This window comes from Pseudomonas sp. LBUM1652 (assembly GCF_059716105.1).
This window is the reverse complement of the sequence record NZ_CP166804.1, coordinates 127,501-358,186: the sequence shown is the minus strand read 5'-3', so window position 1 is coordinate 358,186 and position 230,686 is coordinate 127,501. Positions and strand designations below refer to the sequence as shown.

Annotated in this window: 201 protein-coding genes, 2 tRNA genes, 3 rRNA genes and 2 pseudogenes (1 of these 208 cut by a window edge); 79 read left to right on the top strand and 129 right to left on the bottom strand. The window is 59.4% G+C overall.

Annotated features, from left to right (window positions below; genetic code table 11):
• The 5 genes and pseudogenes from ACA069_RS01660 to ACA069_RS01640 all read left to right on the top strand — a co-directional run.
• Positions 1-198: the 3' portion of a hypothetical protein gene (locus ACA069_RS01660; RefSeq protein WP_497616054.1), read on the top strand. 150 nt of this gene lie to the left of the window's left edge; the window shows 198 of its 348 coding nt (coding positions 151-348); its start codon lies off the left edge, out of view; it ends in the stop codon at positions 196-198.
• An 85-nt stretch (positions 199-283) separates the two neighbouring features.
• A pseudogene (locus ACA069_RS01655) lies at positions 284-510 on the top strand (DUF1016 N-terminal domain-containing protein); the annotation flags it as partial.
• 199 nt (positions 511-709) lie between these two features.
• Complete coding sequence (locus tag ACA069_RS01650; RefSeq protein ID WP_497616053.1) at positions 710-1,684, top strand: alpha/beta hydrolase family protein; 975 nt, start codon at positions 710-712, stop codon at positions 1,682-1,684.
• A gap of 28 nt (positions 1,685-1,712) precedes the next feature.
• Positions 1,713-2,126 (top strand): hypothetical protein, encoded by a 414-nt coding sequence (locus ACA069_RS01645; RefSeq protein WP_497616052.1) that lies wholly within the window; start codon positions 1,713-1,715, stop codon positions 2,124-2,126.
• 6 nt (positions 2,127-2,132) lie between these two features.
• The gene (locus ACA069_RS01640; RefSeq protein ID WP_497616051.1) at positions 2,133-2,585 is read left to right on the top strand and encodes a hypothetical protein; all 453 of its coding nucleotides are present in this window, start codon (positions 2,133-2,135) and stop codon (positions 2,583-2,585) included.
• A 70-nt stretch (positions 2,586-2,655) separates the two neighbouring features.
• On the opposite strand, the gene gabP is transcribed toward ACA069_RS01640, so the two are convergent.
• A complete protein-coding gene (gene gabP / locus ACA069_RS01635; protein WP_497616049.1) occupies positions 2,656-4,047 on the bottom strand; it encodes a GABA permease in 1,392 nt (463 codons plus the stop codon).
• Between the two features lie 554 nt (positions 4,048-4,601).
• Between gabP and ACA069_RS01630 the strand changes: the two genes are divergently transcribed.
• From ACA069_RS01630 to ACA069_RS01595, 8 genes are all read left to right on the top strand, one after another.
• Entirely contained in the window at positions 4,602-5,375 is a 774-nt protein-coding gene (locus tag ACA069_RS01630) for an ABC transporter ATP-binding protein (protein ID WP_187678895.1), read from the top strand.
• Positions 5,376-5,388: 13 nt separating this feature from the next.
• Positions 5,389-6,135, top strand: a complete 747-nt coding sequence (locus ACA069_RS01625; protein ID WP_497616048.1) for an ABC transporter substrate-binding protein — start codon at positions 5,389-5,391, stop codon at positions 6,133-6,135.
• 78 nt (positions 6,136-6,213) lie between these two features.
• Entirely contained in the window at positions 6,214-6,909 is a 696-nt protein-coding gene (locus ACA069_RS01620) for an ABC transporter permease (protein WP_187678897.1), read from the top strand.
• Complete coding sequence (locus tag ACA069_RS01615; RefSeq protein WP_187678898.1) at positions 6,906-7,595, top strand: ABC transporter permease; 690 nt, start codon at positions 6,906-6,908, stop codon at positions 7,593-7,595. The genes ACA069_RS01620 and ACA069_RS01615 overlap by 4 nt, the downstream gene beginning before the upstream one ends.
• Positions 7,576-8,811 carry a methyltransferase gene (locus ACA069_RS01610; RefSeq protein WP_497616047.1) on the top strand — a complete coding sequence of 412 codons (1,236 nt, stop codon included), beginning with the start codon at positions 7,576-7,578 and terminating at the stop codon, positions 8,809-8,811. The genes ACA069_RS01615 and ACA069_RS01610 overlap by 20 nt, the downstream gene beginning before the upstream one ends.
• A gap of 345 nt (positions 8,812-9,156) precedes the next feature.
• Positions 9,157-9,972: an FkbM family methyltransferase gene (locus tag ACA069_RS01605; RefSeq protein ID WP_497616046.1), complete on the top strand. Its 816-nt coding sequence runs from the start codon at positions 9,157-9,159 to the stop codon at positions 9,970-9,972.
• A gap of 76 nt (positions 9,973-10,048) precedes the next feature.
• Positions 10,049-10,124, top strand: a tRNA-Thr gene (locus ACA069_RS01600).
• Positions 10,125-10,376: 252 nt separating this feature from the next.
• The gene (locus ACA069_RS01595) at positions 10,377-10,949 is read left to right on the top strand and encodes a hypothetical protein (RefSeq protein ID WP_497616044.1); all 573 of its coding nucleotides are present in this window, start codon (positions 10,377-10,379) and stop codon (positions 10,947-10,949) included.
• A gap of 91 nt (positions 10,950-11,040) precedes the next feature.
• Here the strand turns inward: ACA069_RS01595 and ACA069_RS01590 are convergent, their stop codons facing one another.
• From ACA069_RS01590 to ACA069_RS01565, 6 genes are all read right to left on the bottom strand, one after another.
• Positions 11,041-11,634, bottom strand: coding sequence for a hypothetical protein (locus tag ACA069_RS01590; RefSeq protein WP_497616043.1), 594 nt, complete (start codon positions 11,632-11,634; stop codon positions 11,041-11,043).
• 9 nt (positions 11,635-11,643) lie between these two features.
• Entirely contained in the window at positions 11,644-11,982 is a 339-nt protein-coding gene (locus ACA069_RS01585; RefSeq protein ID WP_497616041.1) for a hypothetical protein, read from the bottom strand.
• Entirely contained in the window at positions 11,975-12,754 is a 780-nt protein-coding gene (locus tag ACA069_RS01580; protein ID WP_497616039.1) for a TIGR04255 family protein, read from the bottom strand. The genes ACA069_RS01585 and ACA069_RS01580 overlap by 8 nt, the downstream gene beginning before the upstream one ends.
• Positions 12,755-13,167: 413 nt before the next feature.
• Positions 13,168-13,335 carry a hypothetical protein gene (locus ACA069_RS01575; RefSeq protein WP_497618327.1) on the bottom strand — a complete coding sequence of 56 codons (168 nt, stop codon included), beginning with the start codon at positions 13,333-13,335 and terminating at the stop codon, positions 13,168-13,170.
• A gap of 60 nt (positions 13,336-13,395) precedes the next feature.
• The gene (locus ACA069_RS01570; RefSeq protein WP_497616038.1) at positions 13,396-14,508 is read right to left on the bottom strand and encodes an HNH endonuclease; all 1,113 of its coding nucleotides are present in this window, start codon (positions 14,506-14,508) and stop codon (positions 13,396-13,398) included.
• A 790-nt stretch (positions 14,509-15,298) separates the two neighbouring features.
• A complete protein-coding gene (locus ACA069_RS01565; RefSeq protein WP_497616036.1) occupies positions 15,299-16,036 on the bottom strand; it encodes a hypothetical protein in 738 nt (245 codons plus the stop codon).
• A gap of 380 nt (positions 16,037-16,416) precedes the next feature.
• Here ACA069_RS01565 and ACA069_RS01560 point away from each other — a divergent pair, with 380 nt between their 5' ends.
• Together ACA069_RS01560 and ACA069_RS01555 are read left to right on the top strand one after the other, a co-directional pair.
• Positions 16,417-16,968, top strand: coding sequence for a hypothetical protein (locus ACA069_RS01560; protein ID WP_497616034.1), 552 nt, complete (start codon positions 16,417-16,419; stop codon positions 16,966-16,968).
• A gap of 405 nt (positions 16,969-17,373) precedes the next feature.
• Positions 17,374-17,781, top strand: coding sequence for a hypothetical protein (locus ACA069_RS01555; protein ID WP_497616033.1), 408 nt, complete (start codon positions 17,374-17,376; stop codon positions 17,779-17,781).
• Between the two features lie 143 nt (positions 17,782-17,924).
• On the opposite strand, the gene ACA069_RS01550 is transcribed toward ACA069_RS01555, so the two are convergent.
• The 21 genes and pseudogenes from ACA069_RS01550 to ACA069_RS01450 all read right to left on the bottom strand — a co-directional run.
• Entirely contained in the window at positions 17,925-18,185 is a 261-nt protein-coding gene (locus tag ACA069_RS01550) for a bacteriocin immunity protein (protein ID WP_497616031.1), read from the bottom strand.
• On the bottom strand, positions 18,182-19,519 hold the full coding sequence (locus tag ACA069_RS01545; RefSeq protein WP_497616029.1) for a pyocin-S2/colicin E7-DNase domain-containing protein: 1,338 nt from the start codon (positions 19,517-19,519) through the stop codon (positions 18,182-18,184). Before ACA069_RS01545 ends, ACA069_RS01550 begins: the two co-directional genes overlap by 4 nt.
• Before the next feature lie 160 nt (positions 19,520-19,679).
• Entirely contained in the window at positions 19,680-20,042 is a 363-nt protein-coding gene (locus tag ACA069_RS01540) for a hypothetical protein (protein WP_497616027.1), read from the bottom strand.
• A gap of 66 nt (positions 20,043-20,108) precedes the next feature.
• Positions 20,109-20,531 (bottom strand): hypothetical protein, encoded by a 423-nt coding sequence (locus ACA069_RS01535; RefSeq protein WP_497616025.1) that lies wholly within the window; start codon positions 20,529-20,531, stop codon positions 20,109-20,111.
• A gap of 97 nt (positions 20,532-20,628) precedes the next feature.
• The gene (locus tag ACA069_RS01530) at positions 20,629-20,982 is read right to left on the bottom strand and encodes a hypothetical protein (RefSeq protein ID WP_320329469.1); all 354 of its coding nucleotides are present in this window, start codon (positions 20,980-20,982) and stop codon (positions 20,629-20,631) included.
• Between the two features lie 68 nt (positions 20,983-21,050).
• On the bottom strand, positions 21,051-21,650 hold the full coding sequence (locus ACA069_RS01525) for a tail assembly protein (protein WP_497616024.1): 600 nt from the start codon (positions 21,648-21,650) through the stop codon (positions 21,051-21,053).
• A gap of 3 nt (positions 21,651-21,653) precedes the next feature.
• On the bottom strand, positions 21,654-22,004 hold the full coding sequence (locus ACA069_RS01520; protein ID WP_497616022.1) for a hypothetical protein: 351 nt from the start codon (positions 22,002-22,004) through the stop codon (positions 21,654-21,656).
• A gap of 111 nt (positions 22,005-22,115) precedes the next feature.
• Positions 22,116-22,721 (bottom strand): hypothetical protein, encoded by a 606-nt coding sequence (locus ACA069_RS01515; RefSeq protein ID WP_497616020.1) that lies wholly within the window; start codon positions 22,719-22,721, stop codon positions 22,116-22,118.
• Positions 22,718-23,032: a hypothetical protein gene (locus ACA069_RS01510; protein WP_497616019.1), complete on the bottom strand. Its 315-nt coding sequence runs from the start codon at positions 23,030-23,032 to the stop codon at positions 22,718-22,720. Before ACA069_RS01510 ends, ACA069_RS01515 begins: the two co-directional genes overlap by 4 nt.
• Positions 23,033-23,041: 9 nt before the next feature.
• Positions 23,042-23,287, bottom strand: a complete 246-nt coding sequence (locus ACA069_RS01505) for a hypothetical protein (protein WP_497616018.1) — start codon at positions 23,285-23,287, stop codon at positions 23,042-23,044.
• A 100-nt stretch (positions 23,288-23,387) separates the two neighbouring features.
• Complete coding sequence (locus ACA069_RS01500) at positions 23,388-25,181, bottom strand: DUF927 domain-containing protein (RefSeq protein WP_497616017.1); 1,794 nt, start codon at positions 25,179-25,181, stop codon at positions 23,388-23,390.
• Positions 25,168-26,049: a toprim domain-containing protein gene (locus tag ACA069_RS01495; RefSeq protein WP_497616016.1), complete on the bottom strand. Its 882-nt coding sequence runs from the start codon at positions 26,047-26,049 to the stop codon at positions 25,168-25,170. Before ACA069_RS01495 ends, ACA069_RS01500 begins: the two co-directional genes overlap by 14 nt.
• Positions 26,046-26,273, bottom strand: a complete 228-nt coding sequence (locus tag ACA069_RS01490) for a hypothetical protein (RefSeq protein ID WP_497616015.1) — start codon at positions 26,271-26,273, stop codon at positions 26,046-26,048. The genes ACA069_RS01495 and ACA069_RS01490 overlap by 4 nt, the downstream gene beginning before the upstream one ends.
• Positions 26,266-26,553, bottom strand: a complete 288-nt coding sequence (locus ACA069_RS01485) for a hypothetical protein (protein WP_497616013.1) — start codon at positions 26,551-26,553, stop codon at positions 26,266-26,268. The genes ACA069_RS01490 and ACA069_RS01485 overlap by 8 nt, the downstream gene beginning before the upstream one ends.
• Positions 26,554-26,556: 3 nt before the next feature.
• Entirely contained in the window at positions 26,557-26,889 is a 333-nt protein-coding gene (locus tag ACA069_RS01480) for a hypothetical protein (RefSeq protein WP_497616011.1), read from the bottom strand.
• Complete coding sequence (locus tag ACA069_RS01475; RefSeq protein WP_497616009.1) at positions 26,886-27,131, bottom strand: hypothetical protein; 246 nt, start codon at positions 27,129-27,131, stop codon at positions 26,886-26,888. Before ACA069_RS01475 ends, ACA069_RS01480 begins: the two co-directional genes overlap by 4 nt.
• A 472-nt stretch (positions 27,132-27,603) precedes the next feature.
• Positions 27,604-28,122 (bottom strand): Rha family transcriptional regulator, encoded by a 519-nt coding sequence (locus ACA069_RS01470; RefSeq protein WP_497616007.1) that lies wholly within the window; start codon positions 28,120-28,122, stop codon positions 27,604-27,606.
• Positions 28,119-28,418, bottom strand: coding sequence for a helix-turn-helix domain-containing protein (locus ACA069_RS01465; protein WP_244142430.1), 300 nt, complete (start codon positions 28,416-28,418; stop codon positions 28,119-28,121). Before ACA069_RS01465 ends, ACA069_RS01470 begins: the two co-directional genes overlap by 4 nt.
• Before the next feature lies 1 nt (position 28,419).
• A complete protein-coding gene (locus tag ACA069_RS01460) occupies positions 28,420-28,587 on the bottom strand; it encodes a hypothetical protein (RefSeq protein WP_497616006.1) in 168 nt (55 codons plus the stop codon).
• Positions 28,588-29,900: 1,313 nt separating this feature from the next.
• Positions 29,901-31,325, bottom strand: coding sequence for a tyrosine-type recombinase/integrase (locus ACA069_RS01455; protein WP_497616004.1), 1,425 nt, complete (start codon positions 31,323-31,325; stop codon positions 29,901-29,903).
• Positions 31,326-31,872: 547 nt separating this feature from the next.
• Positions 31,873-31,983: pseudogene (locus ACA069_RS01450) on the bottom strand (helix-turn-helix domain-containing protein); the annotation flags it as partial.
• A gap of 486 nt (positions 31,984-32,469) precedes the next feature.
• Between ACA069_RS01450 and ACA069_RS01445 the strand changes: the two are divergent.
• The gene (locus tag ACA069_RS01445; RefSeq protein ID WP_250606395.1) at positions 32,470-32,751 is read left to right on the top strand and encodes a DUF3077 domain-containing protein; all 282 of its coding nucleotides are present in this window, start codon (positions 32,470-32,472) and stop codon (positions 32,749-32,751) included.
• Between the two features lie 44 nt (positions 32,752-32,795).
• Here ACA069_RS01445 and ACA069_RS01440 read toward each other — a convergent pair whose 3' ends face one another.
• Entirely contained in the window at positions 32,796-33,476 is a 681-nt protein-coding gene (locus ACA069_RS01440) for an RES family NAD+ phosphorylase (protein ID WP_497616002.1), read from the bottom strand.
• The gene (locus ACA069_RS01435) at positions 33,473-33,883 is read right to left on the bottom strand and encodes an MbcA/ParS/Xre antitoxin family protein (RefSeq protein ID WP_187678907.1); all 411 of its coding nucleotides are present in this window, start codon (positions 33,881-33,883) and stop codon (positions 33,473-33,475) included. Before ACA069_RS01435 ends, ACA069_RS01440 begins: the two co-directional genes overlap by 4 nt.
• A 333-nt stretch (positions 33,884-34,216) precedes the next feature.
• Here ACA069_RS01435 and ACA069_RS01430 point away from each other — a divergent pair, with 333 nt between their 5' ends.
• On the top strand, positions 34,217-35,143 hold the full coding sequence (locus ACA069_RS01430) for a LysR family transcriptional regulator (protein ID WP_187678908.1): 927 nt from the start codon (positions 34,217-34,219) through the stop codon (positions 35,141-35,143).
• Here the strand turns inward: ACA069_RS01430 and ACA069_RS01425 are convergent.
• The 6 genes from ACA069_RS01425 to ACA069_RS01400 form a co-directional block, all read right to left on the bottom strand.
• Positions 35,060-35,377 (bottom strand): AzlD domain-containing protein, encoded by a 318-nt coding sequence (locus tag ACA069_RS01425; protein WP_007909127.1) that lies wholly within the window; start codon positions 35,375-35,377, stop codon positions 35,060-35,062. The genes ACA069_RS01430 and ACA069_RS01425 overlap by 84 nt on opposite strands.
• Positions 35,356-36,072: an AzlC family ABC transporter permease gene (locus tag ACA069_RS01420; protein WP_497615999.1), complete on the bottom strand. Its 717-nt coding sequence runs from the start codon at positions 36,070-36,072 to the stop codon at positions 35,356-35,358. Before ACA069_RS01420 ends, ACA069_RS01425 begins: the two co-directional genes overlap by 22 nt.
• Positions 36,069-36,446: a GNAT family N-acetyltransferase gene (locus ACA069_RS01415; protein WP_016986309.1), complete on the bottom strand. Its 378-nt coding sequence runs from the start codon at positions 36,444-36,446 to the stop codon at positions 36,069-36,071. Before ACA069_RS01415 ends, ACA069_RS01420 begins: the two co-directional genes overlap by 4 nt.
• 79 nt (positions 36,447-36,525) lie before the next feature.
• The gene (locus ACA069_RS01410) at positions 36,526-37,272 is read right to left on the bottom strand and encodes a 2OG-Fe dioxygenase family protein (RefSeq protein WP_489879678.1); all 747 of its coding nucleotides are present in this window, start codon (positions 37,270-37,272) and stop codon (positions 36,526-36,528) included.
• A 232-nt stretch (positions 37,273-37,504) separates the two neighbouring features.
• On the bottom strand, positions 37,505-38,809 hold the full coding sequence (locus ACA069_RS01405; RefSeq protein WP_401267709.1) for an OprD family porin: 1,305 nt from the start codon (positions 38,807-38,809) through the stop codon (positions 37,505-37,507).
• A 297-nt stretch (positions 38,810-39,106) separates the two neighbouring features.
• Positions 39,107-39,775, bottom strand: a complete 669-nt coding sequence (locus ACA069_RS01400) for a DsbA family protein (protein ID WP_497615997.1) — start codon at positions 39,773-39,775, stop codon at positions 39,107-39,109.
• A 256-nt stretch (positions 39,776-40,031) separates the two neighbouring features.
• Between ACA069_RS01400 and ACA069_RS01395 the strand changes: the two genes are divergently transcribed.
• Complete coding sequence (locus ACA069_RS01395; protein ID WP_497615996.1) at positions 40,032-42,125, top strand: TonB-dependent receptor; 2,094 nt, start codon at positions 40,032-40,034, stop codon at positions 42,123-42,125.
• An 81-nt stretch (positions 42,126-42,206) separates the two neighbouring features.
• On the opposite strand, the gene ACA069_RS01390 is transcribed toward ACA069_RS01395, so the two are convergent.
• From ACA069_RS01390 to ACA069_RS01375, 4 genes are all read right to left on the bottom strand, one after another.
• Positions 42,207-42,419, bottom strand: a complete 213-nt coding sequence (locus ACA069_RS01390; protein ID WP_187678913.1) for a hypothetical protein — start codon at positions 42,417-42,419, stop codon at positions 42,207-42,209.
• Positions 42,420-42,664: 245 nt separating this feature from the next.
• A complete protein-coding gene (aguA, locus tag ACA069_RS01385; protein WP_497615995.1) occupies positions 42,665-43,771 on the bottom strand; it encodes an agmatine deiminase in 1,107 nt (368 codons plus the stop codon).
• A 5-nt stretch (positions 43,772-43,776) separates the two neighbouring features.
• Positions 43,777-44,655, bottom strand: coding sequence for an N-carbamoylputrescine amidase (gene aguB, locus ACA069_RS01380; RefSeq protein WP_401267699.1), 879 nt, complete (start codon positions 44,653-44,655; stop codon positions 43,777-43,779).
• 213 nt (positions 44,656-44,868) lie between these two features.
• Entirely contained in the window at positions 44,869-47,781 is a 2,913-nt protein-coding gene (locus tag ACA069_RS01375; RefSeq protein ID WP_497615993.1) for an aminotransferase, read from the bottom strand.
• A gap of 147 nt (positions 47,782-47,928) precedes the next feature.
• On the opposite strand from ACA069_RS01375, the gene rfbC reads away from it, so the two are divergent.
• The 4 genes from rfbC to ACA069_RS01355 are packed head-to-tail and all read left to right on the top strand — an operon-like array spanning position 47,929 to position 52,159.
• Positions 47,929-48,474, top strand: a complete 546-nt coding sequence (rfbC, locus tag ACA069_RS01370; RefSeq protein ID WP_489879671.1) for a dTDP-4-dehydrorhamnose 3,5-epimerase — start codon at positions 47,929-47,931, stop codon at positions 48,472-48,474.
• Between the two features lie 42 nt (positions 48,475-48,516).
• Entirely contained in the window at positions 48,517-50,325 is a 1,809-nt protein-coding gene (locus ACA069_RS01365; RefSeq protein ID WP_187678917.1) for a sensor histidine kinase, read from the top strand.
• Positions 50,322-51,707: a sigma-54-dependent transcriptional regulator gene (locus ACA069_RS01360; RefSeq protein ID WP_401267692.1), complete on the top strand. Its 1,386-nt coding sequence runs from the start codon at positions 50,322-50,324 to the stop codon at positions 51,705-51,707. Before ACA069_RS01365 ends, ACA069_RS01360 begins: the two co-directional genes overlap by 4 nt.
• Positions 51,704-52,159, top strand: a complete 456-nt coding sequence (locus tag ACA069_RS01355; protein ID WP_401267690.1) for a YiiD C-terminal domain-containing protein — start codon at positions 51,704-51,706, stop codon at positions 52,157-52,159. Before ACA069_RS01360 ends, ACA069_RS01355 begins: the two co-directional genes overlap by 4 nt.
• A gap of 73 nt (positions 52,160-52,232) precedes the next feature.
• Here the strand turns inward: ACA069_RS01355 and cysQ are convergent, their stop codons facing one another.
• Together cysQ and nudE are read right to left on the bottom strand one after the other, a co-directional pair.
• The gene (cysQ, locus tag ACA069_RS01350; RefSeq protein WP_497618177.1) at positions 52,233-53,060 is read right to left on the bottom strand and encodes a 3'(2'),5'-bisphosphate nucleotidase CysQ; all 828 of its coding nucleotides are present in this window, start codon (positions 53,058-53,060) and stop codon (positions 52,233-52,235) included.
• 7 nt (positions 53,061-53,067) lie between these two features.
• Positions 53,068-53,637, bottom strand: a complete 570-nt coding sequence (nudE, locus tag ACA069_RS01345; RefSeq protein ID WP_095190590.1) for an ADP compounds hydrolase NudE — start codon at positions 53,635-53,637, stop codon at positions 53,068-53,070.
• Between the two features lie 88 nt (positions 53,638-53,725).
• Here nudE and yrfG point away from each other — a divergent pair, with 88 nt between their 5' ends.
• Positions 53,726-54,388 carry a GMP/IMP nucleotidase gene (gene yrfG, locus ACA069_RS01340; protein ID WP_401267686.1) on the top strand — a complete coding sequence of 221 codons (663 nt, stop codon included), beginning with the start codon at positions 53,726-53,728 and terminating at the stop codon, positions 54,386-54,388.
• 115 nt (positions 54,389-54,503) lie between these two features.
• Here the strand turns inward: yrfG and lysM are convergent, their stop codons facing one another.
• A complete protein-coding gene (lysM, locus tag ACA069_RS01335; RefSeq protein WP_497615988.1) occupies positions 54,504-54,953 on the bottom strand; it encodes a peptidoglycan-binding protein LysM in 450 nt (149 codons plus the stop codon).
• Positions 54,954-55,092: 139 nt separating this feature from the next.
• Here lysM and ACA069_RS01330 point away from each other — a divergent pair, with 139 nt between their 5' ends.
• From ACA069_RS01330 to ACA069_RS01315, 4 genes are all read left to right on the top strand, one after another.
• Positions 55,093-55,980, top strand: a complete 888-nt coding sequence (locus ACA069_RS01330) for a LysR family transcriptional regulator (RefSeq protein ID WP_187679420.1) — start codon at positions 55,093-55,095, stop codon at positions 55,978-55,980.
• Positions 55,981-56,072: 92 nt separating this feature from the next.
• Positions 56,073-56,912: a formate dehydrogenase accessory sulfurtransferase FdhD gene (gene fdhD / locus ACA069_RS01325; RefSeq protein WP_489879668.1), complete on the top strand. Its 840-nt coding sequence runs from the start codon at positions 56,073-56,075 to the stop codon at positions 56,910-56,912.
• On the top strand, positions 56,909-59,257 hold the full coding sequence (locus ACA069_RS01320) for an FdhF/YdeP family oxidoreductase (RefSeq protein ID WP_401267682.1): 2,349 nt from the start codon (positions 56,909-56,911) through the stop codon (positions 59,255-59,257). Before fdhD ends, ACA069_RS01320 begins: the two co-directional genes overlap by 4 nt.
• A 349-nt stretch (positions 59,258-59,606) precedes the next feature.
• Entirely contained in the window at positions 59,607-60,083 is a 477-nt protein-coding gene (locus tag ACA069_RS01315) for a glycine zipper domain-containing protein (protein ID WP_095190584.1), read from the top strand.
• Positions 60,084-60,152: 69 nt separating this feature from the next.
• On the opposite strand, the gene ACA069_RS01310 is transcribed toward ACA069_RS01315, so the two are convergent.
• From ACA069_RS01310 to ACA069_RS01295, 4 genes are all read right to left on the bottom strand, one after another.
• Positions 60,153-60,572 carry an acyl-CoA thioesterase gene (locus tag ACA069_RS01310; protein WP_231990980.1) on the bottom strand — a complete coding sequence of 140 codons (420 nt, stop codon included), beginning with the start codon at positions 60,570-60,572 and terminating at the stop codon, positions 60,153-60,155.
• A 104-nt stretch (positions 60,573-60,676) separates the two neighbouring features.
• Positions 60,677-61,900 carry a 3-hydroxyacyl-CoA dehydrogenase gene (locus ACA069_RS01305; RefSeq protein ID WP_497615986.1) on the bottom strand — a complete coding sequence of 408 codons (1,224 nt, stop codon included), beginning with the start codon at positions 61,898-61,900 and terminating at the stop codon, positions 60,677-60,679.
• A 107-nt stretch (positions 61,901-62,007) separates the two neighbouring features.
• Entirely contained in the window at positions 62,008-63,936 is a 1,929-nt protein-coding gene (locus ACA069_RS01300) for a RecQ family ATP-dependent DNA helicase (RefSeq protein ID WP_489879665.1), read from the bottom strand.
• 380 nt (positions 63,937-64,316) lie between these two features.
• The gene (locus ACA069_RS01295) at positions 64,317-64,820 is read right to left on the bottom strand and encodes a polysaccharide deacetylase (RefSeq protein ID WP_401267675.1); all 504 of its coding nucleotides are present in this window, start codon (positions 64,818-64,820) and stop codon (positions 64,317-64,319) included.
• A gap of 292 nt (positions 64,821-65,112) precedes the next feature.
• Between ACA069_RS01295 and ACA069_RS01290 the strand changes: the two genes are divergently transcribed.
• The 5 genes from ACA069_RS01290 to ACA069_RS01270 all read left to right on the top strand — a co-directional run bounded on the left by ACA069_RS01290 (position 65,113) and on the right by ACA069_RS01270 (position 67,215).
• Positions 65,113-65,409 (top strand): hypothetical protein, encoded by a 297-nt coding sequence (locus ACA069_RS01290; protein ID WP_497615984.1) that lies wholly within the window; start codon positions 65,113-65,115, stop codon positions 65,407-65,409.
• 65 nt (positions 65,410-65,474) lie between these two features.
• Entirely contained in the window at positions 65,475-65,645 is a 171-nt protein-coding gene (locus ACA069_RS01285) for a hypothetical protein (protein WP_401267673.1), read from the top strand.
• Positions 65,646-66,009: 364 nt separating this feature from the next.
• Positions 66,010-66,309 carry a hypothetical protein gene (locus ACA069_RS01280; protein ID WP_497615982.1) on the top strand — a complete coding sequence of 100 codons (300 nt, stop codon included), beginning with the start codon at positions 66,010-66,012 and terminating at the stop codon, positions 66,307-66,309.
• A gap of 157 nt (positions 66,310-66,466) precedes the next feature.
• Entirely contained in the window at positions 66,467-66,910 is a 444-nt protein-coding gene (locus tag ACA069_RS01275) for a hypothetical protein (RefSeq protein WP_213028728.1), read from the top strand.
• Complete coding sequence (locus ACA069_RS01270) at positions 66,910-67,215, top strand: type II toxin-antitoxin system RelE/ParE family toxin (RefSeq protein WP_497615980.1); 306 nt, start codon at positions 66,910-66,912, stop codon at positions 67,213-67,215. Before ACA069_RS01275 ends, ACA069_RS01270 begins: the two co-directional genes overlap by 1 nt.
• A 179-nt stretch (positions 67,216-67,394) precedes the next feature.
• Here ACA069_RS01270 and ACA069_RS01265 read toward each other — a convergent pair whose 3' ends face one another.
• Positions 67,395-68,936 (bottom strand): phosphoenolpyruvate carboxykinase, encoded by a 1,542-nt coding sequence (locus ACA069_RS01265; RefSeq protein WP_187679408.1) that lies wholly within the window; start codon positions 68,934-68,936, stop codon positions 67,395-67,397.
• 181 nt (positions 68,937-69,117) lie between these two features.
• On the bottom strand, positions 69,118-70,020 hold the full coding sequence (gene hslO, locus ACA069_RS01260) for an Hsp33 family molecular chaperone HslO (protein WP_187679407.1): 903 nt from the start codon (positions 70,018-70,020) through the stop codon (positions 69,118-69,120).
• Positions 70,021-70,125: 105 nt separating this feature from the next.
• On the opposite strand from hslO, the gene ACA069_RS01255 reads away from it, so the two are divergent.
• A complete protein-coding gene (locus ACA069_RS01255; protein ID WP_497615977.1) occupies positions 70,126-70,926 on the top strand; it encodes a phosphatase PAP2 family protein in 801 nt (266 codons plus the stop codon).
• Positions 70,927-71,039: 113 nt separating this feature from the next.
• Here ACA069_RS01255 and ACA069_RS01250 read toward each other — a convergent pair whose 3' ends face one another.
• On the bottom strand, positions 71,040-71,447 hold the full coding sequence (locus ACA069_RS01250; RefSeq protein WP_187679405.1) for an RNA-binding S4 domain-containing protein: 408 nt from the start codon (positions 71,445-71,447) through the stop codon (positions 71,040-71,042).
• 216 nt (positions 71,448-71,663) lie between these two features.
• On the opposite strand from ACA069_RS01250, the gene rimB reads away from it, so the two are divergent.
• Together rimB and rimK are read left to right on the top strand one after the other, a co-directional pair.
• Positions 71,664-72,143, top strand: coding sequence for a retropepsin-like aspartic endopeptidase RimB (gene rimB, locus ACA069_RS01245; RefSeq protein ID WP_016986269.1), 480 nt, complete (start codon positions 71,664-71,666; stop codon positions 72,141-72,143).
• Entirely contained in the window at positions 72,140-73,045 is a 906-nt protein-coding gene (gene rimK, locus ACA069_RS01240; protein ID WP_007949201.1) for a 30S ribosomal protein S6--L-glutamate ligase, read from the top strand. The genes rimB and rimK overlap by 4 nt, the downstream gene beginning before the upstream one ends.
• A gap of 85 nt (positions 73,046-73,130) precedes the next feature.
• On the opposite strand, the gene ACA069_RS01235 is transcribed toward rimK, so the two are convergent.
• Both ACA069_RS01235 and ompR read right to left on the bottom strand, forming a co-directional pair.
• Positions 73,131-74,444 (bottom strand): ATP-binding protein, encoded by a 1,314-nt coding sequence (locus tag ACA069_RS01235; RefSeq protein WP_187679404.1) that lies wholly within the window; start codon positions 74,442-74,444, stop codon positions 73,131-73,133.
• A 115-nt stretch (positions 74,445-74,559) separates the two neighbouring features.
• Complete coding sequence (gene ompR, locus ACA069_RS01230; protein WP_016986271.1) at positions 74,560-75,300, bottom strand: osmolarity response regulator transcription factor OmpR; 741 nt, start codon at positions 75,298-75,300, stop codon at positions 74,560-74,562.
• Between the two features lie 358 nt (positions 75,301-75,658).
• On the opposite strand from ompR, the gene ACA069_RS01225 reads away from it, so the two are divergent.
• The 7 genes from ACA069_RS01225 to tauD all read left to right on the top strand — a co-directional run bounded on the left by ACA069_RS01225 (position 75,659) and on the right by tauD (position 83,849).
• Positions 75,659-77,983, top strand: coding sequence for a Tex family protein (locus ACA069_RS01225; RefSeq protein WP_489879662.1), 2,325 nt, complete (start codon positions 75,659-75,661; stop codon positions 77,981-77,983).
• Positions 77,983-78,366: a PaaI family thioesterase gene (locus ACA069_RS01220; protein WP_187679402.1), complete on the top strand. Its 384-nt coding sequence runs from the start codon at positions 77,983-77,985 to the stop codon at positions 78,364-78,366. The genes ACA069_RS01225 and ACA069_RS01220 overlap by 1 nt, the downstream gene beginning before the upstream one ends.
• Positions 78,367-78,579: 213 nt before the next feature.
• The gene (gshA, locus tag ACA069_RS01215; RefSeq protein WP_489879661.1) at positions 78,580-80,163 is read left to right on the top strand and encodes a glutamate--cysteine ligase; all 1,584 of its coding nucleotides are present in this window, start codon (positions 78,580-78,582) and stop codon (positions 80,161-80,163) included.
• Between the two features lie 168 nt (positions 80,164-80,331).
• On the top strand, positions 80,332-81,309 hold the full coding sequence (gene tauA / locus ACA069_RS01210) for a taurine ABC transporter substrate-binding protein (RefSeq protein WP_401387751.1): 978 nt from the start codon (positions 80,332-80,334) through the stop codon (positions 81,307-81,309).
• Positions 81,310-81,325: 16 nt separating this feature from the next.
• Positions 81,326-82,120, top strand: a complete 795-nt coding sequence (gene tauB, locus ACA069_RS01205) for a taurine ABC transporter ATP-binding subunit (protein WP_187679399.1) — start codon at positions 81,326-81,328, stop codon at positions 82,118-82,120.
• Positions 82,117-82,950 (top strand): taurine ABC transporter permease TauC, encoded by an 834-nt coding sequence (gene tauC / locus ACA069_RS01200; protein ID WP_187679398.1) that lies wholly within the window; start codon positions 82,117-82,119, stop codon positions 82,948-82,950. Before tauB ends, tauC begins: the two co-directional genes overlap by 4 nt.
• Positions 82,951-83,006: 56 nt before the next feature.
• Complete coding sequence (tauD, locus tag ACA069_RS01195; RefSeq protein ID WP_497615972.1) at positions 83,007-83,849, top strand: taurine dioxygenase; 843 nt, start codon at positions 83,007-83,009, stop codon at positions 83,847-83,849.
• Positions 83,850-84,059: 210 nt separating this feature from the next.
• Here the strand turns inward: tauD and mgrA are convergent, their stop codons facing one another.
• From mgrA to ACA069_RS01180, 3 genes are all read right to left on the bottom strand, one after another.
• A complete protein-coding gene (mgrA, locus tag ACA069_RS01190; protein WP_187679396.1) occupies positions 84,060-85,097 on the bottom strand; it encodes an L-glyceraldehyde 3-phosphate reductase in 1,038 nt (345 codons plus the stop codon).
• A 64-nt stretch (positions 85,098-85,161) separates the two neighbouring features.
• Entirely contained in the window at positions 85,162-86,481 is a 1,320-nt protein-coding gene (locus ACA069_RS01185) for an LLM class flavin-dependent oxidoreductase (RefSeq protein ID WP_497615971.1), read from the bottom strand.
• Between the two features lie 2 nt (positions 86,482-86,483).
• Complete coding sequence (locus ACA069_RS01180) at positions 86,484-88,709, bottom strand: TonB-dependent receptor (protein WP_497615969.1); 2,226 nt, start codon at positions 88,707-88,709, stop codon at positions 86,484-86,486.
• Positions 88,710-88,914: 205 nt separating this feature from the next.
• Between ACA069_RS01180 and ACA069_RS01175 the strand changes: the two genes are divergently transcribed.
• Positions 88,915-89,952: a LacI family DNA-binding transcriptional regulator gene (locus ACA069_RS01175; protein ID WP_497615967.1), complete on the top strand. Its 1,038-nt coding sequence runs from the start codon at positions 88,915-88,917 to the stop codon at positions 89,950-89,952.
• A gap of 113 nt (positions 89,953-90,065) precedes the next feature.
• Positions 90,066-90,326, top strand: coding sequence for a hypothetical protein (locus ACA069_RS01170; protein ID WP_497615965.1), 261 nt, complete (start codon positions 90,066-90,068; stop codon positions 90,324-90,326).
• A 24-nt stretch (positions 90,327-90,350) separates the two neighbouring features.
• On the opposite strand, the gene betT is transcribed toward ACA069_RS01170, so the two are convergent.
• The gene (gene betT, locus ACA069_RS01165; protein ID WP_401264849.1) at positions 90,351-92,312 is read right to left on the bottom strand and encodes a choline transporter BetT; all 1,962 of its coding nucleotides are present in this window, start codon (positions 92,310-92,312) and stop codon (positions 90,351-90,353) included.
• A gap of 454 nt (positions 92,313-92,766) precedes the next feature.
• A complete protein-coding gene (gene epsC, locus ACA069_RS01160) occupies positions 92,767-93,693 on the bottom strand; it encodes a serine O-acetyltransferase EpsC (RefSeq protein WP_187679385.1) in 927 nt (308 codons plus the stop codon).
• 190 nt (positions 93,694-93,883) lie between these two features.
• Between epsC and ACA069_RS01155 the strand changes: the two genes are divergently transcribed.
• The 11 genes from ACA069_RS01155 to ACA069_RS01105 all read left to right on the top strand — a co-directional run bounded on the left by ACA069_RS01155 (position 93,884) and on the right by ACA069_RS01105 (position 105,381).
• Positions 93,884-94,876, top strand: coding sequence for a D-cysteine desulfhydrase (locus tag ACA069_RS01155; RefSeq protein WP_489879655.1), 993 nt, complete (start codon positions 93,884-93,886; stop codon positions 94,874-94,876).
• Between the two features lie 235 nt (positions 94,877-95,111).
• On the top strand, positions 95,112-95,912 hold the full coding sequence (gene tcyJ, locus ACA069_RS01150) for a cystine ABC transporter substrate-binding protein (protein ID WP_187679383.1): 801 nt from the start codon (positions 95,112-95,114) through the stop codon (positions 95,910-95,912).
• A gap of 50 nt (positions 95,913-95,962) precedes the next feature.
• On the top strand, positions 95,963-96,628 hold the full coding sequence (gene tcyL, locus ACA069_RS01145) for a cystine ABC transporter permease (protein ID WP_187679423.1): 666 nt from the start codon (positions 95,963-95,965) through the stop codon (positions 96,626-96,628).
• A gap of 4 nt (positions 96,629-96,632) precedes the next feature.
• Positions 96,633-97,382, top strand: coding sequence for an L-cystine ABC transporter ATP-binding protein TcyN (gene tcyN, locus ACA069_RS01140; protein WP_187679382.1), 750 nt, complete (start codon positions 96,633-96,635; stop codon positions 97,380-97,382).
• Between the two features lie 472 nt (positions 97,383-97,854).
• On the top strand, positions 97,855-98,619 hold the full coding sequence (locus tag ACA069_RS01135; RefSeq protein ID WP_497615963.1) for a hypothetical protein: 765 nt from the start codon (positions 97,855-97,857) through the stop codon (positions 98,617-98,619).
• Between the two features lie 267 nt (positions 98,620-98,886).
• On the top strand, positions 98,887-100,128 hold the full coding sequence (locus ACA069_RS01130; RefSeq protein ID WP_497615961.1) for an SfnB family sulfur acquisition oxidoreductase: 1,242 nt from the start codon (positions 98,887-98,889) through the stop codon (positions 100,126-100,128).
• A gap of 20 nt (positions 100,129-100,148) precedes the next feature.
• Entirely contained in the window at positions 100,149-101,342 is a 1,194-nt protein-coding gene (locus ACA069_RS01125) for an SfnB family sulfur acquisition oxidoreductase (protein WP_497615959.1), read from the top strand.
• Positions 101,342-102,694: an LLM class flavin-dependent oxidoreductase gene (locus ACA069_RS01120; protein WP_497615957.1), complete on the top strand. Its 1,353-nt coding sequence runs from the start codon at positions 101,342-101,344 to the stop codon at positions 102,692-102,694. Before ACA069_RS01125 ends, ACA069_RS01120 begins: the two co-directional genes overlap by 1 nt.
• A gap of 119 nt (positions 102,695-102,813) precedes the next feature.
• On the top strand, positions 102,814-103,623 hold the full coding sequence (locus ACA069_RS01115) for a MetQ/NlpA family ABC transporter substrate-binding protein (RefSeq protein WP_489879649.1): 810 nt from the start codon (positions 102,814-102,816) through the stop codon (positions 103,621-103,623).
• Between the two features lie 2 nt (positions 103,624-103,625).
• The gene (locus ACA069_RS01110; RefSeq protein WP_497615954.1) at positions 103,626-104,747 is read left to right on the top strand and encodes a methionine ABC transporter ATP-binding protein; all 1,122 of its coding nucleotides are present in this window, start codon (positions 103,626-103,628) and stop codon (positions 104,745-104,747) included.
• Positions 104,737-105,381, top strand: a complete 645-nt coding sequence (locus ACA069_RS01105) for a methionine ABC transporter permease (protein WP_186534439.1) — start codon at positions 104,737-104,739, stop codon at positions 105,379-105,381. Before ACA069_RS01110 ends, ACA069_RS01105 begins: the two co-directional genes overlap by 11 nt.
• A 52-nt stretch (positions 105,382-105,433) precedes the next feature.
• Here the strand turns inward: ACA069_RS01105 and ACA069_RS01100 are convergent, their stop codons facing one another.
• Positions 105,434-106,843, bottom strand: a complete 1,410-nt coding sequence (locus tag ACA069_RS01100; protein WP_497615952.1) for a hypothetical protein — start codon at positions 106,841-106,843, stop codon at positions 105,434-105,436.
• 525 nt (positions 106,844-107,368) lie between these two features.
• On the opposite strand from ACA069_RS01100, the gene ACA069_RS01095 reads away from it, so the two are divergent.
• Both ACA069_RS01095 and ACA069_RS01090 read left to right on the top strand, forming a co-directional pair.
• On the top strand, positions 107,369-107,725 hold the full coding sequence (locus ACA069_RS01095) for a DUF6124 family protein (protein ID WP_497615950.1): 357 nt from the start codon (positions 107,369-107,371) through the stop codon (positions 107,723-107,725).
• Between the two features lie 142 nt (positions 107,726-107,867).
• A complete protein-coding gene (locus ACA069_RS01090) occupies positions 107,868-108,494 on the top strand; it encodes a class I SAM-dependent methyltransferase (RefSeq protein ID WP_497615948.1) in 627 nt (208 codons plus the stop codon).
• 1 nt (position 108,495) lies between these two features.
• On the opposite strand, the gene ACA069_RS01085 is transcribed toward ACA069_RS01090, so the two are convergent.
• The 4 genes from ACA069_RS01085 to ACA069_RS01070 form a co-directional block, all read right to left on the bottom strand.
• Positions 108,496-110,748: a glycoside hydrolase gene (locus ACA069_RS01085; RefSeq protein ID WP_497615946.1), complete on the bottom strand. Its 2,253-nt coding sequence runs from the start codon at positions 110,746-110,748 to the stop codon at positions 108,496-108,498.
• A gap of 89 nt (positions 110,749-110,837) precedes the next feature.
• Positions 110,838-113,903 (bottom strand): efflux RND transporter permease subunit, encoded by a 3,066-nt coding sequence (locus ACA069_RS01080; protein ID WP_497615944.1) that lies wholly within the window; start codon positions 113,901-113,903, stop codon positions 110,838-110,840.
• On the bottom strand, positions 113,900-114,964 hold the full coding sequence (locus tag ACA069_RS01075) for an efflux RND transporter periplasmic adaptor subunit (protein ID WP_497615942.1): 1,065 nt from the start codon (positions 114,962-114,964) through the stop codon (positions 113,900-113,902). Before ACA069_RS01075 ends, ACA069_RS01080 begins: the two co-directional genes overlap by 4 nt.
• Positions 114,961-116,064, bottom strand: coding sequence for an efflux RND transporter periplasmic adaptor subunit (locus ACA069_RS01070; protein ID WP_489879642.1), 1,104 nt, complete (start codon positions 116,062-116,064; stop codon positions 114,961-114,963). The genes ACA069_RS01075 and ACA069_RS01070 overlap by 4 nt, the downstream gene beginning before the upstream one ends.
• A 107-nt stretch (positions 116,065-116,171) precedes the next feature.
• Between ACA069_RS01070 and ACA069_RS01065 the strand changes: the two genes are divergently transcribed.
• Positions 116,172-117,368, top strand: a complete 1,197-nt coding sequence (locus ACA069_RS01065) for an AAA family ATPase (protein WP_497615940.1) — start codon at positions 116,172-116,174, stop codon at positions 117,366-117,368.
• Between the two features lie 226 nt (positions 117,369-117,594).
• Here ACA069_RS01065 and ACA069_RS01060 read toward each other — a convergent pair whose 3' ends face one another.
• The 11 genes from ACA069_RS01060 to ACA069_RS01010 form a co-directional block, all read right to left on the bottom strand.
• The gene (locus ACA069_RS01060; protein ID WP_497615938.1) at positions 117,595-118,467 is read right to left on the bottom strand and encodes a transporter substrate-binding domain-containing protein; all 873 of its coding nucleotides are present in this window, start codon (positions 118,465-118,467) and stop codon (positions 117,595-117,597) included.
• Entirely contained in the window at positions 118,464-119,246 is a 783-nt protein-coding gene (locus ACA069_RS01055) for an amino acid ABC transporter ATP-binding protein (protein ID WP_401264774.1), read from the bottom strand. Before ACA069_RS01055 ends, ACA069_RS01060 begins: the two co-directional genes overlap by 4 nt.
• Positions 119,243-119,902, bottom strand: coding sequence for an amino acid ABC transporter permease (locus ACA069_RS01050; RefSeq protein ID WP_497615936.1), 660 nt, complete (start codon positions 119,900-119,902; stop codon positions 119,243-119,245). The genes ACA069_RS01055 and ACA069_RS01050 overlap by 4 nt, the downstream gene beginning before the upstream one ends.
• A complete protein-coding gene (locus ACA069_RS01045; RefSeq protein WP_401264769.1) occupies positions 119,883-120,548 on the bottom strand; it encodes an amino acid ABC transporter permease in 666 nt (221 codons plus the stop codon). The genes ACA069_RS01050 and ACA069_RS01045 overlap by 20 nt, the downstream gene beginning before the upstream one ends.
• A 501-nt stretch (positions 120,549-121,049) precedes the next feature.
• Complete coding sequence (locus ACA069_RS01040; RefSeq protein WP_497615933.1) at positions 121,050-121,847, bottom strand: MetQ/NlpA family ABC transporter substrate-binding protein; 798 nt, start codon at positions 121,845-121,847, stop codon at positions 121,050-121,052.
• 167 nt (positions 121,848-122,014) lie between these two features.
• Complete coding sequence (locus ACA069_RS01035) at positions 122,015-122,947, bottom strand: sigma 54-interacting transcriptional regulator (protein ID WP_497615931.1); 933 nt, start codon at positions 122,945-122,947, stop codon at positions 122,015-122,017.
• A gap of 56 nt (positions 122,948-123,003) precedes the next feature.
• Complete coding sequence (locus tag ACA069_RS01030) at positions 123,004-123,585, bottom strand: alpha/beta hydrolase (protein ID WP_187679362.1); 582 nt, start codon at positions 123,583-123,585, stop codon at positions 123,004-123,006.
• A 276-nt stretch (positions 123,586-123,861) separates the two neighbouring features.
• Complete coding sequence (locus ACA069_RS01025; RefSeq protein WP_497615929.1) at positions 123,862-124,263, bottom strand: ExbD/TolR family protein; 402 nt, start codon at positions 124,261-124,263, stop codon at positions 123,862-123,864.
• A 1-nt stretch (position 124,264) separates the two neighbouring features.
• Entirely contained in the window at positions 124,265-124,990 is a 726-nt protein-coding gene (locus tag ACA069_RS01020; protein WP_401264765.1) for a MotA/TolQ/ExbB proton channel family protein, read from the bottom strand.
• 45 nt (positions 124,991-125,035) lie between these two features.
• A complete protein-coding gene (locus ACA069_RS01015) occupies positions 125,036-125,848 on the bottom strand; it encodes an energy transducer TonB (protein ID WP_497615928.1) in 813 nt (270 codons plus the stop codon).
• Between the two features lie 304 nt (positions 125,849-126,152).
• Positions 126,153-128,513 carry a TonB-dependent receptor gene (locus ACA069_RS01010; RefSeq protein WP_497615926.1) on the bottom strand — a complete coding sequence of 787 codons (2,361 nt, stop codon included), beginning with the start codon at positions 128,511-128,513 and terminating at the stop codon, positions 126,153-126,155.
• A gap of 165 nt (positions 128,514-128,678) precedes the next feature.
• Here ACA069_RS01010 and ACA069_RS01005 point away from each other — a divergent pair, with 165 nt between their 5' ends.
• The gene (locus ACA069_RS01005) at positions 128,679-129,623 is read left to right on the top strand and encodes a LysR family transcriptional regulator (protein WP_489879632.1); all 945 of its coding nucleotides are present in this window, start codon (positions 128,679-128,681) and stop codon (positions 129,621-129,623) included.
• A 107-nt stretch (positions 129,624-129,730) separates the two neighbouring features.
• A complete protein-coding gene (locus ACA069_RS01000) occupies positions 129,731-131,347 on the top strand; it encodes an alkaline phosphatase family protein (RefSeq protein WP_497615924.1) in 1,617 nt (538 codons plus the stop codon).
• Positions 131,348-131,544: 197 nt separating this feature from the next.
• Here ACA069_RS01000 and ACA069_RS00995 read toward each other — a convergent pair whose 3' ends face one another.
• Positions 131,545-132,453 carry a TauD/TfdA dioxygenase family protein gene (locus ACA069_RS00995; RefSeq protein WP_187679356.1) on the bottom strand — a complete coding sequence of 303 codons (909 nt, stop codon included), beginning with the start codon at positions 132,451-132,453 and terminating at the stop codon, positions 131,545-131,547.
• Between the two features lie 181 nt (positions 132,454-132,634).
• Between ACA069_RS00995 and ACA069_RS00990 the strand changes: the two genes are divergently transcribed.
• The gene (locus tag ACA069_RS00990) at positions 132,635-133,555 is read left to right on the top strand and encodes a LysR family transcriptional regulator (protein ID WP_497615922.1); all 921 of its coding nucleotides are present in this window, start codon (positions 132,635-132,637) and stop codon (positions 133,553-133,555) included.
• A 122-nt stretch (positions 133,556-133,677) separates the two neighbouring features.
• Here the strand turns inward: ACA069_RS00990 and ACA069_RS00985 are convergent, their stop codons facing one another.
• Positions 133,678-134,691: an ABC transporter substrate-binding protein gene (locus tag ACA069_RS00985; RefSeq protein ID WP_497615921.1), complete on the bottom strand. Its 1,014-nt coding sequence runs from the start codon at positions 134,689-134,691 to the stop codon at positions 133,678-133,680.
• 295 nt (positions 134,692-134,986) lie between these two features.
• Here ACA069_RS00985 and ACA069_RS00980 point away from each other — a divergent pair, with 295 nt between their 5' ends.
• Genes ACA069_RS00980 through ACA069_RS00970 form a run of 3 tightly spaced genes read left to right on the top strand, consistent with a single transcriptional unit; the run spans position 134,987 to position 139,021 of the window.
• Complete coding sequence (locus ACA069_RS00980; RefSeq protein WP_497615919.1) at positions 134,987-136,585, top strand: ABC transporter permease; 1,599 nt, start codon at positions 134,987-134,989, stop codon at positions 136,583-136,585.
• Positions 136,582-137,397 (top strand): ABC transporter ATP-binding protein, encoded by an 816-nt coding sequence (locus ACA069_RS00975; protein ID WP_187679352.1) that lies wholly within the window; start codon positions 136,582-136,584, stop codon positions 137,395-137,397. Before ACA069_RS00980 ends, ACA069_RS00975 begins: the two co-directional genes overlap by 4 nt.
• 13 nt (positions 137,398-137,410) lie before the next feature.
• A complete protein-coding gene (locus ACA069_RS00970) occupies positions 137,411-139,021 on the top strand; it encodes an arylsulfatase (protein WP_497615916.1) in 1,611 nt (536 codons plus the stop codon).
• A 113-nt stretch (positions 139,022-139,134) separates the two neighbouring features.
• Here the strand turns inward: ACA069_RS00970 and ACA069_RS00965 are convergent, their stop codons facing one another.
• The gene (locus ACA069_RS00965; RefSeq protein ID WP_497615914.1) at positions 139,135-140,208 is read right to left on the bottom strand and encodes a fatty acid desaturase; all 1,074 of its coding nucleotides are present in this window, start codon (positions 140,206-140,208) and stop codon (positions 139,135-139,137) included.
• Positions 140,209-140,308: 100 nt separating this feature from the next.
• On the opposite strand from ACA069_RS00965, the gene ACA069_RS00960 reads away from it, so the two are divergent.
• Complete coding sequence (locus ACA069_RS00960) at positions 140,309-141,313, top strand: AraC family transcriptional regulator (protein WP_401264736.1); 1,005 nt, start codon at positions 140,309-140,311, stop codon at positions 141,311-141,313.
• 3 nt (positions 141,314-141,316) lie between these two features.
• Here ACA069_RS00960 and ACA069_RS00955 read toward each other — a convergent pair whose 3' ends face one another.
• From ACA069_RS00955 to ACA069_RS00940, 4 genes are all read right to left on the bottom strand, one after another.
• Positions 141,317-142,540 carry a type II toxin-antitoxin system HipA family toxin gene (locus ACA069_RS00955; protein WP_489879625.1) on the bottom strand — a complete coding sequence of 408 codons (1,224 nt, stop codon included), beginning with the start codon at positions 142,538-142,540 and terminating at the stop codon, positions 141,317-141,319.
• The gene (locus ACA069_RS00950; protein ID WP_187679347.1) at positions 142,533-142,781 is read right to left on the bottom strand and encodes a helix-turn-helix domain-containing protein; all 249 of its coding nucleotides are present in this window, start codon (positions 142,779-142,781) and stop codon (positions 142,533-142,535) included. Before ACA069_RS00950 ends, ACA069_RS00955 begins: the two co-directional genes overlap by 8 nt.
• A gap of 112 nt (positions 142,782-142,893) precedes the next feature.
• Positions 142,894-144,282, bottom strand: a complete 1,389-nt coding sequence (locus ACA069_RS00945) for a heavy metal sensor histidine kinase (RefSeq protein ID WP_497615911.1) — start codon at positions 144,280-144,282, stop codon at positions 142,894-142,896.
• Positions 144,272-144,952, bottom strand: coding sequence for a heavy metal response regulator transcription factor (locus tag ACA069_RS00940; RefSeq protein ID WP_095191643.1), 681 nt, complete (start codon positions 144,950-144,952; stop codon positions 144,272-144,274). Before ACA069_RS00940 ends, ACA069_RS00945 begins: the two co-directional genes overlap by 11 nt.
• Positions 144,953-145,088: 136 nt before the next feature.
• Between ACA069_RS00940 and ACA069_RS00935 the strand changes: the two genes are divergently transcribed.
• Positions 145,089-145,574 (top strand): GlcG/HbpS family heme-binding protein, encoded by a 486-nt coding sequence (locus tag ACA069_RS00935; protein WP_187679344.1) that lies wholly within the window; start codon positions 145,089-145,091, stop codon positions 145,572-145,574.
• A gap of 11 nt (positions 145,575-145,585) precedes the next feature.
• The gene (gene uraH / locus ACA069_RS00930; protein ID WP_401264726.1) at positions 145,586-145,996 is read left to right on the top strand and encodes a hydroxyisourate hydrolase; all 411 of its coding nucleotides are present in this window, start codon (positions 145,586-145,588) and stop codon (positions 145,994-145,996) included.
• A gap of 172 nt (positions 145,997-146,168) precedes the next feature.
• Here uraH and ACA069_RS00925 read toward each other — a convergent pair whose 3' ends face one another.
• Positions 146,169-146,846, bottom strand: coding sequence for a Crp/Fnr family transcriptional regulator (locus tag ACA069_RS00925; protein WP_187681339.1), 678 nt, complete (start codon positions 146,844-146,846; stop codon positions 146,169-146,171).
• A gap of 82 nt (positions 146,847-146,928) precedes the next feature.
• Between ACA069_RS00925 and ACA069_RS00920 the strand changes: the two genes are divergently transcribed.
• Positions 146,929-147,453, top strand: coding sequence for an Mpo1 family 2-hydroxy fatty acid dioxygenase (locus ACA069_RS00920; protein ID WP_497615908.1), 525 nt, complete (start codon positions 146,929-146,931; stop codon positions 147,451-147,453).
• Positions 147,454-147,534: 81 nt separating this feature from the next.
• Here ACA069_RS00920 and ACA069_RS00915 read toward each other — a convergent pair whose 3' ends face one another.
• The 6 genes from ACA069_RS00915 to dibA form a co-directional block, all read right to left on the bottom strand.
• Entirely contained in the window at positions 147,535-148,524 is a 990-nt protein-coding gene (locus tag ACA069_RS00915) for a sulfate/molybdate ABC transporter ATP-binding protein (RefSeq protein ID WP_497615906.1), read from the bottom strand.
• Between the two features lie 3 nt (positions 148,525-148,527).
• On the bottom strand, positions 148,528-149,400 hold the full coding sequence (cysW, locus tag ACA069_RS00910; RefSeq protein WP_305440789.1) for a sulfate ABC transporter permease subunit CysW: 873 nt from the start codon (positions 149,398-149,400) through the stop codon (positions 148,528-148,530).
• A gap of 12 nt (positions 149,401-149,412) precedes the next feature.
• Positions 149,413-150,231 (bottom strand): sulfate ABC transporter permease subunit CysT, encoded by an 819-nt coding sequence (cysT, locus tag ACA069_RS00905; RefSeq protein ID WP_095191636.1) that lies wholly within the window; start codon positions 150,229-150,231, stop codon positions 149,413-149,415.
• A 70-nt stretch (positions 150,232-150,301) separates the two neighbouring features.
• Entirely contained in the window at positions 150,302-151,315 is a 1,014-nt protein-coding gene (locus ACA069_RS00900; protein ID WP_401264719.1) for a sulfate ABC transporter substrate-binding protein, read from the bottom strand.
• Positions 151,316-151,463: 148 nt separating this feature from the next.
• Positions 151,464-151,646, bottom strand: a complete 183-nt coding sequence (gene oscA / locus ACA069_RS00895; RefSeq protein ID WP_022643503.1) for a sulfur starvation response protein OscA — start codon at positions 151,644-151,646, stop codon at positions 151,464-151,466.
• 306 nt (positions 151,647-151,952) lie between these two features.
• Positions 151,953-153,875, bottom strand: a complete 1,923-nt coding sequence (gene dibA, locus ACA069_RS00890; RefSeq protein WP_497615903.1) for a phosphodiesterase DibA — start codon at positions 153,873-153,875, stop codon at positions 151,953-151,955.
• A gap of 146 nt (positions 153,876-154,021) precedes the next feature.
• Here dibA and desA point away from each other — a divergent pair, with 146 nt between their 5' ends.
• Positions 154,022-155,206, top strand: a complete 1,185-nt coding sequence (gene desA, locus ACA069_RS00885; RefSeq protein ID WP_401264713.1) for a delta-9 fatty acid desaturase DesA — start codon at positions 154,022-154,024, stop codon at positions 155,204-155,206.
• A 143-nt stretch (positions 155,207-155,349) separates the two neighbouring features.
• Positions 155,350-156,354, top strand: coding sequence for a GGDEF domain-containing protein (locus ACA069_RS00880; protein WP_497615900.1), 1,005 nt, complete (start codon positions 155,350-155,352; stop codon positions 156,352-156,354).
• A gap of 112 nt (positions 156,355-156,466) precedes the next feature.
• Here the strand turns inward: ACA069_RS00880 and ACA069_RS00875 are convergent, their stop codons facing one another.
• From ACA069_RS00875 to gabD, 3 genes are all read right to left on the bottom strand, one after another.
• A complete protein-coding gene (locus tag ACA069_RS00875; RefSeq protein WP_489879619.1) occupies positions 156,467-157,678 on the bottom strand; it encodes an HDOD domain-containing protein in 1,212 nt (403 codons plus the stop codon).
• A 140-nt stretch (positions 157,679-157,818) separates the two neighbouring features.
• Positions 157,819-159,096: a 4-aminobutyrate--2-oxoglutarate transaminase gene (gabT, locus tag ACA069_RS00870; RefSeq protein ID WP_007917687.1), complete on the bottom strand. Its 1,278-nt coding sequence runs from the start codon at positions 159,094-159,096 to the stop codon at positions 157,819-157,821.
• 185 nt (positions 159,097-159,281) lie between these two features.
• Positions 159,282-160,724 (bottom strand): NADP-dependent succinate-semialdehyde dehydrogenase, encoded by a 1,443-nt coding sequence (gene gabD / locus ACA069_RS00865; protein ID WP_401264704.1) that lies wholly within the window; start codon positions 160,722-160,724, stop codon positions 159,282-159,284.
• A gap of 444 nt (positions 160,725-161,168) precedes the next feature.
• Here gabD and ACA069_RS00860 point away from each other — a divergent pair.
• Positions 161,169-161,245, top strand: a tRNA-Arg gene (locus tag ACA069_RS00860).
• A gap of 76 nt (positions 161,246-161,321) precedes the next feature.
• Here ACA069_RS00860 and ACA069_RS00855 read toward each other — a convergent pair.
• The 7 genes from ACA069_RS00855 to ACA069_RS00825 form a co-directional block, all read right to left on the bottom strand.
• Positions 161,322-161,606 (bottom strand): type II toxin-antitoxin system RelE/ParE family toxin, encoded by a 285-nt coding sequence (locus ACA069_RS00855; protein WP_489879728.1) that lies wholly within the window; start codon positions 161,604-161,606, stop codon positions 161,322-161,324.
• A 20-nt stretch (positions 161,607-161,626) separates the two neighbouring features.
• Positions 161,627-161,926, bottom strand: a complete 300-nt coding sequence (locus tag ACA069_RS00850) for a type II toxin-antitoxin system Phd/YefM family antitoxin (protein WP_187680290.1) — start codon at positions 161,924-161,926, stop codon at positions 161,627-161,629.
• 140 nt (positions 161,927-162,066) lie between these two features.
• Entirely contained in the window at positions 162,067-162,345 is a 279-nt protein-coding gene (locus tag ACA069_RS00845; RefSeq protein ID WP_497618174.1) for a hypothetical protein, read from the bottom strand.
• A gap of 20 nt (positions 162,346-162,365) precedes the next feature.
• Positions 162,366-162,935, bottom strand: coding sequence for a hypothetical protein (locus ACA069_RS00840; protein WP_497615897.1), 570 nt, complete (start codon positions 162,933-162,935; stop codon positions 162,366-162,368).
• Positions 162,932-163,513, bottom strand: coding sequence for an RNA polymerase sigma factor (locus tag ACA069_RS00835; RefSeq protein WP_497618172.1), 582 nt, complete (start codon positions 163,511-163,513; stop codon positions 162,932-162,934). The genes ACA069_RS00840 and ACA069_RS00835 overlap by 4 nt, the downstream gene beginning before the upstream one ends.
• Positions 163,514-163,542: 29 nt before the next feature.
• On the bottom strand, positions 163,543-165,222 hold the full coding sequence (locus tag ACA069_RS00830) for a vWA domain-containing protein (protein ID WP_497615895.1): 1,680 nt from the start codon (positions 165,220-165,222) through the stop codon (positions 163,543-163,545).
• A gap of 87 nt (positions 165,223-165,309) precedes the next feature.
• Entirely contained in the window at positions 165,310-165,873 is a 564-nt protein-coding gene (locus tag ACA069_RS00825) for a YbhB/YbcL family Raf kinase inhibitor-like protein (RefSeq protein WP_497615893.1), read from the bottom strand.
• A 139-nt stretch (positions 165,874-166,012) separates the two neighbouring features.
• Here ACA069_RS00825 and ACA069_RS00820 point away from each other — a divergent pair, with 139 nt between their 5' ends.
• Positions 166,013-167,551, top strand: coding sequence for an FAD-dependent oxidoreductase (locus tag ACA069_RS00820; RefSeq protein WP_497615891.1), 1,539 nt, complete (start codon positions 166,013-166,015; stop codon positions 167,549-167,551).
• Here the strand turns inward: ACA069_RS00820 and pgaD are convergent.
• The 26 genes from pgaD to ACA069_RS00690 form a co-directional block, all read right to left on the bottom strand.
• Complete coding sequence (gene pgaD, locus ACA069_RS00815) at positions 167,535-168,068, bottom strand: poly-beta-1,6-N-acetyl-D-glucosamine biosynthesis protein PgaD (RefSeq protein WP_489879615.1); 534 nt, start codon at positions 168,066-168,068, stop codon at positions 167,535-167,537. The genes ACA069_RS00820 and pgaD overlap by 17 nt on opposite strands.
• Complete coding sequence (pgaC, locus tag ACA069_RS00810) at positions 168,065-169,420, bottom strand: poly-beta-1,6-N-acetyl-D-glucosamine synthase (protein WP_497615890.1); 1,356 nt, start codon at positions 169,418-169,420, stop codon at positions 168,065-168,067. Before pgaC ends, pgaD begins: the two co-directional genes overlap by 4 nt.
• Position 169,421: 1 nt before the next feature.
• On the bottom strand, positions 169,422-171,419 hold the full coding sequence (gene pgaB / locus ACA069_RS00805) for a poly-beta-1,6-N-acetyl-D-glucosamine N-deacetylase PgaB (RefSeq protein ID WP_489879614.1): 1,998 nt from the start codon (positions 171,417-171,419) through the stop codon (positions 169,422-169,424).
• A 12-nt stretch (positions 171,420-171,431) separates the two neighbouring features.
• Positions 171,432-173,912, bottom strand: a complete 2,481-nt coding sequence (gene pgaA / locus ACA069_RS00800; RefSeq protein ID WP_497615888.1) for a poly-beta-1,6 N-acetyl-D-glucosamine export porin PgaA — start codon at positions 173,910-173,912, stop codon at positions 171,432-171,434.
• A gap of 252 nt (positions 173,913-174,164) precedes the next feature.
• Positions 174,165-175,670, bottom strand: a complete 1,506-nt coding sequence (locus ACA069_RS00795; protein WP_187680301.1) for a YdgA family protein — start codon at positions 175,668-175,670, stop codon at positions 174,165-174,167.
• Between the two features lie 292 nt (positions 175,671-175,962).
• Positions 175,963-176,598, bottom strand: coding sequence for an NADH:ubiquinone oxidoreductase subunit N (locus ACA069_RS00790; protein WP_187680302.1), 636 nt, complete (start codon positions 176,596-176,598; stop codon positions 175,963-175,965).
• 93 nt (positions 176,599-176,691) lie between these two features.
• Positions 176,692-178,134, bottom strand: a complete 1,443-nt coding sequence (locus tag ACA069_RS00785) for an efflux transporter outer membrane subunit (RefSeq protein ID WP_401264684.1) — start codon at positions 178,132-178,134, stop codon at positions 176,692-176,694.
• Positions 178,131-179,018, bottom strand: a complete 888-nt coding sequence (locus ACA069_RS00780) for an efflux RND transporter periplasmic adaptor subunit (RefSeq protein WP_401264682.1) — start codon at positions 179,016-179,018, stop codon at positions 178,131-178,133. Before ACA069_RS00780 ends, ACA069_RS00785 begins: the two co-directional genes overlap by 4 nt.
• The gene (locus ACA069_RS00775) at positions 179,015-179,224 is read right to left on the bottom strand and encodes a DUF1656 domain-containing protein (protein ID WP_007917703.1); all 210 of its coding nucleotides are present in this window, start codon (positions 179,222-179,224) and stop codon (positions 179,015-179,017) included. The genes ACA069_RS00780 and ACA069_RS00775 overlap by 4 nt, the downstream gene beginning before the upstream one ends.
• Positions 179,221-181,284 (bottom strand): FUSC family protein, encoded by a 2,064-nt coding sequence (locus ACA069_RS00770; RefSeq protein ID WP_497615885.1) that lies wholly within the window; start codon positions 181,282-181,284, stop codon positions 179,221-179,223. Before ACA069_RS00770 ends, ACA069_RS00775 begins: the two co-directional genes overlap by 4 nt.
• Positions 181,281-181,709 (bottom strand): MarR family winged helix-turn-helix transcriptional regulator, encoded by a 429-nt coding sequence (locus ACA069_RS00765; protein ID WP_187680307.1) that lies wholly within the window; start codon positions 181,707-181,709, stop codon positions 181,281-181,283. Before ACA069_RS00765 ends, ACA069_RS00770 begins: the two co-directional genes overlap by 4 nt.
• A 143-nt stretch (positions 181,710-181,852) precedes the next feature.
• Entirely contained in the window at positions 181,853-182,134 is a 282-nt protein-coding gene (locus ACA069_RS00760) for a type II toxin-antitoxin system RelE family toxin (RefSeq protein ID WP_095190381.1), read from the bottom strand.
• Positions 182,124-182,369, bottom strand: coding sequence for a type II toxin-antitoxin system Phd/YefM family antitoxin (locus tag ACA069_RS00755; protein WP_187680309.1), 246 nt, complete (start codon positions 182,367-182,369; stop codon positions 182,124-182,126). The genes ACA069_RS00760 and ACA069_RS00755 overlap by 11 nt, the downstream gene beginning before the upstream one ends.
• A gap of 98 nt (positions 182,370-182,467) precedes the next feature.
• A complete protein-coding gene (locus ACA069_RS00750) occupies positions 182,468-182,707 on the bottom strand; it encodes a DUF2789 domain-containing protein (protein WP_497615882.1) in 240 nt (79 codons plus the stop codon).
• Positions 182,708-182,824: 117 nt separating this feature from the next.
• Entirely contained in the window at positions 182,825-183,286 is a 462-nt protein-coding gene (locus ACA069_RS00745; RefSeq protein ID WP_497615880.1) for an aminoacyl-tRNA deacylase, read from the bottom strand.
• Positions 183,287-183,412: 126 nt separating this feature from the next.
• Positions 183,413-184,960, bottom strand: coding sequence for an efflux transporter outer membrane subunit (locus ACA069_RS00740; RefSeq protein WP_497615878.1), 1,548 nt, complete (start codon positions 184,958-184,960; stop codon positions 183,413-183,415).
• Positions 184,957-186,027: an HlyD family secretion protein gene (locus ACA069_RS00735; protein WP_497615876.1), complete on the bottom strand. Its 1,071-nt coding sequence runs from the start codon at positions 186,025-186,027 to the stop codon at positions 184,957-184,959. The genes ACA069_RS00740 and ACA069_RS00735 overlap by 4 nt, the downstream gene beginning before the upstream one ends.
• A 26-nt stretch (positions 186,028-186,053) precedes the next feature.
• Positions 186,054-187,592, bottom strand: coding sequence for an MFS transporter (locus ACA069_RS00730; protein WP_497615874.1), 1,539 nt, complete (start codon positions 187,590-187,592; stop codon positions 186,054-186,056).
• Positions 187,593-187,813: 221 nt separating this feature from the next.
• Positions 187,814-188,731 (bottom strand): LysR family transcriptional regulator, encoded by a 918-nt coding sequence (locus tag ACA069_RS00725; protein WP_187680314.1) that lies wholly within the window; start codon positions 188,729-188,731, stop codon positions 187,814-187,816.
• Between the two features lie 173 nt (positions 188,732-188,904).
• Positions 188,905-189,771, bottom strand: a complete 867-nt coding sequence (locus tag ACA069_RS00720; protein WP_187680315.1) for an ABC transporter permease — start codon at positions 189,769-189,771, stop codon at positions 188,905-188,907.
• Positions 189,772-189,791: 20 nt separating this feature from the next.
• On the bottom strand, positions 189,792-190,652 hold the full coding sequence (locus tag ACA069_RS00715) for an ABC transporter ATP-binding protein (protein ID WP_497615871.1): 861 nt from the start codon (positions 190,650-190,652) through the stop codon (positions 189,792-189,794).
• Positions 190,653-190,657: 5 nt separating this feature from the next.
• Positions 190,658-191,683 (bottom strand): ABC transporter substrate-binding protein, encoded by a 1,026-nt coding sequence (locus ACA069_RS00710; RefSeq protein WP_007957722.1) that lies wholly within the window; start codon positions 191,681-191,683, stop codon positions 190,658-190,660.
• 18 nt (positions 191,684-191,701) lie between these two features.
• Positions 191,702-192,598 (bottom strand): TauD/TfdA dioxygenase family protein, encoded by an 897-nt coding sequence (locus ACA069_RS00705; protein WP_497615869.1) that lies wholly within the window; start codon positions 192,596-192,598, stop codon positions 191,702-191,704.
• 370 nt (positions 192,599-192,968) lie between these two features.
• Positions 192,969-194,336 (bottom strand): HlyD family type I secretion periplasmic adaptor subunit, encoded by a 1,368-nt coding sequence (locus ACA069_RS00700; protein WP_187680319.1) that lies wholly within the window; start codon positions 194,334-194,336, stop codon positions 192,969-192,971.
• Positions 194,326-196,482: a type I secretion system permease/ATPase gene (locus ACA069_RS00695; protein ID WP_187680320.1), complete on the bottom strand. Its 2,157-nt coding sequence runs from the start codon at positions 196,480-196,482 to the stop codon at positions 194,326-194,328. Before ACA069_RS00695 ends, ACA069_RS00700 begins: the two co-directional genes overlap by 11 nt.
• A 34-nt stretch (positions 196,483-196,516) precedes the next feature.
• Complete coding sequence (locus ACA069_RS00690) at positions 196,517-197,869, bottom strand: TolC family outer membrane protein (protein ID WP_187680321.1); 1,353 nt, start codon at positions 197,867-197,869, stop codon at positions 196,517-196,519.
• Between the two features lie 360 nt (positions 197,870-198,229).
• Between ACA069_RS00690 and ACA069_RS00685 the strand changes: the two genes are divergently transcribed.
• Both ACA069_RS00685 and ACA069_RS00680 read left to right on the top strand, forming a co-directional pair.
• Positions 198,230-213,865 carry a LapA family giant adhesin gene (locus tag ACA069_RS00685; protein ID WP_497615866.1) on the top strand — a complete coding sequence of 5,212 codons (15,636 nt, stop codon included), beginning with the start codon at positions 198,230-198,232 and terminating at the stop codon, positions 213,863-213,865.
• Between the two features lie 146 nt (positions 213,866-214,011).
• Entirely contained in the window at positions 214,012-214,350 is a 339-nt protein-coding gene (locus ACA069_RS00680; RefSeq protein WP_038369138.1) for a hypothetical protein, read from the top strand.
• 127 nt (positions 214,351-214,477) lie between these two features.
• Here the strand turns inward: ACA069_RS00680 and lapD are convergent, their stop codons facing one another.
• Both lapD and lapG read right to left on the bottom strand, forming a co-directional pair.
• Positions 214,478-216,424, bottom strand: coding sequence for a cyclic di-GMP receptor LapD (gene lapD / locus ACA069_RS00675; RefSeq protein ID WP_497615864.1), 1,947 nt, complete (start codon positions 216,422-216,424; stop codon positions 214,478-214,480).
• Between the two features lie 14 nt (positions 216,425-216,438).
• On the bottom strand, positions 216,439-217,131 hold the full coding sequence (gene lapG, locus ACA069_RS00670) for a cysteine protease LapG (protein WP_187680324.1): 693 nt from the start codon (positions 217,129-217,131) through the stop codon (positions 216,439-216,441).
• A gap of 195 nt (positions 217,132-217,326) precedes the next feature.
• Here lapG and ACA069_RS00665 point away from each other — a divergent pair, with 195 nt between their 5' ends.
• The 5 genes from ACA069_RS00665 to ACA069_RS00645 all read left to right on the top strand — a co-directional run bounded on the left by ACA069_RS00665 (position 217,327) and on the right by ACA069_RS00645 (position 224,394).
• Positions 217,327-218,037, top strand: coding sequence for a GntR family transcriptional regulator (locus ACA069_RS00665; protein ID WP_497615862.1), 711 nt, complete (start codon positions 217,327-217,329; stop codon positions 218,035-218,037).
• Between the two features lie 761 nt (positions 218,038-218,798).
• A complete protein-coding gene (locus tag ACA069_RS00660) occupies positions 218,799-219,572 on the top strand; it encodes a DUF3050 domain-containing protein (RefSeq protein ID WP_401264646.1) in 774 nt (257 codons plus the stop codon).
• Entirely contained in the window at positions 219,569-220,498 is a 930-nt protein-coding gene (locus tag ACA069_RS00655; protein ID WP_497615860.1) for a diiron oxygenase, read from the top strand. Before ACA069_RS00660 ends, ACA069_RS00655 begins: the two co-directional genes overlap by 4 nt.
• 10 nt (positions 220,499-220,508) lie before the next feature.
• Positions 220,509-223,904 carry an amino acid adenylation domain-containing protein gene (locus ACA069_RS00650; protein ID WP_497615858.1) on the top strand — a complete coding sequence of 1,132 codons (3,396 nt, stop codon included), beginning with the start codon at positions 220,509-220,511 and terminating at the stop codon, positions 223,902-223,904.
• Between the two features lie 22 nt (positions 223,905-223,926).
• Positions 223,927-224,394, top strand: coding sequence for an SRPBCC family protein (locus ACA069_RS00645; RefSeq protein ID WP_497615856.1), 468 nt, complete (start codon positions 223,927-223,929; stop codon positions 224,392-224,394).
• Between the two features lie 147 nt (positions 224,395-224,541).
• On the opposite strand, the gene ACA069_RS00640 is transcribed toward ACA069_RS00645, so the two are convergent.
• The 4 genes from ACA069_RS00640 to ACA069_RS00625 all read right to left on the bottom strand — a co-directional run bounded on the left by ACA069_RS00640 (position 224,542) and on the right by ACA069_RS00625 (position 230,460).
• On the bottom strand, positions 224,542-226,422 hold the full coding sequence (locus ACA069_RS00640) for a methyl-accepting chemotaxis protein (RefSeq protein WP_401264635.1): 1,881 nt from the start codon (positions 226,420-226,422) through the stop codon (positions 224,542-224,544).
• A 656-nt stretch (positions 226,423-227,078) separates the two neighbouring features.
• Positions 227,079-227,194, bottom strand: a 5S ribosomal RNA gene (rrf, locus tag ACA069_RS00635).
• Positions 227,195-227,299: 105 nt separating this feature from the next.
• Positions 227,300-227,415: ribosomal RNA gene (gene rrf / locus ACA069_RS00630) — 5S ribosomal RNA — on the bottom strand.
• Positions 227,416-227,566: 151 nt separating this feature from the next.
• Positions 227,567-230,460 (bottom strand): 23S ribosomal RNA (locus tag ACA069_RS00625).
• Positions 230,461-230,686: the final 226 nt, after the last annotated feature.

Sequence of the window (230,686 nt, the reverse complement as noted above, 5' to 3'; positions counted from 1 at the left end):
GGCTCGATCACCACAACCAACCGTGGCCCGAAGGACACCTATACCCTGGCCCTACAACCACGGCGATTTTGGATAGAGTTCGTGTCGCAGTGCATAGGTACCGTGTTTCTGCTGCTGATTGGCGTGTTCGGGTTGTGGATTTATCGCAAAGTGCAGGCGCCTGCGGAGAAGCCGAAGGGCAAGCGCATGCGACGCTAATCAGATCGGGTTGACGTAGTCCACAGGCAGCAGAACGGTGTCCAGCGCGGCGTCTACGGGCAGGGATACGACAGTGATCAGGGGGTATGGCAAGCAGTTACTGCCGACACTGGCGAAAGAGCTGACGGCTCAATTCGGGAAGGGCTTTGATGCCTCCAACCTTCGGTACATCCGCCTGTTTTATCAAGCATTTCCAATTCGTGACGCACTGCGTCTCGAATTGAGCTGGACCCACTATCGCCGGTTATTACAGTCGAAAACGACAAGGCACGCCAGTGGTACATGGATGAATGCGCGACCCTCAATCTCAGTGAGGGCGACAAGCCGACCGTCGGGATCACTTTGTGCGCGCAGGACAACGAGGCGGTCGCGCGTTACTCGATCTTCAAAGGTAATGAGTAACTGTTCGCCAGCAGCTACAAAACGGTGCTCCCAAGTGTGGAAGAACTGCGGATTGTCCCTTGGGCGTACCGAGATTATTGTTGGCAGCTACCCGCGAAGGTCGAACGCCATGAGTTTTCAGGACACGCCCGAATTGGCAGATGTGCAGCAAACGTCGTCATCGTCAGCGCAGTTAGAAGGTGAACCCATCAAGGAAACAGCCGCCGACGGTTTTGTCCTTAGTGGTTTCACCTGGCGGCATGCCATGCCCGATGTCCAGCGCCCGGTGGTGATCATCAACGCAGCCACGTCAGTACGCTGTCGTCATTACTCGCGGTTCGCCGCTTATCTGTTTGCCAATGGCTTCGATGTCATCACTTACGACTACCGTGGCATCGGCGAATCGCGTCCCGGCTCAATGAAAGGGTTGCACGCTTCGTGGACAGACTGGGGCGCACTGGATTTCGAAGCGATGCTCAAACGCGCACAGCGGGAATTTCCCGGACAGCCCATCGATGTGGTCGGGCATAGTTTTGGTGGCTGCGCGGCAGGCTTGGGCGAGTCCGGAAAGGTAATCCGACGGCTGGTAACGGTCGGCGCGCAGTTCGCTTATTGGCGCGATTACGCACCCGAACAGCGCTGGCGCATGTTCGGCAAATGGCATGTGCTGATGCCGCTGCTGACGCTGATCTGCGGCTACTTCCCTGGTAAACGTCTCGGCTGGCTGGAAGACACGCCGGCAGGCGTTGTACGCGACTGGAGCACGCCCTCGCCGCGTTATGAAGGGCGGCCAAGCGGCCGGGTGATGCTGGCGAAAACCGGGCATCTGCCCTTCTCCCATCTGCGTGCGAAAACCCTGGCTATCAGCATCAGCGACGATCCCTACGGCACAATTGCAGCCATCGAACGCCTGCTCAATTACTTCAGCAATGCCTCGAAAACCCATCTGCGCATCGAACCGCAGGACGTTGGCGAGCAACAAGTCGGACATTTCGCCTTTTTTCGCAGCGCATACCAAGCCACACTATGGCCCATCGCTCTGACCTGGCTGCAAACCGGCGAACTGGCCCCCGACACACCCGGGCGGCAAGTACCGCGCAGCTGAGCCCCTCCAACGCACGACGGAACACATCATGGCCTCCGCCAACAAGCAGCAAAAACGCGCCGCCCGGGCCAAAACCAAGGCCAAGCAGAACCGCACCAAACGCGCCGAAGCACCGGTCGAGCTGGACCCGAACGACGATCGCATCGACTTCGAATCGGTGGACCTGACCGAGCTGTTCAAGAAAATGATCGACGCCGAGAAGATCAACCAGCAAGCCCTGTGCACCGCGTTCCTCGAAGACCCGTTGCTTGAATTGGTCTATGAACAGGAAGGCGAAGAAGGCGCGATGGATTTCATCCTCGCCGCACTGATCGAGTATCGGCAGTGGTCGCAGGAAACCGACGAGGCAGGTGCCTTGGCGTGGATTGAATCCCCGGCCTTCCAGGCCGACTATGTGGCGGCCTCCGACGCGATCGCTGCACAAACCCAACAGAAGAACTGAGTTCCCATGGCATCCCTGAACAAGCAACAGAAACGCGCCAAACGCGCCAAGGCCAAAGCCAAGCAAATCCGTATGGTCGGCCGCAAACCGCTGGATCAGGACGACGACCTCGGCCACCTCGCCGAGCCGATCCCGGAATACACCCTGGCGATGTTCAGCAAAATGCGCGACGCCGAAGCCGTCAGCCGTAACGAGATGCTGCTGACACTGCTGCGTGAACTGGCGTTCATCATCGTCGATCACCCTGAACTGCTGGACATGGAAAACGCCGAAAACGAAGGCATGGCCGCCACCCACCTGGCCGCCGACATGCTGATCGACTACCGCATGTGGGCCGACGGCATGGACATCGAAACCGCCCAGGCCTGGCTGAGCGAACCGCACTTCATCACTGACTTCGGGATTGCGCTGGATACTTACGGCAAGTCGGTAGATACGCAGGAAGGCAAGAGCGAATAAACACCGCTCACAAACAAAAACGGCCGCTCGTCATCACTGACAGCGGCCGTTTTGCATTACGCGTTACGGATCAGTTCAACACCACCGCGCCGCGTTTTTCCAGCTTGCGGCGGCGTGCCACCAGCAGGCCGGTCGCGACTACCAGCAGGCTCAACAGACCGGTGGCGAGGATTTCCACGCGGTGCGCTTCCTGGAACAGCATGATGGCCAGGGCGGCCACGATGAAGATGATCACCGCATAGGTCAGGCCCGGGAACAGCCACATGCTGAAGACGATCTTCTCGCCGCGAGCCATGCGCTGTTTGCGCATACGCAGTTGCGAGAACGCGATCACCAGGTACACCAGCAATGCGATGGCGCCGGAACTGGCGAGCAGGAATTCAAACACCGCAGCCGGGGCCACGTAGTTGGCGAATGTGCACAGGAACGCTGCGCCAGTGGACAACATCACCGCCCAGTAAGGCGTACCGCTTTTGTTGACCCGAGTCGACATGGCTGGGGCGTCACCGCGTTTGCCAAGGGAAAACAGCATGCGCGACGAAGTGTAGAGCGCCGAGTTCAGGCAACTGGTTACCGCGACCAGCACCACGATGTCGACGATCATTTTCGCGTTCGGGATGCCCATGCGCTCAAGCACGGTCTGGTAGGAACCGAGGTTGGCCAGGGTCGGATCGTTCCATGGCACCAGGGCCACAACGATGAAGATCGACACGAGGTAGAACAGGCCGATCCGCCAGATCACCGAGTTGGTGGCCTTGGAGATTTGCTTGCCCGGGTTCTTCGATTCCGCAGCCGCGATGGTCACGATCTCGGTACCCATGAACGAGAACATTGTGGTCAGGATCGCGCCCAGCACTGCGCCCATGCCGTTTGGCAGGAAGCCGCCGCTGTCGAACAGGTGCGAAACACCGCTGACCTGGCTGTTTGGCAGGTAACCGAAGATTGCCGCCAGACCGAGAATGATGAAGCCGATGATCGCCAACACTTTGATCAGGGCGAACCAGAATTCGAACTCGCCGTAATTCTTCACGCTGAACAGGTTTGTCACGGTCAGCAACATAGTGATGATCAGAGCAAACGCCCAGATGCCCACATCGGGGAACCACGCGTGCAGGATGGTCGCGGCGGCGTTGGCTTCCAGCGGAATCACCAATACCCAGAACCACCAGTACAGCCAGCCGATGGTGAAACCGGCCCAATGGCCGATGGCACGGTCAGCGTAGGTCGAGAACGAGCCGGTGTCCGGCGAGGCAACCGCCATTTCACCGAGCATGCGCATGACCAAAACCACGAGGGTACCGGCGGCCGCATAGGCCAACAGCACGGCAGGGCCGGCGGCAGCGATGGCGTGGCCGGAGCCAACGAACAGACCTGCGCCGATAACACCGGCGATCGACAGCATGGTCACATGACGCGGTTTGAGCCCCTGTTCGAGGCCATTGGAGCTTGGGGTACTGCTCATCGAAACTACCTTTGCAAGGAAAGCGATTGCGTCCGGCCCGTCTGGTTTTTTCTTCTTCGTAAAAAGAATCCAACGGGGCGTTCCTTATTCTGCACGCAATATTTGCGCCAAAATGTTTCAAACTCTTCTGGGCTGGGGCTTTGCGCGCGACCGGACAGTCATCGCAAGTCATTGGATTTAATGGCAATCCGCCAGAGCGTTACCCAGCGACTCACTTTCCAAACGAAACAGCGCACCAGAAACACACTGAAAAAGTGTGGGATGCACAATAAAAGGGCGAATCGGGAACGTTCGGCCGGATAGCGCTTCCAACACCCCGCCAAAGCTGGCAACATCGCGCCTTTTTTTACGCGACACCCACGGGTTTGCACGTTCAAACAGCCGTTCGGTTGTTGATGGGGCGACAGTCTGCTGCGCCGATGCGACAACCTGCCACACGCCATCCGTTTACCGCTCGTAGCGCTGTTGGCTGCCATTGAAACGCTATGCTAGCTTGGCCGCCTCGCCAGGAAGGCCAACCAACAGCAGGAGCGCAACATATATGAGGAACGCACATGGCTGAGGCCACGCCCGCGCTTGAAATCCGCAACTTGCACAAACGCTACGGACAGCTTGAGGTGCTCAAAGGCATCTCGCTGACCGCCCGCGACGGCGATGTGATCTCGATCCTCGGTTCCTCCGGTTCCGGCAAGTCCACGTTCCTGCGTTGCATCAACCTCTTGGAAAACCCGCATCAGGGCCAGATTCTGGTCGCCGGTGAAGAACTCAAGCTCAAAGCCACCAAGAATGGCGAACTGGTTGCTGCCGACGGCAAGCAGATCAATCGCCTGCGCTCCGAGATTGGTTTTGTATTTCAAAACTTTAATCTGTGGCCGCATATGAGCGTGCTCGACAACATCATCGAAGCCCCGCGCCGCGTGCTCGGCCAGAGCAAAGCCGAGGCCATCGAAGTCGCCGAAGCGCTGCTGGCCAAGGTCGGCATCGCTGACAAGCGCCATGCTTACCCGGCGCAATTGTCCGGCGGTCAGCAGCAACGCGCGGCCATCGCCCGCACGCTGGCGATGCAACCGAAGGTGATTCTGTTCGACGAGCCCACCTCCGCCCTTGACCCGGAAATGGTTCAGGAAGTACTTAGTGTCATCCGCGCATTGGCCGAAGAAGGCCGCACCATGCTGCTCGTGACCCACGAAATGGGCTTCGCCCGTCAGGTCTCCAGCGAAGTGGTGTTCCTTCATCAGGGCTTGGTAGAAGAGCAAGGATCGCCACAGCAGGTGTTCGAAAACCCGCTTTCGGCGCGCTGCAAACAATTCATGTCCAGCAACCGCTAACGGAGCAACATGCATGCAGAATTTTAAAAAGGTCTTCCTGGCCGCCGCCGTTACCCTGGCGTTCAGCGCCGGTGCCATGGCCGAAACCTTGAAGATGGGCATCGAAGCGGCCTACCCGCCGTTCAACAATAAAGACGCCAGCGGCAACGTGGTCGGCTTCGACAAAGACATCGGCGACGCCTTGTGCGCCAAGATGAAAGTCGAATGCACCGTGGTCACGTCCGACTGGGACGGGATCATCCCGGCCCTGAACGCCAAGAAATTCGACTTCCTGATCTCTTCGATGTCGATCACCGAAGAGCGCAAGGGCGCGGTGGACTTCACCGAGCCGTACTACTCCAACAAGCTGCAATTCATCGCGCTGAAGGACAAAGAGTTCAAGACTGACAAGGACTCCCTCAAAGGCAAAGTGATCGGCGCCCAGCGCGCGACCCTGGCCGGCACCTTCCTGGAAGACAAAATGCCGGACGTCGAAGTGAAACTCTACGACACCCAGGAAAACGCCTATCTCGACCTGACTTCCGGTCGTCTGGACGGCATCCTCGCTGACAAATACGTCAACTACGAGTGGCTGAAAAGCGACGCCGGCAAAGCCTACGAATTCAAGGGCGACCCGGTAGAAGAAAGCGACAAGATCGGTATCGCTGTACGCAAAGGCGACCCGATCCGCGAGAAGCTGAACGATGCGCTGAAGGAAATCGTTGCTGACGGTACCTACAAGAAGATCAACGACAAGTACTTCCCGTTCAGCATCTACTGATCCTGACCTGCGGGACCTGCGCCGTTATCTGACGGTGCAGGCTCCCGGCCCTGCCTGCCGCGATTTGAACAGAAATCCATGATTATCGACCTCTACGGATTCGGCCCGGCGCTCGCCGCTGGCGCGCTGATGACCGTCAAACTGGCACTCTCGGCCCTGTGCCTGGGGCTGGTGCTCGGTCTGCTCGGCGCCTTGGCCAAAACTTCCCCGTACAAGCCGCTGCAATGGCTTGGCGGCTTTTATTCAACGCTGGTGCGCGGCATCCCGGAATTGCTCTGGGTGCTGTTGATCTACTTCGGTACGGTCAACCTGATGCGCGCGCTCGGTGAGTTTTTCGGCAATCCCGATCTGGAACTCAGCGCCTTCGCTGCCGGCGTCATTGCGCTGGGCCTGTGCTTTGGCGCCTATGCCACGGAAGTGTTTCGTGGCGCGATCCTCGCCATTCCCAAAGGTCACCGTGAGGCCGGCGTGGCCCTGGGCCTGTCGAAATGGCGGATATTCACCAAACTGATCATGCCGCAGATGTGGCGCATTGCCCTGCCGGGCCTTGGCAATCTGTTCATGATCCTGATGAAAGACACCGCACTGGTGTCGGTAATCGGCCTGGAAGAAATCATGCGTCACGCGCAGATCGGCGTGACCGTATCGAAACAGCCGTTCACCTTCTATATGGTCGCCGCGCTGATGTACCTCGGCCTGACCGTGCTGGCGATGACCGGCATGCACTTCCTGGAAAAACGCGCCGCTCGCGGCTTCGCGAGGAGCACCCAATGAACTGGGAAGTCATCATCAAGTGGCTGCCGAAACTGGCGCAGGGCGCGACCCTGACCCTGGAACTGGTGGCCATCGCCGTGATCGCCGGGTTGCTGCTGGCGATTCCGCTAGGCATCGCCCGCTCTTCGAAGCTGTGGTACGTGCGCGCTTTGCCTTACGCCTACATCTTCTTTTTCCGTGGCACGCCGTTACTGGTTCAGTTGTTCCTGGTCTACTACGGCCTCGCGCAGTTCGACGCTGTGCGCAACAGCTCAATGTGGCCGTACCTGCGCGATCCGTTCTGGTGCGCCACCGCGACCATGACCCTGCATACGGCGGCGTACATCGCCGAAATCCTGCGCGGCGCAATCCAGGCGATTCCACCGGGCGAGATCGAAGCAGCACGCGCCCTGGGCATGTCCAAACCCAAAGCGATGTTCTACATCATCCTGCCGCGTGCGGCGCGCATCGGCCTGCCGGCCTATAGCAATGAAGTGATCCTGATGCTCAAGGCCAGCGCGCTGGCCAGCACCGTGACCCTGCTGGAACTGACCGGCATGGCGCGCACGATCATTGCCCGCACCTATCTGCCGGTGGAGATTTTCTTCGCGGCGGGCGTGTTCTATCTGCTGATGTCCTACGTGCTGGTGCGCGGCTTCAAGCTGCTGGAGCGCTGGCTGCGCGTCGATGCCTGCCAAGGGCGCTGAAACGTCCCACGTGCTGACGGGCGAGGACTTACTCGCCCGCTTCACGGCACTGGACTCATTTCTCACGACGCATCAGGCGTTGTGGAAACCTCGACCGTTCACTTACTTGCAGCTTCCATGGGAAGCGTCCTACCCGGAGTTGGCCTTGTGGCTACGCGGGCGGTCGCTGGAGGATGCGGAAAACGCTCATAACCAACCTGCTGATCTTGCCGATGCACCTGAGCCGTTCGCTTCATTGGCGGCGTTATCGGCTGAGTTGGGTGCGGTCGGTGAGTTGCCCGGATATGCGCTGGAAGCTGCGGGCCATCGCTTGAATGTCGATGTGCCGGGGCGCAAATGGCAGCAGATTGAAGCGTTTGCCAGTCGACTGTCCTTCGCGTCGCAACCGACCCACTGGCTCGATTGGTGTTCCGGCAAGGGGCACTTGGGTCGACGTCTGTTGGGCGACGGCCAACAACTGACCTGCGTTGAATACGATCCTTCGTTGGTCGCCAGCGGTCAGGCATTGAGTCAGCGCCATCATCTGCATGCCTTGCACATCGAACAGGACGTGACAGCGTCGGACGCCGCGTCTTTATTGAACTCCGAACACACACCGGTCGCCTTGCACGCCTGCGGCGATCTGCATGTGCGCCTGATGCAACTCGCCTCCGCCAGCGGCTGCCGCCAACTGGCCATCGCCCCGTGCTGCTTCAACCGGATCAATCGCACTACGTATCAGGCATTGTCCTGCGCGGGTTTGAAGTCCGCCCTACAGCTGTCGCGGGACGATCTGGCACTGCCAATGAGCGAAACCGTCACCGCCGGCGCACGCGTCAGGCGCCAGCGCGACACGTCGATGGCCCGACGCCTGGCCTTCGACCTGTTACAACGGCAGTCGCGCGGCATTGATGAATACCTGCCAACCCCCTCGCTACCGAGCGCGTGGCTGGACAAACCGTTTGCTGACTACTGCCGCGATCTGGCTGCGCTCAAAGAGTTATCCACAATCGGGACGCAAGACTGGCCAGCGTTTGAAGCTGCTGGTTGGCAGCGGTTAGCCGAAGTTCGCAACCTGGAATTACTGCGCGGATTATTCCGACGGCCACTGGAGCTTTGGCTGAATCTGGATCGCGCACTTTTCCTCGTCGAGCAGGGATACGTCGTGCGCCTCGGCGTCTTCTGTGAAACCGCGCTTACCCCCCGAAATTTCCTGCTGCTGGCAGAACGCGCTTAAACACGCAGCGCCTGTGGATAACTCTGTTGATAGAATTCTTGTGGATCCAATATCCCTGCCCGTTTCGGGCCATTATCACTACTGGTCATTTTTTGTTCACATAGATAAAAAACCTGTAAAACAGTGATTTGCGAACAAATTGAAAACATGTCCACAAAATCGTCGCCAAGTACGTTTGATGCCGTGCGTGTTGTGCATAAGCGGCCAACCAAAACGGCATAACCGCCTATTAGTAAGTCGGTAAAGTGAATAATTGCAGCCGCCTGAGACCCTTGCTATACAGGATCACAACGTGCCACCAGCGCACGCACGAACAAGAAAAAATCAGACCGACAGGAAGCGACCGTGACGTTCATTTCTTACGCACAGAATTTCGAAGACATCCGCCTGTGGCGCGCCCTCAGATACTTTGAAAATGGCTTCTATATCGATGTCGGCGCCAACGATCCGACCCACGATTCGGTCACCAAAGCCTTCTATGATCGCGGCTGGCACGGGATCAATGTCGAGCCAGTGCAGAACTACCACGACGCCTTACGTCAACAGCGTCCACGGGACGAGACCTTGCAATGCATTGCCAGTGATCAGCCCGGCGAAGTAACGTTCTACAGCATCCCGGATACCGGACTCTCCACTGCCGACCCCGCCGTTGCACAAGAACGCAAGAATCTCGGCATGGACGTGCACAGTCTCACCGTCAAGGCCCGCACCCTCAGCTCTATCTGCGAAGAGCATGCTGCCGACCGTCCCATACACTTTTTGAAAATCGACGTTGAGGGCCACGAAGAAACAGTCCTGCGCGGCATGGACTTCAACCGCTTCCGCCCATGGATCATCCTCATCGAAACCCCCTGGGAGCGCGACCATACCTGGGAACATCTGATCACCGACGCGGGCTATCAGAATGTACTGTTCGACGGCCTCAACAGCTTTTTCCTTGCAGACGAACACCTCAACCTCAAACCCGCTTTCGACCTCCCGCCCTGCAACCTCGACAACTTCCAGCTCTGCAAGGGCCACGCCCTCGCCCACCCCGTCAATCCCGACCTGGAAACCGCCTTGCAACGGGCCGAACACGCCGAAGCACAGCTACGCGCCATGCAAAACAGTCGCGCCTGGCGCACCGTTCAGAAACTGCGCAACGTCCTGCGCAGAGCCTGATTCGAAGCCTGCGCAAAAATAGTCTGAATTCAGGGGTTTACAGGATCTTCCCAATCGCTATAATCGTCGCCCACACGCCGGTATAGCTCAGTTGGTAGAGCAACTGACTTGTAATCAGTAGGTCCCGGGTTCGACTCCTGGTGCCGGCACCATATAGAACAACGACTTAGGCTCACCTTACGGTGGGCCTTTTTCGTTTTGGGCTTCCTCCATTAGAAATTTTCCCCGTTCATTCCCCGTTTCTTTAAAAGCCTAGTGATTCCTCACTCGCCAGTTATGCGCGCGACGATCCATCTCACACAAACATTCCCCCCAGACGTCATCACCATCCCAGAGTGGGCAGACACCTCCAAATTTGGCGCCTGATATGATCGCGCTCATCAAAATCTCAAGAGTCAGATGGAATGGATGCGAAACAAGCGATCGAGGTTCTTCAGAAAGATCTAAAGAACAACAAGGAAAAAGGGCTTACGACTGTCAACGTAGATGCTCTCAATCAGTATCTCGAACAGCTCAAAGGACATGCGATGCAAAACGCCGGTTCTCCAGAGACAGAACTTCAAGATGCCGAGCATTCGCATCAATGGGATATTGAAATGGTTAGGTCTGGCTGGGAAGCTGGCACTAACGCCCTGAAAACATGCTTCTTGGTGTCAGGGGGCTCCGCTGCGGCGCTACTAGCGTTCGCAGGGTCTGCTTGGTCAGCATTAAAGCCTGAGGGGCTTGAGGCTCTTGCATTGACCATGGCACTGCTTGGTTGGGCGCTTTTCGCCACAGGGATAGCGACGGCCATTACCTACCTAGCGCAGTATTTTTTTGCTGATCGATTGAAGTGGCATGAGAGAGCCGGGGATGTATGCCAGTGGTCTGCTGTATCGCTAGTCTTGGCGTCTTACGTGCTGATACTTCTTGCTTACCTTCAGGCCGGCAAAATGTTATCAATGTTCAATATCGTGAAGGCCATACCTGTCAATTGACGCAGTTAGGCGGTCGTCCCGATGCGGCACAGTGGACATTGGAGCGCAGAGACGCAATGCCACAATCCTAAGAAAAATCTTTTTGGATAGCTCATCCGCGTGCGATCGCTTCATGCATCCTACAAAAATGGATCGCCAGCTTAAAGGAAAGCAGGTAATGGCCCATTTGGCTGAGCGAAGTCAGCTTGGTTTTTTCGGCATGACTGTCGAACGACCTGTAAGGGATCGAAGTCACTCTGTCCAGGAGTGCTACGCCCTCCTCATCCATCCCATATCCCACGGGCAAAAAAAGCATGCTGGTGATTTTTTGCTCGCGGATTGACTGGATTTTGGACTTTATGGCATCCGTATCAATTCCGCTTTTTTCCAAGACGCTAGCGTAGCCCGCCAGCCCTATTACTGGAGCGTAGGTGATATAGATAGGCAGCTCTCGTTTGTTATCCGGGGATACGTCACAACTATTAGATATTACCAAAACCCGAACAGACCTAATTTTTCCTGAAGGGAAATCCATTAACGGAGTCTGTCCCCAAAGGTCGCCTTGCAGGGTTTCATCTGCAAAATCAGTAGTATAGAGATTTGTTTTTTCAGAGAAATCCCTGAGAGCTCCGGCCAATCCGAGCTTCTGCTCTGCTGTGAGGTAGTAGGGTAAAAAATCCTTGTAATCAAACCGATCGATGTTCATCCAAGAATATTACCCTAGCACTAGATCCCAGAAGTTATCTTCAAGAACCTCAGCAAAGTCAGCCCCCAGTGGCTGCATGCCTCCTGACAGCTGTGTGACAAACGATTGGGAGGCGTTGTCCAGATATCGATGGATATCAAGCTCAACGGTTTCACCTACGTTAACCCTGATGGTTGGGCTTGTACCGGATTCTCGATAATTGCCGACAACCATGGTTGAAACGTTTCTTCCAGTAATGCTATCCATAGCTTCTACCTGGGAATGGGCGGCCATCACGGCCGCGAGTACGAGTGCGGAAGCAGCGGCACTGTAGGTTGCAGGGGAGAACTGAAGAGTGTAGTTACGCATAGACAGGCTCCAAATACTCCAGTGCGGCCGCAGAAATACAATCGAACACTACTCGTTTGTTGGCAGTGTGCAACCGTTCAGTGCGCTCAGCTAATTTATCCAAGAAAACCTGAGGGTTTTCACCTTGTAGGTCTAGCACAGAATCAATATCAAGCACTGGGCCAGTTCGCGTTGTGCCGTTCGCAAGGACGTACTGCGCTGCCGAGCCGACCTGAATACTATGAAGCAGCTCCCCGTCTCGTGATTCCATTCTGACATGGAAATTATTGCCTGTTGGAGAGCGCCGGCCTAACGAAAGCTCAAAATTGAAACAGTCGCTAGCCTCCAGAGGTGAGCTGTCAAGAATATCCACATACTTAATAGAGCATCTATTCACAGCAGTTATCATCTGCGTTCGCAAAACCATGCTAAACGCGGTGTGAATCGCTTCTGAAAATTTGGCCCAACCTTGGTATGGAAGCTTTGCTGCAACGCAAAAAATGTGGTCGCCCAGCAAAATCCAGAAATCTCCCCAACTGATGCGGCAGATTGGCGAGTGGATCAAATTTGGGTCTTGGTCACGAATTTCCTTTGGCACAGCAGTCAGAGGTAAGTTTTCCAAAGACTTTTCGCCCGGCAGTTGGCTGTAGAGCATCCCAGGCCAAATAGATGCAACTGGCACATGGCTATCAAAACGCATCTCGAACACTGCGTCTATCAGCGGCTCTTTGCCCAGCTTGATTGGCATAGCTGCCCCAGCCATCTTGTGCCCCACCTGACTTACTCCTCCCATTCGATTCTGAGCTCCTTCTCGAAGAAAAGGGACTACGCTCGGCCCTTCCGGCATTAATGCTGTGGGCGCGCGATTCTAGAGCAGCACGCCAGCCGTGTCGATTAACAGACACCCCAGCGGGAAGCGAATTCACCATCTCGGTCCGCGTTGCTCTATGGGGCAGTGTAGGTGATCCATAGTTCGAAGGCCATGCCGCTACTCGGCAGCCCCACCATTGTAGGCGTTCGCGCCACCACCACCCCGGATCAGGGTAGTGGTCGTTCATGGAGTATTTCGCGAAAGGATATTGTCCTGGATTATCCTTAATTAGCCTAGGCTCCCATTTTGGTATCGCAGGTACTGAAAATGCTGTCGAGAGCCAGGCATTTCCGTTTTGTGGCTACGAGCGCACTTTCCTAATAACTCGCCATGGCTCAGCTCACCGGGAGAGGGCGCGCCGGGCATCCTTGGTGGAACTGGTCGAGCGCTTGCTCCTCGAATGCCGCCGCCATTGCGCTGGCCTTCCTGATAATCTGCAGCGCCAGCTCCGGCGGGAACATCACCTTGTCTGCGGGTAGATAATTACAGTCGATAACGGACAATTCTCTGTCCTCAAATGGTTGCTTAGCCGGAACCGCTCCCCGTGCCGTCGATATTGGTTCCTACGGTTGCTTCTGTCTTAACAGGTAAGGCGCGAGTTTTTCTGCCATTAGTCGGCAAAATTTTTTGTACTGGGCGTCGGTAATCAGTTCGCCTTCATTTGCACCGCAGTTTTCAAATGCAAACTTAACGGCTTCAGATAAAACCCGATCTCTTTCTCTGGCTTCTGACATTGCTAACGCAACAGGTATCACCGCTTCAAAGCACTGTTGCATTTTGACGGGGTCATATTTCTCGTAATTGTACGTTGCATAAACATCCTCCAAGTTCAACGGCATACGGATATTTAAGGTCAGCTCGACACCTGTGACTGGATCTATCGCATAACTCTTGGATATTTTACTTCCAACGTAGTTTTCAGAGAGACACACAATCATTCGCTGTATGCCAAAGTATTCCACATAACCCAGAAGCAGTCCTAAGTCGGGGTCACCTTGGATGGCCACGCAGTGCAAGGGAGTATTAAGTGGACGATTTTCTACTAAATCTTGTTCATTATAATAGCCGAAACAAGGGTTACCATCGCGGCGAAGGTACTCGATAGCTTGCTCGCAAGAGGTCGACGCAACGCCTGCGCTGTGAGCCAAGCACAGTGTCGATTTAACTAGCGATTTTCCCGAGTTTGGGCCACCAAACGCGAAGTCAAATTTCAGCATCCCGGAAAGATATTCCTCGGTGGGTATTAGATCGGAAATCAGTTGCTCTATATTTATGGTCGGATGTTTATTTTTCACGCCTTTTAATATTGATTTTGCTTCTTTGATGTCACGAGCAATTATTCTAATACTCGTTTTTCCGTCAACTGTCACTTCTTCAAAGCTCACTTTGGCTGGTGACATCCCGCCCTCGCTATGAAGTGTTAGAGACCTCCCTTCTGTTGTCTCAAATGTCTGTGAGGGAGGGCTCCCTCTCTCTCTTTGAATAAAAAACATTAGACACAACGGATTCAACTGCTTGCTGAGTTCTGTATCCCACTCTTCGCCTGTAGTGCTATTACATTTTTGGCACAAAAAGCCTTTGATTTTTCTTCGGCCACCGATGCTATTGGGGATGATGTGTTCTCTGGAGTCATTCTCAGTAGTTAACTTGATCTCGCATAAACTGCACAAATCCATCTACGACTCTCCACCTTCGATGATCTTACAATCAAGTGTAGCCGCCAGTTGCATTCCAGTTCGGTGTAGGTCTGGGGGGGGTGGGCATTTTTTCCTTTACGAGCATCAAGCGCCAGCACATTGCCTTTCACGCTGGCGGCGTATTGCTTGGGCTGCGCGCAATTTGAAAGGGACCTGTCGGCGAAAATTCGCCAAGGGACTGTCTAGTATTGCTTGGCACGCTAAGGATTTAACGACCCGGTGTTTGCCACCCCATCCCGCAGGCCTGGACCTGACGATTGATCGAGCAGTTACCTTGACGACCATCTCTAGAATTATTGACGTGGCTGGTACCGGTCAAGCTGCGTAAATGCCCGCGAAACCATGAACTGCGTGGCTTTCAGCGTTCCAACTAGTGGTGGTGCCGGAGAAATCCGTCAAGCCCTGTCAAAAATTCCGTCAAGGCTCCGTCAAGGGTGGTCAAGGATTCGGGTTTGCTTTTCCCGGTGTCTTCATGACTCGCCAGCCTCACAAATCACCGTCGTGGGCGTTCCCATTTTCTGGACGTGGTCGCTATCCAGTCTGCTGCCCGACCTGCTCCTGCCCGCGCCCACAGTGGCTCCCGGACGGAGTCAGCCAACCTTACCGCCGCTTAAACCGTCCAGAGCCTGTCCAGAATTCGTCTGGGGTCTGTCAGGTCTATGAGACGGCCAAGCCCGCTTCTTTGATGGCCCCCGCGCGGGATAAGCCTCAGACGGCCGCCCGGCGTGGGTTTCGTCTCATGCCTGTCTCACATTCCGTCAAAGTGTGGTCAAAGAGGTGAGCCAGGTTTCACTTGCATTGCGAAGCGCCGAGGAACGGTGTGAACCTCCAGAGCCGCACCCCACGCTTCCACCACCTCATCGGTAGAGAGAAGTCTGGTAGAGCTGACGCTTCCGCTAGCCTGGATCGTTATGTCTCCCAAAACGGCCATATAAGCAGCGATGGTCTGCGGCAGAACAAGGTGGCCCGAGCCATGACTGTCGTGAACCATGAGATCGTCCTGGCCGAGTGACACGCTGTGGAGAAGTGCTCGATACGTGCGATGGGTGAACTTCGACAGTTGCTGGTAAAAAACTCTGCGCTCAGTGGCTGCTTCTAATCCGTCCTGCGCTTCGATCAGTTTCCGGATTTCGCCGTGAGAAATCGTGTCGTTTTGGTACCACTTCTTCAGCGCAGATACTGCTTTCGGGGAATTCGCGTGCAGAAAGCGCATCACGTCGATCGCTTCAACTGCGTCGCGGAAGACTCGCGCAACTGGCCTGTGGCGCATCTCCTTCAGCAAGACGACGCAGTCGAGGAGTGACGCCAGCAAGTCCATGGTAATCAGCCAAGTCGCCTTCTGCAGAGATTGCTCGTCGCGATGGTATTTCAGCGTGTGCGGCCTGAGGCGTTTGATGATTTCACGAAGCAGGGCATCGCATTCCCTGAGGAACTGCCGCTGGGCTTCATGCTCGTAAGGGTTGTCGTATGCCTCCTGGGGATGTCGACCCCAAACGATGCTGGGCATGCTGGTCTCACTGAAGATTTCGATAGCCAATCATGGGTGTTTCCCCAGTGGGGGTAAACGCCTATACCGATCGCCTAGAAAATATGCCGGTCGCTTGCAGGTTGCCAGGTTAAATGCCTGCGTTTCGGTGGAAACCTCAGTGAAAACCTTACATCGCCCGTCATGGCTTTTGATAATAGGGACGTCCCAGCCGCATCCAGTTTTACGACTTGGTCGCGAAAGATCAGCGTGGGTGGGCGGTTCGCGCGCAACAGTGGTTGCGAACCAGGTGCGAACCATCGCTGCGAACTGACGAGTGTGCATGCCATAGTGATGGTGGCTCGCAGGCTTAGCGGCCTCGTGAGGCCATCTGTTAAACCATGACTGTAAGGAGGGTACGCATGTTCGCGGGTGCTAACGTCGGGCAAGTCTACAAAAAAACCTTTGAGCTGCTTTCTGAAGAGAATGATCGAGGTGCGGTTCTGCTGAGCGGAGTGATAACAGACGGCATTTTGGATGAGATGATCAAAGCGCGACTCATTAGTTTACCTGGCGCTCGCAAGGGAAAGCTCAGATTCCAATACGCGGCAAAGATAGACCTAGCGTTTTCCCTGGGTTTGATTTCGTTGGAAATGCTGACGCTCCTACATAGTCTGCGTGATGCAAGAAATACCTTTGCTCACCAGGTTGTGAATAGCCTCAACGACACCGCTATCGCTGGAGCTATCAAATCGGTGTTCGACGCGGTACCGAGCCTTTATGACGGTTTCATGAGTAACTGGATTGCCAATTTGCAGGCCACTCTACGAGGCGTGGGCGTTGTGGACGAAGCAGTGATCGCCAGCGTCTCTCCCGGCGACAGGGCCAGATTTAACAATTACCTGGCACTCGTTGCAGCTCGGCTTCATGAAGCGTCAGTCAACATCAAAAAGCTGAGTTTGACGGGAATTTAGCTTTGCTCGGCACCCTCCACCGAGGGGTTTGCTGGCAGGGTCAGGGTGCGTACTGATCGTGCGTACCAGGCTGCGTACCAGCGTTGGGAATCTCGCTCCCACAGGGATTTCGCGGGCCTTTGGGTGCGTGAGGATCGTGCGTGAAGGCGTGCGCGAAGGCTCATTCATGGGGTTGTTTTCACAATCAGCGTTGAATGCGTCGGTGACCGGTGGGAGTGGTCACTACTGATGGTCACCGCGAATGGTCACTGGCTGGACGCGTGGCGCGAACTTGCCCTGTGGCTGATGCCGCGCGGACTAACTTTCGCTAACAAATGGTGGATACCGGCCGATCTGTTGCGCGCTGCTTGAAGTCGGTTAGGAATGCCGCTATTGGTAATTTTCAATCCAAGCAGGAAGCGACGCATGCCCACAGAAACAATAGACCTTGTTGAAGCTCGGAAAATGGCTGACGAGATTCGCCGTTTACACGATCAGTTGGAGACACTCATGCGGGAGGGAGGCGCTGGAAAGTCCTTCTCCCCAAATGAGACTGCCTCCCTTCAATCTCGGCTGAAGTCGATCAAGGAAGAAATAAAAACCGCTGCTAAGCACGGAACCATGTCCCGGCGAAAACAAGCACAAACCCGTTTGGAAGAAATGTACTTTGGGCCCGGGCTCCGTTCCGCGTCGGCTAACTTCAGGCTCGCCGTGAATGCGAATCCAACGAGTGATAAATGGGTTCGCGAGCTATACGACCCTGCTGGAGATCTCTCGTATACGCTTCACAACCTCGAGGCTCATATTCTCGAAGAGGAGCAGTCCCAAACCTGACCCCGAGCGGAGGTAGGCACCATACCGGCAGGCCCGCGAGGCTTCGATGGGGATGCTCACCACCCAAGGTATCCACGCCGGATCTAGCCAAACCGCGGATACCGGTCTCAACGGCTGTGTGACCTCCCCGACGTGGCGAGTTGTTACGCGGTTTTGAACCCTGGCAAACCCTGCGCCGCTCGCCAATCCTTCACTGTTTGCAGAATGCCTTCAGGCGAGTCGTCCTCGCCGTTTTCTGGGTAATAAATCCAGTCAGAGGCGGCAGCGTTACCAGTTACTTCGATGAAGTTTTCCAGCAACTCGTCCTGATAATCTTCGGTGCCAGCGGCGCTGCAGATTTCTTTGATCAGTGCGAGAAACTCGCTCTCCGCGTATTCGGAAAGGCTGCTTTTGAGTGCGATCATTTCGAGCTCCGGTGTGTATCAATATGGTGTTTGGGTGTCATGGCGCTGAGGTTGTCGACGTCGTAAACCTCGCCACCCTCAGAAACAGGAATCCCGTGGTGAAGCTCAAAGGATCGGCGCTTGCCCACGGTATCAATCGCCCGGGCGCGAGGCGCCATACCTTCAAGCATTCGGGCTTTATTGCTGTCGTTGAATTGACTGGCGAGCTCCGAATCGCTCCCGACCGCCATCCAGAATGCCTTTCTGAAAGCATCGAAGCTGCTGAAGCTCTTTCCCCTTAGCTGATCTGCGATTCGCGTCGGCACGGGCGACCCTAGACCGACGCTGGCGCCGGCGAGCCAGATACCTGTCACGTCTGTTCCCTGCCCAGTAACGGTGCCTGGGTTGAGACGAACATTCATCACAATGTACAGCGGCTGCACACCTGAATCAGCCGGGAATACGAGGATGAAATCTTTGTATTGGTCGGGGTAGATCGGGCTTACAATGATGCTGTCGGCCTGTTCGGTAGGCGGGTAAATCCAGATCTGCGGCGCTTGAGGTGCGCCCTCTAATGGCGGGATACCAGAGGTGCTCGAGGGATCAACCGCCGGCGTCCAGATGAGGGTTACGCCGTCGCCGAAGTCAGCAACCTGCTGCGATCCTTGCTGGACAAATTGCACGACAGGAATCATTTCCCAGTCACTGCGCTTCTGGGTGTTGTACCCGTACCCCTTCAGTGTTCCGTCGGCCTGCTCCTCAACATGGAGGCGGACGCGAGTACGGGCCTTCTCCAGCGACTGAAGCTGACCTTCCGTGTAGAGGGAGCTATCACCAAGGTTCGACGGCCACAACAGAGCGACTATTCCCGCCAATGTACCAGCGGCCACACCGGCGGTAAGAACTCCTGTACCACCAGCAACCCCCGTTGCAGCAGAGCCGGTCGCAACACTTGCGCCCCCAGCAGCTCCAGCCGTACACAGCCCGCCACAAGAGGCAGCCGCGGCGCCAGCACCACTCAATAAGAGAGTTCCCAGAGCGGCGGGTAAGGCACTACCACTGATTTTTTTCAGTGGGATATTTCCCGCGGCATCAGTCTCGCGACCGCCGAGGAGGGAGAACTCTCCGTAGTTGGCCAGACTCTCGACGGGGATAAATCCGGCAGGCTTTTTGTGATCGATCACACCATCTGCAAGATCGCAGCTTTTGGCGAAGACACAGCCTTTGCTGGCAGGTTTCGTTTCGCTCTTCGTCGGGAGGTCTTTGTATTCAGCCCAGCGTTGGGCGTGAATATCGACGGGCTCGGTGCCGCTGTTGCGGTAACCCTTCGGTGGGTTGGGGACGTATCCACTCATTCCTTGATTCCTGGAATCTTTTCATCCTGAAAACCAACTCGCCGGGTGGCGCATGGCATTTTCGAGCACGGAGAATAACCGCTTGGAACGCAGTGTCGAGTGGTGGCGCATCGCCAGGGCTTCGATGCGATCTGAACATCTCAGTGAGTGTTTTTAGGCTCTAAGGCTCATCGACAGGCTTTGTATCTATGACGATCACATTCGTCGATTGTTGTAGGAGCTTTTGAACCTCGGCAGGCGAGCAACCTTTCGCATGGATCGACAGACCGGTTCCTGTATGAATGATTACTTCTCGGCTTTTTCTTGCCTCAATCCACGCAACAACAACCTTCGCTATAGCATTCCAAGGCATCGCGTCTGATAGGGCAGTGATTGCCTCCACCAGTCCCGAACCTTGAGGGTTTGTGGAAAACATATGGATGGGGCCGTGCGAAATTTCGGCATCATCCAACGCAGCAAGGAATGTCCCCTTGCTATGTTTGAAAAGTGTTAGCCGAACCGATACATGTGTCTCTTTATTCATGCTGAACTCGTTGGTAGGCGTAAAAGCAACAGCGATATCTGTTGTAATAATTAACAGATCAGGATCTTAAGACGGGTATGTGGCATATACCTTTGTGGCGACGTAGAGGAAGAATGAAATCAGCATCGTACGATTTCGCAGCACATACATCGTTTTGGTTCTGCCGGCCACCTTATCAACCGCTTGTCGCGCCATGTGACGCATTGAGAGGTCGTTCAATTCACCCATTTCGATCTTGTGCAAATAGCTTGAGTTGGCATTCATGGTTGAGATTGTCGCCTCAATCCGGAGGAACCCGAATACCGCGCTCAGCCCCATGATGAGGAGAGTTGCCAGGTACATCGTGGAGACATTTGTGCCAATGGGGCCGAAGGGCATGGTCTGCGCAAGGTAGGCGCAGGCTGCCATGGAGGCACCGAGGACGAATCGATCAAAGTTCGCAGTTTCAGAGCTCGCGCTCTGGTGTAGCTGAACGCTTCGTTCAGTCATTTTCAACTTCCTTGATTGGTTACCACTTAGAAAACGGTGCGCGACGAGTATGACGCCAATTACAACGCCCCAAGGCTCGCGTCAGCCAGCGAATTGTTCAGAGGCACGCTTTGGTCGATCGCAAGGCGCTTTCTTTGCCTGAACCGAAGTCGAGGTACGCGCGTTGGTAAAATTTTACCGAGCTACCCGAGGCGGTTTTTTTGATGCTCAGGATCTCATTGGTGTTCATGTCGTTACCGCTGATGATCCGATAGCCCGTTTCTGTTTCGGACATAGTGGCGTCTGGTCGATACTCCTGCCATTGAGGGAAGACACATAGAGCGTAGTTTTTAGGTGTCTTGCTGGAGGATGCTGATAGCGCCGGCCCCTTTTCAACGAGGTCGCTTGGTGAGTAGCATCCAGCCAAAATAAGGGTCGAAGTGGCGAGAGCTGCGGCTTCAAGAAAGCGCATGGTGGCGTCATCCGTAACTGATAAAGCCGTGACGCTAACATGCGCTCGCTAAAAGCCCAATAACCGCGTTACGCCTTGTCTTCAGCGTAGATCGAAGCCGAGATGATCATCCCACCCCATCGACGATGTCCGATGCAAATCGGGACCGGGTTACCGCTTGCCGTAGTGTTCTTGGCGCTGCCGAAGGCGTAGGACGGAGAGTTCTCTGGCCCGGCGCTTTGCTTTAGTCCAGCAGCCTGTGGGCTGAGCATCTGGATAACGCCGCCGGCAGCTGTGCCAATCCCTGCACCCATGACCGCAGTCGCCGCAGCGCCAGCGGTCATGAACGACGCTATGACGATAAGCGCAACTCCGATCACTGTCTGCAGAACGCCGGCGCGCTTGCTACCAGCTATTACAGGAACAATTCGAATCTCCTGCGCCCCACCCAGCTTCAAGTCGCGCTCGCCAATGTTTCTCCGATTACGGAAAACGGCGAACTCCAAGCCTTTGCTCTTGGCGTTAGCCAGGTACTTCACAAAGCCAGGGTGATTTACGTCGACGGCCTTCACCGCTTCGCGAACGTCCCCCGTGGAGAGCTCGTACAGGTGTTCCCGACCAAAGAGTTTCCCAGCGCTACCTCCGAGCAGGATCAAAGTTTTGTTGCCGAAATTGGTGGTCATTGCCATGTCTTACTCCTGTGCGCCTTGGGCGCTGTGTTTGGGGATTTCCATTCCGAGCTGGCCGGCAAGGATCATGCGGGCGGCCATTGCGTCGTTTCGAATCGCGATCTCGCGTTTCACGTCTGGATTCCAGGCCGAACAGTGAGTCGATTTGTACGCCCGGGCTCCCCGGTATTCGATGCGCATCAGTTCGGCGGAAATCCTGGCCTCTTCCTCGGTGAAGAACGGCCCCTCAATCTCGACCCGCTGGCCGTCTCGCACGTGCTCTACCGTCCAGACGATGTACCCGCCTATCGTGCCGAGGGCAGTGGTGAAATCTGTGTCCTTGCACGCTTCGGCGAAGCGTATGTGGTGTGCCATGTGTTGCCTCCTTCGGCGCCTTGGCGCGATTGATGGGCTGATGCCCGGTTGTGTTGCTCCGTGTCGCGACACGTTTTCGTGATTCGCAAAACGTGTCGCGTAATTGGGTTTCTACTTGCCGACGATGCTCAGAGTGGGTGGGAGCCTCGGACCGAACGGAGCACCAGGCGAGAACGGATCGGGCAGTAGGTGCGCCGGGCACTCCCTGATGAATTGGGCTGTGGCGAGCTGGCAGGCGTTGAATAGAGGCCCATCGTTCCAGTCTTGGCCTCGGCGGGCGGCGCTTTCCTCGAGCGCGTAGGTGAACACCAGATCGGCTAGGCTGGCCAAGCCATCCTTGCGCGCCGTCTCCCGTTCCACGGTGTTGATGGCCAGCAAGTCGCACAGCCGATCGAAGCCAAGCCCCTTGGCCAGCCCTTCGGTGTCCAGCACCAGCGAGCGACCGAAGCCGGCAAGCACCGTGCGCAGGTCCTGCCACTCCACGCCGCGGTGAGTAGCAGCAGCTTGTTCAATCTCGGCGATGGCGCCGGCGGTGAATGGCAGGTACTGGCGCAGCTTCCGTGCCTTACGGCGCATGGACTGACGCTCGACACGGATCGAATCAACCCGCTCTCCGAAGATGCGGCAGATCCGCCGCGTGGTGATCAAGCTGGTGCTCATGCTGACGCCTGGTTTCTTGGCGATGTCCACCAGGGTGATAACGAGACTGGTGCTCATGGGCGAGCCTCCATAGGTGTGTTGTCGTAGCTTGCGCGCAGGTGAGCGCCAGCCATGCAATGACGGCCGGCAGGCGCGTAGCAGGATCGACAAACCATGATGTGGTTGAGGTATTGGTCGCGGGCGCGGCGCCACTCAGGTGTGGCTGTGGCGGCACTGGCGTTCGGGCTGCTGTAGAGCAGCGCCGGCCGCTCGATGCGGTTGGCCAGTACCAGGCACGGGGGCTCTGGAACACGGCTCGTCAAATCCGGCTTCTTGGTGCCCGCGATGGTTGTGGGCATGTGATCGAGCAGGGCGGAAAGGAGGCTCATACCTCCACCTCACCCCGATTGTTCGTAATCCAATGTTCCTGTGATTTCAAAAACACCGGCAACAGCGGCAACGATGGCAACAGCCCCGTAAACCGCGGCCTCCAGACGTTTCCGATGCTGCCATTTCGTTGCCAGCAGTTTTTTACCGGCAACAGTGATAACCAAACGGATGGTTTGAACCGCTTCCTTATGTTGAAAATGAGGTGTGTGTTGCCAGTTGTTGCCACTTTTTTTATAGGCTGGCAACGGCTGCAAGCCCCGCCCCACAAGGCCGTTGCCGGTGTTGCCACTGTTGCCAGTGATTCTAGGTTCCTGAGAACTCGGGCAATCCGGGCAAGTGCTGTTTGGGGCCCGTTCATGCGCCACCCCCTTCGCGATCCATTACCTCTGGATCAACCACGTACAGGCGAGCTTGGCCACCACCCGGGAGGCGGTAGTTTTTGGTTTTGCGTTCGCTGTCGCGGCGGGCGAGAACATTCGCGGCCTCCAGCGCTTTGATGATGCGAGACAGGCCGTAGCCGTGGGCGGCCTCGATTAGAGCTGGCTTGTTGAACAGATACAGACGGTTGTTGCCCACGAGCTCCCAATAGCCGGCCCGGTTGAATACCTTGGTGTCGGGGGTCGTGTCGTCGACATCGGAAAAGCGGCTGCTGCCGTGGCGATCGATAAAGTCGAGGATACCGGCCAGGATCTGGCGGTCTTCGGCATTGCCGCTACCGACCCGGCTGAGCCATTCGCCATACAGCAAACGGCAGTCGGCGAGGGCGGTGCCCGGCTCCCAGGGCAGCAGGCCGTAGGCGGTGGCCATCTCGCCCGCCAGCGCGATCACCGCGAAACGGTCAGCCACTCGGCCGGCCTGGGCGTTGTCTTCGACGAAGCTGGCGCGCACGCGGGCGAAGTCTTCGAGTAGCCCGGCTTGGTCGTCGCTGGCGAGCAGCTTCTCGACGAACGCTGGTCCGAGGTGGCCGTGGTGGGCGCCGACCGCCACGGTGAGCTGGCGGTGAAAGTCCGCGCCCTCCAGGCCGTGCAACTCATCAAAGGCCCGATGCGTGCGGGTGCCGGCGTTCACGTCGACCATGCGCAACTCGGCGCCAGCGTGGGCAGCGTTGCCGGATATGGCAGCGTGCTCGGAGAGTGAGCGCTCGCCGCTTGAGAGCGTCAGCAAGCGCCAGCTCAATTTGGCGCGACCTTCACGCTCCCGGGTCATGGTGCCTTTGCCCTGGCCGTTGGCGAGGGAGTAGGCCATTTCCTGAACGCGCTTGGGGTCTGCGCGCTTGATCTCGTCCAGGGGCAAGATGGTGTCGTTACGGCTCGACGCCTCGATCTCCAGGCCGCCCTTGGTCATGTCCCAACTGGCGGCGAACACGCCAGGGTCACCCCACACCGACGAGCCGATCAACTGCGCCAGCGACTTGCCGCTCGAGCTGTCGCCCACCAGGTGAACACCACCGCCCAACACGCCGACCAGGCTTAGCAGCGGCCCGGCCAGCGAACAGCCGATTGCCAGCGTCAGTACCGGGTTGCCGGCGCACTTCGCGGCCACCTCCGATTGCCAAAGCGCCAGCTCACCGCGGCGGCTGAAAAGAACCTGAGCCTTGTTGCTGGCTTGGTATCGCACTTTGTCACTGCCGATCGTCCGCCCGGGCAGCACGAACGCTCCCGATTCGTGCCAACCCGGCCGGCTGGTGGTGGCAAACACTTCTGCAGGATGCTGGTCGAGCAGGTACTCCATAAACGTGCCGCGTTTCTTGAGGGCGATAATAACGCCCATGCCGAACAAGGCGCGCCGGGCGTCCTCGCCGCTACCGCCGAACACTTCCATGGCAATGATCCATTCCTTGATACCGCCCTCTGTAACCAGGCGCAGCAAACGGCCTTCGCTACCATCGTCACTGTTGGTGGTGCGGGCTACGACGGTGACGGGGCTGGAGATCCACTCATCAGTGATAGGCCGGTCGCCGGTATCGCCCTCGGCGTCATCTTGATCGGCGGCGCTGCGTTTGAAGCTGTGCCAGTAAACGCCGGGGCGCAGCTTGCGGCCTTTCTCGTTGATCACCCAATGCTCATACACCGCCCAGCAGGGGCGATCTGGAGCTATGGTCGCGGCGTCCGGCCGAAGGTTGATCACGTTGGTGTCAGGCTTGGACATGGGCTAGCTTCCAGTTGGCGAGGTCGTTGAAGTCGGTGAGGTCATCGGGGGCGCCTTCCGGCCACTCAGGAAAAGCCACTTGACCACCCACGGCTGCCGCCGCTGCGTTTGCCGCTGCGCGCCCCGGGTTGCCATCGGTGAGCCGGTCGTCGTCTCCGGCGATTACGATTGGCTGGTCCGGGTAGCGAGCACGAAGGGCCGTCGCCGCCGGGAGCAAGTTTCCCGCGTTCATAGCAGCAGCAACGACATAGCCGCCGTGCTGGTGGAGGCTGGCGGCCGTCGCCCACCCTTCGCAGATGCAAAGCACAGAACCGGGCTCGATGATGCCCAGCGGCGAATAGGTGCCCTTGATCCGACCGCCGAACAGGAAGCGCTTGCTGCCGTCCGGAGCAATTCGTTGCAGGTTGACCAAGTGCCCATCCAGGTACAGCGGGATCAGCAGGTCAGCACCACGCTGGCGTAGGCCGTAGGAGCGAACCGCCTTGGCGACCAAGTAAGGGTGGTCCGGTGAGGCTCGGCACGCATTGCGCCACCAGTGATTAGCTCTCTCGGCGGCCTGCTGCTGGCGCCGGTGTTGCTCGGCTTCGCGCTGGCGCCGGGCTTGGTCTATGCGCTCACGGATATGAGCCGCTTCGCGGGCGTCCACCGGTTCGCGACTACACCAGGTGCTGGCGCCGCCGGCCTTCCAACTGCCGAATGCTCCGGACGCGATACCGTCAGCAAACAACGTGTACCAGCCATTTAAGGAGCCGGCCTTGTCGCTTGGTACGTGGAACCGGTGAATGGTGCCGTCGGCCAAGGGAAGCCAGTCGAGAGGGCCATAGACGGCCTGTAGCGCATCACGGAATAGGATCGTTGCGTCTGTCATGCGGCCCCCTTCGGCGGGGTAAAACGCTTGGCCAAGTTCTCCAGTTTCTGCGTCAGGCGCTCCAGCTCATCGCACTGGCGGCCTTGGTCGCCTTCCGAGATGCGCAGTTCCAGGAAGCCGACCAGCGTCTCCACCAGCAGCACATAGCTGGCGCTGTCGATATGAGCGCCAGCAGCGGGTGGGCCGCCACTTCTCTTGCGATTGATTGGGGTCACGTCACCCATGGCTGACCTCCCGGTGATCAACACCAGCAAAGGCCCGGCAAACTTGACCGTTGTTCACACCGTGCCAGTGGGTGATGTCGTCGATTGAGTCAACCAGGCGGGCCGTCACCTGAGCGTCAGTACTGCGCATAACAACGCGCCCGCACTCAGCGTCGGCCTCGGTCAAAAACGGTCCCAGCAATGCCTTGGGCACCTTCGGATGCGTGACGTAAAACAGTTCGGTGGCTTTCTTCAGGCAAGCCGATCCCGTCGACGCTGATGCGCCGTTTTGAATTTTCATGTTTTAAATCTCTTCGAAGTCTTTGGGTTCGAACCGTGCTGCGCCGCCGCGAATCACGCGCAAACCAAGCACCGCAGCACGTGCCACGCGATCTATAAATCCGATTTCAAGATTGGTGGTGCGCCCACCCATTCCGGCAATGGCAAATTGAATAGCGTTGAACGCTTCGGTTTCATCGTGGGCGGCTAGCTCGAATACTTCGCCTTCGAAGAACTCGATACCCTTCTGCCAGTCAGCTGCTACGCCGGGATTGTTCCGAGGCCAGTTGATCAGTCGCCCTTCAGGATCGCGCTTCGTGAAGCTAAGGTGCTCCCGTGATCGGATAGAGGCGCTCATTCGGCCACCTCCGCGGCATCCAGCGCCTTCTGCATCTGTTCGACTTCGCTGTCGACATAGTTCGCCCAGTCGTACCCGAGGAAGCTGCCAAGGCTGGCCAGCTCTTCGATATCGTGCGACTTGCCGTACTTCAGGTCCTTTGTGATCGCGTTGAACAACACCCGCATATTGCTGATGCGTTCGTGTGTGGCGCGCAGCAGCTCAAGGGCTTCGTCGGCGAGGCGAGCGATTGGCTGGCTCATTGCACGCCCCCTGAGGTTTCCAATCTGCGGACTATGGTCATGTGAGCGTTGTAGCGAGCGAGTCGAACGGAGAGGGACGAGTTTGCGCGGAGAGCACTCAGGGCCATACGGCGGTGAGCAAGGGCGCGAATTGCGGACGGAATGAGGGCCGGCATCTGTAAAGCTCCTTCTGCTAACGAGGAGCTGCCACGATCCTTCCTACGGGATTGGGTGGCAGCTGTGCGCGGGGTAGGAATACCGGGGCAAAAGGAGCCCGGCCAGGCCGAAGCCTGCCCGCACACAGCCGCCATAACACGGAACTGCAAGCGAAAAAAAACGCCTGCAGAAGTGATCTGGGCGCTGTTGCGCCTTTTGCTTCTCGGGTTCCTACGCCCGGTCGCTGAATTTGCAGCGACAGACAAACCATACCTACGGGTGCGACTGCTGGCAAGAAAACTTATCGACTGTTCATCCCCGATAATGAGCAAGGCGTTCATGGGCGCAAGTCCTCCACGTCGATCGGCAGCTTCAGCTGTTCTCTCAGATGGGCGACGTGGGCGTACACGCCTGGTTTGTCATAGCGCCAGTGCGCCAGCCGGCGACCACTGATGCTGGCTTCGTTCCTGCGCGCTATAAGTGTCTGAGAGGCGTGCCCATATCGGGCTTCACGAAAAGCCACGATGAGGCTCGCTTTCAGTTCCACGACGCGGTCCGTGTTGCGGGACAGCGACAGCAGGAAGAATGCTTGATCCTCATTGAGCAGGGCGAACCTAATATCTCCACCGCCATGCTGGCCCACCGGTCTTGCCTCCGTTTGAAACGCCAGCAAGCCGAACTCCTTAAACTTAATCAGATAGCGCTCGATCAGCGCGATAGAGTTCTTGTGTTTGTTGTCCAACTGGTCGGCCAGCACGCGGCTGTCGACGCGAAGTTCACCCTGATACGCAGCGAGGATAATGCGGGGATTTCCCGTACTACCCTCTCCCGTAGTTTTGAAGATCTTCGCCGTCATGACGCCACCTTCTGCACCGGGCCAGCGCTCAGGTAATAGGTTGCAACCTTCTGGTGATCGCGACCGTGGTCATCTTTCAGCGTACTCAGGTGGGTAACGATGCCATGCCCCTGCGCACGCAACTCAGCAATGCGCGCTCCCGGTCGCAGAATGTTCAATAGTGCGATGGCTTGGAAGGTATTGATCGAGCCATGCTGGCTCAGATACGCCAAAAGGCGCATGCGCTGGGCGCTACCACTGGTGTCGTTATTGGTTTGCGCTGAGCAACTCATCTCGGAAGGAAGGATCTTTTCCATGTCAGGCCACCCCATCGTCAGCGTTAACTTCGGCAACGACGAATTGAGAGCGGCAAACGAGAAAACGATTGGGCACCAATGCGTTTAAGGGTACAGGAAGGGATACAGCCGCTTTTTCCAGGCCAAGCGAACCCGTCCCCGCGCCAGCGCAGAGTTGATTGGTCATCATGGGTTAAGCCTCCTGACTGAGCAGAAAGGATTCCACAGACTCGGGTTCCCAGCGGACGGAGCGGCCGAAGCGGATGGGTGCTGGAAAGCCGGGAGTCTTGGACCAGCGCCACCAGGTAGCGCGGCTGACTTGGTACTTGGCGCAGAGCTGCGCGGCGGTAGCGCGTGTCCCGGGGATGGGCAGGTTTGGTACATCGCTAATGCGGGTGGCGGTTTGTGCCATTTGCGGTAACTCCAATCAATGATGGAATACCGAGGGGATCGAGTCGTACTGAGCCCACCAGATCCTGCAACAGAATCAGAGTGCGCGCCGTCGGAAAATACGCCACTGGCTAATACACCAGTATTGCGTATTACCATTATCGGTAATACAGTCCGCCCGTGTACGAATAGGCACATGTGCCTATTCGTACATCCAGAAGCCGTCTCAAATGCTTCTCCCCCTCGGGGTTGTGTGCTGGCCTAGCTGGTATGCAGAGGACGCTCCAACGTCCTTTCCCGAATGAGCCCCTGGTCTTCGACCACCAGGGGCTTTTCTTTGTCTGCGATTCCAACTGGCAGCGATCCCAACAGCAAACGTCAACCAGTTGTTTCATATGGTCAAAGCACGTTGCTGGGTTATGCAGCAGATTCTAAAGCGCACTGAATAAAAAAACCAAGAAGATTATTTACGATCTCCTGTACGCAATAGTTATCCCCGGACATTTTCAGAGCCTTACTTACTGTCCCAGACGGTCTCACCTGTACCCACACATACCCACACACACCTTGGAACCCCCACCTCCCCACCCACGAACCGTTCGTCGGAATACAGCGAAACGCCCTAGGGCTGCGGGTTTCAGAGGGACTAAGGAGGGACTGATGAGGCCCTCAATAGTCCCTAGCACGAATCATGCGCCTTTCGTAGCTGAGAATTTTTATACATGGTTTCGCTAATGTTCAACCAGCCGCGACACGTTTTGAGAATTACGAAAACGTGTCGCGACCTTGATAGATGGTGACACTGAAGTGCGCGGCCTGGACTTCCACTCAAAGTGGAAACTTACACTTAAAGTGTACTTAGCTCTGTTATGAACAGTTTCCCTGTTTATTTGCGCTTATTTGCTGTTATTCCTACTTATACGTAGTTTCTGCGCCTTTTAAGCCAGAGTTGTGGAACGGAAAATCGCTGCACCCTGCGTATTCTGGGGAATGGGCGGAGGACTGACGGTGGTGTCCTATAGCTTCACAGGCGCGGATTCGGACGTTGAGCTGCCGCTTTTGACGATGGCTTAGGCTGCTGATCCCGCCTAAAGGCTTGCAGCCGTCGAGCCATCAGGACATTGAGTTGGATTTCTTTTTCCGACGCGAGATCGAAAGTACATTCCCAACGTCCTTGGATTCTCCTAACGCTTTAGCCAATGCTTGGTCGAATAGCTCGATAGCTCGACGCTTCTCTGGCAGCGCCGCTTCAGGATTGTTTCGGTAGTGCCGAGATACAACACCTGTCTGGCCATGAGCCTGAAGGAGATCCGACAACCGATCGTCAACACCGTGCTTTTGCATAAGCTGTGTGCAGGTCCGGCGCAGGTCCCTTGGAGAGAATGCAGGGATCTTCACACCATCGATTAGGGAATGCTTGGAATCAAGCCAGTCTGCTACGGCATGAGTAGGACTGCTAATTACGAAGGGCTGTTTACCATGTGTCGTCCAAGGCCATGGATGGTCACCATTAATTTCCCGCACTTGGCGCATGATGGTGATGGCACGGTCAGATAGCGGGACTAGGTGCGGCCGACTCATGGTCTGCCCCCCTCTTCCCTTGCGGTGAATCAATAGCACCGTGCCAGCATCCAAATCATAGTCCGCCCAGGTGGTTTCGATCAGATTCTTGATACGCTGGCCGCCAGTCGATATGACAAATTTAAATAGCAGCCCCATAACCGGACCGATACCGGCCGTGCTCTCAACCGTATCCCAGAATCGCTTCAGCTCAGCGTCTGATAATGCACGTTCGACAGGAGCCGAGACTTTATCGACCTTCACCATCGCTGCTGGGTTGATTTCGAGACTATAAATTTTTGCATTGGAGCGGCCGACCACACTCTCCGCCGTGAGCCCATGATTGAATGCCGCAACCAAGAACGAACGCATACGATCCGCCTGCACTTTGGAGCCACGCTCCCAAATCGGATTGAGGATGGTGAGGATATGATCAGCCCTAATATCCCGAGCCTTCATCCTCATCACCTCCGGGTGAGGCTCCTGCATGTTGGTCTTTAGAAGACGCTCTAACTCCTTCACGACGCCTGGTGTTGCCTTGATCCGACGCGATTCAATGTAGTCCTGAAACAGATCGTGAAAGCTTCCGCGGGACGCCTCAATTTCCGCCAGGCGTAGACGCTCGAGCCGGTCCGCTTCCTCTAATGCAGCTGCAGCTTCTCGACTAGCCGCAGCCGCGGCCTGCTGTTCAGATATGGTCTCCAAGTACTTCGCTATACCGCCCGCGATTGCAACCTCAACTGAAATGCGCATCGCCTGCGCGCGAATGCCATCCAAGCTTTGCTCGTCTGTACCCACACGCGGCTTCTTCGCTAGCGTCCCGAGAGGCAGCCGCTTGTCGCTATCTGAGGTGCGTTCACGGTAATAGGCCTGAATCGCTCCGGAAGCTTTACGCTCGAGCAGCAAAGTCCCCTTTCCACGAGAGCCGACCGGCTCCGACTGACGAGTCTTTACCGCATAGGCTTCCATCTCGGTCATTCGCGTACGCTTAGCCATTCTTTCCCCGTTTTCCCCATCCGTTCCCCGTTTCTCATGCAAAGGTACGCTAACAGGTGAAACATAGAAAGACACCAAATTGGCTACAGGCCATGTAAACACTAGACAGAGCAAAACTTGTGATATTCGATGAAGCGGTACGAAGCCTCAGAGCAAACGGCTTGTAATCAGTAGTTCCCGGGTTCGACTCCTGGTGCCGGCACCATACAAAACGAAGCCCCTGCAGAAATGCAGGGGCTTCGTTGTTTCTGAGGTTTTTATATTTTTAGCCGCGTTTCAGCTTCAGTAGAAATAGCGCCTCTCCTCCGCGCACGTCGATCTAAACGCCATACGCCCTTTTCCCACAAAGCACGGCTTTTACCCAAAACGCCGAATTTCCGCTTTTATGCCAAATTATGAGCTGGCAATAATTATGGCGTGCCCATAAAAAGTGTAATCGCATGAGCAGCGTTTCTCAGCTCACTGAACCGGCGGAGTCAATGGCAACCCGGTTTCCCAGTCCAAGAGTGCTTGATGCCTCGACGCTTTGTTCCTCCGCCGCAGAAAGCAGCATCTGCGTTACGCGCGCGGCCTCACCGGCCTTCATCTGACGTATAGACTCCAGTAAATCCTGCTGGAATTGCTCCAGTTCATCGACCATCGCTGATCTCCTTGTTTTGTTGCTTAGAAAAGGCTAAGGACAAGTCATGACCGACAAAACGCATAGCGCGACATCCTGCGAAATTTGTTGTAACGAGAAGCCAAGCAAAGCCACTACGGGCCATGATTGTGCATCGGCTCTTCCTCAAGCTACCGTTCAATTCGTCGCTGCCAATTCAGCGACCGGGCCTGAGAACCCGCGTAAGATACAGGCGCACCAGCGCCCCAAATCACGATTGCCGGCGCTTTTTTGTGCCCGCATCCAAGTGTAATGGCGGCTGTGCGTGGGAGACCTCCGGGTCTGCCGGGTTCCTGTATCTCCGGTTTCTCAGCCTGCGCATAGCTGCCACCCTTTCGCCTGAGAACGAAAATGGCGGCTCTCATTTGATACAGGGAGTTCACAAATGAATGCCATTGATCCATCAGCAATTCACCGAACTGCAGCAACGGTCACCTCACGACACTTCCTTACGGCAGGTGAAGCGAAATGACCAACTACCTCGATCTGAAAACCCCAGGCCTCACGCACTTTTCCTTCCAGGCCAATCAAGCGCTGTTCCGCACCAATCGTGGTGTTCCAGTAATAGCTGCTCTCTCGCACGCCTCACATTTGCTTCACATCTCCAAGCTACTGACCGCTGACTCCACAGTCTCTCGCGACCCTGACCTTCACGCTTATGCCTCGCAGTATTTGCAGGAGTTAAGCAAGGCGTTGATCGATGATGTAGTGAAAGTGATGGATGCGCCGCCGGACAAGCCGTTGATGTAAATCACCCGCATGAAGCCCTCGTTGATGCGAGGGCTTTTTGCGTTTCAAACCTGACTGACCTCAAACACAAACGAAATCCTGCGCTGGCTCGCACTCCACACATAACGCAGATGCTTGCCCTGCTTCGGTATCGACACCGTCGGCGGGCGGAGCGCCGCGACGCATTCGTGGCCGGGTAAGCGCACGCTGTTGTAGAGCAGACCCCAGGATTGGGCCTCACGCAGTTGCCGGGCGAATGCCTGGGACGGGCTGTAAGCGTCGGGATCCGGGTTGTGCAGGTCCGGGTAATCGTGGCGGATATCGTGCAGCGGTTTAACCACCCGATTGACGTAAGTGCGCATGGTCAACTCAAGATCCGCTTCCTGCGTCGCGGCGAGAAAACGCTCCTGGTGATAACAGGTTTCGGCGATGGCGGCGGCCTGGCTGCTGGCGGCGTAGTAGACGCCGAAGGTGCCGTCACAGAAGCGGCTGCGTTTGCCGATGTGGGTGAACGCAGCCATGACCGGGGTCGAGCCGGGGCCGGAAAGTCGATCTTCCGGGCGCACTCGGGCAAGCACGCCGGCCTTTTCGATCAGGCGATCATTGGTCAGTGCCTCGATGGCGTAGGCGATTTCCAGGTCTTCGGGATCGAGTACGTCTTCGAACAACGCAATCGGCGGGAAGCTACTGTTGACGATCCGGTAAGCCCGCGGCCACTGCGGATCGGCCAGCGCTGGCGCGTTCAACCGCGCACTCCGTCGAGGTAGCGCCGTACATCGGCAATGTCCACAACGCGCCCGGCCAGCATGTAATCCAGCGCGGTTCGACCATTGAAAGGCGCGGCGGTGTTTGGACTACTGACCCATGTATAAGCGCGCTCACGGCTGTTGCTGAAGATGATGCTCAACGCCTTGTGAATCCCCATCAGATAGGAGATGCGCTCGAGGGTGTCGTGGGGCAGGCGCACGTTCGGCGGCAGGTGTTTGTACTTGTAGAACGTGGTGTTGCCGACTCCACCGAGCAACGTGCGTTGCTGATCGGCATTGCAGCCCCATCGCTCCATGAGGTTGAAGAAAAACTTCAGTGCGACGCGACCGGCTTCGGGGGCGTCGAGTTGTTCGCGTGGGGTGAGGGCTGGGGTTGAGGTGGGCATGACCGCCTCCATTGGTAGCTGACATGACTTCAAGCCTAGTACAGATACGGATATTTGTTTTCTTTTAATCCGCTAACGAATCAGCTCGTTAACCCAATATGAATGTTAAAAACGCCGTGATTTGTTATTTCACGTGAGTATTTTTTGACCCCAATCACCCTCAAGTCATCAAAAACCTCGATCCTGTGTCAGCTTCCAGCCATCGGCAGGGACATCAATTCGCTACTAAACCCGCGACAACTATGCTCAGGTGCAGGAATATAGCCGGCATATGGCGCCGGATCGGCAGTCTCGTAAACAACAATACCCAGCCCACTTCAGAGGGCATTACCCATGGATAGCAGAACCTTACGCAACCTCATGCGCATCGTGCAGACCGGCTCGTTGTCGGCCGCAGCCGAGCATTCGTGCCTGACTGTGCAGGCGTTGGCCGCGCAGTTGAACAAGGTCGAAGAGCAGTTCGGTTTCCGCTTGTTTCGTCGTTCCAACAAAGGGCTGACGCTGACGCCGCAAGGCACTGAGCTGACGCCGTATATCGACAAAGTGCTGATTGCCACGCGACAGATGGAAGAAAAAGTCGAGGCGCTGAAAGTGCCCGGGCAGCGCACGTTGAAGGTCGCGTTGAATAACACCTTGGCGCCTGACTTCAACCGGCGAATGATCGGACGCCTGATCGAGGTGTTTCCCGATTATCAGATGGAGTTCAGCTACGCCGAGTCGATGGAAAACCTCAGCAAGCTGAAGAATGAAGACTTTGATCTGGCGGTGCTGATCGGCCCGCAGCGTCCGGGTTTGCCGAGCATCGTCCTGCCGGATGTGCAGGTGCAGGTGGTTGGCGCGCATTGCGGGCAGGAAAACGATCCGTTGACGTTACTGGGCAACAAATTTCAGGTGCGTCCTGCGGAAGATTGTCCGTATTCCCACAGCTTTTTGCGTTTTCTCGACGCCGGGCTGGGCAATCACGAGAACGGCCAGCGCATGGTCTACTCGTGCAGTGAGACGTTGACCCTGTCGCTGATCACACAGATGGATGCGGTGGGCATGGTCTCGCGCGAGGCCGCGCAGAAAAACGGCCTGACGATTTTCCCCGGGTTCGAGGATTTCCTAGAAGTACGCCTGGCGGTGAACAATCCGGAGTTGTCCAATCAGGCGTTGAGCGACGTCGTCGATCTGCCGTTACATGAACGAGCCGAGCGCAATGTACGCAGCCGTCCCAACCGCCACACTGAGAAAGAGGTTTTTGCTGAAATACGCACATAACAGCGTCGGAATGGCTGCATAAAATTCCGGGCGATCGAGCTGTATGTGCTGATCCTTGATCAACAAGGGTGTCAGGCTGATCGCAGCGACGATCGCCACCGGCAAGTATTCCAGCGCGCGCGCGATGAACGGCGGCCAGTGCTCGGTATTCACTTGCAGTGGCAAGGCGCGTGGCAGGAAAGTCACCGCCATCATCAGCGCGACCACCAGAATCAGGAACGTTTGGTCAGGCATACACCCACTCCGCAGCCCACAAACGTGGCGATAAACACATTAAACGGCGAGTTGCCGACCAGGCTCAGTGCGCCCATGCAGATGACGGCCGCTGATGCGGCAATCAGCTTGTTGCGGGTATTGCACAGCGACACCAGCACGTAGAGCATCATCGCGGTCAGCGCGTAGTCGAGCTGGTATTTGATCAAGTGTGCTGCGTATTGCGCGCACACCGCGCCCAGCAAACCGCCGAGTACCCACGCTGTGTGGCAGAACAGGTTGAAGCCAATCAGGTAGCGTACGTTGACCGGCGCGCCAGTGCCGAGTTTCACGCTGTGGAAGGCGAAGGATTCGTCAGTCAGCCCACCGGCGTAGCACCAGCGCTCCATGCGGCTGAGCCCCAACGCGCGCAGGGCCTTGGCCATGTACACCGACATCAGCATGTGGCGTGCGTTGATCAGGAAAGTGGTCAGCACAATGGTGGTCAGCGACGCTCCGCTGGAGATCAGCGCCAGCGCGGCAAATTGTGAAGCGCCGGCATACACGAATAAACACATCGCTACCGGCAGCCACAATGGCAGCCCGGCGTTGACGGCCATCAAGCCGAACACAAACGCCACCGTGAAGTAACCGGCCACCACCGGGCTGGCTTCGGCAAATGTACGCGACGGCTGATGGTTGACCATCAGCGGCGCGCTGCCGGACGTTTCATTCATAGATCCCTCTCAAATGTCCGTTCGCCATGAGGCTCGCAAAAACCCTGGGCAGCCCAGAATCGCTTGCCCGCGAGGTTAGCATCGTCGACGAACAGAAACATCCGCAGCACACCGACCCGCTTCATGTCGGACGACGCCGCTTCAACAAGACGTTGACCGACGCCCTGGCTGCGATAACGCGGGCTGACCGCCAGATGATTGATCGTGCCACGACTGCCGAGCATGCCGCCCAACACCGCGCCGACGATTTCACCCGCCACGTCGAAGGCCAGATAGGCCGTGGTGGTTTTCTGGATCAACACGCCGCGCAGGCATTTGGCATCCTGCCATTCGCAGAACGACACTTCGTCGAACTGACGGAAGAAGCGTTCCATGCGCTGCGCATCCTTGGCCGTGGCGCGGCGCAGCACCACCGGCGTCGAGCACTCGACGCCGTCGATTGGGGTGATCTGATTAGCGAACAATGTCGAAAGCGGTCCCGGGCCGCGAGAAGGAAATCGCCAGAATCTGCCGGTACGCCATGGCATGGGTGTGCGTATTGCGCGCCGGGGTCACGTAGTGACGCATGTCACGATCGAGGAAGTAGGTGGTGTCGAGAATCTCCTGGTAGGTGGTCGACGCCAATTGATGCTCGTGGATATCGTACAAACGACTCTCGGCACCCTCGACATTGTTTCGGCCCCAGAAGTGCACACCGCTGAACGGGTAGCCGTCGCAGTGAATTCCTTCAGGTGTGATCTCAAGCTGTTTGCCCGGTTTGATCTCGATGCGGATCTGGTGGATCTGGCACTGCCAGATTTCATCGTGCAATTCTTCCGGCAACACGCTTTTGTACACTTCAAAATCGGTGTCGATGAGGCTGCGCATCACCGGCGACTTGATGACTTCATCGGAGAAGTCCTGGAAGTGCCGCACAAGGCCGCCCACATAGGCGTTGTTTTCCTTGGATTGCACATACGCGCGATGTTCGAGTTGCTTCAGTTCGCGTGTCTTCGGGTTGTACTCAAAGTCGCTGTAACGACGGTAACGCATGCCGGCTTCGGCCTGACCGTAGTAGCTATCAGGCTCCATGTTTTCCCAACTTTTGGTCAGTCTGACGAAGTCGGCAAAATGACCGTAGAGATTGAAGTCACCACCCTGGACGTTGACATATTTGTCGCGCCGTAGCGATTCGCCCACTTCTCTGTTCAAAACGATCATTACCAAATTCTCCGCTGCGTTGAGCGGCCTAATCTATTAGGTGGAGAATTTGCGTCCATGAGAAAGAATTTCAGGCATTTAAAGGCCTGTTTGAAACGGCGTTTGAAGCGACTTAAAAACAACTTTTACATGACAAAAACACGGGTTTTTTCGGGTTTTCACTGAAAAATCGACGAAAAAAAATCCCGAACCAGTCGGGATTTTTCTCATATCTGTTACACCTGATCGAGCATCAGAAGATGTTGATCGGGTAATCCACAAACACGCGCAGCTCGTTGCCGCTGACGTTGTATTCGCTGGATTTCTGCGAAACACGCAGGATCGAGCTGCGCAGTTTCACGCTCAGGTCTTTGGCCGGGCCGCTTTGCACGACGTACTTGAACTGGTTGAAGATTTCGCGCTCGGTGCCGCCTTCGCTGGTGGAGGTGGTGATGTTGTCGCCACGCACGTAAGCGAAGTTGTAGCTCAGACCCGGTACGCCGAATGTACTGAAGTCCAGGCCGTAGCCCAGCTGCCAGCTGCGTTCGTCTTCAGCGTTGAAGTCCGACCAGTAGGAGTTGGCCAGGTAGATGCTGTTGCCACCGTCGCCGAAACGGTGTTGATCTTTCTGATAGCCGCCGTAGGCGTAGCCCAGGTTGCTGTCACCGGTGGAACGCTGATGCGCCACGGTGAACGAGTGCGGGCCAGTGGCGAAGGTGGCTGCCAGACTCCAGATCTTATTGTCGCGACCGGTCACGATGCTTTCGCCCGGAATGGTGTTTTCGCGAACGTAGGCGCTGTCGAGCTTGGTGCGGTAGCCGTTGAAGTCCAGGGTCAGGGACTGATCCTTGTCAATCGGGAACACGTAGTTGGCGTTGACGTATTGCTTCTTCAGGACGTCTTCGACGTCGGAAGCGTACAGCGCAGCCTTGAACTGTTCGGTGAACTGGTAGCTACCGCCGATCACGTTGATTGACTTCAGACCACCGCTGTCACGACCTTCATCGCTTTTGCGCGATTCGGCGGTGAAACGACCGGCGTTCAGTTCCAGACCTTTGATCTCTTTGGAAGTGATCAAAGTGCCGGTGTAGCTTTCCGGCAGCAGACGCACGTTGTCGTAGCTCAGTACCGGCAAGGCCGGCATCTGGTCACCGTAGGTCAGCACAGTGTTGGAGAAGCGGAACTTGACCGCCGCGCCGCCCTTGGCCAGATCGTGGTTCGCGCGACCGTCATTTTCTTGCTTGAAGAAATCGATACCACCGGCGCCGCTGCGGCCCTTGCCGCCGTCCAGACGCAGTGCGTACAGACCGAAAGCGTCGACACCGACACCCACGGTGCCTTGGGTGAAACCGGAGGAGAACGTACCGATGGCCGCTTGGCCCCATTCGGCCTTGTCGTCGTTTCCGTCTTTGTAATCACGATTGATGTAGGCGTTGCGCAGCAGCACTTTCAGGCTGCTGTCTTCTACAAAACCCTTGGATTCGGCCTGGTCGTTAGCCATGGCCTGTGTGGCGCTCAACATCCCCAGAGCGATCAGGCTGATACGCTTGTTCAACATTTTATTTTCCTTATTACGGGTTGAAACGCGCTGTGTCGAACGGCTGAAACGGCGCTGATGCACTCTTTTTTCACCCCGAAACAAAAAGGCCCGCCCACGACAAAGTCGTGGCGGGCCTTCTTATTATTTTTGAGTCATGGCGGTTGGCCACAGGCGTTGGGCCGAATCGTAGCCGCGCCTTGAACATTGTGTCAATTTCAAGAATCGTCTTTAAATAGGCAAAAATCGTCTAAGAAACGTAAATTTTGCGCTGACTCCTTGCACGGAAATGCCGGCAGGCAGTGAATCCGGCGCTTATCAGACACAGCCGTCAAGACCGCAAAGCGCTGCCGCTTCCCCAGCCCCATTAATGCCGATTGCCTGAGCCAACCAATCGGCAAAGGCCTGCGGTTTGCCCAGCCAGGCACTGATGTCGATCAAGGTGAACTGGCCGTCCTGCTCAAAGGCGAACGTCGGAAACCCCTGACCGCCAAGGCGCGCCAACAATGCGCGACTGGTTTTTACATGCAGCTCGGTATCAACGGATTTAAACGCGGCCCGGAAAGTTTCCTCGGCGTAGCCCATCTGATCCGCCAACAGCAAAAGTACGGATTCATCGGCGATCCGCCGCCCTTCTGCGTAGTGTGCGGTCTGCAACCGCCCGAGCATCTGCAGACCACGGTCATCGATTGCCTCGGCCGCCATGACGGCAGCAATGGGTGGCGTCGAGTCGAACACAGCCGTGTGATCGCGCAGCAAGCCTTCGAAATAGGCCTCGCCAAACGGCTGCCCGGTGTATTCAGCGATGCGCCGGTCGTGGGGCATGACGTAATTGCGTAATTGCGGGGAAACACGCTGGCGGTTGGCACCGCTCATCATCCCGCCGGCATGAGCGATTACCGGCAGCACTTGCTGCGCGGCCTGTACCAGCGGTTTGGCGCCATAACACCAGCCGCACAGCGGGTCATAGATGTAATGAAGGATCATCGGAAAACTCCGGCCTGAAAGTGGGAAAAATCAATGCCGGCAGACTAGTCCTCGGGGCGTGGGGGAAAAACGCTGGAATGGCTTTCAGACTGTTTCGTGAATCGGTCGAATTGCCTGAACGGTCAGATTGTGTCCAGATCGACACAAATTGAAACAATCAGACAAGGGAACTTTTAAGGAATAATTAACGGGAGCAAATGAAAAGCATTACCATTCGCACGCTCGAATTCTTCCACCCTTTCGGATGCGCTTTTCAATGCCTGCCCCGTTCCGTCTTACGCCCGTCACCCTTGGGCTTTCTGCTTTCCTGTCCAGCGGTTTTGCCTGGTCGGCCACTGAGTTGCCCGCCACCGCCATCAGCGCCGAAGCGCAAGCCGATGACCCGCGCGTCAAAGTCAGTAATACCGCGACCCGCACCTCGACCCCGGTGCGTTATGTGCCGCAGGCCATTGATTCGATCAAGACGTCGAACGTCGCCGACTACGGCACCAATGATATCGGCGATGCCCTGAGTGGCATGCCCAACGTCAGCAGCAGCGCCGACACCCGCTTCGACAGCTTGCGCATTCGTGGCTTCGACGCCAGCAACGACTTTTATCTGGACGGCATCCGCGACGACAGCCAATACAAGCGCGACCTGCACAACATCGAGCGCGTCGAAGTGCTCAAAGGTCCGGCCGCCGTGCTGTATGGCCGTGGCAGTCAGGGCGGGATCGTCAATCGGGTGAGCAAAGCGCCTGAGGCCGGACGTCGCTCAACCATAGAAGCCCAGGCCGGCAGCGAAGATCTACGCAGCCTGTACGCCGATCTCAGCACCGACCCGAGCGAGAACATCAGCCTGCGCCTGAACATGGGCAATATGGATGAAAACAGCTTCCGCGACGGCGTCAGCGGCAACCGCCAACTTTTCGCACCGTCGATGAGCTGGCAACTGACGCCCGACCTGAACTGGCTGGTGCAGTACGAATACAGCCGTTACAACCGCACACCGGATCGCGGCATTCCTGGGGTAAACGGGCGCCCGGCGGATGTCGGCCGCGACACAACCTACGGCAATGATCACGATTTCATCGACGACAAGTCGCAATCCCTGCGCTCGAAACTCACCTACGAGATCAACGACAACTGGCAACTGCGCCAGACCCTCGGCGTGTTCAAGCTCGACAGTGATTTCGACAACACCTACCTCACCGGTTACACGCCTGCGACCAACAAGGTCACGCGTCAGCACTGGCAGCAGGATCTGAACACCCGCAACGTCTACAACAACCTCGAACTTGAAGGCGGTTTCGATACGTTCGGCCTTGAGCATCGCCTGCTGACCGGTGTCGAGATCGGCAGTCAGCGCCGCGATCCAAAACTGTATAACGCCGCCACCGGCAGAACACCGGGTGCGCAACCTGTGCCGTCGCTGGACCTGTTCAACCCCAACCGCGACCTGCGCCACACCGGCAGCATGCAGCTCAACAGCAGCAGCCACACCGAGGTCGAAAGCCGCGCGGTCTATGTTCAGGATCAACTGCGCCTGAACGATCAATGGCAACTGCTCGCCGGGTTGCGCTACGACACCTTTGATATCGAGTCGACCAACAAACTCAGGAACCTTTCCGAAGATCGCGACAGCCACAGCACCAGCCCGCGCGTGGGTCTGGTCTGGACGCCGCTGCAGAATCACTCCTTCTACGCCTCGTGGTCGAAAACTTTCTCGCCGGTGGGCGGAGGCCTGATCGGCATCACACCGGGCGCGGCCGGCAACACCAACGATCTGAGCCCCGAGCTGACCAAGCAGAAAGAAATCGGCGTGAAGAGTGACTGGCTCGATGACCGTTTGAGCACCACCCTGGCGATCTATGATCTTGAACTCTACAACCGCCGCACCACCGATCCGAATGATCCGACCCTGACCATCATGACCGGCGTACAGCGCTCACGCGGGATCGAGCTGACCGCCACCGGCAACATCGTCGGCAACTGGTACGTGCGCGGTGGCGTCGGTGTGCAGGATGCGAAGATCGAGAAGGACAACAACGGTCTGGAAGGCAAACGCATCAACAACGTTGCCAAACGCAACGGCAGCCTGTTCCTGACCTGGAAACCGGAAATGGGCTGGTACGGCGAAACCGGCCTGACTCTGGTTGGCCAGCGTTATGCCGATAACGCCAACACCACCGTGCTGCCGGGTTATGGCCGTTGGGATGCGCTGGTCGGTTATCGCTTCAAGGACTGGGATTTGCGCGCAGCGCTGAACAACATCAGCGATCGCGAGTATTACGACTCGGCGACGAGCCAATATCAAATCCAGCCGGGCGCGCCGCGTAGCGTCGTGATGACGGGCACCTATAGTTTTTAAAAGCAGGCTGCGATCTTTTCGATTTTGCATAAAAAAGCGCCGCCATCCCGGCAGCGCTTTTACCAATCCCTGTTGTTTTTCTTATCCCTGCATCACAGCCCACAACGCTTCCAGTTCGGCCTCGCTGAACAGGTCAGCGGGGTAGCGCTCGATCATCATCCGGCGCGGATCAGGTTCCCTGATCTGACGCGTTCCATTGGACTTCAAAAAGTGCGCGACAATCTGGAGCGATTCGCCTTTTACGGCCATGGGATGCAACGTCCGCTCGCTGACTACGTTCACTTCGGCGTTCATTTCAGCGCTCTCTCCCCGGTCATGAGCGGCTACGTTATCCAAGGTTTATGACAGAACTGTTGAAGTTCGCCTCCCTCCCTAGTGCCCTTTGTCCGATACAAGAGCTATGCCAAGGTTTCCGATTTGTCGACAAGCGGATACAAAGAAGCCCGCAGTCCAACCGGGCTGCGGGCTTCTTCAGGTACATCGCGCGCTAATCGTCGCCCGGCTGATTTATTAATCAACTCAGGCTGTTACGACTCAACTCACTCTTTGTGCGGCGCGGGTTGCTGCTGGGTAAGGCAGTGAATATTGCCGCCACCCAGTAACAGTTCGCGGCCCGGCACCATCACCACTTCGTGTTGCGGGAACAGGTTCTGCAGGATTTCCCGAGCCGGGGCGTCCATCGGATCGTCGAAGCTCGGTGCGATGATGCCGCCGTTGACGATCAGGAAATTCACGTAGGAACCGGCCAGGCGCACGCTCGGATTGCGCTCCTGAGTGCCATCCACCGGATCGACCCCGGCGCACTCTTCTTCGGTCGCGAACAACGGCCCCGGAATCGGCATTTTGTGCACCGTGAACGGGCGGCCCTTGGCATCGGTGCTGCTTTCCAGCACCTTCATCGCGGCCTGACAGCGTGGGTAGTTCGGATCCTGTGGATCATCGGTCCACGCCAACAGCACTTCGCCCGGACGCACGTAGCAGCAGAAGTTATCCACATGACCATCGGTTTCGTCGTTGAACAAACCGTCCGGCAGCCAGATGATTTTATCCACAGCCAGATTGGCGCTCAGCACTGCTTCGATTTCTTCGCGACTCAGGTGCGGGTTGCGATTGCGGTTGAGCAGGCATTCTTCAGTGGTGATCAGCGTGCCTTCGCCGTCGACGTGAATCGAACCACCCTCCAGCACAAAACCTTCGGTGCGATAACGCGGGCTGCGCTCGATCTCGAGGATCTTGCCGCCGACCTGCGAATCGCGGTTCCACGGCGAGTACAAGCCGCCGTCAAAGCCGCCCCAGGCGTTGAAGTCCCAGTTCACACCGCGCACTTCGCCGCTGTTATTGATGACGAACGTCGGGCCGCTGTCGCGAACCCAGGCGTCATCGCTGGACATCTCGACCACGCGGATATTCGGCACGTCGAGACGGGCGCGGGCGTTTTCGTATTGGCCGGCGGACACCGCAACGGTCACCGGTTCAAAACGGGCGATGGCCTTGGCCACCGCCGCGTGGGCTGCTTGTGCAGGTTTGCCGCCCAGGCGCCAGTTGTCCGGGCGCTCGGGCCAGATCATCCAGGTTTGCGTTTGGGGTGCCCACTCGGCCGGCATGTGGAAGCCGTCGGCGCGCGGGGTGCTTTTCAATGTGGTCATCGGGATCAGGACTCCAGGGAACCGTCGAGGGTTTTCAACGCGCCGTACAGATTCGGCCGGCGGTCACGGAATGAACCCCACGCGCTGCGAATATGTTCCAGCTCGTCGAGGTTGAAAGTGTGCACAAGAATACCTTCTTCGGTTTTATTCAGCTCCTGCACTTTTTCGCCGAACTGGTTGGCGATGAACGATGAGCCGTAGAACGTGATGTCGTAGCCGTCCTGTTCTTCGTTACCGATGCGGTTGCTGGCGATCAGCGGCATCAGGTTGGCGCCGGCATGACCCTGCTGCACGCGCTGCCAGTGATCGCGGGACGAAATGCTCTTGTCGTGCGGCTCGCTGCCGATGGCGGTCGGGTAGAACAGGATTTCCGCACCTTGCAGCGCCATCGCACGCGCCGCTTCCGGGAACCACTGATCCCAGCAGATGCCCACGCCGATTTTTGCGTAACGGGTATTCCAGACCTTGAAGCCGGTATCGCCCGGGTTGAAGTAATACTTTTCGTGGTAACCCGGACCATCCGGGATGTGGCTTTTACGATAAATCCCGAGGTTGCTGCCGTCGGCATCGATGATCGCGATGCTGTTGAAACGCGCACGACCGGCCAGCTCGTAGAAGCTGATCGGCAGCACCACTTGCAGCTCTTTGGCGATTTTCTGGAAATGTTTGATCGCGACGTTTTCTTCCACCGTAGTGGCCAGTTGCAGATAGTCCGGGTTCGGCTTCTGGCAAAAGTACGGCGCTTCGAACAGCTCCTGGATCAGGATGATCTGCGCGCCTTTTGCGGCAGCTTCGCGCACCAGTCTTTCGGCGGTTTCGAGGTTGGCTTCCAGATCCCACGAACAGGCCATCTGCGTGGCGGCGACGGTAACGATACGGCTCATGAATCATCTCCGGGCAAGTGCTTTGACGGTCGAGGATTCGACCGAAGAGAAAAAACGCGCGCACCGGACAAAAAATCGCCATGCCGGAGCAATGGCGACTTTATAACCGATAAATATCGGCCCTAAAAGCTACATACCAACCTTTCATCTAAAAATAATCACAAATAGCCGATATAAATCTGCTTTTTGTAGGCGCGGTTGGGAATCCGTGGCTTACAGGCCTTCGGTAAGCACCCGATCCAGCATGTCGACAAAGAAATCCACACTGCGCCGCGAGGTCACCATCGGCGGTTTGATCTTGAGGATGTTCAGGTCATCGCCGGTCGGTTGCATGAAAATCCCCAGCTCGCGCAGGCGATCGCACAGCGATGTGGTCTCTTCAGTCGCCGGTTCCAGTGTGTCGCGGTTGCGGATCAGTTCCACACCGAGATAAAAACCGGAGCCGTGCACCGCGCCCACCAGCGGATGTTTATCGATCAACGCTTCGAGCCGCGCCTTGAAGTGGCCGCCGACCACTTGGGCGTTCTCCCAGAGTTTTTCTTCTTCCATCACATCCAGCACGGCCATGCCGATCTGGCAGCTCACAGGACTGCCGCCGGCCGACGAGAAGAAGTAACCCTCAGCCTCCAGCGCCTCGGCGATTTCCCGGCGAGTAATGACCGCACCGAGTGGCTGGCCGTTGCCCATGCCTTTGGCCATGACAATGATGTCCGGCACCACACCTTGTTCTTCGAAGCCCCAGAAGAAATGGCCCATGCGCCCGTAACCGACCTGCACTTCATCGGCGATGCACACACCGCCCTGCGCGCGGACCAACGCATACACCTGCTTCAAGTAACCGGGTGGCAGCGAGATGCCACCGGCATTGCCATACACCGGTTCGCAGATAAACCCGGCCAGTTGACGCTTCTGCTCAGCGATTTTCGCCAGATGATGCTCGACGCTGCGCACATAGTCCGGCGCCGAATCGAGGCCACGGAATTCGCCACGATAAATGTTCGGCGCGATCACCGGATGCACCCAGTCCGGACGGCTTTCAAGGGCTTTCGGGTTGTCGGCAATCGAGGTCGACACCGCATCGGCACCGATCGTCCAGCCGTGATAAGCCTCCAACACGCTGACCATGTCGCGACCGCCGCTGTAGGCCCACGCCAGACGGATCGCCAGGTCATTAGCCTCGCTGCCGCTGTTGACCAGAAACACCCGATCCATGCCTTCCGGCGCCAGTTTCAGCAAGCGCTCGGAGAACTCGGCCACCGCCGCATAGTTGAAGCGTGAGTTGGTGTTGAGCAGCGACCACTGGCGAGCAGCGACCGCCGCCATGCGCGGATGACCGTGACCGAGCACCGCCACGTTGTTGAGCATGTCGAGGTAGGAACGGCCCTGCATGTCGATCAGGTGATTGCGCCAGCCGCGCTCGATGCGCGGCGGATCAACGTAATAGTGTTTTTGCGTGCGGGCAAAACTGGCGTCGCGGCGCTCAAGCAAGGTCTTCGAATCCAGCTCCTGCTCGGCATCGCAGGCCAATCCAAGCAAAGCTGCCGGTGACGGACACAGCGCCTGCCACGCGGCCGCACGGGACGGCGTACAGAACAGCGGCGCATCCCATTGCGCGCCGCGACTCAGTTGTACGATCAACGGCCCGCTGACCGAACCCAGCACCTGACCTTTGACCAGCGCCGCCCCGCTTTGCAGCGATGGCGTCACGCCCCACAAACGTACGCTGAGCTGTGGGCCGTCCAGTTGCAGCGCACCCTCTGGGCGCTGATGAACCACACCGGCAAACGGCGACTCCACAGGCGTGCCATTGGGCACGCGCAATTCGACGTGCAGCGGGAAGGTGTCCGGCTCAGCGGCACTGTCCGGTTGAGTACGCGACAAACGGTATTGGCCATAACGACTCGCCGCCAGACCATGCGCGGCAGCCGCTTCATTCAACAATCGCTGGTCGATGCCCTCCTGCTCCCAGTTGCCCGCCTCGAAATGCGGACTGAGAACGCCGAGGTCGATCAGAGCAAATTCACGCCCGACCAGACTTGGCAGCAACGGCGCAAAGTCTTCGCCGTTGATCGCCGCCAAGGGTTGCCCGACCGCGCTGAGGATCGCCGCTTCCATCAACGCCAGCGGCACCGATGTCGCAACGCGGAAGATTTCCCACTCGTGGGTGAGGTTGTCGCGGCTGTAGGTATTGGCGGGATCGATACTGACCTGCTGCTCGCCACTGAGCACCAGCACCGCCGCCCGGGCGACGATCAGTGGCCACAGGGCTTGCAGTTCTTCGTGTTGCAGCGGATTGACGGCGTGATAAGCCTGAACCGCCGGCAGAATCACAAACGGATCGCCGTCGGCGTGATGCAGCAATGCGGCGCATGTCACCGACAGATCGGTAATGCGCCAGGTGCGGATCAGGTCGCCGAAATCGATCACACCCTGCAATTGCCAATGGCGCTGTGCGTCGCGCTGCCAGACGGCGTTGTCGTCAGTGATGTCCATGTGAATCGCCTGCACCGGCAGTTTGTCCACCAGTGGCTGCAAGCGGCGCTCGGCCTGCTCGGCGGCGTCGGCGATCAATGCGCGCTGCTGGTCGTCCTTGATCACTGGCAGCAAATGACTGATCAGTGCGCTGGCATGGCGCGCGTCCCATTGCAATGTGCGCTCAAGGCCCGGGTGGTCAAACCCGGCCAGTGCCAGGTCCATCTCACCGCAGAGCCGGCCAAACCCGGCCACCACGTCATGGCCCAAGTGATCGAGATGGGTCAGCGGCTGACCTTCGATGTAATCGAGTAGCCGCACATGTACCGCCTCGCCATCGACTTGCAGCGTCAGCAGGTCCTGACCGTTATTGGCGGCAATCACCCGCGGCACATTTACTGTGCAGTGTTCGGCCAGATACTTGAGGCCGGCATGCTGGGCCTGCAACTCGACAAGGGCGTAATCGCCACGGCAGATTTTCAGCACAAACCGCCCGCGCTCACTGTCTACGCGATAGTTAAGATCTTGCTGACTGCCGAGGGCCTGTAACGTGCCGCCGAGCCCGTAATGTTCGGCGAGCCATTGCAAGGCCTGCGCCTCTGAAACCTGCGGGCTGGGCAAACTGGCGCGATGAATCAACGTGGCGAGCGGCATGAAACGACCCCTGAAATTTTATTAGGCGCTTATATCGCCACTGCTTCGGAGGATGCGCAACCCCTGATCGTGGTTATTCGAGCGCTCGCATCCACCGGCACTTTGCGCAAGAATGTCGGCCATTCACACCTGCCTATGGAAAACCTCATGGATGTAATCACCACCGACCTGCCCGGTGTTCTGATCATCGAACCCAAGGTGTTCGGTGACGAGCGCGGTTTCTTCTACGAGAGTTTCAACGCCAAGGCATTCCAGGACGCGACCGGCCTGGACACCCAATTCGTTCAGGACAACCATTCGCGCTCGCAAAAAGGCGTGCTGCGTGGCCTGCATTACCAGTTGGAAAACACCCAGGGCAAGCTGGTGCGCGTCACGGTCGGTGAAGTGCTTGATGTGGCTGTGGACATTCGCCGCAGCTCGCCGCACTTCGGCAAGTCGGTGGCGGTGCGCCTGTCGGCTGAAAACCATCGTCAACTGTGGGTACCGAAAGGTTTCGCCCATGGCTTCGTAGTGCTGAGCGAGTTCGCCGAGTTCCTCTACAAGACCACCAACTACTACGACCCATCGTCCGAGCGCAGCATTCGCTGGGACGACCCTGCTCTGGGTATCGACTGGCAATTGGACGAAGCGCCGAAACTCTCGGCGAAGGATCAAGCTGCAGCGTTGCTCAAGGACGCTGACGTCTTTTCCTGAGGCCGGGCATAATGCGCCTGTTCCCTCAGGCGCATCCGGCTCATGAAACCATCCCTTCCCCGCAGACCCCGCTGGCGCAGCCTTGCCCTTCTGGCCCTGTGTCTGGCGCCTTTACTGTGGCCGTTGGAACATCTGGCCGAGCGCTATTACCGCAGCGAACTGGCCGGACAGAATCGCCAGACCCTCGACCTCTACGTCGCCAACCTGCTGGGCACCCTGCACCGCTATGAAGTGTTGCCGCAGATCCTCGGCGACCTGCCGGCCCTGCGTACCGTGCTTGGAGCGCCAGACGATGGTGTTACCCAAGGCAATGCCAACCGTCTGCTGAAAAACATCGCCGCACAGACTGGCGCCGAAGTCATGTACCTGATGGACACCACCGGGAAAACACTCGCGGCGTCGAACTGGGACAAACACGATAGCTTCGTGGGCCGCAATTTCTCCTTCCGCCCTTATTTCAGCGAAGCCATGGCCGGGCGTCTCGGGCGCTTTTTCGGTCTTGGAACGACGTCGGCCAAGCGCGGCTACTTCTTCGCCGCTGCGGTGCGTAATGGTGAAAAGATCACTGGCGTGCTGGTGATCAAAGTCGATCTCGACCACACCGAAAGTCTCTGGGGCAAAACCCCGGAACAACTGCTGGTGACCGACCATAACGGTGTGGTCATCCTCACCTCGCGTCCTGAATGGCGCTTCCGCTCGACCCGCGTCTTGAGCGATACCGAGCGCGCAGCGATCACCGCAATCCAGCCCTACCCGACCCGTGAACCGCGTCCGCTGAACCTCAGCCCCGATGCCTGGCTGACACAAACCCACGACATCGCCGAAACCGGCTGGAGCGTCAGCATTCTTGCGCCGCGCACGCTGATCGACCGCCCGGTGCGTACGGTAGTCGCCATCGGTGGCGCCACGCTATTGGTTATGATGCTGCTTCTCGGCCTGATGATGCAGCGCCGCCGCCACTATCTGGAGCGCATCGCGTTTGAAGCCAAGGCCCGTCGTGAACTGGAAGGCCGCGTCGCCGAGCGCACCAGCGACCTCGAAGGCCTCAACCGCCGCTTGAAACAGGAAGTGCTGGAGCGCGAACAGGCGCAACAAGAACTGGTTCGTGCTCAGGATGATCTGGTGCAGGCCGGCAAACTGTCGGCGCTGGGGACCATGTCGGCAAGCATCAGCCACGAACTCAATCAGCCGCTGGCGGCGATCCGCAGCTACGCGGAGAACGCTGAAGTGCTTCTCGACCATGAGCGGACTGACGACGCGCGCGGCAACCTCAAACTGATCAGCGAACTGACCGGGCGCATGGCGTCGATCATCGCCCACCTGCGTGCGTTCGCCCGCCGCGATCGCCACGCCCCGGAAAGCGTCGCCCTGCAACCGGCGCTGGACGATGCTCTGGCCTTGCTGGCCAAGCGTCGGCGCAGCATGGAAGTCGAGCTGATCCGCGACCTGCCCGCCGCCACCCTGTGGGTCGAAGCCGGGGAAACCCGCCTGCGCCAGGTACTCGGCAACCTGCTGGCCAACGCCCTCGACGCCCTCACCGAAAAGGGCCCGCCGCGCAAATTGTGGCTGAGTGCCGAATCCACTGCCGAAGGCGTCAATCTGTACATTCGCGACAACGGCCCGGGGTTCTGTATGGAAGCCCTCGGTCGCGCCAGCGAGCCCTTCTACACCACCAAGACCCGTACTCAAGGTCTTGGTCTGGGTTTGGCGATCTGTGAAACCCTGATGCGCGCCTTCGGTGGTGAACTGTCGTTCTCCAACCACAAACAAGGTGGCGCCTTGATCACCCTGCGGCTGCGCGCCGGCGCGCCCGGGGTCAGCCTGCAACCGTCCGAGGATCGAAGTGCATGACCATCGACAATCGCATTCAGGTGGTGTTGATCGACGACGATCCGCACCTGCGTCAGGCCCTCGGCCAGACCCTGGATCTGGCTGGCCTGAAAATCCTCCCGCTGTCTGAAGCCAAAGGGCTGGCAGCGCAACTGGAGCGCGACTGGCCGGGTGTGGTGGTCAGCGACATCCGCATGCCGGGCATGGACGGTCTCGAATTGCTGAGCGAGTTGCACGCCCAGGATCCCGAGCTGCCAGTGCTGCTGATCACCGGCCACGGCGATGTGCCGCTGGCCGTGCAGGCGATGCGTGCCGGGGCTTATGACTTCCTCGAAAAACCGTTCGCCAGCGACGCCCTGCTCGACAGCGTGCGCCGCGCCCTGGCCGTGCGCCGACTGGTGCTGGACAACCGCAGTCTGCGTCTGGCCCTCAGCGATCGCAATGAACTGAGCGCGCGTCTGGTCGGCCACTCGACACCGATGCTGCGCCTGCGCGAGCAGATCGGCGCGTTGGCGGCGACCAAGGCTGATGTGTTGATCCTTGGCGAAACCGGCGCGGGCAAAGAAGTCGTCGCTCGGGCATTGCATGATCTATCGAGCCGCCGCAACGGCCCGTTCGTGGCGATCAATGCCGGGGCGCTGGCTGAATCAGTCGTGGAAAGTGAACTGTTCGGTCATGAGCCGGGCGCGTTCACTGGCGCGCAAAAACGCCGGATCGGCAAGTTCGAATTCGCCAATGGCGGTACGTTGTTCCTCGATGAAATCGAAAGCATGAGCATGGACGTGCAGGTGAAGTTGCTGCGCATGCTGCAGGAGCGCGTCGTTGAACGTTTGGGCGGCAATCAGCTGATTCCGCTGGATATCCGTGTGATCGCGGCGACCAAGGAAGATCTGCGCCAGGCCGCTGATCAGGGCCGCTTCCGTGCCGACTTGTATTACCGTCTCAACGTCGCGCCATTACGCATTCCCCCGCTGCGCGAACGTGGCGAAGATGCGCTGGTGCTCTTCCAGCACTACGCCGATGAAGCCAGCGCCCGCCACGGCTTGCCGCCGCACGAACTGCAACCGGCACAACGTGCCCTGCTGCTACGCCACACTTGGCCTGGCAACGTGCGCGAGTTGCAGAACGCGGCAGAACGTTTCGCCCTTGGCCTGGAACTGGCGCTGGATAACACCGGCACCGAAGGGGGTGGCGCGACCGTGGAAGTCATCGCCGGCGGCCTTAGCGAGCAAGTGGAAAACTTCGAGAAGTCGCTGATCGCCGCCGAACTGTCGCGCTCCCACAGCTCCGTGCGCAGCCTTGCCGAAGCGCTGGGCATTCCGCGCAAGACGCTGCACGACAAACTGCGCAAGCACGGCTTGAGCTTTGCCGACAGCGGCGCCCACGGAGATGAAGCCGAATGAACAGCGACAGTCGCTATCTGGAATCGGTCCTGCATCACGACATTCCCCTGACTCAGGCGATGGGCCTCAAAGTGCTCGACTGGCAGGCGCAGCAGCTGAGTCTGCACTTGCCGCTGGATGCCAACGTCAACCACAAAAGCACCATGTTCGGCGGCAGTCTCTACTGCGGGGCAGTGCTGGCCGGTTGGGGCTGGCTGCATTTGCGCCTTAAGGAAGAAGGGATCGAGGACGGGCACATCGTGATTCAGGAGGGGCAGATCAGTTATCCCCTGCCAGTGACGGGAGATGCCACGGCGATTTGCCCGGCGCCGGAGGCGGCGGTGTGGAAGAAGTTTCTGGCGATGTATCAGCGTTATGGACGGGCGCGGTTGACGTTGAATACGCGGATCGTCAATTCCGGGAATGATGAGGACGCCGTGACGTTTAGCGGGCAGTACGTTTTGCATCGTTAAAGCAAAGATCGCAGCCTGCGGCAGTTCCTACAGGTTTATCCATGTAGCTGCCGCAGGCTGCGATCTTTTGATCTTAACCGCGGGCCAACTCCAACAACCTCGCTCGCCACGCTGCCTTCGCCGGCAGCGCCAAAAAGAACTCGTTCAGCAACGATTCCCGCGCCGGATAGCAGAACGCGTCACCGCGCAAATCCAGCACCTCACCGCCCGCGCCTTCCAGCACACCCTGCGCCGCCGCCGTGTCCCACTGCGAAGTCGGTGCCAGTCGCGGATAACAATCCGCCGCACCTTCAGCCAGCAGGCAGAACTTCAACGAACTGCCGATATTGGCCAATTGCAGCTCACCCAGACTGGCGCTGAGTCCTGCGAGCAAGCGCTCCTGCTCGGGGCTGGAATGCCGACGACTGGCAACCACGGTGAACGCTTCGCCCGGCGCCGGTACGTCGCGCACCTGAATCGAAACCAGTGTGCCGCCCTTGTCACAGCGCCACGCGCCCAACCCGTTACCACCGACGTAATAACGACCGTTGGTCGGCATCGACACCACACCAAACACCACTCGGCCGTTTTCGATCAGGGCGATGTTGACGGTGAACTCCTCACTGCCACTGATGAACTCCTTGGTACCGTCCAGCGGATCCACCAGCCACCAGCGCTGCCAGCCGGCGCGCACGCTTTGCGGGATATCGGCATCCTCTTCGGACAGCACCGGAATGCTCGAATCCAGCGCCGTCAGACCCGCAACGATCAGGTGATGCGCGGCCAGGTCCGCAGCGGTCACCGGCGAGTCATCGGACTTGGCCGTGACTTCAACGCCTGCGCGCCAGAACGGCAAAATCGCTTCGCCTGCCTGCAATGCCAACTCGATCACTGGCGCCATCAACGGGTGCGGGAAATTCATCAAACGCTCACTCATAACTGAAAACACCGCGCTGGCTCAGCAGGTCGCGGGTCAAATAAAGCGCCGCCAGTGCGCGCCCTTCGGAGAACTGCGGATTCAGCGCCAGCGCCGACAACTCACGCAGATTGACCTTGTCGACCCGCATCGGCTCGGGCTCATCGCCCTCCAGACGTTCCTCGTACAGATCGGTGGCCAGCACCACCTGAATCTTCTGGCTCATGTAACCGGGCGACAGCGACAGCTCGGTCAGATGTTCCAGTTGCCGCGCGCCGAAACCCGCCTCTTCCTTGAGTTCACGCTCGGCCGCCGCCAACACATCTTCGCCCGGCTCGATCAAACCTTTAGGCAAGGACAACTCGTATTCGTCAGTGCCGCCGCAGTATTCCTCGACCAGCACCGCGTGCTCGGCATCGAGCATCGCCACGATCATCACCGCGCCGTATCCCGCACCCTTGCCGACCAGCCGCTCGTAAGTGCGCTCCACGCCGTTGGAAAAACGCAGCTTCAGTTCTTCGACGCAAAACAGGCGGCTGGTGGCGACGATTTCGCGGGCAAGTACAGTGGGTTTCTGGCGCATGCAAAGCTCCTTGGCGTGAACGCGCTACTATAACGCGGCTTTCCCGATTGTTTACGTCGGATATCTTTTCACCGTTCGAGACGTTGCCATGCCTTCATTACCGTGGTCCGACATCGATACCGTTCTGCTGGACATGGACGGCACGTTGCTGGATCTGCACTTCGATAACCATTTCTGGCTGGAACATCTGCCCCAACGTTACGCCGATCTCCACGGGATCAGCCGGGCCATGGCCGAGATGGAATTGCAGCCGCTGTTCGAGCGCCATGCCGGTCAATTGCAGTGGTATTGCCTGGATTTCTGGAGCGCGGAGCTGAAGTTGTCAGTGCGTGAATTGAAGCAGGAAACCGCGCACCTGATCGCCCTGCGCCCGGATGCCGATACCTTTCTGGCGGCAATAAAACGGGCCGGCAAACGGGTGATCATGATCACCAACGCGCACCGTGATTCGCTGTCGTTGAAGCTGGAGCGGATTGAACTGGCGCCGTACTTCGAGCGGTTGATCAGTTCGCACGATTACGGTTACCCCAAGGAGAACCCGCAGTTCTGGGATGCCTTGCAGACGGATATCGGTTTTGATCCGGCGCGCAGTCTGTTCATCGACGACACCTTGCCGATCCTGCGCAGCGCGCGGGATTTCGGTGTGGCGCACTTGTTGGCGGTCAAAGAACCGGACAGCCGCAAAGGGCCGAAAGATACTGCGGAGTTTGCAGCGGTCGAGGATTACCGCGACCTCATTTCCGGTTTATGAAGATCCATTGTGGCGAGGGGATTCATCCCCGATGGGCAGCGCAGCGGCCCTGGTTTTTTTGCGCCTGCTGCGCAGCCGGTCGGGGATAAATCCCCTCACCACAGGATCTTGCAGATTACTCAGGGATACGCAGTACCTGCCCCGGATAGATCTTGTCCGGGTGTTTGAGCTGAGGCTTGTTCGCCTCGAAAATCTTGTTGTACTTGTTGGCATCGCCATACACGCGTTTGGAAATTGCGCTCAGCGTGTCGCCCTTCTCGACCGTGACAAATTTCGGCTCAGTCTTGCCACCGCCGGTCACGGTGATTTGATCATCTACACTACTGACGCCGGTCACGTTACCCAACGCCAGCAGAATTTTTTCTTTTTCCTCTTGGGTGGCCGCTTCACCCGTAGCAATGACTTTCTCGCCTTCAACCTTGACCTGGATCTTCGACGTGTCGATGCCCGTCAGCGCGGCCTGCACGTGTTTGGTAAGCGCCGCACCATTGGCCTCGGCCTTCTCCGGCGTCAGCGCATCAATGATTTTTTCACCGGCTTCTTTCAAAAAGCTGAAAAGGCTCATCGTGTTCTCTCCATGAAATATAGGTTCGTCGCTCAAGCCTAGACCACCAATGACAAACCCGGTTCCAAGCCGACCAATGACCCTGCCGCCCCCCAAGCGGTAGAATCACCCACCCCCGCCGCCACCCTTCGGAGCGAAGATGGACATCAAGCAGCTGAAATTCCTCATCGCCCTCGACGAAACCCGCCACTTCGGCCAAGCCGCCGCGCGCTGCCATATCACCCAGCCGACTCTGTCGATGCGCCTGCGTAGCCTTGAAGAAGAGCTCGACCTGCCACTGGTCAACCGTGGCCAGCGTTTCGAAGGCTTCACCGCGCCGGGCGAACGGGTTCTGGCGTGGGCGCGCACGGTGTTGGCGGCTTATGACGGTTTGCAGGCGGAAGCGGCGGCGTGTCGCGGCAACCTGATCGGCACGCTGCGCTTGGGCGTGGTGCCGCTGTCGAGCTTCGATCCGTTGCCGCTGATGCAACGCCTGCACGCCGCGCACCCGGACCTGCGTTTCGAACTGTCGGCGCTCAGTTCCGAGCAGATCCTCGAGCATCTGGCGAACAATCGCATCGACCTTGGCGTGTCTTATCTGGATCGTCTGGATAACGAACGCTTCGAAGCCCTGGCTTTAAGCGAAACCCGCATGGGCCTGCTCTACGACCAGCGTTCGTTCACTTTTGGCGAGGCGCCGTTAAGCTGGGAATCGTTGATCGAACTGCCGTTGGGCATGCTGACCAGCGGCATGCATTTTCGCCAGTCCATCGACCACAACTTCCACAGCCGTAACCTGACGCCGCAGCCGTTGCTGCAAACCGACGCTGTGCATCAATTGTTACAAGCCGTACACAACGGCTTTTGCTGCGCGATCATGCCGCTCGACGGAGGCCTGGAAAAGCTTACCGATCACCTGCGCCTGCAACCGATCGAAAACGCTCAAACCCTCGCGTCGCTGGGCCTGATCATGCGCCGTGGTGCCCCGCGTTCGGCGCTGGCCGAAGCCTGTTTTGCGCTGTATCAAAAATCACCAGGCGAGTCTTGATCGACGGCATCTATCGGAAGATCGACATTAGCGATTAGACGCGACATCTTGCCGCGCCTAGTCTTAGCGTTGATCAATCCGTCGGTGATGCCATGAACGCCAAGCGCCCAGCCTGCGCGGCGCCTGCACTTGAAACGCCCGCGCCCGCCGCCAGCCAGACCTACAGTTACAGCGATTTACCCCTCGAGGAATCGGCCAGCACCGCGCTGGCCGAGGAAGTCGCGTTGGCGATCGCCTACAACGGCATCAGCCAGGCGGTCATGCTGGTGACGCCGACCGACCTTGAAGACTTCATCGTCGGCTTCAGCCTCGGCAGCGGCATCATCGAAGACGCTACCGATATCTATGACCTGCAACTGACTGGCGCAGGCTCGGCGCAATACGCGCAAGTGACCATCGCCAACCGTGCCTTCTGGAACCTCAAACAACAACGTCGCCAGTTGGCCGGCACCAGTGGTTGCGGCTTGTGCGGCGTCGAAGCGGTGGAACAAGCGCTGCCCGATCTCAAAGTGTTGGCCGGCACGCCGTTGCCACCGCTTGCATGGCTCGACGGTTTGCGCCAGCGCATCGGCGCGTTCCAGCCGCTCGGCCAGCACTGCGGTGCGGTGCATGCGGCGGTGTTCATGAACGCCAGCGGTGAACTGCTGCTCGGGCGCGAAGACATCGGCCGGCACAACGCCCTCGACAAGCTGATCGGCGGGCTGATCCGCCAGAAGATATCCACAGAAGGCGGACTGGCGATTGTCACCAGCCGTTGCAGCCTCGAATTGATCCAGAAAGTTTTGCGCGCCGGCATCCAGACCCTGGTCAGCCTGTCCGCCCCCACAGGCCTTGCCGTGCAATGGGCCCGTCGACACAACCTCAATCTCATCCACCTGCCGCAGAAAAGTGCGCCGCGGGTGTATAGCCCCGCGATGGAGAATCAAGCGTGAGCCAACATCATCAAGCCGACCAGAAACCTGTCCCGCGCTACAAGCCTTACAAAGGTGCAGCCGGCGGCTGGGGTGCCCTGATCAGTGTGGCCCAGGCCTGGTTGACCAGCGACAACGCGCTGAAAAACCTGCGCATGATGCTCAAGACCAACCAGAACGGCGGCTTCGATTGCCCGGGTTGCGCCTGGGGCGATTCGCCGGAAAGCGGCATGGTCAAATTCTGCGAGAACGGCGCCAAGGCGGTGAACTGGGAAGCGACCAAGCGCCGGGTGGATGCCAAATTCTTCGCCAAACACAGCGTGACTTCGCTGCTGGAACAGAGCGATTACTGGCTTGAGTATCAGGGCCGCCTGACCGAGCCGATGGTCTACGACGCCGAGACCGATCGTTACAAACCGATCGCTTGGGACGACGCGTACGCCCTGATCGCCAAACATCTGCAAAATCTGCCGAGCCCGGATCTGGCCGAGTTCTACACCTCGGGTCGCGCCAGCAACGAAGCGGCGTATCTGTATCAGCTGTTCGTGCGCGCCTTCGGCACCAACAATTTCCCTGACTGCTCGAACATGTGCCACGAAGCCAGCGGTGTGGCGTTGGCGCAAAGTGTCGGCGTCGGCAAAGGCACCGTGACTTTCGACGATTTCGAACACGCCGACGCAATTTTCGTCTGGGGCCAGAACCCGGGCACCAACCACCCGCGAATGCTCGAACCGCTGCGCGAAGCAGTGAAACGTGGCGCTCAGGTGGTGTGCATCAACCCGCTGAAAGAACGCGGTCTGGAACGCTTCCAGCACCCGCAACACCCGATCGAAATGCTCACCAACGGCGACAAGCCGACCAACACCGCGTATTTCCGCCCGGCACTGGGCGGCGACATGGCAGTGCTGCGCGGCATGGCCAAGTTCCTGCTGCAATGGGAACGCGATGCGCAAAAGGCTGGCGCCCCGGCCGTGTTCGACCACGACTTCCTCAACGCCCACAGCGCCAACGTGCTGGAGTACCTCGGCGTTGTCGACGACACGTCATGGGAGCAGATCGTCGAGCAATCCGGCCTGACCCTGGTGGAAATCGAGCAAGCGGCGCGCATGTACGCCAAAGGCAAGAACGTGATCATGTGCTGGGCCATGGGCATCACCCAGCATCGCCATTCGGTGCCGACCATTCAGGAAATCGCCAACCTGATGTTGCTGCGCGGCAACATCGGCAAGCCGGGCGCGGGCCTGTGCCCGGTGCGCGGCCACAGTAACGTGCAGGGCGACCGCACGATGGGCATCAATGAACGTCCGCCGGTGGCGTTTCTTGATTCGCTTGAGCGTCGCTTCCAGTTCAAGGTGCCGCGTGAAAACGGCCACAACGTGGTCGAGGCAATCCATGCGATGGCCGAGGGCCGCGCCAAAGTCTTTATCGGGCTGGGCGGCAACTTCGCCCAGGCCACGCCGGACAGCCCGCGCACGTTCGCGGCGCTGAGCAATTGCGACCTGACCGTGCAGATCAGCACCAAGCTCAACCGCAGCCATCTGGCTCACGGTAAAGACGCGTTGATCCTGCCTTGCCTGGGCCGTACCGACATCGACATCCAGACTGAAGGCCCGCAAGCCGTCACCGTGGAAGACTCGTTCAGCATGGTCCACGCCTCCAACGGCCAGTTGCAGCCGCTGTCGAATCAGATGCGCTCGGAACCGTCGATCATCGCCGGCATCGCCGCCGCGACCCTGGGCAGCAAACCGGTGGACTGGAACTGGCTGGTGGCCGATTACGGGCGTATCCGCGAGCTGATCGCCGACACCATTCCCGGCTTCAAGGAGTTCAACGAGAAGGTCAAAAATCCGGGCGGCTTCTACCTCGGCAACAGCGCCGGCGCACGTAAGTGGAACACGCCATCGGGCCGCGCTAATTTCCGCCCGAACCTTTTGCCGAAGGATCTGGTACACGAACGCACCCGCGCGACCGGACAGTTGCCGGATCTGATCCTGCAATCGATGCGCTCCCACGATCAGTACAACACCACGATTTACGGCCTCGACGACCGTTATCGCGGGGTGAAGGGTCAGCGTGATGTGTTGTTCGTCAACGAAGCCGACATTATTCGCCTGGGCTTCCGGCCGGGGCAGAAGGCTGACATCGTTTCGATCTGGGACGATGGTCGCGAGCGTCGGGTGAAGGGCTTCACGCTGTTGGCGTTTGATATACCGGCTGGACAAGCTGCTGCTTATTACCCGGAAGTGAACCCGTTGGTTCCGCTGGAAAGCACTGGGGATGGTAGCCATACGCCGACATCCAAGTTCATTGCGATCCGGTTGGAAGCGGCGAGCGAGACCGGGTTGATCATGGCCAAGTCCGCTTAAAGGCTGCGATCTTTTTTCTTTTGATCGTTCCCACGCTCTGCGTGGGAACGCAGACCGGGACGCTCCGCGTCCCAATAGCAAACGCGGAGCGTCCAAGGATGCGTAACCACGCAGAGCATGGTTACGATCAACGCTTGTTTTTTGCGTTTCCATCGCCCACAAAAAAGGCCGCTTTTTCACAAAAACGGCCTGTCCGAAGTAGCTAAAGACCGGCGAAAATCGCTTAAGTTCCGCCCATAAAACAGTAACTTACGTTTTTGTATACAAGTCGTGCTATTCGTCGGATTTCGATTGTCACGCTTGTTACACAGCCTCAGGATCGGCGCCGTCATCCCTTTGAGGCTCATCTATGAAGTTCTCCTCGATTCTCTTGTTGTCCCTTGGCCTGGTCAGTGGTTTTGCTTCCGCCGGCGGCACCACCGAAGCAGGTGTGGGCGGCGCATTGGGCGGGGTTCTTGGCTCGGTCGTCGGTCAGTCGTTAGGCGGCAATACAGGTTCCACCATCGGCGCAGCCCTGGGCGGCGCGGGTGGTAGTGCGGTAGGCGCAGACAAACGCAGCCGTGGCGAAGCCGCCATTGGCGGTGCGTTGGGCGCGGCCGGCGGTAACGTGGTTGGCCGCAGCATGGGCGGCACCACCGGCAGCCTGATCGGCTCCGCAGCAGGTGGCGGCGCCGGTGGCGCGCTGGGTAACTACATGGGCAACAAAAGCGATGACGATGATCGTCGCTATGATCGCCGTCACGATGACCGTCGCTACTATCGCGACCGTCACCCGGGTCGCGGCCACGCTTATGGCCACCGCAAACATCACAAGTATCGCGACTGAGGCCTAAACACCTCGTTGGCCGGTAAAGCAAAAATCGCAGCCCTAGGGCTGCGATTTTTTTTACTTTTTTCACACCACCAATCTTTCCAGCGCCCCGCGTAACCCGGCAGGAATAGGCACTGGCTGATTGCTCGCCCGATCGACAAACACGTGCACGAAACGCCCGGCGGCACACGCTTCGCTTTCGCCGACCTTGAATACCGCCAGTTCATACTGCACCGAACTGTTGCCCAACTTGCCGACCCGCAAACCGATCTCGATCAGATCAGGGAAAGCGATCGAGGCGAAGTAATCGCACGCCGAACTGACCACAAAACCCACCACCTCACCGTCATGGATATCCAGCCCGCCAACCTGAATCAGGTAGGTATTAACGGCCGTGTCGAAGAAGCTGTAATAGGTGACGTTGTTGACGTGACCGTAGGCGTCGTTGTCGTGCCAGCGCGTGGTGATCGGCTGGAAATGCGGGTAGTCAGAGCGTTGGTTCATGCGTAGTTCTCGTATTGGGCGTTCTCACGCTGACCGTGAGAACGCCCACTATACCTGTGGGAGCGGGCTTGCCCGCGAAGGCGCCGGCACAGGCGCCACATCATTCAACGGTCAGCAAACCCCTTCCCCTGCGCCGCCAACTCACCAATCAACCGCGTCGGTTTCCACTGATCGCCCTGCCGCGTCTCCAGCGCCAACAAGCGCTGATGAATATCCGCGAGCCCCTGCTGATCCGCCCAGGCCATCGGCCCGCCCTGGTCCGCCGGGAAGCCATAGCCATTCAGATACACCAGATCGATGTCATGGGCCGACTCGGCAATGCCTTCCTGCAGAATCTTCGCGCCCTCGTTGACCAGCGCCAGCAGACAACGCTCAAGAATCTCTTCCGGGCCGATCTCACGACGCTGAAAGCCCAGACTTTCGCTGACCTGCAATACCAGCGCATCAACCTCAGGATCATGCTCAGCCTGACGACTGCCCGGCTCATAGTGGTAGTAACCATTGCCGGACTTCTGCCCAAACCGACCCATCTCGCACAAGCGGTTATCCACCTGAACCTCAGGCGCGTCCTGGCCTTTGCCGGCCAGCTCACGCGCACGCCACTCCAGATCGATACCGACCACGTCGTACATGCGGAACGGTCCCATCGCAAAACCGAAGCCCTGCAACGCCGCATCAACCTGCTGTGGATAAGCGCCTTCAAGCAGCATCTTGCGCGCCTCCAGCACATACGGATGCAGCATGCGGTTGCCGATAAAACCGTGACAGTTGCCGGAGACCACACTGACCTTGCCCATACGCTTGCCCAGCGCCAACGCAGCTTCCAGCGCTACCGGCGAAGTCTGCGCGCCGCGAACGATTTCCAGCAGCTTCATGATGTGCGCCGGGCTGAAAAAATGCAGGCCCAGCACTTGCTCAGGTCGTTTGGTTGCGGCAGCAATCGCATCGATATCCAGCGCCGACGTATTACTCGCCAATAGAGCCTCAGGCTTGAGCAACCCATCCAGTTCGCGAAAGATCTTCTGCTTGAGCTCAAGGTTTTCGTAGACCGCCTCGATCACCAGATCGACATTGCGGATCGACGCGTAATCGGCCGCCGCGCTGACCCGCGCGAGACGCGCATCAGCCTCGGCCTGATCGATCCGCCCCTGACGCACGTTATGTGCATAAGTATCGGCAACGGTTGCGAGCGCCTGCTCAAGCATCTGTGGATTGTTATCCACCCATTGCACCGTCACGCCGGCATTGGCCAGGCACATGACAATGCCACGCCCCATGGTGCCCGCACCGATCACCGCCGCCTGCTGAATATCGAATGTCTGGCTCATGTTGTTCTCTTGTTGGCGATCCAAAGACTGGTCTCACCATAGTCAGCCAACGACGGTTTTTGAAGTTTATTACCGTGATGATCGACATTCAGCGGATGGATGCAGCCTCAGAGATGTGCTTGAACCCAACCCCGCACTTCGGCATACGGATACTCCTCCAACGCCGCATAACCGGAAATCGCTCGCGCCTTGAGCTTGGTAAACAGCGGCACACTGATCCCGCACAAAAACCGCGTCAGCCGTTCCGACGTCGGTGCATTGCCCGTGTGCTGCTCATGCCTGTGGATAAAGTCACTGCACAGCGCGGCAAAATTTTTATCCACAAGCGCTGGCAACTCCGGTGGCGCTGGCAGTCGAGCGACATGCCCATGACACACCGAACAATGCCCGCAGCGCTCAGGCGCATCGTGATCACCGAAGTACTCCGCCAGCCGATAACCCAAACAGCGTTCAGTGGCGAACACATCGAGCATCGCGTGAATCCGCGCGACTTCCGTCTGCTCATGGCGGGTGAAGTAATCGTGTAACTCACCGCTCAACACGTCGCTGTCAAAATCGCTTTGCAGCAGGCTGTAGACCTCGGTCATCTGCTTGCTCTCAAGCTCGACCCAGCCCTTCTCCTGGAAATAATCCAGCGCCTTCACCACCCGATTACGCTCAGCCGAATACTGCGAATACATCGCCTCGAAATTCACCGTGGCCCAGGTACGCGCACGGGTCGACGTCTGGATAAGCGCCGCGACAAACTCCCGACGTTCGCCCTCGAAACGCTCAAGCAGCGCCTCAGGCTCCAGCAAGTATTTGAAGCGGTATTCGGCGTAATACGCGTAGCGCGGGGCAATCAAGCCACGCAGCTCCAATTGCACGAGCAAGGTCTTCAGCGGCAACGCGCGGATGTTGCTCTGATCCGCCAGCGGTCCGAGCAGAAACTCCCACTGCCCTTCCGGTTCCGAGGCCTTCAGTTCATCGAGCACATAGCGAATGCCGTCGCGCTCCGGGGTGTCGCCGTAAACGAAGTTTTCCAGCACATTGAGACTGTCACGGTTGGCCAGCACCAGGCAGTCCGACGGCTGCCCGTCACGCCCGGCGCGGCCGATTTCCTGACTGTAGTTTTCGATGGATTTGGGCAGGTCGAAATGCACCACATTGCGTATGTCGCTCTTGTCGATGCCCATGCCGAAAGCGATGGTAGCGACGATGCAATTGGACTGACCGGCCATGAAGCGTTTCTGGATGGCTTCGCGTTTATCGTGGGGCAAACCGGCGTGATAGGCCTCGGCCTGAATGCCGTTGCGCTCAAGGTGTTCGGCGATGTGCTCGGCGGTTTTCTGCAAGGTCACATAGACGATGCTTGGCTGGCCCGGACGCTCGGCCATCCAGTCCACCAGACGCCGCCGCTTGTCCTGCCCGCGCACCGGTTCCACCAGCAGATTGAGATTGGGCCGATAGAAACCGGTCGTCACGACATCCTCGGCGGCAATGGCAAATTTGGCCTGCATGTCGGCGATGACTTTTGGCGTTGCCGTAGCCGTCAACAGCAGGGTTTGCGGGATGTTGAACTGCTTTTGGTAGTCCGGCAGCTTGAGGTAATCGGGGCGGAAATTGTGCCCCCACTCCGAGATGCAGTGCGCCTCGTCCACCACCAGCAACGAGATCGGCACCTGCTGCAAAAAGTTGCGGAAGCGCTCGTTTTTCAGGCGCTCCACGGAGATCATCAGAATCTTCAATTCGCCCGAACGGGCGCGGGCCATCACGTCATTGGCGTCATCGCGGCTCTGCGCCGAATCGATGCTGCCCGCCGAAATGCCGTGGCGTTGCAGAAACGCCAGTTGATCCTGCATCAATGCGAGCAACGGCGAGACCACCAGCGTCAGATTCGGCAGCATCAGCGCCGGTAACTGATAGCAAAGAGACTTGCCAGAACCCGTGGGGAAAATCGCCGCTGCCGAGCGCCCGGCCAGCACCGCGCTGATCGCGGTCTCTTGTCCGGGGCGAAACTGTGGATAACCAAAAACCTGTTCCAGGGTGTTGTGCATTCGCTGTCACTCCTTTGACCGCTGCCATGCCAACAGCCTAGCGGGCGATCGCAGCGAGTCGAGAAAAGGTCGGGGGGCAAATCGATACGAGATGATACAGCCCCGGAGGCCTGGCCACTGGCTGAAACAAACGCCACGATTTGTTTATCGCGGTGTTTGCCGACATCGCGATAGCGTGCCCGCTCCACCTCCGTATCACGCCCGGACGGCTGATGCGCGCAAACATTTCAAAGGAGTGACCATGCACTACAGATTGAAGTTAGCCCTCGTCCTCACCTTCACCGCCCTGATGTTGGGCGGATGCATGCGGGGACCCGAAGACCTTCCGCAGTTCGCCATTTCAGCGACACCGCAAGTCCTCACCGAAACCTGACCTTCACTCAGGGCAGCAGCACCGCCACGCGCAACTGCTCGTTCAATACCTGCTCATGCACGCTCAGGCTCTTGCTCGCCCACAGCGCATGGGCCGGGCTGATATCGCCGGTGAACGCCGCCGCCAACTGACGCAGGTCGGCGACGCTGCGCACCTGCGGACAAAACGGCTGTTCGGCACAGTCCTGACTGGCGTTGCGATAAGTGCTCAGCAAGTGATCCCACAGACCATCGCGCACCTGCCTGATCGATTTGAGCTGCACTTGCGGCACACCCAAACGTTGCTTCAGACCCGATTCGTCGAGCGATTCACTGGCGAGCAAGGCTTTGCCGAACATCAGCACTTCGGCGCGCGAAGCCGTATCGACATTCGCCTGGCTGTTAAGCGCCTCCGGCCAACCGGTTCGATCCAGATAATTCAACACCAGCGAATTGCCGGGCTCTGCGGCCATCGTCAAACGGCAACCGCTGACCCACAGCAATACAATCGAGGCCATTCGTAGCCACTGCATACCTAATTCCCTTTAAGCGCGTATCGGACGTTTGGAAACGTCCCACAGATTCTGGCGCGCAAGATACAGAGGTTTGGTCGGAAGCGCCTGACAAACACGTAGGAAACTTCCCGCCTAAGGGTTTTGCCTTGAAAACGCCATGAAAACACGTAGGGCAAATGCCCGAACCCAGGAAAAACCCCTACGAACTCTGTCCATCCCGGCTGTCTTGTTCCACCGCGCGACGCCCTCCTATAGTGACCGGCGCGACTGAATCGCACTGTAGCGACTTCTAAAAGGACAGCCTTAATCCATGACCTCACTGCACCCACCCAGCAACCGCTACCGCCGTTTGAAAACCAGCTACGGCGAAAATCCGGTGCTGGTTATCGACACCGACGCCTGCCATGAGGACTTGCTGGATGCGGCTCAACAACGTCTGTGCGCCGCCGGCAATCTACTGGAGACTCTTTACTGCATGTGTTTCAAACAAGCGGACGTTAAAGACATTCCAAACATCATCACCGCGCTTTATTTATTGACTCAAGACGGCTGCGAACTATTAGAAGTTGCAAAACTGAAAGTCGCACACCGCCAGCAGACCCCTTAAACAACAAACCTGGAAACAACCAACTCGCCGACGCCATCGTCAACGCCCAGGAGCAATACCGGGCCATGGAAGAGTGTTCGTACACCTACTTCACCGAAATGGACCAGGGCGAACGCCGTGTGTCCCTGGGCGGCAGAGACGTCCAGTTCTCAGCGGTGAAAGGCACGATTTACACCCCCGCAACCGGGCTGAACACCACCGTGCTGGATGTGGCGACGAGTCGGCATGTTCGTTGATGGCGAGGATCGGTGAGCCGGCGAAAAATCCTACAGCAATGCCCTATCCGGTATTCGTCCCGTTCCTACAAACACAGACTCCCTTGCCGGCTATCGCGGCTTGGTAAGTCAAATCTATAGTCGTGACTGTCGCTGCCAAATCAGCGACTCGGGTTTGGTCACCTGAAATTGAGAGAGAGAAACTGCGCATGCCCTTGTATGCTTGCCGCCATCTATTGTGCGGCATGCTTTATGGCGGCTGTGTTTGGGACGCTTCGGCGTACACGGAGTTCTCTCTCTCTGGTTGACCAACCCGAACACAGTCGCCTCCCATCGTTTGGTCATGATGGCGGCGGCTATTGGAACGCCTATAGAGAGAAGAACAATGAAAAAATTGACCCAGTTCACCACCGATCGCTACCGCCCACTCGAATCCAACCTCACCGACACCAAGCCCCTGATCATCGACACAGCGGCCAACCCGCAAGACATCCTCGAATGCGCCGTCCAGCGCCTGCGCGCTTCAAGCGACCTGCTTAAAACCCTCTACTGCCTCAGCTTCAAACAAGCCGACGTCGAAGACATCCCCCATATCACCCACGCCCTCTATCTGCTGACGCAGGATGGCTTTGACCTGCTGCAAGTCGCGCAGCAGCAAATGCTCAATTGGAAAGCACCAGCCTGAAAACAATCTCAGGCAGATGCGCGCTCAAACAACTAGCGCCTGCCTGACCAAAGAACATGGATGCTGCACACCCGGCGTCCAGCACGGGAGTTGAATTTTGCAAACTATTATTGATTGCGTACGATGGGAGCCATTGTTCAACCAAGAGCTCGCCTTCATGACCACTGAAACCATTGATCACAGTACTCTCGCGCGATTGTTTGAGAATGGTTCGATCAGTAGCGCACATATCGTCGCCAAACCCGGTGGCTGGTCAATTCAGATTCAGCAAGGAAACAAGGAATATTCACTGGCAGCACAACGCAGTGGTCAGGTGCGACTGTTCAAGCGGTTCGAAACACTGGTGACCTACCTGCAAGGAGTAGGTATCAATCACTTCGATGTGGACGCCTCCAGCTATGACCCTCTGCAGATAAAAACCTATGCCCGCCCTGATCGCGCCGAAGCGATGAAACAAGCTCATGAAGCTGCGGCATATGAAGAATGGGTCAAGCAACAGGTACAAATCAGCATTGATGACCCAAGACCCAGCGTCAGCGATGAAGACGCTCGCAGGATATTTGCCGCCAAGCGGGATGCTCTGCGTCAGCGAGTACGTTGATGAGGTTGGTCTGGCGCCAAGAGGCGCTGGATGACCGAGAAAACATCATGGAGCGTATCGGCCAGGAAAATCCCGCTGCAGCGATTAAGCTCGATGAGCTTTTCGAATCGAAGGGAGAAAGCGTCCGCCAGCAGCCAGCTTTATACAAAAGAGGTATCGCGCAAGGCACCCGCGAAATGGTTGTCACCCCAAACTACTACATCATCTACACAATCAAAGTTGATGCTGTGGAGATGCTGTGGAGATGCTGTGGAGATGCTGTGGAGATGCTGCGAGTACTGCATACCAGGCGGCAATGGCTATGAAGGTTGAAGAGAAGAAGAACGGCGTATAGAGTTCGCGGCTACTTAAGTGGCATTATTCTGGCTGTTTAACGCGAACGCTGCGGGAATAATGGCAGTTGATCTGATAATGACACCCAACCCATCACCCACAAAAAAGCCGCCCTCAAGAGGCGGCTTTTTCATTCACTACAAACCAACGCTTACAACTTCGGCCCAGCAGCCTTGATCGCGTCGCTCACTTCGAACTTCTTGAAGTTCTCGATGAACAGACCGGCCAGTGCCTTGGCAGCCTCGTCGTACGCAGCCTTGTCAGCCCAGGTGTTGCGTGGGTTGAGCAGGTTGGTTTCAACGCCCGGTACGGCCAGTGGCACGTCGAGGTTGATGGTGTCGAGGTGCTCGGTCGCGGTACCGATCAGTGCGCCGCTCTGGATGGCTGCGATCACTGCGCGGGTGGTCGGGATGTTGAAGCGTTTGCCGACGCCGTAGCCGCCGCCGGTCCAGCCGGTGTTGACCAGGTAGACCTTGGAGCCGAAGCCGCGGATGCGCTTGATCAGCAGTTCTGCGTATTCGCCAGCCGGACGCGGGAAGAACGGTGCGCCGAAGCAGGTGGAGAAGGTCGACTTGATGCCGCTGCCGGAACCCATTTCAGTCGAGCCCACCAGAGCGGTGTAGCCGGACAGGAAGTGGTAGGCCGCTTGTTCTTCGTTGAGGATCGACACTGGCGGCAGCACGCCGGTCAGGTCGCAGGTCAGGAAGATCACGGCGTTTGGCTCGCCGCCCAGGTTGTGCTCGGAACGCTTGGCAACGTGTTCCAGCGGGTACGCGGCGCGGCTGTTCTGAGTCAGGCTGACATCGGCGTAGTCGGCGTGCTTGGCGTCGTCGATGACGACGTTTTCCAGCACGGCGCCGTGCTTGATGGCTTTCCAGATGACCGGCTCGTTCTTCTCGGACAAGTCAATGCACTTGGCGTAGCAGCCGCCTTCGATGTTGAAGACAACGCCTTCGCCCCAGCCGTGTTCGTCGTCACCGATCAGGTAACGGCTTTCGTCGGCGGACAGGGTGGTTTTACCAGTGCCCGACAGACCGAAGAACAGGGTCACGTCGCCTTCTTCACCGATGTTGGCGGCGCAGTGCATTGGCAGCACGTCAGCGGCCGGCAGCAGGAAGTTCTGCACGGAGAACATGGCTTTCTTCATTTCACCGGCGTAACGCATGCCGGCGATCAGCACTTTCTTCTGGGCGAAGTTGAGGATCACGCAACCGTCGGAGTTGGTGCCGTCACGCTCAGGCACGCATTCGAAGTTGGCCACGTTGAGCACTTGCCATTCTTCACGGCCAGCCGGGTTGTACTGGGCCGGGTTGATGAACAGGCAACGACCGAACAGGTTCTGCCAGGCAGTCTGAGTGGTCATTTTCACGGCCAGGTAGTGATCTTCGGCCGCACCTACATGGACGTGGGAAACAAAGTGCTCTTGCGCGTTGTTGAACGCCTCGACACGAGCCCACAGCGCGTCGAACTTGTCGGCCGGGAACTTGCGGTTGATCGGGCCCCAGGCGATAGCGGCCTGGGTGGAAGGCTCTTCAACGATGAAACGGTCGACTGGCGAACGGCCGGTGCGATGACCGGTGCGAACAACCAGAGCGCCGGTATCGGCAAGCTCGCCCTCACCGCGATTCAGGGCTTCTTTTACCAGATCATCAACACTCAGATCGGTGTACACGGCGTTATTGGCTTGCGTCATGAGGTTCCCCGTCGGCCAGTGGCCGAGTGTGCTCCAAACGTTTTGTAGTAGAAAGTTGCGCACTACTACCGCGAAAAAAGTGGGCCGGATTATGCCAGAAAAGCCCAAAAAGAGTAGGGTCCTCCCGTCGTAACGGCGTAATTACGTCGTTGAGCAGTGAATTTACCTGCGCTGAACCGTTTTAGTGCCGGGTATCTGACGGGGTGTCGACGCCTGCGCCAGCGAACAATTGAGCGATATCGGCGGCATCAAACTCGTAACGTTCGTTGCAGAACTGGCAATCGATCTCGACTTTGCCACCCTGCTCAGCCACCAGCGCCTGCGCATCTTCCAGACCCAGACTGACCAGCGCAGTGCCCGAGCGTTCCCGCGAGCAGCTGCAGTGGAAGCGCAAGTTCTGCACATCAAACAGGCGCACTTGCTCTTCATGGTAGAGACGGTGCAGCACGGTTTCGTTGTCCAGGCTCAACAATTCATCGGCGCTCAGGGTGCTGGCCAGCGCGGTGATGTGCTGCCAGCTGGCGGCGCGATCTTCTTCGTCCTTCAGACGATCGGCTGGCAGTTGTTGCAGCAGCAGACCACGGGCACGACGACCGTCGGCAAACAGCTTGAAGCGGGTGCCAACCTGTTGCGACATGACGAAATAGTTGGTGAAACAGTCGGACAGGGTTTCGCCGTCGAGGTCGACGATGCCCTGATAGCGCTGGCCGACAGTCGGGTCGACGGTCAGGGCCAGGACGCCGTTGGGCATCAAGTCGCTGAGGGTCGCATCTGCCGCGATCTGATCGGCGTGGTAACGCGCCAGGCCACGGATCTCACGCTCGCTGGAGCACTCGATCATCAACATCGGGATCGGGCCTTCGGAACGCGCCTGCAAAATCAGCAAGCCGTCGAACTTCAGGGTGCCTACCAGCAAAGAAGCGGCCGCCATCAATTCGCCCAGCAGTTGCGCAACCGGTTCCGGGTACGGGTGTTTGGCAAGAACTTCGGCGTAGCTGCGCTCAAGCGCAACCAGTTCGCCGCGGGTGTCGCTGTCATCGAAGATGAAGCGTTGGGTGAAATCGGTATCCGTCAGGTCGGTCATAGGTCTGGGTATCTGAAATTGATGACAAAATGGTTACAAAACGTGAAAATTTGCGTTTCTTGGCACCCTTTTTGGTGCCGACTGCTTAGCCATGGGAGGCATTTTATGAACAATCCGGGTTTGTTCCAATCAAGGTGGAACCTCGGCCGGCTGGTTCTGTGCAACGTAGTGCCATTAGCGCTACTGGCTTTCTGGTTATGGCCTACGGGCAACTCGCTGTGTGTGATTTTCGACGAGTGGCTGTTCCGCTCGCTCAATGCACCGCTGGCCAGCAACACGATATGGCTCCACATCTGGGCAATTGCAAGTCTGCGCCCGTTCGACATTGTGGTCGGGCTGATTCTGCTGATGCTGCTGATCAAGGGCGACTGGGTGTTCAAGGCGATTGATGTACGTCGGGCATTTTTCGGTTTTTTCTCGATCCTGCTGTTGATGGTGGTGATCCGCGCACTATTTTCCAAATTCGCCGACCACATGGACTGGCAGCACAGCAGCCCGTCGATGGTGCTTGAAGGCGCCGTTCACCTGAGCGACTACTTTCCACATCTGGAGAAGACCTGGGAGCTGAAGGATCGCTCGAGCCAGAGCTTCCCAGGTGATCACGCTTCGGTGTTGCTGATCTGGGCACTGTTCATGGGCGTGTTCAGCCGTACGGCTGGCCAGTTCTTGACGATCTGGGGTCTGACCTTGCTGTTCATGCTGCCGCGACTGGTGGCCGGTGCACATTGGGGTCAGGACGATTACATCGGCGGTGTGTTGCTGGCGGTGTGGGCGTTGGGCTGGGGTTATTACACGCCGTTTGCGTATCACGCGGCGAATTTCTGGCTGAAGGTGACAGCGCCGATTTTCAATCTGCTCGGCAAACTGCCGGTTGTTTCGCGGATGAGTGTGGTGCGTAGCGCCTGATATCGAGTTGTTCATGGCGGGTGCTGCGCACTCGATTCGCGAGCAAGCTCGCTCCCACATTGGAATGCAATTTTCTGTGGGAGCGAACCTGCTCGCGAAGAGGCAGTGACGCCCTACTCGCTGCTGCTGTTACCCCGAAACTTAAACAGATCCCGCCGCTGTTTCTTGCTCGGCTTGCCGTCGGTGCTCACGCCCAACGCACCCGCCTTGCGCATCGCCGCTGCCGCTTCGCGCTTTTCAACACTCACCTCGGTTTCTGCATATAGCGTCTGTGCCTCAGGCGCGCCACGACGCACGATCGACAAGGCTTCGACCCTCACCGTGCGCACTTCGAAGCCGGTGCGGATCTCGAATTCATCGCCGATGCGTGGCTCTTTGCCAGGCTTGCAGCGCTCGCCTCGACAATGCACCTTGCCACTCTCGATCGCTGCTTTGGCCAAGGCACGTGTTTTATAAAAACGCGCTGCCCATAGCCACTTATCGAGACGGACCTTGTCGTCCTCTTCGCTTTTTTGTGCCATGGAATGTCCTCATTCTGAAATATTGGTGAACTGTACTACCGTTTCTGTCGTGCCATGAATTGCAGCATCCCGGATTACAATGCACGCATTCCGGCGCCTGCTTCAGGGGCTGGTATTCCGGGCTGTAGATATCTGTCGCCTTTTACTCATTATTCTGCGTGAATACCGCAAATCCGGCCCCTGCGGGCTGATCGGTTGTCACGGTTGAGCATTTTTTTGAAGACATTTGACCATTTGACCGTTGTCGGTCTGCGCGAGTGGGTGGCGCTCCCGGATTTGGGAGTCGCGGGCCTGCGAGCAAAAATCGACACCGGTGCCAGTACCTCCAGCCTGCATGCCACCGACATCGAGCCGTTCGAACGCGACGGCGAGAAGTGGGTGCGTTTCACCGCGCACCTGGGCACGGTGGTGCAGTTGCGTCACCGGCGCTGTGAAGCGCCACTGGTGACGCGCAAAACCATTAAAAGCTCCAATGGCCATGCCCAGGAACGCTATGTGATCAGCACGACGCTGGCTCTGGGTGATCGGGTCTGGCCGATCGAGTTCACCCTCGCCTGCCGCAAGTCCATGCGCTATCGCCTGTTGCTCGGTTCCAAAGCCTTGATCGACGGCCACCTGGTGGTCAATCCGGGCATCAAATATGTACAAGACAAGCCGGTGTTCCCGGTATCTACCTCCTCAACAGGTGTTGCATGAAGATCGCTGTGCTGTCGCGGAACCCGCGTCTGTATTCCACCCGTCGTCTGGTCGAAGCCGGCACCGAGCGCGGGCATGAAATGGTCGTGATCGACACCTTGCGCGCCTACATGAACATCGCCAGCCACAAGCCGCAGATCCACTATCGCGGCAAACCGCTGGAAGGCTTCGATGCGGTGATCCCGCGGATCGGTGCGTCGGTGACGTTCTATGGCTGCGCAGTGCTGCGTCAGTTCGAAATGATGGGGGTGTTTCCGCTGAATGAATCGGTGGCCATCGCCCGTTCGCGGGACAAATTGCGTTCTCTGCAATTGCTGTCACGTCGTGGCATCGGTTTGCCGGTGACAGGTTTTGCCCACTCACCGGATGACATCCCCGACCTGATCGACATGGTCAATGGCGCGCCATTGGTGATCAAAGTGCTGGAAGGCACTCAGGGCATTGGTGTGGTGCTGTGTGAAACCGCGACCGCCGCCGAGTCGGTGATCGAAGCGTTCATGGGCCTGAAGCAGAACATCATGGTTCAGGAATACATCAAGGAGGCGGGTGGTGCGGATATCCGCTGCTTCGTGGTTGGCGACAAGGTGATCGCGGCGATGAAGCGTCAGGCCAAACCGGGTGAATTCCGCTCCAACCTGCACCGCGGCGGCAGCGCCAGTCTGATCAAGATCACACCGGAAGAGCGCATGACCGCTTTGCGTGCGGCCAAAGTCATGGGCCTGGCGGTAGCGGGTGTGGATATCCTGCGTTCCAATCACGGGCCGCTGGTGATGGAAGTGAACTCATCGCCGGGGCTGGAGGGGATCGAGACCACCACCGGGAAGAATGTGGCAGGGATCATCATTGAGCATCTTGAGAAGAATGGCGGGCCGAACATGACTCGGACCAAGGGCAAAGGTTAAAAGCAAAAGATCGCAGCCTCCGGCAGCTCCTACAGGGTATGCATTCCCATGTGGAGCTGCCGGAGGCTGCGATCTTTTTCAGCGTTTAAACAGCATCCCGCGGCAACATCAACCCCAATGGCAAACGCACTCGCGCTTCCAATCCGCCCCCGGACCGGTTGCGCAACTCGACATTGCCGCCATGCATCGAAGCAATCCGCTTCACAATCGCCAGACCCAACCCCGTGCCCTTGCCGCCCCGCGCACGATCGCCTCGGGTAAACGGGTTGAAAATCGCCTCAAGCTCCGACGGATCAATCCCCGCCCCACGGTCCATCACACTCAGCACCACATACGGCGCGCTGGTGTCACCAGACACATAAGCCGCGACTTCGACGCCGCTGCCCGCATGATTCAAGGCGTTGCCGATCAAGTTGTTCAGCAAGCGCTTCATCGAAACCCGACGCAACGGAAACGGCTGGATCGGCTCCAGACGCAGGCGAACCTTTTCTTCGCTCTGGTTGTACGGCGCCGCCACTTCACGCACCAGATCGCTGAGGTCCACCTCTTCCACCGACTCGTCGCGACCATCGCGAATAAACGCGAGGAACTGGTCGAGAATCGCATCCATGTCTTCGATGTCGCGCACCATGTCGTCGGTCAGGTCGTTGCGATCGCCCATCAACTCCAGCGACAGCCGCAATCGAGTCAACGGCGTGCGCAAGTCATGGGAAACCCCGGCCAGCATCAGCTCGCGCTCACGCCCGGCCTGTTCGACGTCTTCGGCCATCTGGTTGAAGGCGCGATATACCTCGGTCATTTCGCTAGGCGTGTCACTGATCGGCAGACGCACACTGCGGCCCTGGCCGAGTTGCCGGGCGGCATAGACCAGTCGTTTCAAGGGTTGGTTGAGCTGGCTGACGAAAATCCACGCCGACGCCGTCGACAGCAAACCAATCGCCAGGAACCAGCCAAGCACGTTCCAGATTTTCTGGCCGCGCAGTGGATGCGGGTACAACGGAACTTTCAACCAGCCATCCCCCAGGCTCGGCGCACGAACCCACAGCGCCGGCGGCGAGTGCATGCGCAATCGCACTTCCGTATCCGCGCCCAGCTCTGCCTGCATTTGCCGCTGGTAGATCTCGCTGTACGGCCAGTGCTGTTCGCCTTCCGGCACACCGGCACCCACCACCCGGATCAGGGTTGAGGCATCAGCGATCTTCGCGCGATTTTCTTCGTCAGCAGCCCAATAGGCGCGCAGCGTCAGAGCGACGCCGTGGCTGTATTGGCGATCCACCAGCACGTCCTCGTTCATCAACAGATAAACCAGGGTCAGCGCCTTGGAAAACAGCACGACGATAAGCACCAGCCAGAGGGTGCGGGAGAAAAAACTTTGGGGAAACCAGACGGGGGTCTTCATCAATAACCGCTACACACTTGCAGGAGCGAGCAATGCTCGCATATTGCGGATTGCGAGTCTGCGGGGATGGCCATTATGGCCAAGTCCCGACAGACCCGCTCCTACAAATCACCGATCACTTGGTGGCGGCGCCATCCGGTACGAACACGTAGCCCACGCCCCAGACAGTCTGGATATAGCGCGGTTTGGACGGATCAGGCTCGATCATCCGGCGCAGACGGGAAATCTGCACGTCGATGGAACGCTCCAGCGCATCCCACTCACGACCACGGGCCAGGTTCATCAGCTTGTCGCGGGTCAGTGGCTGACGCGCGTTCATCACCAGGGCCTTGAGCACCGCAAACTCACCGGTGGTGAGCATGTGTACTTCGTCGCCGCGTTTCAGTTCACGGGTGGCCAGCGACAACACGTAATCACCGAAGGTGACGTTTTCGTCTTCGCTGCCCGGCGCGCCCGGTACCGGGGCGGCCTGACGACGCAGAACAGCCTTGACCCGGGCCATCAGCTCGTCCGGGTTGAACGGCTTGGCCAGATAATCGTCGGCGCCCAGTTCCAGGCCCTTGATGCGGCTCATCTCATCGCCTTTGGCGGTGAGCATGATGATCGGAATCTGGTTATTCGCTGCTCGCAGACGACGGCATGCGGTCAAGCCATCTTCGCCGGGCAGCATCAGGTCGAGGACGACCAGATTGAAGACTTCACGCGACAGCAGACGATCCATCTGCTCGGTGTTCGGTACGGTACGGGCACGATAGCCCTTGCTGACGAAAAAACGTTCCAGCAGGCTGCTCAGCCCCGGATCGTCGTCAACGATGAGAATTTTTTCGCCTTCAGCAGTTTGTGCAGTGCTGCTCATTGGATGCTCCTTTTAGCTCGGCGCGCATTATGGCGTAGCTGCCGTTATACGCACCGTGTGCATTGTTAGCAGATTTTTCCTTCACTGCCAGAAAACCGGGGTTTATGCCTACAGACTGCAACGCCCCCGAATGACAGAACGCTGGTTATAATGCGCGGCGTTTTGTGCCAGGCAACGTCTGAATCGTTACCGCAAGTGGCCGGTATTTTTTCCAGGCCAGCGCAGTAATTGTTCGATTTCACGGGTCAATGGGCTGCCTTTTGACCCAGGCAGCGGCCATCTTCATGCCGCTCAACCAGACTCCGGGCCTTTATTTCCGTGCCTGCGAGCCTGCTTTCACAATATGTCAGGTGGTTTTATGGACAGCATCAACAGCCGCATCGCCGAGGAACTCGGCGTACGCCCACAACAGGTCGAAGCGGCCGTCGCGCTACTCGATGAAGGCTCTACCGTTCCCTTCATCGCCCGTTACCGGAAAGAAGTCACCGGCAGCCTCGATGACACCCAGTTGCGTCATCTGGAAGAGCGCCTGCGCTACCTGCGAGAACTCGACGAACGGCGCATCAGCATCCTCGCCAGCATCGAAGAGCAAGGCAAACTCACCCCTGCTCTTGAGCGCGACATCAAGCTCGCCGACACCAAGACCCGCCTCGAAGACTTGTACCTGCCGTACAAGCAGAAGCGCCGCACCAAGGGCCAGATCGCCCTGGAAGCCGGCCTCGGCGACTTGGCCGACGGCCTGTTCAACGACCCGAACCTGGCCCCGGAAAGCGAAGCGGCACGCTTTGTCGACGCCGAAAAAGGTGTGGCCGATGTGAAGGCTGCGCTGGAGGGCGCCAAGTACATCCTGATGGAACGCTTCGCCGAAGACGCCAGCCTGCTGGAAAAACTGCGTAACTATCTCAAGCAGGAAGCGACCCTCAGCGCCCGCGTGATTGCCGGCAAGGAAGAGGAAGGCGCGAAGTTCCGCGACTACTTCGAACACGACGAGCCACTGAAAAGCATGCCATCGCACCGCGCACTGGCGATTTTCCGTGGCCGCAACGAAGGCATCCTCAGCTCCGCGCTGAAAGTCGGCGACGAACTGCCGGGCACCATGCACCCGTGCGAAGGCATGATCGGCCAGCAATTCGGTATCCAGAACCAGAACCGTCCGGCCGACAAATGGCTGGGTGAAGTGGTGCGCTGGACCTGGAAGGTCAAGCTCTACACCCACCTGGAAACCGACCTGCTGGGCGAGTTGCGCGACGGCGCCGAAACCGAGGCAATCAACGTGTTCGCCCACAACCTGCACGACCTGCTGCTGGCCGCGCCGGCCGGCCCGCGCGCAACGCTGGGTCTCGACCCGGGCCTGCGCACCGGTTGCAAGGTGGCGGTGGTCGATTCGACCGGCAAACTGCTGGATCACGCCACGGTTTACCCGCACGTGCCGCACAACAAATGGGATCAGACCATCGCCATTCTGGCGGCCCTGTGCGCCAAGCACTCGGTTGACCTGATCGCCATCGGCAACGGCACCGCCAGCCGCGAAACCGACAAACTGGCGATCGAGCTGATCAAAAAATATCCAGCCATGAAGATGACCAAGGTCATGGTCTCCGAGGCCGGCGCATCGGTGTACTCGGCGTCGGAACTGGCAGCCAAGGAATTCCCGGATCTGGACGTGTCGATCCGTGGCGCGGTGTCGATTGCCCGTCGCTTGCAGGATCCACTGGCCGAGCTGGTGAAGATCGACCCGAAATCCATCGGTGTCGGCCAATACCAGCACGACGTGTCCCAACTGAAACTGGCGCGTGGCCTGGACGCTGTGGTCGAGGACTGCGTGAACGCCGTCGGCGTCGACGTGAACACAGCCTCCGTGGCCCTGCTGGCACGGATCTCCGGTCTCAACGCAACACTGGCGCAGAACATCGTGGCGCACCGCGACGAGCACGGCGCGTTCAAAACCCGCGCAGCGCTGAAGAAAGTCGCGCGTCTGGGCGAAAAAACCTTCGAACAGGCCGCCGGTTTCTTGCGCGTGATGAACGGCGACAACCCGCTGGATTCCTCGGCGGTTCACCCGGAAGCCTATCCGTTGGTGCAGCGCATTGCCGCTGAAACCGACCGTGACATTCGCTCGCTGATCGGCGATGCCGGTTTCCTCAAGCGTCTGGACCCGAAGAAGTTCACCGACGAGACCTTCGGTCTGCCGACCGTGACCGACATCATCCAGGAACTGGAAAAACCGGGCCGCGACCCGCGTCCGGAATTCAAGACTGCCGAGTTCCAGGAAGGCGTCGAAGACCTCAAAGACCTGCAACTGGGGATGATCCTCGAGGGTGTCGTGACCAACGTGACCGCGTTCGGCGCATTCGTCGACATCGGCGTGCATCAGGATGGTCTGGTGCACATCTCGGCGCTGTCGGAGAAGTTCATCAAGGATCCGCGCGAAGCGGTGAAGGCCGGTGACGTGGTGAAAGTGAAGGTCATGGAAGTCGATATTCCGCGCAAACGCGTCGGCCTGTCGATGCGCATGGGCGACACCCCGGGCGAGAAGATCGATGGCGCCCGTGGCTCGCGTCCGGGCTCGGCACAACGCCAGCCTTCGAACAACGCGCCACGCAAGGAAACCGCCACCGCCGCGCCAGTGAACAACGCGATGGCGTCGCTGTTCGCCAACGCCAAGCAGTTGAAGAAACGCTGATGGAGATTCCGGCCGGGCTCGTCGAGAGCGCGTTTTTCAAGCTGTTGGGCTGCCGCCTGCACAGCCTGGAAACCGGGGTGGCGCAAGTCGCCCTGGGGCTGGAACCCGAATTGCGCAACCGCGGCGGCAAATTGCATGGCGGCGCGCTGTTCAGTCTGGTCGATATCGCCATGGGGCTGGCCTGTTCCAGCACCCACGGTTTCGATCAGCAGAGCGCGACCATCGAGTGCAAGATCAACTACATCCGCGCCGTTTCCGACGGTGAGGTGCTGTGTACGGCGCGGGTGATCCACCCGGGCCGCCGCACGTTGGTGGTCGAAGCCGATGTGATGCAGGGCGACAAACTGGTCGCAAAAGCGCAAGGCACGTTCGCTGTCCTGTAGCTTGTGGCCATCAATTTGAGTTAATTTCGGCGCTGCGTCTGCGGCGTCGAACTTTTCCGCGTGCGTAATAGCCAGATTCAAGGAGTGAAGTTGGCAATCGGCACGGGCCTTTATGGCTCAAAAACCAGGCGAAAACGCCAGTTTCAACTTCACCCTTGTAGACCGTCCTGCCCACCCCCATATTGGGGCGACTGACGCGTGAAGGAATCCAAATTGAGCGAACTTCTCAACCGCCGCCTGGCTCTGCTCGGTGAGCGCGCCAACCTCTCTCTGCTCGAACAGTGCCTCCACGGTATCGAACGTGAATGCCTGCGCGTGACCAGCGAAGGTCGACTGGCGCAAACGCCGCACCCGGAAGCCTTGGGTTCCGCGCTGACCAACGAACAAATCACCACCGACTATTCCGAGTCGCTGCTGGAGTTCATCACGCCTGCCCTGCCCGACCCGGCGGACACGCTGGCGAGCCTGGACAAGATTCATCGTTTTGCCTACAGCAAACTCGGCAGCGAGTACCTGTGGAGCCCATCGATGCCGTGCCCGTTGCCGGCCGAGGAAGACATCCCGATCGCCTACTACGGCACGTCCAACATCGGTCAGCTCAAGTACGTCTACCGCAAAGGCCTGGCACTGCGTTACGGCAAGACCATGCAGTGCATCGCCGGGATTCACTACAACTTCTCCCTGCCGGAAAAGCTTTGGCCGCTGCTGAAAGAAGCCGAGGGTTTCGTCGGCACCGACCGGGATTTCCAGTCGTCGTCCTATATCGCGCTGATCCGCAATTTCCGTCGCTACAGCTGGCTGCTGATGTACCTGTTTGGTGCTTCGCCCGCGCTGGATGCCGGTTTCCTGCGCGGTCGTTCGCATCAGCTTGAACAGCTTGATCCGGACACCCTGTATCTGCCCTACGCCACCAGCCTGCGCATGAGCGACCTCGGTTACCAGAGCAACGCCCAGGCCGGCCTGACGCCGTGCTACAACGATCTGGCGAGCTACACCGACAGCTTGCGCAAAGCCGTGGCCACTCCGTACCCGCCGTACGTTGAGGTCGGCACGCACCAGGATGGCGAGTGGGTTCAGTTGAACACCAACATCCTGCAGATCGAAAACGAGTACTACTCCAACATCCGCCCGAAACGCGTGACGTACACCGGCGAGCGGCCGATTCAGGCGCTGGTGGCCCGCGGCATTCAATACGTCGAAGTACGTTGCCTGGACATCAACCCGTTCCTGCCAATGGGCATCGACCTCACCGAGTCGCGCTTCCTGGATGCGTTCCTGCTGTACTGCACGCTGAATGACAGCCCGCTGCTGACTAACACCAGTTGCGGCAACGCGACCGCGAACTTCCTCAGCGTGGTCAAGGAAGGTCGCCGTCCGGGCCTGCAATTGCAGCGCGACGGTCAGCCGGTCGAGCTGAAGGTTTGGGCGGCCGAGCTGTTGGAACAGATTGCGCCGCTGGCGGCGCTGCTGGATCAGAGCCATGGCGGCGATGCGCACAGCAAGGCGCTGGATACGCAGCTGGCCAAGGTCAAAGACCCGTCGCTGACACCGTCGGCGCAAGTGCTGGCAGCAATGGCTGAACACAAGGAAAGCTTCGCGCAGTTCTCCCTGCGTCAGAGCCAGGCGCATGCGGAGTTCTTCCGCAGCGAGCCTTTGAAGCCCGAAGAACAGGCGAAATTTGAGGAGGTGGCGCGTTCTTCTCTGGCGGCGCAGGCTGAGCTGGAGCAGAACGAAGTGGGCGATTTTGATGTGTTTGTCGGGTCGTATCAGGCGAGCATTCTCGCAATCAGCAACTAAGCGTCGCCTTGGATCGTTCCCAAGCAGAGCGTGGGAACGATCAATATCCGCCGAGCCTTAGATTTTTCCGCTCATAAGCTCATTCTAAAAAGTTATTTATTTTTGAATTCTTAGATCATTTAGTCTCCTATCTCGCCGACGCTCGGTCGCCTGATATGGAGCTCTTCAATGAAACTGAATTTCCCGCTTCGCCTGCTGGCCGTGGCCTCTCTGGCTGCCGCGAGCTTCCTGGCGCAGGCTGCCGACCTCACTGTCGCTTACCAGACCACCGTTGACCCGGCGAAAGTCGCCCAGGCTGACGGCGCTTATGAGAAAGCCACCAAAGCCGACATCAGCTGGCGCAAATTCGACAACGGTGCCGACATCATCGCGGCCATTGCCTCCGGTGACGTGCAGATCGGTTACCTCGGTTCGAGCCCGCTGACGGCGGCGATCACCCGCAAAGTCCCGGTGGAAACGTTCCTCATCGCCACCCAGATCGGCGCCGCCGAAGCGCTGGTTGCCCGCGACGGTTCCGGCATCAAGACCCCGCAAGATCTGATCGGCAAGAAAATCGCCGTGCCATTTGTGTCCACCGGTCACTACAGCCTGCTCGCCGCACTGAAGCACTGGAACATCGATCCGTCGAAAGTCACCGTGCTCAACCTCGCCCCGCCAGCGATCATTGCCGCATGGAAACGCGGTGATATCGACGCCACTTACGTGTGGGACCCAGCTCTGGGCGTAGCCAAGGAAAACGGCAAAGTGCTGATCACTTCCGGTGAACTGGCCAAGTTCGGCGCGCCGACTTTCGATGCGTGGATCGTGCGTAAAGACTTCGCCGAGAAGCACCCGGAAATCGTCACCGCGTTCGCCAAAGTCACCCTCGACGCTTACGCCGATTACCGTAAAGACCCGAAAGCCTGGCTCGCCAATCAATCCAACGTCGACAAACTGGTGAAGCTCTCCGGTGCCAAGGCCAGCGACATTCCATTGCTGCTGCAAGGCAACGTCTACCCGTTGGCGGCGGATCAGGTCAGCGACCTCGGCGCGCCAACCACCAAAGCCATCACCGACACCGCCGCGTTCCTCAAGGAACAGGGCAAGGTCGAAGCCGTTCTGCCGGACTACGCGCCGTACGTCAGCGCCAAATACATCACCAACTGATCGGGAGTTAATAGCGATGGCCTTGCTACAGCTGGAGCGCATCAGCGCACAGTACCCGGGCAGCCCGGAACCGGTGCTGGCGGATATCTCTCTGACCCTGGGGCCTCAGCAATTGCTGGTGGCCCTCGGCCCGTCCGGCAGTGGCAAGACTTCGCTGTTGAACCTGATTGCCGGTTTCGTCGAACCGAGTGCCGGGCGTATCACCCTCGACGGCGTGCCGGTCAAAGGCCCGAGCGCCGAACGCGGCGTGGTGTTCCAGGACGACGCCCTGTTGCCTTGGCAGGATGTGTTGGCCAACGTGGCTTTCGGTCTTGAACTGGCCGGTGTTGCCAAGCACAAACGCGAACAGCGCGCCCGCGAGATGCTCGCGCTGGTCGACCTCTCCGGTTTCGAGAACCGCCGCGTCTGGCAGCTTTCCGGCGGCCAGAAACAACGCGTCGGCCTCGCCCGCGCCCTCGCTGCCGACCCGCGCGTGTTGCTGATGGACGAACCCTTCGGCGCCCTCGACGCCTTCACCCGCGAACAGATGCAGGAGCTGTTGCTGCAAGTCTGGCAACGTACCGCCAAACCGGTTTTCCTGATTACCCACGACATTGAAGAAGCGGTTTTCCTCGCCACTGATTTGATTCTGCTCGCGCCGAATCCGGGGCAGATCGTCGAGCGTCTGCACCTGGATTTCGGCCAGCGTTACGCCGCCGGTGAGTCTGCTCGCGCGATCAAGTCCGACCCGCGTTTTATCGAAACCCGCGAACACGTGCTCAGCAAAGTGTTTTCGCAACGCAGCGCCGTACAACGGCAGGAGCGCGCATGAGCAGTTACGACGTTTCCGCCCCTGCGGTGAAAAGCTCTTCGGTGGCAATCCCGGTGCGCCGCCGCCTCAGCACGCGCTGGATCAGCCTGCTGACCTTGTTCGCCTTGCTGGTGATCTGGTGGGCGGTGACCGCCACTGGATTGATTGAGCCGCTGTTCCTGCCGCCGCCCTCCGCCGTGCTGCAAAAAGGCTGGTTGCTGGCGACTGCGGGTTATATGGACTCGACCCTGTGGCAGCACTTGGGCGCGAGCCTGAGTCGTATCGGCCTGGGCTTGGGTTTTGCGATTCTCACCGCCGTGCCGGTGGGCATCGCCATCGGCGCTAATCGCATCGCCCGTGGCGTGCTCGATCCGCTGATCGAGTTCTACCGCCCTATCCCACCGCTCGCCTATCTGCCGCTGATCGTGATCTGGTGCGGCATCGGTGAGTTGTCGAAAGTGCTGCTGATCTACCTGGCGATTTTCGCCCCGATTGCGATTGCCACCGCGACCGGCGTACGCACCGTCGACCCGGCGAAATTGCGTGCCGCGCAGTCGCTCGGCGCCACCCGCGCGCAGCTGATTCGTCATGTGATTTTGCCGAGCGCACTGCCGGACATTCTTACCGGTGTGCGCATTGGTCTGGGCGTCGGTTGGTCAACGCTGGTGGCTGCCGAACTGATCGCGGCCACCAGCGGCTTGGGCTTCATGGTGCAATCGGCCGCGCAATTTCTGGTCACCGATGTGGTGGTGCTGGGGATTCTGGTCATCGCCCTGATTGCCTTCGCCATGGAAATGGGCCTGCGCGCCCTGCAACGCAAACTGGTGCCGTGGCACGGCCAGGCGCACTGATTGTTCAGTACTGACTACCCCGACACATCGGGGCCCCGAAATTGAAGAGAACCACCATGAGCAGCCTGAATATCACCCCGTTAAGCTCGGCCCTCGGCGCACAGATCAGCGGCGTCGACATCAGCCAGCCGTTGAGCCTGGAACACCGCGACGACATCGAGCAGGCGCTGCTCAAGTACCAGGTGCTGTTCTTCCGCAATCAGCCGATCGAGCCGTCGCAACAGGCGCGCTTCGCTCATTATTTCGGCGATCTGCACATTCACCCGATCTACCCGAACGTGCCGGAACAACCGGAAGTGCTGATTCTGGATACCGCCGTTACCGACGTGCGCGACAACGCGATCTGGCACACGGACGTGACCTTCCTGCCGACGCCGGCGATGGGCGCGGTGCTCAGCGCCAAGTTGCTGCCGGAGTTTGGTGGCGACACTTTGTGGGCCAGCGGGATTGCTGCGTATGAGGCGCTTTCGGCGCCGATGAAAACGTTGCTTGAAGGACTGACCGCCACCCACGATTTCACTCGCTCGTTTCCGCTGGAGCGTTATGGCAACACACCTGAAGCGCTGGCACAGTGGGAAGAGGCACGGCGCAAGAATCCGCCGTTGTCGCACCCGGTGATTCGCACGCACCCGGTGAGCGGGCGGCGTTCATTGTTCGTCAACGAAGGCTTTACGTCGAAAATCAATGAGCTGTCGGAAACCGAGAGCGAGGCGATTCTGAAGCTCCTGTTCGCCCATGCGACGCGGCCGGAGTACACCATTCGCTGGCGCTGGCAGAAGGACGATATTGCGTTCTGGGATAACCGCGTGACGCAGCATTACGCGGTGGATGATTACCGCCCGGCGCGGCGGGTGATGCAGCGGGCTACGGTGTTGGGGGATGTGCCGTTTTTTCTTTGAGCCCTAAACAGCAAAAGCCCCTCACCCTAACCCTCTCCCAGAGGGAGAGGGGACTGACCGAGTAGTTTTGTCGCTATACATCGACCTGATATACCGAGTCGAACTCAGGCTTAAAAAGCATTAAGATCGGCTCCCTTTCCCCCCTCGCCCCCCCTGGGGGAGAGGGCTGGGGTGAGGGGGTAGGATCCGAATGACACACCCCGCTCGTGATCACTCCGCTGTCGAAGGCTTCTCCCAAAGATTGATCCCACCCTCCTGGGCAAACCCGTCAATCTCCGCCAATTCCTCAGCACTGAAGCTCAAATTCTTCAACGCACCGACGTTCTCGATAATCTGCTCCGGCCGGCTCGCGCCGATCAGGGCCGAGGTCACGCGCGGATCACGCAGCGTCCACGCCAGCGCCAGTTGCGCCAGGCTCTGGCCGCGACGTTTGGCGATCTCGTTCAACGCGCGCACGTGGGCGATGTTGGCATCGGACAAGTGCGAAGCCTGCAACGAACCACCGCCCGGACGATTGACCCGCGCATCCGCCGGCACGCCGTTGAGGTATTTGTCGGTCAGCAGACCTTGCGCCAATGGCGTGAAGGCGATGACGCCGGTGCCGAGTTCATCGGTGGTATCGAGCAGATCCTTTTCCACCCAACGATTGAGCAGGTTGTACGCCGGTTGGTGAATCAGCAGCGGCACTTTCCATTCTTTGAGCAGCGCGGCGATCTCGCGGGTTTTCACCCCGGAATACGAGGAGATGCCGATGTACAACGCCTTGCCCTGCTGCACCGCCGTGGCGAGGGCGCTGGCGGTTTCTTCCAGCGGAGTGTCCGGGTCGAAGCGGTGCGAATAGAAGATATCCACATAGTCCAGACCGAGGCGTTGCAGGCTCTGGTCGAGGCTGGCCAGCACGTATTTGCGCGAGCCGCCGCCTTGGCCGTAAGGGCCGGGCCACATGTCCCAACCGGCCTTGCTGGAGATGATCAGTTCGTCGCGATATTGCTTGAAGTCCTCGCGCAGCAGGCGACCGAAGTTGATTTCGGCACTGCCGTACGGAGGGCCGTAGTTGTTGGCCAGGTCGAAGTGGTTGATCCCCAGGTCGAACGCGGTGCGCAGCAAGGCGCGCTGGGTCTCGATCGGCGTGCTGTCGCCGAAGTTATGCCACAGCCCCAACGACAGCGCCGGCAGCACCAGACCGCTGCGGCCGACGCGGCGGTATGGGATGGAGTCGTAGCGGTTTTCGGCAGCGGTGTAAGTCATCGAATCCTCTCTTGTCTGTTTTGAAATGGGTGTCGACTGCTTCGCGAGCCTGCTCGCAAGGGTGTTACACAAATCTATTGCCGGGTCGGACAAGGCCTAGATTCTGGCGCAACGTCCGGCCCTCGTACTCAGTTCTGAACAGACCACGCCGTTGCAGTTCCGGCACCACGCCATTGGCGAAGTCTTCGAGCCCGCCAGGCAGATGCGGTACCAGCACATTGAAACCGTCCGCCGCGCCCTGTTCGAACCATTCCTGCAAACGGTCGGCAATCTGTTCAGGCGTGCCCACCACACTGTAATGCCCTCGCCCACCGGCAATCTTGCGGCCCAGTTCAACGAGCGTCAGGTTCTCCCGGCCTGCCAGTTCGGTCAGCAGTTTTTGCCGACTCTGCTGACCACTGTCGGTGAGCGGCAGCTCCGGCAGCGGCCCGTCCAGCGGGTACTTCGACAAATCGAAGTTGCCCAGCATACGCCCAAGCAAGGCGACGCCAACTGCGGGTTCGACTAATTGCTGAAACGTTTCACATTTTTCCTGCGCTTCGGCTTCCGTCTGCCCGACAACCACGAAAACCCCGGGCATGATTTTCAGCGAATCCGCGCTGCGTCCGTACTTGCTCAAGCGTCCCTTGAGATCGCTGTAAAACGCCTGAGCGCTGGCCAGTGAAGTTTGCGCGGTGAATACCACCTCAGCGGTTTGCGCCGCCAGTTCGCGGCCGGTCTCGGATGAACCGGCCTGGACGATCACCGGTTGTCCCTGCGGCGAACGCGCGACATTCAGCGGACCTTTGACCCGAAAGTGTTCACCGACATGATCCAGCACATGCAGTTTGCTCGGGTCGTAATACTCACCGCTGGCCTTGTCGCGGTGAAAGGCATCGTCCGCCCAACTGTCCCAGAGCCCGGTGACCACCTGATGAAACTCGCGGGCACGGCTGTAGCGTTCGGCATGGCCTATGTGTTCATCACGGCCGAAATTCAATGCTTCGGCGGCGTTGTCGGAGGTCACCAGATTCCACCCCGCGCGCCCGCCCGACAGGTGATCAAGTGAGGCGAATTTGCGCGCAACGTGATACGGCTCGTTGTAACTGGTGGTGGCGGTGGCGATCAGGCCGATGTGCTCGGTCACGGCACTGAGAGCCGAGAGCAAGGTGAGCGGTTCGAAGTGATCAGACCTTGCCATGCGGCTGGCAATGTCCTGGGTCGGCGCAGCGACGCTGTCAGCAACGAACAGCGTATCGAACTTCGCCGCCTCGGCAATCTGCGCGAGCCGTTTGTAATGGGCGAAATCCAGCCCGGCGTTGGCCGGCACTTCCGGATGACGCCACGCGGCGACATGGTGCCCAGTGGCCATGAGAAATGCACCGAGTTTCAGCTGTCTGCTCATTTTTAGAAGTCCTTGCGCAGTTGCACGCCGAAGTAGCGTTCGTCATCCCGTGGCACGGCGCGATAGATGTAGTTGCCGCCGCTGGCCAGCAGTGGCGAATAGGACTTGTCGGTAAGGTTCTTGCCCAGCAAGGCCACGCGCCAGCCGTTGGTGTAATCGGCCAGGGCGACGCTGGCGTTCCAGAGGCCGTAGGCGCCTTGCTTGGTGTCGGCGTTCTGGCTGATGTCGTACTGCACTTCGCTCTGCCAGCTGTAGTCAGCCCCGAGTTCGATATCCAGGCCGTTGTCGAGCGGGATGGTGTAGTCGGCGCGCACGTAGCTTTTCCAGTCCGGGCTGAACGGCAGCGGTTTGCCGTTGACGTTGCACGATGCCGCCGCGCCGGCCGGGCAGGCGAATTCGTCGATGCGTGCGCGGGTGTAGGCCAGTGCGCCGGAGAATTTCAATTGCTGGCTCGCCTGCAAGGCGTAATCGAGTTCGACGCCTTCTGTGCTGACGCTGCCGGCGTTGATCAGGCGGGTCACCACTTGCCCGGCGACGGTGTCGAAAAAATTGGCCTGGTAGTTGTCGTAGTCGCTGTGGAAAACCGCGAGGTTGGTGGTCAGGCGATTGTTCCACGACGTGGCTTTGATCCCCGCCTCCCAAGTGTTGGAGGTTTCCGGTTTCAGCGCTTCGGTGTCGCGCGGCTGCATGTTGAAGAACACGTTGTAGGCCGGGCCTTTGTAGCCGCGCGAGTAGGTCAGATACGTGGTGACCGCGTCGCTCAAGTCGTACTGCACGCCGAGTCGACCGGACCAGCCGTCCTCGTCCACCGAGCCGGAACTGCTGGTCGCCGGTTGAATGCCGCTGACGGTGGTCGCCGAGGTGGAGACGCGTCGGTGATCGTATTCCAGATCATCGTGGGTGTAGCGCAGGCCGGCGATACCGCGAAAGTCCGGGGTGAAGTTCAACGTCGCTTCACCGAATGCCGCGTAGCTGTCGCTGGTGGTGCTGTAGTCGGCAACGCCTCGGTCGGTGCGCGTGGTGGTGGTCAGTGTGCGCTGATAGGTTTCGTCGTCTTTGCCGTGCATGTAAAACAGGCCGCCGACGTATTCGAGGAATTCGCCTTTCGGCGAGGCCAGGCGCAGCTCCTGGGAGTATTGGTCGAAGGCCAGATCGCCCTTGTCCGCTGTGCCGGGGAACGCCGCAGTCACCGTGCCGAGTCGGTCGCCATCCTGATACTGGGTGTTGTTCCAGCCACGCCATGCGGTAATCGACGTCAGGGTGTAATCGCCCAGTTGCCAGTCGAGCTGGCCGGACAAACCTTTGTTGATGTCCTCGACGTGGCTGCGGGTGTCGGTATTGATGTCGCGGTTGTGGCTGGTGGCATTGACCGGGCTCAACGCATTAGCGAAGGCCGGGGTCAGGGATTTGCCCACCACGCCATTCGGACCGTCATCGTGGGACTGCATGTAATCGGCGATCAGGGTGAAGGTGACGTCATCGTTAGGGGTGAATTCGAGTTTGCCGCGCACGCCGCGATGGTTGTAGCCGTTAACCTCCTGACCGTTGTATTGGTTGTCGACGTTGCCGTCGTAGCTGCCGAACAAGGTGCTGATCGAGCCCTTGAGCGTGTCCGGAATCAGGCTGCCGCCAATGCCGAAGCGGGTGCGGCTCTCATTGCCGCTGTAGTACGACTGATCGATGTAGCCGTGGGTCTCGGTGGTCGGCGCCTTGCTGGTGATGTTGAGCACACCGGCCGAGGCGTTCTTGCCGAACAGCGTGCCTTGCGGGCCGCGCAAGACTTCGACGCGCTCCAGATCCAGCAGGTCGAGCGTGGACTGGCCGGGACGTGCATACACCACGCCGTCGATCACCGTGGCCACGGTCGGCTCGACGCCGGGCGAGGTGGAAATCGTGCCGACGCCCCGCACGAACAGTGAGGTGTCCTTGTTCGATGCACCGGTACGGAAATTCAGCGACGGCACTTGCTGGACGATGCTCGCCACGCCGTTGCGGTTGTCGCGTTCAAGCTGTTCGCCGTCGATCACCGACACCGCCACCGGCACCTTTTGCAGCGATTCTTCGCGGCGGGTGGCGGTGACCGTCACGGACTTGAGTGTCGGCTCCTGACCAGTGCTCTCAGCCGCGAAAGCATCGGCCAGCGGCAACGCCGCCAGCCCCGTGAACAGCCAGCACGCAGCGCGAATCGATTGCGCCAGTTTGTGTGTCGCCCCAGGAATGTTGTGCATGTTTGCCCGCTCGAAAATGGCCCTGAACCGCTGCCGTTCTGCGACGACAGCGCCTGTATCGGTGTCTTGGGCATTCGCTCGAGCGAGTAGCAGACACTGCGCTTTGTTAGCGCTAACATCGCCAGTATTGGCAATCCTCGCATAGAGCGTCCAATACTGAAAAATTACTTTTATATGCGTTTTGGTTTTTAAGAAGGATCGCGCCATGAACGAAGAAAAGCCCCGCAAACGCCGTGGCGCCGGACGCGTGACCCTGAGTGCGGTTGCGCGAGAGGCTGGCGTTTCAGCGATCACCGTGTCGCGTTACTTCAATCAGCCGGAGCAAGTCTCGCCGGAGCGCCGCGAGCGGATTGCTGCGGTGGTGGCCGAGTTGGGTTATGTGCCGAATCTGGTGGCCGGTGGTTTGGCTTCGGCGCGAGGGAAAATCGTTGGCATGGTGATTCCGAACATCTCCGGGCCGATCTTCGCCAACACCATTCAGGGCTTCAGCGATACGCTTAGCCGTCACGGTTATCAGCTGCTGCTGGCGTCGAGTTACTTCAGCACCGAACTGGAAGAAAACGCCGTGCGAGCGTTTCTTGGCTGGTCGCCGGGAGCACTGGTGCTGACCAGTCATTTCCACAGCGCTGGCACGGAAAAGATGATTGCCGAGGCGGAGATTCCGGTGATTGAAACCTGGGATTACCAGCCGGAACGCCAGCCGATGCAGATCGGTTTTTCGCATTTTGAAGTGGGTGTCAGCGCCGCTCGATATCTGTACGACAAAGGGTATCGACGTATCGCTTTCGTACAGAACAGCGCGCCCGGCGACCTCAGTGCGCTGGAACGCCGCGACGGTTATGCCGCGACTGTGCGCGAGTTCGGACTGCAACCATGGGTGTTCGCTCCGGACGCTGATCGCGCGCCGTTCGAAGCCGGCAAACAGGCAATGGAAGCCTTGATGAACGCCCATTCCCGCCCCGACGCAATCATCTTCGCCAACGACAACCTCGCCGCCGGCGGCCTGCTGGCGGGCCAACGTGCCGGCATTAAAATCCCCGAAGACTGCGCCATTCTCGGCTTCGGTGATTACCCATTTGCCGAGATGCTGTTGCCGAGCCTGAGCACCATCAAACCACCGGCGCTGGAGATCGGTGTGCTTGCCGCGACGCGGGTATTGGAAAGCCTTGGAGTGTTGCCGAGCGATTACGTGCAGCGGCTGAATCTGCTGCAATGCACAGTCATCGAACGCGAAAGCAGCTGACGAATATGGCGGGGGCGGAATTGGCTATGCTCTAAAGAACTCCGAGGTGGCCCCTTCGCGGGCTTGCCCGCGAAGGCGGCGGATCAAGCACCACATATCCCGAAGGCAAGTCTATGCACACCACCATCATCATCTTCTTCGGCCTGGTTCTGCTGACCCTGATGCTCTACATCGGCGAGCGCATCGGCTTCAGTCGCCAGACGATGGCGTACAGCTTCGCCGTGCTATGGCTGGCGCTGACGGTGATTAACGGCGCGGTGGGCGTGGTGCATGCCGGCCAGTCCATGGGGTCGGAACTGGTAATCGGCAGTGCGGTATTTGGCGTGCCGCTGGCGGCGATGGTGTTGTACATGGTGCTGAGCGCCGAGTCCTGAACAGACGCGGCGCTCAGCTCATGATCAACGAACCAAGTGCAGGAACTGCATGTGCCGTTCGTACTGGTCGAGGATGTCGTTGATGATCTGTTCCTTGGTGTAGCCGACCAGATCGTAGTCCTGACTGCCCTCGCTCAAATGCACTTCGGCGCGGTAATAGCGACGGTTGTTGAGCTGCTTGGAGCCCATGCCACCACGGGCGAATGACGGCGTGAAGTAGCCGCGCATCTGCACCTGATAGATGAACGGATGCTGCTCGCCGTGACCGATTTCCAGGCTGACGTTGTCATGTGCCGGATCCGGCTGGGTGACCACGTTCAATCCTTTCTCGACGAACACCGCCGTCACTTCTTCGATCGCCGGGCGCACGGTGGTGTCCATGAAACGGTACACCTCATCACGCGACGGGAAGTGCACAGCCTGACTCAGGCGCTGTCGCCAACCACCCGTGCCACGCCGCGCACCGGACACCGGTGCCAGCGAATGCAGTTGCGCGATCTGTTTCTGCGACTCGAGATAGAACGCCTTGTGCAGGCCCCACATCATCAACAGCAGAATCAGCGAGAACGGTAACGAGGTCAGCACGACCGCCGACTTCAGCGCATCGATGCTGCCGGAGAACAGCAACGCACTGGTGATCAGCGCGGTCATTGCGCCCCAGAACACCCGCAGCCATTTCGGCCCGTCTTCATCCGGGTTGCCGCCTTTGGCCGACAGTGTCGAAAGCACCACCGTGCCGGAGTCGGCGGAGGTGACGAAGAACACGAAGCTGATGAACACCGTCACGGCGATGACGGTTTTGCTCCACGGGTAGGTTTCCAGCAACAGGTAAATGCTCATCGACGGGTTTTCGATGGCCGACATGCCGAGCGCGCTCATGCCGTGATTGAGCACTTGATCGAGAGCGCTGTTGCCGAAGATCGACATCCACGCCAGGGTGAAACCGAGCGGGATCAGCAGCACGCCGAAGACGAATTCACGGATGGTTCGGCCACGGGAAATCCGTGCGATGAACAGGCCCACGAACGGCGACCATGCGATCCACCAGGCCCAATAGAACACTGTCCAGCCGCCGAGCCAGTCACTCGGTTTGTCGTAGGCGTAGAGGTCGAAGCTCTTCATCGGCAAGGCGCCGAGGTAGTCGCCGACGTTCTGGATCAGGGTGTTGAGCAGGTGCTGGGTCGGGCCGGCGAACAACACAAACAGCAGCAGCGCACAGGCCAGCAGCATGTTGATGTCGGACATCACCCGCACGCCTTTATCGACGCCGGATACGGCAACGATGATCGCCGCGCCCATCATCAGCGTGATCAGGCCGACCTGAATCCACTGGGTGTGAGCGATGCCGAACAGGTAGTCCAGACCCGAGTTCAGGTGCAGCACACCGAAGCCCATGTCAGCGCCAAGACCAAACACCGTGGCGATGATGCCGAAGCCGTCCACCGCGTAGCCGATGGGGCCGTTGATGCGTTTGCCGATCAGCGGATACAGCGCCGAACGCAGGGCCAGTGGCAGGTTATGCCGGTAGGCGAAGTACGCCAGGGCCATGCCGACGAAAGCGAATACGCCCCAGCCGTGCAGGCCCCAGTGCAGAAACAGCACCTGCATCGCCTGACGCGCCGCGTCCGCCGTGCCGGCCTCGCCTTGCGGCGGCTGGAGCATGTGGGTCAGCGGTTCGGACACGCAGAAGAAGAACAGCGTGATGCTGATCCCGGCGGCGAAGAGCATGCCGGCCCAGGACAGATAACTGAATTCGGGCTCGTCGTGGTCGGCACCGAGTTTTATCTTGCCGTAGCCGGATAACGCGGTGACCACCACGAAGACCAGATACAGCGTCATCGCGAGCATGTAGTACCAGCCGACCGTGTTGGCCGCCCAGTTTTGCGCTTCCAGCAGCCAGGCACCAGCCTGTTCCGGCATGGCGATGACCACGAGACCAAACAGCAGAATGACCGTCGCGGCGAAGTAGAACACCGGCGGATTCATGCGTACCAGGCCGCTGGCGGGGGTAGACGATGCACTCATGAAACATGCACCTCGAGGGTTTGAAACGTGGCTGAAATGATCGGACTCAGCAAAGGCAAGCCTCCTGTTGTGAGCGGGCAGCGAACCACCGGTTTAACTTGAATGAACGTTCAAGTTAAACATGGATAGGGCGCCAAGGACTAATCGCACGGCTAAGCGGTAGCTTTCCTACGCTAGCTCAAGGAGGGGTATGACGTGGGTTTGAGTGGATTCGTTCAATAGCCCCTCACCCTAGCCCTCTCCCAAAGGGAGAGGGGACTGATTGGGGGATATTGGGGAGATACGCCGACGTGATCCTGCTGTACCGAATCCATAATCGACTTGGTGTTTCAGGTCGATGTTTGACTCAAGACACCTTGATCGGCCCCCTCTCCCTCTGGGAGAGGGCTGGGGTGAGGGTTAAGCCTCTAAAGCCCTACTTCTGCGTGCCGTCATCATGCTGCAAATTGGCCTGAGTCAAATTGCACCCCGCCGGCACACTGCGGGTCAGCCAGACATTGCCACCAATGGTCGAGCCCTTGCCGATGGTGATCCGCCCCAGAATCGTCGCTCCGGCGTAAATCACCACATCGTCCTCGACAATCGGATGGCGTGGATGGCCCTTCTGCAACTGCCCGTCTTCATCCGCCGGGAAGCGCTTGGCACCCAAGGTCACCGCTTGATAAATCCGCACGCGCTCGCCAATGATCGCCGTCTCGCCGATTACCACACCCGTGCCGTGATCGATAAAGAAACTACGGCCGATCTGCGCGCCCGGGTGGATATCAATCCCGGTGGCCGAGTGGGCGATTTCCGCACTGATGCGTGCCAGCAACGGCAGCCCCGCGCGATACAAATGGTGGGCCAGACGATGGTGAATCACCGCCAGAATTCCCGGATAGCACAGCAACACTTCATCGACGCTGCGCGCCGCCGGATCGCCGTGGTAGGCCGCCAGCACATCGGTGTCGAGCAGCGTGCGCAGCCCCGGCAATGCCAAGGCAAAATCCTGCACGATCTGGATCGCGCGCGTCTCGACTTCGCTGTCGTCCTGCGCGCTGTGGCGGGCGACGTAGCGCAGCTCCAGCCGCGTCTGCGCCAACAGGGCGTTCAACGCCACATCGAGGGTGTGGCCGACGTAAAAATCTTCACTTTCTTCGCGCAGATCCACCGGCCCCAGGCGCATCGGAAACAACGCCCCACACAGCGCTTCGAGAATCTCCGCCATCGCGGCGCGGGACGGCAGCTCTCGACCACCCTGCTCGCCGGAGGCCCGGCCATTCTGGGCACGCCACTGATCCCTCGCGGTACGCAGTTGGCTGACGATGGTCTGCAATTGCCAATGGCTGGAACGCTCGCTCACGGTAAAGACTCCTCACGGGCGGCCGGACTGTCTGGCCGCGTCAACGGCGACTACTTTACGGCATGCCCCCAAGCGCGAATTAAGAACCGATAGTGCTGGACTCAGTCCATTTGGCTATAAGCGATTCGCGGTTGCCCCTGCAAAAGCGCGTGCCTATAGTCCCTTCATCTTTCTCCGCCAGTACGGACTCATGATCAAACAACAGCTTGACCGCTTTAACCGTCTCGACCTTCTCGACCAACCGACTCCACTGGAAAAACTCGAGCGTCTGTCCACCTGGCTGGGCCGCGACGTGTACATCAAACGCGACGATCTGACGCCACTGGCCATGGGCGGCAACAAGCTGCGCAAACTCGAATACCTCGCCGCCGACGCGCTGGCGCAAGGCGCCGACACGCTGATCACTGCCGGTGCGCTGCAATCGAACCACGTGCGCCAGACCGCCGCACTGGCAGCCAAACTGGGGCTGGGCTGCGTGGCCCTGCTGGAAAATCCGCTGGGCACCGACGACAGCAATTACACCGGCAACGGCAATCGCCTGCTGCTGGATCTGTTCGATACCAAGGTCGAACTGGTCGACAACCTCGACAACGCCGACGAACAACTCGCGGCACTCGCCGTGCGCCTGCGCAGCAACGGCAAGAAGCCGTATCTGGTGCCGATTGGCGGCTCCAATGCCCTTGGTGCGTTGGGTTATGTGCGTGCTGGTCTGGAACTGGCCGAGCAGATCAAGGACACCGGCCTCGACTTCGCCGCCGTGGTTCTGGCCTCGGGCAGCGCCGGAACTCACAGCGGTCTGGCACTGGCGTTGAGTGAGGCGTTGCCGCAATTGCCGGTAATCGGCGTGACCGTGTCGCGCAGTGAAGAAGCCCAGCGTCCGAAAGTGCAGGGCCTCGCCGAACGCACGGCCGATCTGCTCGGCGTGGCGTTGCCGGCAAGCTTCAAGGTCGAATTGTGGGACGAATACTTCGGCCCGCGTTATGGCGAACCGAATGCCGGGACGCTGTCCGCAGTGAAGCTGTTGGCGAGTCAGGACGCGGTGTTGCTTGATCCGGTGTACACCGGCAAGGCCATGGCCGGGTTGCTCGACGGGATTGGTCGTCAACGCTTCGATGAAGGCCCGATCATTTTCCTGCATACCGGCGGGGCGCCGGCGTTGTTCGCCTATAAGGATTTCCTGTAAGCGGAAGACGAGATCGTTCCCACGCTCTGCGTGGGAACGACTAATATTCCAACAAGGAATAACATTTCAAATATTAAGTATTTTCACGTCTAACGCAGACATCTTATAGTCTCGCCGCAGGCGAATTTCGGGCGAGACGCATAAGCTGCTTTAAGGCAGGATAGCGCTGTCGTTCAAATCACGAATTTGCCTACATTCCTTAAGCGTCTTCCATAAGAAAACACAGGGGCTTGTCATGAATTTTTCCGCACTACGTCGCAATCTGCTGGTCGGTTCGCTGGGTCTAGCGCTGAGCGCCGGTCTGATTGGCCAGGCAGTGGCTGGTGAGCAACTGCAACAGATCAAGGACAAAGGCGTTATCAACGTCGGCCTGGAAGGCACTTATCCACCGTTCAGCTTTGTCGACGAGAACGGCAAGCTGTCCGGTTTCGAAGTCGAGCTTTCCGAAGCGCTGGCGAAAAAACTCGGGGTCAAGGCCAAGATCCAGCCAACCAAATGGGATGGCATTCTCGCCGCGCTGGAATCCAAGCGTCTGGACGTCGTGGTCAACCAAGTGACCATCTCCGACGAGCGCAAGAAGAAGTACGACTTCTCCGAACCGTACACCGTCTCCGGTATCCAGGCATTGGTGCTGAAGAACAAGGAAGCGGCACTGAACATCAAGACCGCTGCTGACCTGTCCGGCAAGAAAGTCGGTGTAGGTCTGGGCACCAACTACGAGCAGTGGGTCCGCGCCAATGTACCGGGTGCTGACGTGCGTACCTATGATGATGATCCGACCAAGTTCGCCGACCTGAACAACGGCCGTACCGATGCCATCCTGATCGACCGTCTGGCCGCACTTGAGTACGCCAAGAAAGCCCCGAAGACCGTAGCCGCCGGTGAAGCATTCTCCCGTCAGGAATCCGGTATTGCCCTGCGTAAAGGCGAGCCTGAATTGCTGGCAGCCCTGAATAAAGCCCTCGACGAACTGCGTGCCGACGGCACCCTTGAGAAGCTGTCCACGAAATACTTCAACGCTGACGTCACTAAATAATGGAAGTTGGATTTCAATTCGAAGCGCACTTCCCGCAGTTGAGCCAGCAAATCGCCGAAACCACTCAGCTGTTGCTGAACTCCGCGCCCTTCCTGCTCAAGGGCGCGTATTTCACGGTGATCCTCAGCCTCGGCGGGATGTTCTTCGGCTTGCTGCTGGGCTTCGGCCTGGCGCTGATGCGCCTGTCGCGCTTCAAATCAGTGAGCTGGCTGGCGCGCGTCTACGTGTCGTTCTTTCGCGGGACACCGTTACTGGTACAGCTGTTCGTGATCTATTACGGCTTCCCGCAACTAGGAATCGAGCTTGATCCGCTGCCAGCTGCGCTCATCGGCTTCTCGCTGAACATGGCCGCTTACGCCTGTGAAATCCTCCGCGCCGCGATCGGTTCGATCGAACGCGGTCAGTGGGAAGCCGCTGCGAGCATCGGCATGACCCGTGCGCAGACCCTGCGCCGGGCCATCCTGCCGCAGGCCATGCGCACGGCATTGCCGCCGCTGGGCAACAGCTTCATTTCGCTGGTCAAGGACACGGCACTGGCCGCCACCATTCAGGTGCCGGAACTGTTCCGTCAGGCGCAGCTGATTACCGCCCGGACTTTTGAAGTCTTCACCATGTATCTTGCCGCCGCACTGATCTACTGGATTCTGGCCACGGTGCTTTCGCACTTCCAGAACAAGTTGGAAGAGCGGGTCAATCGGCACGACCAGGAGTCCTGACCCCATGATTGTCGTGGAAAAACTGACCAAGCAATTCAAGGGGCAGGTCGTGCTTAACGGCATCGACCTCGAGGTGAAGGAAGGCGAAGTGGTCGCGATCATCGGCCCCAGCGGCTCGGGGAAAACGACGTTCCTGCGCTGCCTGAACTTCCTTGAGGAACCCACCAGCGGCCGGATCAAGGTCGGCGATATCGAGATCGATACCAGCCGCCCGCTGAACCAGCAGCAAAGCCTGGTGCGCAACCTGCGCCAGCACGTGGGCTTCGTGTTCCAGAACTTCAACCTTTTCCCCCACCGCACCGCCCTGGAAAACATCATCGAAGGCCCGATCGTGGTCAAGAAGATGCCGCGCGAGCAAGCCATTGCCTTGGGCATGAAGCTGCTGGCCAAGGTCGGCCTCGCCGGTAAAGAGGACGCCTATCCGCGTCGTCTGTCCGGTGGTCAGCAACAGCGCGTGGCGATTGCCCGGGCGCTGGCGATGGAGCCGGAAGTGATCCTGTTCGACGAGCCGACCTCGGCCCTCGATCCGGAACTGGTGGGCGAAGTGCTGGCGACCATCCGTGGTCTCGCCGAAGAGAAACGCACCATGGTCATCGTCACTCACGAAATGGGCTTCGCCCGCGACGTGGCCAACCGTGTGGTGTTTTTCGACAAGGGCGTGATCGTCGAGCAAGGCGAAGCCAAAGCGCTGTTTGCCAATCCGAAAGAAGAACGCACTCAACAATTTCTCAGCAAGTTCCTGAATCACGCCTGAGAACTTCAAGAAGTAGACACACTGACTTCCACGGATGGAAGTTACCTTTACCCCGCCCTCACCAACCCGCTCAATATATATAAACAAAACATAATCAATGCATCACATATATATGTTCTGCAACAGATGAAACTCGTCTATTACCTACCGAACGCTGAATGCCTGCCTTTAAATAAGTCCGTACACAAACCTTCAAAAAAGCTTGAGTTCCGTGGCCTTATTCACCATAGCACCTAGGCATACGGCTTCGACAATGTAGGAAAATTCTGATTAACCCGTAATTCACGAATTAACTAACAGCGTCTATTGACACCCCTCCCCGCACACTCTTATCTAGTCGCCAACCGGCACTACTTAGTTAAATCGACGCGCATATAACTTGAACAAATGTTCATTGCTTTATTGCCAGTTGATTCACAACTTTGTTCTTCCAGAAACGGACTTCGCTGCAAGGCTCCAAGGAGAGAAATCGATGACCCGCACTTCGCACACCCCCGAACTCGCAGCGCCGACCCTGGCACCCGCGCAAAAAACCGGCATCAACCTCGCTGCCGCCGCCCACCTGTTGGTCGATGTGTCGCCCTACCCCGACATGGACTGCGGCGACCTGATCGAACTGTTCTGGAACAAATGCTATGTCGCATCAAAGGTGCTGACAGCCGAGGACGTCGGCACAACGGTAAGCCTGCGGGTGCCGGAGAGTTTTATTGCCGACGGCACCGCGCGTATCCACTATCGGGTGATGCAGGTCGGCCAGGGACCGGCGCTGTCGGCGGCGACCCGCGTGCAGGTCAAGCTCGATTGCCCCGGTGGCCAACCTTCGGCAGTGTGCGCAGACGAAAACCAACAACTGGCGCCAGTGACGATCCCCGACACCATCCGCCGTCAGGGCGTAAATCCCAACCAGATCAAACGCGGTGTGCCGCTGACCATCGAGCCATATCTGAACATGGCCGAGGACGACGCCATTACTTTGCGCTGGGGCGACGTGCGCATGGATCTGGCGCCGATCACGGCAGCGGATATCGGGCTGCCCATTCAGGTCTGGGTGCCGCCAGCGGTCATCGTCGAAGCCGGCGAGGATCTGAGGCTGGACGTGACCTATTGCATCCTCGACCGGGTCGGCAATAACTCGCGCTGGGCGCCGCCGCGAACGTTGAAGATCGGGTGTGTGAATCCTTATCTGAAGGTGCCGTTGAAGCCAGTGTGCAAGGCAGCCGAATCGCACGAAGAGTGAAACGCTCAACGAGGTGAGGAGCCTGGGCTCCTCACAACGAAACACTTAACCCTCCAGACCATGACCCCTTCTATACATATTCCTAAAAGTTAGTTTATTTAATATTTATACACGCTTAGGGTATATGCACCGGACCACCGGACATTCTTTCGTTCGCCGCACTTTCGCGGCGTTTTTCATGAGATGTGAGGTAGGTAGTATGGTCCGGAACACAATCACCCCAGTGCAGATCGCCAGGGCATTGCGTGCAGCCAAGGAGCGGCACTGATGTCCAGTCTGGCAGATGCAAACGTCCAGTCTGATCTGGACATCGCCCCGTTGTTGTTGCCCGCGCAGGTCTTGCGCAACGACGCCCAAGCCATCAAGGCCGCCCATGAGCTGGCGCAAGTCGCCCGCGTGCAGGCCGCCAGACGCGACCGCCAGCGCAAGTTGCCCTGGTCGGAAATCGAACAGTTCACCCGCAGCGGTCTGGGCAGCATTGCCATCCCGCGCGAATACGGTGGCCCGCAGGTTTCCTTCGTCACATTGGCCGAGGTCTTCGCGATCATTTCCGCCGCCGATCCGGCGCTGGGACAGATCCCGCAAAACCAGTTCGGCATCATCAATCTGGTGCTCGGCAGCGCGACCGAAGAGCAGAAACAACAGCTGTTCCAGAGCGTGCTGGAAGGCTGGCGCATCGGCAATGCCGGCCCTGAGCGCGGCACCAAAAACACGCTGGAACTGAAAGCGCGCATCACCGCCGACGGCGATGACTACGTGATCAATGGCCAGAAGTTCTACTCCACCGGCGCGCTGTTTGCGCACTGGGTCGCAGTCAAGGCGCTCAACGATGATGGCAAGCAAGTGCTGGCCTTCGTCCGTCGCGGTACGCCAGGGCTGCGCATCGTTGATGACTGGTCGGGCTTCGGTCAGCGCACCACCGCCAGTGGCACGATTCTGCTGAACAACGTGCGCGTCGAGTCGAGCCTCGTCGTCGATAACTGGAAGATCAACGAAACCCCAAACACCCAAGGCGCCGTGTCCCAGCTGATCCAGGCTGCCATCGACGCCGGGATCGCCCGTGGCGCCATTGACGACGCCATCGAATTCGTCAAAACCCGCGCGCGGCCATGGATCGACGCCAAAGTTGAACGCGCCAGCGATGACCTCTACGTGATCGCCGACATCGGCAAACTGAAAATCGAACTGCACGCCGCCGAAGCGCTGCTGCGCAAGGCCGGGCAAGTGCTTGATCAGGTGCATGCCGCGCCGCTCACTGCCGAATCCGCCGCCCGCGCCTCGATTGCCGTGGCCGAAGCCAAAGTGCTGACCACCGAGATCTCGCTGCTGGCCAGCGAAAAACTTTTCGAACTGGCCGGCAGCCGCGCGACTCTCGCCGAATTCAACCTCGACCGCCACTGGCGCAACGCCCGCGTGCACACCCTGCACGATCCGGTGCGCTGGAAATATCACGCGGTCGGCGCCTATCGCCTCAACGGCACTTTGCCGGCTCGCCATTCCTGGATTTGACCAGACCTCTGGAGAAACACATGACTCTTTTCCATCCCGTCGCGGTCATCACCAGCGATGAGCAAGCCCTGATCGTCGCCAGCGACCTGGCCGAAGATTTCAAACGCGACAGCGCCATTCGCGACCGTGAACGACGCCTGCCGCTGCCGGAACTCGACGTGTTTTCCCGCTCCGGCCTGTGGGGCATCAGCGTGCCCAAAGAATACGGCGGCGCTGGCGTGTCGAACGTGACCCTGGCCAAAGTCATCGCCCTGATCGCTCAGGCTGACGGCTCTCTCGGGCAGATTCCGCAGAACCATTTCTACGCCCTCGAAGTGCTGCGGGTGAACGGCAGCCACGCGCAGAAACAAAGGTTGTACGCGGAGGTTTTAGCCGGTCAGCGCTTCGGCAATGCACTGGCAGAGCTGGGCACCAAAACTGCCCACGACCGTATCACCAGCCTCAAGCGAGAGGGCGATGGCTATCGCATCAATGGCCGCAAGTTCTATGCGACCGGTGCGATTTACGCGCAGCGCATTCCAACATCCGTGGTCGATGAAAACGGCGTGCAGCAACTGGCGTTCGTGCCGCGCGAGAGCAAAGGCCTGACGGTGATCGACGACTGGAGTGGCTTCGGCCAGCGCACCACCGGCAGCGGTTCGGTGGTGTTCGAGGACGTGTACGTCGCCGCCGAAGACGTGATCCCGTTCCAGAGCGCTTTCGAACGTCCGACCACCGTCGGCCCGCTGGCGCAGATTCTTCATGCCGCCATCGATACCGGCATTGCCCGCGCCGCTTACGAAGATGCATTGCACTTTGTGCGAAGCAAGACGCGGCCATGGATCGACTCCGGCAACGACAAAGCCACCGAAGACCCGCTGACGCTGAAAAGCTTTGGCCACTTGAGCATTCGCCTGCACGCCACAGAGGCGCTGCTGGAGCGCTCCGGCGAGTTCCTCGACAAGGCTCAGGCCGAGACCAACGCCGAAACGGTCGCCGCCGCCTCGATTGCGGTGGCCGAAGCACGCGCGATCAGCACGGAAATCTCACTCGCCGCCGGCAGCACCTTGTTCGAACTGGCCGGCAGTCAGGCCACCCTGATCGAGCACGGTCTCGACCGCCACTGGCGCAACGCCCGGGTGCACACCCTGCACGACCCGGTGCGCTGGAAGTATCACGCGGTGGGCAATTACTACCTCAACGATGAAAACCCGCCGCTGCGGGGGACCATCTGATGGCGAAGAAAAAAATCCTGCTCAATGCGTTCAACATGAACTGCATCGGCCACATCAACCATGGCTTGTGGACGCATCCGCGCGACACCTCGACTCGCTACAACACCATTGAATACTGGACCGAGCTGGCGCAGTTGCTGGAGCGCGGGCTGTTCGACGGCTTGTTCATCGCCGATATCGTTGGCGTGTACGACGTCTATCAGAACTCGGTGGATGTCACCCTGAAAGAGTCGATCCAGCTGCCGGTCAACGATCCGTTGCTGCTGGTTTCGGCGATGGCCGCTGTCACCCAAAACCTCGGTTTCGGCCTGACCGCCAACCTCACTTACGAGCCGCCGTATCTGTTCGCCCGACGCATGTCGACCCTCGATCATTTGAGCCGTGGTCGCGTCGGCTGGAACATCGTTACCGGCTATCTGGACAGCGCCGCCAAAGCCATGGGCCTGCGCGAGCAAGTCGAGCATGACCGTCGCTACGATCAGGCCGACGAGTATTTGGAGGTGCTCTACAAACTCTGGGAAGGCAGTTGGGAAAACGGCGCGGTGCTCAATGATCGCGAACAGCGTATCTACGCCCAACCGGAAAAAGTGCACAAGGTCGAGCACAAGGGCGAGTTCTATCAGGTCGAGGGTTATCACCTCTGCGAGCCGTCGCCGCAGCGCACACCGGTGCTGTTTCAGGCCGGCAGTTCTGATCGTGGTTTGCTGTTCGCCGGGCGTCACGCCGAGTGCGTGTTCATCAGCGGCCAGAACAAACCGTCGACCAAGGTTCAGGTGGACAAGGTGCGCGCCAGTGCCGTCGAGGCCGGGCGCAATCCCGAGGACATCAAGGTGTTCATGGGCCTTAACGTCATCGTCGGCGAGACTGAAGAAGCCGCATGGGCCAAGCATGCCGAGTACTCGAGCTACGCCAGCGCCGAGGCCGGCGTGGCGCATTTTTCCGCGTCCACTGGCATCGACTTTTCGCAGTATGAAATCGACGAACCGATCCAGTACGTGAAGAGCAACGCCATTCAGTCCGCGACCAAGAACCTGCAAAACAACGACTGGACCCGGCGCAAATTGCTCGACCAGCATGCCCTCGGTGGCCGCTATATCACCGTCGTCGGTTCGCCTGAGCAAGTGGCGGACGAACTGGAATCCTGGATCGCCGTAACCGGTCTGGACGGCTTCAACCTGACCCGCATCGTCACCCCGGAAAGCTATGTCGATTTCATTGAGCTGGTGATTCCGGAGTTGCAGCGGCGTGGGTCGTACAAGACCGCGTATGACAGCGGCAGCTTGCGCGAGAAGCTGTTTCACGGCGAGGCACAGTTGCCGGAGCAACACATCGGATCTTCGTACCGCCGCTAAAAGCTTCGCGAGCAGGCTCGCTCCCACAGGGGAAAGCATTCCAAATGTGGGAGCGAGCCTGCTCGCGAGGAGGCCCGACCAGACACCACACATTTCATGCACTGACTGGAAAAACCACTATGACCAAGAAACGCCTGTCCCACCCAGTCAAAGCACTGGCCCTGGCCCTCGGCCTGTTCAGCTCGGCCGTCTTCGCCGCCGACGCTGCGCTGAAAATCGGCACCACCGCCGCCTTCGCCATTCCGCTGGAAGCCGCCGTCGAAGAAGCCTCCAAACAAGGCCTGAACGTCGAACTGGTGGAGTTCACCGACTGGATCGCGCCGAACGTCAGCCTCGCCGCTGGCGACATCGACGTGAACTACTTCCAGCACATCCCGTTCCTGGAGAACGCCAAGGCTGCCGCCGGTTTTGATCTGGTGCCATTCGCCCCGGGGATCATCAACAACGTCGGCCTCTACTCGAAGAAATACAAAAGCTTCGAGGAGCTTCCAGAGGGCGCCAGCGTCGCCATCGCCAACGACCCGATCAACAGCGGTCGCGGCCTGCAACTGCTGGCCAAGGCCGGGTTGATCACCCTGAAGCCGGGGGTCGGCTACAAAGCCACCGAAGACGACATCGTCGCCAACCCGAAGAAAATCAAAATCCTCCAGGTCGAAGCCGTGCAGCTGGTGCGCGCCTACGACGACGCCGATCTGGTGCAGGGCTACCCGGCCTACATTCGCTTGGCGAAAACCTTCGATGCCGGTTCCGCGTTGCTGTTCGACGGTCTCGATCACAAGGAATACGTGATCCAGTTCGTGATCCAGCCGAAGAGCAAAACCGATCCGCGCCTGATCAAATTCGTCGACATCTACCAGCATTCACCAGCCGTTCGCGCAGCACTGGATAAGGCCCACGGCAAGCTGTATCAGGCCGGGTGGGAAAGCTGAGCATGACAGCCGCGACCCAACGGCGACTGGATATTCCAGAGCTAAAAAATGCTGAACGTACAGAATTGCATCCCGAGCTGAACCGCGCCCACGTGCGCTTCATCGGCCTCGGCAAAACCTACGAAGGCCGGCAAGGCCCGGTCGCTGCCCTGCAAGGCATCGACCTGGCGATCCAGCGCGGCGAAGTGTTCGGCATCATCGGCCGCAGCGGTGCGGGCAAGTCGTCGCTGATCCGCACGATCAATCGTCTGGAACAACCGACCTCAGGAAGGGTGCTGATCGATCAGGTGGACATCGGCGAGTTCGATGAAGACCGCTTGGTCGCCCTGCGCCGACGGATCGGCATGATCTTCCAGCACTTCAATCTGATGTCGGCGAAAACGGTTTGGCAGAACGTCGAACTGCCGCTGAAAGTCGCGGGTGTGCCAAAAGAACAACGCGAAAAAAAGGTTCGCGAACTGCTCGAACTGGTCGGCCTGCAAGCCAAGCACAAGGCCTATCCGGCGCAGCTTTCCGGCGGCCAGAAACAGCGTGTCGGCATCGCCCGCGCCTTGGTGCATGACCCGGATATTTTGCTCTGCGACGAGGCCACTTCCGCGCTCGATCCGGAGACGACTCAGTCGATCCTCGGCCTGCTGCGCGAGATCAACAAACGTCTGGGCCTGACCATCGTCCTGATCACTCACGAGATGGCGGTGATCCGCGACATCTGTGACCGCGTAGTGGTGCTGGAACACGGCCATGTCGTCGAGCAAGGCCCGGTGTGGGAAGTGTTCGGCAATCCGCAGCACGAGGTCACCCAGACGCTGCTCGCGCCGCTGCAACATGCGTTGCCAGAAGAATTGCAGAGCCGTTTACAGGTGCAGTCATCATCCTCCGGGGCGGCGGTGGTGCTGCGTTTGCAGTTCACCGGCAGTGCCAGTGATGAGCCGGATCTGGCGGCATTGTTTGCAGCCCTCGGTGGGCGGGTGAAATTGCTTCAGGGTGGCGTCGAGCGAATTCAGGGGCACGCGCTCGGGCAACTGCTGCTTGCCGTGAGCGGTTCGCCGTGGAGCGCCGAGCAACTGCGTGAACGCGCCGGGCAATGGGCGCAACGGGTGGAGGTGCTGGGTTATGTGGTTTGATCGCTTGCTGCAAGGTTTTATCGACACGTTTTTGATGGTCGGCGTGTCGTCGTTGATCGCGCTGCTGGTGGGGATTCCCATGGCGGTGATTCTGGTCACCAGTGACAGGGGCGGGATCTACCAGGCGCCGGTGCTGAATCGCGCATTGGGCGCATTCGTGAACCTGTTCCGCTCGATCCCGTTTCTGATCCTGATGGTCGCGCTGATTCCGTTCACCCGCCTGATCGTCGGCACCACCTACGGAGTGTGGGCTGCTGTGGTGCCGCTGACCATCGCCGCGACGCCGTTCTTTGCGCGGATCGCCGAAGTGAGTCTGCGCGAGGTCGATCACGGTCTGATCGAAGCCGCGCAAGCCATGGGTTGCCGGCGCTGGCACATCGTCTGGCATGTGCTGTTGCCGGAAGCGCTGCCGGGGATTGTCGGCGGTTTCACCATCACGCTGGTGACGATGATCAACTCCTCGGCCATGGCCGGCGCAATCGGCGCCGGTGGCTTGGGCGACATCGCTTACCGCTACGGTTATCAGCGGTTCGATAGCCAGATCATGCTGACGGTGATTGTGTTACTGGTGGCGTTGGTGGCGGTGATTCAGTTGGGCGGGGATCGGTTGGCGCGAGGTTTGAATAAACGCTGAAGCCCATCAAGGGATCGCAGCCTGCGTGGGAGCGCAAAGGCTGCGATATTGCTTAATCCTCGATCAGGCTATCGAGCCACGCATATTGGGCTTTGCTTTGATGCAGCACCTGCATGCTTTTCGCCGCACAAATCAAACTGTCAGCATTGTTCACCGCCAGGTGCGCTCGCATCTGCGGGTTTGCATTGAACAGGTCAACCGCCGCCTGAAGGTCCAGGTCGTCGCCGATTCCCAGGTAATCACCGACACCGAACAAAAAGGCATCGTGGTCATCCGAAAAAGACTTCAAATAATCGACCGTCAATCCGCCGCGCATGATCGCCTCGGAGACACCGCGCTCAGGAACGTCGTAAACGGTCAACGAATCCCCATCCAGCAAACGGCCCAGACGGCTGTCCAGATAGAAATAATCCGCTGCATTGGGCCCAATGCTCTGGAACCGGTCGATTCTGTTGGTGTGCAACATTTCATGGCCCAGGGAAATACTCAAAGTCCCGCGCTGCATGTACTTGCGATTAAGAAAGAACCGACCGTGAAAATCATTCTTGTACATCCATGCCCCGCTATTGGTGTCCGCATCGACCCCGAGAAATTTCTCATCCCCCCAAGCCCCTTGGTACTCCCTGGAAAGCGCCAGGCCTCGCGCGACTGAATCGGCGAATTGTTGGGTAACGGCGCGGTGAGCGCTGCCAAAGAAGCTTTCGTACACCCCATCGGCGTCGGGATATTGCAGGCCGATGGCGTGACTGGCCTCAGAGAAAATGCTTTCGACCGCTTGCAACTCCGAGCGAATCATTACCGCCTGCTCCATCGGGAACTGCTTCAACCCGCGTGCGACCAGCGTGCCCTCCTGCGCCGCCGTGTACTCGAACGAGTCATCGTTACCGGTATGAACCCGGTTTTTTTGGGCGTAGTCGGTTCTGACCTCACGTATGAGCTGATCAATGTCGATATCAATCACTTTGCCCGGATCGGGCAAAGGCCGAGACCGTTCGAGTGACCAGATCTTGCTGCGCGGATCAAAAAACAGCGCCGGCCCCAGCGCTGCCGATTCAGAGGCCAGCGCTGCCCGATATTCACCGGCGATGCCGGTTTCCCGGACCAGTACGATCTCGCTGGGAGCGATATCGACATAGTTTCGGTTCTTGAACACCCTGAGGCCCTGAGCATTGGCTGCGGGCAAGTTGGCCGGTGCTCTCAAGCTGTAGCGCTCAAGTGTTTTGATCGTCGGATGCAGGGGCGTGACCTGGGCAGAATGCAACGGAGTAATCGTGATGACGGAGGGCAACGGGTCAACAGGCGAAATCGCCTCCATGCCTGATAGGTCCGCGTCAGGGCGGTGAATCTTCACCGGTGTCCCGTCGCCGGATGGCGTACTGCCGGCTCTTTTACGGGTTGGCGTTGCATCCGTCGAGTGACGGCGGGTCGACGAGGTGGAGCCGGGGTTGCGAACAATGCCCATGAAAAATCCTTTTTTTGAGTGAGTCCCCCTGAAGAAAAAACAGGGCAGACATCGCGATAGTCGTCTATCGCGCAGGCGTCATTACATCCCGGAGCGAACCGCAGAGTGCGGTACATATGTATTGCACAGTCGGTGGGGTTTTATGCTTTGCCGTGAGGAGCGATTCACACCGAAAAGGGAAAATTTCGTACAGGAAAATCAGAGAGCCTACAGGCCTGTTCTCTTTCCTTTGCAGGACATTTCCTAGATCATTCCGAGCGCTTGCGCCTGCCGGATCCGGTGGCTAGTCTCGGCCCGTCACTGCTCATCAGTGATCGGGTTTAGTCGCCCGGGTCCTACCGGGCGCACAGCGCCACCTTGTCTCAGGTGATTTCTCCTGCCTGATCGTAATGGTGGCTGTGCGCAGGGCACCTTCGGGTGCGCCGGGTAGCCTGGTGACCGGTCGACTAACCTGTGTGCAGCCGCCACCCCTGCTCGTTTAGTCGCGATCTTGGTTGGCTCCAATCATCACTAGGAGTTTTACCTATGAAAAAGATCGTCCCCGATCCACCTTCAGAAAAAACCACCGAAAACGAATCCTCCGACGAGCAGTTCAAAGACCGCTCCGCGCTGTACCGCGCCATCGATTTCTACCTCACCGGCAAGCAACCCTCCCCGCCTGATGAACTGCGCTTCTACAACGTCAGCGAAGACGTCAGTTTTGAAGACGCACAGCTCTATCTCGCCGATCTTCTGCGCTGTGCTTCCGTTTCGGCGTATCAGTGTGGCGATCATCTGCAAGGCGCGGACCGGGCCATGGTGTTTTCGGTCTGGCATTTGCTGGAGATTGCCAAGGCAATGGTGGATCGCTCGATTGATTGTCTGGGGATGAAGAAGAGCTGAAAATTTGGCGGCTGTGCGTGGGGCACCTTCGGGTGTACCGGTTTTCCTATTGACCGGCCTACTACCTGCGTGCAGCCGCCACCCAATCATTTCCTTTCATGGCGTATATTCGGCCAATCTCAATCGCCCACGCAGTCCAACCATGAAACAGACCCCCACCGACCTCGAACAGATCACCGCCACCACGCTCGGCCACTACAACTCGGTAGCCGAAGACTTCCGTGAGGGCACCCGCGATCACGATGTCAGCCAGAACATCGACGCACTGTTGCGGCATATTCAGGGTGTGGCGCCGTTCAGCATTCTTGATTTCGGCTGTGGGCCGGGGCGGGACTTGCAGGCGTTCACGCGTATGGGCCACGTCGCGGTCGGCCTCGACGGCTCGGAGAAGTTTGCGCAGATGGCCCGCGAGGACAGTGGCTGCGAAGTGTGGTGCCAGGATTTCCTCAAGCTGGATCTGCCCGAAGAGCGCTTCGACGGGATCTTCGCCAACGCCGTGCTGTTTCATGTGCCGTTGCAGGAACTGCCACGGGTTTTAAGGCAACTGCGAAGCACGCTGAAACCGGGTGGTGTGCTGTTCAGCTCCAACCCGCGCGGGGATAACCAGGAGGGCTGGAACGGATCGCGTTTTGGCGCGTATCACGACCTGCAAGCGTGGCGCGGCCTGTTGACCGCTGCCGGGTTTGTCGAACTGGAACATTACTTCCGTCCGGCAGGGCTGCCACGCGAACAGCAGCCCTGGCTGGCCAGCGTCTGGCGCAAGGTCTGAGTCAGGGCAAGGTCTGCACCCGATAGTGGCTGACCGCATCGTCCGGCGTTAGCACGGTGATGCTTTCGCCCGGCAAGGTTAGGCCATCCACGTCACGCGCGGCTTTATCGAAGTTGGCCAACAGTCGAGTGCCGTCCTCAAAGGACGTCTGCTGAACCCGTCGATCCTCGCTCAGCCATTGGAAACCGGTGAGTGCCTGCGTTGCCAGGCGCTCATGCAGCGGGCGGAAGAACGCATCCTGACGCGCAATCAGTGGCAAGCGTTGCGCCAGCGTCGCCGCGCTCAGGTGATACAGCGGCGGTACGTTGTAGAGCAATTGCGTGAGTTCGTTTTCCACCCGCACGTTGCTCAGCTTCAGGCTGTCGAACAGCCAGTGATGACTGGTGATGACCGAACCGTGAAACACCGCCTGGTACAGCGGCAATCGGCTGGCTGGATCAAAGTGAATACGCCGGTACGATTCTTTGATCGACACGGGTTTGAAGAACACCGCCGGTTGCTCGGGTGGATACCACTTGCCCGTGAAGTATTCGGAGTCGGGGTTCTTGCTCATATCGGCGTCACCCCAACCGATCACCGGTGTCTGCATGCCATGGGCGAACAGCACGCCTTGAGCCGTCGTCGCGTTACCGTCTTCGGAACCGCTGGGCAGTTGCAGCGTTTCGTTGATCCAGCGTGAGGCCTGAACGTTACCCTCGGCGTTTTGCGCCTGGGTCATGGTCGCGCCGGGCCGGTAGCTGTCGAACACCATGCCCGCCGCATAGGCATCGAGGAACCAACTGTTGAAACCGGTGGCGGCGCTGATGGCTTTGATGCGCTTCTCAAGTAAGGGACGCACGCAACGCGGATCGGTGTAGTGACCGGACTGCTGAAAGCCGGTTTTCGCCACGCCGCTTTCCAGCACGATGGCGCAGTCCACATTGGCCTTGTCGCCCAGGTGCGCGGTGGTCCAGTCCGGGTTCTCGGCACGGCTCAGCGCCGTTTCGTAAGAGTCATACGGCGCGATCAGATACCCTGCCGCCACGCCCGCGCGAACCGCCTCCGGATGCCACAGCCCGCCCTCCCATCCATCGCCGAGTCCCAGCCACAAGCGCGGCAGTCCTGCGTTCTGCAAGCGTTCGATGGTATCGAGCGAAAGGCTGCTGCCCCAACGCTCGGAGTCGACAGTCAAGACACCCGCGAAATCGGTGGCCAATTGGCTGCGCAGTGCTGCGTAGCCGCTGACCAATGCCTGCATGTCCGGCACCGCTCGAGCCTGCCAGGTTTTGCGCGCCTGAGCGGCCAGCGCGCGGTTGATCCCGCGCAACAGCACGGTCTGCTGATAGCTATTGAGCACGGTTTCGCTGGCGAGCATCTGCAACGCTTCACGATCCATCCCGGCCCGTAGCGCACTGGCAAGTCTGGTTTGGCCACGTAATTTGCCGAGCAGCGCCGGCCAGTTGCGCACATCTTTTTGCCCCAGCAGATCATTGCCCCACAGATAGACATGACTGGCGCCCAGCAACTTGCGCGCCTGCGGGGTTTTCTTGAGCTTGCTGCTCAGGGTTTCGAAACGGCCGTTATCGATCAGCCATTGCCGATAGCGCTTGGCGCCGGCCAACGGATCGGCGTCGCCCAGAAACAGGCTGAAGGTCAGCGGCGTCGACGGTGCGAGTGAAGTGAATTGATGCCGCGCCGCCAACGCCAGCGTGTCGCCGTCAGCGCTGAACTGCAGTTGGTTGTTGTAGGGATTGCTCAGCAACCAGCTAAGGCTGAAGCCCTCGTGCTCGACACCCCACAGCGGCAGGCTCAGATCCTGAGTGCTGTCGAACTGGTCCTGATCCACCAGAAACGCCTGCCACAGCGGATCGCCTCGGGGCACGTAATGCCCTTCGGCGAGCGGCCAGATCAGTCCTTTACCCATCGCACTGCCGGGTTGGCGCAGGAACTCCAGTTCAGCGGGATCACGGGCGGTGATCGAGAAACTCAGGTCACGCTGATCGAGTTCAACGCTGAGCGACCAGGCGCCATCGTCCCATTGCCAGTCGAGGCGATTGCCGCGCCTGAGCAACTGGCTGACCTTGTGCGCATCAACACCCGTCGATGCCTGCACGGCCGCGCTGTCGGCCGGGGTCACACGCACCGCGAGGGTCGCTGGATCGATCTGCACCCGCCATAACGAATTTTCCAGCAGCGTTTCGGCCACCGATGAGGGCGACAGGCACAGGCCGACCATCAGCAGCAGTTGGCGCAGCCAGCAAGTGACAGTCGACATCGGGCGTCCCTCCTCCAAATGGAGGAAGGACGGTAACGCAATCGACAGGGGTTGTAAGTCAGACCGTTCCCAAAGTGTAACGAGAGCAATCAATGGTTCGATGAGGTTGAGTCCTTCTTCGGCTCGCGAATCTTGTACCAGGCCACGTACAGCGCCGGCAGAAACAGCAGCGTCAGCAGCGTCGCAATCACGATCCCGCCAATCATCGCGTAAGCCATCGGCCCCCAGAACACTTCCCGGGCAATCGGGATCATGCCCATGCTGGCCGCCGCTGCCGTCAGCAGAATCGGCCGGCGTCGATGTTCAGTGGCTTCCACCACCGCGTCCCACGGCGCCAGCCCCTTCTTCTCGAACTCATCGATCTGCGTCACGAGGATCACCGAGTTGCGGATGATGATGCCGATCAGCGCCAGAATCCCGAGGATCGCCACGAAGCCCATGGGCGTGCCGGTCGGCACCAGCGCCAGCACCACGCCGATCAGCCCCAGCGGCGCGACACTCGCCACCAGAAACATCTTCTGCACGCTGTGCAACTGGATCATCAGGAAGGTCGCCATCAAAAACAGCATCAATGGCAGCACCTTGGCAATCGGCCCCTGAGCCTTGCCGCTCTCCTCGACCGTACCGCCAGTGGCGACTTTGTAGCCGACCGGCAGTTTTTCGGCGAAGGCATCGATCGCCGGTTTGAGCAGTTTCACCAGGTCGGTCGGCTGAATCTCGTCGCGCACCGACGCCTTGATGGTGATGGTCGGCAAACGGTCGCGACGCCACACCAGCGGCTGCTCCAGTTCATAACGCACGGTGGCGAACGCCAGCAGCGGAATCGACGTGCCGCCCGGCGTGACGATTTGCAGGTTCTGCAGGGTTTCCGGCGTACCGCGCTCGGAATCCACGGCGCGACCGACCACGTTGATCAGGTAGATATCGTCATCGACCTGGGTCAACGGCGAGCCGCTGACGATGCTGTTCATCAGGTTCGCCACGTCTTCGGACGACAGCCCGAACTGGCGCGCCTTGTCCTGGGCGATGTCGATGCGCAGGACTTTGCCCGGCTCGTTCCAGTCGTAAATGATCTCGCCGATGTGCGGGTTCTTGTCCAGTTCGGTGGCCAGATCGATGGCGTGTTTACGCACCTGATCGATGTCCTTGCCGCTGACCCGGTACTGGATCGGGCGACCCACGGGCGGCCCCATTTCCAACGCCTGCACGTAACTGCCGATACCGACGAAGTCCTTGTGCAAACGCTCACGCAGACGCTGGCTCAGGGCTTCGCGGGCCTCGAAGTCTTTGCTGACGATGACCAGTTGCGCGTAGTACGGGTTCTGTAATTGTTGATCGAGCGGCAGGTAGAAACGGATCGCACCCTGGCCGATGTAAGTGCTCCAGCGCACGATGTCCGGATCACCCTTGAGGGTTTCCTCCAGCTTGTCGACGGCCTTGCGGGTTTCGTCGATGGAAGCGTTTTGCGGCAGGTTCAGGTCGACCAGAATTTCCGGGCGATCCGAGGACGGGAAAAACTGGTTCTGTACAAAGCGCATGCAAAACACCGCCAGCACAAAGCACACGACCGTAATGCCAATCGCCCACCAGCGGTTGCGCATCGACCACAACAGACCATGGTTGAACGCACGACCGACGCGCCCGGGCTCGGCCGCATGGGGTTTCACGTTGGCGCTGAGAATGTGCACACCGATCACCGGCGCAAAGAACACCGCCACCACCCACGACACCAACATCGCCACGGCGATGACCGCAAACAGCGTGAACGTGTATTCACCCGCCGAACTGGCGTTGAGGCCGATGGGCACAAAACCGGCGACCGTCACCAGCGTACCGGTGAGCATCGGGAACGCCGTTGAGGTGTAGGCGAACGTCGCCGCCTGCTCCCGGGTTTCGCCCATTTCCAGACGTGTGACCATCATCTCCACGGTGATCATCGCGTCGTCGACCAACAGGCCGAGGGCGATGATCAATGCGCCAAGGGAAATCCGCTGCATGGTAATGCCGCTGTATTCCATGAACACAAACACCATCGCCAGCACCAGCGGAATCGAACACGCCACCACCAGCCCGGCACGCACGCCGAGGCTGATGAAGCTCACCACCAACACGATAATCACCGCCTCGAACAAGGCGCTGGTGAAGCCGCCGACGGCCTCTTCCACCACCACGGCCTGATCGGAAACCGTGTGTACACCAACGCCTACCGGCAAGTCGGCGGTGAGTTGATCGATGCGCGCGTGCAGCGCTTTACCGAACTCCTGGACGTTGCCGCCCTTCTGCATGGCAATCGCCAGACCGATCGCCGGTTTGCCATCGAAGCGGAACTCCGGAGTCGCCGGATCGACGTAACCGCGACTGATATCGGCAATGTCGGCCAGACGATAGAAGCGGTCATTGAGCTTGAGATTGACCTCGGCCAGATCCTTCTCCGAGGCGAACTGCCCCGACGTGCGCACGGAAATCCGCTCTGGCCCGGCCTCGATCACCCCGGCGGGTGTCACCGCGTTCTGCGATTGCAGGCTCTGCACCACTTGGCGCTGATCGATGCCCAGCGCCGCCAGTTTGCGCGTGGAGAAGTTCAGGTAAATCACTTCGTCCTGCTGGCCGACCATCTCGATCTTGCCCAGCCCCGGCACATTGCGGATCTCGGCGCGCGCCTGTTCCACGTAATCGCGCAACTGGCGCATGGTCAGGCCGTCGGCGGTAAACGCGTACACCGAGCCGTAGACGTCACCGAACTCGTCATTGAATCCCGGCCCTTGAATGCCCTTGGGAAACTGCCCGCGAATGTCGTCGATCTTCTTGCGCACCTGATACCAGATTTGCGGGATGTCCTTGGCGCTGGTGGTGTCGCGCAGGTACACATACACCGTCGATTCGCCGGGGCGCGTGTAGCTTTTCACGTAGTCGAGCGAATCCAGTTCTTCGAGTTTTTTCTCGATGCGGTCGGTGATCTGCTTGAGGGTCTCTTCCTGGGTCGCACCCGGCCATTTGCTCTGGATCACCATGGTCTTGATGGTGAACGACGGATCTTCTTCACGGCCCAGATTGAAGTAAGAAAACACCCCCATCAGCAGTGCAACGAACATCAGATACCAGACGAACGACTGATGCTTGAGGGCCCATTCGGAGAGGTTGAAAGAGCCTTTCATTGACTGTCCTCGTCAAGTTTCACTGATTGTCCGGGTTTGAGGCTGTTCACGCCGGCGCTGACGACCTGCTCGCCGTTCTTCACACCGCCGGCCAGCACCACAGTGCCATCGGTGCGGCTGATCACGCTGACGTCGCGCGGGTTGACGGTTTTGTTTTGGGTATCGACTACCCAGATCCGCGTTTTACCGTCGACCTCCTGTATCGCCGTGGCGGGCAATTCGATGCGCGGCTTGATCGCCGAACTGAGGGTCACGCTGATCGCCGTGCCGAGACGGAACCCGGGCGGCGTGTCGGCCAGGGTCAAACGGGCGCGACGGGTACGCGTCGCACTTTGCGCCTGCGGTTCGATTTCGCGGATGGTCGCTGTGGTGTTAATGCTCGGATCGAGTTGCGCGGCCACCAGAAACACCACGTCGCTGGGGATCTGATCGACGAGGGTGTCCGGCAGATCGATCACGGCTTCCTTGATGTCCGGTTGCGCCAGCGTCACTACTTGCTGGCCGGCAGTGACCACTTGCCCGGCTTCGGCGTTCCACGCGGTGACCACGGCTTTGTGGTCGGAACGCAACTGGGTGTAGTCGAGTTGATCCTTGCTCTGGTTGACCGCCGCCCGCGCCTGCTCCAGCGAGGCCTGGGTGGTTTTCAAATCAGTGGTGGCGATGTCCAGTTGCGCCTGCGCGCCAACCCCGCGATCAAACAGCGCTTGCTGACGCCGGGCGTTGGCCTGTGCATTGATCAGTTGCGCCTGAACCCTGGCCAGATCGCCTTGGGCAGAGCGCAACTGGTTCTGTTGGTCGGAGGGGTCGAGCGTGGCGAGCAGCGTGCCCTTCTCGACTTCGGCACCGACGTCGACGTTGCGGCTGGCGATGCGCCCGCCGACACGGAAACCGGTGTTGCTCTCGTAGCGCGCCTGAATGCTGCCGGCGAAACGGCCGAGGGTTTCCTCGTTCAGCGCCTGGACCTTGATCGACAGCACCGGCCGCACCGGCTCCGGCGGCGGTTCGTTTTTCGAGCAGGCGGCCAACAACACAGCCACGGACAACAGCCCCAGACGCCTCATGGCTGTGCTCCCGGTTGCAGATCTTTATAAGTGTTTTCGGCGATCTCGACTTTAATGCCCGGGTGCAACAACTGCCCGCCGGCGACGACGACTTTCTCGCCGCCCTTGAGGCCTTCGCTGATGATGACTTTGCCGGTCAGATAGCGCCCGACCGTGACCGTGTGCAATTGCGCCAGGCCCTGATCGTCGACCATCCACACGGCGGGGTCGCTGACGTTTTTGGTCAGCGCCGACCATGGCAACTCGACCGCCGATTTGCCGCTGCCTTTGGCCGTGGCGCTGACCACCGAACCGAGCTGCATGCCCGGCGGCAGTTTGTCGAGGGTGACTTTGACTTGCACGGTACCGGACTGCGCAGACACCGCTGGGGTGATTTCGCGCACGGTGCCGGTGGTTTTGATGTTGGGGTTGTCGAGCAGGCTGACCACAATCGAGCGATCTGACGGCCGCTCGGCCAGCAGCGATTCGTACACGTTGAACACCGCATCACGGTCGCCGTCACGGGCCAGACTGAAAATCGGTGCGGTGGCCTGCACCACTTGGCCGACCTCGGCCTGACGCTCGGTGATGATCCCTGGGGCATCGGCAATCAGCGAGGTGTAGCTGAGCTGATCCTTGGCGTTGGCCAGTTGCGCCTGAGCGGCGCTCAATGCGCTTTGGCTACTGCGCAACGCCGCCTGGGCGGAATCGTATTCGCTCTGGCTGGTGTAACCCTTGGGCAACAGTTTTTGCTGGCGCACGAATGCCGCCGCAGTCTGCTTGACCCGCGCCTGTTCGGCGACGACTTGAGCTTGAGCCGAGTCGACGTTGGTCTGCAAATCCTTGGGATCGAGTTTGGCCAGCACTTGCCTGGCCGTGACACGGTCACCGACATCGACCATGCGCTGAATGATCTTGCCGCCAACGCGGAACGACAATTCAGTCTGCACGCGGGCCTGCACGTCACCGGTGAGAGTCACGGCAGCCGCGTAATCCGCGGGCTTGACCTCTTGCACAAAGACCCGTGGCAGGTACTCCTGCGGGGCTTTTTCCTCGCCACAGGCGGCGAGCAAAGTGAACAGGCCCAGCATGACCACTGTTTTCAATCCGGGACTCGCCATGCAGACTCCTTCCTTTGTACGAACGTGCAAGTGACGATACGACTGTGAGCTTAGAACAGGGTTCAACGTTCGCCTTGGGGAACACGACATTAAAGAGAAGGATTTTCATGCTCAAGACCCTCGCGGTGGCCAATTACCGCTCGATCAATAAATTGGTAATCCCGTTGGGCCGACTGAACCTGATCACCGGCCCCAACGGCAGCGGCAAGTCCAACCTCTATCGGGCCTTGCGTCTGTTGGCGGAGACCGCACAGGGCGGCGTGGTCAATGCGCTCGCTCGTGAGGGCGGGCTGGACTCGACCTTCTGGGCCGGTCCGGAAACCATCAGTCGACGCATGCGCAACGGAGAGGTGGCGATCGAGCCGACGGTGCGCCAGGGCGTGAAGCGTTTGCGCCTGGGGTTTGCCGGGGAGGATTTCAGTTATTCGATCAGCCTGGGGTTGCCCGACTCCAACGGCCATTTCATGTTGCCCGAGCACGCACAGCCGATACCCTCGCTTTTCAGCCTTGATCCGCAAGTCAAACGCGAATGCATCTGGGCCGGGCCGCTCTATCGCCCGGCCAGCCTGCTGGTGGATCGCGACGGGCCGATGATCCGCGCTCGCGCCGAGCGCAAATGGGATGTGCTGGCGCAACACACGCCGAACTTCGACAGCCTGTTCGATCAGGTCGGCAGCTTGCGCAGCTCACCGGAAGTGTTCCAGATGCGCGAATTCATCCGCCGCTGGCGCTTCTACGATCATTTTCGCAGCGACGCCGACGCCCCGGTGCGCCAGCCGCAACTGGGCACGCGCACACCAGTGTTGCATCACGATGGGCGAGATCTGGCGGCAGCGTTGCAAACCATCATTGAAATCGGTGACCCCGAAGCGTTGCATACGGCGATCAGCGATGCGTTCCCGGGCGCACGACTGCGCATCGAACCGCAATCCGGCGGACGCTTTGCCATCGAGTTTTATCAGGAAGGTTTGCTGCGACCGCTTTCGGCGGCAGAGCTGTCGGATGGCACGTTGCGCTATCTGCTGCTGATCGCCGCACTGCTGACGCCACGACCGCCGTCGCTGATGGTGCTGAACGAACCGGAAACCAGTCTGCACCCGGATCTGTTACCGGCATTGGCGCGGTTGATCATTCGCGCCTCGCAGGAGTGTCAGGTGTGGGTGGTGTCCCATGCTCGTCGCTTGATTTCGGCGTTGCAGGAAGACCCGGAGTGCAATTGCATTGTGCTGGAGAAAACGCTGGGGCAGACCGGGATTGTCGGCCAGCGGGTGCTGGATGAGCCGGCGTGGAATTGGCCTGACTGAGTGAGGCGTCCGGCCAAAAGCCCCTCACCCTAACCCTCTCCCGGGGGGAGAGGGGACTGATTGGGGGATGCTTCAGAGATACGCCGACCTGATCATGCTGTACCGGATCCATAATCGACTCGGTATTTCAGGTCGATGTTCGACGCAAGACAACTCGGTCGGCCCCCTCTCCCTCCGGGAGAGGGCTGGGGTGAGGGGAAAGTCTCACCGCCGATCTACCAGGCACTCACCCCTGCCACTTCCCACCCTCAACAATCACGCTCTCAGGCTTGGTGTCATCACTCAATTCTTTACGCACATATTGGTCGTACAGCTTGAGCAGATATTTCTCTTCACCCAGTTTGGCCAATTCGGTATTCACCCAGTCACGCAACTCGATGTTGCCCTTCTTCACCGCCGGCGCAATCGGCGCTTCGGCCCCGAGCTTTTCCTCCAGCACGCGATAGCCGGGGTTCTGCTTGGCCCAGCTGAACAGCACCAGATTGTCCTGCGCATAGGCGTCGCCACGGCCATTGGCCAGGGCTTGCAGCGACTCGGAGTTTTTCTCGAACTTCAGCAGCTTCCAGTCCGGGTGATTCTTGGTCAGCCAGATATCCGCCGTCGTACCCGTGGTAACGATGGTGGTGCGAGTCGCCAGGTCATCGAGGTTTTTCACTGAGCTGTTCTGCGGCACCAGTGCCTGCACCGCCACCTTGAGGTTCGGATTGGTGAATTCCACCGCTTCCTTGCGCTCCGGCGTCACGGTCATGTTGGCGAGGATCAGGTCGACCTTGTCGCTTTGCAGGAAGGGAATGCGGCTGGCCGGTTCCACCGCGACGAACTCGACCTTGTTCTCGTCGCCGAGCAGATCCTTGGCAAATCGGCGGCCGATGTCGGTATCAAAACCCACATAACGCCCGGCCTCATCGACGAAGCCGAACGGCGGCTTGTCGGTGAACACGCCGACGATCAGTTTGTCGCGGGCTTTGATCTTGTCCAGATAACCGGCCGGCGCGGTGCTTTCGCTGGCGACTTTGGGCTTTGGCGGTTCTTCGGTTTTATTGCAGCCGGCGAGCAATGCGAGGCTGAGGAGAGGCAGTAAAAAAGCGGCAGTTTTCATAGCAGTTCCAGTTCCTTTGTCGGATTCGTTTTTGGCAGTGTTGCAACGAAGGAGAACTTCTCCAGAAACTGCTGCGCGCGTGCGGTTTGCGGGTTCGTAAAGAAAATCTCGGGCGGGGTCTGTTCAAGGATGCGCCCGGCATCCATGAACACGATGCGATCGGCCACCGCGCGGGCGAAGGCCATTTCATGGGTGACGATCAACAGGGTCATGCCCTCGCGGGCCAGGCCCTGAATCACTTGCAGCACTTCCTTGACCATCTCTGGATCGAGGGCGGCGGTGACCTCGTCGAAGAGCATCACCCGTGGGTTCATGCACAGCGAACGGATGATGGCGATGCGTTGTTGCTGGCCACCGGAGAGCTGTCTTGGATAAGCATCACGCTTGTCCGCCAGACCGACGCGATCAAGCAAGGCTTCGGCTTGTTGCTGCGCTTCGCGGCGCTGACGCTTCTGCACTTTGAGCGGGCCGAGCAGCACGTTGTCGAGCACACTCATGTGCGGGAACAGGTGATAACTCTGGAACACCATGCCGATCTGCTGACGCACTTCGCGCCAGTCGGTGGTCTTGTCCAGCAGTTCGCGCCCGGCAAATTTCAGGCTGCCGCTGTGAGCGCTTTCCAGACCGTTGAGGCAACGCAGCAAAGTGCTTTTGCCGCAACCGCTGGGGCCGAGGATGACGATCACTTCGCCTGACTGCACGTGCAGGTCGACGCCGCTGAGCACCTGTTGCTCGCCGTAGAATTTGTTGAAACCGTGAAACTCGATCAATGCACTCATGCTTGCGTCCAGCGCCGCTCCAGCACGCGCGAGGCAGCCGAGAGCGGGTAGCAGATGAAAAAGAAAAACAGGAACAGCGCGCCGTAGATCAGCACCGATTCGTAGGTGCGCTCGATGATCTGCTGGCCGACCTTGATCACGTCGACCACGCCGATCAGCACCGCCAGCGAACTGGTCTTGATGATTCGCGTGTAGACGTTGATGGTCGGCGGCGTCATGCGTTTCAGCGCTTGCGGCAGCAGCACGTAACCGAAGAGCTGCGGGGCGCTCAAGCCAATCGACAACCCCGCCTCACGCTGCCCGCGCGGCAATGAATGCAATGCGCCGCGCGCCACTTCACCCACTTCGCTGGCGCCCCACAGCGACAACACCAGCACCGCGCACCAGAAGCTCGGCAGGCTCACGCCAAAGAAAATCGGCAGACCAAAAAACAGCAAGTACAGCCAGACCAGCACCGGAATCGCCCGGAACAGCTCCAGATACACCCGCAGAATCGCGTTCAGCCACGTCACATTGAGTGTGCGCAATACGCCGTAGAGCACACCGCCAACGGTGCTGATAGCGATACTCAATAAAGAGATCGACAAGGTTTGCCCGGCGCCTTTTGCCAGTTGCGGCAACGACACCCAGAGCAATTCAAGACCCGAACTGGCCATGCTGGAGCCTCCTTTCCAGGCGGCTGAGCAACAGCGACAGCGGCAAAAACAGCAGCACGCAAATCAGCGTCAGCACGGCGAGCATTTCGTAGGTTTTGTAGTAGAGCGCGATATAGCTCTTGGTGGTGTAGAGGATTTCCGGCACCGCCACCGCCGAGACCACGGTGGTTTCCTTCAGCAGGAAAATGAAATTGGCGAACAGCGACGGCAGGCTGAGGATCCCCGCTTGCGGCAGGATCACGTAGCGCAACAACTGGCCGTGGGACAGGCCGATGGAGCGGCCCGATTCCAGTTGCGCCTGCGGCACCGCATCGACGCCCGCACGCAGCACTTCGGTGAGATAGGCGCCACCGAGGAAGGTCATGGTGATGATCGCGGCGGTGAAGCCGGAGACTTTGATCCCCAGCGCCGGCAAGGCGAAATAAACGAAGAACAACTGGATCAGCAACGGCGTGTTGCGCGCCAGCTCCACATACAGGCCGACGGCGCGCTGCAAGTAAGGCGTGCGGAACACCAGAATCGTCGCATTGAGCAGCGCCACCAGCAGCGAGGTGCCAATGGCGATCAAACCGACCTGCAGCGTCACGCCCACGGCTTTGAGAAACGCCGGCAGGGTGCTGAGCATAAAAGCGTAATCGAAGGTCATGAAACGTCCTGTACGCCGCTCGGTAAGCGACGGTGGTGCAGTCCATGGACAGCGGATAACTGCCCAGCAGGAAGCGACTTTATAGGTATAAAAACGAGAATTTAAATACCGTTAAAGCATATTGATATCACCCAAAAAACTATCCTGTGGGTTTGCCGGGAAGGAATAAGAAGGCTATTTTTCCTTTCGCTGTAGGAAGGATCTTTTTTTCATGAAAGCCCTCCAAGGACGAACAGCTTTTGGCCAGACTCCCCCGGCCGAATCATTACAAGGAAGAGAACATGGACGTAAAAGTGCCGCAGCGACTGGATCCGCAGGACATCGTGAAATTGCTTATGGCGTTGCGCCGCGCGTTGAAAGCGCAAACGGCCTGAGCCGTTAACCTGCTCATTCCCACGCTCTGCGTGGGAACGATCATGAATCGAGCACACACAAAAACGCCGATGACTATCACTAGCCATCGGCGTTTTTACATCTTGAAGGGTTCACTCAAGCGTCAGATCAGAACGCCGGCAGTACCGCGCCGTTATACTTCTTCTCGATGAACGCTTTGACTTCCGGGCTGGTCAGGGCTTTGGCCAGTTTCTGGATGGCGTCGCTGTTCTTGTTGTCCTCCCGGGCAACGAGGAAGTTCACGTAAGGCGAATCAGCACCTTCGATCACCAGCGCATCCTTGTTCGGGTTCAAACCGGCTTCCAGCGCGTAGTTGGTGTTGATCATGTCCAGATCAACTTCCTTCAGAACGCGTGGCAGCAGCGCCGATTCCAGTTCCTTGAACTTGAAGTTGTGCGGGTTCTTGGCGATGTCTTTCGGCGTTGCCAGGGCGTTTTTCGGGTCTTTCAACTCGATCAGACCAGCCTTCTGCAGCAGGATCAGAGCGCGGCCGCTGTTGCTGCCTTCGTTCGGGATGGCGATGGTTGCGCCGTCCGGCAGTTCAGCCAGCGTCTTGTACTTGCTCGAGTAGCCACCGAACGGTTCAACGTGCACGCCTTGCACAGTCACCAGGTACTTGGACTTGTCGTCCTTGTATTTGCCCTGGTTGAAGCTGTTCAGGTACGGCAGGGTCTGGAAGTAGTTGGCATCCAGACGCTTCTCGCCCACCTGTACGTTCGGCTGCACGTAGTCGGTGAAGACTTTGATTTGCAGATCCACGCCTTCTTTGGCGAGGGTCGGCTTGATCAGCTCAAGAATTTCAGCGTGCGGCACCGGGGTCGCCGCGACGACCAGTTTCTCGCCGGCCTGGGCCAGGGAAGCCGTCAGAGCAGCCGCCAATGCGGTAAACAACAGAACCTTTTTCATGCAGTGTCCTTATCGAAAATCACGGTCGCTGATGGCGACGGCATCTAATACGTGTGCCAGTGAAGTGATATCGCTGGCGTGAGGCGGACAATACCGGGATTTTTTATTCCCGGACAATAACGTTTATTCAGCTTCATATTCCATTTTGTTCATGTTGAACGAAATGGTTACAAACGCTCGCTCAAACTAATCAGCAACTCTTTCAACGCCTTACGTTCGCCAACGCTGCCACCGACGTTGATTTGCGTCACCAGCCGTTCGATTTGAACCTGCGGGCCAGACGCGTCGGGCAGGTTCAGGTGCTCCGGCAAGATCTCGTCGCCGGTGCTCACCAGCAAGGCAAAGTGAATGACGTTTTCCAGCTCACGGGTGTTGCCCGGCCAGCTATGTTGCTCCAACAGATGCTGCGCCGCCTCACTGATCAGCGGCACCGGCAGGTCCAGACGCTGGCTGTAGATGCCGAGGAAATACTCGGCCAGCGACAGGATGTCGCCGATTCGCGCGCGCAGCGCCGGCAACTCCAGTTGCCCTTCACTGAGGTAATGGTAGAGCCGCTCATGGAATTTCCCGGCGTCCACTGCTTGCGCCAGATCAATGCTGGTCGCCGCCACCAGCCGCACATCCACCGGGCTCGGCTGAGGCGCACCGACGCGGGTGACTTCGTGGTTTTCCAGCGCTGCGAGCAATTTGATCTGGATCGGCAGCGGCAGGTCGCCGATTTCATCAAGGTACAAGGTGCCGCCATTGGCCGAACCGAACCAGCCCGCACGACTGCTGGCCGAACCGCTGTAACTGCCGGCGGCATAACCGAACAGCTCGGCATCGGCGTAGGTCGGGCTGATCGCGCCGCAATTGACGGAAACGAACAGACCACTGCGATCACTGGCGCGGTGTATGTGCCGGGCGAGCAGTTCCTTACCGGTGCCGGTCTCGCCGCGAATCAACACCGAAATCGAGCGTGGCGCCAGTTGCTCAAGCTCTTCGCGCAACTGGCGCGAACGCGGATCGACGAACACCAGCGCTTTGGCGCGAATGCTCAGGGGGCTTTTTTCCGCATCGGGAAAGGTCAGCAACGGCTGACCGAAAGTATCGAAACTCATGGCAGACTCCCGCCCACAACCGCCGGCAGACGGGGGCGCTTAAAGAAACAGGAAAATCAGGCGCGACGTCGAGCGTTATGTTCCATGCGGTTTTGCAGGCGATAGAGATAGGCAAAACCCTGCTCCCAACGCTGATGCCCGGACTTCACATTGATGTGTCCGGCACCGGCCAGAATCCCCGCCTCTGCGCCCCAGTTACGCGCCAGCTCCAGAGCACGCGGCGCGCTGACGGCGGCGTCGTTGTCGGAGCTGACGACCTGGCTGGGGAACGGCAAAAGATCACTCGGAATCGGCGCGAAATTGCGCAGCGCCGGCGCGCAGGTCGGGCGCTCGACATCCGCTGGCGCGACCAGCAAGGCACCGCGTACCTGACGCAGGTATTGCAGCGGCGCGGTCGCCGCCCAATGGGCAACGGTGACGCAGCCCAGGCTGTGCGCGATGAGGATGACCGGGGTGCTGTCGGCGGCAATCGCCTCGGCCAGCGCGGCGACCCAGTCTTCACGGCGCGGGGTCAGCCAGTCAGCCTGTTCCACCCGCGCACTGTTCGGCAGGCTGTTCTGCCAGTGGGTTTGCCAATGATCTTCTGGCGATCCTTGCCAGCCCGGCACAATCAGGTAGCGAATTGATTCGTTGCGCATGGGGAGCTCTCCTGCGTGTCTGTTCCTGGTCGAGTATAGGGAGGGGATTTATATTCGTTAAGGAATAAGAAGCTATTTATTAAGACCTGAAAAGCATATCTCTGTTTTGTGTAGGAGCTGCCGAAGGCTGCGATCTTTTGATCTTGATGTTTAGAGGCAAGATCAAAGGATCGCAGCCTTCGGCAGCTCCTACAGAGGAAGGGTGGGAGATAAATCGGAGATAAAAAAAGGGCCGCACCCTGCCAAGGAGACGGCCCCGGAAAATCGAAAATTCTTCTACCGCGCCGTGATCACCGACAACCTGGTAATCCCCGCCCGCTCAATCGAGGCCATGGCCCGCGCCACTTCCCCGTAATTCACTCCGTCATCCGCCTGCAACTGCACGCGCACTTCCGGGTCTTTGGCCTTGGCCGACTTGAGGTTGAACTCCAGCAAGTCCGGCTTAATCTCGTCCTTGTTGATAAACAGTTTGCCGGCGCCGTCGATGCTCACCACCAGCGGGTCTTTCTGCTCCACCGGCGCGACCGCTTCGGTCTTTGGCAGGTTGATCGGTATCGCGTTGGTCAGCAGTGGCGCGGTGACGATAAACACCACCAGCAGCACCAGCATTACGTCCACCAGCGGCGTCACGTTGATCTCGCTGAGTACCTCATCACTGTCTTGCGTGGAGAAGGCCATATCAGGACGCCTCCTTCACTTTTGCTGTATTCCCTTGCGTGGCAACCTTGTGCGCCGTCGGGTGGATCAGCACGCGGAATGCACTCTTCTGCGCCAGGCTGTAGAAGTCGTGGGCGAAGTCATCCAGATCGGCAGCAGTCAGTTTCAAACGCCGCAAAAAGTAGTTGTAAACCAGCACTGCCGGGACTGCGACGGCGATCCCCACACCCGTTGCAACCAACGCCGCACCGATCGGACCCGCCACTGTTTCCAGGCTCGCCGAGCCAGCCGCGCTGATGCCTTTCAACGCTTCCATGATTCCCCATACCGTGCCGAACAAACCAATGAACGGCGACGTACTGCCAATACTCGCGACCACCGCCAGACCGGTCTCCAGCGAACGTCGTTCGCGGACGATCTGCTGACGCAGTGCTCGCTCCAGACGATCCTGATGGTTGATCGCATGGCTCAAATCATTGGCCTGCGGCGCCTCGCCCACCTGAATCGCCGCGTAACCGGCCTGTGCCACCCGCGCGGCGGCGCCAGGTTGGGTTTCGCTCAACTCGGCGGCGGCATCCAGACTCGACGCCGCCCAGAAGCGTTTGTGAAATTTTCGATCCTGCGCTTTCAGACGACCGAACTGCACAGCCTTGAGCAGCGCCAGCCCCCAAGTCGCGACGGAAAAAACCACCAGCAGCCAGATCACCGCGCTTTCGATGGATTCCAGTGGAGATGCCAGTAACGTCATGATGTGTTCCCTCGTGTAAACATTTCGCGCGAATTAGGTTTCGGTTTAATGAATCTTGAAATCGATGGGCACGCTGACCCAGCCGTCCTGGGCGACATCACCCTGCTTGGCCGGAACAAAACTCCAACGCTTGACCGCGTTTAATGCGGCGTCGTCGAGTTGCTGCCGGCCACTGCTTTGCTGAATCTGGATCTCACCCGGTTTACCGCTCGCCAGCACATGCACGCGCAGCAACACCGTGCCTTCCCAACCGCGTCGCTGAGCCAGCGACGGATATTCCGGCGCCGGGTTCTTCAGGTATGCGGCGTTGGCCGAGGCCGGCGTTACCGGCGCCGGCGCGGGTGGTGCAGGTGGCGCCGGGGCAGCGGCTGGAGCTGTCGGTTGTGGCGGTGCGGGTGGCTGTTGAACGGCTTTGGGGGCCGGTTGCTCGACTGGTTTCACCACGGGTTTCGGTTTGGGTTTCGGGATCAGTTTCGGTGGCGGGGGTTTTACCGCCAGTTCGTCCTCCACCGGCGGCGGCTCGACTACAGGCGCGGGAGGTGGCGGCTCGATCACCGGAGGCGCTGGCGGTGCCGGGCGCGAAAACTCGATGGTCATCGGTGGAATTTCCGGCGGCACAATCGGCAGCGCCGGGGTTGGATGCTGATTGATCCAGTAGATCACCGCGCCGTGCACCACCAAGGCCAGCACACCGAGCAGGATCGTTTCGCGCCGGCTCAGAATGCCTTTGGGCGCACGCTGCAAACGCAGCTGCCCCAACGGCACGCGATGGAGCCGGCCTAGATCGACCAATTCGCCACTCGGCGTCTGGCGCCACAGCAATTCCTGTGCGCTGGCGGCGGTCTGGACATTGCCCATTGATACACTCCCTGCGGTCTTTTTTACGTTCTCTGCAAAAACTGCCGATTCACCGTTTGTTGAATCCCCCACGGCGAATCGCTGGTGAATCATTGGGGCTAGACGCTTATCTCTGAAAGTAATCTTTAACGTTATGGATAGGCGTTTATGGAATATGAGTTTTGATAAATTACGCCAAAGCCACGCGCCACAAGGGCTGTAGGGATGGACTGAAAAACACATGCTTTTCAGGCATTGAAAGTATTCACACAGCGCATTGATTTCGCCTGTCGGGGCAGCATCACGCAGCCCCTTGAAGGATCAATCAGAAGTCGTAGCGACCGGTGACGCCAAGGGTGCGCGGGGTGCCGAGCAGGCCTTCATAACCGCCGTTGCCACCGGTCCACAGGGTCGTGTAGTAGGTTTTGTCGAAGGCGTTTTTCAGCCACAGCGAGACGTCCCACTGACCCTGATTGAAATCGCCGCGAAGGCCGGTGGAGAAGTTGACCACCGCGTAACTCGGGATCTGGCCGTAGTCGGAGTCCTCGACCGTGCCTACCGCTTTGGAGCGAAATGCGTAGCTGGCGGTGACGTAAGGTTCGAAGCCGTTATCCAGATTCCATTTGTATTCGCCGTTGGCGTTGCCGATCCATTTCGAGGCGCCGACCACTTGATGGCCGCTGAGGTCGCAAGAGGCCGGCGCGCCAGGCGCCTGGCTGACTTCCGGAGGGCACGGGGCATCTTTGTACGAGAGGTAGCTGACGTCGTTATAGGAGCCGTTGATGTTCAAGGTCAGTCCACGTAGCGGGATCACCGTGCTTTCGAACTCGACGCCGCGCGAACGCACAGAACCGGCGTTGGTCAGGTATTGCACGCGGTTTTCGGCGTCGTAAGCGTTGGTCTGGTAGGCGTTGACCTGCGTCCAGAACACATTGGCGTTGAATTGCAGCCGGTGATCCCACAGCGTGCTTTTGAAACCGAGTTCGGCGTTGTTGGCGCGCTCGGTGCCGATCAGCAACGAGTCGGCACCGGCCACTGGCGCCGAACCCACCGCAAGGTTGACCCCGCCGGACTTCTCGCCGTGGGACAACGTCGCATAGGTGAGTACGTCATCGGTGATGCGGTAGCTAAGGTTGAGCAGCCCGGACGGGCTGGAGCTGTACTGGTTCAAGTCGCCGGAATCGTAGGCGCCCGCCCGCCCGCGTCGCGCCGTTGCGGCAGCACCGGTGACCGTCGCGCCACCGACCGGGGCATTGCGCGTGACCCAGGCGCTTTTTTCTTCATAGGTGCCGCGCACCCCGGCGGTGAAATCCAAGCGCTCGGTGAGGTGCCATGTGCCTTGGGCGAACAGGGCAAAACTGTCGGTCTTGATGTGGCCGTTACCGACGCTGGTCACATTGGCCAAAGCACCGGCCGGCGTGCCGTTCCAGATATCCGCTTGCGGGCCGTAATAAGCGAAGGACTTGTTGTCCAGATTGTTGCCGAAATAGTACGCACCCACGACGTAATCAAAGAACTCGCCCTTGGGCGAGGCCAGACGAAATTCCTGCGAATACTGTTTGTCTTCCACCGACACCCCGGCGTTGTAGCTCGCCGGCACATTCAGACCATCGTCGTTTTTCGGGGTGAAATTCCAGAAACGATAGGAACTGACCGAGGTCAGGGTGAAGTCGCTCGGCAGCGTCCAATTGGCCTCAACCGACGTGCCGCCCTGATGCACGGTGACGTGCTGGTCGTTGTCCAGATTGACCTTGCGGTGCGAGCCATTGACCAGCGTCGCGCCGGCCGCATTGGCTCGTGACTCGTAGAGATTAACGCCGTTGATGGTCGGCCCGGTGTTGTACAGCACGCGAGTGCCGGCGCTGGAGTCCTCTTCGTTGTAGTCGCCAATCCAGCGCAGGTTGAAGTCTTCGTTGGGCTTGAACAGCAGTTGCGCACGGAATCCGTCGCGTGAACCGCCGTTGAGGTCATGGCCGTCGTATTCGTTCTTGATGTCGCCATCGCTGCGCGTGCGATAGGCCGAAAAACGTCCGGCGAGTTGGTCGTTGAGCGGCCCGGAAATCGTGCCCTTGGTCTGGAAGTAGCCGTCCTCGCCGACCGAGGTTTCAATGCTGCGCTCCGGGGTGAAGGTTGGTGCACGGGTATTGATGTTGATCACCCCGGCCGTGGTATTTTTGCCGAACAGTGTGCCTTGCGGCCCTCGCAAAACCTCAAGCTGTTCGATGTCCATCAGATCGAAAACCGCCATCCCCGGGCGGCCCAGATACACGTTGTCGATGTACAGACCGACGCTGCCTTCCAGGCCATCGCTGGCCGGGTTGTTGCCCAATCCGCGAATCGACACGCTGGACTGGCGCGCATGCATGTAGGCGACGTTGACGCTGGGCACCAGTTGCTGCAAATCCTGAATCCGGTAGACCCGTTGCGTCTCCAGATTCTGCCCGCTGACCACGCTCATCGGCGTCGGCACATCCTGCGAACTTTCTTCGCGGCGGCGAGTGGTGACGGTCACCGTTTCCAGTTGTGAGCTGTTAGCCACAGGTTTGCCTGCTGGAACCGGCGCCGGGGTTTCGGTATCGGCGGCGTAGCTGTGAGTCCAACTGGCGCTCCCCGCCAGCAGCAGGGCCAGAGGCAGGCGTTTGAGCCGTCGTGGTGTGAGGGGTGACGCAAGGTTCAACGGACTCATGGCGCGGCTCCTGGTCAAAAAACACACAGACATACTCAGTTCTGCATATTCTTTTAAGTTATTTATTTATGTTTTTACAAAGATTTACTGCATAAGAGATTGCCTTTATAAGGAGTCGACCTAATGCATATCCAATGCATTTCCCGGATATTTTTTATGTGAAAAATGCATATCGATTTGCGTCAACTTCGTCACTTCATCGCCCTGGCTGAACAACGCAGCTTCGTCGCCGGCGCGCAGGCGGTGAACCTGTCGCAGTCGGCGTTCAGTCGCAGCATTCAGGCGCTGGAACACAGCGTCGGCTGTCAATTGGTTGATCGCGGGCGCAAGGAATTGCCACCGACCAAACAAGGCCAGGTACTGCTCGAACATGCGCGGCGGCTGGTCAGCGGCGCGCAGCAGATGGCCAACGAGATCAGCCAGTTCAATGGCCTCGAGGCGGGGGAGTTACGTTTCGGTTGTGGCCCTGCGCCAGCGGCGGGATTGGTCCCGCGGGCGATCGGCAGTTTCATCGGGCGTTACCCGAAAGCGCGGGTGCAGTTTCAGGTCGATGACTGGCAGAGCTTGAGCAAGCGCCTGCTCAGTGAGGAGTTCGAATTCTTTGTCGCTGACACGCGGCACTTCGAGGCTGATCCGGATTACCTGACGCATCGACTGCGCCCGCGCAAATGGCATTTCTGCTGCCGCGCCGGACATCCGCTGAGCGGTTTTGATCGGGTCTCGGCCGAGCAATTGATGAGCTACCCGCTGGCGGTGAGCATCCGTCCGCCGAACCTGCGCAAGGTCATCGTCGACCTCAGCGGCCGGCCGGATTTCACGCCGAATGTGGAGTGTGAAAACAGCTCCAGCCTGTTGAGTGTGGTGCTGCGTTCGGACGCAATCGGGATTGTCGGCGCGTATTCCGATGCGCTGCATCAGGCCAAGGGAGATCTGGTGTGTTTGAAGATCGAAGGTCTGGCCGATGATCTGGAAGAGTTGTACACCCGCTATGGGATTGTCAGTCGGGCGGGGTATCGGCTGTCGCCGCTGGCTGAGGCGATGATTGAGCAGATCAAGGCAATTGATGCGGTGGATGAAGAGGTGTGTTCACTGGATGGGCTCGCTGTCTGATCGGTCGCCGATGCATCCACTGCATAAAACCCATTCCCCAAATGCACTTGCCGAACACCCCCATCCAAAGCGAAAACCCTCGCCTGTCTCTCTGACCGGTGAACCCCATGTCCCAGCCTGAAAAATCCGTGCGCAACGTGCTCTACATCATGTGCGACCAACTGCGCCGCGATTACCTGTCCTGCTACGGCCACCCGCATTTGCACACGCCGAACATCGATCGCCTCGCCGAAGCCGGGGTGCGTTTCAGCCGCGCTTACACCCAAGGCACGATCTGCGGCCCGTCGCGGATGTCGGCCTACACCGGCCGCTATGTCAGCAGCCATCAAGTGGCGTGGAACGCCGTGCCGCTGCCGCTGGAAGAGCTGACCATCGGCGATTACCTGCGCCCCCACGGCATTCGTACTGCGCTGGTCGGCAAGACCCACGCCACAGCTAATGTCGACGCCCTGCAGCGACTGGCGATCAACCCCGCAAGCGCACAGGCCGAAGTGCTCAACGAGGTCGGCTTCGAACCGTACTTTCGCCACGACGGGATCTTCCCCGATGACCCGCTGTTCGACGACAAACGTGAATCCGCGCCCTACACCCATTACCTGCGCGAGCAGGGCTTCGACGGGCGAAATCCCTGGCACGACTGGGCCAACGCTGCCGAAGGCGAGAACGGCGAAATCCTCAGCGGCTGGAAAATGCGTAATGCACATTTGCCAGCACGAATTCCCGAGCAACACTCAGAGACTGTCTACACTACAAATCGAGCCATCGACTTCATCACCGAGCAAGGTGAGAAACCATGGTGTTTGCACCTCTCGTACATCAAACCACACTGGCCCTATATCGTACCGGCGCCGTACCACGCCTTGTACAGTACGAAATCGATTCTCGAACCGGTCCGCGCGACGCCCTCCGAAGCCAGTAAACACCCCGTATACGCTGCCTTTCGCCAGCACGAAGAAAGCCTCAACTTCTCCCGCGATTCAGTACGATTGAATGTAATCCCGACCTACATGGGCCTGATCAAGCAAGTGGATGATCAGCTCGGACGGCTGTTCGATTTTCTGCAAAGTAATGGCCGCTGGGATGACACGCTGATCGTGTTCACCAGTGATCACGGCGACTTTCTGGGCGATCACTGGCTGGGCGAGAAGGAGTTTTTGCTTGAGCAAGCGGTGGGCGTGCCGCTGATCGTGCGTGATCCTCGGGCGGCGGCGGATGTCACTCGTGGAACAGTCGATGATCGACTGGCGGAAACCATCGACGCGTTGCCGACGTTTCTTCAGGCGTTGGGACTGCCGCAGGCGGAACATCGACTGGAGGGCCGCTCGCTGATACCGCGTTTACACGGCGAGAATCCGGATTGGCGCCGCTATGCAATCAGCGAATATGACTACGCGTTTCAAGCGCCGGCGCGGGAGCGACTGGGTCAACCGATTGACCGTTGCCGCATGACCATGGTGCGTAGCGAGCGCTGGAAATACCTGGCGTACGACGGCTTCAGGCCACAGCTGTTTGATCTGCTGAATGATCCGCAGGAATTGCGTGATTTGGGTGAAGACCCGGCTTGCGCGGAAGTGCGCGAGGAGCATGCGGGGTATTTGTTCGAGTGGGTGCGGGGGTTGAAGCGGAGGACGACGATCAGCCATCAGGAGATTGATTGGCGTGGGCAGCGGTTTCGCTACGGAGAGCCGGAAACCGAGAAGGTTGTTCAGATTGGTGTCTGGTAGCGGGAAGAACCCCTCACCCTAACCCTCTCCCGGAGGGAGAGGGGACTGAATGGGGGATATTTCAGAGGTACACCGACCTGATCGTGCTTCACCGAATCCATAATCGATAAGGTCTTTCAGGTCGATGCATAACGCGAGACAACTCGGTCGGCTCCCTCTCCCTCTGGGAGAGGGCTGGGGTGAGGGGCTTTTGATCTTCAGTCACGACCTTTGATCGTCTGACTACGCTGCCCCGAAGCCCCCACAGGCACTTCCCCCTTCAACGTCACCCGACGCACCACCCGATCCTGGGTGCCGTAATCATCAATCGCGTAATGCTGGGTCGAGCGGTTATCCCAGATCGCCACATCACCAGCCTTCCAGCGCCAGCGCACGGTGTTTTCCTGACGAATCACATGGCTCTGCAACAGCCCGAACAGATGCGCCGAATCCGCTTGCGAATAACCCTTGATGCGTTTGACGAAATGCCCCAGCAGCAAGCTCTTCTCGCCGCTGATCGGGTGGACGCGCACCACGGGGTGCTCAGTCTCGTAAACGGTCGACGTGAAGATTTTGCGATAGCGCTCAAGCTTCTCCGCCGAGACGTCCGGCTTGGCGCTGGCGTAGTCGTATTCGTTGCTGTGCACGGCGACCAGTTTGTCGGCCAGTTCACGCAGTTCGGACGGCAGTTCGTTGTAGGCGGTGGCGGTGTTGGCCCACAGGGTGTCGCCGCCGAACGCCGGAGCGACTACCGAGCGCAGGATCGAGGCTTTCGGGTAGGCATCGACGAAAGTCACGTCGGTGTGCCACGAGTTGGCGCGCTGACCCTCGGCACCGTCCAGTTCCAGCAGATAACGAGTGCCCTCACGCGACGGCACGGTCGGATGCGCCACCGGCTCACCGAGCAAATGGGCGAAGGCTTCCTGACGCTGATCGTCGAGTTGGGTCTGCTCGCGGAAGAACACGACCTTGTAGTCAATCAGTGCCTGTTGAATGGCTTCGACGGTGGCGGCGTCCAGCTCACCAGACAAGTGCACGCCACGAATCTCGGCGCCGATACGACCGGCCACCGGATGAATTTCCAGCGCATGGACAGCGGGTTTTACAGCGAGTGCGGCATTGCTCATGGGTAGACCCTCATCGACTGCTTGCGGTTGGACGGCAGCGAAACATCGCTCTATCTATATTCCTTTTACATCTAATAGATATTCATATGCTTCGTTGACGGAATAAGAGCTTGCATTTAAAACCTCTAGCAACCCTCGTCGCAAATGCCTTCGAGCTATTTTTAGGATGCCGGAAAAGCATATGGATCTTCGCCAGTTGCGCTACTTCATCGCCCTCAATGAACATCGCAGTTTTGTCCGCGCGGCGGACGCGATGGGCATCACCCAACCGGCGTTCAGTCGCAGCATTCAAGGGCTGGAGCAAGAGCTCGGCTGCGTGCTGGTGGATCGCGGCAACAAGGATTTGCGCCCCACGCCCGAGGGCCAGGTGGTGCTGCAACACGCCCTGACGCTGGTGCAGGGCGCGGCGTTGCTGAGCGCCGAAGTGACGCAGATGACCAAGCTCGATGCCGGCGAAGTTCACTTCGGCTGCGGGCCGGCGCCCGCGGTGAAACTGGTGCCAGACGCGGTGGCGCAGTTCATCAACGCGCATCCGAAAGTACGCACCTGCTTTCAGGTGGATAACTGGGAAAAACTCAGCCGCGCCCTGAGCCGCGAGGAGATCGAATTCTTCATTGCCGACATCCGCCATTTCGAGGCCGACCCGAACTTCCAGACCCAGCCACTGACGCCCAAGCGCGGGGTATTTTTCTGCCGGCCGGGGCACCCGCTTTTGGCTAAAGAAAGCCTGTCGACCAATGACATGTTCGACTTTCCGCTGGCGACCACGCTGATCCCGCCGGGCATTCGCAAACTGCTGGCGAACCTCAGCGGCCGGATCGATTTTTCACCGACCATCGAGACCGAGCATTTCCCGGCGCTGGTTAAAGTGGTGCTGCAATCGAATGCGATCGGCATCGGCACGGAAGAGGCGTTCTGCGAGGACATTGCCCAGGGTTCGCTGGTGCTGCTGCACTGGCGCAATCTGCCGCAGAACCTGGAGAGCATGAATGCGCGGTGCGGGATTGTCAGTCGCACGGGATTCAGATTGTCGCCGGCGGCGCGGGCGATGATCGAAACGTTGGTGGCGGTGGACAAGCAGAAAGTCAGCGTCGCTGTTTAGGGCCCTTTCGCGAGCAGGCTCGCTCCCACAGTGATTCGGTGGCGAATGCAGAATTTGTATTCACCCAAGATCCCTGTGGGAGCGAGCCTGCTCGCGAAGAGGCCTGACCAGACACCAGAGTTTTAGAGCTTGGCTGCAGCGAGTTCAGGCGCCACCCAATCGCTGACCTTGAACGGCTTGCGAATCAGCCGTTGCTGCGCTGCCAGATCCACCTTGTCCTGCAAGCTGCCAAGGAACACAGGATCCAGCGTCGACGGAAATATCTCGCTCAATTTCTGATCCTGTAGATCCTGGGTCAGGATCACCGGCGGATAACTCGCCAGCCCCGAGACCAACTGCACGTAAGCGTCCTTGTTGCTGTCCTGAGTCAGCCACTCCACCGCTTGCTGCTGAGCCTTGAGCAGTTTCGCCACGGCCTCCGGGTGGGCATCGACGAATTTGCCTGTCCCGACCAGCACCGACTGCACACTCCCCGCGCCACCGAGATCCTTGGTGTTCAGCGGCAGTTCGGCCAAGCCTTTGGCTTGCAGAGCGGCCAAGCCTGAACTGCCCCACGACGCATCAATCTGCTTCGCCGCCAGCGCCGCAACCGCCGCACTGAAATCAAGGTTGATGACCTTCAGGTCTTTTTCGCTCAGGCCTTGGCTGGCCAACGCCGCATCGAATGACAACTGCGTCGCTGTACCACGAAAGATCGCCACGCGCTTGCCCTTGAGATCCTGCAGGGTCTTGATCCCCGAACCCGGCACCACGCCCAGATACTGCTTCACGCCACGGGCGCTGGCGCTGAGCAACCGCGTATCGAGGCCATTGGACTTGCCGATGATTGCCGCCAGATCGCCCAGATACGCCAGATCGACCTGACCATTGGCGAACGCCTCGTTGATCACCGGCCCCGCCCCCTTGAAAAAGCTCCACTGAATCTTGATGCCCTGCTCGGCGAAGGCCTTTTCGAAGATTTGCTGATCGCGCAGCACGTCGACCACACCGCCGCCACTGTGCTGGGTGCCCGCACTCAGATCGGGCACAGCGATCCTGATTTCCTTGAGGTCGTCGGCGTGGGCGGTAAACGCCAGAAAACTCGCCAGCGCCGGAGCGGCAAACAGACTGATGACACGTTTGAAGGGAAGGTTCATGGGTGCGGCTCCTTGATCACGACGGGCGTTGAGGAGCCGAAAGTAGGCTGAAGGAGCACCTTCGCTTAAATACTATAAATTCACATTTTTATAGCTTTTTGCGCTAAGCAAGCAGCGATAAGGCCTGCAGCGGCGTATGCATTGACAGCATCGAAAATATTCTTCGAATGCATTGGATGCGTGTGGGCCAGAAGCCTTAAATGGTCTGGCTTATCTCCCAATAGCATTGATTTAAATTTTGTTAGATCAATTTTGCATACAGGTCTGTCTGCAACCCGACAACGGAGGTCACCCCATGGCCCGTGATTCCTTGCTCAGCCTGCCGCTGCCGGCGCCACCGCTCAAAACGCGCCGCACGGGGCCAAGCCTCAATCAACGCCTGTTGCCGTGGCTGCTGCCGCTCAGTCTGTTCGCGCTGTGGTGGCTGGCCGCGCGCAACCAATGGATGAGCGAACAGATTCTGCCGGCGCCGTCATTGGTGTGGAACAGCGCGGTCGAACTGTCTCAGGGCGAGTTGTGGGGTCATCTGTGGATCAGTCTGCAACGGCTGTTCTGGGGACTGCTCGCCGGGATTTCGGCGGGCGCCGTGCTCGGTGCCGCGCTGGGCTTCAGCCGCCGCCTCGAACGTTTGATCTTCCCTACTTTCGCCGGTCTGGCACAGGTGCCGACGCTGGCGTGGATTCCGCTGTTCATGGTGTTTTTCGGCATCGGCGAAGTGCTGAAACTGGTGGTGCTGATCAAAGCCATTGTGGTCCCGGTGACGCTGCACACCTTGGTCGGCGTACGCGATGCGCAACCGAAACTGCGCGCAGCCGCCGCCGTGTTGCGGCTGCCGTCGCATTTGCTGATCCGCCGCCTGGTCCTGCCCGCCGCCCTTCCCGCGTTCATGGCCGGTGTGCGCCTGGCGCTGGCCGCCGGTTGGACATCGTTGCTGGCGGTTGAACTGCTGGCCTCCAGTGAAGGCATCGGATACCTGATGGTCTGGGCTCGACAGCTGTTCATGCTCGACATCGTTTTCGTCTGCATCGTGGTCATCGGCTTAATCGGCATGGCGATGGATCGCGGCATCGGTCTGCTGGACAAAAAACTGCTGCACTGGCCGCACCCGGCCACCGCCGAAATTCGTCGCGGCCCACGCTATGAAGGCTGGCAGCGGGTGCAACCGTGGCTGCTGCCGCTGGGCTTGTTCGCGCTGTGGCAATTGGCGAGCGATCAGCAGTGGGTTGACGCGAACATTCTGGTGAGCCCGCTGGTCGTGTTGAGTACAACATGGGACGGCTTGCTCGATGGCACGCTGATCAGCGGCATGGGACTCAGCCTGGGCCGCACTCTCGGTGGTTTGCTGTTGGGCGGTGGGCTCGGTTTTGCCCTGGGCTTGCTGTTGGGCCTGTCGCACATCAGCGAACGCCTGCTCGGCCCGACGCTCGCATCGATCCGCCAGATCGCGATTTTCGCCTGGGTGCCGCTGCTCACCGCGTGGTTCGGTCTGGGCGAATTGGCCAAGTGGGTGTTCGTCGCCCTCGCCGCATTCTTTCCGCTGTTTATCGCCACCCAACGCAGCGTCACCAACCTCTCGCCGCAACTCAATGAAGCGGCGCAAGTACTGCGCCTGAACCTTGGCCAGCGTTTGCGTCGACTGGTGCTTCCGGGCGCCGCACCGGGGATCTTCGCCGGGCTTCGCCTGAGCCTGATCTACGCCTGGCTCGGCACCATCGGCGCCGAATATTTCATGCCATCCAACGGCGGCATCGGCAGCCAGATGATCGGCGCGCAACAACTGCTGCGCATGGACCTGATCATGGCCGGCATGCTCCTCGTCGGCCTGACCGGCGCCCTGCTCAACCTCATTGGCCAACGCCTGGAAATTCGCGCGACCCGCTGGAGACACGCATGAACGCACCGATTGTCAGCTTCAACCATGTAGGCAAATCCTTCGACGTCGACGGTTTCGAACTGGAGGCGATTCGCGAATTCAACCTGGACATCGCCGAGGGCGAATTCGTCGCCATCGTCGGCTCCAGCGGCTGTGGCAAATCCACGTTGCTGCGCTTGCTGGTGGGCCTCGATACGCAATTTCGCGGGCAGATCACCGTCGATGGCAAAGCCGTCAGCGGCATCGGTGGCGAGCGCGGCATTGTCTTTCAGGAACACCGTTTGTTCCCGTGGCTGACGGTGGCCGACAACATCGGCCTCGGCTTGGTCAACGAACCGCTGAGCGCTGCGCAAAAGCAGCAACGTATCAACGATTTCATCGATCTGGTCGGCCTGCGCGACTTCACTCGCGCCTATCCGCACCAGCTCTCCGGCGGCATGGCGCAGCGCGTGGCGATCGCTCGCGGTTTGGTCGCCAGCCCACGCATTCTGCTGCTCGACGAGCCTTTCGGAGCCCTCGACGCACTGACCCGTCAACAGATGCAGGACGAACTGTTGGCGATCCGCAACCGGGCAAAAATCACCACGATCCTCGTCACCCACGACGTCGAAGAAGCGATCTTCCTGGCCGATCGTGTGGTGGTGATGGAGCCGCGTCCGGGGCGGATCAAGCAAGTGGTCGACATCGCCCTGCCCCATCCGCGTCAGCGCAGCAGTTTCGACTTCCATCAGTTGCGCGAAGAGCTGCTCCACGAGCTGACCAGCGACGATCATTACCAACCGACCCCGCCAGCACAGATCCGCGATCTGCCGCTGTCGTTCATTGCCTGCTGAACAGGAGTTTTCGATGCCGCAACGTCCCAAGTTTCTGGTGATTCTGGCCGATGATCTCGGCTTCTCCGACCTCGGTGCGTTCGGCGGTGAAATCGCCACGCCGCACCTTGATGCCCTGGCCAACAACGGCCTGCGCCTGACCGATTTCCACACCGCGCCAACCTGCTCGCCGACCCGTTCGATGCTGCTGACCGGCACCGATCACCACATCGCCGGCATCGGCACCATGGCCGAAGCACTGACGCCGGAACTGATCGGCAAACCGGGTTATGAGGGCTACCTCAACGACCGCGTCGTCGCGCTGCCCGAACTGCTCCGGGAGGCTGGTTATCAGACATTGATGAGCGGCAAATGGCACCTGGGCCTGACCGCTGAACTGGCGCCACATGCACGCGGTTTCGAGCGTTCGTTCTCGCTGTTGCCGGGCGCGGCCAACCATTACGGTTTCGAGCCGACCTACGATGAACACACGCCCGGCCTGCTGAAATCTACCCCGGCGCTGTACATCGAGGACGACACGTTCGTCGACGAACTGCCGAAGGATTTCTACTCGTCCGATGCCTTCGGGGACAAGTTGCTGCAATACCTCAAGGAGCGCGATCAGACCCGCCCGTTCTTCGCGTACTTGCCGTTTTCCGCACCGCACTGGCCGTTGCAGGCGCCAGCCGACATTGTCGAGAAATACCGTGGCCGCTACGACGCCGGCCCGGAAGTCTTGCGCCTCGAACGCCTGGAAAAACTCAAGGCACTGGGGCTGATCGAGCCAGACGTCGAGCCGCATCCACTGATCGAGTTGACCGCGCAGTGGGACGCCCTAAGCGTCGAGCAAAAGCAGATTTCCGCGCGGGCAATGGAGGTCTACGCGGCGATGGTTGAGCGCATGGACTGGAACATCGGCCGAGTCGTCGATTACCTGCGCCAGCAAGGGCAACTCGACAACACGTTCATCCTGTTCATGTCCGACAACGGTGCCGAAGGCGCGCTGCTTGAAGCGTTTCCGAAATTCGGCCCGGAGTTGATGACGTATCTGAATCAGCATTACGACAACAGCCTCGACAACATTGGCCGGGCCAATTCCTACGTCTGGTACGGGCCGAGCTGGGCGCAAGTCGCCACCGCGCCGTCGCGGTTGTTCAAGGCATTCACCACTGAGGGTGGGATCCGCGTCCCGGCGCTGCTGCACTATCCGCAATTGCCTTTGAAGGGGCAGATCAGCCATGGCTTCGGCACGGTGATGGACATCACCCCGACCATTCTTGATCTGGCTGGCGTGCGTCATCCGGGCAAACACTGGCGCGGCAAACCGGTGGCGCCGTTGCGCGGTAAATCGTGGCTGGGCTTTTTGTCCGGCGAAACGGCGCAGGTGCATGACGAGCACACGGTGACAGGGTGGGAATTGTTCGGGCGCCGGGCGATTCGCCAAGGGTCGTGGAAAGCGGTGTGGATCCCGGGGCCGGTGGGGCCGGCGACGTGGCAGCTTTATGATCTGGCCAGTGATCCGGGGGAGATTCATGATCTGGCGCTGAAGCAGCCTGACAAGCTCAGCACGTTGATCGGGCATTGGCAGCAGTATGTGGAAGAAACCGGGGTGATTTTGAGTGCTTCGCCGTTTCAGCCGGATTAGATGTTGCCTGACAGATTGCATTCGCGAGCAGGCTCACTCCCACATGTGGATTTGTTAACCCGATCCAATGTGGGAGCGAGCCTGCTCGCGAAGAGGACGTTGAAAATCACCCATCAAGCCCGGACTGTACGTACCCCTTCATTCGTAACCTCATCCCGCCGAACAAACCGGTTCGCCCGCCCGAACGTCCCGAAATCATTAAATCGAACCCCCATCTCCCGCATCACCCTGTGCGCCACCGGCACGGTCATCTGGCGGATGTAAAACGGCTCCTTCACCACAAAATGATGAATTCCGTGACTGCTGCCAAAGTTGAAGCAGAACGCCTGCAACGGCCACAGCCACCACGGGTTCAATACCTGACATTGCTGCAGCACATTGCCCGGCTCGACATCACCGTAGTAATGCATGTTCGAACTGATGAAGTGCAGGCAAAACGTGCGCAACACGTTCGGGCCGATGATCACCACAGCGGCGATATCGATCACATGCATCACCGCCAGCGTGGTCGCCGACCATTCGATCGGCGAACCCAGCAGATAGGCGATGCCATTGGCCGCATGAAAGCCCAAAAACACATACCACGCGCCCCAATGCACCAGCGCCAGCGGCGCGTAGACCTTGAACACCCGCTTGAGAATGCTCCACTTGTGCGCCCAGGTTGGCGCCCGCAGCAAACGGATGAAAGCCGACATCATGTTGTCGCCGACCATCAGCAGACGCGCAAAGCCCCATGGTTCGCCGTTGGTGATCGCGCGCTCTTCCATGTCGGCTTCAGTGCCGGAGACCTTGTGGTGATTAAGGTGCAGATGACGGCGAATCCACGGATTGATCGTACTCGGCCGCGCTAGCCAGACCAGGCCCATCATCAGGTTGTGCGGCACGCGCTGTTTGCGGAAATACATGCTGTGGATCAGGTCGTGCTCAAGTTCATGGGTCAACGACGCAAAAAACGCGTTGAGCAGCAGGCATACCCACCAAGCCATGTGGCCAGTGATGTACAGCGCTGCCGAACCGATCATCCCGGCCAACGCGAAGGCCAGAATCCCCGCGCCTAGCGCATCCTGATGCTTGAGAATCGGGTAACGCTGACGCAGTTCGATGCCCTTGGCCAGCACCACTTCGCGAATATGCGCTGATCGCTGGGCAGCAATGTGTCGCGGGGGACTTGCAGAAGTACCGTCCATGCTTCCATCCTCTGAGTATTGATGTTCGCATCCTGCCTTGCATGAGTGCGAAACGCGGTAGCCGAGAACGCCAACCTGTTGACCGGAAGCGCCAATCAGCATGAAGGAACCGACCTCCCTCGCCAGTTGGACCCGTGCCTTGCGCAAGCAACTCGATGCGCTGGGGCTGGACAGTATTGACCTGTGCCAAAAGGCCGGGCTTGATCCACAGCTGATGGACGATCCCAACGCCCGCTATCCGCTGTCCGGCACCACGCGCCTGTGGCAGATTGCCGTGCAGGTCAGCGGCGATCCGGCAATCGGTTTGCGCGTGTCACGATTCGTCAGCCCGACTACGTTCCACGCGCTCGGTTATGCGCTGGTGGCCAGCGGCAGTTTGCGTGAGGTGTTCGAGCGCATCGTGCGTTATCACCCGGTGGTCAGCGATGCGCTGGAACTGGATCTGAGCCGCAGCGACGACCGCTATCTGTTCCGTCTGAAGATACCGTCAGGCAATCCTGCGCCAGCCTTCGAAGCGATCGATGCCTTTGCCGCGATCTACGTGCGCACCTGCCGCAATCGCCTCGGCCGTGATTACGCGCCGCTGGCGGTATACCTGCGCCGCACAGAACCTGTCGATGCGCATCAGTGGCACAAAGTCTTTCGTGCACCGGTGCATTTCGCCTCCAGCGAAGATCGCCTGGAATTCGCCATCGAGGACTTCGACAGCCACCTCGACGACGCCAACCCGGAACTGGCCGAACACAATGAGGCTGTGCTCGAACGCACCATGGCACAGCTCAAACCGCTGACCTGGGAGCGCAAGGTGCGCGACGCCATCGAAGAACAACTGCCCGAAGGCGAACCCAGCGCCGAACGCATAGCCCAGGCCTTGCACCTGAGCCTGCGCAGCCTGCAACGGCATCTGGCCGATGAAGGTTGTCGTTTCGATACGCTGCTCAACGAAAGCCGCGAGAACCTCGCGCTGCTGCACCTGCGCGATCCGCAGTGTTCGTTGAGTGAGGTGAGCTATCTGCTGGGATTTGCCGACACCAGCAGCTTCAGCCGCGCGTTCAAGCGCTGGACGGGGATGACGCCGGGGCAGTTTCGCGATCAGTTGCGCTGAACGTCAGCCTTTAATCAGGCTGCGCTCCATACCGGATGACCATTGTTCGACCATTGCAGTACCCACATTGGCGAATGCAGGATGAGTGACGCTGTACTCAGACATTTCATCCATTGCCACTCGCATGCCGTCAGCAACTTGCTGCAGTAATTCATTGCAACGAGCCTCAGTCAAATTGCAGGCCGTACGACCAAATCGCATCAGCATTTTGTGCTTTGGCCAAGCTTTCGAGCCGCCTAACAGCAACGCCATACTGTCATTATTAATGTAAACCGAGGTGGTGATGATGTCGTAAGCCGGCGCAAGCCTGACTGCAGACTCCTCGCCACAATTTTCGTACAACACACCGAAATTTTTCAGATGCGCGTCGCCATTTTTCAGCCCTGCAGACAAAGCTACAATTTTGAAAAACGCTTCCAGTGCCTGATTGAGCAATGCAGGTGAAACAAACGCTTTGATCTGCCGGGCCGCACCTTCGTAAGAGCCGTCGTATTTGGCTTTCGACGGCCAGCCGTTGAGCACGCAGAAGTCTTCAAAACCGAGGTAGCCCGTAGCGCTCAAGTCAAAGCGCTCGATAACCAGAAACTTGCCATGCTCGCTGAGCTCGAACTTCGGCACTTCAAGCCCGCTGTGTTGCGCGGCACGCATGCAAAAGTATTCGTTGGTTGCCAACTGCGGATATTCATCGGCACGAAAAGCTTTGACCAAGTGGGTAGACCCTCGATGAGTCAGGCGATCAATGGCGGCCGCACTGTCACGTACCAGCACTTTGGGCTGCACACCTGATACTCCGGAATAATGACCATAGGTTTGCAACAAATCCTCGAACAGGTCTTGCGCACCATCGTGCACCAGCAGATCAGCCAGCGACGTTTCGGGTGGGCGATCCGTCGTCGATGCGCTGGCAATGGATAACCGACCGAGCTGATAGGGGCCGACAATGGCCAGCAATGCAAAATCATCGAATCCGCGAACCGCTTTACTGAAGCGCCGAACCAGTTCATCACGTAGCGCACCTTCCGGCAGATTCATCTCGAAAACCGGATGGATGCCATGCTCCCAACCATAACTTTCCAGCCGGGACGGCATTGTCAGTGACACGGCGTTTTCGGCACTGGTTTCTTCGCGGTAACTGAACACGCTATCAACTCGCGCTTGCCCGCGCCCCAGAGTGCCTGCCGCTTGCCCGCCGACACAGACGTTCAATCGATCCGTCGACTCAGTCATGGAAATTTACCTTTTGCAGCGTATCGAGTGTCGGGCGCCGGGACTGACGCGGAACCGCCATCAACTCATAGCCGAACCCGTTCAGGATCGCTTCTACTTTGCGCAATCCGATTTCGGAGACCGTGTTGTTTTCGATTCCCGAGATCGTCGCGCGACTCATACCGTATTGCTGAGCCAACGCCTGTTGAGACATGTTGTTCGCCTTGCGCAGGGCTCTAATCAATTCACCAAGCTGTTCCATTGCCATTTCCTGCATTACTTACGATGCAAATAGAATTATTTAATTAACTTTGCATCGTATTTGATGCACTCATTGAACAAGGTTAGCCTAATTCCGAGTGATCAAGAAGTAATCACTGGCTCACCACAAACCCCAGCTCAAAAACAGTGCCCGCCGCATCACTGCTCACCCGCACCTGCCCGCCATGCAGTTGCATGATCGATTGCACAATCGCCAGCCCTAATCCGCCCGAATCACCCGGCTCGGCGCGGGCCGGGTCGACGCGGTAGAAGCGGTCGAACAGTTTGCCCAGATGCTCGGCGGCAATGGCCGGGCCGTGGTTGTGTACCTGCAACCAGCAAACGCCCGGCTCATCGCGGCGACGCAGGCAGATCGAGGTGCCTGGATCGGCATGCCGCACCGCGTTGGCGAGCAGATTGCCGAGGGCTCGTTGCAGCAGTTGCTGGTCGGCGCGGAGCTCGCCGTGCAACTGGTTTTGCAGACGCAGGTCGCGGTCGTCGGCCAGCGCTTCGAAGTAATCACAGAGTTCGCCACCCACTTCCTGCAGATCCAGGCTGCGCAGGTCGAGCGCACGCTCGGCCTGTTCGGCGCGGGCGAGGAACATCAGGTTTTCCGCCATGCGCTTGAGTCGCTCGAACTCTTCCATGTTCGACGCCAGCACTTCCTGATATTCCGCCGTGCTGCGCGGGTGATTGAGTGCCTGGCCGTTGCTGGCGAGCAAGGTGTGCAGCGGCGTGCGGATCTCGTGAGCGAGGTCGGCGGAGAACTGCGACAGGCGCTGCACGCTGTCCTCCAGACGCGCCAGCATGCCGTTCAAGGCTTGCACCGGTTCGAGCAATTCGGCGGGTGTATTAGTGGCGGGCAAACGCTGATCGAGACTGCGCAGATCGATGCCGCGCACCGCTTCGCTTAACTGGCGCAACGGTTGCAGACCACGGCGCAGCAACAGCAACCCCAACGCAAAAGCGAGCAGCGCGCCGAGCCCGATCGCCAGGTACAGCCGCATGCGATAACTGGCGAGCATCTGCTCGCGCTCGCTCAACACCTTGCCGGCGATCACGGTCAGCGACTCGCCGCTCGGCCCTTGGGCTTCGCCGGACAACAAGGCCACCTCTGCACCGTCCGGCGCCTGCCAGGTCAGCACGTCACGGCGCTGCGGCGCTTGATCGCGAGGGATGGCGTTGAGCGCCGGTAATTCGCGCTGGCGCGGGTTGATGCTGATCACGCTGGAGCCGTCGGCGCGTCGCACCAGCAACAGGCTGTCGAGATTACCCAGCATGTTCTGGTACAGCCGTGGCCGCGCCTGCAAGGCGTCGAGGCTGTCGCTGTCGGCGAGCAAGGCGCGTACCTGCTCCAGTCGACCGAGCAAGGCCAGATCGTCGCGCCATGCGATTTCCGCAGCGAGCGAGCGGTAAAGGAACACGCCGATCGCGCTCAGTACCAAGGCGCAGACGACGGCGAACGCCAGCGCCAGGCGCCAGGCGATCGACCTAGAGCGCATCGTCAGGCGCTTCCAGTTGATAACCGACGCCGCGCACGGTGTGGATAAGTTTCGGCATGTACGGATCGTCAACCTTGGAGCGCAAACGACGCACCGCGACTTCGACCATGTTGGTGTCGCTGTCGAAATTCAGGTTCCACACTTGCGAGGCAATCAGCGTGCGCGACAACACTTCGCCCTGACGACTGGCGAGCAAATGCAGCAGCGCGAATTCCTTGTTGGTCAAGGAAATGCGCTGGCCGCCACGACTGACCCGGCGGCGCAGCACGTCGATTTCCAGATCGGCGATGCTGTACGACTCGGCCTCTCGCATCGGCCCGCGCCGCAGCAATGTGCGCACGCGCGCGAGCAATTCGGCGAAGGCGAAGGGTTTGAGCAAGTAATCGTCGGCGCCCAGTTCGAGGCCGCGCACGCGGTCTTCGATGGCGTCCTTGGCGGTCAGGAACAGCACCGGCGTGGCGCCGCGCTGGCGGATCAGTTGCAGCAATTGCCAGCCGTTGAGGCCCGGCAACATCACGTCGAGGATGATCAGGTCGTATTCCTGCTGCTCGATGAAATAGCGCCCGTCGAGGCCATTGAGCGCCACATCCACGGCGAATCCGGACTCGCCCAGCCCTTTGGCAAGGAAATTGGCGGTTTTGGCTTCATCTTCTACGACCAGCAAACGCATGGCACACCTCGATTGATCAGGCACACAGGCTAGGCGCCTTCGGCGGCGTTGCCCATTACAAACTTGTAATCCGACTGACGAGGTTCTGACGAAGTCCGGCGGCTAAGGTGGCGACCTTCGCTTTCGGAGCCTGCTCATGACCGTCAAATACCTTGTTGCCAGCCTGGCCATCGGCCTCAGCGCCGGCGTTTTCGCCGCCCCTGAACTGCCGCGCCACGCTGATCTCGACCTGAAAACCGCACGCCTGCTGGCCGATACCGCAATGGGCAATTGCACTGGCACGGTGTCGGTGCTCGACCGTGGCGGCAACTTGCTGGTGACGATGCGTGGCGACGGTGTCGGCCCGCACAACACCGCTGCCAGCCAGCGCAAGGCCTACACGGCGCTGTCGACGAAAACCCCAACCCGCTTGTTCGCCGAGCGCGCTCGCAGCAACCCGGAAACCGCCAACCTCAACACCCTCGACGAATTGCTGCTGCTTGGCGGCGGCATTCCGCTGTTCGCTGGCAATGAATTGGTCGGCGCCATGGGCGTGGCCGGTTCCGGTGGCGGCGAGCAAGACGAAACCTGTGCCACCCGCGCCGCCGACAAGGCCGGCCTGTCCATCACCCGTTCCCAATAAGGAGTTTCATCATGACGACCCTGCGCATGACCTTCGCCGCACTCGGCCTGAGTGCTTTCTCAAGCCTGGCCCTGGCCGCCGGCAACCCGCTGAGCGTCCACGTGCTCAACCTGGAAAATGGCCTGCCTTCGCCGGGCGTCAACGTGACGCTGGAAAAACACGTCGGCCAGAACTGGCAGCCGTTGGCCGAAGGCACCACCAACGAACAAGGGCGCATCGCCGAACTGTTCCCGGCCAAACAGCCGTTCGAAGCAGGTGAATACCGGGTGGTGTTCAAGACCGGTGAGTACTTCAAAAAGACCCAACACGAAACGTTCTTTCCGGAGATTCCGGTGATTTTCGAAGTGAAACAGACGGATCAGCACTATCACATCCCGTTGCTGCTGAGCCCATATGGCTTCTCGACCTATCGCGGTTCCTGAGCCACACACCTTGTCCGTGTAAGAGTGAGCTCTGTGGTGAGGGGATTTATCCCCGACCGACTGCGTAGCAGTCGCCGAACTTTTCATTGCAGGTTTGGGGCGGCTGCGCCACCCATCGGGGATAAATCCCCTCACCACAAAGGCTCACTCCTACATTGATCGATGTGAATTATTAGATTGTGGCCAGCGCACGTAATCGCACCGCATCAAGAATTTCGATCTCACCGTAAGCCAAGCCAATAATCCCCTGCCCCTGCAACTCCTTGAGAATCTGATTGGTGGTTTGCCGTGACAGCGAGAGCATCGACGCCAACTGCTCCTGCGGCAGTTGCAGCACTCGACGGGGCGCATCAATCTCGCCATAGCCCTCGGCGATCATCAGCAAGCGATGCGCCAGCCGCGCCGGCGCTGGCAGCAGACTCAACTGTTCGAGATTGATAAACGTCAGGCGCAGCTTATGGCTCATCAACAGCGCCAGGTGCCGCCAGTACACCGGTTGCTCGTCGAGCAATTTCAGCATTGTATTCTGCGGAATATTCAGCAACGTGCACGGCCCGACGGCAAAGGCGTCATGGGTGCGTGGCTGACCGTCGAACAGACAAATTTCGCCGAACCAGTGCGGCGCCTCGACCAGACTCAACAACGCTTCCTTGCCCTGCTCGCTCACCGCGCTGATACGCACGGCGCCATCGAGCACGGCGTACAAACCGCATGGTGGATCGCCACGCTGAAACAGGCGCTGCCCTGCCGTCAGCCGCCGCTCCCGGGCCGCCGCCAGCAGACTATCCTGAAAGGACGCAGGCAAATGACTGAACCACTGCCCGGTCAGCAGCCGTGAACGCATATCCATGAAAACTCCTGATTGTCGGCTGCCTGACAGAACGAACGCTCAACCCGGGGCATGCTGCAATCACCCTACAGGAGGAACAACAATGAAAAGCCTCGTCGATCACTTGAGTCAATACGCCGCCTACCACCGTGACCCGCGCAACATTGCCAGCCACTTTATCGGCATTCCGCTGATTGTGGTGGCGGTGGCGGTTTTGCTGTCGCGTCCGGAATGGTCGTTGGGCGGGTTGTGGATTTCACCGGCCGTGATCGTGGCGCTCGCTTCGGCGTGGTTTTACCTGCGCCTGGAAGTGAAGCTCGGTGTGCTGATGACAGTGCTGATGGGGCTTTCGGTGTGGGCCGGGCATGTACTGGCGCAGCAGAGCACCATGGTCTGGCTGAGCAGTGGTCTGGCAATGTTTGTGATTGGCTGGGTGATTCAGTTTGTCGGGCACCACTATGAAGGGCGCAAACCGGCGTTTGTCGATGATGTGAGCGGGCTGATTGTCGGGCCGCTGTTTGTCGTGGCCGAGTTGGCGTTCCTGCTCGGGATGCGCCAGCAGTTGAAAGAGCAGATCGAGTCTCGGGCGGGGGCGGTGCGGGTCAATCCGAATCGGGCGGCTGTCTAGATAGCTTTCGCGAGCAGGCTCGCTCCCACAGGGAAATGCATTCCAAATGTGGGAGCGAGCCTGCTCGCGAAGCTTTTGATTTTAAATGCTGGCGACTTTCTGCCAGACCTTCGGCTTGAAGAACAGGGTCTCACCCTTGGCCAGGCCCGTCAGGCTGTCGTGATCCTTCACCACTTCGGCCTCGATCAGATCTGTCTGCCCTTCCACCTTCAACGTCACCCGCGTGGTCGCGCCCAGCGGCCGGATATCGCGGACTTCGGCGGCGTGGTGATCCTCCAGCTCATGCCGCGACAGCGACACTTCATGCGGACGGAACAGCACGTGATTGTCATCGCCCAGGTGCAGACGGTTCGAATCACCGAGGAAGTGATAAACGAAATCACTGGCCGGGTTTTCGTAGACGTCGCCCGGTGAGCCGATCTGCTCGATCACACCTTTGTTCATCACCACGATACGGTCGGCAACTTCCATCGCTTCTTCCTGGTCGTGGGTCACGAAAACCGAGGTCAAGTTGATGTCTTCGTGCAAACGCGCGAGCCAGCGGCGCAGTTCTTTACGCACCTTGGCGTCGAGGGCGCCGAAGGGTTCGTCGAGCAACAGCACTTTCGGCTCCACCGCCAAGGCACGGGCCAGCGCGATCCGCTGACGCTGACCGCCGGACAACTGCTCCGGGTAACGATCCGACAGCCAGTCCAGTTGCACCATGTTCAGCAGCTCGTGGACCTTGGTCGCGATCTGGCTTTCGCTCGGGCGCTGGTTTTTCGGTTTCATGCGCAGGCCGAACGCGACGTTGTCAAACACGGTCATGTGGCGGAACAAGGCGTAGTGCTGGAACACGAAACCGACGTTGCGATCACGTACGTCGTGGCCGGAAACGTCTTCACCGTGAAAAACGATGTTGCCCTGATCCGGGGTTTCCAGACCGGCAATAATGCGCAGCAAGGTAGTCTTGCCGCAGCCCGACGGGCCGAGCAGCGCGACCAGTTCACCGCTGTGAATGTCCAGGCTGATGTTGTCCAGCGCCTTGAACGCATTGAAATTCTTGCTGACGTTACGCACTTCGATCGACATGAATTATTCCTCCGCGGCGCTGGCGCGCAGGCGGTTGATACGGTTTTCGCTCCACTGCTTGGCCAGCAGGATAAAGAGCGCCAGGATCAGCAACAGGCTCGCCACGGCGAACGCGGCCACGTGGTTGTATTCGTTGTAGAGGATCTCGACGTGCAGCGGCAAGGTGTTGGTCACCCCGCGAATGTGCCCGGAGACCACCGACACCGCACCGAACTCACCCATGGCCCGCGCGGTACACAGCACCACGCCATAGATCAGGCCCCACTTGATGTTGGGGACGGTGACGTACCAGAACATCTGCCAGCCATTGGCGCCGAGCAGACGCGCGGCTTCCTCTTCCTGAGTGCCTTGCTCCTGCATCAGCGGGATCAGTTCACGGGCCACGAACGGCACGGTGACGAAAATCGTCGCCAGCACGATGCCCGGCAGCGCAAAGACGATCTGAATGTCGTGATCCTGCAACCACGGCCCGAACAGACCCTGAGCGCCGAACATCAGCACGTAGACCAGACCTGCGATCACCGGCGACACCGAAAACGGCAAGTCGATCAGCGTCACCAGCATGCTCTTGCCGCGGAACGAGTATTTGCTCACGCACCACGCGGCGCTGACGCCGAACACCAGGTTCAGCGGCACCGAAATCAGCACGGCGAACACGGTGAGCTTCAGTGCCGACAGCGCATCCGGTTCAAAGATCGCGGTAAAGAACGCGCCGAGACCGTTCTTCAAGCCCTGCGACACCACGATGAACAGCGGCAGCAACAAAAACAGGAAAAAGATCAGCCAGCCGAGACCGATCAGAATGCGCCGCGACGTGGCACTGCCGCGGCGCGCAGCGTTGGCCGAGGAAGCGGCCGCAATAGACGATTGGGACATGTTCGCGCCTCCTTATGGGGTTTCGATGCGCCGCTGCAGCAAGTTGATCAGCAGCAACAGGACGAAGGAAACCACCAGCATCAGCACGCCGATGGCAGTGGCGCCGGTGTAATCGTATTGGTCGAGTTTGACCATGATCAGCAGCGGCAGAATCTCGGTTTTCATCGGCATGTTGCCGGCGATGAAAATCACCGAACCGTACTCGCCAACACCACGGGCAAACGCCAGGGCAAAACCGGTCAGCCACGCGGGCAGCAGCGCCGGCACCAGAATATGGCGGAACACTTGCCACGGTTTGGCACCGAGGCAGGCGGCGGCTTCTTCGACTTCACGGGGGATATCGGCCAGCACCGGTTGCACCGTGCGTACCACGAACGGCAGGGTCACGAAGGTCAGTGCGAGGGTGATACCCAACGGGGTGTAGGCGATCTTGAAGCCGAGGTCGGCGGCAAACTGGCCGACCAGGCCGGCCGGCGCGTACAGCGCGGTCAGCGCGATACCGGCCACGGCCGTCGGCAGGGCGAACGGCAGATCGATCATCGCGTCGATGACCTTGCGCCCCGGGAAGGTGTAGCGCACCAGCACCCAGGCCAATAGTGTGCCGATGATGCCGTTGATGATCGCGGCACACAGCGCGGTGCCGAAGCTCAGCTTCAGTGCAGCCAGTACGCGCGGCGCAGAGATGATCGTCCAGAACTGATCCCAGGTGAGCTGCGAGGCGTGAATGAACATCGCCGCCAGCGGGATTAGCACAATCAGGCTGAGGTACACCAAGGTGTAACCCAGCGTCAGCCCGAAGCCGGGTATGACGGGGGAGATACGACGCGACATAAAAGTCCCTGGTTAAAAAACGCGCGAAGCCCCGAAGGTAAATCCGGGGCTTGTTTATGGCTATGAAAACTTACTGCGCCTGATAAATCTGGTCGAACACGCCACCGTCATTGAAGAATTTCGGTTGCGCGGTTTTCCAGCCGCCGAAGTCCTTGTCGATGGTCACCAGTTCCAGTTTCGGGAACTGCTGGGCGTATTTGGCGGCCACGTCCTTGTCACGCGGACGGTAGAAATTCTTCGCCGCGATTTCCTGACCGGCCGGGCTGTAGAGATGCTTTAGATAGGCTTCGGCGATCTGCTCGTTACCCTTCTTCGCTGCGTTCTTGTCGACCACGGCCACCGGTGGTTCGGCGAGGATCGACAGTGAAGGCACGACGATGTCGAACTTGTCCGCGCCGCCATCTTCTTTCAGCGCCAGGAATGCTTCGTTCTCCCAAGCCAGCAACACGTCACCCTGACCGTTGTTGACGAAGGTGATGGTCGAGCCGCGAGCGCCGGTGTCGAGAATCGGCACGTGCTTGAACAGCGTCTGCACGTACTCTTTGGCTTTTTCTTCGCTGCCGCCGTTGGCTTTCAGGCCGTAGGCCCACGCGGCGAGGAAGTTCCAGCGCGCACCGCCGGAGGTTTTCGGGTTCGGCGTGATCACCGAGACGTCGTTCTTGACCAGATCGCCCCAGTCCTTGATGCCTTTCGGGTTGCCCTTGCGCACCAGGAACACAATGGTCGAGGTGTACGGCGTGCTCGCTTCCGGCAGACGCTTCTGCCAGTCGGCCGGCAGCGTCTTGCCGAGTTTGGCGATTTCGTCGATGTCACCGGCCAGGGCCAGGGTCACCACGTCGGCACGCAGGCCATCGATCACCGCACGGCCCTGCTTGCCCGAGCCGCCATGGGACTGCTGGATTTTCACGGTGTCGCCGGCATGGTCCTTCTGCCAGAACTTGATGAATTCGGCGTTGTAGTCCTGATACAGCTCGCGCGTCGGGTCATACGACACGTTGAGCAGCTCGTAATCCTTGGCAACCGCGGAACCGGCAAACACAGCGCTGGCCAGGGCGGCCAAAGCGTAACGGCGAATCGACGACATGGTGAAAGCTCCTGGAATTCTGGGTGGTGGCTTTTTCTTATGTACTGCTGGAATCGGGTCCCGCTGAAAGATCGCCGCCTTCGCCAGCTCGTGCACACAGCCCCCTGTAGGAGCTGCCGAAGGCTCGGGCCGCGATCGGACGATCTTTTTAGCTCGGCTTGTTGCCCGGCTGCTGCAAACGGAATTTCTCTTTGCGTTCGATCTGGACGACTTGAGCGTTGTGCACAGTGATCTCCACCGCGCCGAACCGCAGATCGCGCAGGGCACTCTGGATTTCACGCAAGATGGTGGCTTCGTCCTGACCGTCAACGCTGCGAAGGGATGCGCTCATGGTGCTGCTCCTTTGAATGGGATTTGCCTGGCAGTGGGCGGCACTGCGTTCGGCGTGGGAGCAATATAAGAGAGGCATAGATATTCTTAAAAAGACTATTTAAGAATGTTTATATAACTAGAAAACATTACGAGAGAGGGCAAGGGTCTGCACGGTGTTCATCGCGTTTGAAACCTGCATGAAACCTAGTGGTGAGGGGATTTATCCCCGATGGACTGCGCAGCAGTCCCATTTTTTGGGATCGCTGCGCGACCCATCGGGGATAAATCCCCTCGCCACAATAATTTCCTTCAGCCACAGAGGGGTTCAGCCAATCACCGGGGCGCGTGCCCAATCTATATCCAACGCCGGCACCGGCCGCCCAAACCAGTAGCCCTGCCCCAAATCACAGGCCTGCTCCAACAGAAATGCCGCTTGCTCAGCCTGCTCGATCCCCTCGGCATGCACCTGCATGCCCATGCTCTTGGCCAGCGCGATGATCACCCGGACAATTGCAGCGTCATCCTCGTCCCAAGGCAATCCGGCGACGAAACCCTGATCGATCTTGAGCTTCTGCACTGGCAAGCGCTTGAGTCGCAGCAACGACGAATACCCGGTGCCGAAATCATCGATGGCCAGACGAATGCCCAATTCGCGCAAGCGATGCATCTGCTCAAGCGCCACTTCCGGATCGTCCATCACCGCGCTTTCGGTCACTTCCAGTTCGAGATACGCCGGATCCAGCCCGGTATCGCGCAGCACCTGTGCCACCTGCTGATACAGCTCGCGCCGGGCGAAAAGCCGCGACGACACATTCACCGCGACAAACGCCAGTACCACCCCGGCCTGCTGCCATTGGCACATCTGCCGACACGCCTGCTGCATCACCCAAGCGTCGATTTCGGCGATCAACCCGGTGCGTTCGGCAATTGGAATGAACTCCGCCGGCGACACCAGACCGCGCTGCGGATGCTCCCAGCGCACCAAAGCTTCAACACCGATCAGGCGACCGGTGTTGAGGTCATGCACCGGTTGGTAGAAAACCCGCAGTTCCTGCTGCTCCAGCGCTCGGCGCAATTCGAAGGCAATCTCAACCCGCTGTTGGGCATGGGCGGTGAGTTCTTCGGTGTACAACGCGTAACCGTTACGCCCGCTGCCCTTGGCCTTGAACAACGCCGCATCGGCATTGCGCAACAATTGATCGGCGCTCAGTGCATCGCTGGGAAACAGGCTGATGCCGATGCTGGCGTTGATAAACAGTTCGTGGCCGTCGATGCAAAACGACTCCTTGAGCGCGTCGAGAATGCGCTGGCCCAGCGCCGCTGCCTGACCGGGCTGTGGACAACTTTCCGCCAGTACCGCGAACTCGTCGCCGCCGAGTCGCGCCAGCGTGATGCCGGTGCCGAACAGCACCTGCAAACGCGCCGCCACAGCTTTGAGCAAGCGGTCGCCGACGTTATGCCCGAGGCTATCGTTGATCATCTTGAAGTGATCCAGATCGAGCAACAGCAGCGCACAGCCACGCTTATGGGTCTGCGCCGAAGCCAGTGCCTGCTCGGCGCGGTCGCCGAACAGCAGGCGATTGGGCAGGTCGGTCAGCGGATCGTGGTGGGCAAGGTGCTTGAGTTCGTGCTCGGAATGCTTGATCGCACTGATGTCGGAAAACACCGCGACGTAATGACTGACCTGGCTCTTTTGATCATCGTGGATGACGCGGATGGTTTGCCACTGCGGATAGATTTCGCCGCTTTTGCGACGGTTCCAGATCTCGCCACTCCACTCGCCCTGGCTTTCCAGCGTCGCGAACATCGCCTGATAGAAACCCGGCGGATGGTGGCCTGACTTGAACAGACTGGGTTGCTGGCCGAGGACTTCATCGCGCTGATAACCGGTGATCTCGATGAACGCGCGGTTGACGTGCACGATCAGGCCCCGGCGGTCAGTGACCAACACGCCTTCGCGGGTGCAGTCGAACACCGCAGCCGCTTGACGCAAGCGTTCGCGATCAGCGTGACGCTCACGCAGACGCGCACCAATGCCGAGAAATTCGCATAACCGCGCCCGCGCCAAGAAGATCAGCCCGGCGCTGAACGCCGCAAAGACATAACCGTTGATCAGTTGCCATCGCGCCAGATCAACGGAGTTATCGAAGAAACTGTTTAATAAATAACCAGTACCTTGCAGCCAGACCGCCGCAAGTACGAGATAGAGCAGCGATGCACGCAAGGCATCGCGATAAGTGGCATACATTCGGCCGTCCATGTCCCTACAAAAAGGTTGGAATTATAGGTCAAGAAACATCCAGCGACTCTTATCTGAAAGGGCGACTGGTTTTATCTGTGTGCTTGGTGATAATGCAACGGCTGTTTTTATCTTTATCGAGGGCCCTATAGCCTATGTGGTACGAAGGTTTTCTTGGCTTGTCGGCCTGGTCACTGGTCGCAGTCACCCTGCTGATGACCCATGTGACAATTGTCGCCGTCACGGTCTATCTGCACCGTTACTCGGCCCATCGCTCACTGGAGCTGAATGCTGGCCTGAAACACTTTTTCCGCTTCTGGCTGTGGTTGACCACGGCGCAGAACACCCGCGAGTGGACCGCCATCCACCGTAAACACCATGCCAAATGCGAAACCGAAGATGACCCGCACAGTCCGGTCGTCAAGGGTTTGTCCACCGTTCTGCGCAAAGGCGCCGAACTGTATCGCGCCGAGGCCGAAAACCCGGAAACCCTGCGCATCTACGGCAAGAATTGCCCGGAAGACTGGATCGAGCGCAACGTCTACAGCCGCTATCCGCTGCTGGGCGTGGCGATCATGGGCGTTATCGACCTGCTGCTGTTCGGCACCATCGGCATCACCATCTGGGCGATCCAGATGATGTGGATCCCGGTATGGGCTGCCGGCGTGGTCAATGGTCTGGGCCATGCCATCGGTTACCGCAATTTCGAATGCCGTGACGCGGCGACCAATCTGGTGCCGTGGGGCATCCTGATCGGCGGCGAAGAACTGCATAACAACCATCACACCTACCCTAACTCGGCCAAGCTGTCGGTGAAGAAGTGGGAGTTCGACCTCGGTTGGGCGTGGATCAAAGTCTTCAGCTTCCTGCGTCTGGCCAAGGTGCAACGTGTAGCGCCGATTGCCCATCGCGTCGAAGGCAAGGGCAATCTGGACATGGACACCGCCATGGCGATCCTCAACAACCGCTTCCAGATCATGGCCCAATACCGCAAGTTGGTCATCGGCCCGCTGGTCAAGCAGGAACTGGCCAAGGTGGATCATTCGGTGCGTCACCAGTTCCACCGGGCCAAACGCCTGTTGTCGCGGGAAACCAGCCTGTTGGAAGATCGTCATCACGCACGCATCCAGAACATGCTCGAGCACAGCCAGTCGTTGAAGGTAATTTACGAAAAACGCCTGGCCCTGCAGCAGATCTGGGTCAAGACCAGCGCAAATGGCCACGACATGCTCGCCGCCATCAAAGAATGGATTCACGAGGCCGAAGCCAGTGGCATCCAGTCCCTGCGCGAATTTGCCGACCAGTTGAAAACCTACTCGCTACGTCCTGCGGCAGTCTGAGACCGTTGATCGGTGCGCCCGAACTCCCGGGCGCACCCTTCGGAACTTCACCCTAAATCCCCTATCTCAAAGACTTCGCCATTCCGGCGGGTTTAGGCGTGGCCGTTGTTGTCGACACGGCACGCTCTCTGAGATCTGTGCCGATGGTCAATAACAACCAAAAAGACTCATCCCTCCCGCAGTGGCCCGAGGCCGCGCAAACCTTGATGGCGCTGATGCACGCCCAAGGCGAAGTCGCCCGCCTCAGTGAGCGCGAACAACTGTTCAGCTCGCTTCTGGTCAGCGTCAACGCCGTGCTATGGGCCTTCAACTGGGAAACCCGTCAGGTGCTGTACGTCAGCCCGGCCTATGAGCGGATTTTCGGCCGCTCAGCAGGGCTCTTGCTCGCCGACTACAACCAGTGGCGCGACAGCATCTACCCTGATGATCTGGACTACGCCGAACGCAGCCTCGCCGAAGTGCTGCACCAAGGCGCCGTGGAAGATCGCGAGTACCGCATCATCGCCGCCGACGGCCAGGTGCGCTGGCTCAGCGACAAATGCTTTATCAATCGTCAGGACGAACCCGGGCAACCGGTGATTATCGTCGGCATTGCCGAGGACATCACCGACAAAAAACAGATGGAAACCGAACTGCAACGCCTGGCCACCACCGACGTGCTGACTCAAAGCAGCAACCGCCGACACTTCTTCGAATGCGCCCATCACGAATTCGAACAGGCACGCCTGCAAGGCGCGCAGCTGGCCTTTCTGCTGCTGGATATCGATGACTTCAAAGTGATCAACGACAGTTACGGTCATCCGCAGGGCGACAACGTGTTGCAACAGATCGCCGAGTGCGGCCGTGGCTCGCTACGCCGGGGAGATCTTTTCGGGCGCATTGGTGGCGAAGAGTTTGCGGCGGTGTTCCCCGGTTGCGCGCCAGACATGGCCATGCAGGTAGCCGAGCGGCTACAACAGCAGATTCAGCGTTTGAACTTCAGCCATGAAGGCCAGACCTTTGGCATCACCGTGAGCCAAGGCCTGACCAGTCTCACGGCAGAAGACGAGAGCCTCGACAGCCTGTTCGCCCGCGCGGATGCGGCGATGTATGAAGCCAAGCGCCAGGGCAAGAACCGGATCATCTCAGCCTGCCCCCCCCACACATAACCCATGTAGGAGCTGCGGCACGCTGCGATCTTTTGATCTTGCTTCTAAAAAACAGGATCAAAAGATCGCAGCGTGCCGCAGCTCCTACAGGATTGGAGTTTGTCGAGGCACGTTACTTACGCATCCGCATCAACTCCGGCAACCCGATCTTGAGCAATCGCGCCGTGCGACTCTTCGCCAGTTCCTCTACGCCCTCATGCTCAGTCAGGCGAGCCATTTGCGCCGCCATGTTCATCACCAGCGCCTCACGGGAATACACTCCGCCACCGAGCTGGTAGACCGAGGCAATCAACTCGCGCAGCTCCAGCGGCAGCCGCCAGCGAGTGCGTAGCGCCGAACCGTAAGCCGCGCCGAATTCGGCTAACGCGTCGCCGACTTCCTCCCACTCATCCAACTCACCGCCCGCCTGCTTCCACTCCTGCAAACAGCGCAGCAGCGCGAGATCGCCCAAGCAATGCAGCATGCCTGCGCAATAGCAGCGCTCCTGATCCAGATCGAGCAGACGCGCCAAGGTGCGCGCGTACTCGGCGGTGTGCAGCGACAACCCCCAATAGCGCTCGGCGTAATCCGCCAGACACGGATCACTGAGCTTGGCGCTGCGCTTGAGCGCCAGACCCAGAATCAGATTCATGCTCTGCCCAGTGCCAAGCCGATGCAGCGCCTGCGCGAGCGTCTGCACCGCCGTGCCATGGTGTTGCGCGGCACTGTTGGCGGCGGCGATCAACACGGCGGTGATCTGCGGATCGGTTTTTATCTCATCTTCCAGCAGCTTCAGATCAAGGCCGTTGGGATTCAGGCTGCGTTTGACCGCCACCTGCACATCGGTCATCAATGGCGCGCCGTCAGCCAGCTCGCGGCGACGCTCAAGGAACACCGACAAGGTCATGCCTGGCGCCAATGTCGGCACTTCACAGAACACCTCTTCACCGGCATTGAGCAGCAAACCCTGCAAACGCTCGGTCAGGCTCTCCATGTTCAACGGCTTGGCGAGGTAGGCGGTGGGCGCCAGCGGCAGGGCTTCGCGCACGCTGGCGCTATCGGTACGGCTGCTCATCAGAATGAACGGCAGCGGCGGATTGCGTTTGCGCTGACGCACGCTGCGCAGCACGTTCAGCCCATCGGTGCCGGGCAATTCCCAGTCAACGATCGCCAGGTCATAGGGCACGTCACGCAGCATGTCCAGGGCCTGCTGGCCGTCGGCACACAGATCCACTCGAGCGTCGCAACGCACGTTCAGCAATACTTGTTTGAGCAGGTCACGAGACCATGGGTCGGCCTCGGCAATCAGCACTCGGGGTACGGCGGGTAAAACAACGGCAGTCATGCGCGCTCTCCCTTGCAATGCCTGAACCTTAGCCAATGCTGGCGATTCGATACAGCACTAAACCAAGGATGTGTTTCAAGAGGCATAAAAAAACCCGCCGAAGCGGGTTTTTTGTCTATCCGATCACACGGTGCCGGGCCTTACAGCTCCGAGAAGCACTCTTCGATGATCGCCAGACCTTTGTCCAGTTGCTCGTCCGGCGAGGTCAGCGGTACGAGTACGCGCAGAACGTTGCCGTAGGTGCCGCAGGACAGCAGGATCAGGCCCTTGTCACGAGCCTTGGCCACAACGGACGCAACAGCGGCAGCATTCGGTTTGTGGCTGTCGCCGTTTTCGAACAACTCGACGGCAATCATCGCGCCCAGGGCACGAACTTCGCCGATCACCGGGTACTTGGCCTGGATGGCTTTGAGGCCAGTGACCAGACGCTCGCCAACAGCCTTGCAGCGGTCCAGCAGTTGTTCTTCTTCGAACACTTCCATCACGGCCAGGGCCGCGGCGCAAGCGATAGGGCTACCGGCGTAGGTGCCGCCCAGGCCGCCTGGAGCGATGGCGTCCATGTACTCGGCCTTGCCGCACACACCGGCCAGCGGGAAGCCGCCAGCGATGGATTTGGCGAAAGTGGTCAGGTCGGCAGCAACGCCCATCTGTTCCATGGCGAAGAACGTACCGGTACGGCCAGCGCCGGTCTGTACTTCGTCAGCGATCAGCAGGATACCGTGCTGGTCGCACAGGGCACGCAGACGCTTCATGAACTCCTTCGGCGCGACGTAGAAACCACCTTCACCCTGTACAGGCTCGATGATGATCGCAGCGATGTCTTTCGGCTCGGCGTCGTTCTTGAAGATGCGTTCGATGGAAGCGATCGAATCGTCGATGCTCACGCCGTGCAGTTCGTTCGGGTACAGCGCGCGGAAGATGCCGCCTGGCATCAGGCCCATGCCAGCCGAGTAAGGCACGACTTTACCGGTCAGACCCAGGGTCATCATGGTGCGACCGTGGTAAGCGCCAGTGAACGCGATCACGCCGGCACGGCCAGTGGCGGCACGGGCGATTTTCACGGCGTTTTCCACGGCTTCGGAACCGGTGGTGACCAGCAGGGTTTTCTTGGCGAAATCACCTGGCACCTTGGCGTTGATTTTTTCGCACAGCTCAACGTAAGGCTCGTAAGCCAGTACCTGGAAGCAGGTGTGGGTCAGCTTGTTCAGCTGTTCGGTCACGGCAGCGATGATTTTCGGGTGCACATGGCCGGTGTTCAGTACAGCGATACCACCGGCGAAGTCGATGAATTCACGACCTTCAACGTCTGTTACGGTCGCGTTCTTCGCGGATTCGGCGAAGATCGGGTGAATCTGGCCAACACCACGGGGTACAGCAGCGGTACGGCGGGCCATCAGTTCAGCGTTAGTCTTGCTCATTACAGTCCTCATTCGCCGCTCATCGGGCGGCGTGGTTCAAGGATTAAGCGGGAGGAAGCGACGGTGGCAGCATGCGATGATCGACTGCCACGGCGTTCCCGGCCGCAGAGAAAATTCCGGTTTGAAACGACGCAAAGGGACAGCGCTCTCGTGCCCTTTGCGTTTGCAGCGATCCCTTTCTCGGCTTAGATGCCCAGGCAGAGGTATTTGATTTCCAGGTAATCTTCGATGCCGTACTTGGAGCCTTCACGGCCCAGGCCCGAAGCCTTGATGCCGCCGAATGGCGCGACTTCGTTGGAGATCAGACCGGTGTTGACGCCGACCATGCCGTATTCCAGGGCTTCGGCCACACGGAACACACGGCCCAGGTCACGAGCGTAGAAGTACGAGGCCAGACCGAACTCGGTGTCGTTGGACATCGCGATCACTTCGGCTTCGTCTTTGAAACGGAACAGCGGCGCCAGCGGGCCGAAAGTTTCTTCCTTGGCCACGGCTGCGTTTTTCGGCACGTTGGTCAGGATGGTCGGCTCGAAGAAGTTGCCTTCCATCGGCTTGCCACCGGCCAGTACGGTGGCGCCTTTGGCGACAGCGTCAGCGATGTGTTCTTGCACCTTGGCCACGGCTTTCTCGTCGATCAGCGGGCCAGTGGTGGTGCCGTCTTCCAGACCGTTGCCGATCTTCAGCTTGGCCACTGCCACTTTCAGCTTCTCGGCGAACGCGTCGTAGACCGAATCCTGAATGTACAGACGGTTGGCGCAGACACAGGTCTGGCCGTTGTTGCGGTACTTGGAAATGATCGCGCCTTCGACGGCCTTATCCAGATCTGCGTCGTCGAACACGATGAACGGCGCGTTGCCGCCCAGTTCCAGCGAGACTTTCTTGATGTCCTTGGCGCATTCCGCCATCAGTTGACGACCGATTTCGGTCGAGCCGGTGAAGGACAGCTTGCGCACGATCGGGTTGCTGGTCAGCTCGCTGCCGATGTCGCCGGCGCTGCCGGAAACAACGCTGAACACGCCCGCAGGAATGCCGGCACGCTGGGCCAGTTCAGCCAACGCGAATGCGGAGAATGGAGTTTGCGAAGCAGGCTTGAGCACCATGGTGCAACCGGCAGCCAGCGCCGGGCCGGCCTTACGGGTGATCATCGCTGCCGGGAAGTTCCACGGGGTAATCGCCGCGGTCACGCCGATCGGTTGCTTGATCACGATCAGGCGCTTGTCCGGCTGGTGGCCCGGAATCACGTCACCGTAGATGCGCTTGGCTTCTTCGGCGAACCACTCGATGAACGAAGCGGCGTAAACGATTTCGCCCTTGGCTTCGGCCAGCGGCTTGCCCTGTTCGAGCGTCATCAGGCGAGCGAGGTCGTCCTGGTTCTCGATCATCAATTCGAACCAGCGACGCAGCTTGCCGGCACGCTCTTTGGCGGTCAGTGCACGCCAGGCCGGCAGCGCTTTGTCAGCGGCTTCGATGGCACGGCGGGTTTCGGCAGCGCCCATCTTCGGCACGGTGCCGAGGATTTCGCCAGTGGCCGGGTTATTGACCTTGATCGTCTGACCGTTGTCCGCATCGACCCAAGCGCCATCAATGAAGGCTTGCTGGCGGAACAACAGGGTGTCTTTAAGCTGCATGTCGGCTTTCCTTAACAGCACCGCGGCCTGCGCGGAGCAAATTATGATTGTAGAAAGGCGCCTCGCAAGGCTGCCGTCAGGGAAATCAGTGACCGGGTGAGGCGCATAAGATAGTGCACGACTCGAAACACCTGCGCTTCAACACCCCATCAACGAGCGTTTGAAATCTCAAACGGATCGTAGGAGCAAAGGGGTTAAAGGACAATAGGGCGTTCGAAAAAAAGAACAAAAACGGCGTGTTTGTGGAAATTTTCAGATCAATGAGCAAAAAGCTCAAGCAGCAGCAAAACCATAGATCAGCCCCGCGAAAGCGCCAAGCGAGGGTTTTGCAGGACGTTACCGCTTTATGGAATGCAGCGGATTTATCCCGACACGCGCACTGACAATACGCCCCAAAACCCAGCATGGACGCCCCGAGCCGACCTAGGTATGATGTCGCCCGCTGCACCAGTAGCTCAGCTGGATAGAGTACTGCCCTCCGAAGGCAGGGGTCGTGGGTTCGAATCCCGCCTGGTGCACCACTGATTTAAACGAAAAAGCCCCGGACTGTGATGGTCCGGGGCTTTTTTGTGGGCGTTGGTTTTCAGCCTGATCTGGCTAGCGATCCGGGGTGTGGGGATCGAGTACTCGAGCGATGTCTCGCGCGCTATGCAGAACCCTCTCTATCTGAACATCTCTCTCAACAAGTGAGTAAAAAATCAGGTAGCGACCGTGGGCGATCATTTTCAGCCCCCTGGCACACTCCTCTCGGGAAACTCCTTGATTCGGTTGGCTGGTCAACTGATCACAGCGCACACGCAACTCACCAACGAAGGTCCGAGCACGTCCAGGGTTGTCACGAGCGATAAAGCGGGCGATCTGTTGCAGATCCTCTCGAGCCATTGCGGAAAATAACAACCGCGTCATAAGCGATTTTGCTCAGCTTCGATGTCATCTATAAGCGCATCAATCTCAGCAAAAACGGTGTCGGCTGCGACCGCCGGACGAGGATCGTTACGACTTGCAGCGATTGCCTCGCGCAATTCAGCCGCTCGCAAGCGATCCAGCAACTCCTGATAAGTGGCATGGGCCAAGAGATAGGCAGCTGGGCGATTATGGTTGAGAACGGCGATGGGCTCCGAACCGGCAAGCTCGATCACAGTACTGGGGCTGCGTTTCAGTTCAGTAATGCTTACTGAACGACTAGCCAGCAGGTGCTCCATGACGCCTCCAAAAGTACGAAAAACAGTACCTTATAGTGCCCCTTTTCAGCACGGAGGGTCAACGAACAGATAAATGGACAATGGCAGCTGGAAACTCAGGGGGAGGAAATGATTTTTTAAAGGGAATTCCTCAAACAGCTTCACTCCGTCGTCCAATCAAACTCATCGTAATCCTCATCCTCATCCTCTTCTTCCTCCTCCCCAACCTCCTCTTCAAAGACGTCCTGTTCCTCAAGCACATCCTCTTCCTGCTGGCTCAGCAGAAATTCCTTACGCGCTTCAGTAATCGCGCGGCGCATCTCTTCGCCCTTTTGCGGGCAATTGAGGAGTTGGGCGATGCGGTCGATTTTTGGTGCCACGGTGTTCTCCAGCGCTTCAGCTATGGCCCGATAGTGCGCGTTTTTGCGGGGCAATGCCAAATGGCTGGGCGAACAGGCGGTCAATTCTGCTGGATTTTTTCCAGTCGGGCGTCGAGGTCGGCGTTGGGGTAGCGTTTGTGCAGGTTGTTGAACAGGGTGTCGGCCGCTTTTGATTCGCCGGATTCGCGCAGGCGCAGGACTTCGCGCAGTTGTTCGTCGAGGCCGTTGGCCGGGGCGGCGGCGCGTTTGCTGGTTTTGGCTTCGTCGGCACTGAACGCTTCGCTTTGCATCGGCGCGGCCATTTCTGCCATCGGCGCGGGAGCGGACAATGCTTCGGGCGCTTGTTTGCGAGCCATCGGCGCAGCGGGTTTGGCGGCCGGGGCGAAGTCAAATTGCGGCTGCGGTTCGGGGGCGCGTTGCACCAGTGAGAGCATCAGTGCGACGCCGACGAGGCTGGCGAACGCGACTTGCCAGCGCGGTTTGCGGCAAGCATCCAGCCAGCGTTGCCACAGGCTTGGTTTCGGCGCGGGAGTTTCGCGGTGGGCAGCATTGAGGATGAACGCATCAAGGTGCGCCGGCGGTTCAACGTTGTGCTGTTCGCGCACATGCTTAATGACCGGATCTTCGGGTGTCTGGCGGGCGTCAGTCATGTCAGTACCTCCTCGGCCAGCAGCCGACGCAGTTTTTGCTGGGCGTAGCGCAAGCGGCTTTTGACGGTTTCCAGCGGTGTTTCGGTGAGGCTGGCGATTTGCGCCAGGTCGAGGTCGCCGTGGGCGCGCAGCAGGAACACTTCGCGCTGGTCGGCCGGCAGGGTTTGCAGTGCGTTTTCCAGGCGCTGGCTGTCGCGGCTGAGGCTCAGCAGTTGTTCGGGATCACTCGCCTCATCGCTGACCGCGTGCGCCTGTTCGTCATAGCTGTCGTGCAGCGGTTGATGGGCGCCGTGCTTGCGCCAGTGGTCGATCAGGCGATTGCGGGCAATCTGGAACAACCAGGTACGAAATGTCGCTCGGCCTTGTGGCTGACTGGTGCTGCGGATCAGGCTCAGCCAGGTTTCCTGAAAGACTTCGTCGGCCAGTTCCGGTTTGCCGCTCAAACCGAGCAGAAATCGATAAAGGCCCTGACGATGACGGGCATACAAGATCTCGAACGCCACGCCGTCGCCCTCGCGATAACGCGCCAGCAGCGTTTCATCGCTGCTGGCGGCCGGGCTGTCTGGCGAAGCAAACAGCTGACTGATGAAGCCTTTCAGACGACTCACTATTCAATCCGTCGCTCAGTGGGCAGCGTATTCGATGCAGTTGAAGTGCGCAGGCTTTGCGTCAGTTCGACCAGTTGCACGAACTCGTTGCGCAGGCCAAAACGATCATCGCCCCGCGCGCCGCGAGCCAGCGCTTCGGTGTCTTTCAGGCTGAAGTCGCCCGTGTAGCGAGCATCCTTGAGTTGCTGGGAAAACGCAGCGACGGCGGCGGCAAAGCGCAGGTCCTCGCTGGCCGGTGCGACCTGATTGGCTATCGGCCGCTCGATCAGCCGACTTTTCCCACCTTCGGGCTGTTGATATCGCACACGCAGCATCGCCAATTCCCCGTTCTTCTCGGCAACAGCCGCACTCGATTTGCCGTAGCGCAGCGGTTCCAGCCAGCCCTTCTCGCCCGCCGGGACAATTTCATACAGTGCGGTCACCGTGTGTCCTGCGCCGATTTCGCCGGCATCGACATTGTCATTGCTGAAGTCCTCACGCTTGAGCGCACGGTTTTCGTAGCCGAGCAGGCGGTATTCGCTGACCTGCGCCGGGTTGAATTCCACCTGCAGTTTGACGTTTTTCGCCACCACGGCAAGGGTCGAACCGAGTTGATCGACCAGCACTTTGCGCGCCTCGCGCAGGTTGTCGATGTAGGCGTAGTTGCCATCGCCTGCATCGGCCAGTTGTTCCATCAAGTGTTCATTGTAGTTATCCACACCAAAACCCAGGGTGGTCAGGGAAATACCGGTTTTACGTTTATCCACAGCCATTTGTTTAAGGCTGTCAAAGTCGCTGACGCCGACGTTGAAGTCGCCGTCGGTGGCCAGCAGGATACGGTTGATGCCTTTGGGAATGAACGCTTGTTGTGCCATTTGATAGGCCAGTTCGATGCCCGACGCGCCAGCGGTCGAGCCACCCGCCGTTAACTGCTCGATGGCGGTACGAATCTTGGCTTTTTCCCGTCCGGAAGTCGGCTCCAGCACCACGCGGGATTCACCGGCATACACCACCAGCGACACACGATCCTGCTCGCGCAATTGATCGACCAGCAGTTTCAGCGTGCTTTTGACCATCGGCAGACCTTCGCGACGATCCATCGAGCCGGACACGTCCACCAGAAACACCAGATTGGCCGGGGCCAGTTCTGCCACGGCGCGGTCGGAGGCCTTGATACCGATGCGCAGCAATCGGGTGTGCGGATTCCACGGTGAAGCCGCCAGTTCGGTGGTCACGCCAAACGGCGAGCCATCGTTGGGCAATGCGTAGTCGTAGGGAAAGTAATTGACCATTTCCTCAAGTCGCACCGCGCCTTCCGGCGGCAGGCGTCCCTGATTAAGCAGGCGACGAACGTTGGCGTAGGCGCCGGTGTCGACGTCGGCGCTGAAGGTCGAGACCGGGCTTTCGGAGACGCTGTGGATGGGGTTGTCGGCCAGCTTCTGATACTGCTCACGCTGCTCGTCGCGATAGCCTTGTGGATAACTTTCCCGCGCGGGCATCGCAGCGAAACTGGCGATCGGTGCCGGGCGAACACTGCGCTTGGCCATCGCACTGTCGGCCAGCACAGCTTCGTGCTGCACCATCGCCTCAGGCTGAGCCGGCGCGGCTGCGGATTCCGGATTGGACGAAACACCACAACCGGCGATGGCCAACAGCACGCCGACCGCAACAGGTCGCAGAAAAGGCAGGGAACGGGACATGGGGGCTGACCTCGGGATGAAATTGATCATTCATCCACTGAGACGGGCAGCCCTTTCAGTTCGGGTTAAACGCGACTGAAAAAATTTTCAGCGGTGATAACGCCGCACTGCACTGCTGTTGCGCAGCACATGGCCTTTGATTTTTTCCATCAGCTCGGCGCGGGTCAGACCGGCCGGCAGTGCGTCCGGGGCCAGGTCGAGGGCGTAGATCTGGATGATGTAGTGGTGCGCGCTGTCACCCACCGGTGGGCATGGCCCCATATAGTGAGTGTTGCCTTTGCTGTTGGTGCCGCCGACGCCTTCGAACGCGGATTTGGCACCGACACCGGCCGCAATCTGGTGAGTCGTGGCTTTGATGCCGTAGTGAATCCAGTGATCGACGCCCAAGCCTTTCTGGCCGTCCGGGTCGTGCATGACGATCGCGTAGCTTTGTGTACCGGCAGGGCCGGCGTTCCAGCTCAGCGCCGGCGACTGGTTCTTGCCGCCGCAACCGGCTGCATCGCTGGCCGCTGCCGAGGTGAACAGACGGTTATCGGACACACCAGGGATGCTGAGGGTGAAGCGCTCCTGGGCGGCCTGCGCCGGAAACTGCACGCAAAGGGCGACGGCAACGGCCGCCAGCCAAGGGTTGAGAGAGGTCAATCGGGTCATTCCGGGAGCACCTTGTGCAGTGGGGCCGTCGTCGGCCTGCAAACTATAGCTGTACCGTTCGTGCCGTGGCAGTGGCAAATGGCTGAACCTCGCACTGTTGCGCAAACTCGTAAGAGAAATGCCCGCGAGGAAGTCGAACATGTCCCTGCACCGTGTCGCCCGTTTCGCCGATGTCCCGCAAGACCGTGGCCTGGAAGTCAAAATCGGCGATTTGAAGATCATTGTGCTGCGCGCCGCCGGCCAATTACGTGCGTTTCAGGGCGAATGCCCACATGCCGGCGCGCCATTGGCGGACGGCGCGTTGTGTCATGGTCGGCTGATCTGCCCATGGCACAAGGCTGCTTTCCGTATTGAAGACGGCGCCTTATGCGAACCGCCTGCCCTCGACAGCCTCAAGCGGTATCCGTTGGAGCTACGCGGCGAAGAGGTTTGGGTCGATGATCAGCCGATCGCCGATCCGCAAACGCCACCGGCAGACGATTCACGCACGTTCGTGATTGTCGGCGCCGGTGCGGCGGGCACTGCATGCGCGGCGGCGCTGCGGGAAAAGGGATTTGGCGGGCGCATAAAAATGATCGACCGCGAAGCAGACGCCGGTTACGACCGCACCGTGCTGAGCAAATTTGTCCTCGCAGGCGAAATGTCGCCGGAAGAAACCCCGCCGCTGCGCGATGAAGATTTTTATAAAGAGCAGCGTATCGAGCGCATTCAAGGCGAAATCACTTCGCTCGACGCCCCAGCGAAAACCCTTCACCTGAACGATGGCCAAACCGTGAATTACGACGCCGCAGTGCTGGCCACCGGCGGCGAACCCAACCCCTTGGAGTTACCCGGCGCGGATCTGCCGCAGGTGTTCCTCCTGCGCTCAAAAGCCCATGCCGAACAGATCATGCACGCGGCCCAACCCGATCAACGTGCGGTGATCATCGGCGACAGCTTCATCGCCCTCGAATGCGCCTCGGCGCTGCGCCAGCAGGGTCTCGATGTCACGGTACTCGCCCGCCACGCGATTCCTTTCGCCGCCCAGTTTGGCGAAGCCGTGGGCAAAGCCATCCGCGCGCTGCACGAAGAAAACGGGGTGAAGTTCATCACCGAGCATGAGGCCGTGGAGATCACCGGTCACGACAAAGTCGAGGCGGTTTTGCTCGACAACGGCTTGCGGATTGCAGCGGATCTGGTGCTGGCCGGCGTCGGCGTGCACCCGGCCACCGAGGCTTTCACGGTATTACCACGGGAGAAAGACCATTCACTGCGGGTCGACGGCGGCATGCGCGTATCGGAAGGTCTGTGGGCGATTGGCGATATCGCTACGTTCCCGCTCAACGGCCAGCCACAGCGCATCGAACATTGGCGCCTGGCCCAGCAACACGCACGAATCGCCGCTGCCAATATGCTTGGCGGCAACGAGCACTATCTGGATGTACCGTTTTTCTGGACGTGGCACTTCGGCAAGAACTACGACTACCTCGGCCACGCCGAGCATTGGGATGAAGTCGAGTTCATGGGCGAGCCCGAACAGCCGCCCTTCCTCGGGCTGTTCGGTCAAAACGGTGTTGTGGTGGCCGCTGTGGCTTGCGAAGAGGAGCGCGCCATGGCGCTGCTGGCCGAGCGAATGAAACAGCCGCTGTCGATCACAGACGCCTGGCAGTTGATTCGCGAAGTCAGGTCATCCGGTTGACCGGCTCACGATTGTCGTCGTCTTCGGCATGCAAAAAGATCACTCGCGGGTGTTCAAGCGGTGCCAGCGGCGGCGGCAATTCGGCCTGCTGCACCGGCCAGAAATGCGTCACCACATGGCTGATGTCGCCTTCCTGATCGTTGTGAATGGTCATCACCCCCGGGGTGCGCAGCTTTTGCAAGCGGTCGTCGCACAGTTTGAAACTCTTGCTCAGCCCCTCATCGTCGACCACCGGCGCCGGCAGTCGGCGCTGGGCGAAGCTGCGGCTTTTGCGGTGCTGATAACGCGCCCAAGTAATGAGGATCACCGCGTTCACCACCGCCACCCACAGATAAATCTGCAAGGTGCCGAGCGCATCAAACGCCGAGCTATCAATCCGCGGCCCACCTTCGTGGGTTTCGATCAATGGCCACAGGCCTTGCACCAATAGATACAGCAGGCCAACCCAAGCGATAACGGTGAAGATCACATCGATCACGACCAGAAACGGCCGTTGGCGAGTCCGGATGATTTTCATTTGATGACCTCCTCTTCGTCGTCCCCGATCGGCTTTATGCCACGGTCAGGGCTGACCCAGCGCGCACGCTTCTGATGTTGGCCAAACAGCACCTTGGGAAAACTGACCAGCGTGGTCAGCAGGCTGACAAACCAGAACGCAATCGGATACCAGACCACCCAGAACATGGTCTTGCCCAACCCCGGCTCATAGCGCCGGTCAATGATGATGCTGACGGCAAACTGCAACAGGCAGACAAAGGCCAGCAGCAACCCGGTAAACGCCGGCGGCATCAGGTGATCCACCGCAATGGCTTCGGGCATGACCACAAACTTGCCGACGCCCCAGAAGATCACCGACAACAGGAAAGTGAACGCCCAACCGGTGGACAGGCAGTATTCGAACAGCAACGGCCACAGGTAACGATGGCGGTACTGCCAGATGCCACGAATGTTCTTGAACAACACCTCGGCGCCGCCCTGAGCCCAACGCAAGCGCTGCTTCCACAGACCGCCGAGGGTTTCCGGCATCAGAATCCAGCACAGCGCGCGTGGCTCGTAGAAGATGCTCCAGTGATCGAGTTGCAGCTTCCAACTGATGTCGATGTCTTCAGTGATCATGTCCGGGCTCCAGTAGCCGACCCGGTGCAGGGCCGTGCGACGGAACGCGACGATCACGCCCGACACCGTAAAGATCCGCCCGAACACTCGTTGTGTGCGTTTGATCAAACCGATGATCGACGAGAACTCCCCGACCTGCACCCGCCCGACCAGCGTGGAGCGTGTGCGAATCCGTGGATTGCCGGTCACTGCGCCCAACCGCGCGTTATCGAGCATCGGCGCGACCAGATAGGCTGCGGTGTTCGGCGCCAGCAGCGCGTCACCATCGATGCACACCAGATACTCACTGCGCGCCGCGATGGCTCCCATTCGCAGGGCGACGGCCTTGCCCTGGTTTTCCGCCAGGTGCAGCACCCGCAGCCGTGGGTCTTCCTTGGCGATCCTGTCCAGCACTTCGGCGGTGTTGTCCTTGGAGCCGTCGTTGATCGCGATGACTTCGATGTTCGGGTAGTGCTGGGCCAGCGCCGCGTGAATCGTGTCGGCAGCGTTGTCGCCTTCGTTGTAGCAAGGAATCAGGATCGAGATCAGCGGTTCGCCCGCCAGCGGCGGCGGCAGGGTGTCGTCCTTCCACGGCCAGTGGCGTTCCCAGTGCAGCCAGAAATACAGGCCACCGGCAATCCACAACCCCGACATGAACAACGGGTAGAAGAACACGAAGTCCATCAGGAACTGGCCGGTGACGAGGAAAATCAGTCCCAGCGGCACGCCGAGGACGAGCGCCAGAACAAGCAGGGCTAACAGTCTATCCAGCATGTTATGGGTTCCATTTATTGGAGAGCGCAGGCCGGACGGTTTTCAGGTCCGGCAGGTTGTCGAGGAAGTTGTCCGGGTAGTAACCGAAACTGGTCGCACCCTGGCGCTTGAGACGGCCCATCCAGTCGGCCAGTTGTTTGCCATCGATGTCGGCCTGTTCTTTTTTGGTCCAGTCGCGCGCCTGCAATTCGAACACGGTGCGATTCAACGCTCCGGGACGCTTTCTGACGGTTTCCACCAACGACTCCAGCCACGGCCCGGACTCTGCCTGGGTCTGTTTTTCCATCAGCGGCATCGCCATCGGCGCCGTCCAGTCGTAGGTCGCGAGGAAGTCGTCGAGGTTCTGTGCGTACCATTCTTCGCTGTGTGGATTGAGCATCGGCTCGGCGAAGATGTTGCGCGCGGTCAGCACCTGCGGGCCGCGAATGGCGCGAACCTTGGCCGTCAGCTCATTGGTGAAGTCGATCAGGTAGCGGCTCTTGAATCGGGTCCAACGCTGCATCGCTGCCGGGTCATCGCGCAGTGCCGCGATCGAGCCCGGCAAGCCGCTGGCCGCATAGGCTTTGAGCGCCGCCGGGCTGGCATCTTCGAAGTCCGAGAGCAACGCGTCGTCGTGGTAGAGAATGCCGTTGACCGAGGTCAGACGCGCCACGTCTTCGTAGATTTCACCGATGATCCGTCGCACTTCAGGATCGAACGGCGACAAGCGTTGGTACTGATCCGGATCCACCGAGGTGATGCCGGTTTTCGGGTCCCAACGGGTCACGCGCGGCAGTTTAGAGTCGAGGCCGAAACTCAGCACCGGCATCCACGCGAAGACCTTCACGTTAGCGCGGGTACGTAGTTGCCAGGCGACGCGGTTAAAAATATCCGCACGCACCGGCAAGTGGCGGTTGGGGAAGTACAGCGAATGCACCAGGCCATCGCCCTTGGGATCGGCGAAGGCTTGCAGGAACACTGTGTTGGCGCCCAAGTCAGCGATGCGCTGCACCAGTTTGCCGAGGTTGATGTCCTGCTGCGCCGGATCCGGGTCGTAGACGTTGTCCAGATCGACATGCACCACGCGCATGACGAAATCCGACTGCACGTCGACGATACTGTTGGCGAAACGCGCGCCGTCAGGATCCGAGGCGACGAGAAAGCGCGGGCTGCTCATCAGGTTGTCGAGGGCGTCGAGACCGTCTTCGAGGGTCAGGGCCATTTCGTAGCCTTCCTCGCCCACCACGGTCAGCGAAGTACCATCCGCCGCGCCGTATGGCCAGACCCACACGCGTGGTTTCTTACCGGTGACTTTGCGAATTTTTTCCGAAATGTTGTTCACGTCAGTGCGGATCCGCGCCTGGAAATCGGCCTCGGATTCATAGCGTTTGGTCACTGGGTCATAACGCCGGGTGGCCGCTGCAGGCTGCAGGTTGCCCTGCGGGTTGGCCAAAATACCTTTGTGGTTGGCGTCGGTGTGGGCAGCGATTTCCACCAGCCCGGAGCGTGAAATTTCGCGAATCTGATCCCAGGTCAGAAAGTCGGAACGCGGGCGCGGAGCACCGGCGAAATCCACTGGCTGGTTCAGCGGCGTGTCGATCCAGCTGCCGACCGGCGCCAGCAGCGCGTGCCAGTTATAGGCACGCAGCACCGGCAACACGCGGGTGTAGAAGCTTGAGTAACCGTCGTCAAAACTGAGCAGGATCGCCTTCGCTGGCAGTTCCGGCCCGCCCTTGCGTGCGGCCATGATCTGATCGACCGTCACCGGTTTGTAGCCGTTTTCCCGCAGCCACGCGAGCTGCTCGATCAGGCGCTCGGTACGCACCGCCACCACAGCCTGATCGGGGTCGCGATCTTCGACATCGTGATAGGCGATGCCCAACACATGATTTTTCGGCCACGGTTTTTCACTGGCCGCCACCGGACGCTCGGATGGCGGGGTGAATGCAGGGGCTTGTTGGGCGCAAGCGCTGGCCAGCAGCACCCCCAGCAAAAGGATGAAACGCGAAATCAAAGGCATCTTCAAACTCTTCTAGAAGCGGAAAGTGAGGTCGACGAGCAGACGCAGATCGGTCTCCCGATCACCGTCGTAGGGCCGGTTGATCACACTGAACAAACCGCCCACCTCGAACACGTCGTTCCAGGCATAACGTTGGCCGTAACCGATCAGCGCCATGCCGCCAGTGCCGTGATCACGCTGGCTGTACGTCCCCGCGCCTGCCTGGAACTGCTGGCTCCAAGAGGTTTCGTAGCGGTGATAGAGCACGTGATTGACGTTGACCAGTGGCATGACGCTGAAGTCCGACTTCGGATTGAAGTACGGCACGTCATCGGATTTGGAGTTGTGGCTGGTGCCGACTTCCAGTCCCGCATCGACCTGCACGTTCGGCGCGCTGTAGACGCCCTCGCGTCCGGTGAGCAAGGCTTCGACACGGTTGTTGCCGTCGCTGAAGTGCGACGGGCTCACCGACAGCCGCCACTCGCGGCTTTCGTTGGCGCGCCAGCGAATGAAACCGCTGCCGCCATTGGCCTTGATGTCGCTGTTGAGCGCGCGCAACGGCGTCTCGGCCGACAGGTATTCGAGGCTGCCGCCGTACTGCCAGTGGTCATTGATGTCGCGGGCGATCGCCAGACGTGCGCCCTGTTTGTCGCCGAAGCCGTAGGAATGGTTGGAGACTTCGGCTTCAAGCGTCATGTCGCGGGTGCGACGTTCCAGACCGACGCGCTGGAAACGGTGGTGGCCGGTGCCTTCGGCGAAGTCGCCAGTGGCATAACCGGCGCCGGCGAACACGCGCCAGTCTTCATCGATGGGCGGACTGTACAGGGTGGTCTGAATACCGAAATCGCGACTCCCGCTGACCGCTCCGGCGTCGCCACTGCCACCGCCGTTGGCCTTGCCGCCGTAGGCTTCGACGCGCAGTTCGGACATGTCGTGGACTTCACGCTCGCGCGCCGCGCGCTGAACCTGACGGTTGTCCGGATATCGCGCCACCACGTCGTCGGTGAGTGCATCCATCTGCCGCCATTCCTGCAACGTCATGGCTGTGCGCGCTTGAGCGACTTCCAGGCCCATGTCGCGGGGCACCATGCTCTCGGTTTCCTTGAGCTGATTCTCGGCGCGGCGCGGCCAGTTGCGAGCCAGGTACAGATCGGCCTGTGCCAGACGCAGGCCGGTGTTGCCCGGCGCCTGTTCGACCAGCGTCTGTAAACGCTCCTCCCCGTGTGGCAGGTCGGAACCGTAGGTGCCGGCCTGTGCCGCGAGTTGTTGGGCGTCCATCCACTCATCGTTGGGGTTGCCGATGGGGAGGCCTTTGAGTTCGGTGCGGGGTCGCTGGGACTTGGCTGCATCCTCGGCGACTTTGCGCGCTTCGTCGGCTCGGTCGCTTTCAAGCAGCGAGTAATACAGCGCTGTTGTGTCTTCCAGACGATCGCTGGCATCGGCGTCCGGAGCTGCCAGCACCTGACGGTAGAGGTCGGTGGCGAGTTCCGGTTGACGTTGATCGAGATAAGACGCCGCCACCCAACGCAGGGCGTAGGTCGGGATCTTCACACCTTCGCCTTGCAGCTTCTGATATTCGCTGATGACATCGCCGGTGCGCGCCCGGGCCTTGAGTGCGCCCATGCGGTCGATGCGCCAGCGGATCACGTCATCGTGAGCGGTGGCGTCCGGGGTCCAGGTGGCGAGCAATTTGTCGTAATCGGCCAACGCGCGGTCGGCGATCACATAGCGTTCTTGTTCGCTGCGGGTAGCGAGTTCGGCGAGGCGCACGCGCTCGGCAGCCAGATCGCCTTCGAGGCGGCGCAGGGTGACCGGATCGATCAGGCCCGGACGCTGATTGGCCAGACGCAGCGCCGGTTCCGGCAGACGCGCCTTTTGCAGCGCGACCACGTATTCGCGGGCGACTTCAGGTTTGCTGCCGGCGCGGATAAAGGCCTGATCGTATTCGAACAGGGCGTCGTACTGCTTGCCGGCACGGCTCAGCGCGTAGCCGAGCGCCAAACGACGGGAAGGATCATCGGGTTTGGCCGCCACCAGCGCTTTGGCGCGGGTGACCGCTTCGTCGGATTTGCCGGCGTCAGCCTGCGTCAGAGCCAGTCCCAGTTGCAGGTCTGCGTTATCCGGCTCCAGCGCCAGCGCCTTGTTGTAAACCTGAGTCGCCTGATCCCAACGTTTGAGGTTGCGATAGGCACGAGCGGTGGCGGTCAGCGCCTGAACCGGCAGCACACGGTCACGGCCCTGGGTTTCATAAACCTTGACCACTTCGGCGTCGAGTCCGGCCCAACTGGCGATTTGCAGGTGATCGCTGATCTGCCCGGTGGTCGCCTGACCCGGCGGCACCTGGCGCAGCACATTCAGCGCAGGCGTGGTTTGCCCGGCACGGGCATCCCGCACCATCTGATCGTAGGGTGTGTCGGCAAACGCCAAGGCCGGCCAGAGCAATTGGCTGCACAGCGCGACTCGAAACAAAGGGCGTAAACCACGATGTAATACAGGACCATCAATACGCGGCATTCGTCAGCATCCTTACATGGCCAGCCGGGTCGTAATGCCCTCCTTGCCCATTCGTAACGGGGCCGAGCCAGGAACGCTCAGCCAAGCTTAGTCAGGCAGTTTGCATGCAAGCGAGGACCGAAATTCAGAACACAATAATTGTTCAGAATCGGCCGGCGGCTCGGCCGCGACACCGAAAAGCCGAACGCCAGACAGCAAAACGCCCGGCGTCTGTGGGTACAGAGGCCGGGCGTTTCTATTAAGAGCGCAGTATTACTGCACTTGCGTGACGCCCGCGAACTTGCTCATCAGGAAGCCGACGAACTGCTCGACGGTCATCTTCTGGCCGTTGAATTCCACCTGATTGGCGGCGTAATGCAGCTTGGTCACAACGTTGGTGCCCTCTACGATCGCCAACTGCGAGCCGACGGCCATCCCGGAGAACATGTCGGCCGCGCCGGTAGCGCCATCGACGATGGCTTTGGCATCAGTCTGACCATCGAGCTGCGCCTGCACGCTGAGCAGATCAATCAGCATCGGCTTGGACACGGTGATATTGAGATCAAGCAACGCGATCAGCTGTTTGCCCAGTTGATCCGGCGGCAGATCCATCGATTGCGGCTTGGTCAGGTCGATCACCAGATTCGCGCGGCTCTCACCGTTGGCGGTTTTCAGCGACAGATTCTCCAGCGCCACTTGCGGGCCAGCGGCCAGCAGTTTTTGCAGGTCAGCCTTGACCTGCGCCGACTCGGCTTCGGTCAGGTTCAGCTCCGGTGCCGGCAGGCCGGCTGCCGTGGCTTCGGCGGCGGCTTTTTCGTATGGCTGCAGTTTGGTCTGGTAGATCTGCATCAGCGACATCGTCGACGGGATGTCGAGGTTTTTCAGGCTCATGGCCATGCTGGCCGAGCCGATTTTCTTGTCGTTGAGCGTTACTTCACCCACCGTGTAGTCAGCACGGCCGGACGCATTGCTGCCGTTTTCTTCGGTGAGGTTCTTCATTTCGAAGTTCTTCACGCCGAGCACCGATTGCTTGGTGCCGAAGGTGGTTTTGCTGTTGGACAGCTCCAGGGTGTTGTTGCCGGTGTAGTAGCCGTAGCTGCTCTTGGTGAGGTTGCTCGCCAGGGTCAGACCGTTGAGTTCGATCTGCACCGGCGCCTGATCTTCAGCCACAGTCACCAGTTTCAGGCTGTCCATGTAGCCGTCAGCCTTGACCTTCTGTGCCTGGGCGCTGGCGGAGATGTTCAGGGTCAGGCCGGAAAACTTCAGGCTCGACTGCTCATCCAGCGCGGTTTCCAGTGGCAGCAGGTCGACGGTGCTGGTGGTGGACTCGTCGTAGCCGATGTTGGTTACGCCTTTGAGCGGGGCAGCGCCCTTGGTGGCGGCGAACCATTTTTCGGTGGCCGGATTCTTTTCCAGCTGGTAGTTGCTGGTGGCCATGACCGGCAGCCATTTCAGCGACACCAGACGCGAGAACGGCAGCGGGCCGTGCTCGATGTGGTCGACGAACAGCAGCTCGACCGGCGCATCGCCAAACATCTCGCCTTCACCCTTGAGGCGATAGTGCGCGGTGCTGGTGAAGGTGTGGCGCTCCAGCGACACCAGTTCCAGCGACGCGGTGCCGTTGGAACCGGCCATGGCGGTTTGCAGTTCTTTGTTGGCGTTAGAGACGGCGTTGTTCAATACGCCTTCGATCTTGGTCCCGGTGTACCAGGCCCCGCCTGCGCTGATCGCGCCGATGGCAACAACAATTCCGAGTAGCACGCCTGCTGATTTATTCATGAATGACCTGATCGATTTCCGTGGCTGAAAGTGTGGTCGTCTTCCCTGAACCCGTGACCGGGTTGCGGCTCGACTCCGCTGAATTTAGCGGTGGAGATTAGCACTGGGCGCGGGAGACGGCTCAATGTTTAAAGGTGAAAGAGTGTCTATGGGGAGTGTGGACAGTCGACAGGCCGGGAGAGTTTCAGTGTTTTTCAGTCCGCCTTCGCGAGCAGGCTCGCTCCCACAAGGACAACACTGTACCTGTGGGAGCGAGCCTGCTCGCGAAGGGGCCAGATGATTCAGCCAAAAATCAGGAATACTGAACCTCGATCTCATCGAGTTGATGATCAAAGCTCTTCAGCCGCGCCGTCCAGGTATACACCAGCACCTCGAAATCCCGATCGATCACTGCCCCGCCCGGCCCATCGGCGCGCGGGTCGCAGAAGTCCAGTTGATAGCGTTCGCGGGCCATGGCCGTGGCGACGTCGGACAATTCCCGGGCATTGTTCAGCCAGTGCCAACCTTCGCTGTCGATCTGCTTGTCGAGTTCCAGACACTGCTTCTTCAGCGCTTCGAGGCTTTTTTCCAGCGGCGTGCCAGTGAGTTCGCCCATGACTTCGGCGAAAGTCCGGCCGGGCTGCCAGTAGCTGCCCCAGAAATATCGGTCGAACACGGTTTCGACCTTGCGCAGGGCAACTTTGGTGTCCCAGATCAGCACCAGGGTCTTGCCCTGTTCAAGTTGTCGCTTCTTCACCCGCTGAACCTGGAGCGATGCCCAAGCCACCACCACGATTGCCATGACCGCAATCAGCGCGACGGCGCTGTCGAGGAAAACCATGGCCTTGTCGATCTGGTGGGCCAGCATGATGCCGTAAAAATAGGTGGCCGAGAGCAGCACCAACGCTACGAGGGCGCACCAGAAGCCGAGAGCGTAAGGGTTTTTCATTATTGGTTTCCCCTAGACCAGCGCTAGCAATGTGCGCTGAAGGGGCGCTTTGCACGGGGCGCCCCTTCAACACTTCAAAGCATAGCTATGGCCTCAGGGTTTGCTCGGGCTTGAAGCTTGCGTTCGTCCGCTTTCCCAGCCGCCGCCCAAAGCGAGGAACAAATCGATCTGGCTCATGGCGACTTGCGTGTTGGCGGCGGCCAGCTGCGCCGTGACATCGGTGTAGGTGCGGGTTGCTTGCAGGTCGGCGAGGAACGACTCGCGCCCGGCCTGGAAGAAGCGGTGCGTCTGGTCTGCGGCGAGTTTCGCCGACTGCTCGGCGTCGGCCAGGGCATCGCGGCGTTGCAGTAACGCGCTGTACTGGGCCAGACCGGTCTGTGTTTCGCGAATGGCGTTGAGCACCACGCCGTCGAAATGCGCCAGTGCGCCTTGGGTCGACGCTTCAGCTTCGCGGATTCGCGCGCGGGCGCCGTTGGTCGGCACTTTCCAGCTCAGCGAGGGGCCGAAACCCCAGCGGTTGGTCGATGGATCACCCAAGTCGTCAATAAGACCGACGGTGCCGATGGTCGCGCCGATGCTGATGTCTGGATACAACTCGCCGGTGGCGACGCCGATGCCCGCAGTCGAAGCGGCCAGTCGACGTTCGGCCTGGCGAATATCCGGGCGACGCTTGAGCAACGCGGCGCCGTCACCGACCGGTACCAGTTGGGCGATTTTCGGCAACTCGGCGCAGGTCGCCGTGCCGGCAGGCAACTGATCGACCGGTTTGGCCAGCAGCATCGACAGGCGAAACAGCCCGGCCTGACGCGCCGCTTCATAGCGCGGCAGCTCGGCGCGCAGGGATTTGAATTGGGTTTGCGAGCGAGTGACCTGGGTTTCATCACCACGCCCGGCGTCACGCAAGCGCTGAGTCAGCGTGGTGCTTTGCGATTGCAGGTCGAGGGAGTGTTGGGCAATTTCCCGTTCTTCATTAGCCGCGCAAACCTGGGTGTAGGCGCGAACTACGTCGGCCACCAAGGTGATGCGTGCAGTGTCAGCCGCCGCTTGAGTCGCATCGGCGTTAGCCTTAGCGCCTTCGATACCGCGTTGCAGAGTGCCCCACAGATCGAACTGATAAGAAGCGCTGATGCCAATATCGCCGACGTTGTCGACCGGGACTTTTTCCGGCAGCAAAAACGCCTGACCGGATTCCTGCAAACGCTGGGCGCCCATCTTCACGCCGGCGCTCCAGCCACCGGCCGCCTCGGCCTCATCGACTTGCGCGCGAGCCCGCGCAAGGTTCGCTGCCGCCACGCGCAGATCAGTGTTGGAGGCCATGGCCTGCTGCACCAGTTGATCCAGTCGCGGATCCTTGTACAACCGCCACCAGTCCGCCGGAACCGGCGCCGACACCACCGGTTTGCCCGCAACGGCCAGTTCGCCCTGAAAGTCCTTGCGCTGAATCGCCGCGTCATCGGGCACCTGATAGTCCGGCCCGACCATCTGACAGGCCGAGAGCATCACACCCAACCCGGCGATCATCAGGGCCTTGTTCATTGCGCGGGCTCCTGCTTTTGATCGTCGATGATCGAGACGGTGGCGGTACGCCCGGCAATCATGCGGAAGTCCGCCGGCACATCATCAAAGGCAATGCGCACCGGAATCCGCTGCGCCAGCCGCACCCAACTGAACGCCGGGTTGACGTTGGGCAACAGATTGCTGCCGCTGGTGCGGTCGCGGTCCTCGATGCCGGCGACGATGCTTTCGACATGCCCGCGCAGCTTGGCGCGATCGCCGACCACACGGATATCCACCGACTGGCCGACATGAATGCCGTCGAGTTTGGTTTCTTCAAAATAGCCGTCGATGTGGAAGGAATTGCTGTCGACCACCGACAACACCGGGCGCCCGGCGGTGACGAACTCCTGCGTACGCGGCGCGCGGTCGTTCACGTAGCCGTCCACCGGGCTGCGGATTACCGAGCGATCAAGGTTGAGTTGGGCGCTGTCCACCGTGACCATGGCTTCGGCCAATGCCGATTGTGCGCGGGCCACTTTCGATTGGCTTTCTTCCAACTGTTCGGCCGGCACCAGATTGCCCAGGCCACGGTTACGCTTGGCTTCACGCTGGGCCTGCGCCAGGGTTTCTTCGCGATCGGCAACGGCGGCTTTGGCCTGACGCAGGGCCAGTTTAAACCGGTCCTGGTCGATGCTGAACAGCACCTGGCCACGCTTGATCAACTGGTTGTCCTTCACCTCGACCTGCTGGATCAGCCCGGACACGTCCGGCGCGATCTGGATGATGTCGGCACGGATGTGGCCGTCACGGGTCCAGGGGGCGAACATGTAATACATCACCATGCGCCAGACGAGGACAACGGCAAAAGTCACGATCAGCAGGGTGAGTACCACGCGACCGATAGTCAAAAACGGTTTTTTCATGTCATCAGGTATCGACTGAGTGAGTCCACGCCGTACAGCAGCACGGCGTAGAGGGCCACGTTGAACAATGCCCGGTGCCAGACCAGACGGTAAAAGTGCACGCGCGTAAGCACGGCATGCACCAACAAAAACAGCACATAAGTGATGCCCATCAACACCAGCAGGGTCGGCAGGAAAATGCCGCTGATGTCCAGATCACCGATCATAGGGGCGCTCCATCGGGCAGCGGTTCTTCGGGCTCGGCGCTGGAAACGAATTCGACGCCCGGCAGCAACGCCAGACGCAAACCGCTCAAGGCGTGCAACAGATGTAGTCGGGTTTCTTCGTCGCCATGGCCATTGAGCGCGCGGCGGGTGCGGTCCAGAGTCATCAACAGAGGACTCGGCGCCGGCAGGCGTTCGCCAGCCTTGAGACAGGCACGGAAATACTCGCCGACTTCGGCGACCACTTGCTGTAACAGCGTCTTCGGCACGCCGTTCACGCGTGGGGTATAGGCGAGCAAATCAAGCAGGTTCAGGCCCACGCGCACTTCGCGCATGGCGATGCCGGTGTCCTGGCCGGTCAGGGCCAGACGCGGCAGATGCTGCATCAGGCGATCGAGCAGTTGCACGCCCAATTGCCGGTGTTCGGCCAGATTCGCCGGTTCGGTCATGTCGACGATGTCTTTCCAACTGAACCGGGTCAGGCGCTTGGCCGCCAGCTCGGCGCCGAACGGGCGCGCCACCAGTGTCCAGATGAACGCGAACAACAGCCCCATCGGCCCCGCCAGGTTGGAGTTCACGAAGGCGAAAAAGTCCGCGTCGTAGGCGCCCTGAATACTGATGAACGACGAGGTGTTGACCAGCGTCAGGAGCATGCCAAGGTAGAAGCGAGGCTGCACCGTCAGCGTGCCGACGCAGATGAACGGGATGGCAAACGCCAATACCAGCATCGGGAAGTCATGCAGGTTCGGCAGAATCAGAAACAGATAGAGACTGGCGAACAGCACCGACATGCCCGTCCAGAAAAAGAACCGGTAAATCTGCGGCGCCGGGTCATCCATCGAGGCGAAGAAGCTGCACGCGACCGCCGCCAGAATCACCGCACTGCCGCCGTCCGGCCAGCCGAGCAGAATCCACAGCACCGAGGCGACGATGATCGCCAGAATGGTCGAGGCCACCGAGTACATCATCAACCCACGGTCGAGAAACGGCGTCAGCCGACCAAGACGCCAGTGGCGATACACCGCGCGCCAGCTGTCCTGCCGCTCGCAGAGAATCGCATCCTGCAAACTGCGGCAGTCTTGCCACAAATCGATGAATTCGCCGAGACGGTACAAGGCGTTGGAGAACAACAATTGCTTGCGATCCTCCAGCGCTTGCGCACTCGGTTGCAGGGCTTCGAGTTGGTCTTTCAGCGCTTGCCAGCGGTCGAGATCGGCATCCTGATGGCTGAGCCATTCACGGGTCGCGGCCAGCAGCGGCGCGAATTTTGCCACCAGTTCCGGCGTGCGCCGTTCGAGGGCGTAGAGCGAATCTTCCAGCGCATCGATCACTGGCAGCAGGTGAATCATCCGTCCGCGCAACTCCTTGGTGTTACGCACGGTTTGCGGCCGAGAACCTTCGTGGGGCAATTGGCCGATCATCAATTCGAGGCTGTTGAAACTGGCGACCATGGCCATGCGCAGCGCGGTGACTTCTTCGGGCTGCACATCACGGCTGAGAAACTTCAGGCTGTAAGTCGAAGCGTCGGCGAACCACTTGCTCACGGCATCGTTGAACACCGGCGCCAGGCGACGCGGCCAGAACATCGCACCGACCACGGCGGCGACGGCGATGCCGAGGAAAATCTCTTCGGTGCGCGCTTCTGCGACGTCCCACACCGCCAGCGGGTTATCCACCACCGGTAAGGCGATCAGCGGCAAGGTATATCCGGCGAGCATCAACGCGTAACTGTTGGCCGTGCGCAGATGCAGGGACAGGAACAGCAGAATCCCCGTCCACAACGCGATCACCACCACCAACACATAAGGGCTCTGCACAAACATCGGCACGAAAAAAACCGCCGCTGCGGCACCGAGAAAAGTGCCGACGGCGCGGTACAACGCTTTGGAGCTGGTCGGCCCGAGAAACGGGCTGGAGACGATGTACACCGTGGCCATCGCCCAATACGGACGCGGCATTTGCATAAGCATGGCGATGTACAGCGCAAGCATCGACGCTGCAAAAGTGCGGATCCCGTAAAACCAGTCCCGGGCCGGCGGAATGCCAGTGAAAAAACCGTTCAAGAATTAACCACCAACGGCGGATTGGCCGCCTCAAAAGCTCTGAGTACCCGAAGCGTAGCCTCCAGATCGCTCTGATCGATCCCTTCGAGCACTTCGTGACGCAAGCGCACCAGTTCGATTTCCACTGCCTGCACCAGTTCACGGCCGGTGTCGGTCAGGCTCAGGCATTTGGCGCGCCGATCCTGTGCATCTTCAGTGCGGCAGACATACCCGGCATGGCACAACTGATCGAGCAGACGCACCAGCGACGGACTCTCCATCCCGGCCGCCTGCGCCACCTGCACCTGACGCACGCCCTCACCCAACCGGCCGATCATCAACAACGGCACGGCGCAGGCTTCGGAGATTCCGTAATTGACCAGCGTGGTCTGGCAGATCTTCCGCCAATGCCTGGCGGCCACCACCATGGCACTGCTGATGTTCATCTGGAGAGCGTCGAGGGTATCGGGCACGAGAAAATGCACACTGTTAGTTTGCTAACTATCAATATCGCATTGGAGGGGAAAATCAGTCAAGTTTTGAAACAAATTGGCTGTTCGCCGAAAGGAAGGGACACGCCAGGGTGTACTCAGCGCTTTTTTGCATTCGCGTACACGCTGCTGCGCTCGCGTTTTCCTACCGCGACTACAGAAACGACGACTCGCACATCGATTACTTGATAGACCAATCTGTAGCCAGAGGCCTTGAGTTTGATTTTGTAACAGTCCGGCATGCCATGGAGTGCATCCGCTGACACTCTCGGTAGCGCCAATCTTTCCGCGAGCTTTTTCTTGAATTGATCCCGGAGCGTGTGACCCAGCTTGTTCCACTCTTTATGAGCAGATGGCAGAAATTCGAGCTTATAGGTCATCCAGGCTTACCGAAATGGGCGTTTCATGGCTGCGCGAACGCACGATTTCAGCCAGCTCCAAATCATCAAGCCGCTCCATCATTGCCTCGTAAACATCGGCTGGCACCATGTAGCCCATGACGCGGTTGTGGTTCAGAACGGCCACAGCCCCACCCTGTGCGCCGCTTAAAACAGCAGATGGGTTTTTCTTCAATTCGGAAACACTGACAGCCATATCGGCCAGAACATTTTGCATAATAAAAGACCTCAATTGAGGTCGTGATATTGGTCCATTTTTTGATCATAGACAACCGCAAAACGATCAGGCTAAAAGTGCTCGCCATTCAGTTAGTCCTACCGCCCCTTACGCAACAACACATCCAACTGATCCACCACCTCCGCCCAATCGGCATCACCCAGAATCTCGTCGCGCAAAAAACCTGCCTGACTCTTGCTCCAGAAAAACGCATCCGCCAGGTGCAGTTCGGGTTTGAGTGGGGAGTGTGTGGCGATGAATTGCTCGATGCCGGTGGGGTCGTTGTCCAGGCCGAGTTGTTTGAACAGGGATGGGAGGCTGTGGGTTGGGTTTTCCATGGATGAACTCCTTCAGACACGTGGGGCCTGGAAAATGATTCGCGAGCAGGCTCTCTCCCACAGATTGAACGCAATCCCCCTGTGGGAGCGAGCCTGCTCGCGAAGGCGGCAGCGAAACTAATGACTCAACTCCCGCACCTCAGCATGCGGCACCATTTTCAGAAACTCCGGCACGCTCATGTGCAGCAGATAGGCGTGGTTGCCGGCTTCCAGATAAATATCCTTCTGCCGAGTCAGCAGCGGGTCGATGACCATGTCCAACCCATAGGAATCCCCCAGCGGCGGCACCGCGCCGCGCTCGCAGTCGTCGAAGATGTGCGCCAGATTGCTCTCGCGGGTGATCTGCCATTCGCCGCCACTGCGCACCTTGGTCAAATCAAGATGACTGCTGGCCGGCAGCACGGCCATCAGGTAATGCCCGTGGTGGTCGTCGAGGATCACCGATTTCGCCACGCGCTCGGCGGGCACCCCGGAAACCCTTGCGGTTTCGAGGCTGCTGGACGAGTGCCGGTGGGCGACGATGTCATATTCGCAATGCGCCCGGGTCAGACTGCTTTGCACCTTTTTGGCCATACGCATGATGCACCTCGGTGTTGCGCTGAACGCTGTTGCCGTGTCTTTGAGTCTAGTTCGGCACACTGCTGGCGCAGGGAAATCCGCCCACTGGACACCTGCGCACATTACTCAAATTTCAGGCCGATCGAGTTACTCAGCGGCCATTTCTGCTGCCGGATACACCGACTCCCATCCCCCACCCAACGCCCGGTACAACCCGACCATCGCCAGCGAAACCCCGGTGGAGCTTTCCACCCACTGCTCCTGAGTCGCGAGCAACGCGCTCTGCACGGTGAGCACGTTGACGAAATCGACCACGCCTTCGACGTATTGCTGTTGCGCGGTGCGCAGGGCGATCTGGTTCTGGCGCACGGCTTCGGCGAGGCTGTCGCGGCGACGCTGGCTGGCGTTGTAGGCGGTCAGTTGATCGTCGATCTCGTGCCAGGCGCGCAGTACGGTTTGCTGGTAGCCGATGGCCGCTTCCTGTTGCTGGGCTTCGCGCAGGTGCAACATGCCGCGCAGGCGGCCGCCGTCGAACAGCGGCAGGCTGAATTGCGGGCCGATGCCGAACGCGCGCGAGCCCCACGAACCGAAGTCACTCAACTGCATCGCTTGCGAGCCGAGATTGCCGGACAGGGTGATGCGCGGATAGAAATCGCCCTTGGCCACGCCGATGTTGGCGGTGGCCGCATGCAGCCGCGCTTCGGCCTGACGGATGTCCGGACGGCGCTCGGCCAGTTGCGACGGCAAGCCGATGGCGACCGTGAGCGGCGACTGCGGCACCGCCGCGTCTGTGGATAATGCCTTGGCCAGGGCTTGCGGCGGCTCGCCCATCAATAAGCTGATGGCGTTGATCAGTTGCGATTGACGCTGTTCCAGCGCCGGCAGGCGCGATTCGATGGCCGCAACTTGCGCGGCGGCTTCGGCGACGTCCAGATCCGTCGCCACGCCATCATTCAGACGCAGTTGTGAGAGCTTCAGACTGTGACGGGCAACGTCGAGGTTTTGCTCGGTGACGGCGCGGGTGTTCTGCACGCCGCGCAACTGAATGTAGTTCTGCGCAGTGTCGGCGAGGACGGCGAGCACCACACCGCGACGGTCGTTTTCGGCGACTTCGAGGTTGGCATCGGCAGCTTCGGTTTCGCGGCGCACGCGGCCCCAGAAATCCAGCTCCCACGAGGCCGAGAAACCGGCGTCCCACAGATTGAACGCGGAATCGCCGTTTTGCCCGGACGGATCGTTCAAGCCCTCGCCACTGTTGCGCTTGCGTGCGTAACTGCCGGTGGCGGCGGTGTTGGGGTAGCGATCAGCGGTGATTACCTGGCGCGCGGCGCGGCTTTGTTGCAGGCGGCTGCTGGCCAGTTGCAGGTCGAGGTTGCTGCGCACGGCACGTTGAGTAAGGGCCGAGAGTTGTGGGTCGTTGAAGACTTCCCACCAGCGTTCGTTCAGCGGTTCGCTGACGGCTCGGCTGGGGGCGGATTTGGCGGGTTTTGCCCAGTCGGCGATTTGCGTGGCTTCAGGCTTTTGGAAGTCAGGGCCGACGGTGCAGGCGCTGAGACTTACCGCGAGCAGGGCACCCAAAGCGAGTTGCTGCCAGCGGCCTCTTCGCGAGCAGGCTCGCTCCCACATTTTGGAATGCGTTTCTCCTGTGGGAGCGAGCCTGCTCGCGAAGGCGTCAGTTCGTTCAAAGAAGCTCATCGCTGAGTCACCTCACGCGCCGACGTCGCCGAAGTGCGGGTATCAATACTCGCCTCGACCGACATCCCCACCCGCAACCGCTCGGCCAGTGGCTGCCCAGGCTCCAGCACAATCTTCACCGGAATCCGCTGCACCACTTTGGTGAAGTTGCCGGTGGCGTTATCCGGTTTCACCGCCGCGAAGGTCACGCCGGTCGCTGGCGCAATACTCTCGACGCGGCCGCTCAGTGCCTCGCCGCCGAGGCTATCGACGCGCACCTGCACTTGCTGGCCCGGTTGCACGTCCGTCAATTGCGTCTCCTGAAAGTTGGCAACCACATAGGCCTGCTGCAACGGCACCACTGCCAGCAGCTTGCTGCCCGGCGTCACATAGGCGCCAACGCGCACGGCACGCTCGCCGACCATGCCGTCCTGCGGCGCGGTGATGCGCGTGTAGGAGAGTTCGAAACTGGCGATTTCCAGCGCCGCCTGTGCATGTTTCAACGTACCTTCAGCGGCATTACGCTGGGCGGTGAGGATTTCCACCTGCTTGCGCTCGGCCGCCAGTTTCGCGCTCGCCGTGTCCAGCCGCGCGGAGGCCTGATCGATACGCGTACGGGCCTGCTGCGCGTTCTGTACCGTACCGGCACCCACGCCGGCGAGGTGGTTGTAGCGATTCAATTCCTGCTGGGCAAACGCCATTTCAGTCTTGGCCGAGACCACCGAGGCCTGCGCCTGAGCGATCACCGAGGTCTGGCGTTCGAGCGTGGCTTTGGCGTTCTGCAACTGCGCGCGCGCGACCAGGGTTTGCGCATCCGCGGCCTCAGCGGCAGCACGCAAATCACGATCATCGATCAACGCCAGCAACTGCCCGGCCTGTACCCGTTGGTTGTCTTCCACCAACACTTCCTTGATGAAACCGGCCACGCGCGGCACCACTAAAGTGAAATCAGCGGAGACGAAAGCGTCGTTGGTATTTTGCTGGGTACGTTTGCCAAAAAGGCCGGGCACCGCCAGATACAACAGCACGCCCACCGCCAGCGCAGCGGCGACGGCCACCGCGAGTTTTTGCTTTGCTTGAGTCGTCATAAAAACCTTCATTTTCAGTACGGCAATCAGGTCGGCGCGCGTGGCGGGAAGATCCGCGTCGGCAGCCAGAAAATCAGCAGGATCAGCGCCACTGCAACGCCGGCCATGCACACATAGAGATCAGAAGAAGTCAGCACCACGGCCTGTTCATGCAGACGATGGGCAAGGCCCGGATCGCTGCGGCCGGCCAACGGTGAGTTGCCGAGGCTGTCGACCAGCATGGTCGAGTGAAAATGCAGACGCGCCGTGGTCAGCGCCTCAAGCACCCCGGTGGCGATCACTGCCGCCAGACCTTTCACGGTGTTGAACCAGGCCGAGGCAAACGGCCCGTCCGTTGGCTGGATGCTGCCGGTGGAGAGCATCAACAGCGGCAGTACCGACATCGGTTGACCGAAGATCTGCAGCCATTGCAGGACGTAGAAGTTGTCGCGAATCCATTCCGAGGTCAGCAGCGAGCCACCGAGGCAGGACAGCACCAGCATGCTCAAACCCGTCCCGAGCACCCAGCGGCAATCGACCCAGCGCAGGTTGCACAGCGCCGCCACCAGCGGCAGCGCGATCAACTGCGGCAACGCCGCGATCAGCATGATCGGCGCGGTCTGCACCGGGCGATAACCCTGCACTTGCGCCAGATAGCTCGACGGAATCAACACCACCGCTTGCAGCACCACCAACACGCCGGCCAGGGTCATCAGCGCGAACGCCAGGTTACGGATGCCGAGCATCTGCAACTTGAAAAACGGAATCGGCTGCGACCACTCGTTAATCAGGAACGCCACCAGCAGCAGCGACCCCGAGCCGAGCAGTGCGCAGATCAGATCCGACTCGAACCAGTCCAGCCGATTGCCCTGCAACAGGCCGATCACCAGCATGCAGATCGCCGGAAAACCCAGCAGCAGGCCTTTCCAGTTGAACGTCTTGAGGCGCTCCAGCCGCAGCGGGTCCTGCGGGATACCGTAACCGACCATGACCATGGCGATCAGGCACGGCACGATGATTTGCCAGAACGTCCATTGCCAGCCGACGTATTCGGTCCACAACCCCGCCAGCGGCGTGCCAAGGCCGGGGCCGAAGGTGGCCGTCAGCGCGTAACCGGCCAGGCCATAAAGTTTGAAGTTCGGCGGCAGGAAGCGCAGGGCGACGGTCATCAGCATCGGCGGCAACGCGCCGCCAGCCAGACCTTGCAGGGTGCGCATCAGCAGCAGGCTTTCGTAGTTCGGGGCAAAGGGGCACAGCACGCCGAGCAAGGTGAACAGGCTGATCGCGCAGAGGGTGAAGCGGCGCAGCGAGAACGTCACCGAGCACCACGGCGCGAACGCCATGGCCGCGACCGAGGTGGCGGTGTAACTGGCGACGAGCCAGGTGCCTTCGTCGTAACCAATGTTCAGCGCGCCGCGAATGTCGGCTAGGGCGACCTTGGTCACCATCTCGTTGAGGCCCGACACCAGCACCGCGACCAGCACGCCGACCAGGCCGATGATGATCCGCGTCCCGAATGCCGGTGGCGCGGCCGCCGTCGCCGGGCTGGTCGCGGCCATTGGCGCCGGGACCGTCAGGGATGTCATGAATGCAAACTCCGGAGGGAAAAATACCGGAGCATCTTAGTCGGGCTTAGTGCTGACGAAAATTGACTTATTGGCAGGATATAAGTGTGTCAAACACAACGATTAACCCTGTAGGCGTGAGCCTGCTCGCGATGGCATCGTTTCAGTCGATATCTACGTTGACTGATACACCGCTATCGCGAGCAGGCTCACTCCTACAGGGGTTTGTGTCGATTGTGGGATTAGGGTTGCGCGGCGAGCCAGGTCTCATCGCAGCAAGTCTTGAGGGTTTCACGCAACCAACGGTGCGCCGGGTCCTTGTCGAAGCGCGGGTGCCAGGCCTGAGTCAGCATCAGGGTCGGCAACGGAATCGGCAGGTTGAAGGAGCGCAGCTTCAAGCCCAACCGCCGCACGCTCAACAGCGCTTCCTTGGGCACCGGCAGGATCAGGTCGGAATCCGGCAGAGCAAACATCGCCGCATGAAAACTCGGCGCAATCACTGCCACTCGCCGCTCCAGCCCAAGCGCATTCAGAGCCGTATCGATCGGCCCACGCGCAATGCCACGCCGCGACATGCTGATGTGGGAGAAACCGGCATAACGCTCGGCAGTGATTTCTCCGTCGAGCAGCGGATGATCCTCGCGCACCAGGCCGACGAAATGCGTGGAAAACAGGTTCTGCACTTTTACTTCCGGGGTCACCGGGCGGGTGTTGCTGACGCTCAGGTCGATCCGGCCTTCTCGCAGCGCTTCATCGTCGCCATCGCCTTCCGGGACGAAGCGCAGTTCACAGTGCGGCGCCTGCTGGTCGAGGGTGTCGAACAGTTTGCCGCCGTACACGCCGATGAAAAAGTCATTGGCGCGAATGCTGAAGCGCCGACGCAAACTGCCCAGTTCCACAGTGTCCGCCGAACGGAACAACAGCGCGGCCTGCTCGACCACATCACGCACCTGTTCACGCAACTCCAATGCTTTGGGTGTCGGCACCAGGCCCCGGCCGGCGCGCACCAGAATCGGATCGCCGATGGCTTCGCGAATGCGCGTCAGGGTTCGGCTCATGGCTGCCGGGCTGAGGTTCATTCGCCGCGCGGCGCCCACCACGCTGCCCTCGTCGAGCAAGGCGTCGAGGGCGACCAGAAGGTTCATGTCCGGGAGTTGCATGCTGAGCACTCTTGGCTGATCTGGATTGATCTGCACGCAATGCTAGCAAACATTCAGCTAATGAGGCGGTGGCCGGACCGACGCTTTCGCGAGCAGCCTCGCTCCCACATGGGAATGCATTTCAAATGTGGGAGCGAGCCTGCTCGCGAAGGGGCCGGTCGGAGCGCGACAAATCAGCGCTGCATCCCCCACCGTTTGACGGTCACCCGTTCCAGCGTGTCGAACACAAGGTTCTCCACCAGCAACCCGATCAGGATCACCACCGCCAACCCGGCGAACACTTTGTCGGTGTACAGCTCATTGCGATTCTGAAAGATGTACCAGCCCAACCCGCCCTTGCCACTGGTCGCACCGAACACCAACTCAGCGGCGATCAACGTACGCCAGGCAAACGCCCAGCCAATCTTCAGCCCGGCGAGAATCGACGGCAGCGCCGCCGGGATCAGGATAAACAGCACAAAACGCATGCCCTTCAGGCCATAGTTGCGCCCGGCCATGCGCAGGGTTTCCGAGACGCCGAGAAACCCTGCATAGGTATTCAACGCCAGCGCCCACAACACCGAATGCACCAGCACAAAAATCAGGCTGTTCTGCCCCAGCCCAAACCACAGCAAGGCCAGCGGCAGCAGGGCAATCGCCGGCAGCGGATTGAACATCGAGGTCAGCGTGCTCAACAGATCGCGACCAAACTGCGTCGACACCGCCAACGTGGTCAGGGCAAACGCCAAGACAATGCCAATCAGATACCCCTTGAGCAGCACCACCAGCGATATCCACACCTTGCCCAGCAATTCGCCGCTGAGCAGACCGTCGTAAAGCGCATGACTGGTCTGCACAAAACTGGGCAGCAGCAGATCGTTATTCTGCACCCGGGCGACGATTTCCCACAGCACCGCGAGCAAAATCAGGATCAGGCTTTTACGCAGCCAGCCCTGTTGCCACAAGCGTTGGCCGATAGGTAATTCGCGCTCGACCGGTACGCTGGTCAGCGGCTGCAGCACGGTTTCGAATTCATGTCTTACAGATGATGATTGGCTCATCGGGCAATCCTCCAGGCCGCTCAATAAGCGATGCGAATGTCGTTGAAGTCATGGTCGAGCTCGGTTTCCGGCGACTGGCCTTCATCGAACAACAGCCGATGAATGCGCCGTGCCGACTCCTGAAACGCCACACCGCCAAGGCTTCGCAGGTTGTATTGATGGCTATGGGCTTCCGCCCTCACCCGCCCCGGATGCGGCGACAGCAACAGGATGCGATTGCCGACCACCAGCGCCTCTTCGATCGAGTGCGTGACAAACAACAGGGTGAAGCGCACTTCTTCCCAGAGCAGCAGCAACTCCTCCTGCATCTTGCGTCGGGTCAGCGCATCGAGTGCGGCAAACGGCTCGTCCATCAGCAGGATTTTTGGCTGCATCGCCAGCGCCCGGGCAATCGCCACACGCGCCTTCATGCCGCCGGAAAGCGTGTGCGGATAAGCATCGGCAAACGCCGCCAATCCGACCTTTTCCAGATAGTGCAGCGCACGCTCTTCAGCTTGTTTTTTCTTCAGCGTGCGCGAAGCGAGCAGTGGAAACATCACATTCTGTTTGACGGTTTTCCACGGCGGCAGTTGATCGAATTCCTGAAAAACTACTATCCGGTCAGGCCCCGGCGCATCAACGCGCTGGCCTTGCAGGCGGATCTCGCCTTCGCAAGGCTGGATGAACCCCGCGACGGCTTTGAGCAAGGTGGATTTACCGCAGCCGGATGGGCCGAGCAGCACGAAGCGATCCTGTTGATCGACTTCAAAACTAACCTGGTGAGTCGCTCGGACGACGCGTTGCGGCGTGCGGTATTCCAGGCTGACCTGGTCGACCGCCAACAGCGCTTGCGCCGTGGCGACCGGGTTGCTGGCCGCGTGGCCTTGCAAAGGGGCATTCATCTTGGTCAGCTCCCTTGCAGCGGTTTGGCGTCCTGGAAGAAGTAGTCCTTCCACGATTCAGGCTTGTTCTTGATCGCGCCGACGCGGTAGAGGAATTCGGCCAGTGGGTAGGTATTTTTCGGCGTGACGCTGAATTCGAACTGCGGGTTGTCGATGATTTTCAGCAAGGCGGCGCGGTCGATCTTGGCTTTGGTCACGCGGATGTAAGTGTCGGCCGCCGCGCCTTTATCGTTCTGGGCGAATTGCGCAGCTTCGGTCAGCGCTTCGACGAAGGCTTTGTAAGTCTTCGGGTTCTCGTTGCGGAATTTCTCGGTGGCGAACAGCACCGTAGGCGAGTTCGGGCCGAGCACGTCGTAGGAATTGAGCACGACATGCACGTTGGGGTTTTCCAGCGCCTGATCCTGGAACGGCGGGTTGGAGAAATGCCCGGTCAGCTCGGTGCCGCCGGCAATCAGTGCAGCGGTGGCGTCCGGGTGCGGAACGGCGATGGTGTATTTGTCGAGACGATTGAATTCTTTGTCGCCCCACTGCTTGGCGGCCGCGTATTGCAGGAAGCGCGACTGCACGGAGACGCCCACCGCCGGTACCGCAATGCGATCCTTCTCGGTGAAATCAGCAATGGTCTTGACCTTGGGATTGTTGCTCACCAAGTAGTACGGAAAGTTGCCCAGCGAGGCCACGGCTTTGACGTTCTGCTTGCCGTGGGTGCGATCCCAGATGGTCAGCAGCGGGCCGACGCCAGCGCCGGCAATATCGATGGAGCCTGAAAGCAGCGCGTCGTTGACCGCCGCGCCACCGGACAACTGCGTCCAGTCGACCTTGATGTCGAGGCCTTCCTGCTTGCCGTACTTCTCGATCAGGCCCTGATCGCGCACCACGTTGAGCAATAAATAGACGATGCCGAACTGCTCGGCGATGCGGATTTCACCTTCGGCGTGAGCCACGGTCGGCGCCACCAGGCTGCCAGCAATCAGACTGAAACCGAGGCCGATGGCCGCGGCCAGCGGCGCAAATGGAAGACGTTTGGACATGATCGAATCTCCGGCAAATCAGAAAGGCGCGTCGCCCTGAATGGTCGTGCGATACAGCTTGCGGCGCAGGTGCGCAGGGCAACCGGCGGCGAGATGGATCAGGGAACGGTTGTCCCAGAACACCATGTCGTGGGGCTGCCATTGGTGGCGGTAGATGTTGTGCGGCAGCACGCTGTGGGCGTAGAGCTCGGCGAGCAGTTGTTTGCTCTCGTCGTGCGGCAGGCCAACGATGCGTGTGGTGAAGCCTTCACTGACGAACAGCGACTTACGACCATTTTCAGGATGGGTGCGGGCAATCGGGTGCACCACTTCGGCGACTTGGGCGAGTTGCTCGGGAGTCAGGGTCGGGCGCCAATTGCCTTCGAATTTGGTCTCGCTGTAACGCGCGGTGTAGGAGTGCGCAGCCGAGCGGCCCTCCACCGCTTTGCGCAGCGCCTCGGGCAGGCTGTCCCAGGCTTTGTGCATGTCGGCAAACAAAGTGTCGCCACCCTCGGACGGCAACTCCTGCGCATGCAGCATCGAGCCGAGGCTCGGCAGCTCTTTATAGGAAAGGTCGGAGTGCCAGAACTTGCCGGCATCGCCCAGACCGATGTTCTGGCCGTTCTCGACGATGTTGGAAACGATGAGGATTTCCGGGTGGTTGGCCAGCAGGAACTGCTTGAGCACGTGGATCTGCAACACGCCGAAGCGGCGGCTGAAGTCGATCTGCTGTTGTGGGGTGATGCGCTGTTCGCGGAACACCACGACGTGGTGATCGAGGTGCGCGCGGTGAATGCGCGAGAAGTCCTTGTCATTGACCGGACGGGTCAGGTCGAGGCCGATGATCTCGGCGCCGACGGCACCGCTGAACGGGCGAATTTCGAAGGTTTGCGGCGCGGCGGTCGCGGCGCTTGGAGTGGCAGTAGCTGCGGACATCTTTCAATCTCCCACGCACGGCGCGCTCATGGGCGCGCGCGTCGATCAGAAACTCACGCTGGATTGCGTGTTGGTTCAGGTCGTGCGGCGCGCCGATTGGTCGGCAGGTACGCAGGGGAGTGACTTTATAGCTATAAGAATTGGAAATTAAATACCGTTAGCGAATAACGATATGGCGAATCGTGTGGAATGAACTGGATGGTGAGTGACGTTTTGTGTCACTTATTGGCGGGATGTGTTGTTTAAGCGGACGCCATCGCTAGCAGGCTAGCTCCCACCGGGATCCTCTGTGAACACAAATTTTATGTTCGATAGAGATCCCCTGTGGGAGCTAGCCTGCTAGCGATGGGGCCATTAGCCCCGGTGAAGATCAGCGCTCGTGCAACGCCTCGGCCCGCGCCCGAATGATCGGCTTGAGCAGATAACTCAACACCGACTTCTTGCCGGTGATGATATCCACCGACGCCACCATCCCTGGAATGATCAGCAACGGCTTCTCATCGGTGCCCAAGTGGCTGCGTTCGGTGCGCACTTTGATGATGTAGTAGGTGGTTTTCTTGTCTTCGTCGGTGATGGTGTCGGCGCCGATCTGCTCCAACTGGGCTTTCAGCCCGCCGTAGATGGTGTAGTCATACGCGGTGAATTTCACGATCGCTTCCTGCCCCGGATGCAGGAACGCGATGTCCTGCGGGCGGATCTTGGCTTCGACCAGCAAGGTGTCGTCCAGCGGCACGATTTCTACCATGTCGCTGCCCGGCTGGATCACGCCGCCGATGGTATTGACCAGCAACTTGTTGACGATGCCGCGTACCGGCGAGGTGACCAGCGTACGGCTGACCCGGTCTTCCAGCGCTTTGCCGGTGGCCTGGGCCTTGTTCAGGTCGGTGCGGGCTTCGTTGAGCTGGGTCAGCGCTTCGCTGCGGAATTTGCCGCGAGTCTCGTCGATCTTGCGCTGTACTTCCTTGATCGCCGATTCAGCGCGGGGAATAGCCAGAGTCGTGGCGTCGAGCTGACCACGGGTTTCCACTTCGGCACGCTTGAGACGCAGCACTTCTACTGGGGATACCGCGCCCTGCGCCACCAGTGGCTCGGACATGTTGATTTCCTGCCGTTGCAGGCCAAGTTGCTGGCGATATTGCGCCTGCTTGGAGCTGAATTCGCGCAGCTCTTGCTGGCGCTGGATCAACTGCTCCTGCAACCCGCCGATCTCGTCGTGCAATTGCTGGCGGCGGCTGATGTACAGGGATTCTTCGCTCTTGGCCTGACCCGGCACCGCTTTGACTACGTCTTCCGGGAAATTCAACGGACGGTCATCGACTTCGGCGCTAAGGCGCTCCACGCGCAGCAACATCGACTGCCGATCCGCTTCGGTTTCGCCGACGTTGGAGGCAAATCGTGTGTCGTCCAGACGAATCAGAGGCGCGCCGGCCTCGACGATCTGGCCTTCCTTGACGAACAGTTCGGCGACGATCCCGCCCTCAAGGTTCTGGATTTTCTGGATCTTCGACGAAGGAATGGCCTTGCCGTCGCCCTTGGTCACTTCGTCGATCACGGCGAAATTGGCCCAGAGCATCAGAAAGACGAAGAAGCCGATGATCGCCCAGATGGTCAGGCGAACGACGCGCGGGGCGTCTTCTATCAGCGCCTTGTTGACCTCCGGCAGTGGCTGGCCCTGCAGCGAAGCGGAGCCTTTGAAGTAACGACGGATCGAATCCTTGACACCCGACTTAAGCAACACTGATCTGCCCCTTCTTCAACGCTTCCATCACGGCGGCTTTCGGGCCATCGGCGAGAATCTGTCCACGGTCGATCACCAGCAGGCGATCCACCAGCGACAGCAGTGATGCCCGGTGTGTCACCAGCACCACGGTCTTGTTTTCAATCACCGCCGCGAGGCGTTGCTTGAGGCGTTCTTCACCGGTGTTGTCCATGGCGCTGGTCGGCTCGTCCATCAACAGAATCGGCGGATTGAGCAACAATGCCCGGGCCAGGGCGACGTTCTGGCGTTGACCGCCCGACAGGTTCTGCCCGCGCTCGCCGACTTGCAGTTCATACCCTTGCGGATGCAGACGGGCGAATTCGTGAACGCCGGCCAGTTCAGCGGCTTGCAGTACCAGCTCGTCTTCTACATAGCGCGCGCCGGAGACAAGGTTGTCGCGCAGGGTGCCGGCGAGCAACTGGATGTCCTGCGGCACGTAGCCGATGTTGTAGCGCAGTTCGCTGACGTCGATCTGGCGAATATCCACGCCGTCGACCAGCAACGCGCCGTCGTCCGGCTGATACAGGCCCACCAGCAGTTTCGCCAGCGAGCTCTTGCCCGAACCGCTTCGGCCGATGATGCCGATCTTCTCGCCGGGACGAATCACCAGATTGATGTTCTTCAACGCCGGGTTCTGTTGTTCCGGGTAGGTGAAGTTGAGTTGACGGCATTCGATGGCGCCTTGCAGAACCTTGCGGCTCAGTGGGCGCTCTTCGAAATTGCGTTCCTGCGGCAGCTCCATCATCTGGTCTACCGAGGTCATGGTCACCCGAGCTTGTTGATATCGGGTCAGCAGACCGGATAGCGAGGCCAGCGGGCTCAGTGCGCGGCCGCTGAGCATGTAGCAGGCAATCAGGCCGCCCATGCTCAGATGACCGTCGATGATCTGATAGACGCCGAAGACAATCATGATCACCCCGGCCAGTTGCTGGATCAGCAGGGTGATGTTCATCGCCAGACCGGACAGCATTTTCACCCGCAGCTCCAAGCGGCTGAGGGTGCCGATGGTTTGTTCCCACTGGTATTGGCGTTCGCTTTCGGCGTTGTTGACCTTCACCGCGTCGAGGCCGGCGAGGGTTTCGATCAGGCTCGATTGACGCTCGGCGCCGAGGGCCATGGTTCGTTCCATGGTTGCCACCAGCGGCTTTTGCAACGCATAACCGATCAGCAGAGCGATCGGGAACGCCAGCACCGGAATCCACACCAGATGCCCGCCAAGAATGGCGATGACGATGAAGATCAGGATGGTGAACGGCAAATCGATCAGGCTGGTCAGGGTCAGCGAAGCGAGGAAGTCGCGCAGGCTCTGAAACTCGTGGATGTTCTGGGCGAAGCTGCCGACCCGCGCCGGGCGGTATTTCATGGCCATGCCGACGATGCGTTCGAACAGCGTCGCCGAGATGATCAGGTCGGTTTTCTTGCCGGCCAGATCCAGGCACAGGCTGCGCAGGCTTTTGAGGATCAGGTCGAAGATGTAGGCGCCGGTGATGCCCAGCGCCAGCACCCACAGGGTCGCTTCGGCCTGGTTTGGCACTACGCGGTCGTAGACGTTCATCACGAACAGCGGCGCGGCCATGGCAATGATGTTGATCAGGAAACTGGCGGCGATGGCGTCGGCGTAAAGCCAGCGCGAACGCTTGAGGGTGTCGCGGAACCACGAGCGGGCGCGTGGAATCAGCGTGCCGTGGTTAACGTCGAATTTGTGTTGCGGCTGGGCGAAGAAGACTTTGCCGGTGTAGTCATCGGCAAGCAGTTCGCGGCTGACCACCGATTCGCCGCCATCGCTTTCGCTGAGCAGCACCCGGGCCTGATTTTCATCCTGCCAGCCAAGCAGTACGGCACTGCGGCCGTCCTTGAGCAGCAACAACGCCGGCATGGCGATCGCCGGAATTTCTTCCAGCTTGCGTTGCAGCACCCGACCTTGCAGGCCGGCGCGAGCCGCCGCGCGGGGCAGCAACTCGACACTCAGACGTTGTTTGGGCAGCGGCAGGCCGGTGGTCAGCATCGCGGCGCTGGCGGGTTTCTGGTGCAGCATGCAAAGGGCTAGCAGACCGTCCAGTAACGGATCGTCGTGCAACGCGCGTGGATCATGACTGAGATGAACTCGACTGACTTCTGATTCCACGCTCGACACTCTTTGGCAATTGAAAAGGGATAACTCAATTCATCCCAGGCAACTGGACCTTGGGCTTCACGTCGTTCTGCACAACGGATGCCAACGGTGCGACCACTCCCTGGCTTCTGAGCAACTCGCCCATGGTCGCCTTGATTCGGTATTGAGTAAATAACTGAATGTTTTTGATTTCAGCCAGACGCCGCGAAGCGGTGAACAACTCGTTTTCGCTGTCGAGCAAGTCGAGCAAGGTACGTTCGCCGAGGCTGAACTGACGCTGGTAGGCGGTACGCACCGAGGTGCTGTGATCGACGTATTGCTGAGCGATTGGCACCTGGGCGTTAGCGTTGTTCAGGGCGTTCCAGGCCAGGCCCAGCTCTTCATTCAACTGACGCAGGGCGTTGTTGCGGATGTCCAGCGCCTGGTTTGACAGGTACGACTTGGATTCCAGATCAGCTTTGTTGCTACCGCCCGAATACAGGTTGAAGCGCATGCGCAACATGGCCTGCCATTCGTTGCTGTGGCCGTTCTGGCCGTCGAGATCGTTGTCGGCGGTGCGGCCCAGCTCGGCGTCGAAGCGTGGGTAGAACGTCGACTTGGCGGTTTGGTATTGCTTCTCTGCAGCAGCGATGTCGGACTCGGCCGAGCGCAGGATCGGGCTGTTTTCCAGCATTTGCGCGCGCGCTTCGTTAAGGTTGGCCGGCATCATCGCCATGAACGGCGCCGGACGCTCCAATTGATCAGGCATCTGGCCGACGGCGCTGAGGAAGTTGGTCTCGGAGTCGGCGAGGTTGGTCTGCTCAGTGATCAGGTTGTTGCGGGCCTGAGCCATCCGCGCTTCGGCCTGATCGAGGTCGGCGCCACTGCCCACGCCACGCTGGGTACGCAGCTGAATCTGGTCATAAATGCGCTGGTGGCTCTTGAGGTTTTCTTCAGCCAGTCGCACGAATTCGCGGCGGGTCAGCACATCCAGATAAACCTGGGCCACGGTTAACGCCGTGCGCTCCGAGGTGCCCAGCAGCGAGTAAGCGCGGGAGTTAACGTTGGCTTGTTGACGCCCGACTTCACTGGAGGTCGCAAAACCGTCAAAGACCATTTGCGAAAGACGTAAACTTGACTCGCTGCGGTTCAGGGTTTCCCAATGATTGCCGCCACCGTTGGCGCGGGTGGTTACGCTGTCGGTGCCTTCACGGCCATAACCGCCCAGCAGATCGACCTTGGGCAGGTATCCCCCCTTTGCTGCCTTTAATTGATAATCCGCAGCTAAACGACTGTTGACCCCTGCCTGGATTTCCGGATGGACATCCAATGCCTGTTGCATGGCTTCTGGTAAGGATTGTGCTTGTGCGAAAGACGCGGCGAGAGCGAAGGGTAGAGCCTTGAACAAATGCGAACGCATGGTAACGATTTCCCAGAACTACTTGTCTTGAATCACAGCTAAACGTGCTGCTGCGTCGGATGATTGGCAACCGGATTGACCGTATGTCGGAAAGTTCGAAACAGGAACTGGATCACACGCAAAAGGACAGGTCGCCGCGGAAATATCAATGTGACATTAGTGGGGCGATTGTTTAGGATGGCACCCATAAGGTCAATAGTTTGGCATAAAGTTAATCGCGAAAGAATATAGCCAAATTATTGACGATCGCATGCGTCAAAACTTGTTTAGCAAATTTTTAAAGTACGTCCAGACTGAATCGGCATCCATGCCATCAGGTCCATGGAAGTCAACTGAACGTGACACCCCGGAGAGTCTTCAATGAGCAGTGTTGTTGCCATCGTCAAAAGCATTGTCGGTCAGGTATTCGTGGTGTCCCCAGAGGGCGTACGTCGCGTACTCGTTGAAGGCGACCGACTGTTTGTCGGCGATCAGATCGACACCGGTCTGTCGGGCGCCGTGTCGCTGGAACTGGCTGATGGCCGCACCCTGGATCTGGGCCGTGAAACCCAGTGGAGCGCCAACGCGCCCGACTCCAGCACTGACCTGGCCGAAGCCACCGCGCAGGCGGCGCCGTCGGTAGAAGAACTGCAGCAAGCCATCGCTGCGGGCGTCGACCCGACTACCGCACTTGAAGCCACCGCTGCCGGCGCAACCGCCGCAGGTACGGGCGGCGCGGCGGGTGGCGGTCACAGCTTTGTGATGCTCGATGCCACGGCGGGCCGCGTTGATCCGACCATTGGCTTCCCTACGGCGGGCATCAACGCTGCGGGCCAAATTGCGCAAGACATCACTGGCGGCCAGACCACCGACACCACCACCAACGCCCTGCGTGAGTCGACCCTGAGCCTCAGCGCCACGCCGACCATTACCGAAGCCGGCGGCGTGCTGGTCTACACCGCGACCCTGACCCAAGCGCCGCTGACCGACCTGACCATCACCCTGTCCAACGGCGCGGTGATCGTGATCCCGGCCGGTTCCACCACCGGCACCGTCAACGTGCCATTGGCGCCGAACGACACCGTTTATAACGACCCGACCCAGATCGACGTGACCGTCACCGGCACCACTGGCGGCAACGGCATCACCGTGACGCCGCCGACCACCCCGGCCACGACTCAGGTCACCGACACCCTCGACACCACCACCGTCACCCTGACGGCCGGCCCGAGCGTTACCGAAGGCGGGCAGATCACCTACACAGCAACCCTGACCAACCCGGCGCAAACCCCGGTGACCGTCACCCTGTCGAACGGCTCGACCATTACCATCGGCGCCGGCCAGACCACCGGCACCGTCAACGTGCCGACCCCGGCCAACGACGTCTATAACAACGGCAGCACCGTCACCACCACCATTACAGGTGCCACGGGCGGTAACTTCGAGAACCTGGTGCCGAACCCGACACCGGCGGTGACCACCATCACCGACTCGATCGATAACACCGGCCTGACCCTGACCGCCACCGGCAGCGTCGTCGAAGGCGGCCAGATCACCTACACCGCGACCCTGACCAACCCGGCGCAAACCCCGGTCACCGTCACCCTGTCGAACGGTTCGACCATCACCATTGGCGCGGGCCAGACTACCGGCACCGTCAACGTGCCGACCGCGCCAAACGACGTCTACAACAATGGCGGCACCGTCAGCACGACGATTACCGGCGCCACAGGTGGCAACTTCGAAAACCTGGTGCCGAACACCACGCCAGCGACCACCACCGTTACCGATTCGATCGACACCACCAGCGTCAGCCTCACCGCGACCGGCACCGTCGTCGAAGGTGGCCAGATCACCTACACCGCAACCCTGACCAACGCTGCGCAAACGCCGGTCACCATTACCCTGTCGAACGGCTCGACCATCACCATTGAAGCTGGCAAAACCAGCGGCAGCGTCAACGTGCCGACTGCGGCCAACGACGTCTACAACAATGGCAGCACCGTCAGCACCACCATCACCGGCGCTACCGGTGGCAACTTTGAAAATCTGGTGCCGAACCCGACGCCAGCGACCACCACCATTACCGACTCGGTCGACACCACTAATCTGTCGCTGAGCGCGACCGGTTCTGTGGCTGAAGGCGGTTCGATCGTTTACACCGCGACCCTGACCAACGCCGCACAAACCCCAGTGACCGTGACCCTGAGCAACGGCTCGGTGATCACCATTGAAGCGGGCAAGACCACCGGCACCGTGACCGTTCCGGCGCCAGCCGATGACGTCTATAAAGACGCCGGCAAAGTTGAAGTGACGATCAAGGACGCCACCGGCGGCAACTTCGAGAACCTCGTTCCGAGCACCACCCCAGCCGTAACCGAAGTGACCGACACCATCGACACTTCGACCGTCAAACTGAGCGCCGATACCTCGGTGGCTGAAGACGGCACCGTCACTTACACCGCCACCGTTGGCGCGCCAGTGACCGGTTCGCCGGTCGTGGTGACCCTGGCCAATGGTCAAAGCATCACCATCGAAGTCGGTAAAACCACCGGCACCGTGACCTTCATCGCGCCAAACGATGCGTTGACCGGTAATGCACCGCTGAGCAACTCGATCACTGGCGTGTCTGGCGGCAACTACGAAGATCTCGTGGCCGACAAGACCCCGGTTTCGACCACCGTCACCGATACCGTCGACACCACCAATCTGTCCCTGAGCGCGACTGGTTCCGTGGCTGAAGGCGGTTCGATCGTTTACACCGCGACGTTGACCAACGCTGCCGGTTCGCCGGTTACCGTGACGCTGAGCAACGGCTCGGTGATCACCATCGAAGCGGGCAAAACCACGGGCACCGTGACCGTTCCGGCGCCGGCCGATGACGTCTATAAAGACGCCGGCAAAGTAGAAGTGACCATCGACAAGGCCACTGGCGGCAACTTCGAGAACCTGGTTCCGAGCACCACGCCTGCCGTGACCGAAGTGACCGATACCATCGACACTTCGACCGTCAAACTGACTGCAGACACCTCGGTTGCTGAAGGCGGCACCGTCACCTACACCGCCACCGTTGGCGCGCCGGTTACCGGTTCACCGGTTGTGGTGACCTTGGCCAACGGCCAGAACATCATCATCGAAGTGGGTAAAACCACCGGCACCGTGACCTTCACTGCGCCGAATGATGCGCTGGTTGGCCAGGCCCCGGTGACCAATGCAATCACCAACGTGACGGGCGGCAATTACGAGAATCTCGTTGCCGACAAGACGCCAGTCAGCACCACGGTGACTGACACCACCGACACCACCAATCTGTCGCTGAGCGCTACCGGCTCCGTGGCTGAAGGTGGCCAGATTACTTACACCGCGACCTTGACCAACGCCGCTGGTTCGCAAGTCACCGTGACCCTGAGCAACGGCTCTGTCATCACCATCGAGGCGGGCAAAACCACCGGCACCGTGACCGTTCCGGCACCTGCCGATGACGTCTATAAAGACGCCGGCAAAGTCGAAGTGACCATCAAGGACGCCACGGGCGGCAACTTCGAGAATCTGGTGCCAAGCACCGTTCCAGCCGTTACCGAAGTCACCGACACCGTTGACACCACCAGCGTAAAACTGACCGCCACCGAGTCGGCCGCCGAAGGTGGCACCGTCACCTATACCGCCACTGTTGGCGCGCCAGTGACCGGTTCGCCAGTGACTGTCACCCTGGCCAACGGTCAGAACATCACCATCGAAGTCGGCAAAACCACAGGCACCGTCACCACCACCGCACCGAACGATGCGCTGACTGGCCAAGCCCCACTGACCAACTCGATCACCAACGTCAGCGGCGGCAACTACGAAAACCTCGTGGCCGACAAGACGCCGGTTTCGACCACCGTCACCGACACCGTCGACACCACCAATCTGTCCCTGAGCGCCACCGGTTCCGTGGCCGAGGGCGGCTCGATTGTTTACACCGCGACGCTGACCAACGCCGCTGGCTCGCCGGTGACCGTGACCTTGAGCAACGGCTCGGTCATCACCATCGAAGCGGGCAAAACCACTGGCACCGTGACCGTTCCGGCGCCTGCCGATGACGTCTACAAAGACGCCGGTAAAGTCGAAGTGACCATCAAGGACGCCACGGGCGGCAACTTCGAGAATCTGGTGCCAAGCACCGTTCCGGCCGTCACCGACGTCACAGACACCATCGACACCTCGACGGTAAAACTGAGCGCTACCGAAACTGCCGCTGAAGGTGGCACCGTCACCTACACCGCGACTGTTGGTGCGCCGGTGACCGGTTCGCCCGTTGTGGTGACCCTGGCCAACGGTCAGAACATCACCATCGAAGTCGGCAAGACCTCCGGCACCGTAACCACCACTGCACCGAACGACGTATTGGCCGGTCATGCACCGCTGACCAACTCGATCACCAACGTCAGCGGCGGCAATTACGAAAACCTCGTGGCCGACAAAACCCCGGTCAGCACCACCGTCACCGATACCGTCGACACCACCACCGTTTCGCTGACCGCCACCGGCAACGTCAACGAAGGCGGGCAGATCGTCTACACCGCTACGCTGACCAACCCGGCCGGCACCCCGGTGACCGTGACCCTGAGCAACGGTTCGACCATCACCATCGAAGCTGGCAAGACCACCGGCACCGTAACCGTTCCGGCGCCAGCCGATGACGTCTACAAAGATGCCGGCAAAGTCGAAGTGACGATCAAAGAGACCACGGGCGGCAATTTCGAAAACCTGGTGGCCAATCCGACGCCAGCGGTGACCAACGTCGCCGACACCGTCAACACCACGCACCTCACCCTCAGCGCTGAAAGCTATGTGCTCGAAGGCACGTCGATCACCTACACCGCGACCCTGACCAACGCCGCGCAAACCCCGGTGACCGTCAACCTGAGCAATGGCCAGACCATCACCATCGAGGCTGGTAAAACCAGCGGTTCGGTGACCATCGCGGCGCCGAGCGATGACGTCTACAAAGACGTCAGCAAGCTCACCGTGACCATGACCGATGCCACTGGCGGCAACTTCGAGAAGCTCGACGTCAGCAAGACCCCGGTCAGCACCACCGTCAATGACACCGTCGACAAGACCACATTGACCCTGAGCGCCAGCGACACCGTCAGCGAAGGTGGCCAGATTACCTACACCGCGACCCTGAGCAATCCGGCCGGCACCGCCATGACCGTGACCCTGGCCAACGGCGCGGTGATCAACATCGCTGCCGGCGCCACTAGCGGCTCGGTGAACTTCGCAGCGCCGGCGAACACCCCGTACATCGACGGCGGCAAGGTGCAGACCGCGATTGCCAGCCACAGCGGCGGCAACTTCGAGCAGGTCGATGCCAACCGCTCGGCGGTGGTTACCACCGTCACCGACACGGTCGACACCACCAATATCAGCCTGAGCGCCACCGGTTCGGTCGCCGAGGGCGGTTCGATTATCTACACCGCGACCCTGACCAATGCCGCCGGCACGGCCATGACCGTGACCCTGAGCAACGGCGCGGTGATCAACATCGCCAAAGGCGCGACTACCGGCACCGCCACCGTCGCGGCCCCGGCCGATGACGTGTACAAGGACGCCGGCAAAGTCGACGCCAGCATCACCAAGACTACCGGTGGCAACTTCGAAAACCTGGTCGTCGACAAGACACCAGCGGTGACCAACGTCACCGACACCATCGACAACAGCACCGTCTCGCTGACCGCCACCGCCGGAACCGTTGAAGGTGGCGTGGTGGTTTACACCGCATCCGTGACTGCTCCGGTGACCGGTTCGCCGGTTGTCGTGACCCTGTCCAACGGCCAGACCATCACTATCCCGGTCGGCGCCAGCAGCGGCAGCGTCAACTTCACTGCGCCGAACGATGCATTGGCCGGCGGCAACACGCTGAGCGTGAAGATCGACAACGCCAGCGGCGGCAATTACGAGAATCTGGTTGCCGACAAGACCCCGGCCGTGACCTCGGTGACCGACACCGTCGACACCACTAACCTGTCGCTGAGTGCGACCGGCTCCGTGGCCGAGGGCGGTTCGATTGTTTACACCGCGACACTGACCAACCCGGCCGGCACGCCGGTAACCGTGACGCTTTCGAACGGCTCGGTGATCACCATCGAGGCGGGTAAAACCACTGGCACCGTGACTGTTCCTGCGCCTGCCGATGACGTCTATAAAGACGCCGGCAAAGTCGAAGTCACCATCAAAGAAGCTACTGGCGGCAACTTCGAGAATCTGGTTCCAAGCACCACGCCAGCCGTGACCAACGTCACTGACACCATCGACACCTCGACCGTCAAACTGACCGCTACCGAGTCTGCGGCGGAAGGTGGCACCGTCACTTACACCGCGACTGTCGGCGCGCCAGTCACCGGTTCGCCGGTTGTCGTGACCCTGGCCAACGGTCAGAACATCACCATCGAAGTCGGCAAAACCACGGGCACCGTGACCTTCACGGCGCCGAACGATGCATTGACCGGCAATGCGCCGCTGACCAACGCGATCACCGGCGTGAGTGGCGGCAACTACGAAAACCTCGTGGCCGACAAAACCCCGGTCAGCACCACCGTGACCGACACCACCGACACCACTAACCTGTCGCTCAGCGCTACCGGTTCGGTGAATGAAGGCGGCCAGATCACCTATACCGCGACCCTCACCAACGCTGCCGGCACGCCAGTGACCGTGACGCTGAGCAACGGCGCCGTGATCACCATCGAGGCCGGTAAAACTACCGGCACCGTGACTGTTGCTGCGCCAGCCGATGACGTCTACAAAGATGCCGGTAAAGTCGAAGCGACTATTTCCACTGCTACCGGCGGCAACTTCGAGAATCTGGTGCCGAGCACTGTGCCGGCGGTGACCACCGTCAACGACACCATCGACACCTCCACCGTATCGCTGACCGCCACCACGAACGTCGCCGAAGGCGAAACCGTGGTCTACACCGCGACCGTGACCGCGCCAGTGACCGGCTCGCCAGTCGTGGTGACGCTGTCCAACGGCCAGACCATCACCATCGCGGTCGGCGAAACCACTGGCACCGTGAACTTCGTCGCGCCGAACAGCCCATTGGCGGGCGGCAGCTCCCTGAGCGTGACCATCGACGGCGCCACTGGCGGCAACTACGAAAAACTGGCGGTCGACGGCAAGTCCGCCGACACCACCGTGTCGGACACCACCGACACCACCAACCTGAACCTGACCGCGACCGACTCGGTGGCTGAAGGCGGTTCGATCGTTTATACCGCAACGCTGACCAACCCGGCAGGCACGCCGGTAACCGTGACGCTTTCCAATGGCGCCGTGATCACCATCGAGGCCGGTAAAACCACTGGCACCGTGACAGTTCCTGCGCCAACCGATGACGTCTACAAAGACGCCGGCAAGGTCGAGGCGACCATTTCCACGGCAACCGGTGGCAACTTCGAGAATTTGGTGCCGGGCACTGTTCCAGCTGTGACCAATGTCACCGACACAGTCGACACCACCACTGTGAAACTGACCGCGACCGAGTCGGCGGCTGAAGGTGGCACCGTTACTTACACCGCGACCGTGGGTGCACCAGTTACCGGTTCTCCGGTCACTGTGACCCTGGCTAACGGTCAGAACATCACCATCGAAGTGGGTAAAACAACCGGCACCGTGACCTTCACTGCGCCGAACGATGCGCTGACCGGCCAAGCGCCGCTCACCAACTCGATCACTGGTGTGACTGGCGGCAACTACGAAAACCTCGTTGCCGACAAAACCCCTGTTTCGACCACTGTCACCGACACCGTCGACACGACTAACCTGTCGCTGAGTGCGACCGGCTCCGTGGCCGAGGGTGGCCAGATCACTTACACCGCGACCCTGACCAACGCCGCTGGTTCGCCAGTGACCGTGACGCTGTCGAACGGCGCCGTGATCACCATCGAAGCGGGTAAAACCACTGGCACAGTGACCGTTCCTGCGCCTGCCGATGACGTCTACAAAGACGCCGGTACCGTACAGGCAACTATCACCAACGCCACGGGCGGCAACTTCGAGAACCTGGTGCCGAGCACTGTTCCAGCCGTCACCAACGTCTCCGACACCATCGATACGTCGACGGTCAAACTGACGGCCGATACGTCAGTGGCTGAAGGCGGTACTGTCACTTACACCGCGACGGTTGGCGCGCCAGTCACCGGTTCGCCGGTTGTTGTGACCTTGGCAAATGGTCAGAACATCACCATCGAAGTGGGTAAAACCACCGGCACCGTGACCACCACTGCACCGAACGATGCACTGACCGGTCAGGCGCCGCTGACCAACTCGATCACCGGTGTAACCGGCGGCAATTACGAGAATCTGGTGGCCGACAAGACCCCGATTTCGACCACGGTCACCGATACCGTCGAAACCACCAACCTGTCGCTCAGCGCAACTGGTACCGTGGCCGAGGGTGGTTCGATTGTTTACACCGCAACCCTGACCAACGCGGCCGGCTCGCCAGTCACCGTGACCCTGTCCAACGGCGCCGTGATCACCATTGAGGCCGGTAAAACCACCGGCACGGTGACTGTTCCTGCGCCAGCCGACGACGTTTACAAAGACGCCGGCAAAGTCGAAGCAACCATTTCGACCGCGACCGGTGGCAACTTCGAAAACCTGGTGCCGAGTACCGTACCGGCAGTGACCAACGTCACCGACACCATCGACACCACCACCGTCAAACTGACAGCGACAGAGTCGACTGCTGAGGGTGGCAACGTCACCTACACCGCGACTGTCGGCGCGCCAGTCACTGGCTCGCCGGTCGTCGTAACCCTGGCCAACGGTCAGACGATCACCATTGGCGTTGGCCAGACCACCGGTACTGCGACCACCACGGCTCCAAACGACGCATTGACGGGCCACGCTCCGCTAACCAACTCGATCACTGACGTAACAGGTGGCAACTTCGAGAACCTGGTGGCCGACAAGACCCCGGTTTCGACCAATGTCACCGACACTGTCGACACCACCAATCTCTCGCTGAGCGCGACCGGTACCGTAGCCGAGGGCGGTTCGATTGTTTACACCGCAACCTTGACCAACGCCGCTGGCTCGCCAGTCACCGTGACCCTGTCCAACGGCGCTGTGATCACCATTGAGGCCGGTAAAACCACTGGCACAGTGACCGTTCCTGCGCCTGCCGATGACGTCTACAAAGACGCCGGTACCGTACAGGCGACGATCAGCAACGCCACCGGTGGCAACTTCGAAAACCTCGTGCCAAGCACGACGCCAGCCGTGACCAGCGTTACCGATACCATCGACACCACCACCGTGAAACTGACGGCAACGGCTACTGCGGCAGAGGGCGGCAACGTCGTCTACACCGCCACGGTCGGTGCTCCAGTGACTGGCTCGCCAGTTGTGGTAACGCTGGCCAACGGTCAGACCATCACCATTGGTGTCGGCCAGACCACTGGCACCGCGACCACCACCGCACCAAACGATGCGTTGACCGGTCATGCTCCACTGACCAACGCGATCACCAACGTGACTGGCGGCAACTACGAAAACCTCGTGGCCGACAAAACGCCGGTTTCGACCACCGTCACCGACACCGTCGACACCACCAACCTGTCTCTGAGTGCTACAAACTCGGTTGCAGAGGGTGGCCAGATCACCTACACCGCGACTCTGACCAACGCCGCTGGCTCGCCAGTGACCGTGACCCTGAGCAACGGCTCGGTGATCACTATCGAAGCGGGTAAAACCACCGGCACCGTGACCGTTCCAGCGCCAACCGACGACGTCTACAAAGACGCTGGCACCGTTCAGGCCACGATCACCACCTCCACGGGTGGCAACTTCGAAAACCTGGTGCCGAGCACGACGCCTGCGGTGACCAGCGTTACCGATACCATCGACACCACCACCGTGAAACTGACGGCAACGGCTACTGCGGCAGAGGGCGGCAACGTCGTCTACACCGCAACCGTCGGTGCGCCAGTAACAGGTTCGCCTGTCGTCGTGACTCTGGCCAATGGTCAGAACATCACCATCGAAGTGGGCAAAACCACTGGCACCATCACCACGACTGCACCGAACGATGCGTTGACCGGTCACACGCCACTGACCAACTCGATCACCAACGTGACCGGCGGCAACTACGAAAACCTCGTGGCCGACAAAACCCCGGTCAGCACTAACGTGACCGACACCGTCGACACCACCAATCTGTCGCTGAGCGCGACTGGCTCGGTGGCCGAGGGTGGTTCGATTGTTTATACAGCGACGCTGACCAACGCTGCTGGCTCGCCAGTGACCGTCACCCTGTCGAACGGCGCTGTGATCACCATCGACGCCGGTAAAACCACTGGCACCGTGACCGTCCCTGCTCCAACGGATGACGTCTACAAAGACGCCGGCACCGTTCAGGCAACGATCAGCACCGCCACCGGTGGCAACTTCGAAAACCTCGTGCCAAGCACGACGCCGGCCGTGACCAGCGTTACCGATACCATCGACACCACCACCGTGAAACTAACGGCAACGGCTACTGCGGCAGAGGGCGGCAACGTCGTCTACACCGCCACGGTCGGTGCTCCAGTGACTGGCTCGCCAGTTGTGGTAACGCTGGCCAATGGTCAAACCATCACCATCGGTGTAGGCCAGACCACAGGCACCGCGACCACTACCGCACCAAACGATGCGTTGACCGGCCATGCGCCGCTGACCAATTCGATCACCAACGTGACCGGCGGCAACTACGAAAACCTCGTGGCCGACAAAACCCCGGTCAGCACTAACGTGACCGACACCGTCGACACCACCAATCTGTCGCTGAGCGCGACCGGTTCTGTGGCCGAGGGTGGTTCGATTGTTTACACAGCGACGCTGACCAACGCTGCTGGTTCGCCGGTGACAGTAACGCTGTCGAACGGCGCTGTGATTACCATCGACGCCGGTAAAACCACTGGCACCGTGACCGTCCCTGCTCCAACGGATGACGTCTACAAAGACGCCGGCACCGTGCAGGCAACGATCAGCACCGCCACCGGTGGCAACTTCGAAAACCTCGTGCCGAGCACGACGCCAGCCGTGACCAGCGTCACCGACACCATCGACACCACGTCAGTGAAACTGAGCGCAACCGGCACTGCGGCAGAAGGCGGTAACGTCGTCTACACCGCGACCGTTGGCGCGCCAGTAACCGGCTCGCCTGTCGTCGTGACGTTGGCCAATGGTCAGCAAATCACTATCGACATCGGCAAGACCACTGGCACCGTGACCACCACCGCACCGAACGATGCGCTGACCGGCCACACTCCACTGACCAACTCGATCACCAATGTCAGCGGCGGCAACTACGAGAATCTTGTTGCCGACAAGACTCCGGTTTCGACTACCGTCACCGACACAGTCGACACCACCAACCTGTCGCTCAGCGCGACCGGCTCCGTGGCCGAGGGCGGTTCGATTGTCTACACCGCGACGCTGACCAACGCTGCTGGCTCGCCAGTGACCGTGACCCTGAGCAACGGCGCTGTGATCACCATCGACGCCGGTAAAACCACTGGCACCGTGACCGTCCCTGCTCCAACGGATGACGTCTACAAAGACGCCGGCACCGTTCAGGCAACGATCAGCACCGCCACCGGCGGCAACTTCGAAAACCTCGTGCCGAGCACGACACCAGCCGTGACCAGCGTCACCGATACCATCGACACCACCACCGTCAGACTGACCGCGACCGGTACAACGGCCGAGGGTGGCACTGTCACTTACACCGCCACTGTGGGCGCTCCAGTCACCGGCTCGCCAGTCACCGTGACCCTGGCCAACGGTCAGAACATCACTATCGAAGTAGGCAAAACCACTGGCACCGTGACCACCACCGCACCGAACGATGCGCTGACCGGCCACGCGCCGCTGACCAACTCGATCACCAACGTGACTGGCGGTAACTACGAGAATCTCGTCGCCGATAAAACTCCGGTCAGCACCACCGTGACCGATACCATCGACACCACCAACCTGACGCTGAGCGCCACGGGCACCGTGGCCGAAGGTGGACAGATCACCTACACCGCGACCCTGACCAACGCTGCTGGTTCGCCAGTGACCGTGACGCTGTCGAACGGCTCGGTGATCACCATCGAAGCGGGCAAAACCACGGGCACCGTGACCGTCCCGGCTCCGGCTGACGACGTCTACAAAGACGCCGGCTCCGTGCAGGCGAGCATCACCGGCACCAGCGGCGGCGGCTTTGAAAACCTGGTAACCAGCAACACACCAGCCGTGACCAGCGTCACCGACACCGTCGACACCACCACGGTCAGCATCACCGGCAGCACTTCGGTGACCGAAGGCCAGACCGCCAGCTACACCGTCAGCCTGAACCACCCGGCGCAAACCGAAGTGACCCTGAAAATCGTCTACAGCGGTACCGCTGCCGACGGTTCGGACTTCACTGGCGTGTACACCGTGAAGATCCCCGCAGGCGCCAGCAGTGCGCAGTTCAACGTCGCGACCATCAATGACAAGATCACCGAAGGTACCGAGAACTTCGTGGTCAAGATCGACTCGGCCACCGGTGGCAACTTCGAGAACCTCGCAGTCAGCGGCACCAATGGCAGCGTCAGCACCTCGATCATCGACAACGATGCGCCACCGGTCATCGATCTGGACGCCAACAACTCCAGCGGTGCAACCGGTGCCGACTACAAGGTGACCTTCACCGAAAACACTCCGGGCGCGGGTGTGTCGATTGCCGACACCGATATCAGAATCACCGACCCGGACAGCACCATGCTGACTGGCGCGACTGTGGTGCTGACCAATCGTCAGGACGGCGATGCGCTGAACCTGGGCAACAGCGTCAATGGCATCACCATCAATGCCAACAGCACCAACGGCACGGTGACCCTGACCCTGTCGGGCAACGCGACACTGGCCGACTACATGCAGGCCATCAAGAACATCAGCTTCACCAACAGCAGTGAAGACCCGAGCACTGTGCCGCGGATCATCACCGTGACCGTAACTGACGGTGGTAACTACTCCAACACCGCGACCACCACGGTCAACGTGGTGGCAGTCAACGACGCGCCAGTCGCAGCGCCAGTCAACGTCACCGGCACCGAAGACACCCCGCTGATCCTCGGCTGGTCGACCTTTGGTGTGACCGACGTCGACAGCCCGGCCAGCAGCCTCGGGGTGAAAATCACCCAGCTGCCGGGCGAAGGCAAACTGCAGTACCTGGACGGTTCGACCTGGAAAGACGTCGCCAACAACCAGACCTTCAGCAAGGCTGACATCGACGCCGGCAAACTGCGCTTCATGCCGGATGCCAACGAGTCGGGCGTGAACGGTTACGGCGGCACCGGCCTGGGCAACAACCAGGCTGACTACGCGCAGATCAAGTTCCAGCCAACCGACGGCCAACTGCTGGGCAACACCGGCACCGTGAAGATCGACATCACGCCAGTGGCGGATGCCCCGACCGTGAGCGTGGCCGACAACAGCGTGAAGTCCACCGGGCTGATCAAGGAAGTCTGGACCGGTCTGTCGGGTCTGGGCACCAACGGCAACGGCGCGGATTCGACCACGCTGAAAAACGTGATCGACGGCGCCGGCACACCGAACTCCAGCGGCACCGTGAACAACGTGCAGTCGGACGGCAGCGTGACCGCCGGTACCGCCTCGAAAACGTCGGGCCTGATCTATCTGGAAGCCGGCAAGACCTACACCTTCAGCGGTGTCGGCGATGACAGCTTGCTGGTCACCATCGGCGGCAAGAACGTGGCCTCGATCACGTGGGGCGCGGGCGGTAACCTCAATGGTTCGTTCACTCCGACCACCAGCGGCTACTACACCCTGGACATCTACCACCACAACCAGAGCGGCCCGGGCAGCTACGACGTCAACCTGTCGATCAACGGCGGCGCAGCAGTCGACCTGAGCAGCGCCGGCGTGCCGATCTATACCGGCGTGAAGGATCTGGTGAATGCCGGTGTGACTGTCTCCGATCTGCACGGCACTAACGGCGAAGGCTATTACGACGGCTACAAGCTCAACACTGGCGCCGAAGGCACCACGGTGAAACTGTCGGCAGTCTCCACCGCGCTGACCGACACCGACGGCTCGGAAACCCTGAGCGTGAAGATCAGCGGCGCGCCGGTCGGCTCGGTGCTGAGCGACGGCGCAGGCCACAGCTTCACCGTCACCGCGAGCAATGGCGAAGCCAACGTCACCGGCTGGAACCTCAGCAGCCTGACCGTGACCCCGCCGACCTACTACAACGGCCAGTTCAATCTGACCGTCACCTCGACTTCCACCGAAGCGGTGGGCGGTTCGGCGAGCAGCACAGCGACCATTCCGGTCACCGTGGTGCCGGCGGTCTACAACGCCGTGACCGCGACTTCAGGTGACGACACCGTCACCGGGACTGACGGCAACGACATCGTCGTGGCTGACATCGGCGGTCTGACCGTGGTGCCTGGCACCAACTACAACATCGCATTCATGGTCGACAGCTCGGGCAGCATGAGCACTTCGTCGCTCAACGCCGCGAAGGACTCGCTGACTTCGGTGTTCAACACCCTCAAGCAAAGCTTGGGCGGCAGCAACTCGGGCACGGTGAACATCTTCCTAGTGGACTTCGATACCCAGGTCAAACAGTCGGTGTCGGTGAATCTCAACGACCCTAACGCCCTGACCAAACTCAAGGCAGTGCTGGACTCGATGACGTCCGGCGGTGGCACCAACTACGAGGACGTGTTCAAGACCACGGCCAACTTCTTCCAGAGCGCTGAAGCGGTGGCCAACACCGGTGCGAAGAACCTCACGTACTTCATTACCGATGGTCAGCCGACCTACTACCAGAGCAGCGAGTCGACCAACCCGTACCTGTACGGCAACAAAACCCTCGACAGCCTGATCACCACCAGCAACTACAAGTTGGGCACAGCCGTCAGTCTGTATCCAGACAGCACGCACCAGATCGATATCAGTGCGACGGGTTCCGTGACGGTCTGGAGCAAGTCGGGCAGCAACTGGTCGTACCAGACCTTCGGCACGCTGCACGCTCAGGGCGACGGTACCTATGAGTTCTCCAACCTCTCGGGTACCGGCAGCAGCACCACCACGGCCACCACCGACAACTCGACGAGCAGCTTCGCATTGCTCAGCGGTCTGTCGAACGTTGAAGCCATCGGCCTCAACAGCGGCGTCAGCCTCAACGACCTGAAACCGTACGATTCGGACAAGACGCCGCAGACCAACATCGATCCGAAAGATCTGGCCAATTCGATCATCGGCCACACCGAAGCGACGATGCCGGGCAACGACACCGTCAGCGGTGGCGACGGCAACGACATCCTGTTTGGCGATCTGGTGAGCTTCAACGGCATTGCCGGTGAGGGTTATCAGGCGATGCAGGCGTTCGTGGCCAAGGAAACCGGCGTCGACGTCAGCAAAGTCACCACTAGCAACGTGCACCAGTACGTCACCGAGCACTATCAGGCGTTCGATGTGTCCGGTGCGCATGACGGCAACGACACCCTGCTGGGCGGCGCGGGCAATGACATCCTGTTCGGCTCGGGCGGCAACGACCTGCTCGACGGCGGCAAGGGCAATGACATCCTGCTCGGCGGCACCGGCAACGACACATTGATCGGCGGCCAGGGCAACGACATCCTGATCGGTGGTTCGGGTGGTGACACCTTTGTCTGGAAATCGGGCGACACCGGCACTGATGTGATCAAGGACTTCAAGGCTGCCGAAGGTGACCGTATCGACCTGCGTGATCTGTTGCAGGGCGAAACCGGCAGCACCATCGACAACTTCCTGAAGATCACCACGGTCGATGGCGTGTCGTCGCTGCAAGTCAGCTCGGGCGGCAAGTTCAACTCGGCCGACGCCGCTGCTGCAACACCGGACGTGACGATCAAACTGGAAGGCAACAACTGGTCGAGCGCCAACATTCACAACCTGATTGCCGGCAGCGACCCAACCATCAAGGTCGACCACAACAACAGCTGATCCGTGAACAACGGCCGCCCTTATGGGGCGGCCGTCACGTTTGCGCCCGGCGAAGCGGTGACGATTTCATCGCCGCACCGCATACTTGCGCGCAGTTGGCTATTCTGCTGACAGCATGACGCTGGTTCATTTCCGAGGGATGCTCAATGTTTTACGTGCAACGCGATGCGCAAGGCCAGTTGATTCGCGTGGAAGCCGCGGCGTACGCCGAGGCCACGGAAACGCTGCCGGCCGATCACCATGAAATCCAGGCGTGGTACGCCAACGAAGCCGTGGAAAACAGCCTCAAACAGCTCAAGCAGAGCGACTTTGAAATGATTCGGGTACTCGACGACCTGATTCAGGTGCTGACCCAGAAAGGCGTGATCCGCGTCACCGACCTGCCACCAGCGGCGCAGGCCAAATTGATGGATCGGACCCAGGCGCGGGAAGCGTTGGGTGGGTTGAGCCAGCTCATTGATGAAGATGAAGGCGGCTTGATCTGACCCGGGACCTTGGGTGACTGGACTGACCCTTTCGCGAGCAGGCTCGCTCCCACATTGGAATGCATTTCAAATGTGGGAGCGAGCCTGCTCGCGAAGGCGGCATCACTGACACCACCGCACTAAAAGATTACTTCCAGGGCTTGGGCTCACCGAACAACTGTCCCTGAACCCCATACAGGCCCATCTCGCGAATCACCGACAACTCCCCTTCCGTTTCGACCCGTTCGGCAATCAACGGCAGATCAATGCTGTGCGCCGCCCGCTGGATCGCCTCGATGAACAGACGCTTGTCACTTTCCTGATCAATCGCGCGAATGTAGCTGCCATCGATCTTCAAGTACGCCAGCCCCAGCCGCGCCAGGTTGCCGATCATGCTGAAGCGCCCGCCGAAGCGCTGCAGGCTCAGCGAGAAACCAAGTTCACGCAGACGCCGGGTCAACTGCTCCAGCACCGCTTGTTCCGGCAATTGCTCTTCGCCGATTTCCAGGGTCAGGCGTTCGCCGAGATTGGAATGCGCACGCAGGATCTCGAACACTTTGTTCAGTGCCTGCGGATCGGCAAGGGTTGCCGAGGACAGGTTCAGCGCCAGCGAATCTTCATGCTGTTTCATCTGCTCCAGCACGCGTTCGAGCATCAAGCGATCCAGTCGCGCGGTCCAGCCAAAGCGTTCCAGCCACGGCAGGAAACGCCCGGCGGGAATGGTCTGGCCCTGATCATCGAGCAAGCGCGACAACACCTTGTAATGCAGCACCAGTTGCGTGTCCTGAGCGGCCACCACCGGCTGGAAATACAGTTCAAAACGCTGCTGACTCAACGCCTGATCGAGCAAGCGATGCCAGGCGTGGTGATCGTCGCCGACATCCGCCGTGAGGCTTTGATCAATGCACGCCCAATTCTGCTCGCCCTGCCCTTCAGCTTGCGCCAGCGCCTGATCGCCGAGCGTCAGCACCGCTTGCGGCGAGTCGCCGTGAACGAATGGCGCCAGGCCGATAGAGGCCACCGCCGGCACATCTGTCGCGCCCGTGGCGTGCAGACTGCTCAGCGCACTGTCGAGGTTCTGCGCCAGTTGCAGCGCTTCCTCGCGCACCAGCCCCGGCGCCAGCACGGCGAATTCACCGCCGCGAATACGGGTGACGAGGTTCTGGGTTTCCGGGTATTTGGCGCACTCGCGGGACAGTTGCTCGCCGACCGCTTTCAGCAGTTCGTCGGTGCGCTGACCGCCAAGCCGCTGGTTGAGCCCGGCCAGATCCTTGACCCGCAACAGCAGCAGGTAACCGGAACTGGCCTGCTCCGGATTGCTCACCCGATTGTTCAGCTGCATTTCGAAATAGCGCCGGTTGGCCAAACCGGTGAGGTTGTCCTGATAGGATTCGGCGCGCAGTTTTTCACTGCGCTCGGCCTGCTCCTGAAACAGCGCCTTGAGCTTCTCGACCATCTGATTCATGGCCAGCACCACACGCCGCAACTCCGGCGTGCGCGGCAGCTCCGGCAGGCTGAGAAATTCGCGACGGGCGATGGCGTGGGACTGCTTGACCATGTAATCCAGCGGCTTCAACTGCCGGCGCAGCAGCAACGCACCGAGTACGGCACTCAGCGCGCCGCAGATCAGCAACCAGCCAAGACTGCCCAAGGCGCTCTGCCACAATTTGGCCACGGCAAACATCGGATGGCTGACCACCTCGACCCGCGCCGCCTGTTCCCAGCCACGGCTGACCAGCGCATCGCCACCAGCCGGTTCCAGACCGATCAGGTTGACGAACCAGTCCGGCACATTAGTGACCGCCGGAATGCCACTGCGCTCGACGATGGTCTGGTCGGTCTTCAGATCGACCACGCGGATGCTCGCGTAATAACCACTGTCGAAAATCGAACTGACCAGCAGCTCGACCATCGCCGGGTCGTCGATATTCGGCGTCAGCGACAACGCCAGCGCCGTGGCGGCGTCCTGGGCGTGGGAGCGCAACTGATTGACGTACTGGGTGCGCGAGCTCTCCAGACTGACCATGAAGCTGCCGGTGAAGGCGACCACCAGGAACAGACAGATAGCGATCAACAGCTGTTTGAACAAAGACATCTGAGCGCGTGCTCCTAGTTAATCGACTCGACCGGAAAACCTTCGGCCTGCATTTTTTTCAACACATCCTGCCAGCGCGACAGGCGTTTAGTGTCTCCGACCTTTTTGTTGCCTTTGGCACCCGGCAGATACAGACCTTCTGCATTGAAAGAGTAGACCGGCAGCAAATCGGTTCGCTGGGCCGCCGGCTGGATCGGATCGATCAGACTGTCGAGCACCAATGGCATGGCATCGGGAGTGGCATAGTACGTCAGCACCATGTGCGCGCGGTTCTGGCGCAAGGCCTTGACGTAGGTGATGCGCAGCTTGTCACTGGATACCCCGAGATGGCGCAAGCTGAAATACTTGGCGATCGCATAGTCTTCGCAGTCGCCGGCACCTTTCCACAAGGCTTCGATAGGGGTTTCCCAATAGTCGACCTCGTGCCACAGGTCGATATCCTCGACGTAACGCACCTGCTTGTTGAAAAACAGGTTAACCACTTTGAGCTTTTCCATCTCGCCGACCTGTTTCTGCGTGGCCAGCAGATTTTGCCACGCATCGATTCGCTGCTGCCCGGCGCCCAGTGGTCCATAAAGTGCTGTAGCTTTGCGACTGATCGCGGAAAAATCCCAATCGGCATGCAGACCGCCCAGCATGACGCCGGCCAGCAACAGTGCGCAGCCTAGCCAGCGCAGAGTCCGGGGGATCGCGAAACATACCGCCACAGCAGGTTTCCAGAAGGCAGGAAGGAAAGCGTTTGATGGTGAAGCTTAGCCCGGTAAAAAACAATGGCACCATGAGATCATCGCGACCGCGCTAAACTGATGAAGGCACTGAACCGTTACACGGTTTGACAACCTGTAGAGCAATCACTAGTGTCCTTTGGATCCAAATCAAGCCGACATACAGGGTGCGTAGTCGTGACACAGAAGCCCAAACCGCTGCACAGCATCAAAGTCGACGGGCCGATTCCCGCACACTTGGCTCGGTCCGTCATCGAAGAAACCTTGCGCGCCGCCATCCTTGATGGGCGTTTGCCATGCGGCACAGCGTTGCGCCAGCAGGATCTGGCCGATCTGTTCGGGGTCAGTCGCATGCCCGTGCGCGAAGCCTTGCGCCAGCTCGAAGCGCAGGAATTGTTGAGCGTCACCACGCACAAAGGCGCCGTGGTTGCGCCGCTGATCCAGGGCGATGCCACGGAAACCTACGAGTTGCGGATCCTGCTCGAGTCCGAAGCCATGCGTCAGTCCATTCCGCGACTGACCGCTGCCGATCACGCACAGGCAGCGAGTTATATCGAAGAGCTCGAGGCCCAACACGATTACACGGAAATCGGCCGGCTAAACCGCTTGTTCCACATGGCACTGTATAAAAAGGCACCCAACCAGCGTCTGCTGCGGCTGGTCGAAGAGGGTCTCAACGAGGAGGAGCGTTTCCTGCGCTTCAACCTCGAAGCCATGGGCCTGGGCAAGCTGTCCCAAGAGGACCACCGCGCGATGCTGCAAGCGGTCATCGATCATGATGTCGAACACTCGATCACATTGCTCGAACAACATCTCAACCGCGGCGTTGACGTCATCACCCGCTATCTCGCCAGCCCTGCCGCCCAAAGCCGCAAAGCCGCGCGCTGAAACTTCCACGCCGGGATCAGACCACTGCGTCCGCCCGGCGAATAACCCACTTACAAATCCCCCGTTCCCCGGCCACGAATCCACTGGCATATCCACATCTTCGCTCTAACCTCCCTGCGCCAATCAGCCCGATATTTGCACCCTTCTCGGTGATGAATCGGTAATAGCCGTGGCGGCCATTTACCCTCACTCTTGAACGGCCAAACCAATAAAGAACGGGCGACGCACCGCACCGTCGGCGCAGTCCCCGCAACAGGAACCTACGGAAGGAGCCTTGTCACGGGAAAAGGAAAGAATCGGCGTCGTTCCGGGCCAACTTTCATCCCCTCAAATAACTTCATTCTCTTTATTAAAAAGCTGCTTCGAGTGAGGCATTCACTCTGTTTATTCGATTTTGGTCTTTATTGACTGAAAGGAGCAACTTCGCCCCAATAAAACTTATTCAAATAGTTTTATCGGCGACTCTCATACTTGAAAAACACACAACTAAAAATAATTGAAAATATACTTGTTAAGTTGTTTTGCGATGTATTAGCTTTTCTCCGACCCGGCGTACCACGCTTGGTTCATCAAGACACGAGATCAAGGCCATACCGGCCAAGGCATCAAGCCAACAGCACTTTCACGGCACTAATAGCGAAATTTTCATCGACTCGAATGAGGCTTTAGCTCGACCAAAAAACATACACGCCGTTGTTATCCGTTATTGCGCAATTGAATGAGCGACTCCCACTATTCCAACAACTGTGAGGCCAACCAAGATGCCAACTAAAGAACAACTCGCCCTGAAAAAATCCGAACTCAGCATTCACCCGATCTTCGCTGAAATCGATTCCTTGGCGGTTTTGCGCCGCTTCATGGAAACCCATGTGTTTGCCGTCTGGGATTTCATGTCGCTGACCAAACGCTTGCAACAGGAACTGACCTGTACTCGTCTGCCCTGGTTGCCGCCGCGTGATCCGCATGCCGCCCGCCTGATCAACGAGATTGTCCTCGGTGAGGAATCCGACAACCGTTTGAGCCACGGTCATTACAGCCATTTCGAGCTGTACCTGGATGCGATGCGCGAAGTCGGTGCGAGTACCTCGGCCGTGGAACGCTTCGTCGCGTTGCAACAGGAAGGCGTGAGCTATGACGTGGCACTGCAAAGCGTGGAGGTCGATCCCGCCGCCGCGCAGTTTGTCCGCGACACTCTGCGCATTGCCCTGCATGCACCGGGGCACAGCGTGGCCGCTGCGTTTCTGCATGGCCGCGAAAGTGTGATCCCGACCATGTTCCAGCGAATTCTGGACGACTGGGGCATCGGCATCGAACAGGCGCCGACCTTTCGCTACTACCTGGAGCGGCACATCGAGGTCGACTCCGAGGATCACGGCCCGGCGGCTGAACACTTGCTTGAGCGTCTGGTCGATGGCGACCCGCAGCGCGAAGCCGAGGTCTACGCCAGCGCCATCGCCGCCGTCGAAAGCCGCATCGCCCTGTGGGACGGCCTGCGCGTGAGCATGCGCGAACCCTTGACGGAGGTGGCCCAATGAACGCCGCCGACTATCAATCGTTCGCCGATGCCTGGGAAAGCCGCGCGACTATCCGCACTCGCCCGCGCCGTGTACTGGAAAACGACGAGCGCCTGATCTATCCGCTCAGTCGCCAACCGCTGGTACTCAGCGAAACCTTCCTGCGCGACTGCCCCGAGCAGCGTGATTTCGCTCTGGTGCAGACGCTGTACAAGTTCATCAACGATGTGGTGATTTTCGAGACCGAAATCGTCGACAAAACCGCGCGCAGCATCGCCAAGAACCGCTTCGCCGTCGCGTTTCCTTTCGCTTGCCGTTATGACGCGATGACCGTCGTGGTCGATGAGGATTACCACGCCCTGGTGGCGATGGATTTCATGCAGCAAACGGTCGCCATGACCGGCATCGCGCCGATCGAATTGCCCGATGAAATCGAGTTGAGCCGGGCGATCCCCGCCGCCGTGGCACTGGCGCCGCAACACCTGCGCAGCGCGGTGGAGCTGATTTGCGTGGCCATCGCCGAGAACACCGTGACCGGCGACGTCGCAGCGTTCGCCCGGGACGATACGGTCAAGCCATCGATCAAGGGCCTGATGGCCGACCACCTGCTCGACGAGGGCCGCCACTCCAGTTTCTGGGCGCGGATGGTGCGCATCTATTGGCACACCGCCAGCGACGCAGATCGCGCCACCATCGCGCAGATCCTGCCGGTGTTCATCGGCCATTACCTGACCAACGACATCCAGAAAGCCTTCGACCTGCGACTGATCGATGCCCTCCCGGTCAACGAAGCCACACGGCGTTCGCTCCGGGACGAAATCGCCGGCCTGGCCTTCCCGATCAATCGCCATCACCCGTTGGTGGGCAACATCGTCAAGTTCTTCCACAACAGCTCGCTGCTCGACACGCCATGCGTGCAGCACGCCCTGCGCGACTACCTGGTTTGAGGAGGCCGACATGAAACGTCTCGACATTTTGCTGATGGGCGCCAGCCATGCCATGACCGACCTGGCGCAGGAACTTGAACAACACGGGCATACATTGACGCGCAGTGGCGCGGCGAAATCGACGATGGATTTGATCATCGACGATGGCTTCATTGCCGCCGGCGATTTCTGCGCAATCCCACACCTGCATCTGCGTTTAGGTATCGGTGCGCAGAGCGTTGCAGGTTTGCCGACACTCGATCTGCTGTGTTTCCTCGGCTCGTCGCTGATCAGCCGAGTGCCCATTGGCGATGAGCCGTCCGGCAACGGTCAGGCACTGCGACAAAGGGTGCTGACGCAGCTGGTGGACGAGGTTTCATTGCTGGTCAGCCGCTACTCCCGCGACACGGACTACTTCCAACAGGCCGCTACGGTGACTGCGCCGGATTTCGAACGGATGGAAAACCTGCTGTACCTCGACAGCCTGGCCTACGTCCATCGCCTCAACGCCACGGCGAATCCGGCGCTGCTGCAACAGGCACAAATCCCGCTGATCGAGCGCTTGCAACAGAGCCTGATCAATCACCCCGAGCGACCAGCGCTGCACCTCGCCGAACAGACGATCAGCTATCGCCAGTTACACGCCCATAGCCGGGCGATTCAACAGCGTTTGCAGCCCCTGCTCGACCAGCATCCACAACCGTGGGTGGTCGGCATCTGCCTGCCGAAAAGCCCTGCGCTGTTCGCCTCGATTCTGGCGATTCTCGGCAGCGGCGCGGTGTACTTGCCACTGGAGCCGAGCCATCCCTTGCAGCGCCAGCAATACATCCTGGAGAACGCCGGCGCCTTGCTGTTGCTGCATGACGGTGAACATCCGCTGAGCGAGAGGATGCCGGGGCTGAATGTCAGCCGTATCGACAGCCTCCACGCCGACCTCTCGCAACCGTTGATGCGCCAGCGCCCCAAACTCGATGCGCCGTGCATGGCGCTCTACACCTCGGGCACCACCGGACACCCGAAGGGTGTGCTGCTCAGTCAAGCGAACCTCGCGCACTTTACTGCGTGGTACGCCGACTACACGCAAATGCAGGCCGAGAGTCGGGTGTTGCAGTTCTCTTCGCTGAGTTTCGACTCGTCGCTGATCGACATCTTCCCGACCCTGCTCATGGGCGCCGAACTGGTGGTGCCCGATGACACGCAACGGCGCGATCCGCTGCAACTGGTCGCACTGATCCGCCGCCGACAATTGACCCACGCCTTCCTGCCGCCAGCACTGTTGAGCATCCTGCCGCTGGAGCAACTGCAAGGCGTGCAACAGGTGATGACCGGCGGTGATGTCTGCGAGCCATTCGTCATCGAGCAACTCACGCGTCAGGGCAAACTGCACAACCTCTACGGTCCCACCGAAGCCACGGTGCTGATCACCGCCCGGCAACTCAAACCCGGCGACAGCAACCGCACCCTCGGCGCGCCGATCGCCAACAGCCAGGTGCTGATTCTCGATGATGATCTGCAACCGGTGATCGAGCAGACCGTGGGCGAACTTTTCATCGTCGGCCCCGGCGTCTGCCTCGGTTACCTGAACAATCCGCAGCAGACCGCCGAGCGTTATCTGACCTTGGAGCTACCGGACGGCCAGCAGTTGCGCGCTTACCGCAGCGGCGACATGGCCAAGTGGGGCGAGCACGGCATCGAGCTGTGCGGCCGGCGCGACAATCAGGTGAAGATCCGCGGTTTCCGGGTCGAGCCGGAAGAGATCGAGCGCTGTCTGCGCGAGAGCCAGTTGTACCGACAAATCGCTGTGGTGATCGACAGTCAGCGGCGGATTCTGGCGTTCCTCGCCCTGCCTCAATCAGACGACGCTCGCGATGCCCTGAAGGCCCACGCGCAGCAATTTCTGCCGGACTACATGCAGCCGGTGGCGTGGACCGAACTGCCGAACATGCCGTTCGCCAGCAATGGCAAGGTCGACCGCAAAGCGCTGCTGGAACTGCCGGTGAACGTGCAGGACAGCGGCCCGAAATGCCTGCCGGCCAATGAAGACGAAGCACTGCTGCTGGAGATCTGGGCCGAGTTGCTGGAATTGCCGACCAGCGACATTTCCACCGACGAGAGTTTCTTCAATCTCGGTGGCCATTCGATTCTGTTGTCGCGGATGTTGCTGCGCTTGCGTGAAGAATTCGGCCGCAGCATCTCGATCAATCGCTTCATCGAACTGCCGACTCTCATCAAACTCGCCACGCTGGTGCGCGGCACCGATGACAGCGCCGTGCTCAGCGCCCAGGCCATGGCCGATGCTGAGCGGGCGCTGGATATCGAACCGCTGCCGATCAGCCGCATGGGCGATGTGCACAAGGTGATCGTCACCGGTGCCAACAGCTTTGTCGGTGTGCATATCGTCGAGGCGCTGCTCGGTTGGGGCGCCAGCGAAGTGGCCTGCCTGGTGCGCGACGGTGCCGAACAAACAGCGGCGCAGCGCTTTGCTCAGGCACTGCGCGAGAACCGCCTCGAGCATCTGGACCTGAGTCGGGTGCGGGTTTACGCGGCGGATATTGCGCGTCCGCAATTGGGCCTGAGCGACGTGGATTATCAGCGGCTGGATCAACAGTTCGGCGCACTGGTGCACAACGCTGCCAACGTCAATCACGTGCTCGATTACGAGTCACTGGCGACGGACAACGTCGAGCCGATTTTCGAACTGCTGCGCCTCTGCGAAGGGCGCAGCAAAAAGGTCTTCAATTTCGTCTCGACGCTATCGGCTTCAAGCACGGTCGATGACGCGGGCCGGGTGCTGGAACTGCCCGCCGCGCCTACGCCGCCGATCTACATTCGCAACGGCTACAACCTGTCGAAATGGGTCGGTGAACGCATCCTTGAACGGGCGCGAACGCTTGGGGTACGAGTCAATCTGTACCGCCCCGGCAACATCAGTTTCAACAGCCTCAGTGGCGTCTGCCAGCCACATAAAAACCGCTTGATGCTGATGCTCAAAGGCTCGATCCAGCTCGGGCAGGTGCCGGCCTTCGCGCTGAACTTCGACCTGATGCCGGTGGACTTTCTCGCCCGCTTCATAGCCTTCCACGCCAGCCGTTATTCGGCGCAACGCGCAGTGTTCAACCTGCACAACCCCGAGCCGTTGAGCTGGGACGCCTACGTCGCCTCGTTTCGCGATACCGGCAGCGAGTTCTCGCTGGTCAGCGTCGCCGACTGGCAGCAGCAACTGGGGCGAGTCGATGCCGACAACGCGCTGTTCGGCGTGCTCGGTTTCTACCTCAACGGCTTCGAGGAAGACATCGGCGACATCTCCCTGATCGGCCACGCCAACGCCGAGGCCGGCATCCAGCAGATGGGCGCGCACTACCCGGAAAAATCCCCGGCGCTGCTGCGTCGTGGCTGCGATTACCTGAAAGAAATCAACTTCATCTAGTTCATCAAAAAGGAGCAACACCATGAGCACTCTGCAACCCGACACCCTGATCAAGAACCCTCACGGCTGCCACGTTGTGTCTTCGGTAGAGGTGCCGACAGACGCCGCGCAAGTCTGGGCAGTGGTCGGCAACTTCGGCGGTTTCGATCAATTCATCCCGGCGCTGTCGCACATTGAATTGACCGGCGAGGGCGTGTCCTCGCTGCGCAAGAAATGCTTCAAGGACGGCAACGTGGTGGTCGAGCAACTCAACTCCCGCGATGAACAGGCGCGGAGCATGACCTGGACAACGATCTACAACACCTTGGGCGTGGCCAATCTGTGGGCGGCGATGAATGTGGAGCCGTTGGGTGCGGGGAAGTCGCGGGCGACCTGGACGATCATTGCCGAGCCTGCCAGCGGTGGGGCCGAGGCGCTGCCGGGGTTCAAGGATTTTGTGCAGGGGTTTGCCGATGATGCGATGGGGAATGTTTTGAAGCTGTTTGTTTAATGCTTTGGTTTGGCGGTGACTGAGCTACCGCTATCGCTGGCAAGCCAGCTCCCACAGAGTCCAAGTCGTTCACACATTTCGTGTTCGCCAAGAATCCTGTGGGAGCGGGCTTGCCCGCGATGAACGATAACGCGGTCTGACTTAAGGTCAGATTTTGAAACTGTCGACCAACTGCTTCAGGCGGTTGGCCTGCTGCGACAACGCATCACAATCCTTCAACGTTTCGTTGAGGTTGGCCACACTCTGCTGGTTCAACAGGTTGATCTGGTTAACGTCGACGTTGAGGGTTTCCACCACCGCGGTCTGCTCTTCAGTGGCGGCCGCTACCGACTGGTTCATACCGTCGATTTCGCCGATGCGCTGGGTCACGCTGACCAGGCGCAAACCGGCCTGGTTGGCCACTTCAACGCTCTGCTCGCTGGACGCCTGACTGGCGTTCATGGTGGTCACCGCTTCACGCGAACCGACCTGCAGCGAAGTGATCATCTTGTGGATCTCTTCCGCCGATTCCTGGGTGCGATGGGCAAGGTTACGCACCTCATCCGCCACCACCGCAAAACCACGCCCGGCTTCACCGGCACGTGCCGCTTCGATGGCGGCGTTGAGCGCCAACAGGTTGGTCTGCTGCGAGATGCCTTTGATCACATCGAGGATGTGTCCGATGTTGTCGGTGCTGGCATTCAGGGTTTCGATCTGGGTGCACGACAGGCTGATCTTCTGCGACAACTCGGTCATTGCCAGTATGGTTTGCTCAACCACTTGGCGACCGTCATCGGCCTGCTCGCTCGCGCCGCTGGCGTGCTGCGAAGCATCGGCGGCGTTGCGGGCGATTTCCTGAGTGGCGGCGCCCAGTTCGTTGATCGCCGCGGCCACGCTGTTGGTGCGCGCACTTTGCTCGTCGGAGCCGACGATGGAAGCGTTGGACGACGCCATCACCCGTTGCGACAGGTCATGGACCTGACGGGTTGCCGAAGACACTTCAGAAATCGACGCGTGAATCCGTTCAACGAATTGGTTGAACGAACTGCCCAGTTCGCCGAATTCGTCTTTGCTTTCTACGACCAGACGACGAGTCAGATCGCCCTCGCCCTGAGCGATGTCCTGCATCGCGCGGCCCATGGTGGTCAGCGGACGCATCAACACGTTGATCAACAGGCTCAACAGCAGCGCAATTGCGCCCACCGCAACGAACATGGCAATCAGCGCCGAAGTACGGAACTGGCTGAGTGCGGCGTAGGCTTTATCGCGATCGATCGACAGACCGATGTACCACTGAGCATTCGGCAAATCGCTGACCGGGGTGAACGACAGGATGCGTTCCTGGCCGTTGAGCAGCACGTTCTGGTTGCCCTTCTCGATGCGTACGCTGGAGTTCGGATAGATGTCCTTCAGGTTCTTCATCACCTGATCTTTGTCCGGGCTGACGATCACCTGACCATCGGCACTAACCAGGAACGCATGGCCGAGGCCACCGAAGTCCACCGAGTTGATGATCTTTACCAGGGTTTCCAGGCTCAGGTCACCACCGACCACACCGAGCAGTTCGCCGTTCTTCTTCACCGGCATGGCGATGGTCACCACCAGGCCACCGACCGCCGCCATGTACGGCGGCGTCAGCATGGTTTTGTCGGCGATTACCGCCTGCTTGTACCAAGGACGCTGACGTGGGTCATAGCCGTCCGGCATCTTCGCGTCAGGGCGCTGGGTGAATACACCGTTGGCCTGGCCGACGTAGGTGAACTGGAAGTTCGAGGTGAAGGCCGGTTGATCAACCAGGCCCGGGAAATCGGCGTCCTTGCCCTGATGGGCAACGTTCTGCGCAAGGTTTTCCAACACCAGAATCCGCCCGCTCATCCAGTTCTGCACGCTGCTGGCGGTCAGATCACCGGCCTGCTGCACGGAGGATTGGAGGTTCTGGCGAATGGTGTTTCGCTGCAGATAGTCGTTGTAGAGCGTGAATAAAGCGAAAGCCAGGACCACGACGCCCGAGGCGGCCAACAGGATTTTATGGCTGAACTTGAGATTCATTTCATGGGACTTCTTATGCAAAAGTGGGGATGCGTTCCGGGATGCAACATTCCATGTACAGCGCAGGCAGCATTCTTCTGGCTGCTCTGATTTGGTGCACGCATGTCTCACCAGTCTGTCGGCACGAGTCGGAGAAATCTTAGGGCTGTGCGGAAAATGGATGGCATTTGCGGAAGATTCCCGCCGAACGGCGTGCTAGAGCGTTCGCCGCGTGGTGTTTTTGACTGATGCCTGGGCGCCAGTTGCACATTCTGTAAGCTTTAAGGGCAGTCTGACCATCGAGTCCTGAGTGGCGCCCTACGCGAGTCTGAATTTTTGCTACATGCGCGAAGCGCAACGTCGCAGCAACAACCCAACAGCCTGCTATCAGTTCCAAGCGAATGCGTTGTGCATAAAAAAGCCAGCCCTTGAAGTTCAGGGGCTGGCTTTGTCATATCTGGGAGCAGATTTTCATGCTCGTATTCGATCATTGGTATCAGCGGACAAGTGATGATCGCAAACTCGGATGTTTTGATTGAGGACTATCAGGGATTGGCGTCTACATCTGGTGTGCCGTATCAGCAAGGCTCGCAAAGCTGTTTGATCGTCTATTTTTTGCAAGCCTGTAAACGAGAAAACCCCTGTCTGCGTTAGCAGACAGGGGTCTCGGAATTCAATCTTGACGATGACCTACTCTCACATGGGGAAACCCCACACTACCATCGGCGATGCATCGTTTCACTGCTGAGTTCGGGATGGGATCAGGTGGTTCCAACGCTCTATGGTCGTCAAGAAATTCTGTATCTGGCCCGTCAACACGGTAACGAGCCAGCAAAAATCGGTACTTCTACTAAAACAAAACCCCAATTGCTTTCGCAATTGGGGTTTCGGAATTTAATCTTGACGATGACCTACTCTCACATGGGGAAACCCCACACTACCATCGGCGATGCATCGTTTCACTGCTGAGTTCGGGATGGGATCAGGTGGTTCCAACGCTCTATGGTCGTCAAGAAATTCGGGTACTGAGTCGTGACCTGTTGGCCTCGCTTCAGCAAATTGGGTATGTGACAGCTTTCGGTGTTTTGTGAACATCGAACTTTCGGTTCGTTTCGTCTTCACACACCGCAATCTGGCCTTTCGACGCAAATTGCTTGGGTGTTATATGGTCAAGCCTCACGGGCAATTAGTATTGGTTAGCTCAACGCCTCACAGCGCTTACACACCCAACCTATCAACGTCGTAGTCTTCGACGGCCCTTCAGGGAACTCAAGGTTCCAGTGAGATCTCATCTTGAGGCAAGTTTCCCGCTTAGATGCTTTCAGCGGTTATCTTTCCCGAACATAGCTACCCGGCAATGCCACTGGCGTGACAACCGGAACACCAGAGGTTCGTCCACTCCGGTCCTCTCGTACTAGGAGCAGCCCCTCTCAAATCTCAAACGTCCACGGCAGATAGGGACCGAACTGTCTCACGACGTTCTAAACCCAGCTCGCGTACCACTTTAAATGGCGAACAGCCATACCCTTGGGACCGGCTTCAGCCCCAGGATGTGATGAGCCGACATCGAGGTGCCAAACACCGCCGTCGATATGAACTCTTGGGCGGTATCAGCCTGTTATCCCCGGAGTACCTTTTATCCGTTGAGCGATGGCCCTTCCATACAGAACCACCGGATCACTAAGACCTACTTTCGTACCTGCTCGACGTGTCTGTCTCGCAGTCAAGCGCGCTTTTGCCTTTATACTCTACGACCGATTTCCGACCGGTCTGAGCGCACCTTCGTACTCCTCCGTTACTCTTTAGGAGGAGACCGCCCCAGTCAAACTACCCACCATACACTGTCCTCGATCCGGATAACGGACCTGAGTTAGAACCTCAAAGTTGCCAGGGTGGTATTTCAAGGTTGGCTCCACGCGAACTGGCGTCCACGCTTCAAAGCCTCCCACCTATCCTACACAAGCAAATTCAAAGTCCAGTGCAAAGCTATAGTAAAGGTTCACGGGGTCTTTCCGTCTAGCCGCGGATACACTGCATCTTCACAGCGATTTCAATTTCACTGAGTCTCGGGTGGAGACAGCGCCGCCATCGTTACGCCATTCGTGCAGGTCGGAACTTACCCGACAAGGAATTTCGCTACCTTAGGACCGTTATAGTTACGGCCGCCGTTTACCGGGGCTTCGATCAAGAGCTTCGCGTTAGCTAACCCCATCAATTAACCTTCCGGCACCGGGCAGGCGTCACACCCTATACGTCCACTTTCGTGTTTGCAGAGTGCTGTGTTTTTAATAAACAGTCGCAGCGGCCTGGTATCTTCGACCGGCATGAGCTTACGGAGCAAGTCCTTCACCCTCACCGGCGCACCTTCTCCCGAAGTTACGGTGCCATTTTGCCTAGTTCCTTCACCCGAGTTCTCTCAAGCGCCTTGGTATTCTCTACCCAACCACCTGTGTCGGTTTGGGGTACGGTTCCTGGTTACCTGAAGCTTAGAAGCTTTTCTTGGAAGCATGGCATCAACCACTTCGTCATCTAAAAGATGACTCGTCATCAGCTCTCGGCCTTAGAATCCCGGATTTACCTAAGATTCCAGCCTACCACCTTAAACTTGGACAACCAACGCCAAGCTGGCCTAGCCTTCTCCGTCCCTCCATCGCAATAACCAGAAGTACAGGAATATTAACCTGTTTTCCATCGACTACGCTTTTCAGCCTCGCCTTAGGGACCGACTAACCCTGCGTCGATTAACGTTGCGCAGGAAACCTTGGTCTTTCGGCGTGGGTGTTTTTCACACCCATTGTCGTTACTCATGTCAGCATTCGCACTTCTGATACCTCCAGCAAGCTTCTCAACTCACCTTCACAGGCTTACAGAACGCTCCTCTACCGCATCACCCGAAGGTGATACCCGTAGCTTCGGTGTATGGTTTGAGCCCCGTTACATCTTCCGCGCAGGCCGACTCGACTAGTGAGCTATTACGCTTTCTTTAAAGGGTGGCTGCTTCTAAGCCAACCTCCTAGCTGTCTAAGCCTTCCCACATCGTTTCCCACTTAACCATAACTTTGGGACCTTAGCTGACGGTCTGGGTTGTTTCCCTTTTCACGACGGACGTTAGCACCCGCCGTGTGTCTCCCATGCTCGGCACTTGTAGGTATTCGGAGTTTGCATCGGTTTGGTAAGTCGGGATGACCCCCTAGCCGAAACAGTGCTCTACCCCCTACAGTGATACATGAGGCGCTACCTAAATAGCTTTCGAGGAGAACCAGCTATCTCCGAGCTTGATTAGCCTTTCACTCCGATCCACAGGTCATCCGCTAACTTTTCAACGGTAGTCGGTTCGGTCCTCCAGTTAGTGTTACCCAACCTTCAACCTGCCCATGGATAGATCGCCCGGTTTCGGGTCTATTCCCAGCGACTAGACGCCCTATTAAGACTCGCTTTCGCTACGCCTCCCCTATTCGGTTAAGCTCGCCACTGAAAATAAGTCGCTGACCCATTATACAAAAGGTACGCAGTCACCCAACAAAGTGGGCTCCCACTGCTTGTACGCATACGGTTTCAGGATCTATTTCACTCCCCTCTCCGGGGTTCTTTTCGCCTTTCCCTCACGGTACTAGTTCACTATCGGTCAGTCAGTAGTATTTAGCCTTGGAGGATGGTCCCCCCATATTCAGACAAAGTTTCTCGTGCTCCGTCCTACTCGATTTCATGACTAAGAGATTTTCGCGTACAGGGCTATCACCCACTATGGCCGCACTTTCCAGAGCGTTCCGCTAATCTCAAAGCCACTTAAGGGCTAGTCCCCGTTCGCTCGCCACTACTAAGGGAATCTCGGTTGATTTCTTTTCCTCAGGGTACTTAGATGTTTCAGTTCCCCTGGTTCGCCTCTTGCACCTATGTATTCAGTACAAGATAACCATCTTATGATGGCTGGGTTCCCCCATTCAGACATCTCCGGATCAAAGTCTGTTTGCCGACTCCCCGAAGCTTTTCGCAGGCTACCACGTCTTTCATCGCCTCTGACTGCCAAGGCATCCACCGTATGCGCTTCTTCACTTGACCATATAACCCCAAGCAATCTGGTTATACTGTGAAGACGACATTCGCCGAAAATTCGATAATACTCAATTCAGAGTAACTCACAAATTTTACCTTAGCCTGATCCGTTACCAGTGAAAGTAACGTTCAGTCTATCTTTCTATCACATACCCAAATTTTTAAAGAACGATCTAATCAAAGACTAGAAATCAACATTCATCATCATACTGATGGAATGCTCATTTCTAAG

Bases quoted from the DNA above. Each gene is read 5' to 3' on its own strand.
- ACA069_RS01650 (WP_497616053.1), top strand. From the start codon at position 710: ATGAGTTTTCAGGACACGCCCGAATTGGCAGATGTGCAGCAAACGTCG.
- ACA069_RS01645 (WP_497616052.1), top strand. From the start codon at position 1,713: ATGGCCTCCGCCAACAAGCAGCAAAAACGCGCCGCCCGGGCCAAAACC.
- ACA069_RS01640 (WP_497616051.1), top strand. From the start codon at position 2,133: ATGGCATCCCTGAACAAGCAACAGAAACGCGCCAAACGCGCCAAGGCC.
- gabP (WP_497616049.1), bottom strand. From the start codon at position 4,047: ATGAGCAGTACCCCAAGCTCCAATGGCCTCGAACAGGGGCTCAAACCG.
- ACA069_RS01630 (WP_187678895.1), top strand. From the start codon at position 4,602: ATGGCTGAGGCCACGCCCGCGCTTGAAATCCGCAACTTGCACAAACGC.
- ACA069_RS01625 (WP_497616048.1), top strand. From the start codon at position 5,389: ATGCAGAATTTTAAAAAGGTCTTCCTGGCCGCCGCCGTTACCCTGGCG.
- ACA069_RS01620 (WP_187678897.1), top strand. From the start codon at position 6,214: ATGATTATCGACCTCTACGGATTCGGCCCGGCGCTCGCCGCTGGCGCG.
- ACA069_RS01615 (WP_187678898.1), top strand. From the start codon at position 6,906: ATGAACTGGGAAGTCATCATCAAGTGGCTGCCGAAACTGGCGCAGGGC.
- ACA069_RS01610 (WP_497616047.1), top strand. From the start codon at position 7,576: ATGCCTGCCAAGGGCGCTGAAACGTCCCACGTGCTGACGGGCGAGGAC.
- ACA069_RS01595 (WP_497616044.1), top strand. From the start codon at position 10,377: ATGGATGCGAAACAAGCGATCGAGGTTCTTCAGAAAGATCTAAAGAAC.
- ACA069_RS01590 (WP_497616043.1), bottom strand. From the start codon at position 11,634: ATGAACATCGATCGGTTTGATTACAAGGATTTTTTACCCTACTACCTC.
- ACA069_RS01585 (WP_497616041.1), bottom strand. From the start codon at position 11,982: ATGCGTAACTACACTCTTCAGTTCTCCCCTGCAACCTACAGTGCCGCT.
- ACA069_RS01580 (WP_497616039.1), bottom strand. From the start codon at position 12,754: ATGGGAGGAGTAAGTCAGGTGGGGCACAAGATGGCTGGGGCAGCTATG.
- ACA069_RS01570 (WP_497616038.1), bottom strand. From the start codon at position 14,508: ATGGATTTGTGCAGTTTATGCGAGATCAAGTTAACTACTGAGAATGAC.
- ACA069_RS01565 (WP_497616036.1), bottom strand. From the start codon at position 16,036: ATGCCCAGCATCGTTTGGGGTCGACATCCCCAGGAGGCATACGACAAC.
- ACA069_RS01560 (WP_497616034.1), top strand. From the start codon at position 16,417: ATGTTCGCGGGTGCTAACGTCGGGCAAGTCTACAAAAAAACCTTTGAG.
- ACA069_RS01555 (WP_497616033.1), top strand. From the start codon at position 17,374: ATGCCCACAGAAACAATAGACCTTGTTGAAGCTCGGAAAATGGCTGAC.
- ACA069_RS01550 (WP_497616031.1), bottom strand. From the start codon at position 18,185: ATGATCGCACTCAAAAGCAGCCTTTCCGAATACGCGGAGAGCGAGTTT.
- ACA069_RS01545 (WP_497616029.1), bottom strand. From the start codon at position 19,519: ATGAGTGGATACGTCCCCAACCCACCGAAGGGTTACCGCAACAGCGGC.
- ACA069_RS01540 (WP_497616027.1), bottom strand. From the start codon at position 20,042: ATGAATAAAGAGACACATGTATCGGTTCGGCTAACACTTTTCAAACAT.
- ACA069_RS01535 (WP_497616025.1), bottom strand. From the start codon at position 20,531: ATGACTGAACGAAGCGTTCAGCTACACCAGAGCGCGAGCTCTGAAACT.
- ACA069_RS01530 (WP_320329469.1), bottom strand. From the start codon at position 20,982: ATGCGCTTTCTTGAAGCCGCAGCTCTCGCCACTTCGACCCTTATTTTG.
- ACA069_RS01525 (WP_497616024.1), bottom strand. From the start codon at position 21,650: ATGGCAATGACCACCAATTTCGGCAACAAAACTTTGATCCTGCTCGGA.
- ACA069_RS01520 (WP_497616022.1), bottom strand. From the start codon at position 22,004: ATGGCACACCACATACGCTTCGCCGAAGCGTGCAAGGACACAGATTTC.
- ACA069_RS01515 (WP_497616020.1), bottom strand. From the start codon at position 22,721: ATGAGCACCAGTCTCGTTATCACCCTGGTGGACATCGCCAAGAAACCA.
- ACA069_RS01510 (WP_497616019.1), bottom strand. From the start codon at position 23,032: ATGAGCCTCCTTTCCGCCCTGCTCGATCACATGCCCACAACCATCGCG.
- ACA069_RS01500 (WP_497616017.1), bottom strand. From the start codon at position 25,181: ATGTCCAAGCCTGACACCAACGTGATCAACCTTCGGCCGGACGCCGCG.
- ACA069_RS01495 (WP_497616016.1), bottom strand. From the start codon at position 26,049: ATGACAGACGCAACGATCCTATTCCGTGATGCGCTACAGGCCGTCTAT.
- ACA069_RS01490 (WP_497616015.1), bottom strand. From the start codon at position 26,273: ATGGGTGACGTGACCCCAATCAATCGCAAGAGAAGTGGCGGCCCACCC.
- ACA069_RS01485 (WP_497616013.1), bottom strand. From the start codon at position 26,553: ATGAAAATTCAAAACGGCGCATCAGCGTCGACGGGATCGGCTTGCCTG.
- ACA069_RS01480 (WP_497616011.1), bottom strand. From the start codon at position 26,889: ATGAGCGCCTCTATCCGATCACGGGAGCACCTTAGCTTCACGAAGCGC.
- ACA069_RS01475 (WP_497616009.1), bottom strand. From the start codon at position 27,131: ATGAGCCAGCCAATCGCTCGCCTCGCCGACGAAGCCCTTGAGCTGCTG.
- ACA069_RS01470 (WP_497616007.1), bottom strand. From the start codon at position 28,122: ATGACGGCGAAGATCTTCAAAACTACGGGAGAGGGTAGTACGGGAAAT.
- ACA069_RS01465 (WP_244142430.1), bottom strand. From the start codon at position 28,418: ATGGAAAAGATCCTTCCTTCCGAGATGAGTTGCTCAGCGCAAACCAAT.
- ACA069_RS01460 (WP_497616006.1), bottom strand. From the start codon at position 28,587: ATGATGACCAATCAACTCTGCGCTGGCGCGGGGACGGGTTCGCTTGGC.
- ACA069_RS01455 (WP_497616004.1), bottom strand. From the start codon at position 31,325: ATGACCGAGATGGAAGCCTATGCGGTAAAGACTCGTCAGTCGGAGCCG.
- ACA069_RS01445 (WP_250606395.1), top strand. From the start codon at position 32,470: ATGACCAACTACCTCGATCTGAAAACCCCAGGCCTCACGCACTTTTCC.
- ACA069_RS01435 (WP_187678907.1), bottom strand. From the start codon at position 33,883: ATGCCCACCTCAACCCCAGCCCTCACCCCACGCGAACAACTCGACGCC.
- ACA069_RS01430 (WP_187678908.1), top strand. From the start codon at position 34,217: ATGGATAGCAGAACCTTACGCAACCTCATGCGCATCGTGCAGACCGGC.
- ACA069_RS01425 (WP_007909127.1), bottom strand. From the start codon at position 35,377: ATGCCTGACCAAACGTTCCTGATTCTGGTGGTCGCGCTGATGATGGCG.
- ACA069_RS01420 (WP_497615999.1), bottom strand. From the start codon at position 36,072: ATGAATGAAACGTCCGGCAGCGCGCCGCTGATGGTCAACCATCAGCCG.
- ACA069_RS01415 (WP_016986309.1), bottom strand. From the start codon at position 36,446: ATGGAACGCTTCTTCCGTCAGTTCGACGAAGTGTCGTTCTGCGAATGG.
- ACA069_RS01410 (WP_489879678.1), bottom strand. From the start codon at position 37,272: ATGATCGTTTTGAACAGAGAAGTGGGCGAATCGCTACGGCGCGACAAA.
- ACA069_RS01405 (WP_401267709.1), bottom strand. From the start codon at position 38,809: ATGTTGAACAAGCGTATCAGCCTGATCGCTCTGGGGATGTTGAGCGCC.
- ACA069_RS01400 (WP_497615997.1), bottom strand. From the start codon at position 39,775: ATGATCCTTCATTACATCTATGACCCGCTGTGCGGCTGGTGTTATGGC.
- ACA069_RS01395 (WP_497615996.1), top strand. From the start codon at position 40,032: ATGCCTGCCCCGTTCCGTCTTACGCCCGTCACCCTTGGGCTTTCTGCT.
- ACA069_RS01390 (WP_187678913.1), bottom strand. From the start codon at position 42,419: ATGAACGCCGAAGTGAACGTAGTCAGCGAGCGGACGTTGCATCCCATG.
- aguA (WP_497615995.1), bottom strand. From the start codon at position 43,771: ATGACCACATTGAAAAGCACCCCGCGCGCCGACGGCTTCCACATGCCG.
- aguB (WP_401267699.1), bottom strand. From the start codon at position 44,655: ATGAGCCGTATCGTTACCGTCGCCGCCACGCAGATGGCCTGTTCGTGG.
- ACA069_RS01375 (WP_497615993.1), bottom strand. From the start codon at position 47,781: ATGCCGCTCGCCACGTTGATTCATCGCGCCAGTTTGCCCAGCCCGCAG.
- rfbC (WP_489879671.1), top strand. From the start codon at position 47,929: ATGGATGTAATCACCACCGACCTGCCCGGTGTTCTGATCATCGAACCC.
- ACA069_RS01365 (WP_187678917.1), top strand. From the start codon at position 48,517: ATGAAACCATCCCTTCCCCGCAGACCCCGCTGGCGCAGCCTTGCCCTT.
- ACA069_RS01360 (WP_401267692.1), top strand. From the start codon at position 50,322: ATGACCATCGACAATCGCATTCAGGTGGTGTTGATCGACGACGATCCG.
- ACA069_RS01355 (WP_401267690.1), top strand. From the start codon at position 51,704: ATGAACAGCGACAGTCGCTATCTGGAATCGGTCCTGCATCACGACATT.
- cysQ (WP_497618177.1), bottom strand. From the start codon at position 53,060: ATGAATTTCCCGCACCCGTTGATGGCGCCAGTGATCGAGTTGGCATTG.
- nudE (WP_095190590.1), bottom strand. From the start codon at position 53,637: ATGCGCCAGAAACCCACTGTACTTGCCCGCGAAATCGTCGCCACCAGC.
- yrfG (WP_401267686.1), top strand. From the start codon at position 53,726: ATGCCTTCATTACCGTGGTCCGACATCGATACCGTTCTGCTGGACATG.
- lysM (WP_497615988.1), bottom strand. From the start codon at position 54,953: ATGAGCCTTTTCAGCTTTTTGAAAGAAGCCGGTGAAAAAATCATTGAT.
- ACA069_RS01330 (WP_187679420.1), top strand. From the start codon at position 55,093: ATGGACATCAAGCAGCTGAAATTCCTCATCGCCCTCGACGAAACCCGC.
- fdhD (WP_489879668.1), top strand. From the start codon at position 56,073: ATGAACGCCAAGCGCCCAGCCTGCGCGGCGCCTGCACTTGAAACGCCC.
- ACA069_RS01315 (WP_095190584.1), top strand. From the start codon at position 59,607: ATGAAGTTCTCCTCGATTCTCTTGTTGTCCCTTGGCCTGGTCAGTGGT.
- ACA069_RS01310 (WP_231990980.1), bottom strand. From the start codon at position 60,572: ATGAACCAACGCTCTGACTACCCGCATTTCCAGCCGATCACCACGCGC.
- ACA069_RS01305 (WP_497615986.1), bottom strand. From the start codon at position 61,900: ATGAGCCAGACATTCGATATTCAGCAGGCGGCGGTGATCGGTGCGGGC.
- ACA069_RS01300 (WP_489879665.1), bottom strand. From the start codon at position 63,936: ATGCACAACACCCTGGAACAGGTTTTTGGTTATCCACAGTTTCGCCCC.
- ACA069_RS01295 (WP_401267675.1), bottom strand. From the start codon at position 64,820: ATGCAGTGGCTACGAATGGCCTCGATTGTATTGCTGTGGGTCAGCGGT.
- ACA069_RS01290 (WP_497615984.1), top strand. From the start codon at position 65,113: ATGACCTCACTGCACCCACCCAGCAACCGCTACCGCCGTTTGAAAACC.
- ACA069_RS01285 (WP_401267673.1), top strand. From the start codon at position 65,475: ATGGAAGAGTGTTCGTACACCTACTTCACCGAAATGGACCAGGGCGAA.
- ACA069_RS01280 (WP_497615982.1), top strand. From the start codon at position 66,010: ATGAAAAAATTGACCCAGTTCACCACCGATCGCTACCGCCCACTCGAA.
- ACA069_RS01275 (WP_213028728.1), top strand. From the start codon at position 66,467: ATGACCACTGAAACCATTGATCACAGTACTCTCGCGCGATTGTTTGAG.
- ACA069_RS01270 (WP_497615980.1), top strand. From the start codon at position 66,910: ATGAGGTTGGTCTGGCGCCAAGAGGCGCTGGATGACCGAGAAAACATC.
- ACA069_RS01265 (WP_187679408.1), bottom strand. From the start codon at position 68,936: ATGACGCAAGCCAATAACGCCGTGTACACCGATCTGAGTGTTGATGAT.
- hslO (WP_187679407.1), bottom strand. From the start codon at position 70,020: ATGACCGACCTGACGGATACCGATTTCACCCAACGCTTCATCTTCGAT.
- ACA069_RS01255 (WP_497615977.1), top strand. From the start codon at position 70,126: ATGAACAATCCGGGTTTGTTCCAATCAAGGTGGAACCTCGGCCGGCTG.
- ACA069_RS01250 (WP_187679405.1), bottom strand. From the start codon at position 71,447: ATGGCACAAAAAAGCGAAGAGGACGACAAGGTCCGTCTCGATAAGTGG.
- rimK (WP_007949201.1), top strand. From the start codon at position 72,140: ATGAAGATCGCTGTGCTGTCGCGGAACCCGCGTCTGTATTCCACCCGT.
- ACA069_RS01235 (WP_187679404.1), bottom strand. From the start codon at position 74,444: ATGAAGACCCCCGTCTGGTTTCCCCAAAGTTTTTTCTCCCGCACCCTC.
- ompR (WP_016986271.1), bottom strand. From the start codon at position 75,300: ATGAGCAGCACTGCACAAACTGCTGAAGGCGAAAAAATTCTCATCGTT.
- ACA069_RS01225 (WP_489879662.1), top strand. From the start codon at position 75,659: ATGGACAGCATCAACAGCCGCATCGCCGAGGAACTCGGCGTACGCCCA.
- ACA069_RS01220 (WP_187679402.1), top strand. From the start codon at position 77,983: ATGGAGATTCCGGCCGGGCTCGTCGAGAGCGCGTTTTTCAAGCTGTTG.
- tauA (WP_401387751.1), top strand. From the start codon at position 80,332: ATGAAACTGAATTTCCCGCTTCGCCTGCTGGCCGTGGCCTCTCTGGCT.
- tauB (WP_187679399.1), top strand. From the start codon at position 81,326: ATGGCCTTGCTACAGCTGGAGCGCATCAGCGCACAGTACCCGGGCAGC.
- tauC (WP_187679398.1), top strand. From the start codon at position 82,117: ATGAGCAGTTACGACGTTTCCGCCCCTGCGGTGAAAAGCTCTTCGGTG.
- tauD (WP_497615972.1), top strand. From the start codon at position 83,007: ATGAGCAGCCTGAATATCACCCCGTTAAGCTCGGCCCTCGGCGCACAG.
- mgrA (WP_187679396.1), bottom strand. From the start codon at position 85,097: ATGACTTACACCGCTGCCGAAAACCGCTACGACTCCATCCCATACCGC.
- ACA069_RS01185 (WP_497615971.1), bottom strand. From the start codon at position 86,481: ATGAGCAGACAGCTGAAACTCGGTGCATTTCTCATGGCCACTGGGCAC.
- ACA069_RS01180 (WP_497615969.1), bottom strand. From the start codon at position 88,709: ATGCACAACATTCCTGGGGCGACACACAAACTGGCGCAATCGATTCGC.
- ACA069_RS01175 (WP_497615967.1), top strand. From the start codon at position 88,915: ATGAACGAAGAAAAGCCCCGCAAACGCCGTGGCGCCGGACGCGTGACC.
- ACA069_RS01170 (WP_497615965.1), top strand. From the start codon at position 90,066: ATGCACACCACCATCATCATCTTCTTCGGCCTGGTTCTGCTGACCCTG.
- betT (WP_401264849.1), bottom strand. From the start codon at position 92,312: ATGAATCCGCCGGTGTTCTACTTCGCCGCGACGGTCATTCTGCTGTTT.
- ACA069_RS01155 (WP_489879655.1), top strand. From the start codon at position 93,884: ATGATCAAACAACAGCTTGACCGCTTTAACCGTCTCGACCTTCTCGAC.
- tcyJ (WP_187679383.1), top strand. From the start codon at position 95,112: ATGAATTTTTCCGCACTACGTCGCAATCTGCTGGTCGGTTCGCTGGGT.
- tcyN (WP_187679382.1), top strand. From the start codon at position 96,633: ATGATTGTCGTGGAAAAACTGACCAAGCAATTCAAGGGGCAGGTCGTG.
- ACA069_RS01135 (WP_497615963.1), top strand. From the start codon at position 97,855: ATGACCCGCACTTCGCACACCCCCGAACTCGCAGCGCCGACCCTGGCA.
- ACA069_RS01130 (WP_497615961.1), top strand. From the start codon at position 98,887: ATGTCCAGTCTGGCAGATGCAAACGTCCAGTCTGATCTGGACATCGCC.
- ACA069_RS01125 (WP_497615959.1), top strand. From the start codon at position 100,149: ATGACTCTTTTCCATCCCGTCGCGGTCATCACCAGCGATGAGCAAGCC.
- ACA069_RS01120 (WP_497615957.1), top strand. From the start codon at position 101,342: ATGGCGAAGAAAAAAATCCTGCTCAATGCGTTCAACATGAACTGCATC.
- ACA069_RS01115 (WP_489879649.1), top strand. From the start codon at position 102,814: ATGACCAAGAAACGCCTGTCCCACCCAGTCAAAGCACTGGCCCTGGCC.
- ACA069_RS01110 (WP_497615954.1), top strand. From the start codon at position 103,626: ATGACAGCCGCGACCCAACGGCGACTGGATATTCCAGAGCTAAAAAAT.
- ACA069_RS01105 (WP_186534439.1), top strand. From the start codon at position 104,737: ATGTGGTTTGATCGCTTGCTGCAAGGTTTTATCGACACGTTTTTGATG.
- ACA069_RS01100 (WP_497615952.1), bottom strand. From the start codon at position 106,843: ATGGGCATTGTTCGCAACCCCGGCTCCACCTCGTCGACCCGCCGTCAC.
- ACA069_RS01095 (WP_497615950.1), top strand. From the start codon at position 107,369: ATGAAAAAGATCGTCCCCGATCCACCTTCAGAAAAAACCACCGAAAAC.
- ACA069_RS01090 (WP_497615948.1), top strand. From the start codon at position 107,868: ATGAAACAGACCCCCACCGACCTCGAACAGATCACCGCCACCACGCTC.
- ACA069_RS01085 (WP_497615946.1), bottom strand. From the start codon at position 110,748: ATGTCGACTGTCACTTGCTGGCTGCGCCAACTGCTGCTGATGGTCGGC.
- ACA069_RS01080 (WP_497615944.1), bottom strand. From the start codon at position 113,903: ATGAAAGGCTCTTTCAACCTCTCCGAATGGGCCCTCAAGCATCAGTCG.
- ACA069_RS01075 (WP_497615942.1), bottom strand. From the start codon at position 114,964: ATGAGGCGTCTGGGGCTGTTGTCCGTGGCTGTGTTGTTGGCCGCCTGC.
- ACA069_RS01070 (WP_489879642.1), bottom strand. From the start codon at position 116,064: ATGGCGAGTCCCGGATTGAAAACAGTGGTCATGCTGGGCCTGTTCACT.
- ACA069_RS01065 (WP_497615940.1), top strand. From the start codon at position 116,172: ATGCTCAAGACCCTCGCGGTGGCCAATTACCGCTCGATCAATAAATTG.
- ACA069_RS01060 (WP_497615938.1), bottom strand. From the start codon at position 118,467: ATGAAAACTGCCGCTTTTTTACTGCCTCTCCTCAGCCTCGCATTGCTC.
- ACA069_RS01055 (WP_401264774.1), bottom strand. From the start codon at position 119,246: ATGAGTGCATTGATCGAGTTTCACGGTTTCAACAAATTCTACGGCGAG.
- ACA069_RS01050 (WP_497615936.1), bottom strand. From the start codon at position 119,902: ATGGCCAGTTCGGGTCTTGAATTGCTCTGGGTGTCGTTGCCGCAACTG.
- ACA069_RS01045 (WP_401264769.1), bottom strand. From the start codon at position 120,548: ATGACCTTCGATTACGCTTTTATGCTCAGCACCCTGCCGGCGTTTCTC.
- ACA069_RS01040 (WP_497615933.1), bottom strand. From the start codon at position 121,847: ATGAAAAAGGTTCTGTTGTTTACCGCATTGGCGGCTGCTCTGACGGCT.
- ACA069_RS01035 (WP_497615931.1), bottom strand. From the start codon at position 122,947: ATGAGTTTCGATACTTTCGGTCAGCCGTTGCTGACCTTTCCCGATGCG.
- ACA069_RS01030 (WP_187679362.1), bottom strand. From the start codon at position 123,585: ATGCGCAACGAATCAATTCGCTACCTGATTGTGCCGGGCTGGCAAGGA.
- ACA069_RS01025 (WP_497615929.1), bottom strand. From the start codon at position 124,263: ATGGCCTTCTCCACGCAAGACAGTGATGAGGTACTCAGCGAGATCAAC.
- ACA069_RS01020 (WP_401264765.1), bottom strand. From the start codon at position 124,990: ATGACGTTACTGGCATCTCCACTGGAATCCATCGAAAGCGCGGTGATC.
- ACA069_RS01015 (WP_497615928.1), bottom strand. From the start codon at position 125,848: ATGGGCAATGTCCAGACCGCCGCCAGCGCACAGGAATTGCTGTGGCGC.
- ACA069_RS01010 (WP_497615926.1), bottom strand. From the start codon at position 128,513: ATGAGTCCGTTGAACCTTGCGTCACCCCTCACACCACGACGGCTCAAA.
- ACA069_RS01005 (WP_489879632.1), top strand. From the start codon at position 128,679: ATGCATATCGATTTGCGTCAACTTCGTCACTTCATCGCCCTGGCTGAA.
- ACA069_RS01000 (WP_497615924.1), top strand. From the start codon at position 129,731: ATGTCCCAGCCTGAAAAATCCGTGCGCAACGTGCTCTACATCATGTGC.
- ACA069_RS00995 (WP_187679356.1), bottom strand. From the start codon at position 132,453: ATGAGCAATGCCGCACTCGCTGTAAAACCCGCTGTCCATGCGCTGGAA.
- ACA069_RS00990 (WP_497615922.1), top strand. From the start codon at position 132,635: ATGGATCTTCGCCAGTTGCGCTACTTCATCGCCCTCAATGAACATCGC.
- ACA069_RS00985 (WP_497615921.1), bottom strand. From the start codon at position 134,691: ATGAACCTTCCCTTCAAACGTGTCATCAGTCTGTTTGCCGCTCCGGCG.
- ACA069_RS00980 (WP_497615919.1), top strand. From the start codon at position 134,987: ATGGCCCGTGATTCCTTGCTCAGCCTGCCGCTGCCGGCGCCACCGCTC.
- ACA069_RS00975 (WP_187679352.1), top strand. From the start codon at position 136,582: ATGAACGCACCGATTGTCAGCTTCAACCATGTAGGCAAATCCTTCGAC.
- ACA069_RS00970 (WP_497615916.1), top strand. From the start codon at position 137,411: ATGCCGCAACGTCCCAAGTTTCTGGTGATTCTGGCCGATGATCTCGGC.
- ACA069_RS00965 (WP_497615914.1), bottom strand. From the start codon at position 140,208: ATGGACGGTACTTCTGCAAGTCCCCCGCGACACATTGCTGCCCAGCGA.
- ACA069_RS00960 (WP_401264736.1), top strand. From the start codon at position 140,309: ATGAAGGAACCGACCTCCCTCGCCAGTTGGACCCGTGCCTTGCGCAAG.
- ACA069_RS00955 (WP_489879625.1), bottom strand. From the start codon at position 142,540: ATGACTGAGTCGACGGATCGATTGAACGTCTGTGTCGGCGGGCAAGCG.
- ACA069_RS00950 (WP_187679347.1), bottom strand. From the start codon at position 142,781: ATGGAACAGCTTGGTGAATTGATTAGAGCCCTGCGCAAGGCGAACAAC.
- ACA069_RS00945 (WP_497615911.1), bottom strand. From the start codon at position 144,282: ATGCGCTCTAGGTCGATCGCCTGGCGCCTGGCGCTGGCGTTCGCCGTC.
- ACA069_RS00940 (WP_095191643.1), bottom strand. From the start codon at position 144,952: ATGCGTTTGCTGGTCGTAGAAGATGAAGCCAAAACCGCCAATTTCCTT.
- ACA069_RS00935 (WP_187679344.1), top strand. From the start codon at position 145,089: ATGACCGTCAAATACCTTGTTGCCAGCCTGGCCATCGGCCTCAGCGCC.
- uraH (WP_401264726.1), top strand. From the start codon at position 145,586: ATGACGACCCTGCGCATGACCTTCGCCGCACTCGGCCTGAGTGCTTTC.
- ACA069_RS00925 (WP_187681339.1), bottom strand. From the start codon at position 146,846: ATGGATATGCGTTCACGGCTGCTGACCGGGCAGTGGTTCAGTCATTTG.
- ACA069_RS00920 (WP_497615908.1), top strand. From the start codon at position 146,929: ATGAAAAGCCTCGTCGATCACTTGAGTCAATACGCCGCCTACCACCGT.
- ACA069_RS00915 (WP_497615906.1), bottom strand. From the start codon at position 148,524: ATGTCGATCGAAGTGCGTAACGTCAGCAAGAATTTCAATGCGTTCAAG.
- cysW (WP_305440789.1), bottom strand. From the start codon at position 149,400: ATGTCCCAATCGTCTATTGCGGCCGCTTCCTCGGCCAACGCTGCGCGC.
- cysT (WP_095191636.1), bottom strand. From the start codon at position 150,231: ATGTCGCGTCGTATCTCCCCCGTCATACCCGGCTTCGGGCTGACGCTG.
- ACA069_RS00900 (WP_401264719.1), bottom strand. From the start codon at position 151,315: ATGTCGTCGATTCGCCGTTACGCTTTGGCCGCCCTGGCCAGCGCTGTG.
- oscA (WP_022643503.1), bottom strand. From the start codon at position 151,646: ATGAGCGCATCCCTTCGCAGCGTTGACGGTCAGGACGAAGCCACCATC.
- dibA (WP_497615903.1), bottom strand. From the start codon at position 153,875: ATGTATGCCACTTATCGCGATGCCTTGCGTGCATCGCTGCTCTATCTC.
- desA (WP_401264713.1), top strand. From the start codon at position 154,022: ATGTGGTACGAAGGTTTTCTTGGCTTGTCGGCCTGGTCACTGGTCGCA.
- ACA069_RS00880 (WP_497615900.1), top strand. From the start codon at position 155,350: ATGGTCAATAACAACCAAAAAGACTCATCCCTCCCGCAGTGGCCCGAG.
- ACA069_RS00875 (WP_489879619.1), bottom strand. From the start codon at position 157,678: ATGACTGCCGTTGTTTTACCCGCCGTACCCCGAGTGCTGATTGCCGAG.
- gabT (WP_007917687.1), bottom strand. From the start codon at position 159,096: ATGAGCAAGACTAACGCTGAACTGATGGCCCGCCGTACCGCTGCTGTA.
- gabD (WP_401264704.1), bottom strand. From the start codon at position 160,724: ATGCAGCTTAAAGACACCCTGTTGTTCCGCCAGCAAGCCTTCATTGAT.
- ACA069_RS00855 (WP_489879728.1), bottom strand. From the start codon at position 161,606: ATGGCTCGAGAGGATCTGCAACAGATCGCCCGCTTTATCGCTCGTGAC.
- ACA069_RS00850 (WP_187680290.1), bottom strand. From the start codon at position 161,926: ATGGAGCACCTGCTGGCTAGTCGTTCAGTAAGCATTACTGAACTGAAA.
- ACA069_RS00840 (WP_497615897.1), bottom strand. From the start codon at position 162,935: ATGACTGACGCCCGCCAGACACCCGAAGATCCGGTCATTAAGCATGTG.
- ACA069_RS00830 (WP_497615895.1), bottom strand. From the start codon at position 165,222: ATGTCCCGTTCCCTGCCTTTTCTGCGACCTGTTGCGGTCGGCGTGCTG.
- ACA069_RS00825 (WP_497615893.1), bottom strand. From the start codon at position 165,873: ATGACCCGATTGACCTCTCTCAACCCTTGGCTGGCGGCCGTTGCCGTC.
- ACA069_RS00820 (WP_497615891.1), top strand. From the start codon at position 166,013: ATGTCCCTGCACCGTGTCGCCCGTTTCGCCGATGTCCCGCAAGACCGT.
- pgaD (WP_489879615.1), bottom strand. From the start codon at position 168,068: ATGAAAATCATCCGGACTCGCCAACGGCCGTTTCTGGTCGTGATCGAT.
- pgaC (WP_497615890.1), bottom strand. From the start codon at position 169,420: ATGCTGGATAGACTGTTAGCCCTGCTTGTTCTGGCGCTCGTCCTCGGC.
- pgaB (WP_489879614.1), bottom strand. From the start codon at position 171,419: ATGCCTTTGATTTCGCGTTTCATCCTTTTGCTGGGGGTGCTGCTGGCC.
- pgaA (WP_497615888.1), bottom strand. From the start codon at position 173,912: ATGCCGCGTATTGATGGTCCTGTATTACATCGTGGTTTACGCCCTTTG.
- ACA069_RS00795 (WP_187680301.1), bottom strand. From the start codon at position 175,670: ATGAATAAATCAGCAGGCGTGCTACTCGGAATTGTTGTTGCCATCGGC.
- ACA069_RS00790 (WP_187680302.1), bottom strand. From the start codon at position 176,598: ATGAAAAACCCTTACGCTCTCGGCTTCTGGTGCGCCCTCGTAGCGTTG.
- ACA069_RS00785 (WP_401264684.1), bottom strand. From the start codon at position 178,134: ATGAACAAGGCCCTGATGATCGCCGGGTTGGGTGTGATGCTCTCGGCC.
- ACA069_RS00780 (WP_401264682.1), bottom strand. From the start codon at position 179,018: ATGAAAAAACCGTTTTTGACTATCGGTCGCGTGGTACTCACCCTGCTG.
- ACA069_RS00775 (WP_007917703.1), bottom strand. From the start codon at position 179,224: ATGATCGGTGATCTGGACATCAGCGGCATTTTCCTGCCGACCCTGCTG.
- ACA069_RS00765 (WP_187680307.1), bottom strand. From the start codon at position 181,709: ATGAACATCAGCAGTGCCATGGTGGTGGCCGCCAGGCATTGGCGGAAG.
- ACA069_RS00760 (WP_095190381.1), bottom strand. From the start codon at position 182,134: ATGACCTATAAGCTCGAATTTCTGCCATCTGCTCATAAAGAGTGGAAC.
- ACA069_RS00755 (WP_187680309.1), bottom strand. From the start codon at position 182,369: ATGCAAAATGTTCTGGCCGATATGGCTGTCAGTGTTTCCGAATTGAAG.
- ACA069_RS00750 (WP_497615882.1), bottom strand. From the start codon at position 182,707: ATGGAAAACCCAACCCACAGCCTCCCATCCCTGTTCAAACAACTCGGC.
- ACA069_RS00745 (WP_497615880.1), bottom strand. From the start codon at position 183,286: ATGCGTATGGCCAAAAAGGTGCAAAGCAGTCTGACCCGGGCGCATTGC.
- ACA069_RS00740 (WP_497615878.1), bottom strand. From the start codon at position 184,960: ATGAGCTTCTTTGAACGAACTGACGCCTTCGCGAGCAGGCTCGCTCCC.
- ACA069_RS00735 (WP_497615876.1), bottom strand. From the start codon at position 186,027: ATGACGACTCAAGCAAAGCAAAAACTCGCGGTGGCCGTCGCCGCTGCG.
- ACA069_RS00730 (WP_497615874.1), bottom strand. From the start codon at position 187,592: ATGACATCCCTGACGGTCCCGGCGCCAATGGCCGCGACCAGCCCGGCG.
- ACA069_RS00725 (WP_187680314.1), bottom strand. From the start codon at position 188,731: ATGCAACTCCCGGACATGAACCTTCTGGTCGCCCTCGACGCCTTGCTC.
- ACA069_RS00720 (WP_187680315.1), bottom strand. From the start codon at position 189,771: ATGAGCCAATCATCATCTGTAAGACATGAATTCGAAACCGTGCTGCAG.
- ACA069_RS00715 (WP_497615871.1), bottom strand. From the start codon at position 190,652: ATGAATGCCCCTTTGCAAGGCCACGCGGCCAGCAACCCGGTCGCCACG.
- ACA069_RS00710 (WP_007957722.1), bottom strand. From the start codon at position 191,683: ATGTCCAAACGTCTTCCATTTGCGCCGCTGGCCGCGGCCATCGGCCTC.
- ACA069_RS00705 (WP_497615869.1), bottom strand. From the start codon at position 192,598: ATGTCCGCAGCTACTGCCACTCCAAGCGCCGCGACCGCCGCGCCGCAA.
- ACA069_RS00690 (WP_187680321.1), bottom strand. From the start codon at position 197,869: ATGCGTTCGCATTTGTTCAAGGCTCTACCCTTCGCTCTCGCCGCGTCT.
- ACA069_RS00685 (WP_497615866.1), top strand. From the start codon at position 198,230: ATGAGCAGTGTTGTTGCCATCGTCAAAAGCATTGTCGGTCAGGTATTC.
- ACA069_RS00680 (WP_038369138.1), top strand. From the start codon at position 214,012: ATGTTTTACGTGCAACGCGATGCGCAAGGCCAGTTGATTCGCGTGGAA.
- lapD (WP_497615864.1), bottom strand. From the start codon at position 216,424: ATGTCTTTGTTCAAACAGCTGTTGATCGCTATCTGTCTGTTCCTGGTG.
- ACA069_RS00660 (WP_401264646.1), top strand. From the start codon at position 218,799: ATGCCAACTAAAGAACAACTCGCCCTGAAAAAATCCGAACTCAGCATT.
- ACA069_RS00655 (WP_497615860.1), top strand. From the start codon at position 219,569: ATGAACGCCGCCGACTATCAATCGTTCGCCGATGCCTGGGAAAGCCGC.
- ACA069_RS00650 (WP_497615858.1), top strand. From the start codon at position 220,509: ATGAAACGTCTCGACATTTTGCTGATGGGCGCCAGCCATGCCATGACC.
- ACA069_RS00645 (WP_497615856.1), top strand. From the start codon at position 223,927: ATGAGCACTCTGCAACCCGACACCCTGATCAAGAACCCTCACGGCTGC.
- ACA069_RS00640 (WP_401264635.1), bottom strand. From the start codon at position 226,422: ATGAATCTCAAGTTCAGCCATAAAATCCTGTTGGCCGCCTCGGGCGTC.